The following is a 226,293-nucleotide window of genomic DNA, read 5'->3' as shown; positions in this document are numbered from 1 at the left end:
TGCACCCCTTCCCCAAGCGGCCGCTGATCAACGCCGCGGTGAAGTATCTCAAGAAGATGGTGCCGGCCTATCGACTGCCCGGGGCGACGCGCCTTCGCGATGCGCTCGCGCGCGGCGCGCGCCTCGAGCATCGCGAGGTCGGTCGCGACCGCGACGACATGGCGGCTCTGCAGTATACCGGCGGCACCACCGGCCGGGCCAAGGGCACGATGCTGACCCACGGCAACCTGGTGGCCAACATGCTCCAGGCGCGCCAGGCGATCGGCCCGGGCCTCGCCGAGGGCGCCGAGACCATCGTCGCGCCGCTGCCGGTCTATCACATCTACACCTTCACGGTGAACTGCCTGTTCATGATGGAGACCGGCAACCACTCGGTGCTGATCCCCAACCCCCGCGACCTGGAGGGTTTCGTCAAGACGTTGAGGTCGGTTCGCTTCACCGGCTTCGTGGGGCTCAACACCCTGTTCAATGCCCTGTGCCAGCGCGAGGACTTTCGACGCCTCGACTTCTCCGCCCTGCATCTGACCATCTCCGGCGGCATGGCGCTGACCAGCGCCGTGGCCCAGCGCTGGGAGGAGGTGACCGGCTGCCCCGTCGCCGAGGGCTACGGCCTCACCGAGACCTCGCCGATCGTCAGCTTCAATCCCATCGACGACATCCGACTCGGCACCATCGGCAAGCCGATGGGCGACACCGAGGTCAAGGTCGTCGACCTGGATGGCAACGATCTGCCCTTGGGCGAGACCGGGGAACTGTGCGTCAGGGGGCCCCAGGTGATGAAGGGCTACTGGAACCGCGAGGAGGATACCGCCGCCTCTCTCGATGCCGAGGGCTGGTTCCGCACCGGCGACGTGGCGGTCTTCGACGAGGACGGCTACATCCGCATCGTCGATCGCAAGAAGGACATGATCCTGGTCTCCGGCTTCAACGTGTACCCCAACGAGATCGAGGACGTGGTGGCGAGCCATCCCGGGGTGGTGGAGTCGGCCGCCGTGGGCGTGCCCGACGAGGAGAGCGGCGAGGCCATCAAGCTGTTCGTGGTGGCCAGTGACCCCGACCTGGATGCCGAGACCCTGCGCGCCTGGTGCAAGAAGGAGCTGACCGGGTACAAGGTGCCGCGCCACGTGGAGTTCCGCGACGAGCTGCCCAAGACGAATGTGGGGAAAGTGTTGCGCCGTCAGCTTCGCGACGAGGCGCAAGGTGAAGCGAAGGAAGAGGGCGAGGCGTCCTAGGGCAGCTCGGCTGCCCAAGACGCGATCATGTTCAGCAAAGTGTTGCGCCGTCAGCTTCGCGACGAGGCGCAAGGCGAAGCGAAGGAAGAGGGCGAGGCGTCCTAGGGCAGCACGGCTGCCCAAGACGCGATCATGTTCAGCAAAGTCCTGCGCCGACAGCTTCGCGACGAAGCGCAAGGTGAAGCGAAGGAAGAGGGCGAGGCGACCTAGGGCAGCTCGGCTGCCCAAGACGCGATCATGTTCAGCAAAGTGTTGCGCCGTCAGCTTCGCGACGAGGCGCAAGGTGAAGCGAAGGAAGAGGGCGAGGCGTCCTAGGGCAGCACGGCTGCCCAAGGCGCGATCATGTTCAGCAAGGTGCTGCGCCGCCAGCTTCGCGACGAGGCGCAAGGCGCAAGGCGAAGCGAAGGAAGCGGGCGAGGCCTCCTGAGCCAGGGGCGCATGGAGGGTCGATTAGCCCCCGACTGGTTCGCGACGTTACAATGGCAGGCTCGTATCGCCCGACCGATGCGAGCCGTTCTGTCGTCCCGCCCGTTCGATCACCGGAGCCTTCGAGTCCATCGTGAGTACCCTGACCCCAGCCCCCGACGCGCCCGAATCCGATGTTGCCGCCCTGGAGGCCCTGAGGGGCGAACTCGACGGCGTGCAGCTGCGCGATGCGCCCCGCCTGGGTAAGCGCCTCGCCGGCCTGACTCGGCGCTGCCGCCAGGGCAAGCCGGTGGACCGCGGGCTCGCCGAGCTGCGCCGCGAGATCGAGCGCTCCCGCGCCCGGGTCGAGGCCCGTGCCTCGCGGCCGGTGACGCTGTCCTATCCCGAGGAGTTGCCGGTCGCCGAGCGCCGCGAGGACATCCTCGAGGCGCTGCGCGACCATCAGGTGGTGGTGGTGGCCGGCGAGACGGGCTCCGGCAAGACCACCCAGCTGCCCAAGCTGTGCCTGGAGCTCGGGCTCGGCCGGCGCGGGCTGATCGGCCACACCCAGCCGCGCCGGCTGGCGGCCCGCTCGGTGGCCACGCGCCTGGCCGAGGAGATGGAGGTGCCGCTGGGCGAGCAGGTCGGCTACCAGGTGCGCTTCACCGATCACACCGACGACGCCACCCAGGTCAAGCTGATGACCGACGGCATCCTGCTGGCCGAGACCCGGCACGATCCCGACCTGACGCGCTACGAAGCGATCATCATCGACGAGGCCCACGAACGCAGCCTCAACATCGACTTCCTGCTCGGCTATCTCAAGCGCCTGCTCGACCGTCGCTCGGACCTCAAGGTGATCATCACCTCGGCGACCATCGACGTGCAGCGCTTCGCCGAGCACTTCGCCCAGGCGGGCGAGGACGGCACCCGGCGTCCGGCGCCGGTGGTCGAGGTCTCCGGTCGCACCTATCCGGTGGAAGTGCGCTACCGGCCGCTGACCCGCGAGGCCGAGGACGAGGAGGACCGCACCCTGCAGGAGGGCATCCTGCACGCGGTGGAGGAGATCCAGGCCGCCGAGCGCGAGAAGGGCTGGCTGCACGGCCCCCGCGACATCCTGGTGTTCCTGCCCGGTGAGCGCGAGATCCGCGAGGCCGCCGATACCCTGCGCCGCGCCGAGCTGCGCGACACCGAGATCCTGCCACTCTACGCCCGGCTCTCCAACGCCGAGCAGAACCGCGTCTTCGCCCCGCACCGCGGGCGGCGTATCGTGCTCTCGACCAACGTCGCCGAAACCTCGCTCACCGTGCCGGGCATCCGCTACGTGATCGACCCGGGCCTGGTGCGCATCAGCCGCTACAGCTACCGGGCCAAGATCCAGCGCCTGCCGGTGGAGGCGGTCAGCCAGGCCAGCGCCGACCAGCGCAAGGGCCGCTGCGGCCGCGTGGCCGAGGGCCTGTGCATTCGCCTCTACGACGAGGAGGACTACCTCGGCCGCCCCGAATTCACCGATCCCGAGATCCGGCGCACCAACCTGGCCTCGGTGATCCTGTCGATGCTGTCGCTCAAGCTCGGCAGCATCGAGGCCTTTCCCTTCGTCGATCCGCCCGATTCGCGCTTCGTCACCGACGGCTTCCGGCTCCTGTTCGAGCTCGGCGCGGTGGACGAGGGCCAGCGCATCACGCCGCTCGGGCGCAAGCTCGCTCGGCTGCCCATCGACCCGCGCCTGGCCCGCATGCTGCTGGCCGGCGCCGATCAGGGCGGCCTGCGCGAGGTGCTGGTGGTGGTCTCGGCGCTGGCCATCCAGGACCCGCGGGACCGCCCGGCCGAGAAGCGCCAGGCCGCCGACCAGGCTCACCGCCGCTGGCAGGACCCGGACTCCGACTTCGTCGGCCTAGTGAACCTGTGGCACGGCTTCGAGGCCGCCCGCGAGGAGCTCTCCGGCAACCGCCTGCGTCGCTGGTGCAAGGACAACTACCTCAACTACCTGCGACTGCGCGAGTGGCACGATACCTTCCGCCAGCTGCGCCAGCTGCTGCGCGACATGGACATCGACGTGCCGGCGCCGGCCCCGCTGCCGGCCGAGGATGACGACGGCGAGGCGGCGAAGAAGGCCCGCCGCGAGAGCGCCGTGCGGCTGCACAAGGCGCTGCTGCCGGGACTGCTCTCGCACCTCGGCCAGCTGCTGGAGAACCGCGAGTACCAGGGCGCGCGCAACCGCAAGTTCATGATTCACCCCGGCTCGGGGCTGGCCAAGAAGACGCCCAAGTGGGTGATGGCCTTCGAGCTGGTCGAGACCTCGAAGCTGTTCGCCCGTACCGTGGCGAAGATCGATCCGGCCTGGATCGAGCCGCTGGCCGGCCACCTGGTCAAGCGCAGCTACAGCGAGCCGCACTGGGAGATGAAGCGCGCCCAGGTGGTGGCCTTCGAGCAGGTCACGCTGTTTGGCCTGGCGATCGTCAGCCGCCGCCGGGTGCACTACGGCCCGATCGCCCCGGCGGAGTCCCGCGAGCTGTTCATCCGCCGCGCGCTGGTGGAGGGCGAGTTCAAGACCCGCGGCGAGTTTTTCGCCCACAATCGCGCGCTGGTCGAGGAGGTCGAGGATCTCGAGGATCGCGCCCGCAAGCGCGACATCCTGGTCGACGAGGAGGCGCTGTTCGACTTCTACGATGCGCGCATCCCCGAGGACATCGTCAACGGCAAGGGCTTCGAGGCCTGGCGCAAGCAGGCCGAGCGCGACGACCCGGACGTGCTCAAGTTCGACCGTGCCGCGCTGCTGGCCCGGGAGGCCGAGGAGGTCACCCAGGCCGACTACCCGGACGAGCTGGCGCTGAACGGCGTGCGCTATCCGCTGAGCTACCATTTCGCCCCCGGCGCCGAGGACGACGGCGTGACCCTGACGGTGCCGGCGGCGATGCTGCCGCAGCTGCCGGAGGCGCGCCTGGAGTGGCTGGTGCCGGGCCTTTTGCGCGAGAAGTGCATCGCGCTGCTCAAGTCGCTGCCCAAGGCGATCCGCCGCCAGGTGGTGCCGATTCCCGACTGGGTCGATGCCGCCCTGCAGGCCATGACGCCGGACGACGTGCCCCTCACCGAGGCGCTGGGCGAGTTCCTGCGGGTCAAGACCGGCGTGCGGCTCACGCCCGACGACTGGCGGGTCGACCAGCTCGAGCCGCATCTGATCATGAACCTGCGGGTGGTCGACCACGAGGGGCGTGAGCTCGGCCAGGGGCGCGACATCCGCGCCCTTGAGCAGCGCTTCGAGGCCGCCGCCGGGGAGGGCGCACGGGCACTGGCCAGCGAAGCCAGCGAGGCGGACGCCCTGGAGACGCTGCCCGAGGCGCCGCTGCCGGAGTCCCGGGTCACCACCCAGGCCGGCATCCGCGTCGAGGCCTATCCGGCGGTGGTGCCGGAGGACGACAGTCTGCGGGTCGAGCTGTTCGACCACCCCGACAAGGCCCGCGAGGCCCATCGCCGCGGCGTGGTGCGCGCTGCCATGGCGCGGCTACCCGACCAGGTGCGCGCCATCGAGCGCCTGCCCGGCCTGCAGCCCTGCGCGCTGCTGTTCGCCAAGGTGGGCAGCAAGCGCCAGCTGGCCGAGGACCTGGTCAGCGCGGTCTTCCAGCAGGTGGTGGCGGTCGATCCGCTGCCGCGCTCCCGCGACGAGCTGGAGGCGCGCCTGGCCGAGACCCGCGACGCCCTGGTGCCCCGTGCCGAGGAACGGCTCGGCATCCTCAAGCAGGCGCTGGAGGGCCATCTGGCGGTAACCAAGGCGTTGAAGGGCAACCTGAACCTTTCGCTGGCGCTGGTATACAGTGACCTCAAGGCCCAGATGCAGCGCCTGGTGCATCCGGGCTTCGTCACCGAGGCCGGCGACTGGCTGGCGGAATATCCGCGCTACATGGAGGCCGCTCAGATCCGTCTGGAGAAGGCGCCCCGAGAGCGCATGCGCGACCAGATGCACATGCAGGCGGTGCAGGACTTCGAGGCGCGGCTGGCGGCGCGGCGCGAGAGCGAGCGTCGCGGCGGGATCGAGGACCCGGCGCTGGTCGAGTTCGGCTGGTGGATCGAGGAGCTGCGCGTGTCGCTGTTCGCCCAGCAGCTGGGTACGGCGCTGCCGGTCTCGGAGAAGCGCCTCGAGAAGCGCTGGAAGGAGCTGACCGGACGTGCCTGAACGGGCCGTCCGGGCTGGAGTGTTGCGTCGCCGCGGGCTACAGTGCCGGCAGCGTCGCGGCCACGCGATACCGATCGACAATGGACACCAGAATGACGCGTAGGGAGACCGTTCGAGCCATGATTCCGACCTTCCCGAGCCGTCGGGCCGGCCAAGGCCTGGCGGCGCTGTGCGCCCTGTCGCTGCTGACGGGCTGCGCGACCACCTCGGGCGTCGACGATGCCCATCCGGACGACCCCTGGGAGGGCTTCAACCGGGGGGTGTTCGCCTTCAACGAGACGCTCGATCGTTACGCCCTCAAGCCGGTGGCCCAGGGCTACCGCTTCGTGACGCCGGACCCGGTGCAGACCGGCGTCGGCAACTTCTTCTCGAACCTCGGGGAGATCGGCAACACGGTCAACAGCCTGCTGCAGGCCAAGCCGGCCAACGCCGGCATCTCCACCGGTCGCTTCCTGGTCAACTCCACGGTGGGCGTGCTCGGCTTCTTCGACGTGGCCTCCCGCATGGACCTGGTCGGACGCGAGGAAGACTTCGGCCAGACCCTGGCGGTGTGGGGCGTGGGCGAAGGGCCCTACCTGGTGCTGCCGCTGCTGGGGCCGAGCACGGTGCGTGACACCGCGGGGCTGCCGGTGGACATGTACACCGACCCGGTTACCTATGTCGAAGAGGACAAGGTGCGCTACGGGCTGCGGGGCCTGGACGTGATCGATACCCGGGCGGGGCTGCTCGACCAGGAAGAGCTGATTCGCGGCGATCGCTACAGCTTCATCCGCGACAGCTGGCTGCAGCGTCGGCGCTTCGAGGTCAACGACGGCGAGATGGGGGAGGACCCCTTCGCCAGCGACGACTTCGATTTCGACGATGCCGACTTCGATGATGCCTTCGCCGAGTGAGGCCACAGGATGCCTGACGCCAATGAGCTGGTCTGCCTGATCGATGCCCCCGGAGCCGAGCGTGATGCCCTGGCCGAGGTCATCGCCAAGGAGGGGCTGGCGGTCATCGCCGTGGAATGCCTGGAGCAGCTGCCGGACGAGACGGTGCTGGCGGTGGCGCATGCCCGGGCGGTGCCCAGCGAGGCCTGGCAGGCGCTGGCCGAGCGTCTGCCGACGCTGGTGGTCAGCGATGACCGCCAGGACAGCGATCTGATTCATGCCGTGGATGCGGGGCTGGTCGACTACGTGATCGAACCGCGCCGCCACGGCCACCTGCTGCGTCGCATGATCCGTCGGGTCATCGATCTCCACCGCCTGGCCCGGGAGCGCGAGCACGACCGTGAGCGGCTGTCCGAGCTCAACGAGCGCCTGGAGACCCACCTGGCGATGCTGCGCCTCGACCAGCAGGCCGGTGGCCAGATCCAGCGCAAGCTGCTGCCGCCGCGCCCGCAGAGCATCGGCGGGGTCCGCTGCGACTACTGGCTGGTGCCGTCGCTCTACCTGTCGGGCGACTTCCTCGACTTCCAGCGCTTCGACGATCGCTACACCCTGTTCTACTTCGCCGATGTCTCGGGGCACGGCGCCTCGTCGGCCTTCGTCACGGTGCTGCTCAAGTCGCTGTCGCACCGCTGGCAGCAGGAGTGGGACGGCCGGCACCCCGAGGAGCTGGCGCCGCGCTGGCTGGCGGGGCTGAACCGCGAGCTGCTCGATACCGGCATCGGCAAGCACGCGACCCTGTTCGTCGGCGTCATTGACCGGGAGCGGGGCTATCTTCACTATTCGCTCGGCGCGCAGCTGCCGATGCCGATGCTGATGGCCGAGGGCCGGGCGCACTATCTGGAAGGCGAGGGCATGCCCGTCGGGCTGTTCCCCGACGTCGAGTATCCTCGGCTGGGTTGCGCGCTGCCGGCGGACTTCCGGCTCTGGCTATGTTCCGACGGCATCCTGGAATGCCTGCCCGGGGAGACCCTGGAGGCGCGACTGGAGGTGCTGAGGGCACGGGCCGAAGGCAGCGAGACGATCCTGGACCTTCGTCGGGGGCTTGCCCTGGGCGACGACATCGCCGAGGCTGACGGTGAAGACGATGCCTCCGGCCGGGACGAGCTTCCCGACGACCTGACGATCATGATGTTGAGCGGATTTGGCAATGATGATGCATGAAGGCCGCCTCAAGGCGGCGTTCGACTCCGGCGTGTTCGTGCTCAAGCTGTGCGGTGACGTCCGCCTGACGCTCTGCGCCACGCTCGACACCCAGGCGCAGCAGCTGGCCGAGACGCCGGGGCTGGAGGCGGTGATGGTGGACCTGCGTGAGGCCACCAACGTCGACTCCACGGCCCTGGGGTTCCTGGCCAAGGTGGCCATGGCGCTGCAGGGGCGCCTGAAGCAGCCGCCGACCATCGTCGTCGACAACCCGGACGTGCGGCGCATGCTCGACGTCATGGGATTCGCTCACTACTTCACCCTGGTGGAGTCGCCGATCACCGAGCCCCATGAGCTGCGCGACCTGCCCGAGGTGCCGGCCGACGAGGAGGGCATGCGTCAGCGCATCCTCGAGGCGCATCGTATCCTGATGCACATGAACGAGCACAACCGCGAGCAGTTCCAGCCGCTGGTGGAGATGCTCGAGGATCACAAGGACGAGACGCCGGGCGCCTGAGCCAAGCGGGCATGGTATGGGGCCAGAAACGCCGCGCCTGGCCGGAATGAAGGAAGGCCGGAATGAAGAAGGGGGAGGCGCCGAACGACGCCTCCCCCTTCGCGTTGCGAGGGCTGCCGGCACGACGCCGGCCGGCGATCAGACCTGGCGCAGCTCGCCCAGCAGCGTCTCCAGCTTGCGCTGGTCGGCCATGAACTTGCGGATGCCTTCGGCCAGCTTCTCGGTGGCCATGGCGTCCTCGTTCAGCGCCCAGCGGAAGTCGGCCTCGTTCTGGGGCTCCGGGGTGCGGGTCTCGGCGTCAAGCGGGGTGAGGCGGCGCGTCAGCGTGCCCTGGCTCTGTTCCAGCTCTTCGAGCAGGGCCGGCGAGATGGTCAGGCGGTCGCAGCCGGCCAGCGCGGTGATCTCGCCGCTGTTGCGGAAGCTGGCGCCCATCACGATGGTCTCGTAGCCGTGGCCCTTGAAGTGTTCGTAGATGCGCTTGACCGACTGCACGCCCGGGTCGCGGTCGCCGCTGAAGTCGGCGTCCGGCTGCTGGGCCTTGTGCCAGTCGAGGATGCGGCCGACGAAAGGGGAGATCAGGGTCACGCCGGCATCGGCACAGGCGCGGGCCTGGTCGAAGTTGAACATCAGCGTCAGGTTGGTGTGGATGCCTTCTCGCTCCAGTATCTGGGCGGCATTGATGCCCTCCCAGGTGGCGGCGAGCTTGATCAGGATCCGCGACGGGTCGACACCGTGACGCTGGTAACGGTCGATCAGCGAGCGGGCCCGGTCCAGCGAGGCCTGGGTGTCGAAGGAGAGTCGCGCGCTGACTTCGGTGGACACGTAGCCGGGCACCAGGGCGCTGATCTCGCTGCCGATGTCGACTGCTACGGCGTCGAGGGCATCGTCGATATCGGTGGCCTGGCGGGCGATCTCGGCCAACCGGGCGCGGCGGCCCTCCTGCTGGGCGGCCTGAAGGATCAGCGAGGGGTTGGTGGTCGCATCGGTGGGCTGGAAGCGGCGGATCGCCTCGATGTCGCCGGTGTCGGCGACCACCGTGGTCATGCCTTTGAGTTGCGTCAGCAGGTCGTCTGCCATGGGTCCTGAGTCCTCCGTGTGTCGAACCTTCACTCTAACAAGCGCGGGAAAGGGAAAACAGGCGCGTCCAGCATCGGCCAGTGAGGTGCGTTATCATTAGCGTCCTTTTGGCATGCTTCTAGGAGGTCGCTTGACCCTCAGCGCTCGACGTGTGGCCCTGCTGGTGGCCACCAATACCGCCCTGGCGCCCTTCGCCATCGACGCCTATCTGCCGGCGATGCCGGCACTTGCCGAGGCAGTGGGGGCGAGCGTCCATCACACCGAACTGTCGATCAGCCTGTTCCTGTTCGGCTTTGCCTTCGGCCAGCTGTTCGGCGGGCCGCTGTCCGATCGCCTGGGGCGCCGCCCGGTGCTGCTGGTCGGCCTGGTGATCTTCCTGCTGGCCAGCCTGATGATCATGCGGGTCGAGAGCCTCGGCGAGCTGCTGACCTGGCGCTTCGTCCAGGCCCTGGGCGGCGGCGCCTGCGTGGTCAATTCCGCGGCCATCGTGCGCGACTGCTTCAGCGGGCGCGAGGCGGCCAAGGTGATGTCGACCATGGCCATGATCCTGATGCTGGCGCCGCTGGTGGCGCCGGCGGTGGGCAGTGGCCTGTTCTACCTGGCCGACTGGTGGCTGATCTTCGCCTTCCTGGCGGCCTATGCCGCCTTTCTGCTGTGGCTGATGGGCACCCGGCTGCCGGAGACCCGGCCGGTCGATGCGCCGATCGCCTCGGCCGGTCAGGTGCTGCGCAACTACGGGAGCGTGCTGCGCCACCGTGAGGCCATGGGCTACGTGCTGTCGGTGGCCTCGACCTTCTCGGGCATGTTCGCCTTCATCACCGCCTCGCCGTTCCTCTACATGACTCACTATGGGGTCTCGCCGGCGATCTATCCGGTGGTGTTCGGCGCCAACGTGGTGGTCATGGCCTTTTCCAACCGCATCAACATCCGCCTGCTGCGTCATCGCACGCCCCAGCAGAACATGCGCCTGGGGCTCGGCGTACAGTTGTGCGTGGCGCTGTCCCTGGTGATGCTGGTGGCCACCGGGCTGGATTCGCTGGCCACGGTGGTGCCGCTGATCATGCTGTTCATGGGCATGGTCGGGCTGATCACGCCCAATGCCATGGCCTCGATGCTCGAGCACTTCAGTCATATGAGCGCTACCGCCACGGCGCTGCTGGGCTGCATCCAGTTCACCTGTGGCGCCCTGGCCGGGGTGGTGGTCAGCGCCTTCGAGGTCGACAGCGCCTGGCCCATGGTGCTGACCATGCTCACGGTGTCGCTGATCGGCAACCTGGCCCTGCGCGCGCTGGCCGGTCGCGCCGCCCTCCACTGAGTCCCGTTCCTGCCCGCTCCGACGACCGGCCCCGCCTGCGGGGCCGGTGTCACCCTCCGCCGACGCCGATGTCGGCATCCGAGCTCGCTTGTCATGAAGCTGTCATTTTCGTGGGGCATCTTGTGTGTCGCGAAAGGATGATCACTTCCCCGAACAGGAGCTCTCTCCATGAACCGCATCCTCAAGACCACCGCCATCGCTGCCGCCGTCATGGGCGTCGTCGGTGTCGCCCAGGCCCGCGATCAGGTGCGCATCGTTGGTTCCAGCACCGTCTACCCGTTCGCCAGCTACGTGGCCGAGGAGTTCGGTGCCACCACCGACTACCCGACGCCGGTCATCGAGTCCACTGGTTCCGGCGGCGGTCTGCGCCTGTTCTGTAACGGTGTCGGCGAAGGCACCCCGGACATCACCAACGCCTCGCGTCGCATGAAGCCCTCCGAGTTCGAGCGCTGCGCCGAGAACGGTGTGACCGACATCACCGAGGCCTTCGTCGGCTATGACGGCATCGCCTTCGCCCAGTCCGCTCAGAACGACGAGATGAACGTCAGCCGCGAACAGCTGTTCCTGGCCCTGGCCGCTCAGGTGCCGGTCGATGGCGAGCTGGTCGACAATCCCTACACCCAGTGGAGCGACATCGACGCCTCGCTGCCGGAGCGCGACATCGCCGTCTACGGTCCACCCACCACTTCCGGTACCCGCGATGCCTTCGAGGAGCTGGTGATGGAAGCCGTCTCCGAGGAGATGGAGGCCTACGGCGGTGAGGGTTACACCGACATCCGCGCCGACGGCGCCTACATCGATGCCGGCGAGAACGACAACCTGATCGTCCAGCGCCTGACCGAGAACACCGCCGCCTTCGGCATCTTCGGCTACTCCTTCCTCGAGGAAAACGCCGACAGCGTGATGGGCTCCCACATCGACGGCGTGGCGCCGACCCCGGACGCCATCGGCAGCGGCGAGTACCCGGTGTCCCGCTCGCTGTTCTTCTACGTGAAGAACCAGCACGCCGACGAGGTCCCGGCCATGAACGAGTACGCCAACATGTTCATGAGCGAGCAGATGATCGGTGATCTGGGCTACCTCAAGGGCATCGGCCTGATCCCGGCGCCGGAAGACATGCGCGCCGAGGCTCGCAGCGCCGTCGAGAACCATGAGGCGCTCGAGCTGGCCGACCTCAAGTAAGAGGCCGGATCTCAGCCCTGTACCGGCCGGCAGCCAGGGGCTGCCGGCCGGCGCACGTTCCGACGGGTCGCCGGCCTTGCCGGCTCCGCGGATCCATTCCGCCGAGAGACAACTATGCAGACCAATCAAATCCTCGCTCTGTTCTGCGGCACCCTGCTGGTGCTGGGTCTGATAGCCTTCTTCCTGGGACGAGCCAAGGCCGCCAGGGTGCGCGCCGCCGGCACGTCCATGCATGCCCAGCCCGACCAGTACGCCTGGTTCAGCGTGCTGTCCACCGCCGGCCCGGCCATCGCCGTGGGCGTGGTGGGGGCCTTCGCCATGCTGCTGCTGGGCGCCGAGATTCCCACGCTCTACCTGCTGGCTGCCAGCCTGGTCGTCGGCTGTGCCGGTCTGGCCATGGGCATCGCCATGGTGCGTCCGGACTTTCACGCGCGTAAGGCCATCGAGAGCGTCATCCGCTTCTTCCTGGCCGGCGCCGCCTTGATCTCGATCTTCACCACCTTCGGGATCCTGATTTCCATCGTGGGAGAGGCCATCCGCTTCTTCCAGATGCAGAGTTTCTGGGACTTCATCACCGGTACTACCTGGAACCCGGGTGCGAGCTTCCTCGAGGCCGCCGGCCGCGCCGAAGAGGGAGCCAGCGCCGCCCAGTTCGGTTCCATCCCGCTGTTTGCCGGCACCTTCATGATCACCGCCATCGCCATGCTGGTGGCGATCCCGGTGGGCCTGCTGTCGGCGATCTACATGGCCGAGTTCGCTCCCCAGCGCGTGCGTACCCTGGCCAAGCCGGTGCTCGAGGTCCTGGCCGGCATCCCCACCGTGGTCTACGGCTTCTTCGCCGCCATCACCGTGGCGCCGCTCATCGTCAGCGTGGCCGGCTTCTTCGGTATCGATGCCTCCTTCAACAACGCCCTGGCGCCCGGGGTGGTGATGGGCATCATGATCATCCCCTTCATCTCCTCACTGTCCGACGACGTCATCAACTCGGTGCCGGACAGCATGCGCCAGGGCTCGCTGGCGCTGGGCATGACCAAGGGCGAGACCATTCGCGACGTGGTGGTGCCGGCGGCACTGCCGGGCATCATCTCCGCCTCGCTGCTGGCGGTATCCCGGGCGCTGGGCGAGACCATGATCGTGGTCATGGCCGCCGGCATGCGTCCCAACCTCACGGCCAATCCGTTCGAGGACATGACCACGGTGACGGTCCGCATCGTCGCCGCCCTGACCGGTGACCAGGAGTTCGCCAGCGCCGAGACGCTGTCGGCCTTCGCCCTGGGCCTGGTGCTGTTCGTGGTGACCCTGTCGCTGAATCTGGTCTCGGTGATCATGATTCGCCGGTTCCGCGAGAAGTACCGGATCAACAACCTCTAACGCCTTGGAGCCTATCCGATGAGCCAATCCTTCGACGAGATCAGCGCCCAGCTCCGGCGTCGTCACCGCAAGTCCGCGCGCCTGAAGTGGATCTCCATGGGTGCCCTGGGCCTGGCCGGGCTGTTCCTGGTGCTGTTCTTCACCGACATGATGATCAAGGGGCTGCCGGCCTTTCAGCAGGCGCAGGTCCAGGTCGAGGTCGACTACAGCGAGCGGGCCTCCCAGCTGCCGCTGGCCGCCGTCCAGGAGGATGTGCGCCCGCTGGTCAGCCGCGGTTACCTGCGCCTGATCCCCGGTCGCATGGACGACAATCCCGAGCTGCTCGGCACCACCCGCATGGAGTGGGTGCTGGCCGACGGCCAGGTGGACCAGTACCTCAAGGGCCATCACAGCCGGCTGAGCGCCAGCGAGCAGGAGGTGGTGGACCGGCTGCAGGCCGAGGGGCGTGCCGAGCTGCGCTTCAACACTACTTTCTTCTCCAACGGTGACTCCAAGATGCCGGAGCTTGCCGGCATCGCCTCGGCCGCCATGGGCACGGTGCTGACCCTGCTGGTGACGCTGGCGGTGTCCTTCCCGATCGGCGTGATGACCGCGGTGTATCTCGAGGAGTTTGCCCCGGACAACCGCGTCACCCAGCTGATCGAGATCAACATCAACAACCTGGCGGCGATCCCCTCGATCCTGTTCGGTCTGCTGGGTCTGGCGATCTTCATCAACTTCTTCGGCGTGCCGCGGTCCTCGCCGGTGGTCGGTGGCCTGACGCTGGCGCTGATGACCCTGCCGGTGATCATCATCGCCACCCGCACCGCGCTGCGCAGCGTGCCGGATTCCATCCGCCACGCCGCCTTCGGGGTGGGCTGCTCGCGCTGGCAGGTAGTACGCGACCACGTGCTGCCGCTGGCCCTGCCGGGCATCATGACGGGCTCGATCATCGGCCTGGCCCAGGCCATGGGCGAGACCGCGCCGCTGATCATCGTCGGGATGGTGGCCTTCATTCCCGACGTCACCTCGTCCTTTACCGAGGCGGCCACGGTGCTGCCGGCGCAGATCTTCACCTGGGCGGGTGAGCCGGATCGTGCCTTCATCGAGAAGACCTCCGGGGGCATCCTGGTGCTGCTGGCCGTACTGATCACGCTCAACGCCACCGCGGTGGTGCTGCGCAAGAAATTCGAACGTCGCTGGTAAATCCCGCGGCCAGACACAGGATATGCCAAGATGAACATTCAAATTTCCGAGCGGAAGATGGGCCCCATGAGCGGACACAGTGCCGGCGAGCCGGTGGTACGCAACGAGAACGCCAATCACGAGCTGAGCGTGCGGGTGCGCGACCTCAACCTCTGGTACGGGGAGACCCAGGCGCTCAAGAACATCAACGTTGACGTCTTCCAGAAGAACGTCACGGCGCTGATCGGTCCGTCGGGCTGCGGCAAGTCGACCTTCCTGCGCTGCCTCAATCGCATGAACGACCTGATCCCCAGCGTGCGGATCCAGGGCCTGATCTCGATGGACGGCCGCGACGTCAACGAGGCCAAGATGGACGAGGTGGCCCTGCGCCGCCGCGTCGGAATGGTGTTCCAGAAGCCTAACCCCTTCCCCAAGTCGATCTACGACAACATCGCCTATGCGCCGCGCATGCACGACCTGGTGAGCCGCAAGGCCGACGTCGACGAGCTGGTGGAGCGGGCGCTGCGCGACGCCGGCCTGTGGGAAGAGGTCAAGGACAAGCTGCAGGAGCCCGGTACCTCGCTGTCCGGTGGCCAGCAGCAGCGCCTGTGCATTGCCCGGGCGATCGCCGTGCAGCCCGAGGTCATCTTGATGGACGAGCCGACCTCGGCCCTGGACCCGATCTCCACGGCGACCATCGAGGACCTGATGGACAAGCTGAAGCAGCAGTTCACCATCATCACCGTGACCCACAACATGCAGCAGGCCGCGCGCGTCGCCGACTACACGGCCTTCTTCCACCTGGGCGAGCTGATCGAGTACAACGATACCCAGACCATGTTCTCCAACCCGGCCACCAAGAAGGCCGAGGACTACATCACCGGGCGCTACGGCTAAGCGGTGCTCGCGTGATCATCCGACGGGGAGGCCTCTGGCCTCCCCGTCTGCGTTATCGTCCTTGTCACAAGGGTGTCATGTGGCTCGACTATATATGGAAATCCATATATATTCGGGAGCCCACGACATGACCAGACGGCGCATCCTCTTCCTGTGCAACGCCAACTCCGCTCGATCGCTGATGGGCGAAGCCCTGCTGCGCCACCTGGCGGGGGACCGGTTCGAGGCGTTCAGTGCCGGCAGCGAGCCGGATCGTCCCCATGAAATGGCCCTGGCGGCGCTGCACAAGCAGGGCATCGATACCCAGGGGCTGGCCAGCAAGTCGCTGGAGGCGTTCGCCGGCGAGCGTTTCGATACCGTCATCGTGCTCTGCGACAAGGCGCGTCAGGCCTGTCGCGACTGGACCGGCGAGGTCGATGAGCGCCTCGACTGGGACATCCGTGACCCGCGGCTGATCGAGCGCGAGCAGGCCTATGAACAGGCGCTCCAGGAGATTCGTCATCGGCTACAGCTGTGGCTCGATGCCCAGCACTGAGTCGCGGCCGTCGTTCACCGTCATCCCCGGGAGGTTTTCATGACCCTGTCCATCGGCATCAACGGCTTCGGCCGCATCGGCCGCCTCGCGCTGCGCAGCCTGTGGCCGCGCGTCGAGGCCGGCGAGGTTGCCATCGCACGCCTCAATGATCCGGGCGGCGACGCCGCCACCTTCGCCCACCTGCTGGAATTCGACTCGGTGCACGGCCACTGGTCGCCGGGGCAGGGCATCCAGGCCGAGGCCGACGCCCTGATCATCGACGGCCGGCGCATCGCCTTCAGCCGCCATGACACCATCGCCGCCGCCGACTGGTCCGGCTGCGACGTGGCCCTGGAGTGTTCCGGCCACATGAAGACCACCGACAGGCTCCAGGCCTACCTGGACCAGGGCGTCGGCCGGGTGGTGGTCAGTGCGCCGGTCAAGGAGGAGGGCGTACTCAACGTGGTGATGGGCGTCAACGACGACGCCTTCGACCCCGCCCGCCATCGCATCGTCACCGCCGCGAGCTGCACCACCAACTGCCTGGCCCCGGTGGTCAAGGTGATCCTCGAGACCTTCGGCATCCGCCACGGCTCGATGACCACGGTGCACGACATCACCAACACCCAGACGATTCTGGATGCGCCGAGCTCTCCACAAAAACCGGATCTGCGCCGCTCGCGGGCCTGCGGCATGAGCCTGATCCCGACGACTACCGGCTCGGCCAGGGCCATCACCGCCATCTTCCCCGCGCTCGAGGGCAGGCTGAACGGCCACGCCGTGCGCGTGCCGCTGGCCAACGCCTCGCTGACCGACATGGTCTTCGAACTCGAGCGCGAGACCACGGTGGAGGCGGTCAATGCGGCGCTCAAGGCCGCGGCGGAGGGACCGCTGGCCGGCATCCTGGGCTATGAGGAGCGCCCGCTGGTCTCCATCGACTATCGCACCGACCCGCGCAGCGCCATCGTCGACGCGCCCTCCACCATGGTGGTCAACGGCACCCAGCTGAAGCTCTACGCCTGGTACGACAACGAGTGGGGCTATGCCAACCGCACCGTCGAGCTGGCCCTCAAGGTGGGACGTGCGTCGGTCGGCAGGGAGCCGCTGGCCGATGCCTGAGGTCGGAAGCGTCGCCGGCCGTCTGAAGGCGTTGCCCTTCGAGGTGCGCCAGTACCTGCTGATCACCGGCAACTACTGGGCCTTCACCCTGACCGATGGCGCCCTGCGCATGCTGGTAGTGCTGCACTTCCACCGGCTGGGCTACTCGCCGCTGGAAGTGGCGCTGCTGTTCCTGTTCTACGAGGCCTTCGGCGTGGTCACCAATCTGGTGGGCGGCTGGCTGGGGGCGCGCCTGGGCCTGAACCGCACCATGAACGTCGGGCTCGGTCTTCAGATCGTGGCACTGGCCATGCTGATGGTGCCCGCCGCGGCGCTGACCGTGCCCTGGGTGATGGCCGCCCAGGCGCTGTCGGGGATCGCCAAGGACCTCAACAAGATGAGCGCCAAGAGCGCGGTCAAGGTGCTGGTGCCGAAGGAAGACGCCGGTGCCCAGGGCGCCCTCTACCGCTGGGTGGCGATCCTGACCGGCTCCAAGAACGCCCTCAAGGGGGCCGGCTTCTTCCTCGGCGGGCTGCTGCTGACGCTGATCGGCTTCCGCGGCGCGGTCGGCCTGATGGCGGCCATGCTGGGGGGCGTGCTGGTGCTCTCGCTGTGGCGCCTGAAGGCCGACCTCGGGCGCGGCAAGCGCAAGCCGAAGTTCACCGAGGTGTTCTCGTCGTCGCGGGCGGTCAACGTGCTGTCGGCGGCCCGGCTGTGCCTGTTCGCCGCTCGGGACGTGTGGTTCGTGGTGGCGCTGCCGGTGTTCCTCTATGACCAGCACGGCTGGAGCCACTGGACGGTGGGTGGGCTGCTGGCGATCTGGGTGATCGGCTATGGCGGGGTGCAGACCCAGGCGCCGCGGCTGACCGCCCGGCTCGGGGCGAGCCCGCGGGGCGTGACCGTGATGCTGGCGCTGCTGCTGGCCGGGCTGCCGGCGCTGCTGGCGATGCTGCCGCTGGCCCGGGTGGGCTGGCTGGTGGCGGGCCTGCTGGCCTTCGGCGTGCTGTTCGCGGTCAACTCCAGCTGGCACAGCTATCTGATCGTGCGCTTCGCCCGGGCCGACGGCGTCTCCATGGACGTGGGCGTCTACTACATGGCCAACGCCATGGGCCGGCTCGCCGGCACGCTGCTCTCGGGCTGGCTCTATCAGGCCCAGGGGCTGGCCGCCTGCCTGTGGGTCTCGGCGGCACTGGTGGCCGCCAGCACGCTGCTGGCGCTGGCGCTGCCGCGCGAAGCCTGACGGCCGGCGAGGTATCATGCTGCCATGCCCCGAGGAGACGACACCGTGACCACCTTCGCCCCCGTGCAGGTCTTCAAGAGCCTGGCCGACGACACCCGTCTGATGCTGATGCTGCTGATCCGCCGCCAGGGCGAGCTCTGCGTCTGCGAACTGACCGGCGTGCTGCAACTCTCCCAGCCCAAGATCTCGCGGCACCTGGCACAACTGCGTCGCGTGGGGCTGCTGGTCGGCCGTCGCGAGGGTCAGTGGATCCACTACGCCATTGCCTCCGAGCTGCCCGAGTGGATCACCGCGACTCTGGCCGCGGCCGACGAGGGTGAGGCCCAGCGCCTCGATACCCTGGCGGCGCGGCTCGAGGCACTGGGCGAGGGACCCGAGCGGCGCCAGGCGTGCTGCTAGACGACGTTCGTCAGGGGAGCGTCGTTCAAGCAGGCTCGTCGCGCGGCGAGCTCCGGCGCAGGGCCCAGAGCCCCAATGCCGGGCCCGGCAGCAGCCACCACACCGCCCAGGGCCCCTGTGAGGCCCACAGTGCGGTGGTCAGCCAGATGCCGGGCAGCGTCAGGCTGAAGCCGATGGCGTTCATCACCGCCAGGGTCGAGCCCACATGCGCCCTGGGCGCGTTGGCGGCGGCCAGGGCCGAGAACTGCGGCGAGTCGGCGATCACGGTCAGCCCCCAGACGCCCAGCAGCGCGAGCAGCAGCCACGGCGAGGCCTCCGCCAGCAGGGGATAGCCGAGGCAGATCAGCCCCGAGGCGACGAGTGCGCCGCGGGCCACCGGCAGGCTGCCCAGGCGCCGGCTCAACCGGCCGCCCAGCACGCAGCCCACCGTACCCAGCGCGATCACGCCGAAGGCGAGCCACGGAATCAGCGCCGGCGACGCCGACAGCCGTGCGATCTCGCGGCCGACCAGGAAGGGCGTCAGGGTCCACACCGCGTAGAGCTCCCAACAGTGCCCGAAGTAGCCGCCGGCCACGGCCCGGAAGCGGGCGTCGCGCAGCGCCGCCAGCCCCTCGCGCAGCCGCGCCCGGCCGCCGGGCGGCGGCAGGTGTGGGCCGTCGCCCAGGGCCAGCACCAGGGCGCCGCCGGCCAGCGCCAGTCCCGAGGCGCCGAGCAGCGGCCACTGCCAGGGCAGGCCCAGGGTGGCGCCGCGCAGCAGGTGGGGCAGGGCGGTGCCCAGCGTCAGCATGCCCACCAGCCAGGCCAGCGCCGCGCCGGTGTGCCTGGGCGTCCAGCCGATCACCAGCTTCATGCCCAGCGGATAGATGCCGGCCAGGCAGAGGCCGGTGGCGAAGCGCAGCAGCAGGGCGAGCGCCGGCTCGGGCGCGGCCAGCACGAAGCCGGCGTTGACCAGCGCCCCGGCCAGGCTCGCCGCGGCGAACAGGTGGCTGGCGCGGAAGCGGTCGGTGAGCCCGCTGGCGGCGAGGCCCAGGGCGCCGAGGATGAAACCCGCCTGCACGGCCAGCGTCAGCCGGCCCAGATCGGCGTCGGTGAGCCCGAGATCGGCGGCCAGCGACAGCCCCACGCCGTTGACGCTGAACCACAGCGAGGTGCCGAACAGCTGGGCGAGGACGATGACGACCAGCGGATGGCGACTCATGCGGCGGGGAAGCGCTCGCGGGTGGCGTTGGCGATGCGCACCAGGGCCAGCATCACCGGCACCTCGACCAGCACGCCCACCACCGTGGCCAGCGCCGCGCCGGACTGCAGCCCGAACAGCGCGATGGCGGCGGCCACCGCCAGCTCGAAGAAGTTGCTGGCGCCGATCATGGCCCCGGGCGCGGCCACGCAGTGCGGCACCTTCCAGACCTTGGCCCAGCCGTAGGCCAGGAAGAAGATCAGGAAGGTCTGGACGATCAGCGGCACGGCGATCAGCGCGATATGCAGCGGTGCGGTGAGGATGACCTCGCCCTGGAAGGCGAACAGCAGCACCAGGGTGACGATGAGGCCGATCGGCGTCACCGGCGCGATGCGCTTGAGGAAGACGTCGTCGTACCAGGCGGCGCCGCGGCGCGCGATCAGGGTGCGCCGGGTCAGGACGCCGGCGGCCAGCGGGATCACGATATAGAGCACCACCGACAGCGCCACGGTGTTCCAGGGCACCGCGATGTCGGAGACGCCGAGCAGCAGCACCACGATCGGGGCGAAGGCGAACAGCATGATCAGGTCGTTCAGCGACACCTGCACCAGGGTGTAGGCGGCGTCGCCCCGGGTCAGGGTGCTCCAGACGAAGACCATGGCGGTGCAGGGCGCCGCCCCCAGCAGGATGGCGCCGGCCAGGTACTGCTGGGCCAGCGCCTCGGGAATCCACGGCCGGAAGATCACCATCAAAAACAGCCAGGCGATGGCGAACATGGTGAAGGGCTTGATCAGCCAGTTCACCGTGGTGGTGATGACCAGCCCCCTGGGCTGACGGCGCACGCCGAGCACGGCGGAGAAGTCGATCTGCGCCATCATCGGGAAGATCATCGCCCAGATCAGCACCGCCACCGGGATCGACACCTGTGCTACCTCGAAGCGGGCCAGGGTCTCGGGCACCGCCGGGGCGAGCTGGCCGAGCAGCACACCGGCGACGATGGCCAGCGCCACCCACACCGAGAGGAAGCGTTCGAAGCGGCCCATGCCGGTAGCGGCATCCTTGGAGGACGTATCGGGCTGTGCGGTCATGGGGGCTCCTTGTCGCGAACCGGAAGGATGGGGTTGCTCGCCAATATATATGAAAATCCATATATGATGAATGCGCTGCTTCATACGCGGTGAAAGGGCGCGGCCCGCTGCTATGATCGGGCCCACTCGGATCATCCATCGAGGGAGAACGATATTGCCTGCCAGGGAAGCATTGCGCCTCGAGGGCCTCGCCGTCGGCGACCTCGAGGGCGTCACACTGAGCGTGGAGCCGGGCGAGGTCGTGTGTCTCTCCGGGCCCAGCGGCTGCGGCAAGAGCCGGTTGCTGAGAGCGGTGGCCGATCTCGACCCCCTTGAGGGCGGCGAGGTCCGGCTGGGCGATCTCGCCCGCACGGCCGTTTCGGGCCACGCGTGGCGGCGCCGGGTGCGGCTGGTGCCGGCGGAGAGCCAGTGGTGGGCCGAGCGCGTGGGCGAGCACTTTGCACAGGGCGGCGCAGAGGAGGGGCTCGCGGCGCTGGGCTTCGACGCCGCCGCGCTCGACTGGACGGTCAGTCGGCTGTCCTCCGGCGAGAAGCAGCGCCTGGCGCTGCTGCGGGCCCTGACGCCTTCGCCTTCGGCGCTGCTGCTGGACGAACCCACGGCCAACCTGGACGCCGAGACCGCGCAGCGGGTCGAGCGCTGGCTGCTGCCGCGCATCCGCGAGGCCGGCTGGCCGACGATCTGGGTGGCCCATGACACCGCCCAGATCGCCCGGGTCGCCGACCGGCATCTCAGGCTCGAGGCGGGGCGGCTGACGACGGCGGGAGACGCGACATGGGCGTGATCGAGCTCGGCTGGTGGCAGCTGGCGCTGGCGGCGCTGCTGGTGGTGGCGCTGGCCGGCTGCACCATGGCCGCCCGGCTGGGCGTGGGGCGCAGCCTGCTGATCGCCGCGGCCCGCACCGCCATCCAGCTGACCCTGGTCGGCCTGGTGCTGGAGGCGCTGTTCGCCTCGGCGCGCTTCCACTGGGTGGCGCTGATGGCGCTCGGCATGCTGCTGATTGCCGGGCGTGAGGTGGTGGCGCGCCAGACGCGCCGGCTGACCGGCGGCTGGGGCTTCGGCATCGGCACCCTGGCGATGTTCCTGTCGTCGTTCAGCGTCGCCGTGCTCAGCCTGACGGTGATCATCGGCCCCGAGCCCTGGTATCGCCCCCAGTATGCCATCCCGCTGTTGGGCATGATGCTCGGCAACACCATGACCGGCGTGGCCCTGGCGCTGGACCGGCTGACCGACGGCGCCTGGCGGCAGCGCGCGGTGATCGAGAACCGGCTGATGCTCGGCCAGCCCTGGCACGAGGCGATCGGCGACCTGCGTCGCGAGGCCATGCGCAGCGGCCTGATGCCGGTGATCAACGCCATGGCCGCCGCTGGCGTGGTCAGCCTGCCGGGCATGATGACCGGCCAGATCCTGGCCGGCACCGCGCCGGCCCTGGCGGTCAAGTATCAGATCCTGATCATGTTCGCCATCACCCTGGGCTCCGGCTTCGGCACTCTGGCCGCGGTGGCGCTGGCCAGCCGCCGGCTGTTCGACGGCCGCGAGCGGCTGCGGCTGGAGCGGCTTTCGGCGCCACGCCAATGAAAACGCCCGCCATGGAGGCGGGCGCATATGGCTGCAGGCGGGAAGCGTCAGTCGATCAGTTCCACGGCGACGGCGGTGGCCTCGCCGCCGCCGATGCACAGGCTGGCGATGCCGCGCCGGCCGCCGGTGGTGCGCAGGGCGTGAATCAGGGTGGCGATGATCCGCGAGCCGGTGGAGCCGATGGGGTGGCCCTGGGCGCAGGCGCCGCCGAAGACGTTGACCTTCTCGTGGGGCAAGCCGAGGTCGTCCATGGCGATCAGGGTGACCACGGCGAAGGCCTCGTTGATCTCGAACAGGTCGACGTCGTCCACGCCCCAGCCGAGCCGCTTCATCAGCGTGTCGATGGCGCCCACCGGGGCCAGGGTGAACTCGCTGGGATGTTGCGAGTGAGTGCTGTGGCCGAGCATGCGGGCGATCGGGCGTGCGCCCAGGCGGCTCGCGGCCTCCTGGCTTGCCAGGATCAGCGCCGAGGCGCCGTCGGAGATCGAGCTCGAGTTGGCCGCGGTGATGGTGCCGTCCTTGGTAAAGGCCGGTCGCAGCGCGCGGATCTTGTCGAGTCTGGCCTGGAACGGCTGCTCGTCGTGCTCGACCACGCTCTCGCCGTGGCGGCTGGCGATCGTGACCGGCGCCATTTCCGCGGCCAGGTGGCCGGCGTTGGTGGCCTCCATGGCGCGCTCCAGAGAGGCGATGGCGAAATCGTCCAGGCGCTCGCGGGAATAGCCGCGGGCGTCGGCGATCTGCTGGGCGAAGCCGCCCATCAGCTGGCCGGTCTCGGCGTCCTCCAGGCCGTCGAGGAACATGTGATCCTTCAGCTCGCCGTGGCCCAGCCGGTAGCCCGAGCGCGCCTTGGGCAGCACATGGGGCGCGTTGGACATCGACTCCATGCCGCCGGCCAGCATCAGCTCGCCGGAGCCGGCGCGGATCAGGTCATGGGCCAGCATGGTGGCCTTCATGCCCGAGCCGCACAGCTTGTTGACGGTGGTGGCGCCGACCGCGTCCGGAATGCCGGCCTGGCGCATGGCCTGGCGGGCCGGGCCCTGCTTGACGCAGGCGGGCAGCACGCAGCCCATGAAGCCCTCGTCGATGGCGTCGGCGTCGATGCCGGCGCGCTCGACGGCCGCCTTGATGGCGGTGGCGGCGAGCTCCGGGGCGCTCAGTCGGGCGAGGCCGCCCAGCAGGCCGCCCATCGGCGTGCGGGCGGCGGAAAGGAAGACGATCTCGCGTGAATCACTCATGGCGTGGCTCCCGATAGGGATTGTTATGAGGGAGGGGCGGCGGGCGCGTTGACCCGCCGAAGGGGCTATGGTTCTCTCGAGCTAACCAAGCAAGCGCTAGTGTGAATGTCGATGAATGTAATGAATGACTCTCCGCGCCGCAATGAGCTCACCCGTCAGGCCGCCCAGCTGTTCGTGCAGGAGGGCTTCGACCGGACCACGGTGCGCATGCTGGCCGAGGAGATGGGCATCAAGTCGGGGAGCCTCTTCCACCACTTCTGCGACAAGCAGGAGATCCTGGCCGCGGTGATCGAGGAGGGCACCCGCAACGCCCTGGCGATCGCCCATGCGGCCCTCGAGTCATGCGACCGCGATTCGGAAGCGAGGTTGCAGGCCATGGCCCGCGCTCACCTGGAGACCCTGCTCACCGACCGCAATGCCCACGTCGTGGCGCTCTACGAATGGCGCCGCCTGGACGACGACGCCCGTGCCCATCTCGGCCACCTGCGCGATGCCTACGAGGCGCTGTGGGAGACGGTCATCGACGAGGCCCTGGCCGCCGGGCTGATTCATGGCGACCGCTTTCTGGTCTCGCGCTTCGTGATGGGCGCGCTGAACTGGACGGTGCGCTGGTACGACCCCGAGGGCGAGCGCTCCCCCGAGGAACTGGGCCGCGAGCTGGTGGCCATGCTGATGGCGCCCCGAGGCTAAGACTCGAGCCAGGACCCGCGGCGGTACGGGCTCGACCATGGTCTAGCGCTTGAGTCTCTCACGCTTCTTGCCCCGCCCGGCGGAAACCTCTAGCTTGAGTCGGGCACGGCGACATATTGACGTTTACGTTAACGGAATTATAGCGGCGCGCCAGCCCGCGACCCGCCGACGCACAACAACAATCAGCGGGCGTTCCGGGTTCGATCCCCGGGCGCCCGGCACGGAGGCTTTCCATGAGCACGCCCGCGACGCTTTCCGATCTTGCCACCTCTCTCGCCGCCTATCTCGAGACCTTCTCCGTCGATGCCGTGAGCGCCCGGCTCGACGACCATGCCGACGGCCGCCTCAACGCCTTCGAGGCCTGCTGCGGCCGCCACCTGCGCCAGGGGCGCGGGGAGACGACGGCGCTGGTGCACGAGGATGGCGGCGGCCGCGTCACCACCCTGAGCTACGCCGAGCTGGCGGCGGCCAGCGAGCGCCTGGCCGGCTGGTTCGCCGACCAGGGCCTGGGCGAAGGCGATCGCATCGCCGGGATGCTGCCGCGTACGCCGGCGCTGCTGATCGCGGTGCTCGCCGCCTGGCGCATCGGTGCGGTCTACCAGCCGCTGTTCACCGCCTTCGGGCCGGACTCGGTCGGCTATCGCCTCGAGCGCGCCGAGACGCGGCTGGTCATCACCGATCCCGCCAACCGGGCCAAGTTCGATGGCCTGGCCGAATGCCCGCCGGTGCTCGCCGTGGGTGGCCCCGATGCCGCCTACGGCGACGACCATGACTGGGCGGCCGCCCTCGATCACGCGCCCATCGCCACGCCGCCCCTGCGTCAGGCGCCGGACGCACCCTTCCTGCAGATGTTCACCTCCGGCACGGTGGGCAAGCCAAAGGGCGTGGCCGTGCCGCTCTCGGCGCTGCCGGCCTTCGCGCTCTACATGGAGCTGGCCGTGGGCCTCGAGCGCGACGACCGCTTCTGGAACATGGCCGACCCGGGCTGGGCCTACGGGCTCTACTACGCCATTACCGGGCCGCTGCTGCTGGGCGCGACCACCCACTTCTGCGAGGCGGGCTTCGGCGCCGAGGTGGCGCGAGACTTCCTGCAGCGCCATGGCATCACCAACTTCGCCGCCGCGCCCACCGCCTACCGGCTGATGAAGGCCTCGGGGCTGTTCGACGGGGCCGGCGAGCGCCTCGCGCTGCGGCGCGCCAGCTCGGCGGGGGAGCCGCTCAACACCGAGGTGGTGGACTGGGTCGAGCGCACGCTGGGCTGCCCGGTGATGGATCACTACGGCCAGACCGAGACCGGCATGACCTGCTGCAATCACCATGTGCTCGGCCATCCCCGGCCCGTCGGCGGCATGGGCGCGCCGCTGCCCGGCTACCGGCTGGCGATCCTCGACGCCGAAGGCCGCGAGCTGCCGCCGGGCGAGCCCGGGGTGCTGGCGGTGGATATCGCCCGCTCGCCGGCGCACTTCTTCGCCGGCTACACCTGGCAGGAGAAGGATCCCTTCATCGACGGCTATTACCTGACGGGCGACGTGGTGGTCGGCCACGAGGACGGCACCTTCCAGTTCGCCGGGCGCAACGACGACATCATCACCACCTCGGGCTATCGCGTCGGCCCCACCGACGTGGAGAACTCCGTGCTGACGCACCCGGCGGTGGCCGAGTCCGCCGCCGTCGGCCAGCCCGACGAACTGCGCGGCGAGATCATCCGCGCCTACGTGGTGCTGCGCGACGATCACGAGCCCAGCGAGTCCCTGGCCGAGGAGATTCGCCAGCGGGTGCGCGAGCGGCTCTCGACCCACGCCTTCCCGCGGGCGATCGAGTTCGTCGACGCCCTGCCCAAGACCCCCAGCGGCAAGATCCAGCGCTTCAAGCTGCGAGCGGACGCCGCCGACAAGGCGGCGGTCGCCCCCTGACCGTGGAGACATGACCATGCAAGTGAAGGACAACGCCTTTCTGATCACCGGCGCCGCCTCCGGGCTGGGCGCCGCCACCGCCGAACGGCTGGTGGCGGCGGGCGGCCGCGTGACGCTGTGCGACCTGAGCGAGGGCGTCGAGGCCCTGGCCGAGCGGCTGGGCGCGGCGGCCGTCGCCGTGCGCGGCGACGTGACCTCGGCCGACGACATTCGGGCCGCGGTGGACGCCGCCGTGGCCCACGGCGGCGAGCGGGGCCTGGCCGGGGTGGTGCACTGCGCCGGCGTGGTCAGCGTGGCCAAGCTGCTCGACCGCGAAGGGAATCCGGCCGACCTCGACGACTATGCCCGCACCCAGCAGATCAACCTGGTCGGCACCTTCAACGTGATGCGCCTGGCGGCGGCGGCCATGGCGGCCAATGCTCCGGGCGAGGACGGCGAGCGCGGGGTGATCGTCAACACCGCCTCGGTGGCGGCCTTCGACGGCCAGGTGGGGCAGTGCGCCTACAGCGCCTCCAAGGCCGGGGTGGTGGGCATGAGCCTGCCGGCGGCCCGGGAGCTCTCGCGCCACGGCATCCGGGTGATGGCCATCGCCCCGGGGGTGTTCGAGACGCCGATGATGGAAGACCTGCCCGAGGCCGCCGTGGAAGCGCTCTCGGCGGCGGTGCCGTTCCCCAAGCGGCTGGGCCGGCCCGACGAGTACGCTCGCCTGGCCGAGCAGATCATCACCAACCCGATGCTCAACGGCGAGGTGATCCGCCTGGACGGCGGCATTCGCATGCAGTGAGTGGGGGTATCACCGTGAACAGCAAAGCGCCCCCAGGCGCTGGCCTGGGGGCGTTTTTGTCGACGTGGTGCGGTGGCCTCAGGCGATAGTGTCGACCACGCCACCGTCGACGCGCAGGGCCGCGCCGCTGGTGGCCGAGGCCTGCGGCGAGGCGGCATAGACGACCATGTTGGCGACCTCCTCGACGGTGGCCGCGCGCTGGATGATCGAGCTCGGGCGCTGGGCCATCACGAATTCCCTGGCGGTTTCCTCCATCGACTTGCCGCTTTCCTTCTGCTGCTCGGCGAGCATCTCCTGCACGCCCTCGGACAGCGTCGGCCCCGGCAGCACGGCGTTGACCGTGACGCCGGTGCCGGCCAGGCGCTTTGCCAGGCCGCGGGACAGCGACAGGTAGGCGGTCTTGGTGACGCCGTAGTGGATCATGTCGTCGGGGATGTTCAGCGCCGACTCCGAGGACAGGAACAGGATGCGGCCCCAGCCGCGCTCGACCATGTCGCCCGAGTAGGCCCGCGACAGGCGCACCCCGGACATCACGTTGACGTCGAAGAAGCGCTGCCACTCGTCGTCCGGCGTCTCGAAGAAGTCCTGCGGGCCGAAGATGCCGACGTTGTTGACCAGGATGTCGGCGGTGGGCTCGGCGGCCAGCAGGGCATCGCAGCCCTCGGCGGTGCCCAGGTCCGCCGCCACGCCGCGGGCGTCGGCGTTCGGCACCTGCTGGCGCAGGCGCGTCAGCGCCTCGTCGACGGCGGCCTGCTTGCGGCCGTTGAGCACCACGCTGGCGCCGCTGTCGGCCAGCCCCTTGGCGATGGCGAAGCCGATGCCCCCGGTGGAGCCGGTGACGATGGCGGTCTTGCCGGTCAGATCGATCTGCATGGAAGCCTCCTGGCGTTGGGTCGCGTGTGTTCCGTTACCTGATAGCACCCTAACAAACGTCGTCCGGCCTGGCGAGGCGTCACGCCGTGCCGGGCGCATCGGCGCGCGATCCGCGGGCCAGGTCGCGCGGAGGATAGCCGAGGGCCTGGCGCAGCATCTCGGCGTGGCTGGTCACCCAGTCGGGGGCGATGGGGCCCCAGTCGCGGATGACGTAGTGGCCGATGTTGTGGCGCTGGCCGGGTTCGGGCTCGAACTCGCAGTGGATGTCGAGCTCGGCCAGGGCGGCGATGGTGTCCTGGGCGGTGCGTCGGGGCATGCCTGTGGCCTCCATGATCGCCGGCACGCTGGCGGTGCCGGTGGCGATCAAGTGGGCCACGTAGAGGCGGCGATAGAAGCTGGTGCGGGTCTTGCTCAGGCTCATGGCGCTCATCATCCCTGAAGGTTTGCCCAAGGCTGACACGCCGCCGCGGCGAGTGCCAGCCCGAGGGCGAGCGGGACGCGTTAGCGTTCCCGGGAAAGGAACCAGCCTTTCATGGCGCCGGTGATGCGGCGCATGTCGTCGTGGGGGGTGATGTAGGCGGGCATGGTGTACAGCCAGCGGCCGAAGGCGCGCAGCCACACGCCCTGGGTGCGGGCGAAGTCGGCCGCGCCCTTGAGCGAGTCGGCGTCGTGGACCTCGATCACCGCGGTGGCGCCGAGCGCACGTACGTCGGCCACGTCCGGGTGGGCGCGCAGCGCCTCGTCGGCCACCAGCTCCTCGCGCAGCACGCCGTTCAGCGCCTCGATGCGGCCCAGGTAGTCGTCCTCCTCGAACACCGCCAGGCTCTCCAGCGCGACGCGGCAGGCCAGCGGGTTGCCCATGAAGGTTGGGCCGTGCATGAAGGCATGCAGCTCGCTGTCGCCGATGAAGGCATCGTGGACGCGGTCGGTGGCCAGCGTCGCGGCGTGGCCCAGATAGCCGCCGGTCAGGCCCTTGGACAGCACCATGATGTCCGGCGTCACGTCGGCGTGATTGGCGGCGAACATCTTGCCTGTGCGGCCGAAGCCGGTGGCCACCTCGTCGAAGATCAGCAGCACGTCGAACTCGTCGCACAGCTCGCGGGCGCCGCGCAGATAGTGGGGCGAGGTCATGTTGAGCCCGCCGGCCGCCTGCAGCAGTGGCTCCATCAGCAGCGCGCCGATCTCCTCGTGATGGGCCTCCAGCACGCCGCGCAGGGCGTCGAGATCGGCCTGCACCTCGTCGCGGCTGGCGTCGAAGCCGGCGGTGGGCGCGGGGGCGAAGTGGTGCTGCGGCAGGAAGCCCGCGAACAGCGAGTGCATGCCTTCCTCGGGATCGCACACCGCCATGCAGCCGGCGGTATCCCCGTGGTAGGCCTTCATCAGCGTCAGCATGCGGTGCTTGGCCGGCTTACCGCGCAGGTACTGGTACTGCACGGCCATCTTCATGGCCACTTCCATGCCCACCGAGCCGCTGTCGGAGAAGAACACGTGGTTCAGCCCTTCCGGCGTGACGCGCACCAGCTCGCGGGCCAGGCGGTCGGCCGGCTCATGGGTCAGCCCGCCCAGCATCACGTGGCACAGCTCGTCGGCCTGGCGCTGGATGGCCTCGACCAGCCGCGGATGGCGATAGCCGTGGATCATGCACCACCAGGAGCAGGTGGCATCGAGCAGCGACTCGCCGGTGTCCAGGGTGAAGCGCGGGCCGTCACCGCCGACCACCTTGGGTGACGGGGTCTGGGTCTTGAGATGGGAATAGGGGTGCCAGACGGGGGATGTCATCGGGCCTCCAGGGCATGCGTGAACGGCGCCGCCGATGCACGAGAGGCACCGGCGGCCGGATGGCGCATACCTTACATGTAAACCTTGTGGTTATGAAGGCGTTGACTGTGGCGGCGTGCAAGCCCGGTGGACGGGCGCGTGGCGCCTGCGGTACGCGAGGCCTGGAGTGGAAAGCTGGCGGTCAAAAGCGAGGGAGAGAGGATGTGCGAGCCGGATCGGCCGGCTGGGATCAGCGCGCCTCGCCGTAGCTGGCCCCGGCGACGCGGGGGCTGACGCTATGCTCGGTGGCGTGACCGCAGGCCAGGCAGGTGACGCGGTAGTGGTAGGCATCGATTCGCCGCAGCCTGAAGCTGGCCCAGCGCGGCCCCTGCGGGGCGCGAATCTCGGTGGCGCCGCAGGGGCAAATCATCGCCCAGCTGCCGCGGGGCATGGGCATCATGGTGATCTCCGACACGGGCCTGTCCTCTCCGTTTTCCTCCTTATGCATCCTTAGGCTAGGTGCTGGGCGATGCGTGCGGTATAGGAGATCGCTGACAGTTGGGGGGAATATCCAGATACTCTGTTCGTGACGTCGGGCAGCGATCCTTCTCCTGCGTTCAAGCGTGCCTGCTCATGCGTTGAGTAGCGTGTGAGGCAGGATGACGTGACATGCGAGCGTTGGTACTCAACATTAGTTATCTCTTATTCTATGGCCTTGTTCCATTACCGATAAGGAATGCGGGATGTCGACGCCATGGAGCGATGAGGAGCTCAAAGCTTCCGTCGAGGTTTATGTCGAGATGTTGGATAAGCAGCGCCGGGGCGAGGGGGTGATCAAGGCCCGCTATTATAGGGCGCTGGAGAAACGCTTCGGCAGGACGGCCAAGGCTTTCGAATATCGGGCTCAAAATATCTCGTATGTCTACGCACTGCAGGGGCGTGCCTGGGTCAAAGGGCTGAAGCCGGCGGGCAACGTTGGCGTTAAGATCGTTGCCCGATTGGAAGCCTTAATCGCCGAGGTAGAAGGGCAACAGCCCTCGTCTTCTGCCACCTTCGCGACCGAGGTCAACGAGCGTCGAAGTCTGTATCGCGATAACGCTTTGACGCCGCCGGCGGGGCGACAGTCGCCGGGTAAGATATCAGTCAGTGCAACGGTCTATGAGCGCGACCCCGACGTGGTGGCATGGGTGCTGACTCAGGCCGATGGCGTCTGTGAATGCTGCGATTCACCTGCGCCTTTTACTCGGGAGGATGGCAGCCTCTTCTTGGAGGTGCATCATCTCAAACGCTTGGCGGATGGTGGTCCCGATATCGTGGAAAACGCCATAGGCTTGTGCCCGAATTGCCACCGCGAGTTGCACGCCGGTTTGGGCAAGCATGAGCTGGCCGCGCGGCTTATCGACAAAATCGAGCGGCTTAACGCCTATTGATAGGAGGCCAGAAAGATCGAGAGGAAACGGCAATAGGATTGTCGAAGCTAAGTCACAATCTGGTCACAGGGGGTAATCGGGTGCTCGAGGAGAGGTCGTCGCGATGTCGAGTCAGTGAGGCAAATCAGAATGGTGCGGATGGGGAGACTTGAATTTTCTAGGCTTCCCCATCTTTCAATAAGTTAGCGGTAAATGCTGACCAAAAGCTGACTGTCTTAGCTGAACATCTCCACGGCGCGCATGCCGATGTCCGGTGACGAGTTCGGCACCCACTTGGCGTAGGTACGCGCGGTGAACACCACATCGCGGTGGCCCAGCTGCTTGCTAACCCAGGCGAGCGGCTCGCCGGCGGAGAGCATCATTGAGGCGAAGGTGTGCCGCGTCTGGTAGAGAGTGCGGTACCGAACGCCAGATCTCAGCACAGCGGGACGCCATAGCTTCTCGCGGATGTCGGCGTCACTTCGGAACGGCTGCTGGCCGCGTGGCCACAAGAAGATACGACCCGAGGGATTCAACCTGGTGAGCCGCTTCTGGGCCTTCAGTGCCTGGGCGGCCGGTGGCAGCAGGCTGATGGTGCGTCGGCCCGCGCTGGTCTTCGTGTCCTCGAGGTGGCCCTTGGCGTCGCGCGTGCTGGACTTCGAGACGGTGATCTCCATGCGCTGCCAGTCGATGTCGCCCCACTCGAGGGCGATGTACTCGCTGGGTCGCATGCCGGTCCAGAACGCGAACTGGAAGAGGGGGCGAACCTCGTCACGCATGGCGGCCAGGATCGCTTCCTGCTCCTCCTTGGTGAACGGGTCGGGGCCGCGACTGCTCACGGGGCCATCATTGCGACGATAGTGCCAGCCTTTGATGGGGTTGGTGTCGATCAACTCGTCATGCATGGCATCGCCCAGGGCAGAGCGCAGCACGGTGAGGATGTTGCTGATCCGCTTGTTGCCGCACGTCAGCTTGGCGACCCACTCGCGCACGATTGGGCGCGTCACCTCCTCGAGCAGCAGTTCCCCGAGCTCGGGGATGATCAGCCGTTCGATGATGGTGTCGTAGGTGCGGATGGTGCTGGCCTTCAGCGTCGGCTTCTTGGCCTCGAGCCAGCTGCGCAGGTAGTTGTCGAGGCGGTCGCCGCGCAGGAACTTGCGGGCGTTCTTGCTGCGAGGGAAGGTGACCTTGTAATCGAAGGTGCCGGCCTCGATGGCGTCGATGACGGCGGCGCGGTGCCGCGCCGCCTTCTTCAGGTTAGCGGGGGTGGGCTTGAGCTTGAGGCGTTCGCGGCAGCGGACGCCCTTATAGTAGAAGTCGATCCCGATAGTGCTGGCCGAAGTGACCCGGACCCCTTCGTAGTTGCTCCGCTGGTTACCCACCGTGCGTATCCCTCCAGTGACATAAGCACCCGGCCATCCGGGGCCTTGATGAATTCGTAGCCTTCCCGCCATTGGCCGCGGCGGATCTTCGAGCGCACGCCTTCGGGCGTGTAGCCGGTGAGCTCGGCGAAGCGCTCGATGGTGACGTGGTCAACGGGAAGCATCGCGCCCTCCCTTTCCTACCACATGCCGGCCGGTCTGGCCTGGCAGTGTGCCGGCGGTAATGCCACGCGGTGGATGCCAGCCGGTACCGGCTTCGATCGCGGCGTAGCGGTCGTTGATGATGACGCGGCGGGCGCGTTCGGCGAGCAGCCGGCGGCGCAGGTGCCCCTCGAGGGCGCGGTAGACGGATCGCGGCACGATAGGCATCAGTCGTCTCCCTCGTTGTGGTTCTCGTCCTGTGGCTTGAGTCGCTTGTAGACCTGGTAGAACGGCCAGCAGACGACATACCACGCGGCAACGCCGACCCAGGCGGCGTTTTCCTTGAAGGCTTTCCACTTGGTCATGACGGCTTCCTCCTCACGCTGTGCACCAGGCGAAGCCGCGGTTTCGCCTGGGCGGTCTCCGTCTTGCCCAGCACTTGCTCGAGCATTTCCTGTGCTTCGGCGAGGTATTCCGAGAGGGCGACGTTCTGCTCGACGAGCAGCTCGATCTGCTTGTCCTTGTTGGCCACCAGCACCCGGGTCCTGCAGGTGGTGCAGCGGTGGTTGGTGTCGTACTCGCCGATGTCCGCCGGCCAGCAGGTGGGGCAGTAGTAGAACGGGCTCATAACTTGCCTCCCTTCTGCGTGGCGGCGGGGCACAGGCCTTTGGCCTGGCGGAAGCGCAGAACGTCGGCCAGCTGGGCCTCGGCGTCGCCCAGGGCGGAGTGAGCGATGCGGGGCTGGGTGCGGCGGTCGAGGATCTCGCGGGCGGTGCGGACGTCGCGCTCGTGGTAGTAGCGCCAGGGCTTGCCGCCGAGGAAGTGGCCGAGGATCTCGCAGTCGAAGCTGGGGGCGTTGCCCCAGACGCGGATCGCGTCGTAGTTCTCGCGGGCTTGCTGGAAGTAGTCGCGGACGTGCTCCCGGACCGCCTTCAGACTATCCGGCTTGGCGACCAGCATGCCGCGGGCCTCGTCGCTCTGCTGGAACCACCAGTGCAGGGTGTCGTCATCGACCGCGCGGCCTTCGGCGACCTGCTCGGCGACGCTGGGACTGCATGAGAATGCCACACCGTAGCTGTCGACGATGCCGATGGCGAGGATGGCGGCGTCGGGGCCCTTGGCCAGGGTTTCGAGGTCGATGCTGATGTCGATGGGTTGGGTCATGAGGCCTCCCGCGCGGGCTGCGCTGCGTGGTGTTCGATTCGGTTGGCTCGCGCGATGGGGTCATGGGCCAGCCACTGGTGGTCGTCCCGCAGCGTGATCTCGAGCTCGCGGACGCGATCCTCGAGTTCCTCTAGGCGGCGGGCCGAGCGAATGGGGTGGAGCAAGTGCTTGAGCTTCACGCCGCACCTCCCTGGCCGTCCTCGGCCTGCTCGGTTTGGCGGCGTAAGCGTCTGGCCATGGATTCCATTTCGCGTGCGCAGTGCTGGGCACCCAGGGCCTTATTGCTGTAGGGGATGCCGTTCTCACCGACATATTTTTCGCCATCCTCGGCAACCTCACTGTGCATCCATGCCAGCTTTTCCTGGCCCGCCTCGATTCCGCGACACTTCATCGCAGCTTCTGAATACGCTTTTTCTTGCCACTCGGCCTTGAGGCGAGCGAGCGCGTTGCTCGGCTCCTCGCCGCGAGCGAGGCGCCAAAGCTTCATCGCGGCCCTGGTCTCCGGGTCGCTCTCCGTCAGCGACCACTGCTCAAGCTCGTAGTAGAGCGCGTGACCAGCGCTATCCAGGCTCTTCGCATGCGCCGCCAGCTTGTCCCGCTCGACGTCGCTTTCGACGAGCCGGGCGCTGAGCTGGGCGGTCTGGTTCTCGAGTTCGGCGACTTGTTCCTCACGGGTCTCGAACTCGCTCAGCAGCTGCTGCAGCCGGCGAAGGGCACGACAATACCCCTCGCTGACCACTCCCTCCTCGGGCTCCGGCAGGTGGTCGCAGGCCGATAGGGCCTTCTCGATGTCGTCAACGGCTTCCACTGGCACCGTGTATTCGTCGGCTTCCACATGGTGGCAGGTGTCGTCCGCCCGGAAGAACGTCACGCGAGCGATGTTGCCCAGCAGCTCGAGCAGGTAGCGGGCTTCGTCGATTCGGGCTTGATGGATCATGCCTCACCTCCCTGACCCTCGGCATTGGGCGCCGCCGGGATGCGGCCGGCCTGGTAGGCGTTGACGGCGGGGCATTCGGGGCTGTGGTACTGGCCCGGTACCGAGCCGCAGGCTTGGCAGCCTGATGCTGCCCGCTCGGCGGCGCGGTCGAGGCGTTCGATCTCGGCGAGGATCAGGGCGCCTGCCTTCACTAGGTTGCGGCGCGGTTCGCGGCTGGGCTTCCACCATTTTTTGCTCCAGCGCCCCGGCCAAAGCTGCGGAATGTTGGTGGGCCCGGAGGCGCCTGGGCGGTCGAATGGCCAGGCTACTGAGAGCGCATAGCATCCAGCCGCTTTTGCGAGTTCTCCATCCTGATAGCCATCATCCCGCTCGCGGCTGAAGCCCTCGAGCGAGAGCTGCCGCATGCGTTCGCGGTAGACGTCGGCATAGGCGCGGCTTTGCGGGCTGTTGCGGCAGGCGAAGGCCGAGTCGGCGCACAGCAGCAGCTGGGCGAAGACTGTCTTGGCGCGGACGGCGACGCTGTAGATGTCGCCCTCGTCGTTCTCGTTGCGGTCGATCTCGGTGAAGCCGGCGGGGTGGTCGATGCTGAGGCCGTCGATGTACGCCTGGGAGTTATTGGCATAGGCGTCGCCGTCTTCGGTGTTGTCGACGGCGGGGTCGATGGGGGCCTCGGTCAGCTTGAGGCTGACCTCGAAGCCGAAGGGCTCGAGGATCTCGAACAGCGGCCGTTCCTCGAACATCGGATGGTCGAATAGCTGGTGACGTTGCATGTGGTGTGCTCCCTTCGTGGTGGAACCCCGCCGCCGTGGTGGGCAGCGGCGGGGCGGTCAGTGGTCAAGGATTCCTTGACGACTCGGCTCAGCCCTTGCGGAAGTTGCCGAGCAGCAGGGTGGCGTGATCGCCCAGCTGGTCGCGCAGCACCTGCTTGAACTCCCTGGCGATCTCTTCCTGGATGCCCTCGAGCCCGGTGATGCGCAGCTTGAGGCGCGGCTTGGTGTCGTCGGTGAGGATCGACACGCGCAGGTCGAAGGTGCGCAGGCTCAGGCCTTCATAGGGCAGGCTGGCGAAGCGGATGAACGCCGGGGTGTCCTCGCCGGCGCTGGCGTCCAGCGCGTCGAGGCCGCTGCGCTTGGTGTTCCAGTCGCCCTCTTCGTGAGTGCGCTCGACGGAGGCCTTGACCTCGATGCGGCGGACCATGTTGGCCAGCTGCTTGGCGGTCAGCTCCTTGCCGCTGGTGCTCTCGCCGGTGATGTGGGCGTGCCAGTCCTCGATGAAGTGGGCGAGTTCCTTCTGGCCGAAGGCTCGGTCATGCGCCTGCAGACAGGCGGCATAGGGGGCGGTGCGCTGCAGCTTGAGCGTGGCGCGGTGCTCGCCGTGGCCGGCGGCAGCGGTGTCGCCCAGGTCGAAGAAGGATTCGGCCTCCATGTCGTCGGTGTCGACGAACACGCGGGCCTTGGCCTCGTCGTTCACGTAGGCCGCGAAGTCTTCGATCGAGCTGGTGGAGAAACGGCCGCGGAAGCGGCTGGGCGCATCCTGGTACTTCTCGAGTGACTCCAGCGAGTAGCCGTGCGGTACCAGCATGGTCGGCACGGAAGTGCCCGGGGCGCCGATCTGGCTGGCGGAGACGAGGGATTCGATCTTCTCGATGGTGTTGGCATCCATGGGGTTCGGTCCTGTGATCGTGTGTGGTGTGCGTGGGTGGGTGTGTGGGCGCGCTTAGGCGCCCTGGGTGCTGCCCTGGCCTTGGCCCTGGGAGAAGTCGAACTTGCCCTGGTTCTCGGGGAACAGCGTGAGCTTGCCGCCGCGGCCGACGTAGAGCGGCGTCTTGGTGGTGTTCTCCTCGCTCTTCTTGCCCTTGGCGGTGGGCACCGTGTAGCTGAGCTTGTGCGAGCAATCGACCTGGCTGCTGTCGGCGATCTGTTTGAGGTCGAGGGTGATGGTGACCTTGCCCTGCTTGCCGGTCTGGATGACGCCGGCCGCGGCTTCTCCGAGGGCCTGGGCGAACTTGTTGCGGAAGATCCCGGCGTCGAGGTCGTCGAACAGGGCGTTGATGTCGGTGGTGGGTTGGTCGCTCATGGTGTGCATCCTCTTGCGTGGTGGTGGTTGGCCTGGGTGGGCCGGTCAGTCCGCGGTGCCGAGGGGCATGCGGAAATCGGTGGTCGGTACCGCGTCGCTCATGGCCCGATGAAGCCGGGCGTGCTGGCTCTGCGGGGCGTTGTCCTCGCAGTCGTTGGCTGCGCGGCGTGCTCGATGCTCGATGTAGGCGGCCAGCTGGTACAGGCAGACGTAGCGCGGTGTCTTGTGGCTGTCGTCCAGCGTGACCACGGGCAGCGGGATCTCGCCGTCGCGCAGGGCGCGGCGGAACGTCTGCGCGTTGCGGTTGCGGAAGTAGCGCTGCCGGACGGCCTCGATGGGGATCAGCACGTCGCCGAACTGCTGGAACAGCAGGGTGACGGTGCTGGCCGGCTCGGGCTCGTCCAGCCACGGAGGCTCGGGGCGCGGCTCAGCACTGCTCATCGTTGGCGGCCTCGCGATGGGTGGTGATCTGACGGCCCAGGCGATTGGCGATGTACATCAGCCCGCGCTCGGTGACGAGCGTCTTGCCGTAGGGCTTGGGCTGGCCGAGACCGGCGTGCTCGTACTGGCGCAGGTCGACCACCAGGCGCCCGGTGCTGGTGTGCGCGCGGGTGGCGAGGTTGCGATCGTCGAGCATGCCGATCTCGCGCAGCTCGCGGCACAGCGTGGTGCGGCCGGTGCCGAGCAGGGCGGCGGCCTGTTGCAGGGTGTAGCGGGTCATCAGGCAGCCCTCCCGTCGATGATCTGGTCGATCGTCTCGGTGATGCGCTGGCCCAGCTCGTGGATGTCACCGCCGTTGGTGACGACCCGGTCGGCGCCGCCCATGGCCACGCCAGCCTCGCTGGCATGGGCGCGCACCGGCTCGACGCCGGGGCGGTAGAGGTGAATCAGCGTGCCGCCGTGGGCGCGCAGCCAATAGGCCTCGTCGGGGAAGCGGATGTCGCCGACCACGGCGCCCTGGTAGGCGTCGCCCTCGAGGTTCTCCAGCATGGCCAGCCGCTGCTCGGCGACACGCAGCCAGAAGTCGCGGGCGACGGTATCGCGGCCCCACTCGGTGCCGAGGGTCTGCATCAGCTCGCGCGGGCTCTTGCCCAGCCACGGCAGCGGGGTCTCCTTGAGGGCGCCGTTGAGGCGCTCGTCGTCCAGGTCGAGCATGGCGCCGAGGGCGTCCTTGATCGGGTCGGCCAGGTTGATGCGGGCGAGGCCGAAGCGTTCGGCGATGATGTGCTGGGCGGTAGTCTTGCCGCAGCGGGCGGGGCCTGTGAGGCCGATCAGCAGCTTGATGGTCATGGTGTCCTCCGGTCGCGGTGCTCCAGCCAGGCGCCCAGCAGGGCGAGCGGCACGATGAAGAGGGTCAGGGTCATGAGCAGGCCGCCCATGACGGCGAGGCCGACGAACTGCTCGCTGGCGTCGAGCGGCAGCAGGGCCACCAGCGCCTGAGCGGCAGAGCGGAACGGGTCGAGCAGGATGGCGGCGATACCCATCAGGCGGCACCTCCCGGCACTGGCAGCACCGCCTCGAGCTGGTTGAGGGTGTCAGCCAGCACGGCGGTGGTGTCGATCGCCGGCGCGCGCTGCGGGATACCGGGCAGGTAGATGTGCGCGACCTCCTGCCCCCGGAAGCTGCCGTCACCGCCCCGTTCTGTGCCGAGATGCGCACGAGGAATCAGCCGCACGCAGAGCTCGTGGGTGTTGCCCGAATAGGCACAGTCGGCCACCAGCTCGGGGTGTCCGAGCGTGATGTCGAGGCACTTGTCCTGAATGCGGGCAATCAGGGCGCGGTGGGCGCTGGTGAGGGCCGGCACCGGCAGGGCGCTGACCATTCCGGGCATGATCGGTGTGCCGAGGGAGGTCAGGCTCATGCCGCACCTCCCACGACCAGGTCGTCGAGGCGCTCGGCGACGAGCAGACAGAGGTCTCGGCTGTTGCCACGAGGGTAGCGGCAAACGAGGAAGTCGCCCTCGGTGATGCTGACGTGGGCCACGTCCTTGCCGATGCAGTCTGGGGTGGCCCGCTCGACCTGAACCGAGATGGGGGCGAGAAAGCCTGAGAGCTGCAGGGTGCCGCCCTGGTCTAGCACGCTGGCGAGGGCGCTCTTCTGCGCGGTGGTCATCATGCGGCACCTCCCGACTGCGTCAGGCGGGCGTGCTCGGCACGGGGGATCAGGCGAATGCAGCGGTCGGTGGGGCGAGCGACGGCCACGCGGCCGGTGACGTGCTCGATGGCACGCACGGCGATCTGGCTGGTGGCCGCGGCCGGGTGCAGATACACCCGGGCCTGGGGCGAAAGTGTGGTGTGCATCGTCGTACTCCGTGGTGGGCGGATACGACAATGATCTAAGAACACCCCAAGGTGTTTGTCAACCTCTCAGGTGTTATTCCTTGAGGTGTATCGTCAGAGGATCTTTACCTGGTAGCGGGCTTTTCCCACCACCTGCCAGCTGTCATCGATGCGGGTGTAACGGGGGTGCCAGTCCTCGTTGATCGCGCACAGGTAGTACTCACCTTCTTCATACACGATCTTCTTGAACGTCCCGGCCGGCGTGCCGGTCGCGGTGTCGATGCGGCGGGCAAACACGTAGTCGCCGCTGACCCAATCCTGACCGGGGTCGATGACGATGCGGTCCCCTGACTTGAATTCCGGTTCCATGCTCACGCCTTCGAGGCGCAGCACGAAAGCCTTGGCGCTGCACGGACCTGGTGCAGGCACGAATTCATCGATCTCTGCGTCGGCGATGTTGTCGATAAGCTTCCCTGCCGTCGTCATGCCCACGACCGGCAGCAGATGCTGTATGTCCCCCAGGACGCAGGCGTTTTCTTGTTCGGGTGTATGGGTGGCCTGACTCTCCGCTGTGCCCATGTTGCGCGGGTCGTCCATGAAGTAGGGCGGGAGCCCCAGGCAATCCTCGATGTGGCGCGCGTTTTTCTCCCCGATGTTCTTCGAGGGGTTGGCGCCGGCGAAGCTGCTCACCTGGCTCGGGCTCCGCGCGATCTTGTCGGAGAGCTGGGTCAAGTTGAGGCCGCGCTCGGCCATCAAGGCCCGGAGGATGCGGTAGCGAGTCGAGTGGATATCCATATCTCGATTATCCGTTGTCACACCTGAGAGGTGAATAACCTGCAAGGTGTTGCAAATATAACCTTTGGGTGTAATGCTTGAGGTGAACCACCCCAGAGGAACCGCAGCCATGAAACTGCGCGAGTACCTGAAATCGTTGGATGAGCGTCAGCTCGAGCGCTATGCCGCGCGGGTGGGTACCTCATCGAAGTACCTGAAGAGTCATGTGATGGGGGCATCTCGTGGGGCCAGCCTGAAGTTCATGCGGGCGCTGGCCAATGAGAGTGACGGCAAGGTCCGGTTGTTGGACGTGCTGGTGCACTACGGGGTGCCGCCTGAAGAGCTTGATATGAAGGCCCAGGCCGCCTGACGGCGGCCTGGGGGTTGCCGGGGTCTGCCCACCACAGACTTCCCCCGGCGATATGACGCACACCACATGTGGTCACGCTTTCAAGAATAACGCATCGGAAAGCGGGCCGCATGGCACATTGAAGGGAGTATTGCCATGTCCCGCGGATGGCCCACCTCAGTCGACCGCGCTAAGCGCGAGGTCCTGCCGCTGCCCCTGGCCCTCTACCACGCTGCTCGGGAATACACCGGCGGCGTGAAGGCGGTCGCTGCCGTCTACGGCCTCAACCCCACCACCCTGCAGCACAAGCTGAGCCCGACCCATCAGCCCCATACCCCCAATATCGCCGACCTCGAGGCGGTGCTGGGTGCCACCCAGGACGATCGCATTCTCGACGCCATTGGCGAGATTGCCGGCGGTGCGATCTGGCTGCGCCCGGATGCCTGCCAGGCCGAAACGTCGTTCGACCTGATCGAGGTGATCGGTACTCTGCACGACCAGTTGGGCGAGATGCTCAACAGCGTGAGCGAGACGACCCGCGACGGGATCGTCGACGACCGTGAGCGTGCCGAGCTGCGCAAGCGGGCTCGCCAGCTGATGCAGGCGGTGCTGGCCCTGGAGCTGAGTGCCGCCGGGATCGGGGAGGTGGAGCATGGATAAGGCCGACCTCGCTCAGGATCTGATCGACGAACGGTTAGAGCAGGCGCTGGCCGCGCGGCGTGCCGCGGCGGAAGCGGTGGGGCGGCATGCCACCACCGAATGCGAGGACTGCGGCGGGGAGATCCCCGCCGCCCGCCGTGAGCGCCTGCCGGGCGTGGCGACCTGCGTGGCGTGCCAGACACGTCGGGAGGCGCGCCGGTGAGCCAGCACGATCCCCTAACCCATGACGAGCTGCGCCTCGCCCTGCAGCACATCCCTGCCGACGACCGCGAGACCTGGGTCAGCGTCGGCAACGCCTGCAAGACGGAGTACGGCGACGATGGCTTCACCGCCTGGGACGAGTGGAGCCAGCAGGCGGCCAGCTACAAGGCGGCGGATGCCAAGAGCGTGTGGCGCAGCCTGACGCCGGGCCATGTTCGCCTGGGCACCATCATCAAGCTGGCGAGCGATGGCGGCTGGCAGCGCGAGAAGCGCGAGATGAGCGCCGAGGATCGCCGCCGGCTGAAGGCCGAGGCCGAGGAGCGGCGCAAGGCCCGCGAGGTCGAGATCGAGGCCGACGAGGAGCGCCGGACGGCGATGCAGCGGGCGGTGGGCATGGCCTGCCGGCATGTGCTGCAGCACCACTGCCGCGACCAGGGGCGCTCGCCGTACCTGGAGCGCAAGCAGGTGGGTGCGCATGGCGTGTGGTTCCCGCGTGGCGCGCTGGTGATCAGCATCGACGACCGGGCGCAGATGACCAACGTCTGGGCCGGCGGCGACGTGAAGCGCTTTTTCGATGAGCTGCCCAAACCGCGACCGGATCACATCTCCTTCCTGCGCATCCAACAGAGCGACCTGGTGATCCCGCTGCGCGATCATCAGGGCACGGTGCACTCGCTGCAGGTGATCAAGGCCAACGGCACCAAGCTGTTCCCCAAGTACGGCCGTAAGGCCGGGCTGTGGCACATGCTGGGCGAGCCGGACGGCGAGCCGCTGATCGGCGTGGCCGAGGGCTATGCCACAGCGGCGAGCATACGTGCGGCGATGGGCTGGCCGGTGGCCGTGGCGCTGGATGCCGGCAATCTGGCCCGGGTGGCGCCGCTGCTGTGCAACCTTTACCCGGACGCCCAGCTGGTGATCTGCGGGGACGATGACCCTGAGGTGGCCAACAACCCCGGCCGGAGCAAGGCTGAGCAGGTGGCCGAGGCGCTGGGCGCGGTGGCAGTCTTCCCGACGATCGAGCGCACGGAGGCGGCCTGATGGATTTCAATGACCTGCATGTCGCGCAGGGGCTGGATGCCGTGCGCGACAGGATCAGCGCCGCCCTCGAGGCGGCCAATGATGATGGCCTCCCCGTGGCCCCCTCCCGGGCGTGCGGTGACCAAGGGGGGCAAGCCCCCGACGCCGCGCCCACACTCCCGCCGGAGGGGGAGGAGGAGGCGAATCCGTATGGCGTTCGCGTCCGCAAGGAGGACATGCTCCACCACTTCCGGCTGATCTACGGCACCGATCTGATCTGGGACGGCCTGCGCCGCAAGCTGATCCGAGTGCCGCACGTTCGCGAGGCGGTCGGTCGTGAGACGTTCAAGGAGTGGCAGGACCACCCGTGGCGGATGATTGCCGAAGAGGTGGTGTTCGATCCTGCCGAGACGGTGGACCCGCGGCTGTCGGTGAATCTCTATGACGGCTTCAAGATGGAGCCGGACGCCCGGAGCCGGCAGGGCTGCGAGCGCATCCTCAACCATGTGTGGCGGCTGTGTGGCCACCGGGAGGAAGAATACTTCTGGCTGCTGAAGTGGATGGCCCTCCCGCTGCAGAAACCGGGCACGAAGATGGCCACGGCGGTGCTCGTGCATGGCTCGGAGGGTACCGGCAAGTCGCTTCTGTTCGAGGGCATCCTCAAGCGCATCTATGGCGAGTACGGCATCACGATCGGCCAGGCCCAGCTGGAAAGCCAGTTCACGGGCTGGCAGTCGCGGCGGCTGTTCGCGCTGGCCGAGGAGGTGGTCAGCCGAGCGGAGAAGGCCCACTACAAGGGCGTGCTCAAGCATGTGGTCACCGGCGACGAGCTGCAGATCAACGAGAAGAACATGCCGCTGCGCAGCGAGCGTAACCATGTGAATTTCGTCTTCCTGTCCAACTCGACGGTGCCCCTGGAGCTCGACCTGGGCGACCGGCGCTATTTTGTGCTCCACGTCGAGGACGTGCCGCCGCCGGACTACTTCGAGAAGCTGGCCGAGGAGATCGACCAGGGCGGCGTCGAATGCTTCTACCGATACCTGCTGGATCTCGATCTGGCCGACTTCAAGCCGCACACCAAGCCGCCGCTGTCGGACGCCAAGCAGCGGCTGATCGACTCGAGCCTGTCGCCGGCGCGTTTCTTCGTGCACGAGTGGCGAGCGGGCGACCTGGCGCTGCCCTATGGGGTGGTAGCGGTCTCCGACCTGTGGAAGGCCTTCCTGCGATGGTGCGAGAACACCAACGAGTTCAAGACCAAGCAGCGGTGGTTCTGCGACGAGGTGGCCCGTGACCTGATGCGGGACCGGCGGGACATTCGCTACCCGGCGGCCAACGGCGAGTTCAAGACGACGCGGCTGTTCGTGCCACCCGAGCAGGCCGACCGGATCGGCAAGGCGGGCTGGCCTGAACATGCGGCAGAGCAGGCGAGGACCTTTCGCTTCAAGCTCGAGCTGAAGTCCGACGAGGGCGCTCGCCAATGATTCCGACAGTCAGACAGACCATCAGACGGACATTCAGACGCAGGATTGCCGCCACCATGCGGTTTCCGACAGTCCGACGCTGATTTCTCCGGTGGCCCATGCGCGCGCGTACGCACATGACTAACCCCTTCTATATTCTGTCTGACTGTCTGAAGAATGAAGTAACTAGCTGACAGACAGAAGGAAATTCATCAGACAGATATTCCGACAGACCGTCAGACAGTCCGACAGAGGCCACCCACCAGGCCTGACCACCACGACGAGGAGCACACCACATGATCAAGCAGATGGACGAGCTGCTGCAGCATTGGGCCGAGCAGCACCGGGGCAGCGGGATGCGCCAGTGTTCGCCGATCGGGCAGATGGTCGAGTTCGGCGGTCCGCCGCCGCGTGGCACTGGCCCGAAGGGCAGCCGCGACCCGCTGGGCCTGGGCGAGCTGGATGACCTGGCCTGGCAGGTCGAACAAGCGCTCCAGCAGCTGGACGACCGGCACCAGGTGCTGGCCCACGAGCACTACCGCTGGAACGGCTACAGCGACGAGAAGGCCCGCCGTCTCGGCATGGCCAAGCGAACCTATTACGACCGCCTGCAGGCGCTGCACGAGGCGCTGAAGGCTGAGCTGGGCAATCAGCTGAAACGGCGGCGTGCATGATACTGGCGTATTACGGGACATTGCCGGGGCATTACCTAGACATTGCGCCTTTGGCATTACCGGCGCCTTGTTGCCACCGCACTCGAGGGTCATCATTCAGTCACCGTCAGACAGCTGCGCCTTGATCGGTCTTCTTGCCTAGCCAGTCCCCTGCATTCGCCCCGGCCCTCGTGCCGGGGCGCTTTTGTTTGGGGTGCTCTGACGCACCGAGTACTCCCGCCGTGGTGGGCGGCGCCGCCTTCGGGCGGCACTTATCGAGCGGAGGCGTGCATGCCTTGGATCGACCGGGTGGCGGCCAAGCCGGCCGACCCCCAGCGGCACACCGTGATGATCAGCGCCGGGCACAGCGCCACTGACCCCGGCGCCGTGGCCCATGGCCACAGCGAGGCCGAGATCGTCACCGACTTCCGCGACCTGGTCAGCGCCGAGCTGGCCCGCGACGGCATCCGGCACCTGACCGATGGCCCGGCCCAGACCAACTGGCCGTTGAGCCAGGCGGTGAAGCTGGCCGCCGAGGCCGATATCGCCATCGAGTTCCATTGCAATGCCGCCAGCCCGCGGGCCTCCGGTACCGAGACGCTGTCTCGGGCCGAGGCGTTCCCGCTGGCCGGTCGGTTGTGCAGCGTGACCGCCGAGGTGCTGGGGGTCCGCAACCGCGGCGCCAAGCCCGAGAACGCGGGCCATCACCACCGGCTGGCGTTCGTCAGCGATGGCGGAGGCATCATCCACGAGCTGTTCTTCCTGACCAGCGCCGGTGACCTGGCCGCTTACCAGGAGTATCGCCGGCTGCTGGCCCACGCGGTGGCCGTCGAGATCGCCGAGGCCGCGCGCGCATAACGAGAACCCATCGACGCAGGGACGCCAATGAGGTGTTCCATGACCCAGACGAGTGATGCCATGTCGAGCCCCGATAAGGACCCCAATGTGTGGCAGGCGGCGCTCGATGCCGTTGCCGCCGTGTGGCCTCAGCTGTATGCCGCGGGGCTAGCGTTCACCCTGGCCCTGGTGCGGGCCTTGCACGCCGGGGGCAAGCCGGTGAAGTCGATCCTCGAGGCCGTGATGTGCGGCTGCATGACGCTGGCGATGATGCCGGTGCTCAACCACTTCGGTCTGAGTCAGAACCTGGCGGTCGCCATCGGGGCCGCGCTGGCGTTCCTCGGCGTGGAGTGGTTCCGCGACCGTGCCGGTGCCGCCGCCGAGCGCCTGATCAAGCGGTGGACGCGGTGATCGGCCGGCTGCTCAAGGGCGCGCTGGGGCAGGTGACGCCGATCCTGCTGGCCATGCTGCTGGCCATCGCCGTGTTCGCCGGCATGTTGGCCCGCCAGTACGCCGCCGAGCGCGACGCCGCCGAGGCGCGCGCCACTGTAGCCGACAACCGTGCCGAGGCCTTCGGCGAGATGCTGGATTGGCAGCGTGACCGCATGCGGCTGCTGACCGACGCCCTCGAACAGCGAGACCAGCGGCTGGCCGAGGATCGTCGGGCCATCGACCAGCAACGTGACGCCGCCCGGCGCCTGGAGCATGACGATGCCGAAACTGCTGATTGGGCCGGCCTGCCTCTTCCTGATGACGTTCAACGCTGGGTGCGCGACCTCGACGCCGGTGCCGCAGATGCCAGTGGAACAGGCGGCGGAGATGTGCCGAGTGCCTCCGCACCTGGTGACGCCACTGCCGGCGCCCCAACGGATGGCGACGCACAACCGTGACCTGCTGCAGCTGCTGGCCGATTACGAGTCGCTGCGCCGCCGGGCCAATGCCGACCGCGCTGCGGTGGATCAGCAGCAGCGGCCGGTGACATCGCCCGAGGCCGAGTGACCATGAGCGATCACGACCGCCGTGGCAGCAGCGCCCAGCGTGGCTATGGCAACCGTTGGAAGAAGGCGCGCGCCGGCTTCCTGCGCAAGCATCCGCTGTGCGCCATGTGCCAGGCCAAGGGCAAGGTGGTACCGGCGGTGATCGTCGACCACATCAAGCCCCATCGCGGTGACATGACCCTGTTCTGGGATCGCGACAACTGGCAGCCGCTGTGCAAGTGGCACCACGACAGCGTGAAGCAGCGCATGGAGCGAGGCGACCAGGGATGCGACGAGTCTGGCATCCCGTTGACCCCCGGCCATCACTGGAGCCAGTGAAGGGGAGGGGGGTATCAAAAGTCTACGGCCCTCGAACCCTCGACCGGACGCCTTCCCTTCGCGTGTGCAAGCGGGAAAAAAGGGAGGGGGGTACCTCTGATTCTGGGGTGTTGCCGACCGGCAGCACCCGACATTGCCAGCCCCACCAGCTGGCCCGATCACCTACACCACATGCGAACGGAGGTGTCGCCATGGCAGGCAACCGGAATTCCGGGCGTAAGCCGTTGCCGGCGAACGTCCACGCGATCCGCGGCAACCCGAGCAAGCTGCCGGCGCACGAGCTGGCCGGCGGGCAGGGCAGCCAGCCGCAGATCCAAGCCGAGATCCCGCCGTGCCCGGCGTTCCTCTCGAAGGACGCCAAGGGCGAATGGAAGCGGATCGCGAAGGATCTGCAGACCCTCGGCCTGATCAGCAAGCTCGATCGCGGCGAGCTGGCCGTCTACTGCCAGGCCTGGTCCGACTGGAAGCGCGCTCGCGAGAAGATCACCCAGCTGGAAGACTCCGGCTTCGTCGAGACCACGCCCAGCGGCTACAAGCAGATGTCCGCCTGGATGCAGCTGGCCAACCGCGCCGAGGAACGCATGCGCAAGGCCGGCAGCTCGTTCGGCCTCAACCCCAGCGCCCGCGCGAGCCTCGGCCCCGGCACGGCGGCACAAGGAGAGCTGTTCCCCAATGAGCAAGCGGAGACCGCCGAAAAGTACGGCCTGTGACGACCGCGCCACAGCCTACGCCCAGGCGGTTGCCGACGGCGAGCTGATCGCCGGCCCCCAGGTTCGCGCCGCCTGCGCGCGGCACCTGCGCGACCTGGAAGAGGGCGAAGCCCGCGGGCTGCATTGGGACCTCGACGCGGCCAACCACGCGATCGGTTTCTTCGAGGACGTGCTGCGCCTCAACGGCGGCCGCTTCGAGGGCCAGCCGTTCGAGGTGCTGCCGTGGCAGGCCTTCATCGTCGGCAGCCTGTTCGGCTGGAAGGGCGAAGACGGCTTCCGGCGTTTCCGCGTCGCCTACGTCGAGACCGCCAAGGGCTCCGGCAAGTCGCCGCTGGCCGGCGGCGTCGGGCTCTATGGTCTGGTCGCCGACGGCGAGCACCGTGCCGAGGTCTACGCCGCGGCGACCAAGAAGGACCAGGCCCAGATCCTGTTCCGTGACGCCGTGGCCATGGTCGATCAATCGCCGCTGTTGGCTCGAAGCATCGCCAAGAGCGGGTCGACCGGAAAGGAGTACAACCTCGCCTTCCACAAGACAGCCAGCTTCTTCCGCACGGTGAGCGCCGACGATGGACAGTCCGGCCCGCGGCCGCACATCGCGCTGCTCGACGAGATCCACGAGCACAAGACCGCCATGGTGGTGGAGATGATGCGCGCCGGGACCAAGTCCCGCGAGCAGGCGCTGATCTTCATGATCACCAACTCCGGCACTGACCGCCTCACGGTGTGCTGGGACTATCACGACTACGCCGACAAGGTCGCCGCCGGCGTGCTCGAGGACGACAGCTTCTTCGGCTTCGTCTGTGGCTTGGACGAAACCGACGACCCCTTCGACGACGAGGAATGCTGGTACAAGGCCAACCCCTCGCTGCCCTACGGCATCCCCGGGCTCAAATACCTGCGCGAGCAGGTCACCCAGGCGCGGGGCATGCCATCGAAGGAAGCGACGGTGCGCCGCCTGAATTTCTGCCAGTGGGTGCAGGCCGACAACCCGGCCATCAGCCGCGACGCCTGGCTGGCCACCCAGGACGCCGATCTGGACGAAGCGCTGCTCGCCGGCCGTCGCTGCTATGCCGGGCTCGACCTCTCCAGCACCCAGGACCTCACGGCCTTGGTGCTGATGTTCGAGCCCACCGACGACGACCCGGTGTGGCGCATGCGCCCCTGGTTCTGGCTGCCCGAGGAAGGCCTGGCCAAGAAGGCCGAGCAGGACCGGGTGCCGTACCTGGTGTGGCAGAAGGACGGCCACCTCGACACCACGCCGGGCCGCGCCATCAACAAGCGCCATGTGCTGCACCAGCTGGTCGACGTCGCCGAGCGTTTCGACCTGCAGGGCATCGGCTTCGACCGCTGGCGGATCGAGGATCTGACCTCGCTGATCGACGACGAAGGCCTCAGCCTGCCGCCGCTCAGCCCCGTGGGGCAGGGCTTCAAGGACATGGCTCCGGCGGTCGACGAGTTCGAGCGCCGGCTGGTCAACGCCGAGCTGCGCCACCAAGGGCACCCCGTGCTGACATGGTGCGCGGCCAACGCCATCTACAGCGAAGACCCGGCCGGCAACCGCAAGATCGACAAGAAGAAGGCCACCGGCCGCGTCGACGGGATCGTCGCCGCGCTGATGGCCACGGCCCTGACGCTCGGCGAGCCGGCCGAACCCGAGCCGGAACCCGGCTTCATCATCCTGTGACGGGAGCGCCATGCGCAATCTACTCAACCGCCTGACCGGCCGCGACGCCGCGCCGGAGGCGCGCCAAGAGCCCACGGTCACGCCTGACTCTGGTATCAAGGACCAGACCGTCAGCAGCGGTGACGCCGAAGGCATGATGGAGCTCTTCCAGGCCGCCCCCAGCTACGCCGGGCCGCCGGTGACCGCCGAGACCGCCATGCGCGTCACCGCCGTCTATGCCTGCGTGCGCATGCTGTGCGGCGCCGTGTCGACCATGCCGCTGCACATCTACCGTCGCACCGCCACCGGCCGCGAGCGGGTCGACCATGAGCTGTGGTGGCTGCTCAATCAGGAAGCCAGCCCGCTGTTCACGTCCAGCGCCATGCGCGAGTTTCAGATCGCCTCGATGCTGCTGCGCGGCGACGGCCTGGCATGGATTCGCCGCAACCGCCGGGGCGAGCCCGAGCGGCTCGATCCGCTGCCGCGGCAGGCCACCATCATCGAGAAGACCGGCGGCCGGCTGCGCTACTACGCCCACCTGGACGAAGAGGGCTATGTCGGGATCGATCAGGATGACGTCCTGCACCTGCCGAACGTCGGCTTCGACGGCGTCAGCAGTCCCTCGGTGATTGGCCTGGCGGCCAAGCAGGGCATCGGCCTGGCCATGGCCGCGGAGGAATACAGCTCCCGCTTCTTCAGCAACGGCGCCCGGCCGGACCACGTCATCACCACGGACGGCACGCCGAGCCAGGAACAGATCGACCTGATCCGCAACAACTGGTTGAGGAAGCACCAGGGCACCGCCAACGCGCATCTGCCCGGCATGCTGGTCGGCGGCGCCCAGGTGAAGCAGATCACCATGACCTCGGAGGACGCCCAGCTGATGGAGGCCCGCCAGTTTCAGGTCACCGACATCGCCCGCGCCTTCGGCCTGCCCAGCTGGATGATCAACGCCAACGAGAAGTCCACCAGCTGGGGAAGCGGCCTCGAGCAGATGGGTCTCGGCTTCATCATCTACACCCTGCAGCCGCACCTGACCCGCTGGGCGCAGGAGATCAACCGCAAGCTGCTGCGCGATCGCAATCTCTTCGCCGAGTTCAACGTCACCGCCCTGCTGCGGGGCGACGCCAAGACCCGCGCCGAGTACTACAAGGCAGGCCTGGGTGGCACCCAGAACCCCGGCTACATGACCCCCAATGAGGTCCGCGCCCGGGAGAACCTGCCCCCGATCGAAGGCGGCGACCAACTCTATACGCCCGAGGTGAACCCCGATGCCAATGCCTAAGCTGCTCCAACTGTTTCTGGACAACCAGGCCCGGCCCAAGGACTTCCGCGCCGTGCGGAACGAGGGGCGCGGCGAGCTCTACGTCTACGACGCCATCGGCGACTGGTTCGGCATCAGCGCCGAGATGTTCAACCGCGAGATCCGCCAGATGGAAGGCGACGTGGACGAGATCCACCTCTATATCAACTCGCCGGGCGGCGACGTCTTCGAGGCCCGCGCCATGGCCACCGCGCTGTCGCAGCTCAAGGTGAAGACGGTCGCCCACATCGAGGGCCTGGCGGCCAGCGCCGCGACCTTCCTGCCCATGGTCACCGACGAGGTCGACATGACCGATGGTGGCTTCTTCATGATCCATGAGGCCTGGACCCTGACCATGGGCAACAAGCGCGACCACGACCAGCAGCGCAACCTGCTGGCCAAGGTCGACGACTCCATCCTCGACGCCTACGCCAAGCGCACCGGCGGCGAGCGTGACCAGCTCACCGCCTGGATGGAGGCCGAAACCTGGTTCACCGCCGAGGAGGCAAAGACCCATGGCTTCATCGACGCGATCCTCGAAACCGAGCGCCGGCAGCGCAACGCTGCCCAGTGGAACCTGGGTGCCTACCACAACACCCCGCGGTCACTCACGGAAGGACCGCCCCCGGAACAGCTCTACGACCGAGCGCAAGCCGAACGACGGCTCGCGCTGATCGAAAGGCACTAGCGGGCTCCCGCGTGCCATATCCCCGCGCCGCCCACCGGGCGGCGTTTTCGTTAGCGAAGGAGACAGCATCATGCCTCAGAGCATCCAAGACCTGCGGGAGCAGCGCACCAAGGCCGCCAAGGCCGCCCGCGAGCTGCTCGACCAGCACCCCGGCGACAAGTGGGGTGAAGATCAGGACAAGCAGTACAACAACCTGATCGGCGAGATCGACAACCTCGACGCCCAGATCGATCGCCAGCAGAAGCTGCTTGACCGCGAGGCCGAAGAGAAGCACCGCATCGAGGATCGTGCCGGCCAGGGCGGCATCTCGACCGACGAGGCCACCGCGCTCAAGCAGAAGGAAAGCGCGATCTTCCGCGCCTGGATGCAGCACGGCGTCGACGGCCTCAACGCCGAGCAGCGCGAGCACGTCCAAGCCGTGCGCCAGAAGATGCTGGAAAACGCCATGAGCACCGGCACCGGCAGCGAAGGCGGCTATCTGGCACCCGACCAGTTCAGCGCCGAGCTGCTCAAGGCGCTGAAGGAATTCGGCGGCATGCGCGAAGTGTCGCGGGTCATCCAGACCGCCAGCGGTGTGCCCATCAACTGGCCGACCACCGACGCCACCAGCGAAGAGGGCGAGATCGTCGGCGAGAACGCAGGGGTTACCACCGGCGAGACCAGCTTCGGCACCCTGCCGCACGGCACCTACAAGTTCTCGTCCAAGGCCATCGCGCTGCCCTTCGAGCTGCTGCAGGACAGCGAGATCGACCTCGAGGCCTACGTGCGCGAGCTGCTGCAGGAGCGTCTGGGCCGCATCACCAACCGCCTGTTCACCACCGGCACGGGTACCGGCCAGCCCCATGGCATCGTCACCAGCGCCGCCGCCGGCAAGGTCGCGCCGACCGGCCAGACCGACAGCGCCGGCCACGACGACCTGGTGGACCTCGAGCACAGCGTCGATCCGGCCTACCGCCGCAGCGGTAACGTCGGCTACATGTTCCACGACATGACCCTGCGCGAGCTGAAGAAGCTCAAGGACGGCGACGGTCGGCCACTGTGGGTGCCGGGCGTTGCCACCAGCGAGCCGGACACCCTCAACAGCTATCGCTACACCATCAACCAGCACATGGATCAGCTGGGCGCCGGCAACAAGCCGATCCTGTTCGGCGACTTCGCCAAGTACATCATCCGCGACGTCATGCAGATCCAGTTCTTCCGCATGACCGACTCCAAGTACACCGAGAAGGGCCAGGTTGGCTTCCTCGCCTTCATGCGCTCCGGTGGTCGCCTGATGGACGTCGGCGGGGCGGTGAAGCACTTCCAGAACGCTTCCAGCTGATCGAGTCGCTGAGGCTACCCGCGGGGCTGCCGGCCCCGCAGGTAGTCACCTGTTCTCGCACTGAATCGAGGAGCCAGCATCATGGCCGAACAAAACGCCACCCAGGCCGCCAAGGACGACAAGTCCCAGACCACGCCGCCGGCCAAGCCGGACGAGAAGAAGGCGCCCAGCCACCTCACCGTGGTCATCCTGCGCGACGAGCGGGTCGGCAAGGACGACTACAAGCCGCTGGACACGCCGAAGCTGCCCTACGACGTCGCCCGGCGGCTGATCGACAAGGGCGCCGCCGACGGCCACCAGAGCGCCGTGCGCGCGGCCCAGGCCCAGCGCAAGCAAGCGGCGAAGGGCTGATCCATGATCGTGCGCACTCGCCGGGTCACCGAGCCGAACGTCGAGCCGGTCAGCGTCGTCGAGGCCAAGGAGCAGTCGGTCGTCGAGCATGACGAGCACGACACCATGTTCACGCGCCTGATCATCGTCGCCCGGCAGGAAGCCGAGCAGCGCACCGGCCGCGCCCTGATCGCCCAGGACTGGCAGCAACGTCAGGCCGCGGACGGCAACACCGTATGCCTGCGGCGCTGGCCAGTGATCGAGGTGACAAGCGTCAGCGACGACCAGGGCGAGCTGGCCGTGGCCGACTATCAGGTCGAGCCGGGCGATTTCCCGGTGGTGATCGCCGCCCGGCGCCTGGTCGGCACCGTCACGGTGGAATACCGAGCCGGCTACGGCGAGGCGGCCGAGGACGTGCCCGCACCGATCCGACAGTGGATGCTGGCCACCATCGCCGGCATGTACGAACACCGTGAGAAGGCCATCGCCGGCAGCATCACCGCCGACCACGAGTTTCTGGATGGCCTGCTTGATCACTACGTGGTGACCCCGACATGAGAGCCGGCAAACTCCGCGATCGCGTCACGCTCCGCGGCGCGCGCCACGGCCACCCGCCGGCCTGGCCCGATGCCGGCCAGGCCTGGGCCGAGTTCGTCGAGCCTCGCAGCGCCGGCCGCACCGAGCAGCAGGGCATCCGCGCCCCGGCGTCCACCCTGGTGCGCATGCGGCCGCGCCCCGGGCTCGTGCCCGGCATGCTGATCGAGCGCCCCGACGGCGCGCTGTTCATCATCGAGGCCATCGACCCGGCACGCACCATGGTCGAGATCGCCGCCCGCCGCCTGCAGGGTGTGCCGGCGCAGTACGTGCCGTTCGCCACCGGCATCGGCTACTCGATCGACGCCTGGTTGGTGCGCAACAACGTGTTCGTCGGCGAGGCCAACGAGCCGCGCCACCTCGTCGAGGTCATTCAGCCGCAGCTGGCCTGGCCCTGGTGCGAGCGTGGCGACCTGATCCAGATCGCCGGCCTGAGCCTGGAGATCGTCGGCCAGGTCGAAGGCACCGACGACGGCCTCACCGTCCAGCTGTTCACCATCCCGGGCTGAGCCTTGGATGGGGCTCTGTAGAGAGGTAAGCCATGGCGCGCAGACGAGGCAAGAACAGCCGGCTGCCCAAGGGCGTGGTCGTCGGCGGGCTCAGCGAGAGCCAGAAGGCCTTCAAGGCACTGCCGGCCGCTACGCGCCGCGCCATCGCCGGTGCCGTCAACGAGCAGGCCGCCGAGACCCGGAAGGCCCTGGTCGGCCGCATCAGTGAAGACGGCCAGGTGCGCCGCAGCGAGGTCAACAAGCGCGTCACCATCCGCCGGGCCAGCCTGAAAGAGGACCGCCCCTTCGCCGAGCTCAAGCTCAACCGCGCCCCGGTGCGTTTCCGCCACTGGCAATACAGCACCCGGCAGACCGACGGCACCGGCACCCGGGCCAGCATCTGGGTGCGCAAGGGCGGGCAGCGCATGCGCGTCTGGGGCTTCGTGAACCCCCAGGGCAAAGGCGTGCCGCTGACCCGCTACCGCAAGGGCAAGCGCGACCGCATCCGCCGCGCCGCCGGCTGGGGCCTCAAGAATCACTGGAACCACCAGGTCAACGACCGGCTGCGTGACGAGATCGCCACCGGCGTCGACGACAAGTTCCTGCGCCGCTTCGAGAAGGAATGGTCCAAGTGAGCACCCCCAAGAGTACCCAGGTGGTGGCCAAGCTGCTCGAGCGCCTCGCGGCGATCGGCACCGCCAACGGCTATCACACCGACATCGCCGCCATCGAGAGCGAACGGCCCCAGGTCGACATTCGCCCCAACACCGCGTTGCCGGTGCTGCACCTGCGCAACGCCGAGAACGCCATCACCAGCGTGGTGGCCGGCGGCGCGCGCACCGAGCAGCGCACCCTGCAGATTGACGCCTACCTGGCGGCAGGCGAGGGCGCCCGCGCGCGGCAGGACGCCCTGCTCGATGACCTGTACCGCGCCCTCTACACCGGCGAGAAAATCAAGCTCGACCGCCTCGCGGTGGAGATCACCACGGGCACCGCTGCCCTCGACGATGCCGACCTGGGCAGTCGCATCGTACCCATCTATCTGCCCGTCACCCTGACCTACACCAGCGAGAGGTAAACGCCATGCCCGGCTATCAAGATACCGGCCTGATCGTCGCCGGCGACGTGTTCATGGGCGAGGTCGACGCCAGCGGCAACGTCGGCGCCCTGCGCGGCCCGCTCAACGTGCCGTCGCTCACCATCACCCCGAACACCGTCGAGACCATCGAACGCCAGTCGTACAAGAAGTCGACCTATGGCCAGACGCTCGACGCGGTGAACCTGCCCAACGAAGCCGCCAACCTGACCATCCAGTTCGACTCGCTGCCGGCGATCCAGCTGGCCGAGGCCCTGGCTGGCAAGACCGCGGTCATCGATGTGGCCGCCGACACTGTCACCGGCGAGGCCCACACCCTGCAGGAAGGGCTGTGGATCAAGCTCGCCAGCGGCAATCTGGTCGAAGGCTCGGTCACCGTCACCGAGACCGCGAGCAGCGGTGACATCACCGCCGACTGCGAGATCGACCACGACGCCGGCCTGGTCAAGGCCAACACCGCCGCCGCGGCCACCGACGTCACCATCGACTACGACACCAACGCCACCAGCGGCACCCGGGTGCTCGGCGCGAGCGAGATCTCCAAGCCGCGTTACATCCTGGTCCAGGGCATCAACCTGGCCACCAACCGCAAGGTGCGGGTCGAGATTGACCGCACGGTGCTGTCGTCCGACCAGGCCACCGAGCTGATGGGCCGCGAGTTCATCACCGGCCAGCTCACCGGCTCGCTGGTCACCCTCGAGGGCAAGGATTCGCCCTACACCATGGACATGCTCGACGACTGAGCCTGACCGCCGCCCGGCGCCCGCCGGGCGGGCCACCTTCAACTCGGGAGAACCCCCATGACCGCCACCAAGGCCAAGCCCACCGACCTCGTCGAGGTCACCCTCAAGAAGCCGCATACCCACGGCGGCAAGCCCCACGCCGAAGGCGCCAAGCTGCGCCTGCGCCCCGATCAGGTGGCGCGCCTGGAGGCCAAGGGCAAGGTGTGAGCGTTACCCCGGCCCCGCCGCCTGGCGGGGCCGGGGAAGTGACGCTAGTCTTTCTGGCTCAGGGAGCTGAGGGAGGGGCACGATGACACGATGGATCGGTCTGGCCCTGCTGGCATTGGTCTTGCCGGTGGAAGCCCAGGTTTACAAGTGCGAGGTGGGCGGAAGCACCGTCTATCAGGGACATCCCTGCGAGGGGGAAAACGCTGGAGAGGTCCAGCTCAGCGAAGTATCGGGATACGGCTCAGGCGGTGGGGTATCGTTAGGCGATCCCCAATTTAAGCCGCCGGAAGATGGCGCGTCGACGATGCAGAAATTCCGAACGCTGATGTCGACGTTGGATGTAATCAAGCTGAAAGCAGCGGATTGTGACTGGGCGCTGCGAGTGCGAAGAGACATAAGCGATTGCCAAGCCTTTGCCGAAACCCAATCCAGTCAGTATCCCGATGCCCTCGATTACATGTCGGCACATTTCGAAGAGTTTGCCGGTGCAATTGATCCGGGTCGACTTAATCAAATGACTCGTACACTCAACGAGATCAACGATATTCAGCGCTTTTCGTTGGAATATTTTAAGTCGATGAACCGCTGAAAACGTATGCTGCTATCCAGCCCCGCCATCGCGCGGGGCTTTTTTGTGCCCGAACGGTGACCCATGGCGACGAACCCCAACGACATCCAGCTGCGCATCCAGGCCGCGGTCGACGGCCTGCAGGACATCGGCAAGCTGCTCGGCGAGCTCGACGATCTGGGCGCGGACACCACCGCCGCCTCCGCCGACGTCGAGCAGCTCAACGAGGCCATGTCCTCGCTGGGCCAGCAGCGCAAGCTGATCGACGCGCTGGAGCAGACCCGCGGCAAGGTCGACGAGGCCAAGGGCGCCATGGACGAAGCGGTCGGCGAAGCCAACCGCCTCAAGGCCGCCTATGACGCTAGTGCCGAAGGCGTGGATGCCCAGCGCCGCGCCGCCCAGCAGGCCGCCGCCAGCGCCGAGCAGGCCGGCGAGGCCTACCAGCAGCAGCGCCGCGACCTGCAGGCCCTGCAGACCCAGTACAAGGGCGTGCAGGCCGAGACCGTTGGCGCCCGTCAGGCCTGGCGCGATGCCGCCCAACGGGTCCGTGACCTTGAGGCTGCGATCGACGCCAGCGGCGAGGCCACCGACGAGCAGGCCCGTCAGCTCGAGCAGGCCCGCGGTGCCGCCGATGAAGCCCGGCGCAGCTACCAGCGTCAGGCGGACTCCCTCAGCGGCGTGCGCGACCGGCTGCAGGAACAGCGGCAGAGCGTCGACCAGGCCAAGCAGGCATGGGAGGGCTACCGCGACGAGTCCAAGGGGCTCAACCGCGACCTCAAGGACACCGAGCGCGCCTTCAAGCAGCAGGAGCGCGAGCTGGGCCGTGCCCAGCAGACCGCCGACAAGGCGCGCACCTCGTTCGAGCGACAGGGCCAGGCCCTCGACGAGCTGAGCCAGGATGCCAAGCGGGCCGGCGTCGACGTCGATAACCTGGCCGACGAGCAGCAGCGCCTCGATCGCGAGTCCGAAGATCTTCAAGGCTCGGTCAATAAGCTCAAGAAGCGGCTGCGGGAGTATCGGCAGGAGGTCGGCCAGACGGAGGGCGGTATCAGGAGTCTGGGCCGGCGCCTGGCCGGCGGTGTCCGCACCTTCGGGCTGTGGGCCGCCGCGGCCACCGCCGCCGCTGCGGCCCTGGCGGTCGAGCGAATCACCCGATACACCAGCGCTCAGGCCAAGCTGGCCAAGCAGGTGGACAACACCTCCCAGGCGCTGGGAGTGAATGCGCAGGTCCTTCAGGAATTCCAGTATGCGTTCGACCGCCTGGAACTGGGCGCCGACAAGGCCGGCGACCTTCTCAAGGACGTGGCCGACAAGATCGGCGACGCCTATGTGAACGGTGGCGGTGAAGCCAAGGATGCGATTGATGCGCTGGGGCTGAGCGTCGAGGACCTGGTGGCTCTCTCTCCTGATCAGCAGCTGCTGGCTATCGCCGACGCCATGAGCGGGATGACGCAGGCGGGTCAGGTCAACATTCTGGAAAGCCTGGCCAACGATGCCAGCCTGCTCCAGCCGTTGCTGGAGAACAACGCCGAGGGACTGCGGAGGCTGGCCCGCGAGGCCAACGAAGTCGGCGCGATCATGACGCCCGAGCAGATTGCCGGGCTGGTGGAAACCGAGTCGGCGATCGGGCGCATCGTGGGGCGTCTGCAAGGGTTGCGCGTCAGGCTGACCTCGGCGGTCGCGCCGGCGCTGACACAGGTGGCCGACCGATTCGACGAGCTGCTGGAAGACAAGCCACGCCTCATCGATGACATCGTGACGGCGTTCTCGGGGGTGGTGAAGGCCACAGCGGATTGGGCCAGCGGTTTCCTCCAGCACAAGGAGGCCATTCAGAGCGGGCTGACGGGCATCATCGGCACCGTCAACCTGCTGTGGCAGACCATCCGTACGGTGACCAACAGCATTCAGGCCGTTATCGGTGGGCTGGGCACCGTGTTCTTTGGCTTCATGGCCGGCGTCACCGAAACCATTCGCCAGGCCACGGGGCTGCTGAACAGGTTCGGCCTGGTCTCGGATGAGACCCTGCAACGCATCACGGCGCAGTCCAACGAAACGATCAACGCCATGAACACCATGGCGACGTTTACCAAGGAATCCGCCGGGGATGCTGTCGATGCGCTGGCGACCATCGGTCGTGGAGAGCTGGGCGTGCAGGAAGCCGCCGAACAGAGTGCCGATGGCCAGGTGGCGGCCCATGCCCGGGTCGCGCAGTCCGCCCTCGATGCGGGGGATCAGGTTTCCCAGCAGCGCCATGACTATGACGACGTGGCGGATGCCGCCGAGGACAGCGCCCGCCGCCGGATCGATGCCCAGAACGAACTCGATCAGGTCGCCATCAACAGCGCGGTGCTGGTCGGCAGTACCATCAACGAGTACCAGCGCCTCGAGGAAGCGGCCAACGGCATCGGCATGTCGCTTCAGGAGCTCAAGACGGGCATCAGCGAGGCGGAAGCCTCCATGATCGCCAGCTTCGCCACTCTGGTGAAGGAAGGCGACCTCACCCAGGAACAGCTCAATGAGGCCATGAGCCATGTCTTCGAGCAGCTGGGGCCGCAGGCCCGGGAGCGCTTGAAGGAAGTCGTGGTGGCGATGGATGAAGCCGGGACGGAGGGCGTCGACGCCTTGCGCACCCGGATGCAGGAACTCTTCGATGACCTCAAGGACGGCGCCCAGGAAACCGTCGATGCCATCAACAACATCAACAACAACACGAACAACTCGGGCCCCATCAAAGAGGTCAAGGAAGAGACCGAGGAAGCCGAGAAGGCGGCCAGAAGTTTCTCCACCACCTGGCAGCAGGTGTTGAAGTCGGCATCAGAAGGCATGAGAGCGGTCACCAGCAACTCCGCTCAGGGGATGCGCTTTGTCCGCGAGTACCGTAAGGAGATGATCGAGTGGGCCAAGGGCCAGGCCTCGGCGCACCGCAAGGCTCAGCATGAGGCCGCTGGGACGCGCGACATCTTCGACCAGCTGAGCGCCTCGAGCGGCCGCTTGGCCCGTCGGGAAAGCCGTCGGATCGGCGGCATGGAAGAGGCGCGCCTGGCTACCCGTGGGGTCGAGCAGAGCACCGCCGAGCTCAATGCCGAGATCAATGACATGGTGCGCCTCAGCGGACTGTCTCGTGACGCCCTGCGCCGGATGGATGCCACCAAGCTCTCACAGCTGCGTCAAGAAGTGCGGTCTGTTCGCGAGGAGGCGGAATCGCTGACGGATAGCCTGTCTGACACCGTGGCCGCCATGCAGCGACAGCTGGCTAGCCTGCGCGGCGATACCGCTGAGGTTCAACGGCTGCGTCATGCCGAGGAGCTGTCCGAGCTGGAGGCTCAGCTGGCCCGCGCCCGCGAACTTCAGGACCAGGAAGCCATCGGCCGAGCGCGTGAAGCCTTGAAGCTATCCCGTGAGGTGCATGAAGAGCGGATGGCTCAGATCAAGGAGCAGGCCGACGAGGAACGGCAGCAGGAAGCGGAACGCCAGGCCAGCGAAGCACGAGATGCTGCCCGTTCCGAGGTCAATCAGCGAGAACGTGAGAGCTTCGACCGCCGCCAGACCGATCGCGAGATCGAGGCAACACGACAGGCGGCACAGGCCGCCCAGCCTACCCGCGCCACCCGCATCGAGCTGGTCACCCCCAGGGGCACCGCCCGGCTCACCGCCGACAGCAATAGCGACGAGCAGATTCTGCTCGACGCCCTGGGCCGCGACGCCCGCCGTACCTACTGAGACGCCCATGATCACACTGACGCACGCCGGCGGCGCCATCGCGCTGCCGGACGATCTCGCCTGGCCGGATGAGTTCGACTGGTCGCCGCTGGTGGCCGCCGAGCAGCGCAGCCTGACCGGCGCGCTGATCGTGCACCACAGCCGCGCCCAGAGCGGGAGGCCGATCACGCTCGCCAGCCAGGACGCCAGCTGGATGCCGCGCGCCCAGGTGCTGGCCCTGCAGGGCCTGCTCGAGGACGCCGCGGCCACGGTGTCCGGCGGCAGTGCCCCGGCCCCGATGACGCTGGACCTGCACGGCCGTGCCTTCAGCGTCGCCTGGCGACTGGCCGACGAGCGGCCTCTCGAGGCCACGCCGGTCTATCGCCTGGCCGACCCCGACGGCACCCACCCCTACCTCATCACCCTGCGGCTGATGGAGATCTAGCCCCATGCCGATCCTGCAAGGCGACATCAAGCTACTCAAGTCGGAACGCATGACCGACAACGCCGACGGCGGCGGCCGCATCACCGGCAACGAGATCACCGACGGCCAATCGAACGAGATCTTCAACGACGTCAGCGACCTCGACCGCGTGTATGGCCGCACCAGCCTGCGCAAGACGTTCGCCGCGGTGGAGACCGACGACACCGACTACTACTTCGGCAGCCATGTGATCGTCGACCAGGCTCCCGACGACGCCAACGTCAGCGTGCTGATGTTCTCCACCGGCGATGCCACCGACGAACGGGCCAGCGCCCGCAACCGCGTCGAGGGCTACGTGGTGGCCGGGCCGCTGACCCGCATGCGCCTCTACGGCGACCAGCTGGTGGGCCAGCGCACCCTGCTGGCCTACCAGCGCGTCAATGAAACGCCGCCCGACATCGGCGACGTGCTGCTGCTGGATACCGATCGCGGCCCCAGTGCTGGCGAGCAGCAGTTCGTGCGCGTCACCGGCGTCGAAACCCAGGATCAGGTGTTCACCGATAGCGAGGGCGACTTCACGCGGCAGGTGTTGACGCTGGAGATCAGCACGCAGCTGGCCCACCGCTTCTACGGCCACGAACCGCGACGCTATTCCAACGTCCAGCCTGACACCCTGCTGCGCCAGACCCAGGTGGCCGACGCCGCGCAGTATTACGGCGTGAGCCGGCTGGCCCTGGCCGCCAGCCTCGGCGCCAACCAGGTGCAGGTCGAAAGCGTCTACCAGTCCATCGTGCCCAGCACGCAGACCGAGAGCCCTGTGACCGACGTGCAGATCGGCGGCAACGTCGCCGTCGAGGTGGCCAGCGGCGGCATCACCCACGAGATCCCCCAGGTGGCCGAGACCGACCGCATCGAGATCGAGGTGAACAACCGCGGCTACAGCTACACCCGCAACCTGCAGCCGTTGCCCGCCCCGGGCACCGTGGTGGTTGAGTTTCTGGCGCTGGGCAAGTGGTACACCCTGCGCGATGAGGACGGTAGCGGCGAGCTGACCGGCGCCGGTACCGGGCGGGTGAACTTCGCTACCGGTAGCGTTTCGATCACCCTCCAGGCCCTGCCCGACGTGGGCAGCGCGGTAATCATCTATTGGGGATCGCCGGTGCACTATGTCGACCGGGCCGATTACCAGGTGCCGTTCGCCACCCCCAGCCTGCGTTTCACCTTTGACCACGGGGGCGTGGTGCCGACCAGCATCACCGCCACCTGGCTGTCGGGCGGCGTGGAGAAGACCGCCACCGACGACGGCGTGGGCGGCATTTCCGGCAGCGCCACCGGCCGCTGCATCTACGGCTTCCGCGACACCGTGAACGGCGACCGGGTGGGCGAGGCGTGGCTCGAGTTCAACGACGGTGAATGGCCGGACGCCAACAGCAACGTGGTGGTCGATTACGAATACGGCGACAGCGAGACGGCGACATTTAACCCCTCCGCGGACGGCAGCGGCTTTGTGCAGCTGCAGCTTCCCAACCCGCCGATCCAACCCGGCAGCGCGAGCTTCGAGTGGCAGGTGACCCGCAAGGACGTGCTGTACGAGGGCGAGGACGTGACCATGGAAGGCGGCTGGGCGGTCGACGGGACCGATTATTGGGAGCGTCGCCGCGACGATTCCGAGACCCTGACCTACCGCGCTTTTGATGACGGCGTGGGTGGCATTCAGGAGTTCGGCGGGACGATCGATTACAACACCGGCCTGGTGACCCTGGACGTGGAGAAGGTGAGCGACATCACCGTCTACGAGAACAACGACGACGAGGGCACCAACCGCAGCCGCGAATGGAAGGAGCGCACCATCGAGGACCAGTTCGCGGCGGGCAGCGCCGTGATCGCGCGCTACCAGCCCCAGGTGCTGGCCACGACCAGCGGCAGCGTTTCCCGCAGCCCGAGCCCGCTGAATGTCGACCTGCTTCCGCTGCTGCAGGACCGCATCGTGCCCGGCACCCTGCGCCTGACCTTCCGCGGCGAGACGTTCGAGGACCGCGACGGCAGCCTGTACCGCGACGTGGACCCGCAGACCGGCGCCGGCATCTACAGCGGGACCATCGATTACACCGACGCCAGCGTGGTGCTCGAGGATTGGGGGCCCAGCGGCAGCAACCAGGTGGGCATTTCCAGCCTGGTGACCGTTTACGGCGACTGGACGATTTACCGGGCCAGCTTCCGCACGCCCGGCAGCCCGGTGCAGGTGGGCGAGCTGACGCTGCTGGCCACGGCCGCGGACGGCGAGCTGCTCACTGCCCAGGCGGATTTCTCCGGCGCCCTGGTGGGCGACCAGATCGAGGGCACCATCGACTACAGCACCGGTGTGGCCACCGCCCGCTTCGGCGCGCTGGTGGCCGACAGCAGCCTGACCGCGGCTGAGAAGAACGAACCCTGGTATGACCCGGCCGACGTCGACGTCGACGGCAATATCTGGCGGCCGCGCGCGGTCTTGCCCAGCACCTGCCGCTTCAACACCGTGGTGCTGACCAGCCTGCCCCTGGACGCCGAGCTGCTGGGCCTGGACCCGGTGCGCCTGCCGCCGGACGGCCGTGTGCCGATCTACCGCCCGGCCAACGTGGCCGTGGTGCACCACACCGCCAAGACCGCCTGGCCGATCGGCACCACCCCGGGCGACACCCTGGACGTGGGCCGCACCCGCCTGGCCCTGGCCTACGTGGAGGACGCCGAAGGCACCCACGTGCCGGATACCGAGATCATCGCCGACCTGGACGCCGGCACTGTGACCCTCGCCGGCACGGCCGATCTGAGCGGCCTGGTGGAGCCGCTCTATGCCGTGCACCGGGTGGAGGACATGGCGCTGATCGGCGACGTGCAGATCGATGGCACGCTGACCTTCATCGGTCAGCTGAGTCACGACTACCCCGCGGATGAAACCCTGGTCAGCTCTGCATTGATCGCTGGCGACCTGCAGGCCCGGGTGGCCAACCTGTTCGACCAGGCCACCTGGACGAACGAGTGGAGCGATGACCTGATCGGCGACGAAACCACCGTCTCCTACAACGACACCACCTACCCGATCACCGTGACCAACCGCGGGACGATCACTGAGCGCTGGGCGCTGATCTTCACCAGCAGCACCACCTACCGCGTGGTAGGCGAGAGCGTGGGCGAGATCATGAGCGGGAGCACGGCCGAAAGCCTAGTGCCCACCAACCCCAATACCGGCGTGCCTTATTTCACTCTCGACGCCGCCGGCTGGGGCAGCGGCTGGTCCGCCGGCAACGTGCTGCGCTTCAACACCGTGGGTGCCAACGCCCCGCTGTGGCTGGCCCGCACTGTGCTGCAGGGCGAGGCCCAGGGCAGCGACTTTCAGTTCCGCTTGCAGGTGCGCGGTAACGTCAACGCCGACCCGGTCTAAGGAGACTCACCCATGGACTACCCGGTCAAACACTTCGAGAGCGACGACGCCGGCGCGCCCTCGCTCGACCGTACTCTGCCCGGCTCGCTGATTCAGGTGCTCAAGCAGTGCCTGATCGAGGGCTACAACCTTCAGCCCTTCGACTCCCTCGAGACGGAGGAGGGCGAGGGCAAGGCCAACTTCCCCGGCAACCACGGCTTCCGCCTGCACCAGGTCATCAGTATCAGCGGCGCCGCTGGCAGCGCCTGGAATGGCGAGCACCGCGTCACCGCCGTGGGCACCCAGTGGATTCGCTTCGAGGTGGAGGGCGAGCCGGCCGGGGAGAGCGGCAGCGGGCTTGAGATCAAGGCCGCCCCCGCCGGCGGCTGGGCCATGCCGCTGATCAGCGCCGAGGAAGACCGCGCCGCCTTCCGCAGCGACGATCCCAGTGGCAGTCGCATGTTCTGGTACCTGGACGACCGCCGCACGGCGGACATCGAGAGCCCGCCCGGTGGCAATAGCACCAATCTCGACTTCCGCCTGCTGCTGGGCGCCGAGGATATGCCCGACATCGACACCCGCGTGGATGACTGGGGCGATGGCTGGGTGTTCGTCGGCTCCTCGGCACAGGGCGATGTCATTCCGTATGACATCATCGCCGACGACCGCACCGTCTACCTGATCACTCACCCCATTAATGACACCGGCACCTACCGCACCGTGCACGCCTTCGGCGACTTCGTCAGCGGCGTGCCCGGCGACCCGTATGCGGCGTTCCTGGTGCTGGCCAACGCCGGTGATGCCGACGATACCGATGACGGCCTGAACTGCAGCTACTGGGGAGACATGTCCGCCACCGCGCACAAGTGGCTGGCCCGCGACCATGCGGGCGCCGAGCCGATCACGTTTCGCCTGATTGGCTCCTCGGCCGCCGGCAACCTCGGCAATGGCGGTTTTGATTATCCCAACCCGGCCAACCTGGAGTTGTTCGTGCATGCCGAGCTGCTGATCGCCCATGGCAGCACCCTGCGCGGTCGCGCCCCCGGCGTGGCTCAGCCACTGCACCCAACCCCGCTGGCGTCGCGCGAGGCGGCCAGGGTGGCCGGCCGCTTGTACAAGGCGATCTCGCACGCCGCCACCGTAACCACCACGCCTGCCGAGGGGCAAACATTCTTTGATCTCACCGGCCCCTGGCGTTAAGGAGCAACCTCATGAGTCACCTGCGCGCCTTCGCGCTGAAACCGCTGATCCAGGCACGGGCCAATCCTCGCCGCCCCGGCAGTGCCGGGGTGTATGCCTTGGGCTACGTCGCCGGCACGGTGAAAATCGAGGGCATCGCCGCCCGCCGCCGCGTGCGCTGCATCGAGCGCCAGACGGGCTGCCTCGTCGGCGAGACCTGGAGCACCGCCGACGGCAGCTATCGATTCGATTACCTGAATGCTCGTCGCCGTTACCAGATCCTCGCCATGGACTACGAGCTGCAGTTCAACGCGGTGATTGCTGATAACGTGGGCGCCGTGGCGGGCGCGCCCGAGCGGCCCACCCCTGAGCCCGAAGACCTCATCGCCCCGCGCAACGTCACGGTGGCCGATGTGGCCGGTACCGTTACGCTATCCATGAGCCATGTGAACCTGACCCAGCAGGGCGTGCGTGTTTACCGCAGCACGTCCCCGATCGATCCGAACAGCCTGCCCGCTCCACTGATGGGCGTGTCTGGCTGGCCCGAAGTTATTGAGGACACGACCGCGCCCGCCGGCACTGTGTTGTATTACCGGCTGGGCGCCTACCGCGACGACACCGAGGTGATCTCCGAAGAAGTGGAATTCGACCCCGATGCCGCCGGCGCCCCCATTGGCGTGGCGCTCGTCGACGATACCGTACAGGGCGGCGTGTTCGAGTGGATCGATGCCAGCGGCACGGTCATCCCGAAACCCGCCCAGGCGTTCTTCGACAACCACCCGGCGTTCAACCTCACCGAGGAAACGGTCGACGGGCAACATCTGATCAACGTGCCCAAGAGCTACTGGCGCCGCGCCGAGATCAGTATTCCGCCCTACAGCGGCACTAAGGATTGCTGGTGGGTCGCTGCCGCGCCCCAGCCGGACTACCAGCTGTTCTCGGCGTTCGACAGCGGCGGCATCGAGCTCAGCCACTTCCAGATCGGCAAGTACGAGGGCTACGTCACAGGCGGCAAGCTGTGCTCGCTACCGGCAGTGACGCCTACGTCCAGCCGCTCGTGGAACCAGTTTCACATCGATGCCGACGCCCGAAACGTTAGCGGCGTGACGGGCTTCTGTATGCACCACATGGACATGCGTAGCGTCATCCAGTGGCTGTATCTGATCGAGGTCGGCAGCTTCGACAGCCAGGAAGCCACTGCCCGCGGCAACGTGGACAGCGGCACCGTCTATGTCACCGACCACGCCGACAACCTGGCGGCCAGTTATCGCGGCATCGTGGGGCTGTGGGGCAACCTGACGGAATGGATCGATGGCCTGCGCCATGTCTCCGGCGACATTCAGCGGCGCGGCTATGGGCAGGGCAGCTGGAACAGCACGGGCGAGACTCGCGATACCACGGCGACTACCTATGCCAACAGCATCCGCCCTGCCAGATCGGTCGCCGATCTGTTTATCGCTGACACCTATCAGACGAGCGAAACTGGCGCCCTGGTGCCCGACTACCAGCGGTGGCACTCAAGCGGCGAGATAGTCGCCCTCGTCGGCGGCAACCGCAGCAGCGGCGGCAGTGCCGGGCTGTGGTATCTGAACGTGCTCAACTCTGCCACGGACGCGTACTCGAGCGTCGGGTCGCGTCTCGCGAGGGTTCCATGAGTTATGTTGATCCGGGGTATGTGTCAGGACGCGATAGCCAGGGCCGCGTTGACTTGTCGGAGGTGGTTGCCCAGATAAACAGTCTGCTGGCCTACGCCAAGCACTGCGACTTGCATCGTACTATCCACTCGATCCTCGCTCAGATGAACCTACATCGCTCGCCCCAGGAGTTTACCCGCGCATGATGACCCTTTCGACCCCGCTGCGGAACGCCCGCCTGCAGGCGGTGGCCGATGCCATCGACGCCGCCAGAGAGCCTGGCACCTTGACGCTTTACACCGGGCCGCGCCCTGGTAACGGCGCTGCCATCACCATCGAGGTGGCGCTGGTGACGATCCCCTGTCCGCGCCCCTTTGCGGCCAGCATCGAGAACGGCGTGCTGACGGGCGTGGCCTTCCCCGAGGTGATGGCCACCGCCGGCGGCGATGCCGTGTGGGGCCGCTATCGCGACGGCGATGGCGGGTTCGTCGCCGATGCCGATGTGGGCGAGCTGGACGCGCAAGGTAACCCCACCAGCGACATCAACCTGCCCAGCCGCCTGATCTACGCCGGCATGCTGGTGCGCATCACCGCGCTGACCCTGGTCGAGTAAGACACCCTGGAGGGCCTTGTGGCTGAGCATGATGACGACACCTCGCCCGAGGGCTATACGCACCCGCTGGGCAATGACGTGCTCCTGGACATGGGCGGGGAGTACACGGCGCCGTCGGGTGACGGCGTTGCCCTGATGCTGGTCGGCCCGCCGGGGCCGTATACGCCGCCGGTCGGCGACAGCGTGGCGCTCAACTTCAGCGGCGAGTACGCACCGCCTGCTGGGGATGGCGTGGGCCTCAACCTGGTGCATGCCGGATGGGAGCCGCCCGAGGTGCAAGAGGTCGAGGTTGTCATCACCTCGACCCTGGCCGCCCCCGTGCACGAAGCGCGGGCAGAGGCGGTGCTGCCGGTCAGCGTGGCCAGCACCCTAGCCGCGCCCCAGCATCGGGCGACGCTCGCCAGTGACATCAACGTCTATCGCGACCCCAGCCTGCTGCGGGCCAGCGCCTGGGAGCAGGCGGGGCGCCAGAGCGCCACCACTGCCAGTGTCTATCGCGCCTCCCTGCAGAAGCGCCGGCAGACCGCCACCCGCTACCAGCATGCCGAACCGATCCGCCGCCAGGCGCGGGCACCGGCCCGCCAGCTGCCCCGGTGTGGCGAGATGCGCCGCGTGGTGCAAGAGTACGCCGCGCCGCTGGGCAGCCAGCACGGTGGGCACAACGTCCACCTGCCACGGCTCGACCGCTTCCGGCGGCTGCGCGCCGAGCAGGGGCGGCCGCTTCCCGTCGGCACCGAGGTGCTGGGCCACTACCTGCCGCACCTGCGCACCGGCTGGGGCCTGCCCTATGAGCAGGCCAGTCGCATCCTGGCCGCCCACTGGGGCCTTGGCTGGCAGGCCGGCGAGTACCGCCCGCTGGGCGTCCGCGGGCCTTATGAGCAGGCCATCGATCCGCCGCCCGGGGTGTCGGTACCGCCAGAGCCGCCTGAACCGCCGGAACCCGGCGGCCCGTGGGAGTGGGACGGCACGCTCGAGTTCTGTGCACGGCTACCGGCCAGCCTGGATCTCGACTTCGCCGTCGATCCCTGCGCGCCGACCGAGCCCGAGCCGCCCGTCGACGTCCCCATCCAGAGGACCTATCTCGTGAGCAACTCTGCATCCCTGACGCTGGTGGCCACCGGCCAGGCCCTCGAGGCCAGCGCTATCAGCGTGGCGATCGACGCCGATTCCTGGGCCTGGGAGCTGCGCGCCACCGTCATCGGCGAGGCGAGCCTTGCCGCCGTGCGAGACGCGGCACAGCCCGCCGAGCTCGAGGCCACCCTCAACGGCCACACCTGGCGCGTGGTGGTGGACGACTGGCAGCGCAGCCGCGCCTGGGGCGAGTTGCCGGCGATCACCGTCAGCGCGCGCAGCCTGGCCGCCTACCTCGGCGCGCCCCACGCCGCCGCGCGCAGCTACGCCGAGACTCAGACCCGCACCGCCCAGCAGCTCGCCGAGCAGGAACTCCCCCTGGGCTGGACACTCGACTGGCAGATCGACGACTGGCTGGTCGACGCCGGCGCCTGGCACTACACCAACCGCACGCCGATCGAGGCGATCAGCGCCATCGCCACCGCCGCCGGGGCCACGGTGCAGGCCCACCCCAGCGAGCCGCGGCTGATCATCGCCCCGCGCTATGCCGCCCCGCACTGGGCATGGGCCGGCGAGACGCCGGACGTCACCCTGCCGCCGGACGTGCTGACCCGCCTGGGCAGCGAGTACCGCCCCAGCGAGGCGCTCAACGGCGTGTATATCTCCGGCGAGACCACCGGCGTGCTCGCCCTGGTGAAGCGCACCGGCACCGCCGCCGACCGCCTCGGCGAGATGATCGTCGACCCGCTGACCACGCGGCAGGCACCGGCCCGTGCCCGAGGCATCGCCGTGCTGTCTGCCAGCGGCGAGCAGACCCGCGAGACCCTGGCGCTGCCGGTCGCCGACGACATCGCCGGCCTGCTCGCCACCGGCCAGCTGATCCGCGTCGGCCCCGCCGGCGACGACTGGCGCGGCCTGGTGCGCGGCGTCAGCCTCGCCGCCAGCGTCGACGGCAACGGCGCCCTCACCATCGAGCAGACCGCCGAACTTGAACGCCACCTGGAGAGTGCCTGATGGCCCGCAACCTGTACCGCCAGTTCCTCGACCTTATCCCCCGAGACCCCCTGCTGGTGGGCGAGGTCACCAGCCACAACACCGACGGCACCAGCACCCTGCAGCTCCCCGGCGGCGGCACGCTGCGCGCGCGAGGGCAGGGCGTCGCGGTCGGGCTCAAGGCATTCGTACAGACGGGCGAGATCCGGGGCGAGGCCCCGGACCTGACGGACGTCACGGTGGAGGTGTGATTATCCGTACGGCGATTGGTTGGTGGGCTTGAGGCTGATGCCGAGCTCCTGGGCCTTGCTATAAACCGCGTTCTCGGTCCTGCCGAGCTTCAAGCCGATGATGCGGGTGGGCGTGTTTTTCTTGGCGAGCTGTTTCAGCTGTGCTTTGTCGTCCGCAGACCACGGCTTGCCTTCGTTGTCTGGCCAATTGCTCATTGCGATGCTCCATCCTGAAGGTTGAGATGAGGAGGCTGAAGCTCCTAAGTCCGCCTCAGCTAAGCAGCCTAGACCCCATAATGACGAGGTGCCAGTGGAGCGTGCCGGCGTCTCATGTCCTGATGGAAAACTTGCTGACCATTCAGTGAAAAAGTATCTACACACTTGTCTTTATGCCGCAGCGTTATGTATGGGGGCTTTGCTCACGCTAGGGCAGGTCACTGCGTTCGGGCTCAACGCATTGGTGAAGACAGGCGAGACCGGGGCGAGGCCCCGGACCTGACGGACGTCACGGTGGAGGTGTGAAGACTGAAGGTGGGTTTCGGGGATTGCCGGTGTCGCTGTACATACGAAGTGGCTATGTTGAAACTGTGATGTTCGGTGTATTTGCCGCTACCAACGTGGGTCGGTGTCAACAGAACTTTCCCAGTCAAGAGTCGTGAATGACCAATGATGTGAACATTGATTTAAATTTGGTCATTTTCCGCAGGGTTGCTAGATCTTTTCCCATTTTTCCATCCGCGAAATTTGGTAATAAAGCCGTGGTTATGGTTGACTTTAGGAGCGCCTTCGATCTTCCACTTGACAGCAAGCCTCTCAAAATATTCGCAGAATTTTGGGGCCTCTTTTTCTTTTCTTATTTTGTCGATGAATGCAAAGGATTCATCAAAGTGCCTTATATACGTTGAACGCATCCAGCTTTTGTAGAAGTGCTCGTCAAGTATCGACCTGTCAATAGAAACTGCTATCAGCTCATAATGATTGAGGAAGTCTAGGACGCTAGTTCTAGATTCAATCTCTGCTTCAGATTGAGCATTAATCAATCCTTCGAGTCCACCGTTTCTCTTAAGTTCAGAAGAGAAGCATCTGTGAATTTCTTTGTAAAATTCATCAGACTCACTTTTCAGAATTACATCCAGTGTTGCTCTCACGCGGGCAATATGCCTTTGTCGCCACACCGCGAAAAGCGCTGTGCCGGCACCCACAACCGCAGAAAGTAAAATGGCCAAAGGTGATACCCACCAATGGCCATTTTGAGAAACTAGAATCAATGGTTCTTGATTAATCACGATACCCTTCTGAGCGCTTCATGATTTAACTCCTTTTCTAGTGTCTTTGCTTGCCTAAGTCAGTCGCCATATGCCAGCTGACATCGTTTGCCGCCGACAGCAAATTTATAGGACAACTGCGAGCGGCTTGGCAAGCTCTTGGCGTGCTTTTTAATACTTTTTGTGGCATTTGTCAAACCCCAGCCATCCCCTCAGTGCATTGTGATGCGTGGGTGAATGAAAGTTTTCTTTTTATAAATCAATTGGTTATGTTGGGCGTGAAAGCTTTGGCTGGACGATGGGGGGAGTGTGTTCGCCTCACACCTAGCAGGTAACCCAGCTGACCAGCCAGCCCTCCGTCGTCCGAGTGATGTCGACGTTCTCGTTCTCGTCGATCTCGGAAATGATGCGATCCCAAGCGTCGAGGTTGTCGCCGTCTTCCGAGCGCAGATGTACCTGGCGCGACTGACGGCGGTTCGCCGCCATGATCTCCACCTGGATGCGTTGGGCGAGCAGGTCGTAGCTGGAAACGTAGTGCATGGGTGCGCCTCCCTTATGCTGTACAGGTGCACAGTATTGTCAGGGTGGAGGCAGACTTCAAGCAGTGCCGGAAAAGTTGACCAAAATGTTGACCACACCATGCCCAAAGCTGACCAAAATCAGCCCAGGTTGACTGTCGGTCACTCGGTAAGTTGTTGAAAAACAAGAAGAGAATGGTGCGGATGGGGAGACTTGAACTCCCACGCCCGAAGGCACCAGAACCTAAATCTGGCGTGTCTACCAATTCCACCACATCCGCACGGGTCAGGCAGGCGTCCACATTTTACGGACGCCTTGCGGCAAGTCAATCGTCGTCGGGCAACTCCAGGTGATCGGCGGCCGCTATGGCGCGGGCGTCCGGGGTGTCGGCGTCCAGGCGCGGCACGATGCCGAGGCAGGGAGCGTTCAGGGTGCGCTCGAGAGTGGCCAGGTTATCGCGATAGCAGGCGTCGTCGGCAGAGAAGTCGGGGTCGATCAGGTTGCCCACCCAGCCGGCCACACGCAGGCCGTCGGCGCGGATCGCCTCGGCGGTGAGGCGGGCATGGTTCAGGCAGCCGAGCTTGAGCCCCACGACCAGGATTACCGGCAGTTCGAGGCGCAGCGCCAGGCCGGCGAGGTCTTCCTCGTCGTTGAGCGGCACGCGCCAGCCGCCGGCGCCCTCGATCAGCGTCAGCCCGCGCGCCTCGGCCAGCGGCGCGGCAACGTGGTCGGCCAGGGCGTCGACGGTCGGCGTCTCGCCGACCTGTCGGGCGGCCAGGTGAGGCGCGATGGGCGGCGCATAGGTGTAGGGATTGATGACGGCGTAGGGCGTGGCCGGCTCGCTCCGGGCCTGCAGGGTCAGGGCATCGATGTTGCGCAGCCCCTCGGCGGTCGACTCGCAGCCGGAGGCCACGGGCTTGAGTCCCAGGGTGGTCAGGCCGCGGCGGCGGGCCTGGGCCAGCAGGCCGCTGGCGACGAGGGTCTTGCCGGCGTCGGTGTCGGTGCCGGTCACGAAATAGGCGGTCATCTCAGCGTTCCAGGTCGAGCGTCAGAAGGTGGTAGGAGACGGGCAGGCCGTCCTCGTTGCGAAGCGCCTCGAAGCGGCGGGCGGCGCGGGCCACGTCGGCGCGCGAGAGCCGGGCGCCGTCGCGGGCCACCTGGGCGCCCACACCCTTGATCGAGGTCATCACCGCGGCGAGGTCGGGATAGTGGAAGCGCTCGATGCGTTCCGTGACCTCGACGCCGCGGAAGCCGGCCGCGTGGACGGCGCGGCGGTGCCGGGCGGCGTCATGGAAGCCGAGCAGCGCGGCGGGGCGCTGCCAGGCCTGGCCGACCTCGGAAAGCGTGCCCGGCGCCAGGGTGTTGATCAGCGCTCGCCCGCCGGGGCGCAGCACCCGGCGAACCTCGGCCAGCACGGCGTCCAGATCGGAGCACCACTGGATCGCCAGATTGGAGACGACGAGATCGAGGCCGCCGTCGGGCAGCGGCAGGTCGGCGGCGTCGGCGCACAGCCAGTCGATGGTCTCGCCGTGGCGGCGGCGGGCCTCGGTGAGCATGCCCGGCGCCAGGTCGAGGCCGTGGATGGTGGCGTCGGCAGCGAAGCGCTTGGCCAGTTCGGCGGCGAGGTCGCCGGGGCCGCAGCCAAGATCCAGCACGGCGCCGGCGCGTTCGGGCAGCCGTTCGAGCAGCCGCTCGGCCATGGCCTGCTGGGCCCGGGCGCGCTCGCGATAGTGCGGCGCGGCCCGCGAGAAGGCGTGGGCGACCCGGGCGCGCCAGTTGCGGTCCCTTTGATCCGTGTGAATGTCGATGGCGTGACTCGGCTGGGCGGTCATGGCGTGGGTTCCAAGGGCGCCTCTGCCCTGGCCTCGGAAAGCGTCGTTCGCCCGGGCGCCTCGGCGATGGCGGCCAGCGCGCGGGCGAGCCGTGCCGGCTGGCTGATCAGCGGGCAGTGGCCGGCCTCGGGCAGTCGGAGGTCGGCCCGCTGGCGCTCTGCCGGAGCCAGCAGCGGGTCGGCCTCGCCCGCCAGCCGATGCACCGGGCAGGGTGGCGAGGCGAGGCGCTCGGCGTTGTCGAGTTCGGCTAGCTGGGCGAGCCCCGTAGCCAGGGTCGCGGTGTCGGCGCTGGCGTCATCGCCGAGCAGGGCGCGCAGCCGGCGATGGGCGGCCCGGGGCGACGGCTCGCCGCCGAGCTGCCAGCGCAGGAAGTGGGCGTGGGTGCCCGTCGGATCACGGCGGAAGGCCTTGCGAAACTGGGCCAGGGCGGCGCGGCTGACGCCCTCGGGGTGCGGGAAGCGCTCGCCCATGCCGAGCAGCACCAGGGCGCGGGGCGCCGGCAAGTGGTCGAGCAGGGCGCCGGCCAGCAGGCCGCCCAGCGACCAGCCGACCCAGACGGCGTCGCTCGGCAGCTCGTTGGCCATGGTCTCGGCCAGGGCGTCCAGCGAGGCGGGGTCGTCGAGGGCGTCGCGTTCGCCGTAGCCCGGCCAGTCCGGCGTGGTGATCGTAAGCCCGTTCGGCCAGTGGCCGTCGAGCGCCTGCCACAGGCGGGCGTCGCAGCCCCAGCCGGAGAGCAGCACCAGCTTGTTATCTGCCGATTCGCTCATGCGGCCTCCTCCCGCTGGCAGGCGGCCAGCCCGTCGAGCAGGGCGTCCAGGGCGTGGTCGTCGTGGGCGGCGGAGAGCGTGATGCGCAGTCGCGCCGCGCCTTTCGGCACCGTCGGGGCGCGGATGGCGCCGACCCGAAGGCCGGCGTCGCCGAGCCGGGCGGCCCAGCGCAGCGTGCGCGCGCTGTCGCCGAGGCGCAGCGGCTGGATCGGCGTGGTCGATTCGTCCAGTTCGAGGCCGAGGGTGGCGGCCTCGCGGCGGAAGCGCGCGATGCGTTCATGCAGCCGGGCGCGCCGCTCGGGTTCGGCCTCCAGCACGTCGAGGGCGGCCAGGGTCGCTGCCGCCACACCGGGCGGCTGGGCGGTGGTGTAGACGTAGGGTCGAGCGAACTGCACGAGATGCTCGATCAGCGCCTCCTCGCCGGCCACGAAGGCGCCGGCGCTGCCGAGTGCCTTGCCCAGGGTGCCGACCAGCACCGGCACCTCGTCGACGTCGTGGGTCCGGCCGGCGCAGCCGTCGCCCACCTCACCGAGCACGCCGAGGCCGTGGGCGTCGTCGATCATCAGCCATGCGTCGTGACGGCGGGCGGTGGCGGCGAGCCCCGCCACGTCGGCCACGTCGCCGTCCATGCTGAACACGCCGTCGCTGACCACCAGCGCCGGGGCCTCGCTCGGGGCTCGGGCGAGCAGGCGTTCGAGGTCGTCGAGGTCGCGGTGGTGGAAGCGGCGCGAGGGTGCGCCGGCGAGTCGGGCGCCGTCGATCAGCGAGGCGTGGTTGAGACGATCCTGGAAGACCGGCGTATGGCGATCGCACATCGCCTGCAGCACGCCCAGGTTGGCCATGTAGCCGGTGGAGAACAGCAGCGCCCTCGGGCGGCCGGTGAGCGCGGCGAGGCGCTGCTCCAGCGCCTCGTGAATCTGCTGGTGGCCGCACACCAGGTGCGAGGCCCGGCCGCCGGCGCCAAAGCGCCGCGTGCCCTCGGCCTGGGCCTCGGCGAGGCGCGGGTCGCGGGCCAGGCCGAGATAGTCGTTGCCGGCGAAGTCGAGCCGGTCGTCTTCCGGCCCCACGGTGGGCCGGGCGCGCCACAGCCCCTCGGCGCGGCGGGTCTCGGCCCGCTCGGCCAGGCGACGCGACCAGGTCTCGGCCATGGGGTCAGGCTCCGGTGGCGTCGTAGAACAGGGCGTCGTCCTGGCGCTCGCGCATGGCGGCTTCCAGGGCGGCCTCGGTCTTCTCGTCGTCGGCGCAGGTCTCGCGCTGCTCCGGGTGCAAGCCGAGCTTGTCGAACAGCGCCCGGTCGCGCTCCACCTGGGGGTTGCCGGTGGTCAGCAGGGTGTCGCCGTAGAAGATCGAGTTGGCACCGGCCAGGAAGGCCATGGCCTGGGTGGACTCGTCCATCTGCTCGCGGCCGGCGGACAGGCGCACGTGGCTCTTCGGCATCAGGATGCGGGCCACGGCGATGGCGCGGATGAACTCCAGCGGGTCCAGGTCCTCGGCGTGCTCCATCGGGGTGCCCGGCACCTTGACCAGCATGTTGATCGGCACCGACTCGGGATGCGGCTCCAGGCGCACCAGCTGCTGGAGCAGGGCGGCGCGGTCGCGGGGTGCCTCGCCCATGCCCAGGATGCCGCCGGAGCAGACCTTCATGCCCGCCTCGCGCACGTTGGCCAGGGTGTCCAGGCGATCGGCGTAGCTGCGGGTGGTGATGATCTCGCCGTAGTAGTCCGGCGAGGTATCGAGGTTGTGGTTGTAGTAGTCGAGCCCGGCCTCGGACAGGCGCTTGGCCTGATCGACGTCGACCATGCCCAGGGTCATGCAGGTCTCGAGCCCCAGCGCCTTGACCTGGCTGACCATCTCCATGACCACCTCGAGATCCTTCTCGCGCGGGCTGCGCCAGGCGGCGCCCATGCAGAAGCGGCTGGCGCCGGCCTCCTTGGCGGCCTTGGCCTGGTTCACCACCTTCTCGATCTCGAGCAGCTTCTCCTTGCCGAGCCCGGTGTTGTAGTGGCCGGACTGCGGGCAGTACTTGCAGTCCTCCGGGCAGGCGCCGGTCTTGATCGACAGCAGGGTGGAGACCTGCACGGCGTTGGCATCGAAGTGCGCGCGGTGGACCTGCTGGGCGCGGAACATCAGGTCGTTGAAGGGCAGCGCGAACAGCGCCTCGATCTCCTCGAGGGACCAGTCGTGGCGAAGGTCCGGACGACTGGCTAGGGTCAGATCAACCGGGGCGTTGTCGTGGGGCTGGGCAGGCATGAGGGGCTCGCTTATGGTCAACTGGGCACGGGTTCGTGAGTTGACCGATAGGGTACGTAGGCAGGTCGGTATGTCAACCTTGTGGCGTCATGAGGTTGACGACTGGCTGCGCCGCGCGTTGCCGGGCCGCTGCGCCTTCTGCCTGGCGGCCTGCGAGCCCGGCCGCCCCTGGTGCGCCGACTGCCACGCGGCGCTGCCCTGGAATCGCGCGGCCTGCCCGGTCTGCGCCGAGCCGCTCCCGGCCAGCGTCATCCCACGACCCTGTGGCCACTGCCTGCGTCGGCCGCCGGCCTACCTTCGCGCCCGAGTGCCGCTGCGCTACGAGGGCGAGGTGGCGGGGCTGATGCAGCGCTTCAAGTTCCATGCCTCGCCGCGGGCCGGCACGCTGCTGCTGACGTTACTGGAGGAGGGGCTGGAAGAGGGGATGAAAGAGGGGGTGAAAAAAGGCCAGGCCGGCATCGCGCCGCCCCAGGCTCTGATCGCCGTGCCGCTGCATCCGCGACGCGCCCGGGAGCGCGGTTTCGATCAGGGTCGCTGGCTGGCCGAACGGCTGGCGGCGAGGCTCGAGGTGCCGCTCATCCTGGCCCGGCGGACGAAGGATACGCCGAGCCAGCGGGGCCTCGGCCGGCGAGGGCGGCGGGGCAACCTGCGCGGGGCCTTTGAGATGCCGCAGGCGCTGCCGCCTCGGGTGGCGCTGCTCGATGACGTCATGACCACCGGCGCCACCCTCGACGCCCTGGCCCGGGCCTGTCGCCGGGCGGGCGCCGAGGAGGTCGAGGCCTGGGCGATTGCCAGGACGCCGCCGGGCCACGGCAGCGCCTAGCGGCCTTGCCGGGGGATCAGGCCGTGGAGGCGTCACGGTGGTCGACCAGCCGCTCGCCGGCGGCCAGGGTCTTGCGCTCGTGGGGTTGGTCGCGCCAGGGCTCGGCGAGGGCGGCCCGGTACCAGGCCTGCATGCCGGGCAGGGCCAGCAGCCGCTCGACGTAGCCGCGGGCGGCCGCGCCGAGGGGCAGGTCGAAGCCTTGCACGCGAAAGGCGACCGGGGCGAAGAAGGCGTCCACTGCGGTGAATGTTTCTCCGGCCAGGAAGGGGCCGCTGAACGTCTCCAGTCCTTGCGTCCAGAGCTCTTCCAGACGCGCCAGGTCGTGCCTCAGCGGCTCGGAAGGCGTCGTGACCCGCACGCGCAGCCCGCAGTTCATGGGGCATTCGTCTCGCAGCGCCCGGAAGCCGGAGTGCATCTCGGCGCAGGCCGATCTCGCCCAGGCGCGGGCGTCGGCCGACGTCGGCCACACGCCCGGATGGCGTTCGGCCAGATACTCGACGATGGCGAGGGAGTCCCAGACGGCGAGCTCGCCGTCGATCAGGCAGGGCACCTGGCCGGTGGGCGAGAAGGCGCGAAACGAGGCCCAGTTCGCGTCGGCGACGAAGGGCGTCAGCCGTTCCTCGAAGGGAATGGCCATCTCGCTCATCAGCAGCCAGGGGCGCAGCGACCAGGACGAGTAGTTCTTGTTGGCGATATGCAGTCGATACACGGCGGCAGGCCTCTCGCGGGAGAAGGAAGCGGGATCAATGCGACGTGGCGATCAGCGAGCCGCCCGCGGCCATGAACAGGCCGCCGGTGGCGCGATGAAAGCCCCTGGCCCGGCCGGGATGGCGGAACCACTGGCCGAGGCCCGAGCCCATGGCGGCGTAGAGCTACATCAGGCTGAGGTCGATCACCGCCCAGGTGGCGGCGAGGATGGCGAACTGCACCAGCTGGGGCTCACCCACGTCGATGAAGTTGGGGAACAGGGCGGCGAAGAACAGCAGATCCTTGGGATTGCTGATGCCGACCAGAAAGCCCTGGCGGAACAGGCGGAGGCTGGAGGTGTTCGCGGATGGGGGCGCCGCGGCGGCGTCCGGGACGTCCAGCGGCGAGTCGTCGCCGGAGCGGCGCCAGGCCTGAAGGCCGAGGATCACGAGATAGGCGCCGCCGAGGAGCTTCAGCACGTGGAAGGCGGTCTCCGAAGCGGCCAGGATGGCACCGAGGCCCAGCGACGACAGCACCATCAGCGCCAGCGAGGCCAGGGTGCCGCCGCACACGGTGGCCGTGGCGCGGCGGCGGCCGAAGCGCAGGCCGTGGCTGGTGCAGAGCAGCGCCACCGGGCCGGGGAAGATGATCAGGGCGACGATCACGCCGAGGTAGGTGATCCAGGTGAGCAGTTCCATGGCGTGTCTCCGGCCGGGATGTCCGTGAAGTGCATCGGGCACCGTGCCGATGAATGCACCAGCATAGGGCAGGCGCGGGGACGATTTCCAGGCCGCCGGCGCGGCAGGCCGGGCGGCTTTGTTACCATGGCGTTTTGCCTGCGACGAGAACGCCCATGACCGATGCGATTCATCCCTTTGCTCGCCTCGAGCCCGCCCGGGTCGTGGCGGCGGTGGAGTCCCTGGGCTTCTGGCTGCCGGGCGAGCCCTTCGCGCTCAACAGCTACGAGAACCGGGTCTACCTGGTGCATGACGACGAGCGTCGCCGCTGGGTGGTCAAGTTCTATCGCCCGGGCCGCTGGACCGACGCCCAGATCCAGGAGGAGCACGACTTCCTGGCCGAGCTCGAGGCGGCCGGTGTGACGGTGGCCGCCCCCTGGCGCGATGACGCGGGGGCGAGCCTGCACCGCCACGACGACTTCCGCTTCGCGCTGTTTCCTCATCTGCCCGGCCAGGCGCCGGAGCTGGACAATCCCGAGCACCTGTTCGCCCTCGGCGAGACCATCGGCGCCGTGCATGTGGTGGGCGAGCGCCGGGCCTTCGTGCATCGTCGCCAGCTGGCGCCGCGGGCGATGGCCGAGGAGGCCGCCGAGACGGTGCTGGCTAGCCGCTGGCTGACGGATCATCAGCGCCCGGCCTACGAGCGCATCAGCCGGGGCCTGATCGAGGCGCTCGGCACCCGGGACTGGCCGGCACGAGAGCTGCGGGTCCAGGGCGATTGCCACCTGGGCAACATGCTGGGCCGCGACGAGCACTTCGCGCTGGTGGACTTCGACGACTGCCTGATGGCGCCGGCGGTGCAGGACCTGTGGATGCTGCTCACCGCCGAGGACGAGGGCGAGCGCCAGATGCAGCTCTCCGAGGTGATCGAGGGCTATGAGCAGCATCGCGACTTCGATCGTGGCGAGCTGGCGCTGGTGGAGCCGCTGCGTGCGCTGCGGCTGATGCGCCACAGCGCCTGGCTGGTGGCGCGCTGGGAGGATCCGGCCTTTCCGCAGGCGTTTCCATGGCTGGCGGATGCCGGCTACTGGGACGCTCACCTGCGCGAGCTCGAGCAGCAGCGGGTGATGCTGGACGGCACGGCCCGCTGGCTGTCCTAGGCACTGCCCGAAAAGTGTCTGCGCTTGGTTATACGGTGTTAAAAATCAGCTCGGGCGCGAGTCCGATCAAAATGCTCATTTACCGATCGTAAACTCCGCCTTTTTGCTAATTTTTGCCTTGTCTAACCTTCGCTCGCCGACTTTTCACACAGCGCCTTGTCGCCGCCTGATCGCCTGAGTGCCGGTTACGGCTGGTCGGCGGCCTCGTCGGCGTCGTGCTGGCGGCGACGGGCGTTGATCTCCGCGGAGGGGTTCGCCTGCTGTTCCAGGCTCAGCGGCCGGGTCAGCGTCAGCACGAAGACGTCATCCGGCGTCAGCCGGCAGCGGTCGCCCTGGCAAGCCGCGAGGCCGAAGTCGCCGTCCGCGTCGTAGGCGCCGGCAGTGAGTTCGCCGCTGTAGATGGCGCTGTCGGCGCCGGCGGTCTCGATGCAGGTCAGGGCGCTGGCGGTCAGCCGCACGCGCTCGCCGTTGCGCCGGGCATCGCCGGTGACGACGCAGTAGTCGGGGAGGCGGTGGCTGCCCCGCTCGCTGTGGACCGGGTGCATCACCACGTCGTCGAGGCGCGGGGTCTCGGCGTCGAGGGTCAGGTCGTCGACCAGGGCCATGGCGACCCGAGCGTCGGCGGGCAGGGAGAGGGTATCGCCCATCGCCAGGCTCGGCAGGGTCAGGGCAGTTGCCATCAGCAGGATCGTCGGCTTGAACATGTCGGTGCTCGGCAGGCAGCGGGTCGAAAGAAGAGGGTCGGCCCAACTCTACCATAGCCATCGGCGGCAAGAAGCCGCCCTGGCGCGACATGGCGTCGCTCCAATCGGATGCCGAGGCCGCCATGGCACTGCGTCGGGCGGCGCCTTGCGCTAGAATAATGCGTTCCCCGAGCCGCTGGTTGTACAAAAGCGGTTTTTTGAATAATTTATGTATAATGTGTGTGGCCGGGCCATCGCCGACGCACCGACATCACGACTCTGCATGGGGCCTGACCATGACCGAACATCTCGCCAACCACTACCGCCAGATCATCGAGGGACTGGGAGAGGACCCCGAACGCGAGGGGCTCCGTGACACCCCCAAGCGGGCCGCCAAGGCCATGCAGTTCCTCAACCACGGCTATCAGCAGTCGCTGGAGGAGATCGTCAACGGCGCGGTCTTCGCCTCCGAGACCGACGAGATGGTGCTGGTGAAGGACATCGAGCTGTACTCGATGTGCGAGCATCACCTGCTGCCGTTCATCGGCAAGTGCCACATCGCCTATCTGCCGCGGGGCAAGGTGCTGGGGCTGTCCAAGTTCGCCCGGATCGTGGATATGTACGCCCGTCGCATGCAGATTCAGGAGAACCTGACGCGCCAGATCGCCGAAGCGGTGCAGCAGGTCACCGAAGCCCGCGGCGTGGCCGTGGTCGTCGAGGCGCGTCACCTGTGCATGATGATGCGCGGCGTCGAGAAACAGAATTCCAGCATGACCTCCTCGGTGATGCTCGGTGCCTTCCGCGAGCACCAGAGCACGCGCCAGGAGTTCCTGACCCTGGTTCAAGGCCGCTGAGGCCGCGAAGGAGAGCGATATGCCACTGCACGCGCTGGGCGACGAGCACCTCGATCACGATCTGGCCACGATCCGTATCAAGGATCTGCGCCTGAGGACCCATGTCGGCATCAAGGAAGAGGAGATCCAGAATCGCCAGGACGTGGTGATCAACATGGTGATCCGCTATCGCGCCGACAAGGCGGTGGCCTTCAATCACATCGAGCAGGCGCTGAACTATCGCTCCATCACCAAGGAAGTGATCGCCCACGTGGAGGGGCATCGCTTCCAGCTGCTGGAGCGCATGACCCGTGAGGTGCTCGACCTGGTGATGAGCTACGAGCAGGTGCTCGCCGCTCAGGTCGAGATCGACAAGCCCCATGCCCTGCGCTTCGCCGACTCGGTGTCGATCACGCTCTCCGACTCCCGCGAGGCGCGGCGCGAGGGTTGAGACGGCAGGGGTATCGCCGCGCGAAGGGTTGAAGATCGCTCATGGATGAGCGGTTGGCGTGTCGGGGGGCTTGCGCTTAGCATGAGGTGCATCCCCGCAAGGCCGCACGCCAGGAGTCAACCATGGAAGCCCTGAAGGAAACCCAGCTCTACTGCCCGTTCGCCTACATCGACGGCAGCTGGGTCGCCGCCGACAGCGGCGAGCAGATCAACGTGATCAATCCCGCCACCGGTGAGCCCATGGGCGACGTGCCCCGGCTCGGCCGCGCCGAGACAGAGCGCGCCATCGCCGCCGCCGACGCGGCCCTGCCGGCCTGGCGTGCCCTCACCGCCCAGGAACGGGCCGATATCCTGATGAAGTGGCACGACCTGATGCTCGAGCATCAGGACGACCTGGCCATGATCATGACCTTCGAACAGGGCAAGCCGCTCAAGGAAGCCGCCGGCGAGATCGCCTATGCGGCGAGCTTCCTGCGCTGGTTCGCCGAGGAGGCCCGCCGGGTCTACGGCGAGACCATTCCCGCCGCTCAGTCCCAGCAGCGCATCCTGGTCACCAAGCAGCCGATCGGCGTGGTCGGCGCCATCACGCCCTGGAACTTCCCGGCGGCGATGATCACGCGCAAGGCCGGCGCCGCGCTGGCCGCGGGCTGCACCTTCGTGGTCAAGCCGGCCAGCCAGACGCCGTTCTCCGCCACCGCGCTGGCGCTCCTGGCCGAGCGCGCCGGGGTGCCGCGCGGCGTGTTCAACGTGGTCCCCGGGCGCGCCTCGGAGATCGCCGCGGCGCTGACCGAGTCCCCGGTGGTGCGCAAGATCACCTTCACCGGCTCCACCGAGGTGGGCCGCGAGCTGATGAGCCAGGCCTCGCGCCACGTGCAGAAGATCTCGCTGGAGCTCGGCGGCAACGCGCCCTTCATCGTGTTCGAGGACGCCGATCTCGACGCCGCCGTGGAAGGCGCCATGGCCGCCAAGTTCCGCAACGCCGGCCAGACCTGCGTGTGCACCAACCGCTTCCTGGTGCAGTCCAGCGTGGTCAACGCCTTCTGCGAGAAGCTGGCGGTGGCCATGAACAGCGAGCTCAAGGTGGGGGACGGCACCCAGTCAGGCGTCAATATCGGCCCGCTGATCGACGACAAGGCGGTGGCCAAGGTCTCCGAGCACGTCCAGGACGCCGTGGACCACGGCGCCGAGCTGCTGCTCGGCGGCCATCCGCATCCGCTGGGCGGCAACTTCTTCACGCCGACCCTGATCAACGCCGCCAACGACAGCATGAAGGTCGCCACCGAGGAGACCTTCGGCCCGCTGGCCGCGGTCTTCCCCTTCGACGACGAAGAGGATGCCGTGGCCATGGCCAACGACACCGAGTTCGGCCTGGCCTCCTACTTCTATTCCCGCGACCTGGGACGCGTATGGCGCGTCTCCGAGGCGCTGGAGTACGGCATGGTCGGCATCAACACCGGGCTGATCTCCAACGCCGCGGCGCCCTTCGGCGGGGTCAAGGCCTCCGGCCTCGGTCGTGAGGGCGGTCACCAGGGCATCGAGGAGTTCCTCGAGACCAAGTATCTGTGCATCGACCTCGGTGGCTAGACCGGGAGCCTGAAGATCGGCCCTACGCGCCTGGAAGTCGGAAGACAAACACCCCGCCGAGCATGCTCGGCGGGGTGTTTCTTTCCAGATACCAGAGAAAACGGCTGGGCGAAGGTCAGGCTAGGCGAAAAGCGGCGAAAGAGCGGAGTTTGCTTTAGCAAATGAGCATCTTGATGCCGCTTTTCAACGACGCATGGCCGAGCTCCAGCGTTTTCCTCTCCGCTCAGTGGCGGAAGTGGCGCATGCCGGTGAACACCATGGCGATGCCGGCCTCGTTGGCGGCGTCGATCACTTCCTGGTCGCGCATGGAGCCGCCGGGCTGGATCACCGCGGTGATGCCGGCCTTGGCGGCGGCGTCGATGCCGTCGCGGAACGGGAAGAAGGCATCGCTGGCCATCACCGAGCCGGGCACGGACAGGCCTTCGTCGGCGGCCTTGATGCCGGCGATCTTGGCCGAGTAGACGCGGCTCATCTGGCCGGCGCCCACGCCGATGGTCTGGCCGTCCTTGACGTAGACGATGGCGTTGGACTTGACGTACTTGCCGACCTTCCAGGCGAAGGCCAGGTCACGCATTTCCTGCTCGCTGGGGACGCGCTCGGTGACCACGGTCAGCTCGTCGCGGCCGACCATGCCCAGGTCGCGGTCCTGGACCAGCAGGCCGCCGGTGACGCGCTTGAGGTCGTGGGCGTGCTCGCGCTCGCCGGGCCAGTGCGCGGAGATGTCGAGCAGGCGCACGTTCTTCTTCTCGGCGACGATCTCGCGGGCCGCGTCCTCGACCCCGGGGGCGATGATCACCTCGACGAACTGGCGGTCGATGATGGCGCGGGCGGTCTCGGTGTCCAGCGGGGTGTTGAAGGCGATGATGCCGCCGAAGGCACTGGTCGGGTCGGTGGCGAAGGCCTTGTCGTAGGCCTCGAGCTGGCTGGCGCCGACGGCCACGCCGCACGGGTTGGCGTGCTTGACGATCACGCAGGCGGTCTCGGCGAAGCTCTTCACGCACTCCAGCGCGGAGTCGGTGTCGGCCACGTTGTTGAACGACAGCGGCTTGCCCTGCAGGGTCTCGGCGGTGGAGACGCTGGGCTCCTGGCAGCCGGCCTCGACGTAGAAGGCCGCGGACTGGTGCGGGTTCTCGCCGTAGCGCATGGACTGCTTCTTGTGGAACTGCAGGTTGTAGGTGCGCGGGAAGCCGTCCTCGCCGCCCTCGACGCGCTGGCCGAGGTAATCGGCGATGGCGGCGTCGTAGCCGGCGGTGTGTTCGAAGGCCTTGACCGCCAGGTCGAAGCGGGTGGCCTGCTGCATGCCGCCTTGGGCGACTTCCTCGAGCACGCGGCCGTAGTCGCCGGCGTCGACCACGATGGTGGTGTAGGCGTGGTTCTTGGCGCAGGAGCGGACCATGGTCGGGCCGCCGATGTCGATGTTCTCGATGGCGTCCTCGAGGCTGCAGTCCGGACGCGCCACGGTGGCCGAGAACGGATACAGGTTGACCACCACCATGTCGATCGGTGCGATGTCGTGCTCGGCCATCACCGCGTCGTCCTGGCCGCGACGGCCGAGGATGCCGCCGTGGATCTTCGGATGCAGGGTCTTGACGCGGCCATCCATGATCTCGGGGAAGCCGGTGTGCTCGGAGACCTCGGTGACCGGAATGCCGTTCTCCTGCAGCAGGCGGAAGGTGCCGCCGGTGGAGAGCAGCTCGACGCCCTGGTCGCTGAGGCCGCGGGCGAAGTCGACGATGCCGGTCTTGTCGGACACGCTGATCAGGGCGCGACGGACCGGAGTGGAAGAGGCTTGGGACATGAAGGTCACTCTGTTGGGCGTTGAGGGAACATCGAAACGCAAGCGAGGGCGCTCGATGGCGCCCTCGCGGGAATTCAGATCAGCCCGTAGTGCTTGAGCTTCTTGCGCAGGGTGCCGCGGTTGAGGCCGAGCATCTCGGCGGCGCGGGTCTGGTTGCCCTGGGCGTTCTCGAGCACCGAGGCCAGCAGCGGCGCCTCGACCTCGGCCATCACCATGGCGTGAAGGTCGGTGACGTCGCCGCCGTCGAGGTGGTCGAAGTAGCGTCGCATGGCGGCGTCGACGGCCTCGCGCAGGGGCACGTCGCCGTGGGGGCTCAGCGCGCTGCCGTCGGCCTCGTCGAGGCGCCGGGAGGCTCGGGCGTCCAGCTCGGTCAGCGCGGAATTCTGGTCAAGGGCTTGGCTGCTGGTCATGCGGCACAGGTTCCATCCGGCGTCATGGCCCGGGCGACACGGTGCGGCGCCGTGGCGGGGTCATGACGAAAGAGTTCGTCGATGAAGCGGCACTGGTCAGCGGGGCTGTCCAGGCCATTGAAGGTGGCGCGCAGGGCACGTCGTCCGTCGTCGTCGAGGCGTGCATCGCCGGCCAGGTACCAGCCGAGATGCTTGCGGGCGATGCGCACCCCCATGTGCTCGCCATAGAAGTCGTGCAGGGCCACCAGGTGGCCGTGGAGCACCGCCGAGCGTTCGGCGTCGTCGGGCGCCGCGAGGCGCTGGCCGTGTCGCAGGTAGTGATCGATCTCGCGGAAGATCCAAGGGTTGCCCTGGGCGCCGCGGCCGATCATCACCGCATCCGCCCCAGTATAGTCGAGGACGTGGCGGGCCTTCTCGGGCGAGTCGACATCGCCGTTGGCGAAGATCGGCAGCTTCACCGCGGCCTTGATGGCGGCGATGGTGTCGTACTCGGCCTCGCCGCCGTAGCGCTGCTGGCGGTGACGGCCGTGCACGGCCAGCGCCTGGATGCCGGCGTTCTCGGCCAGCTTCGCCACCCGCACGCCGTTGTTGCTGTCGGCGCACCAGCCGGTGCGGATCTTCAGCGTCACCGGCACGTCCACCGCGGCGACCACCGATTCGAGGATCTCGGCCACCAGCGCCTCGTCCCGCAGCAGCGCCGAGCCGGCGGCCTTGTTGCAGACCTTCTTGGCCGGACAGCCCATGTTGATGTCGATGATCTCGGCGCCCATCTCGGCGTTGAGCCGTGCCGCCTCGGCGAGCATCTCGGCGTCGCCGCCGGCGATCTGCACGGCGCGAGGGCCGGGCTCGCCGCGATGGTCCATGCGCAGTCGCGACTTGCGGGTGTGCCACAGATTCGGGTCCGAGGTCACCATCTCGCCCACCACCAGGCCCGCGCCCAGCCGCCGGCAGAGCGCGCGGAAGGGGCGGTCGGTGACGCCGGCCATGGGGGCCAGGATCACCCGGTTCGGCAACGCATGAGAGCCGATGCGCGGCAGGGGACGTGAGTCGGGCATGGTCGAGATCGATGGTTCGAAGGGGGGACATATCATACGCCCCCCGATGGCCTGGGTGAAGGATCGGTGTGCGGCAGAGCGTCGCCCGCCGCCGGGCCCATCCGGTCAGCCGTCGGCGGCGCGGCGTCCGGTGAGGCGCACCCAGCCCTCGCGCACTTCGGGCTCGTCCATGATCAGGCCGCGCGCCTCGTAGGCCTCGCGCACCTCGTCGGCCTGGGCCTCGAGGATGCCGGACAGCGCCAGGCGGCCGCCCGGCGCCACGCGCCCGGCGATCTCGCCGGACAGCTCGACCAGCGGGCCGGCCAGGATGTTGGCGATCACCACCGGGAAGCGCGCCGCGGCGTCGAGCTGCTCCGGGTAGTGGAGCGCGAAGTCGTCTTCCTCGACGCCGTTGCGCTCGGCGTTGTCGCGGCTGGCGGCGAGCGCCTGGGGATCGATGTCGGTGCCCCGGGCCGAGTTCGCGCCGAGCTTGAGTGCGGCGATGGCGAGAATGCCGGAACCGCAGCCCACGTCCAGCACCTCGCGGCCGTCGAGCTCGCCGGCCACGGCCAGGCCGTCGAGCCACGAAAGGCACAGCGCCGTGGTGGGGTGGGTGCCGGTGCCGAAGGCCAGGCCGGGATCGAGATGCAGGTTGACCGCCTGGGGGTCCGGCGCCTCGTGCCAGCTCGGCACGATCCACAGCTTCTGGCCCATCTGTAGGGGCTCGAAGTCGTCCATCCAGGCGCGCTCCCAGTCGCGATCGTCGAGCAGCTCGTGCTCGATCTCGGGGCAGGGCTCGCCGGGCATGGCCTCGGACCAGGCGCCGGCCAGGCGTTCGAGCATCGCGGGCAGGCCCTCGAGATCGTCGTAGAGGCCGGTCAGCACCGTCTCGTCCCACAGCGGTGTGGTGCCGCGCTCGGGTTCGAACAGCGGGTCGTCCTGGGCGTCCTGGAGGGTGATGGCGGTGGCGCCTTCGTCCAGCAGCAGTTCCTCGAGCAGGTCGGCCTGCTCGGGGGCGATGCGGGCCTTGAGTTGCAGCCAGGGCATGGGAACTCCCGGGAATCGCGTGAGGAAACGACGGCGGGGCGGCCAAGCCGCCCCGCTGCCGGAGGAGTGTCGACCGGGCTCAGAGGCCCAGCTTCTTCTCCAGGTAGTGGATGTTGACGCCGCCCTGCTGGAAATAGCCGTCGCGGACCAGATCCTTGTGCAGGTCGGTGTTGGTCTTGATGCCTTCGACCAGCAGCTCGTCCAGGGCGTTGCGCATGCGGGTCAGCGCCGTCTCGCGGTCGACGCCCCAGGTGATCAGTTTGCCGATCAGGGAGTCGTAGTGCGGCGGCACCGAGTAGCCGGTGTAGACGTGGGAGTCCATGCGCACCCCGATGCCACCCGGCGGGTGGTAGAGGGTGACCTTGCCCGGGGAGGGCATGAAGGTCCGGGCGTCTTCGGCGTTGATGCGGCACTCGAAGGCGTGACCGCTGAGCTCGATCTCGTCCTGGCTCACGGACAGCGGCAGGCCGGAGGCGATGCGTAGCTGTTCGCGGACGATGTCGACGCCGGTGACCATCTCGGTGACCGGGTGCTCGACCTGCACGCGGGTGTTCATCTCGATGAAGAAGAACTGGCCGTTCTCGTACAGGAACTCGAAGGTGCCGGCGCCGCGGTAGCCGATCTCGATGCAGGCGTCGGTACAGGCCTTGAGCACCTGGGCACGGGCGTCCGGGTCGAGGCCCGGGGCCGGGGCTTCCTCGAGCACCTTCTGGTGACGGCGCTGCAGCGAGCAGTCGCGGTCATAGAGGTGGATGGCATTGCCCTGGCCGTCGGCCAGCACCTGGACCTCGACGTGGCGCGGGTTCTCGAGGAACTTCTCCATGTAGACGGTGCCGTCGCCGAAGGCCGAGTGGGCCTCGGTGCGGGTCACGGTCACCGCGGAGAGCAGGTGGCCCTCGGTGTGCACCACGCGCATGCCGCGTCCACCGCCGCCGGCGGCCGCCTTGATGATCACCGGGTAGCCGATGCGCCGCGCGGTGGCGAGGATCTCGCCCTCGTCGTCGCCCAGCGGGCCGTTGGAACCCGGCACGGTCGGCACGCCGGCCTTCTTCATGGCCTCGATGGCGCTGACCTTGTCGCCCATCAGGCGAATGGTCTCGGCGCGGGGGCCGATGAAGGTGAAGCCGGAGCGTTCCACTTGCTCGGCGAAGTCGGCGTTCTCGGAGAGGAAGCCGTAGCCGGGGTGGATGGCGCTCGAGTCGGTGACCTCGGCGGCGCTGATCAGCGCCGGGATGTTGAGGTAGGACTGCGCGGAGGAGGCCGGGCCGATGCACACGGCCTCGTCGGCCAGGCGCACGTGCATCAGGTCGCGGTCGGCCTTGGAGTGGACCGCGACCGTGCGAATGCCCAGCTCCTTGCAGGCGCGCAGGATACGCAGAGCGATCTCGCCGCGATTGGCGATGAGAACCTTGTCCAGCATGATGGAGTCCGCCAATGTGGGTGAAGGGATCAGGAGATGACGACCATCGGCTGCTCGAATTCGACCGGTTCGCCGTCGTCGACCAGGAAGGCCTCGATGACGCCGTCACGATCGGCCTCGATCTGGTTCATCATCTTCATCGCCTCGACGATGCAGATGGTTTCACCCTTCTTGACGCTCTGGCCGACTTCGGCGAAGGGCTTGGCGCCCGGGGCCGGGGCGCGGTAGAAGGTGCCGACCATCGGTGACAGCACTTCCTGGCCCTGGTAGGCCGGCGCCTGCTCGGCGGCGGGCTCGGCGGCAGCGGCCGGTGCCTGCGGGGCCGGAGCGGCGGGCTGGGCCGGTGCGGCCGGCCAGGCGGGAGCGGCCGGCTGCGGGTAGGCGGTGCCGTTGGGGTGACGGCTGATGCGCACAGACTCTTCGCCTTCCTGGATCTCGATCTCGCTGATGTTCGACTCTTCCAGCAGCTCGATCAGCTTCTTGACCTTGCGAATATCCATATGACGTCGTCTCGATGGTGAGTTCGGGGGTAGCGGCCGGCGCAGTCAACCACGGCTAACTTGCTATAGATCGCGGCAAGATGGCGTCTCTTGTCGCCTCTATCGGCCTCGAAAAGCGGTGTGGGCGGAGTTTGCCGAAATTCATGGGCGATGTCCAGCGGCCCGAACGGCGTTCGCCAATGAACCCTAGCCCGGGCGGCTGCCGGCGTCGAGCGAGGCGCTGACGCCCTCCAGGTGGCGGGCCAGTCGATCGGCGTCGACCTCGCCCTGGATGCGCGCCTGGCGCAGTTCGCGACCGTCGTCGAAGAATAGCAGGCTCGGTGGGCCGAACAGTTCGAAGCGTTCCAGCAGCGCCCGGCTGTCGGCGTCGGTATCGGTCACGTCGACCTCGATGCGGTGGAAGCTCGCGAGCGCCTCGGCCACCGGCGGGGCGGGGTAGACCTCGCGCTTCATGACCTTGCACGAGATGCACCAGTCCGCGGTGACGTCGACGAACACCGGCCGGTCCGCCGTGGCGAGAGCGGCGTCCAGCTCGTCGAGGCGGGTGACCACGGTCGCCGGCTCGAGGGCGCCGACACCGTCAGTGGCGGCAGCCTCGCGCTGGGCCAGCGGGCGCAGCGGGTCCTCGGCGCCGCTGGAGGCGCCGATCACCAGGGTCACGCCCCATGTCAGCAGCAGGAGGCCCAGCGCCTGGCGGGCCCGGGCCCAGCCCGGCGGCGTGTTCAGGCTCAAGGCGCCGAGGGCCAGCGCCGCGCCGATGGCCAGGGCGGCCCATAGCAACAGCGCCACGGGGCCCGGCACCAGGCGCTCGATCAGCCATACGGCGACGCCCAGCAGCAGGATGCCGAAGGCGGCCTTGATGCCGGTCATCCAGGCGCCGGTGCGCGGCAGCAGGGCCGGGCCGAAGGTGCCGACCAGCAGCAGCGGCACACCCATGCCGAGCGCCAGGGCCAGCAGGGCGGCGCCGCCCATCGCGGCATCGCCGGTCGAGGAGATGAACACCATGGCGCCGGCCAGCGGCGCCGAGACGCAGGGTGAGACCACCAGTACCGAGAGTGCGCCGGCCAGCGCCAGGCCGGCCGGGCCGCTCCGCTGGGCACGGGTCTGCCAGGCCTCGATGCGCCCGGACAGCCGCGGCGACAGGCGCAGGTCGAAGGCGCCGAACATGGCCAGGGCGAACAGCGTGAACAGCGCCGCGAAACCGATCAGTACCGGGGGCGACTGGAGCCTGGCCTGAAGATTCAGCCCGGCGCCGAAGCTGCCCATCAGCACGCCCGCGACGGCGTAGGTCAGCGCCATGCCGGCCACGTAGGACAGCGACAGCGCGAAGGCGCGGTAACGGCTGGGCTGCTGGCCGACGATGATCGAGGACAGGATCGGGATCATCGGCAGCACGCAGGGGGTGAAGGTCAGGCCCAGGCCGGCGAGGAAGAAGAGGCCCAACACCAGCGGCAGGCTGGCTTCCGCGAGCAGGGCGCTGAAGCGGCCATCCTCGCTGATCGGGGCCGTGGGCGCGCCGCCGGTCGTGCCGGCAGCGTCCCGGCTGTTGCCGCCCGGTGGCGTCGGATCGACGTCGGCGAAGGCGGCGGGGGCTTGCCCCTCGGGCGCCTGCAGCGAGACGCTCTCGGGCGGATAGCAGAGGCCGGCATCGGCACAGCCCTGGAAGCCGAACGTCAGGTCGAGCGGGCCCTCGGCGTTGCCGCCGGCGCGCTCGATGGGCACCGTGAAGGTGACCCGATCGTAAAAGACGCGCACGTCGCCGAGGAATTCATCGGTCTTGGCCGTGCCGGCCGGCAGGCGAGGCTCGCCGAGGCTGACGCCCGGGGTTGCGCTGTCGACACTGAATCGATGGCGATAGAGATAGTAGCCGTCGGCGTTCTCGACGCCGATCGTCAGCGTCTCGCCGTCGTGCCAGGCGCTGGGCTGGAAGGCCTCCTCGACGGGCAGGAAGTCGCCGTCGCTGCCGCCGTCGTCGTCGAACCACTGTGCCTGGGCGATGAGCGGGATCCATAACAGCAGAAGCAGGCTTATCAAGCGGCGGGCGTGCGGCACGGGGTGGTCCTTGAGCGTGAGTGAGCGTCATCGATGGCGCCGCCGCGAAGACGGCGGCGGGTTTGTGACCCGTGGTGGGGCATGGGGTTCCACGGCGTCGGCCGCTATGCTCTGATGCGGGAAGCAGCGGTGCCGGTTCGGCATCGGCGTTAGCATATCGTAGCGGCTGGGTAGCTGTGGATGCGCCTTGCCGTCGCAGCTCGGCGGATTCCGAGCCCACATCGTCAGGGAAACCCTATCATGGCATCGAAGCGACGGGCGGCCGAACGGCGTCGCCGCAGTAAAGAGACGCTGGAGCGTCCGCAATACGGTTGGATCTGGAAGCCGCTGCTGGCGGTGCTGGTGATCGCGCTGGTCGTGGCGCTGGGGTTGGGCGTCTGGTGGAGCCGCACGCCGGCGTTAGAGCCGGTGTCGGATGACGCCGTCGCCGCCTCCGACACGGCGCCGGGCATGGCCGTCGTGGGTGGCCTGTCGGGCCTGGTGGGGACGCTGCTCGACAAGCCGGGCGGCTATCTGCGCAACGACCTGGCCCCGCCTGGGGTATGGCTCGACAACATGCCCGCCTGGGAGCTCGGTGTGCTCGGCCAGGCGCGCTGGATGAGCCAGTCGCTGCCGACCATCGCCGGCAGCGACGCCGCGGCGCTGGATGCCGCGCGCACGGCGCTGGAGGGCGATGCCGACGACTGGTTCTATCCCTCCACCGAGCGTCGACTCGAGCAGGCCCGCGCCGCCCTCGACGGCTATCGCCAGACGCTTGGCGGCGGTCAGGCCGCCTTCGCTGCCGATGGCCAGGGGATTGCGGCCTGGTTGAACGGCGTGACCCGGAGGCTCGACGACATGGGACGTCGCCTCTCGGCCAGCGTCGGCAGTCCCGAAGCCCTGGCCGGGCTGGACCTCGACACCGAGGGGCTGCCCACGGAGACGCCGTGGTACCGGCTCGACAACGTCTTCTTCGAGGCCCGCGGCCAGGCCTGGGCCCTTCATCGTCTGCTCGTGGCGATGCACCGCGACCAGGCCGAGCGAATCGAGGCCGCCGGGCTGACGATGCGCTGGGAGGCCCTGCTGGCCGAACTCGAGCTGAGCCAGCGACGGCTGTGGAGCCCGGTGATCCTCAACGGCTCGGGTTTCGGGCTGTTCGCCAATCATTCGCTGGTGATGGCGCATCATGTGCTGCGTGCCCGGGACCTGAGCCGCGAGCTCGCCGAGGGGGTGGCGACGCAGTTTGATGCCCTCGAGGTGCCGGCGGCCGATGACGACGCTCGGCAGGAGAGCGGCGCGGAGACCGTCGCCGAAGAGAACGAGACGGCGCGGGAGGTGGCTGCCGAGCCGGAGGCGAGCGAAGGCGGGGTCAAGGCGCCTCGGGACGCGGCGAACGGTGATGGTGACGTGACGGCGGAAGAGGTCGGTGGGGAAGAGGCCGTCGCGGAAGAGGGCGTCGATAAAGAGAGCGTCGAGGAAGTGGGTGTCGAGACGGAGGAAAATGACGCCGCCGGTGAGGCCCTGTCCATGCCGGAGGCCGACGAGGCGCGTTGAGTCCGTCGCCATGCCGGAATGACGAAGGGGCCGCCCATCGGGCGGCCCCTTCCTGTCCGGGCATGATCGCGGGCGATCAGGCCTTGTCGTGAGCCGCGGCGGCCTTCTCGATGGCCTTGCGGGCGGCCTCGACGCCTTCCCAGGATTCCACCTTGACCCACTTGCCCTTCTCGAGATCCTTGTAGTTCTCGAAGAAGTGGGCGATCTGCTGGCGCAGCAGTTCCGGCAGGTCGGTCACTTCCTGGACGTCGTCGTACAGGCTGGACAGCTTTTCGTGCGGCACGCAGACCAGCTTGGCGTCTTCGCCGGCTTCGTCGGTCATGTTCAGGATGCCGACCGGGCGCGCGCGGATGACGCTGCCGGGCTGGACCGGATACGGCGTCACGACCAGGGCGTCCAGCGGGTCGCCGTCGTCGGCCAGGGTGTGCGGGATGAAGCCGTAGTTGGCCGGGTAGAACATCGGGGTGGCCATGAAGCGGTCGACCAGCAGGGCGCCCATGTCCTTGTCGATCTCGTACTTGACCGGGGCATGGTTGGCCGGGATCTCGATGGCGACGTAGAGGTCGTTGGGCAGGTCCTTGCCGGCGGGGATGTTGTCGAAGTTCATGAGGGCGTCCTTCTATGGCTTATGGCCCTGGGCTTGTGGCCCTGGCGGGTGGCCGTCGGGTGAAATCCGGCGAATTATACGAGGCCGCTCCGGCGATTACCAACCCGACCTAGGTCGTCCGAGCGGGGATGTGGCCGTCGTGGCCCCGGTAGGCGGGTCGACGACGGGGGGGAGAGCCAGGCCCCCGGGCAGGCGTGTATCATGAGCGCTCATGGAGGGAGGCCTTGCGGTCTCGAAGTCGCTGACACACAAGGAGATCGTCGTGGCATCCGCGCAACTGTCATTGAGTTTCGGCCAGGCCTTCGTGGTGCCGGATCGCGGCCGGCATCGCAGTTCGATGTCGGTCTGCGTGCCCGACGAGACGGCGCTGCTGACGAGCAAGGGCGCCAGTGCGCTGATCACCGATTCCACCTCGCGCAACCCGCTGGCCAAGCAGGCGGGCGACCTCAGCGTGCAGGGGTTTCTGGCCGACTTCTACTCGACGCCCGAGCACTGGGGGGCCAAGGTGTCGGCGCACCGGGTGCTGCACGCCCTCAACGGCTGGTGCTACGGGCAGAGTCGTCAGGTCCGCGATGGTGGCTACGTGAGCTCGGTGTCGGCGATGGTCTATCAGGGCCAGACGGCGCATCTCTTTCATATGGGCGATACGCTGGTGTTCCGCCTGCGCGGAGCCGAGTTCGAGCAGCTCAGTCGCGATCACGTCACCGACCTTGGCGGCTACCGCTATCCCTCCCGGGCGCTGGGCATGGATGTCAGCCTCGATATCGACTACGTGGAGATGCCGCTCAAGCAGGGGGACATCTTCCTGTTCACCACCCAGGCGGTGCAGGGCACCCTGATGCCGTCGGACTACGTGCGACTGATCCGCGAGGACGCCAGCGACCTGCACGCGGCCTGCGAGCGCTTGGCCGAGACCGCCAGCGAACGGGCCCGGGAGCGCGGTTACGGCGGCGATCCGTTCTGCTTCCAGCTGGTGCGCATCGATGCGCTGCCCGAGGCGCAGGAGGATCGGCCGGACCGTTCCTACGGCGAGCTGCCGATCCCGCCGGAGCTGGCGGTGGGCGAACGGCTGGACGGGCTCGAGGTGCTGGAGGTGCTGTCGCGCACCGCCCAGTCGCGGGTCTACCGGGTGTGTGACACGCACACCGAGCGCGAGATGGTGATGAAGGCGCCGAGCCCGGAGCTCTCCAGTCGCAACGCCTACCTGGAGCACTTCCTGCTTCAGCAGTGGATCGTCGAGCGGGTGCGCTCGCCCTTCGTGGTGCGGGTGATGACGCCCTCGCGGCCGCGCCGTTACCTCTACTACCTGATGGCCTACGTGGAAGGCATGACGCTGGAAGAGTGGGCGCGGCGTCATCCCCGCGCCAGCCTCGGGCAGCGGCTCGATATCGCGACTCAGCTCGGCAAGGCGGTCCAGGCGCTGCACCGGCGCGACCTGCTGCATCAGCAGATCCATCCCGAGAACGTGCTGATCGATCGCCATGGCCAGGTGGTGCTGGCCGACTTCAGCGCCTGTCACCTGCGCGATGTGGACGGTCATCGGCGCTCGAGGGGGCTGCTGCGCCAGGTGGGGCTGACCGAGCACAGCGCGCCGGAGTACGCCATGGATGACGAGGTCGGCCGACGCAGCGACCAGTATTCGCTGGCCTCCACCGTCTACTGGCTGCTGACCGGCGCCTTGCCCTACGAGCTGCCGGTGAAGGACCTGCTGCGCCATACCGATCTGGAACGGATGCACTATCGCAGTGCCCAGGCGCTCAATCCCGAAGTGCCGGCGGCGCTCGACGCGGCCCTCAAGCGTGCCCTGATGCCTCAGCGGGCCCTGCGGTTCCGTCGCCTGTCGGAGTTCCTGCATGCCCTCAAGACGCCGAAGCCGGCGTCGGACGGGGGGCCGCCGAAGCGGGGTGGGGCGACGTGGTTCTGGCAGGTCGTGGCGGCCGCGCTGCTGGTGTTGCTGGTGCTGAGCTGGCTGTTGAGATAGGCATCCATTGGGGTCAGACCCTTAAGCGCCCCTGGTGCTGAGCTGGTTCCTGAGATAGGAATCGACGTGGGGTAGCCCCTTTGGCGCCGAGCTACAAGAAAACCCCGAAGGTTTTGCCTTCGGGGTTTCTGTTTCTCCAGGCGATTTCAGGCTGTTGACCTGCAGCCTGCCGCTCAGATGCTGAATGCCGGCAGCTTGCGTTCGACGCGATGCTTGGCCAGATGCGCGATCTTGGGCAGGCCGTTCTCGAACGGGGGGAAGTCCTCGCCCTGGATCAGCGGCGACAGGTAGCGGCGGCATTCCTCGGTGATGCCGAAGCCGTCCTCGCGGATGAAGTCGCGGGGCATGAACTTCTCGCGGTTGGCCACCTCGGCCAGCGGCGCGGCCTCCACGGTCCAGGTGTAGGGGGCATCGCCGGTGCGCTTGATGGCCGGCATCTTGGCGTTGTCGCCGGCCAGCGCCAGCTCGACGGCCTTCTCGCCCACGGCGTAGGCCTGGTCCACGTCGGTCTTGGAGGCCAGGTGGCGGGCGGCGCGCTGAAGGTAGTCGGCCACGGCCCAGTGGTACTTGTAGCCCAGGTCCTGCTTGACCATGCCGGCGAGCGTCGGGGCCACGCCGCCCAGCTGGCGGTGGCCGAAGGCGTCGGTATTGCCGGAGTCGGCCAGGAAGGTGCCATCCTCGTAGCGGGCGCCCTCGGAGACCACGATCACGCAGTAGCCGTAGTCCTTGACGGACTGCTCGACCCGGGCCATCACCGCGGCACGGTCGAAGGCCACCTCGGGGAAGATCACCAGGTGCGGTGCGTCGCCTTCCTTGTCGCCGGCCAGGGCGCCGGCGGCGGCGATCCAGCCGGCATGGCGGCCCATCACCTCGAGCACGAACACCTTGGTGGAGGTGGCGCACATGGAGGCGATGTCGAGCGATGCCTCGAGGGTGGAGGTGGCGATGTACTTGGCCACGCTGCCGAAGCCCGGCGAGTTGTCGGTGATCGGCAGGTCGTTGTCCACGGTCTTCGGCACGTGGATGGCGGTCAACGGGTAGCCCATCTTCTCGGACAGCTGGGAGACCTTGAGGCAGGTGTCGGCGCTGTCGCCGCCGCCGTTGTAGAAGAAGTAGCGGATGTCGTGGGCCTTGAAGACCTCGATCAGGCGCTCGTACTGGGCGCGGTGGGTCTCGATGTCCTTGAGCTTGTAGCGACAGGAGCCGAATGCGCCGGCCGGGGTGTGGCGCAGGGCGGCGATCGCTTCGTCACTCTCCTCGCTGACGTCGATCAGGTCCTCGGTGAGGGCGCCGATGATGCCGTTGTGGCCGGCGTAGACCTTGCCGATCTGGTCGGAGTGGCGGCGGCAGGCCTCGATCACGCCGCAGGCACTGGCGTTGATCACGGCGGTGACGCCGCCGGACTGGGCGTAGAAGGCGTTGTGCTGGGCCATGGAGCTATCCTGTTGCTGGTCGCGTCAAGGGAAGGGCAGCCGTGGCGCGGCGAGCGCTTCCCGGCTTCGTCCCGAAAAGCCGCGATTCTAGCCCATCGCCCCCATGGCTGCATCCTGTCGGCGACACGCGACGTGCGACGCCTGACACGCGGCGCCGTGCGCTGGAGAGGTCGCAGGCGCCATGCTAGGCTGCCGCTTTTCGCCGGCCCGCCGGCACACCGACGTTCGGTAGCGGAGTTTGCATGCACCTTCATATTCTCGGCATCTGCGGCACCTTCATGGGCAGCCTGGCCCTGCTGGCTCGTGAGGCCGGCCATCGGGTCAGTGGGTCGGACGCCGGCGTCTATCCGCCCATGAGCACTCAGCTCGAGCAGGCGGGCATCGTGCTGACCGAGGGTTTCGCCGCCGAGAACCTCGAGCCGGCGCCGGACCTGGTAGTGATCGGCAACGCCCTCTCGCGGGGCAATCCCGAGGTGGAAGCGGTGCTCGACCGCGGCCTGCCCTATGTCTCCGGCCCCCAGTGGCTGGCCGAGCACGTGCTGCCCGGGCGGCGGGTGATCGCCGTGGCCGGCACCCACGGCAAGACCACCACCGCCAGTCTGACCGCCTGGCTGCTGGAGGCCGCGGGCCTGGCGCCGGGGTTCTTGATCGGCGGCGTGCCGCGCAACTTCGGCGTTTCGGCGCGGCTGGGTGGCGCCGATGCGCCCTTCGTGGTCGAGGCCGACGAATACGACACGGCCTTCTTCGACAAGCGCTCCAAGTTCGTGCACTACCGCCCCGAGATCGCGGTGCTGGGCAACCTGGAGTTCGACCACGCCGACATCTTTCCCGATCTGGCCGCCATCGAGCGCCAGTTCCACCACCTGGTGCGCACCGTGCCGGGCAAGGGGCGGCTGCTGGTGGCCGACGGCGAGCCGGCGCTTGAGCGCGTGCTCGAACAGGGTCGCTGGACGCCGGTGGAGCGCTTCGGCACCGCACCGGACAGCGCCTGGCATCTGGCCCTCGAGCGCGACGATGCCAGCCGTTTCCGGGTCGTGCATCGTCGCGACGACGGCGGCGAGGAAGTCGCGCTGGTCGACTGGTCGCTGAGCGGCGCCTACAACGCCCGCAACGCCGTGGCGGCGCTGGCCGCCGCCCACGCCTGCGGCGTCTCGCTGGCCGATGGTGCCGAGGCGCTGGCCCGCTTCGCCACCCCGCGGCGGCGGCAGGAGCTGCGCGGCGAGGTGGCCGGCATCCAGGTCATCGACGACTTCGCCCACCATCCCACCGCCATCGCCGCCACCCTCGGCGGGCTGCGGGCCTCCGCCCGGCAAGGGCGACTGCTGGCGGTGATCGAGCCGCGCTCCAACACCATGCGTCTCGGCACCCTGCGCGAGCGCCTGGCCGGCAGCGTGGCCGATGCCGACGCCGCCTACTGGTACCAGCCGGCGGGACTCGACTGGACCCTGGCGCCGGTGGTCGAGGCCAGCGGCCGGCCTGGCGGCGTGTTCGATGATCTGGACGGCCTGGTGGCGGCGCTGGTGGCCGAGGCGCGCCCGGGCGACCGACTGGTGGTGATGTCCAACGGCGGCTTCGGCGGTATCCATGAGAAGCTGCTGGCGGCGCTGGAGGTGGCCCATGGCGGCTGAGCACGGCAGCGAGCGCTTCGGCGCCCCGGTCACCGTGGCGCTGACCGGCGCCTCCGGCGCCCAATACGGGCTGCGCCTGATCGAGGCGCTGGTGGCGGCCGAGCGCGAGGTCTGGGTGATGATCTCCAAGGCCGCGCACCTGGTCATCGCCACCGAGACCGACAGCGACCTGCCGGCGCGCCCCGAGCGGCTGGCCGAGGCGCTCACCGAGCGCACGGGCGCCGCACCGGGGCAGATCCGCTGTTTCGGCCGCGAGGACTGGATGGCGCCGGTGGCCAGCGGCTCCGGCGCCAGCTCGGCGATGGTGATCTGTCCCTGTTCCACGGGCACGCTCTCGGCGGTGGCCTGCGGGGCCAGCAACAACCTGATCGAGCGCGCCGCCGACGTGGCGCTGAAGGAACGCCGTCAGCTGATCCTGGTGCCGCGTGAGACGCCGCTGTCGGCGATCCACCTCGAGCACATGCTGAACCTGACGCGCCTGGGGGCGGTGGTGATGCCGGCGGCGCCGGGCTTCTACCATCGGCCGGCCTCGGTCGAGGACCTGGTCGACTTCATCGTCGCGCGCATTCTCAATCAGCTCGGCATCGCGCATCGTCTGATGCCTCGCTGGGGCGAGTAGACCGGCCCGGGCCAGGGAGCGCCCGGACATGCCGCCGTCATGTCGGCCCGCCATGCTGAGCGGGTCGCAAGTTCAAGGAGGATCTTGTCATGATCTCGCTGTCTGTGCTGTCGGTGTTCGTGCCGACCTTCCTGCTGGTGTCGCTGACGCCGGGCATGTGCATGACCCTGGCCATGGTGCTGGGCATGACCCAGGGTGTGCGACGCACCCTGTGGATGATGATCGGCGAACTCGTCGGCGTGGGACTGGTCGCCGTGGCGGCCGGCGCCGGCGTGGCCACGCTGATGCTGAGCCAGCCGGCGCTGTTTGCGGTGTTCAAGTGGCTGGGCGGGGCCTATCTGGCCTATCTCGGCGTGATGATGTGGCGCTCCCGCGGTCGCATGGCGATTCCCGACAACCTCGAAAGCCAGGGCTGCGCCGGACGCCGGGAACTGGCCATGCAGGGCTTCGTCACCGCGGTGGCCAATCCCAAGGGCTGGGCCTTCTTCGTGGCCCTGCTGCCGCCGTTTCTCGACGCCTCGCGGCCGCTCGCCGCACAGCTGGGCGCGCTGGTGTCCATCATCCTGACCATCGAGTTCGTTGCCCTGCTGGCCTACGCCACCGGCGGCCAGACCCTGCGCCATCTGCTGGGCCAGGCCGACAAGGTGCGGCTGCTCAACCGCCTGGCCGGTACGCTGATGATCGGCGTCGGGGTCTGGTTGATCCTGGGCTAGCGTCGAGCGACAAGCGCCGAGCTAACAGAAAACCCCGAAGGTGCCAGCCTTCGGGGTTTTCTCATGCGTCGGACGGTTCACGCTATTGAGTTGCCGCTTGCGCCCTAAGCGGGCCCCAGCCAGGCGATGCGCGCGGCGACCAGCGCCAGCGACGCCGTGCCGAGCATCAGCCACGGGCAGGGCCGCAGGGTGCGGTGCGGCCGGCGTTGCCAGGCGAGCTGTACCAGCGCGCAGACCACCAGCCCCATCAGGGCGCCGCCGATCAGGTCGCTCAGCCAGTGGACGCCCAGCACCAGCCGCGACAGCGCCATGGGCACGATGAGGGCGATGGCGCCCCAGTAGGCCCAGAAGCGGCGGGGCAGCGGCAGCTCCCGGGCGATGAAGGCCGCGGCCAGGCCGAACAGCACCACGGCAGTGGAAGTGTGGGCGCTGGGGTAGGAGAAGGAATCCGTCAGGTGCAGCGGCGTGTGCGGGCGGGCGCGGCCGATCAACGCCTTGCCGAGACCGTTGAGCGCGGCGATGCCGACCAGTCCGCCGACCAAGTGGCTCAGGATGTCGAGTCGCCCCCGGGCCAGCCACCACAGCGTCCAGGGCAGCATCAGGGCGATCACGCCATACAGGTCGCCGAGGCGCGCAAGGAGCTCGGCGAAGCCCGTCAGCCCCGGAATTGCCAGCTCGTTCAGCAGCGCATCGAGCCGCCGGTCCATGGGCAGCGGGCCGCCGTGCTGCAGCACCACCAGGGTCCAGGCCGACAGCGCGGTGAGTGAGGTCAGCAACAGCAGCCAGGTGCCGAGGGGCGCCTCGCGGCCTCGGCGGCGGGCCAGGGATCGCCACAGTCGGCGGCCATGGGGGTGGCGGCGCAGCAGGGCGGCCATGGCTCGATAGATCAGGCCGTCGTGGTGGGTCTGATGGCGCAGCCAGGAGAAGATCAGTGCCAGCACGACGACCAGGCCGCCGAGCCCCGCCAGCCAAGGGTGCAGGGCCTCGGGCACGCCCGGCAGGCGCTGCCAGGTGCGGCCGAGCAGATAGCCGGGCAGCACGTAGGCCGGCGCCCACAGGGCGGCCGAGCCGAGGTTGGCCAGGGTGAAGCGGCGCGGTGGCATGTGCAGCATGCCGGCGATCAGCGGAACCACCGGCCGCACCGGGCCGACGAAGCGGCCCAGGAAGACCGACAGCGCGCCATGGCGGTGAAAGAAGCGAGCGCCCTGGGCGAGCCATTCGGGGTAGCGGGACAGCGGCCACAGAGTAGTGACGCGCTCGCGTTGGGTGTAGCCCAGCCAGAAACTCAGGCCGTCGCCGATCACGGCGCCGACGAAGGCGGCAGACATCATCGCCGCGACCGATAGCTCCTGGTGGCCGGCCATGGAGGCGACGGCGGTGATCAGCACCACCCCGGGCACCAGCAGGCCCACCAGGGCCAGCGACTCCACCAGGGCGATGAGCGCGGTGAGCAGCAGCAGCATCGCTGGCGATGGCGTCAGCCGCTGAAGCAGGTCGACGAGATCCAAGGTTCCCTCCTTGATCGATGGGGCGCTAGCCGGTGGCCAGGGCCTGGGTCATGGCCTGCAGGCGAGTCAGGAAGGAGGCTCGAGGTTCGCCTGGGCGTGGGGTTTCCATGCGCAGCCGCACTTCCAGCGGGCCGGTATCCATCAGCATCACCTGCTCCAGCGTCTGCTGCAGCCGCTGTTGGACCAGCAGCGCGCCGCTTTCCGTGGTGTCGGGCAGCACCAGCCAGAAGGCGGCTTCGTCCTCACGGCCCAGCGCGTCGAGTTCGCGACAGTCCTGGTGCACGCTGTGGCAGAACGTGGTCAGCATGGTGCGGCGCGTGGCGTCGCCGAACTGCTCGCGGGTCATGTCGAGCTGGGGCAGGTGGATCACCAGCACCGCCAGGGGGCGCTCGAGCAGGCGGGCACGCTCGAACTCGCCGATCAGGCGCTCGTGCAGCCGTGTGCGGGTCAGCGCCGTGCATTCCCGTTCCAGCGGGTCGGTGGCCTGCAGCAGCATGCGCTGGCGCAGGCGGTCCCACAGCGTCAGGGTGGCCACGGCGACCAGCGCCAGGTAGGTGGCGGCGAGGTCGGCGTCGGCCTTGCCGTTGCCGAGCAGGGCCAGCCAGATCGGCGTCAGGGCCAGGTTGAGGAAAATGGCGGGGCCCAGCGGCAGCAGCACCAGGGTGAGAATCGGCGGCAGGCCGATCCAGAGCGTCGGGTGCCCGCTCTGGTCAGGAAGCTCGACGGCGATCAGCAGGAAACCGCAGATCAGGGCCAGATAGGCGGAGGCGCGCGTCGGCGTTCTGCCGGTGGCGGCCAGCAGTGCGGCCAGGGCCATGACCGGGGCCAGCAGGGCGGGCAGCAGGATGCGTGCGTAGTGGCCCATCAGGTAGAACCACAGCGCCTGGCCGAGCAGCAGCAGGGTGGTGATGCCGAGCACCAGAAGGAACAGGCGCGGACGGGGCGTGCTCGTTTCAGTCATGATGGACGATCTCCCGGGCCTCGATGTGCCGGGCCTGGCGCTTCAGGGCGCGGCGTTCGCCCGACAGCGAGCCCAGCCGTGGCAGGGCGATGACCCGGACGCGAGCCGAGTCGTCGAGATCTGCCAGCAGGACCCGGCGCCGTTCGGCGGCCTGCTCGGCGTCGCGATGAATCAGCAGCAGCGCCAGGGTGCGTCGGTCCAGGCGGTAGCCGTTCTCGAACGGTCGGAGTCGCTGGCACAGTCGTTCGGCCAGCGGCCACAGCTGCCTTCGGCGGACGTGGAGCAGCACCAGTTCCACATGGCTGTCTTCCCGTCTGGCACGCTCTCGTTCGCGCTGCACGTCGTGGCGCAGGCACTGGCTCGGCCACAGGGGCAGTCCGGGAAGCAGTCGGGCGCGATGGCGGATCCTGCGCTGCAGGGCCTGAAGCTCCAGCGCGCGTGCCAGCCCCAGCAGCATCAGGCCGGCCAGCAGCAGGCCGGCCAGTGCCCATTGTTCCGTATCCAGCGAGGGGCGCAGGTGCCACCAGCTGGTGACGGCCAGCGCAGCGTTGAGCAGCAGCACCCAGCGAGGCTGAGGCACCATCAGCAAGATGGCCCAGGCCCACAGCCAGGTCAGGTGGCGGTCCGGCGTGACCCACAGCAGGGCGGCCAGCAGCAGCCCCGGCAGCAGTTGCCAGGGTACGGTGGCCGGATGGCGGCGGCGGCGGGCTGCCTGGCTGGCGGTCACCGTCAGCCACAGCGCGGCGAGGCCCAGCAGCAGGGCGTCCGGCAGCGTCTCGGCGGTGATGGCCAGGAAGCTGGCGAGGCCGGCAGCGATCAGCAGGTTGACGCGCATCAGCCCGACTTTGTACTTGCTCTGCATGGTGACTTAGTATGGGCTCCTTCCCGTTCCGACACGAGCCTGGGGCGCGGTCTGATGCCCCGCAGCGATTTCCTGGAGACACTCTACGGCATGACAGCTCACGCCTCCCACTCCGATGATGCCATCACCGACGTCGACGCCTACATGCAGCGCCTGGGCCAGCAGGCTCGCACCGCCGCCGCTCGCCTGCGCCGCGCCGACACCGCATCCAAGAACGCCGCCCTGAAGGCCATGGCCGAGCGCCTGGATGCCGCCCGCGACGCGGTGCTGGCGGCCAACGCCCGGGACCTGGAGCGCGGCCGCGAGAACGGTCTGGATGCTGCGCTGCTCGACCGCCTGGCGCTGAACGAGGCGCGCGTCGACGCCATGATCGAGGGCCTCCATCAGGTCGCGGCACTGCCTGATCCGGTGGGCGAGATCGACGGTCTGAGCGCCCGGCCGAGCGGCATCCAGGTCGGCCACATGCGGGTGCCGCTGGGCGTGATCGGTATCATCTACGAATCGCGGCCCAACGTCACCATGGAAGCGGCCAGCCTGTGCCTGAAGTCGGGCAACGCGGCCATCCTGCGCGGCGGCTCCGAGGCCCGTGAATCCAACGCCGCCATCGCGGCCTGCCTTCGCGAGGGGCTCGAACACGCCGGCCTGCCGGAGGCGGCGGTCCAGGTGGTGGCGACCACCGACCGCGCCGCGGTCGGGCGGTTGATCGGCATGCCCGAGTATGTCGACGTGATCATCCCGCGGGGTGGCAAGTCGCTGATCGAGCGTATCTCCCGCGAGGCGCGCGTGCCGGTGATCAAGCACCTGGACGGGGTCTGCCACGTCTATCTCGACGCCAGCGCGGACCGTGACAAGGCGCTGGCCATCGCCGTCAATGCCAAGACCCAGCGCTACGGCACCTGCAACACCATGGAGACCCTGCTGGTCGACGCCCCGGTGGCCGAGGACCTGCTCCCGGCCCTGGCCGCGGCCTACGCCGAGTACGGCGTGGAGCTGCGTGGCTGCGAGCGCACTCGGGCGATCCTCGCCGACGTCGCCCCGGCCAGCGAAGCCGACTGGGCGGCCGAGTACCTGGCGCCGGTGCTGGCGATTCGCGTGGTCGATGGCATCGATGACGCCATGGCGCATATCGAACGCTACAGCTCGCGGCACACGGATGCCATCGTCACCGAGAACTACACCCTGGCGCGGCGCTTCCTGGCCGAGGTCGACTCGAGCTCGGTGATGGTCAATGCCTCGACCCGCTTTGCCGATGGCTTCGAATACGGCCTGGGGGCCGAGATCGGCATTTCGACCGATCGCCTGCACGTGCGCGGCCCGGTGGGACTCGAGGGGCTGACCACGCGCAAGTACGTGGTGCTCGGTGACGGTCAGATCCGTCAGTGAACGAGGTATCGGTGAAGGCGGCGTCAGAGCGCGCGGCGGTCGAGGGCGCCCCGCGCATCGCCATGCTGGGCGGGACCTTCGACCCCGTCCATCTCGGTCACCTGCGCAGCGCCGTGGAGCTTCATGAGGCGCTGGGGCTCGATTGTGTGCACATGATGCCCGCGGCCCGGCCGCCTCTGCGGGGCGAGCCGCGCATCACCCCCGAGGAGCGCCTGTCACTGCTGCGCCTGGGGATCGGCGATACCCCCGGGCTGATCGCCGACCCGCGTGAGCTCGAGCGCGAGGGGCCGTCCTACAGCGCCGATACCCTGGCGGAGCTGCGCCGGGAGTTCGGCCCCGAGGCGCGGCTGGTCATGGCGCTGGGCCACGATGCCTTCCTGCGCCTGGCCGACTGGCATGCCCCCGAACGGCTGTTCTCCCTGGCCCACCTGGTGGTGGTGGATCGCCCTGACCACGAGGCCGACCTGCCCGGGCCGCTCGCCGAGCTGATCGGCGGTCGTGAGGTCGAGACTCCGGCGGCGCTGATGGCCTCGCCGGCCGGCGGGCTCCTGCGCCTGCGGCTGTCGTCGCGCATGGCGATTTCCGCCACCGAGGTGCGTCGGCGCCTGGCGGAGGGGCGCAGCGTGCGCTATCTGCTGCCCGAGGCGGTCGAGGAACGAATCCTCTCCGCGGGACTCTACCGTCGCTAGCCGCCGGCGGCTCGGCGCAAAAAAACGTCGTCGAGCCGTCATCGGGCGCTGCCAGGCTTCGCCCGAGCCGGTACAATGGCGGCAACATCATTTTCCGCCTAGAGGGGCTGATACGAAGGGTATGCACATCGACGCACTCAAGACGCTGGTGCTGAATGCACTGGAGGAACTCAAGGCTCAAGACATCGCCGTCATCGACGTTTCCCACCTGACCAGCGTGACCGACCTGATGGTGGTCGCCAGCGGCACCTCCAGCCGCCACCTGGCGGCGCTGTCCAGCAAGCTGATCCAGACGGTGAAGGAAGAGGGCGTGGCGCCGCTGGGGGTCGAGGGTGAAAGCGGTGCCGACTGGGTGCTGGTCGACCTCGGCGACATGGTGGTGCATCTGATGATGCCAGAGACCCGGGCGCTCTATGACCTGGAGCGTCTGTGGGCCGACCTGCCGAGCGACGGCCAGGCGCTGGAGGAAGAAGAGCGGGCCCACGGCGCTTCATGAAGGTGAGACTGCTGGCCGTCGGCACCAAGATGCCCGACTGGGTGACCAAGGGCGTCGAGGAGTACCGCAAGCGCCTGCCGCGAGACTTCGCCCTCGAGATCGAGGAGATCGCCCCCGGGGCCCGGGGCAAGAACGCCGATACCCGCCGCGCCATCGCCCAGGAGTCCGAACGCCTGCGTGCCCGGCTCAAGGGCGACGAGCATCTGGTGGCGCTGGAGGTGGGCGGCAAGACCTGGAGCACCGAACAGCTGGCCGCCCAGGCCGAGGACTGGCGCCTCGGCGGGCGCGACGTGGTGCTGCTGGTCGGTGGGCCCGACGGGCTCGACCCGGCGCTGTCCGCCAGTGCCGACCAGCGCTGGTCGCTCTCGCCGCTGACGCTGCCGCATCCGCTGGTGCGCATCCTGCTGGCCGAGCAGCTCTATCGGGCCTGGACCCTGATGGTCGGCCATCCCTACCATCGCTGATCGCTCGAGGTCGCCGCCAAGCATGCGTCAGCCACGCGACACCCTGAAGAACCCCCAGCAGGAACTGCGGATCTTTCGCCTGCGCTCGCTGCTGGCGGTGGTCATCGTGCTGCTCCTCAGCGGCCTGCTGGCGGGCCGCCTGTTCTACCTGCAGGTGGTTCAGCACGAGAAATACAGCACCCGTTCCGAGAAGAACCGCGTGCGGGTCGAGCCGCTGCCGCCGACCCGCGGGCTGATCTACGACCGCAACGGCGAGCTGCTGGCCGAGAACCGGCCGACCTACAATCTGACGCTGGTGCGCGAGCGGGTCGACGACCTGGACGCGACCCTGGCGCTGCTGGTCGACCTGCTCGATCTGCCCGCGGATCAGGTCGAGGCCTTCCGCGAGCGCTCGCGTCAGCGTCAGCGCCCCTATCAGCCGGCGCTGCTGATGAGCGATCTCGACGAGGAGCAGATCGCCCGGCTGGCGGTCAACCGCCATCGGTTGCCCGGCGTCGAGGTCGAGGCGCAGCTGCTGCGCTACTACCCGGACGCCGAGGCCATGTCCCACGTGCTCGGCTATGTCGGCCGGATCAACACCGAGGAGCTGCAGCGGGTCGATGCCGGCAACTATGCCGGGACTCACTTCATCGGCAAGACCGGCGTCGAGCGCTTCTATGAGGACACGCTGCACGGTCAGGCGGGGCTGCGCAAGGTGGAGACCAATGCCCGCGGCCGGGTGCTGCGCGAGCTGGGGCACACCGACCCGGTGCCCGGGGAAAACCTGACGCTGACCCTGGACAAGGGGCTGCAACACCTCGCCGTGGACCTGCTCGACGGGCGGCGGGGCTCCATCGTGGCGATCGCCCCGCAGACCGGCGAGATCCTGGCCATGGCCTCGGTCCCGGGGTTCGATACCAACCAGTTCGTGACCGGCATCGACGTGGCCTCCTACCGGGCGCTGCAGCAGGACATCGACCTGCCGCTGTTCAATCGCGCCATCCGTGGCAGCTATCCCGCCGGCTCGACCATCAAGCCGTTCATGGCCATCACCGGCCTGCGCGACGGGGAGATCACCCCCGACGAGGTGATCTACGACCCCGGCTACTACCAGCTGCCCAACGATTCGCGCCGTTATCGCAACTGGCTGCGCTGGGGGCACGGGCGGGTGGATCTCGAGCGGGCGCTGGAAGTGTCCAACAACACCTACTTCTATTCCCTGGCCCACGAGCTCGGCATCGACCGCATCCACGACAGCCTGGCGCAGTTCGGTTTCGGCACCCGGGTGGCCGCCGACGTCTACGGCCAGGGCACCGGCCTGCTGCCGTCCCGGGACTGGAAACGGGCCCGCTTCGATCAGCCCTGGTATCCCGGCGAGACGCTCTCGGTGGGCATCGGCCAGGGCTATCTGCAGATCACGCCGCTTCAGCTGGCCTCGGCCACCGCGGTGCTGGCCAATCGCGGCGACTGGGTCAAGCCGCGCCTGGTGCGCGAGACCGGCGACGTGCCGATGCCGCTCGACCTGGACGATACGCCGCCGGACGTCGAGCTCGAGCATGCCGAATGGTGGGAGCGGGTCGTCTCGGGCATGGAGCAGGTGCTCTCCGGCAACGAGGGCACCGCGCGCCGTGCCGGGGCGGGGCTCGAGTATCGCATGGCCGGCAAGTCCGGTACCGCTCAGGTGTTCTCGCTGGGGCAGGATCAGCGCTACAACGCCGACGAGCTCAAGGAGCGGCTGCGCGACCATGCCCTGTTCATGGCCTTCGCACCGGTGGAAGACCCGCAGATCGCGGTGTCGGTGATCATCGAGAATGCCGGCGGGGGCAGCAGCCATGCGGCCGCTCCGGCCCGGGCCATGACCGACTACTGGCTGCTCGAGCGCGATCACGGCGAGATCCCGCCGGAAGAGGAAGCCGACATCGAGGGAGAGGGATGATGGCCATGGTCGACGTGCTGCTGCGTCGCCCGCACCCGGTGAAACCCACCGCCAGCGGGATGTCTCGCAAGCGCAGCCTCTGGGAGCGCATTCACCTCGACCCCTGGCTGCTCGGCCTGCTGCTGGCGCTGATGTCGGCCGGCCTGGTGGTGCTCTACAGCGCCGGCGGGCAGAGCATGCATATCGTCATCGCCCAGGCGATTCGCTTCGGGGTCGCCCTGGCGGGCATGGTGATCATCGCCCAGTTCTCGCCGGCCACCTTGCTGCGCTGGGCGCTGCCGGCCTATCTGGTGGGCATGCTGATGCTGCTGGCGGTGGAGATCATGGGCGACATGGGCATGGGCGCCCAGCGCTGGCTGGAGATCCCCGGGGTGGTGCGCTTCCAGCCTTCCGAGATGATGAAGCTGGCGGTGCCGATGATGGTGGCGGCCTGGCTGAGTCGTCGCGAGCTGCCGCCGCGCTGGCAGGACCTGCTGGTCTGTGCGCTGCTGATCGGCGCGCCGGTGCTGCTGATCGCCCGTCAGCCCGACCTCGGTACCTCGCTGCTGGTGGCCATGGCGGCGGTGTTCGTGATCCTGCTGGCCGGGCTGTCGTGGCGCATCATCGGGGTGCTCGCCGCGCTGGCCGCCGCCGCGCTGCCGCTGCTGTGGATGAACATGCACGACTATCAGCGCCAGCGGGTGCTGACCTTCCTGTCCCCCGAGAGCGACCCGCTCGGCGCCGGCTGGAACATCATTCAGTCGACCACCGCCATCGGCAGTGGCGGGGTCTGGGGCAAGGGCTGGCTGCAGGGGACCCAGTCGCAGCTGGAGTTCCTGCCCGAGAGCCACACCGACTTCATCGTCGCGGTGCTCGGCGAGGAGTTCGGCATGATCGGCATGCTGGCCTTTCTGGTGCTGTATCTGCTGATCGTGTGCCGTGGGCTGTGGCTCGCGGGGGCGGCACAGGAGTCCTTCGGGCGTCTGCTGGCCGGCAGCATCATCCTGACCTTCTTCATCTATGTCTTCGTCAATATCGGCATGGTCAGCGGCATCCTGCCGGTGGTCGGCGTGCCGCTGCCGCTGGTCAGCTACGGGGGGACCTCCAGCGTGACCTTGCTGGCCGGTTTCGGTATTCTCATGGCCATTCACTCGCACCGCCGCCTGCTGCCGCGCTAGCGCGGCCGGCGGGCCGACAGACTCAGGGAGAGACGCATGACGGTGACGATGTCGCGACACGGACGCCGCTGGTTGGGCCTGGCCCTCGGCGGCCTGCTGGCGGGCTTGTCCGCCGGCGTTTCGGCGGCGGATTTCGATCCGCAGCAGGGCAAGGTCCGGGCACTGGTGGATGAAGTGGCCGAGCGCGGCATCGACCGCGACTGGGTCGAGCGGGCCATGGGCCGCGCCGAGTTCCGCCAGGAAGTGCTCGACGCCATGTCCGGCGCCGCCGAGCATCGCATGGTGTGGCACGACTATCGCGATATCTTCCTCGGCGAGGAGCGCATCCAGCAGGGCGTGGCCTTCATCGACGCCCATCGCGAAGCCTTCGAACGCGCCGAGGCCGAGTACGGCGTGCCGCCGGAGATGATCGCCGCAATCCTTGGCGTCGAGACCCGATACGGCCGGATCACCGGCGATCATCGGGTGCTCGACTCGCTGTCGACCCTGGCCTTCAACCACCCGCGGCGAGGCGACTTCTTCCGCGGCGAGCTCGCTGCCTTCCTCGAGATCACCTATCGCCAGGAGGTCGATCCGGCCAGTATCGAGGGCTCCTATGCCGGCGCCATGGGCTACCCGCAGTTCATCCCCACCAGCTATCGCGCCTATGCGGTGGACTTCGACGGCGACGGCCATCGCAACCTCTGGACCAATCCCGTGGATGCCATCGGCAGCATCGCCAACTACTTCGCCGAGCACCGCTGGCAGCCGGGGGCGCCGATCTACCACGAGGCCGAGGGACCGAGCGCGCGCCCCGATGGCATCACCTTCAACGCCGCACGGCCGCCGAGCGTGAGCGTTGGCGAGCTGGCCGCGGCGGGCATCGAGAGCGAGGCGGCGCTGGCCGCCGACACCCAGGTGGTGCCGCTGGCGCTGGAGATGGAAGACGGCAGCCTGCGCTACCGTTTCGGTCGCGACAATTTCTACGTCATCACTCGCTATAACCACAGCTATCTCTATGCCATGGCGGCCACCGAGCTGGCCGAGGCCATCGCCGAGGCGGAAGGGCGCCAGGCCGACTGGTTCACCGCGACCGCCGCCGACCCGGAGGAACGCCCATGAAGGCCTGGTGGATGCCGCTGCTGGCCACGCTGGTGTTGACCGGCTGTGCCGGTGGCGGCGGTACCGCGCCGGCGCCGTCCGGGCAGGCGAGCGTCGACGACGGCGCCGCCGACGACGACGGTGGGCGCTACGCCATGAGCAGCGACGCCTATCCCGAGGAGCCGCCCGACGTCAGCCAGGTGCCGGATGCGGTGCCGCGCGTCGAGCCACGCTCCCGGGCCGGCAATCGTTCGACCTACGAGGTGTGGGGCAAGACCTATCACGTGCTGGACGACGCCACCGGCTATGAGCGCCGAGGCACCGCGTCTTGGTACGGCGAGAAGTTCCAGGGCTATGCCACGTCCAACGGCGAGATCTACGACATGTACAAGATGAGCGCCGCTCATCGCTCGCTGCCGCTGCCGAGCTTCGCGAGGGTCACCAACCTCGACAACGGCCGCTCGGTGATCGTGCGCGTCAACGATCGTGGTCCCTTCCACAGCGAGCGCGAGATCGATCTCTCCTATGCCGCGGCGGCGCGCCTCGACATCCTCGATCACGGTACCGGCCGCGTGCGGGTCGAGGCGATCGACCCCGTGGCCTGGCAGGCCGAGCACGGGGGCGGTGCCGATGATGCTCGGGCCGTGGCGTCCGTCGAGGCCTCGGTGCCGACCGAGCCCGTCGACGCGGCCCCGGCCCGCGCCCCGGCGTCTGAGGACGCCGTCTATCTGCAGGTCGCGGCGCTGGGCTCTGCCGAGGGCGCTCGCGAGCTCAAGGTCCGGCTGCAGGATGCGCTGTCAAAGCCGGTGCGGGTGGCCTCCGAGGCCGGCCTGCATCGCGTTCAGGTCGGCCCGCTGGCCGGCCGAACCCAGATCGACCCGGTGCGCGGCGAGTTGCGCCGGGCCGGTTTCGACGAGGCCTTTGTCGTCGATACCAGGGCCGACTGAGTCGGCCCCGAATCTTACCGATGTTCCCGAAGAGACTGTCCTTCATGAAACCCCTGAGCTACATCATGCTACGTCGGCTGCTGCCGATTCTGTTGGTCTGCCTGTCGCTGGTGTCCTCGCCGCTGCTGGCGCAGATGCCTCAGCCCGATACCGCCGCGATCCCGCGGTCGGTGATTCCGTCGCCGCCGCGGCTGGCGGCCAGCTCCTGGATCCTCATGGACGCCGACAGCGGTCGCGTGCTGGCGCAGCACAATCCCGACGAGCGCCTGCCGCCGGCCAGCCTGACCAAGCTGATGACCGCCTACCTGGTCGAGCGCGAACTCGAGAGCGACAACATCTCGCCGGACGACATGGTGCCGATCAGCGAGAAGGCCTGGCGCACCGGGGGCTCGAAGATGTTCGTCGAGGTCGGCGATCGAGTGCCTGTCAGCGAGCTGCTGCACGGCATCGTCATCGTCTCCGGCAACGACGCCAGCGTGGCCATGGCCGAGTACCTGGCCGGCGGTACCGAGCCCTTCGCCGATCTCATGAACCAGCACGCCGTGCAGCTGGGGATGACCAACACTCACTACGAGAATCCCACCGGGCTGCCCCACGACAACCACTATTCCTCGGCCCGTGACCTGTCGATCCTGGCTCAGCACATCATCAACGACTATCCGGACCACTACCGGATGTACGAGCAGAAGCACTTCACCTACGGCGGGATTGAGCAGCCGAACCGCAACCTGCTGCTGTGGCGGGATGCCAGCGTCGACGGCCTGAAAACCGGCTGGACCGAGGCCGCGGGCTACTGCCTGGTAGCGTCCGCCGAGCGCGACGACATGCGCCTGATCTCGGTGGTGATGGGCACCGACTCCAAAGAGGCGCGGGCCCAGGAGTCCCAGAAGCTGCTCAGCTACGGTTTCCGCTACTACGAGACGCTCAAGCTCTATGATCAGGGAGCCGTGCTCAACACCCCGCGGGTGTGGGGTGGCGATCGCAACGAGCTCAAGGTCGGCGTGGACGAGGACGTGCACATGACCGTGCCCCGCAATCGCGACCAGGAGCTGACTGCCAAGCTGGATATTCGCTCCGACATCACCGCGCCGATCGCCGCCGGCGAGCAGGTGGGCACCATGGAAGTGCGCCTCGGCGACGAGGTGGTGGGGCAGCGCCCGCTGCTGGCCCTGGAGCCGGTCGAGGAGGGTGGCTTCTTCAAGCGCCTGTTCGACAAGGTGCAGCGCTTCTTCATCAACCTGGTGGGCGGCTTCTTCGACTGAGCGGGGTCGCCTTGGTGGCCGGGCGCGGGTCGCGTAGAATGAAGGGTCGACATGCTTTCGGACGGTTGACGGATGAGCAACAAGACCCTGCGCGACCTGCGCCAGCCCAGCACCACCGCTTCCGGCGGTGGTGAACCCCCCAGGATCGAATTCCCCTGCGACTACCCGGTCAAGGTCGTGGGCGACGCCGCCGAGGACTTCACCGCGGTGGTGTGCCAGGTGGTGACCCGACACGATCCCGAATTCGATGCCAACGCCATCCAGGTCGTGCCGAGCCGCAACGGGCGTTTCGTCTCGGTGCGCATCACCCTGCGCGCCACCGGCGAGGCCCAGCTCCAGGCCCTGTTCGCCGAGCTCAAGGCCTGTGAGCGCGTGCACATGGTGCTCTGAGATGGTGTCTCTGACGCTGCATCGCCTCGGCCGGCAACCCTACGAGCCGGTATGGCGGGCGATGAGCGAGCTGACCGATACCCGCGACGCCGAGACACCGGACCAGATGTGGCTGGTCGAGCACGACCCGGTGTTCACCCAGGGGCGTGCCGGCAAGCCCGAGCATCTGCTGATGCCCGGCGATATCCCGGTGGTGCAGACCGATCGCGGCGGCCAGGTCACCTATCATGGCCCCGGCCAGGTGGTGCTCTATCCGCTGCTGGACGTGCGACGCGCCGGCATCGGCGTGCGCGAGCTGGTCAGCGCGCTGGAGAATGCCGCCGTCGCGCTGCTGGCCGGGTACGGCATCGAGGCTCATGCCCGTCCGGACGCCCCCGGTGTCTACGTGGGCGAGGCCAAGATCGCCTCGCTGGGCCTGCGAATCCGGCGTGGGGCGAGCTTCCACGGCATCGCCCTGAACGTCGACGGCGATCTGTCGCCCTTCGGTCGCATCAATCCCTGCGGCTACGCCGGCCTGGCTATGACCCGGGTGGCCGATCTGGTGGATGACGCGCCGTCGGTGGCGGATGTCGGCGAAGCGCTCGCCGCCTGTCTGGCCCGTGAGCTGGATCGAGAGCTGGTCGACGCCGCTGGATAGTCGGGCTACAAGCGCCGAGCTACAAGCGCCGAGCTACAAGCGCCGAGCTACAAGAAAACCCCGAAGGTTAAGCCTTCGGGGGTTTCTTTTGCTCTGGGCGATTTTCAGCTTTCAGCTTGCCTCAGCTGACGTTACGGGCGGGGATGATGTTCGGATCGGCCTGCTGGCCCGGCACCTCGGCGGGGGAGGCGAGCTCCAGGCCCAGGTTGTTGTTCTCGAACACCCGGTCGGCGCGGTAGCTGGAGCGCACCAGCGGGCCGGACGGCACTTCCATGAAGCCCTTCTCGAGGCCCTTCTGGCGATAGTGCTCGAACTCCTCGGGGGTGACCCAGCGCTCCACCGGCAGGTGGTTGCGGGTCGGACGCAGGTACTGGCCGAGGGTGACGATGTCGACGCCGATCTCGCGCAGGTCGTCGAAGGTCTGCATGATCTCTTCCTCGGTCTCGCCGAGGCCGACCATCAGGCTGGTCTTGGTGATCACGTCCGGGCGATGGCGCTTGGCGTGGGCCAGCACGTCCAGAGTCTTGCGGTAGCCGGCGCGGGGGTCGCGCACGCGGTGGGTCAGGCGTTCCACGGTCTCGACGTTCTGGGCGAACACCTCGAGGCCGGCGTCCACCACCTTCTCGATGGCGCTGGGCGCGCCGTCGAAGTCCGGCGTCAGGGCCTCCACTGCGACCTCGGGGGTGCGGGCCTTGATGGCGCGGATGCAGTCGGCATAGTGGCCGGCGCCGCCATCAGGCAGGTCGTCGCGGTCCACCGAGGTGAGCACGATGTAGCGCAGGCCCATCAGCTCCACCGACTTGGCGGTGTTCTCGGGTTCCTCGGTGTCCAGCCAGCCCTTGGGGTTGCCGGTGTCGACGGCACAGAAGCGGCAGGCCCGGGTGCACACCGAGCCCATCAGCATGATGGTGGCGGTGCCGTTGCTCCAGCACTCGCCCATGTTGGGGCAGTGGGACTCGGCGCAGACCGTACTCAGCCGATGCTCGGCCACGTTCTTCTTCACGGCGTCGAAGCGCTCGCCGCCGGGGATCTGGGCCCGCAGCCACTTGGGCTTGCGGCCCAGTTCGGGGCTCTCTTCGGCCTGCTGGCGCGCCTTCATGCCATCCTTGATGGCCGTGGCGCCGTGTTCGTTGCGGTATTTCTCGCCGCTGGACACTGACTTGCTGGTGTTGTCGCTCATGAGCTGGCGTTTCTCCACTCGGCGGCCGGTCGCCGCGCGTCTCGCCCTCGGGCGGCCGGTGGTGCTGTCTAGGATCTGTCTATCCAGAATATCTTTGGGTGCTTAAACTACCATATTTGCTGTCCGGCTGGACAGGCGCCTCAGGAGAGGGCACTGGGCAGGCAGGCCACGCCGTGGCTGGGCAGGGGCGCGGGACCGGCGTCGAAATGGTGCTGCCATTCGTCCAGATGACGCCGCACGAAGCGCAGGAACAGCTCGGTGACCGGCGTGGGGAAGCGCTCCCGGTGGTAGACGGTGCACCAGGAATGTCGCAGCGGGAAGCCGGGCAGGTCGAGGGTCGCCAGCAGCCCGGCCTCGAGTTCCAGGCGCACCGCCAGGCGTGGCAGCACGGCCACCCCGAGCTGGGCCATCACGCCCTGCTTGACCGCCTCGTTGGTGCCCATCTCGATGGCGTGGTTGAGGCGCACGTCCTGGTCGGCGGCGAGCTCCTCCAGGGCGCCGCGCACGCCGGAGCCGGGTTCGCGCATCAAGAGGTAGTGGCGTGCGAGGTCCTCGAGCGTCGGTTGCCGTGCGTCGAGCAGCGGATGGCCCGGCCACACCACCGGGATCATCTCGTTGTCGAGGATCGGCATGAACTCCAGGGCGTCGTCGTCCGGCACCCGGGCCATGATCACCAGGTCGTCGCGGCGCTCGGCCAGTCGCTCCAGGGCCTGGCTGCGGTTGCACACCCGCAGGCGGATCTGGACGTTGGGATAGTGGGCGCGAAAGCGCGCCAGCAGGTGGGGCACCACGTACTGGGCGGTGGAGACCGCCGCCAGGTTGAGTTCGCCGGTGATGGTGCCCTCCAGATCGGAGAGGCTCATCTGCAGCCGCGAGATCTGGCCGAAGATGGCCTGGGTCGAGGCGGCCAGGGCATCGGCGGCGGGCAGGGCGTGCAGGGTGCGGCCGGCATACTTGAACAGTGGATGGCCGAGGGCCTGCTCGAGCTGGCGCACCTGGGCGCTGACCGCCGGCTGGGTCAGGCCCAGGGTCTCGGCCGCCCGGGAGTAGGACTGGCGTTCGTAGACGGCGCGGAATACCTGGAGCTGGCGGAAGGTCAGGCGGTTGAGCAGCTTGGGCGTGGTCATGGATCATCCGTTGCGGCGGCGCGGGAGCGTCCGGCGGGGTGCCCGTTCATGCTAGCATCTCGAGCCTGCCCGCCGGTAATGTCCGACATTCGGCGCCTCCCGTTCGCCGCTCGCTCGGCCCCGTCGACTTCCGCCAGTGGAAACCGCTCATGATCTCTTCGCACCCCCTTCCTCGCCGGCCGCTGATCGTGGGCGATGGCGTCGCGGCCCTGCGGCTGCGTCAGGCCGCCCGGGAGCTGGGCATCACGACCTACAGCGCCGAGGGTGAGCCCGAGGGGCTGGTGGCCAGGGCGCGAGAGCTCGGCTGTGATGCCCTGCATCCCGGCGAAACGCCGCCCTCGTATCAATGGCGGATGGCCACCGCCTGCCGCGAGGCCGGACTGCGCTTTCTCGGGCAGAGCAAGACGCTGCTCGCCGCCATGACCGACGAGGGGACCATGCGACGCCTGATGCAGGAGGCCGGATTGCCGCTGGCCCCGGTCGAGGCCACGGGGCCCCAGGTGCGCGTCTCGCTGCTGGCCGACGGCGCGGGCCGGGTGGTGCATCTGGCGCCGCGTCAGACGCTGCCGGACGGTTCGTCGCTGGCGCCGCTGGCCTGGCTGACGCCCGAGCGAAGCGCCTACCTCGGCCGGCTGGCCGGGCAGGGCGTGGCGGCGCTCGGGGCGACGGGGCTGGTCGAGGCGAGGTTTCGCGTGGTCGACAATGCGGTGGGCTTCGATGCCCTGGCGCCCGGGCCGAACGGTGAGGAAGCCCTCGACGAGTCGCTGTTCGGCCTCGACCCGCTGCTGACCCAGTGGCGCCTTTGGAGTGGCGAGCGGCTGGGCGAGCGCCAGAGTGGCCTGCGCGCCCGGGGGCATGCCCGGCTGTGGCGTCTGACCCTGCCCGAGGGCGCGCGTCTCGACGGCGGCCCCGGCGTTCGTCTGGACAGCGCCGGTCCCGGTCATGCCTCGCGGCTGGTGGTCTGGGGGCGGCGCCCCGGGGATCTTCACGGGCGGACGCGGCGGGCGCTGTCGGCCCTGCTGGGAGAGGACGAGGCGCGGAAGCGCCTGGCCGATGACTGAGTCTGGTCTCGCGTCGTGGCGATGTCTGGGTTATATTGCATTGCAGCAAAGGCGGTTCGGCGCTGGAGGCGTGTCCGCCTTTCCCCCCATGGCGACCCATGGAGTGCCGATACGATGATGCCCCTCATGACGACCCTGCCTCCCGCCCTGGCGTCCTGGATGGACCCCTTCGGCTTCGGCCGTGCGGCCTTCGACTACTGGCGCGACGGCCTGGAGCGCAGCACGCTCTACCTGGATGTCATGCGCGAGCGTGGCAACCAGTACCTGGAACACATCGAGAAGACCAAGCCCAACGTGCTCGGCTTCGACGCCGACGTGCTGGTGGACGGGCGCGATCTGCCGCGCCCGGTCAACTACGAGCTGATGCGGGTCCTGCCCCCCGAGGGGGTGGAGACCGATCCCCTGATGCGGCCTTTCGTGGTCGTCGACCCGAGGGCCGGCCACGGGCCGGGGATCGGCGGTTTCAAGCCGGACAGCGAGCTCGGCGTCGCGCTGCGTGCCGGCCATCCCTGCTATTTCATCGGCTTTTTGCCTTACCCCGAACCCGGCCAGACGGTCGAGGACGTGGTCGACGCCGAGGTGGCCTTCTTGCGTCACGTGATCTCGCTGCATACGGATACCGCCGAGAAGCCGATGGTGGTCGGTAACTGCCAGGCCGGCTGGCAGATCATGATGGCCGCGGCGCTGGAGCCCGAGGTGTTCGGGCCGATCCTGATCGCCGGGGCGCCACTGTCCTACTGGGCCGGCCACCGCGGTCAGGCGCCGATGCGCTACACCGGCGGGATGACCGGCGGCAGCTGGGTGACCTCCCTGCTCAGTGACCTGGGCGACGGTCTGTTCGACGGCGCCTGGCTGGTGCAGAACTTCGAACGACTGAACCCGGCCAATACCTGGTGGAGCAAGCAGTACCACCTGTATTCCCGCGTCGATACCGAGGCCGAGCGCTACCTGGACTTCGAGCGCTGGTGGGGCGGCCATGTGGTGCTGGGCGGCCAGGAGATCCAGTACATCGTCGACAACCTGTTCGTCGGCAATCGCCTCTCCACCGCTCAGATGGTGACCGCCGACGGCCGGCGCATCGACCTGCGCAACCTGCGCTCGCCGGTGGTGGTGTTCTGCTCGCGGGGAGACGACATCACGCCGCCGCCCCAGGCGCTCGGCTGGGTACAGGATCTCTACGAAGACACCGACGACCTGGTCGCCAACGACCAGACCATCGTCTACTGCGTGCACGACACCACCGGGCATCTGGGCATCTTCGTGTCGGGCAGCGTGTCGCGCAAGGAGCACGCCGAGTTCACCGCCAACATGGATTACATCGACGTGCTGCCGCCGGGGCTCTACGAGACCGCGATCTCGCGGGCCGAGGATCGTCCCGATGCGGAGCTCATCGAGCGCGACTACCTGCTCGAGTTCCAGCCGCGCAGCGTGGCGGAACTGGATCGGGAGATTCAGCACCGGGACGACGACGAGCGACGCTTCGCCACCGTGGCTCGGGTCTCCGAGATCCATCAGGGCCTTTACCGGACCTTCCTCCAGCCCTGGGTGAAGGCGCTGGCCACGCCCGAGTCCGCCCACTGGATGCGTCGCATGCATCCCAACCGGATGGGCTACCGACTGCTCTCCGATCGCAACCCGCTGATGGTGCCGGTGCCGGTGCTGGCCGACCGGGTCCGCCGCGATCGTCACGAAGTTGGCGAGGACAACGTCTTTCGCGCCCTCGAGGGCGTGGTGTCGAGCCAGATCACCCATGCCCTGGAGGCCTGGCGCGAGCTGCGTGACCGCAGCCTCGAGCGCTGGTTCCAGGATGTCTACGGCCAGCCGCTGTTGCAGGTGCTGGTCGGCCTCGGCGGCGACGCGCCGGTCAGACGTCATCCGGGCGCCGAGCCGGAGCAGCGTCGCTTCGTGCAGCAGCGCCGGCAGGCGATGCACGAGAAGGTGGCGGAAGGCGGCAGCCACGAGGCGGTGATGCGCTCGGTGATCTACGTGCTGGGCGGGGCGCCCGCCACCGACGGGCGCAACTTCCAGCGCCTGCGGGCCTCGCGTGCCGAGCTGGAGCCGGATGCCCGGCTGGCCGACTTCAAGCACCTGGTGCGCGAGCAGTTCTTCATCCTCGAGCAGGACCGCGAGCTGGCGCTGGAGGCGATTCCGACGCTGCTGGAAGGGCTCGCGGCCGACGAGATCGACGCGCATCTGGAGCACATCGATCACGTGCTGGCGGCCAGCGGTGAGCTGAGCGAGCGTGCCGCCAGGCGCTTCGCACGCATTCGTACGCTGTTCGAGAGCGCCCGGCCCGAGGCTCCGGCGCCATCGTCCTCGCCCGACGACACGCCCGGGGAAGGCGGAACGTCCGGGTCGGCCAAGCCGGCCGCCGCTCAGTCGGAAGCGTCTTCGGCCTCTGATGCTCCTGCGCCATCGGCGTCGACCCAGGTCGCCGAAACGCCTGAAGCGCCGAAGACGGGCCCGGCCGCCAGGAAGGCCGCTCCGGCCAGGGATGCCACGGCCAAGAGCGCTCCGAGCAAGGCGGCTACGGCGTCCAAGACCGCTTCGTCAGAGGCGTCCGCCAAGGCCGAGGAATCGCCGGCCAAGAGCGGGACGCGCCGCAGCGGCACGCGTCAGGCCGCCGCGCGGCGACGCAAGTCGCCTCCGTCCGACGACTGAGGCTCATCCGTCCTGGCTTTGCGCCCCTGCCGGTTTGCCGGCGGGGGCGCCTGCGTTTGGGGTGGCGCTTGCCGAGCCGGAGGCGGACGTCTAGGGTCAAAGGCCCGGCGATCCCGTGACTGGCGTGTCGGCTGGCGCTGGGGTAGGGTAAGCGCATTTTTCACCCGCCAACGGGTGACCCGATTCCGTTCGACGCGGGGATTCCCGCGCCTACTGACGTTTGGAGCACTATGGGCAAGTCTCTGGTCATCGTCGAGTCGCCGGCCAAGGCAAAGACGATCAACAAGTATCTCGGCAACGAGTTCATCGTGAAGTCGAGCGTGGGGCACATTCGTGACCTCCCGACCAGCGGCTCGGGCAAGGCGGCCTCGGACCCCAAGGAGCGTGCCCGGCAGGCCGCGGCGACGCGCAAGATGTCCGCCGAGGAGAAAGCCGAATATCGCCAGCGCAAGTCCCACGAGCAGCTGATTCGGCGCATGGGGATCGACCCCGAGCACGACTGGGAAGCCAACTACGAGATCCTGCCCGGCAAGGAGAAGGTGGTTGCCGAGCTGCAGAAGCTCGCCGAGAAGGCCGATACCGTCTATCTCGCCACCGATCTCGATCGCGAGGGGGAAGCCATCGCCTGGCACCTTCGCGAGACCATCGGCGGCGACGAGTCGCGCTATCGTCGCGTGGTGTTCAACGAGATCACCAAGAACGCCATCCACGAGGCCTTCGAGGACCCCGGTCAGCTCAACATGCCGCGAGTCGAGGCCCAGCAGGCACGGCGCTTCCTGGATCGCGTGGTGGGCTTCATGCTCTCGCCGCTGCTGTGGGCCAAGATCGCCCGCGGGCTGTCCGCCGGCCGCGTGCAGTCGGTGGCCATGCGCCTGATCGTCGAGCGCGAGCGCGAGATCCGCGCCTTCGTGCCCGAGGAGTTCTGGGACGTCCACGCCGACCTCAAGCCGGCCGACGACGCCTCGGCCGAGCCGGTGCGCTTCGAACTGGCGCGCCAGGACGGCAAGGCCTTCCGTCCGACCTCCGAGGCCGAGACCCTGGAACGCATCGAGGGGCTCAGGAAGGCGTCGCTGGCCATCACCTCCCGCGAGGACAAGCCGACCCGCTCCAAGCCCAATGCGCCCTTCATCACCTCGACCCTGCAGCAGGCCGCCAGCGGTCGCCTGGGCTTCTCGGTGAAGAAGACCATGACGCTGGCCCAGCGCCTCTACGAGGCCGGCTACATCACCTACATGCGGACCGACTCCACCAACCTCTCCCGTGAGGCGGTGGACGGCGTGCGCGACTTCATTGGCGAGGAGTACGGCGAGCGCTATCTGCCCGAGGCGCCCAACCGCTACTCCAGCAAGGAGGGCGCCCAGGAGGCCCACGAGGCGATCCGCCCCTCCGAGGTGACCCGCCGCGCCACCGACCTGGCCGGCATGGAGCGCGACGCCGAGCGCCTCTACGAGCTGATCTGGCGTCAGTTCGTGGCCTGCCAGATGACGCCGGCCGAGTATCTCTCGACCACCCTGACCGTGGCCGCAGACGGCTACGAGCTCAAGGCCAAGGGCCGGGTGCTGAAGTTCGACGGCTACACCCGCGTGATGAAGCCCATGGGGCGCAAGGACGAGGACCAGTCGCTGCCCGATCTCGCCGAGGGCGCGGCGCTGACCCTCGAGTCGCTGGATCCGCAGCAGCACTTCACCAAGCCGCCGGCTCGCTACACCGAAGCCAGCCTGGTCAAGGAGCTGGAGAAGAAGGGCATCGGCCGACCGTCCACCTACGCGGCGATCATCTCGACCATCCAGGACCGTGGCTACGTGACCCTGGAGAATCGGCGCTTCTATGCCGAAAAGCTCGGCGACATCGTCACCGAGCGGCTCAAGGAGTCGTTCCCGGATCTGATGGACTACTCCTTCACCGCGCGCATGGAGGACAGTCTCGACGAGGTGGCCGAGGGCGAGCGCCGCTGGCGCGAGCTGCTCGATGCCTTCTACGCCGAGTTCCGCGAGGAGCTCGACGAGGCTCAGAGCGAGGAAGGCATGCGCCCCAACCAGCCGGTGCCCACCGACATCGACTGCCCGAGCTGCGGGCGCAAGATGCAGATCCGCACCGCCTCGACGGGCGTGTTCCTGGGCTGCTCCGGCTACAATCTGCCGCCCAAGGAACGCTGCAAGACCACCATCGACCTGCTGCCCGGCGACGAGGCGGTGGCCGCCGACGCCGGCGAGGACGCCGAGACCGATGCGCTGCGTGCCAAGCACCGCTGCCCCAAGTGCGGCACGGCGATGGACAGCTACCTGATCGACGAGGATCGCAAGCTGCACGTCTGCGGCAACAGCCCGGACTGCGACGGCTACGAGGTCGAGCAGGGCAAGTTCCGCATCAAGGGCTACGAGGGCCCGACCATCGAGTGCGACAAGTGCGGCAGCGAGATGCAGCTCAAGTCCGGGCGCTTCGGCAAGTACTTCGGCTGCACCAGCGAGAGCTGCAAGAACACCCGCAAGCTGCTCAAGAACGGTGAGGTCGCGCCGCCCAAGATGGACCCCATCCCGATGCCGGAGCTGGCCTGCCAGAAGGTCGAGGACCACTATGTGCTGCGCGACGGCGCCAGCGGCCTGTTCCTGGCGGCCAGCAAGTTCCCCAAGAACCGCGAGACCCGTCCGCCGCTGGTGATCGAGCTCAAGGCCCACGCCGACGAGCTGCCGGACAAGTATCGCTACCTGCTCGATGCGCCCGATGCGGACCCGGACGGTCGCCCGGCCCAGATCCGCTTCTCGCGCAAGGCCAAGGCGCAGTTCCTGATGACCGAGGACAACGGCAAGGCCACCGGCTGGAAGGCCACCTTCGATGATGGCAAGTGGCAGGTGGAGGACAAGCGCAAGTGACCCCGAGAGCCCGTACCAATCAGCTGCTCTATCAGGCCGAGCTGCTGCTGGCGACGCCCGCCGGCGATGACGAGCACGCCGAGGCGCGCCGCATGGCCGGCGAGGAAGGGGCGCTGGCGATGCTCGAGCTGGCGCTGGAGTCGCTGCTGCGTGAAGTGACCGAGCATGCCCGCCTCGAGCGTCACGACTGGCGCGAGCTGCTGGCGCCGGAGGGCGAACCGCTCGCCGAGTTAGGGCGGCTGCGCAGCCTGGCCCAGCGGCCGGACAGCTGGCTCGCGCGGCTGATCGCCCGTCTCGAGGCCCTGCATACCAGTGATGGCGTCGCACGTCGCGCCACGGGGGCGGCCCAGGGCATCATCGCCGTGGGCAGTGCCGCCGCCCTGGGGGACGAGCTGCGCGACTGCCTGGCGGCCGCCAAGCGCGAGATCGGCGAACTGCGCCAGACCAGTGAAGAGTGGTAACGGCGGCCGCGGCGAGACGTGGGACTCTGCTAGCGTCTAGCCGCGGTCGTTCCAGTGCCGCTGCATTTCCAGGAAGGTCAGTGAGGCCGACCAGGTGATCAGCATGAAACCGGTCAGGGATTCGGTGCCCATCAGGAAGCGCAGCGGCCCCTCGGGGAAGACGTCGCCGTAGCCGAGCGTGGTGAAGGTGATCGCCGAGAGATAGACGTAGTCCAGCCCATTCTCCATGGGCGTCGTGCCGGCCACGGTTCCCGCCGTGGCAGCCGTCAGCCACCAGGCCGCCAGGCCGAACAGCCATATCTCCAGCACATGAGCGGCAAGCAGGCCGTACATCAGTCCCAGGAAGCGCCGCCTTCGGGATGGCGAGGTGCGGCGCATCATCCGGCTGAGCACGCTCGAGGCCTCGAAGTGCAGCAGTACGCAGGCCGCGACCACCACCAAGGTCGTGCTCGCCACCAGCAGGTGGTCCGAGTCCAGCATCGGCTCGATCAAATGGCGCCTCCTCCATTCCGTTGCATCGGATCCGCGTGCTCGAATGACGTGCGTCAAGCCGCCATCCGGGCCGTGTCGACTAGGATATCAGCAGCGGGATAGACAAAGTGGCGCCCGCGACGGTCGTGTCTCCGGGAGGACGGATCATGCGCTTTCATCAGGTTAGAGAGTTGGTGCGTTGGGCGGCGGACTATCACGCTCGCCTCGATGAGGCCTATGCCCAATGGGCTGCCCAGGAAGGTGTCGGCGAACGGCGACGGATGGCGCTGGACTATCTTGCCGAACACGAGCGTCGCATGCAGCACGAGCTCGAGTCCTACTTCGCCGAGGACAGCGAGCATCGCGGGGTGCTCGACACCTGGTTCGACGACCCCGAGGCGTTTCCTCATGCGCCGGTGCTCGAGCGGCTTCCCGGCGGAGACGATGGCGATGATGTCGAGGCGCTGCTGTCCACGGCGCTGACCCTGCACCGTACCCTGCAGGATCTCTACGGGCATCGCCTGGAGCGAGCCGGCAGTGAGCTCGAGAGGGCGTTCTTCGAGGCGCTGGTGAAGGGCGAGGACGCCGAGGTGCGTCGTCTGGTGCGGGATATTCAACGTCTGGAGGCCTACTGAGGCCTGTGGTGCCGATGTCGCCGATCGGCGACGAGTGGGGGCGAGTATCGGGGCCGGCACCCTCGGGCTTTCCGATGAGGCGGCTCGGTGCGGCTGTCCACTGACATCGGGGGGCAGATGCGATATAACGACTCCCACGTTTTCTGGCTACCGGCTTCCCACCCATGACGCAATCCCGAGATGAGCGCTTTCTGCTGAGCCGGCGGCGTTTCGGCCTGCTGGCGCTGAGCCTGCCTTTCTGGTCGACCGCCGCCCCGGCAGCCACCATGATGAGCGACCTGCTGGCCCAGGCCAGTGCGCCGCGAGCCCCCGATGAGCTATGGGTGCTGGTGGATGATCATGAGGCCCGTCTGAGCATCTTCCGCGGTGCCAGCGAGGAGGAGCGCTTTTCCCCGGTCTCGCTGGGGCGCGGCGGTGCCAGGGCAGAGCGGACGCGTGGCGATCGCGCGACGCCGCTGGGCGAGTTTCGGGTGACGCGGTTCAACTACCGAAGCAAGTACCGCACCTTCGTCGGTCTGGATTACCCCACGCCCACGCATGCCCGTATGGCGCTGGATGCCGGAGTCTACAGTCAGCAGGATTATGACGACTACTTCAGCTACTACCGTCGGCATGGTACGCCGCCGCAGGATACGGTGCTGGGCGGGTACATCGGCATTCATGGCATCGGGGTGGCCGACCCGGCGATTCATCGGCGTTTTCACTGGACCGATGGCTGCGTCGCGGTCACGGATCGGCAAATCGACACCCTGTCGGCGATGATCGACATTGGCACGCGGGTCGTCATCCGCTAGTCTTTATATGCGCTAAGGACGTTCTAGCCGGCAGGCGCGTGCTGTCGTGAAAAACGCCCAGCATTTGACGTCTCCGGTTCGCAGCAGGCATTGTTGCTGCATTAGAACCTGCGATAGCAGGACGCCTGGTTGTCAGGCATCACCAACGCAGTACCAAGGAAGACTCAAGGAGAACACCATGACTCTCAAGACTACTCTGAAGCTGTCCGCCGCTGCCGCCTCTCTCGCCGTTCTGGCGGGCTGCGCCTCCTCCAGCGCTCTGGAAGAAGTCCGCACCACTGCCGAGTCTGCACAGGCCGACGCCGCGGAAGCTCGCAGCATCGCGACCCAGGCGCAGAACACCGCCAACCAGGCTCAGCGCGACGCTCAAGCGGCTCTGCAGATGTCTCAGCAGAACCGTGAAGAGATGAACCGCATGTTCGAGCGTTCCATGCGCAAGTAAGTCGTTAGCCGCAGGCCAGGCCTTCAGGCCTGGTGATGCCACGACGGGCCACCCCTCGCGAGAGGGGTGGCCTTTTTTGTGGGTACCGCGATCGTACCGCGTTCGCGCCATCGTGCGATGGATGTGTCGTACCCGATGACGCCGACCGGGTATGAGGTGTCACTTATGGTGCGTTTACCGTGTCGCCAATGGTATTGCCCGGTGTAAGAGATCTCGGACTGTCGCGTAAATGTCATCGCGGTTGTTTTGTAAGACATCTTTATTATCAGTAATTTACATAAACTTGTAGGAGATTTCAGACGGTGTGAAAAGCTCGCGTTCCTTCATACGCTTCCGGCAGCAAGGCAGTCGTTCGGCATCGTTCATCCGGCCGATGAGCGATGCCTCCGGTAGAAAAAGAGAGGAACGTGATGATGGCAGGGAACACGGAATTCAAGACACGGCTCTTTCCGCTGACCGCGCTGGTACTGGCGATCTCGCTGGCCGGCTGCAGCGGTAGCTCCGATATTTCACAGCCGCTGGACGGCGGAAATGGCGGTATGGAAGCCGGGGATGGTGATGGCACCGGCAGCGGTGACGGTTCCGGAGGAGACGGTTCGGGCGGTGATGGCATCGGTGACGGCGACGGCTCGGGTGGCGATGGCGACGGCTCCGGTGGTGACGGCTCCGGTGGTGACGGCGACGTGCAGTCCTCCAGCCTCGAGCGAGTGATCCAGGATGGCAGCGGAGTGACCGGCGGCGTGGGTGATACCGTCACGGCGCTGGGTGGCACCATCCAGCAGGTCGATGCGCCTCTGGTCGGCGGGGTGACCGACGGTAGCGGCCAGGTGCTGAAGGACCTGGGCGACGGCGTCAACCTGCTCTCCGACGGTCTGAATGACGGCCTGGGCAGCCTCGGCACCAACGACAACGCCCTGGGCACGACGCTGGGCGGCGCCACGGGGCTGGTCTCCCAGACCGGCAAGGCCGTCAGCAGTGCCGGTGGCATCGTCGAGGGGCTGGGCTCGCTGCCGGTGCTGATGCAGGTGGAAGACGGCACTGGCGTGCTCGCCAGCCTGGGTGGCACCGTCGACCAGCTCGGCGGCACGGTCACCGCCGTGGGCGATCGTCTGACCTTTACTCTGACCGATGAAGATGGCCATCTGGCCGGCCTGACCACCGAGCTGACCGGCGTCGTTCGTCCGCTGGTCGTCAACGTGGAGGGCACGACTCAGCGCCTGGGTGACACTTTGGTGGTCGGCCCCGTCGGTAACCGCCTGCTGGGTCAGGTCGGCGGCGCCGTGGTCATGCTCGGCGAGCGTCTCGGTGGCGGCGGCGTTCAGCTCGCCGGTGTCGGCGATCTGGTGACCTCGACCGGCCGGCTCGTGGCCGACGCCGGTGGCCTGCTGACCGCCGGTGAGGGCGGCTCCCCGGGCCTCGGCCTGCCCGGCGTCGACGGTGGGCTGCTGGATACCGACAACGGCCTGCTCAACGGACTCGACGGGCTGACAGGTGGTTTGCTGGTGGGCGAGAACGGCCTGGTGGTCGGGGATAACAGCCTGCTTGCCGCGACCCTGTCCGCCGAAGGCGGTCTGCTGGACGATCCGACCCTGGTGCTGGGCGATCTCGGCGGCGGGCTGCTCGGCGGCGAAGGCGGCCTCCTGGGCGGCGATGGTGGTCTGCTGGGTGGCGTGACCGGCGGTCTGGGAGGCTCCGCCGGGGGGCTGCTCGGTGGCGGTGAAGGCGGTCTGCTGGTCGGCGGTGAAGGCGGCCTGCTGGGTGGCGTGACCGGTACCGTGGATGGCGTGACCGGTGGCCTGGTCGGCGGTGAAGGCGGCCTGCTCGGTGGCGATGGCGGCCTGCTGGGGGGCGTGACCGATACCGTGGATGGTGTGACCGGTGGTCTGGTGGGCGGAGAAGGCGGCCTGCTCGGCGTCGACGGCGGCCTGCTGGGCGGCGTGACCGACACCGTCGACGGTGTGACCGGTGGCCTGGTCGGCGGTGAGGGCGGCCTGCTCGGTGGCGACGGCGGCAGCCTGGGCGGTAGCGGAGGTCTGCTCGGCGGCGTCGCGAACACCGTGGATGGCGTCACCGATACCGTCGATGGCCTGACCGGTGGTGCCCTGCAGGGTGTGACCGGCACCGTGGATGACGTGGCGCACGGCCTGCTGGGCGGCGGCACCGACAGCTCCGGTAGCGAGGACTCAGGTACCGAAAGCGGCGGCGGGCTGCTTGGCCTGGGAGGCCTGCTCTGATCGCTCGCTCCATGCGGCGGCAGAAGGCCCGGCAAGTGCCGGGCCTTCTGCCGTGTAGGCCATGTATGACGGAGTGTTGATGATGAACCTCAATTTTCTTCGATTTTGGCTTGCCACAGATCAAGGTTTTTGTACTAATGTAAATTCAGTCTTCGGCATTAGTCGTTCTTAGCTTTGGTGTTAAGGCGTCGAAAGCGTGAAATAACACCATCGGCGGCGCATGCGATTACTGAATGCCATTGCAGGGAATAAATATGATGCCAAGGTTCGGCGTAAAAAATTTATTAGCAAGAAAACTTTCTGGCAAAATGTTAGTGAGTGAAGGAGTTCGGTATAAACTCTTCTCGCTTGCCATGCTTTCCGCGTGTTCGATGAGTACGACGTTGGTGCAGGCCAACGATGTGCCGTCGGTCATCAACGAGCGTCAGCCGACGATGACGCCGCCGGTACAGGACACCCTGGAGCGGCAGCGACAGGGCGGGGCCGAGGTCAGCCTGCCCGGTGCCGCCGAGGCGGTAAGCCCCGAGACGCAGGTGCCGGTGGCCCGGGTGCAGATTCGCGGCGGCAGTGTCTTCGATCTCGAGACCCTGAGTGCCCCCCTTCAGCCGCTCGTCGGGCAACGCGTGGCGGTAAATCGTCTGGTCGAGGCCGTGGAGACGATCACGCGCCGCTACCAGGACGCTGGCTACCCCCTGTCCTACGCCTATCTGCCCAGCAACAACTTCCAGAGCGGTACCCTGACCGTCGTGGTGGTCGAGGGGTATATCGCCCGCACCGAGATCGCCGTGGAAGATACCGCCGTCGCCCAGCGAGTGCGGCGGCTGGCCGATCGGATGCGGGAGGAACGCCCGCTGACCCGCGAGACCTTCGAACGCTACACGGCGCTGATCGAGCGCATCCCGGGCGCCAGCCTGGCGGTCAAGGCGCCGGTGCCGCGCACGCCGTCCGGTGCCACCACACTGCGCGTGGAGCAGCGCGACAGCGACCGCGTCGACGCCGGCCTGACCCTCGGCGGCGGCGACAAGAACGATACCCAGGCGGTCGCGAACCTGGCCTTCCACAGCCATACCCCCTATGCGGAAACGCTCTCCTTCGCCTACCTGATGCCGGTCGACAACGACGATCGCTTCTATGCTGCCCAGTATCGTCAGGAGCTCGGTACCGACGGCCTGCGTCTCAATATGAGCGCCCAGCGCTTCGAGGGTGATGAGGAAGACCCGGTGCTGGTGGAAGGACGGCCCTACGAGGTGGCCCAGGAGAAGGTGCGCGACCGCTTTCGTCTGGGGCTCGACTATCCGCTGCTGATGGAGCGCCGTCGGCGCTGGGACGTCGAGGTCAACGTCGAGCACCTCGACGAGACGGCCGACTACCGCTATCGCTCGGATCAGGGGCCTGAATTGAGGGGGCGTCAGGACCTGCGCTACTCGACCCTGGAACTGGGCACCCACTACCGCCAGGGCAATGCCAGCCGCCGGCTTGAGGCCCGTGCCGAGCTGCGTCAGGGCGTCGACATGGGCAGCAATCGCACCACCACCGAGATTCGCAACGTCGCCAATGGCGTGTCGGTGGCCGCCGATGGCCGGGAGGAACTCGAGTACACGCGGCTCGGTCTCCAGGGGCGCTGGTTGGAGGCGCTGACGCCGAACTGGCGGCTGTCGATGCGCGTGGCCGGCTTCTGGTCGCAAGACACGCTGCCGGCACCGGAACGGGGCACCTATGGCGCCGGCCATTTCGCCCGCGCCTACGACGACGGCGAGGCCGAGGGCGAGCGCGGCTACGCCGGCGAGGTCGAGCTGCGCTACCGCCATGCGCTGGCGGCGTCCTGGGCCTCGCATCTGGAACCCTATCTGGCCGTGGACGGCGCCCACACCGAATTCAACGACAGCGAGCTGGAGTACGACCTGGCCTCGGTGGCCACCGGATTCGAGCTGAGCAATAACCGCCTCTACCGCCTGGGCATCGAATATGCCTACCCCATCGGCGATCGTCCCGCCGAGGACGCGTCGCGGGAAGGGCGGGTCAATGCCCGCCTGAGCTGGGACTTCGGCGGCTAGCGCGCGGAGTCGACGATCTCGCCGCTCATCGGTGGGCGATCTCGTACAAAACCCCTGCCCGGAGCGGTCGATAGAAAAATAAAGACGATAACAACGAAAACGCAGGAACGACGCTGGTGTGGTGTGAACTCACCGGCAGGAGCAGGGCCCCGGCGCGGGACACGTCGGGGCGGTATAAAGGAAAGCAGGACTCAACCAAGCGGGGAAACCACCATGAAACGCTTCTCTCTCTCTCAAGTGTTCGCTAAAGCTCACGCCCATCTGGCATGTCGTCAACTCAATCGCCCCGTCTTTCGTCGACAGCGGGGGGCAACGGCAATTGAATATGCACTGATTGCTGCTCTCGTAGCTATTGCTATTGGAGTAGTGTTTGCCGTTAGTGATGGCACTGACGGTTCTGAGAATGGAGGCTTTCTGGGCATGATAGAAACGCTTTTCGGTAAAGTTGAAGAGGCAGTTGAGTAGGCTGGAGACGCTCCCTGGTTGTGGTTATCTAGTGGAGAATAAGTTTTTAAAGCTTGATATTTAAGGCCTGAAAAAATGTCTCCAAATTTGTTGAAAGCCATCGCCGCCTTGTTGGTGGCGGTGGCCATCGGTCTGGCCTTCGCCGGCTGGCGGATGGCCAATGAGGTGCCGGAGACGGTGGTGACGGCGCCGGCGGTGACTCCCGCGGCGCCCGAGCCCGCCGGCCATGCGGTACTGGCCGCGGCCCGCCCCCTGGCGGTGGGCACGCGGCTGGCGGCGCCCGGCGAGGGCCAGGCGCCGCTGCTTCGAACCATCGATTATCCCGAACCGCTGGACGAGAGCTTCGGCGCGCTGTCCGAGGTGGAGGGGCGGGTGCTGACCCGGCCCCTCGCCCCGGGCGACGTGCTGAGGCCCTCGCACTTCGCCGCCGGCGGCCTGCTGGCCGAGGCCGTGCCGGCGGGTAAGCGGGGCATCGCCGTCAGCGTCGACGAGGTGATCGGCGGCGGCGGCTTCGTGGCGCCGGGGGATCGCGTCGACGTGTTCTTCTACGCCCAGGACAGCGGCGGCGAGCGCACGCGGCTGGCGCGCCGGGTACTGCGCGATATCCAGGTGTTGAGCTTCGGAAGCGCCCTGCGCGGCCAGCCCCTGCCCGAGGGCGGCGAGGGCGGCCCCCAGCGCAGCGGGCGCACCGCGGTGCTGGCGCTGGACGAGGCCCAGGCCCCGCGGCTGCTGTTGGCCGAGGAGACCGGCCGGCTGCGGCTGGCGGTGATCGGCGCCGAGGAGCGTCGCGCCGCCCTGGAACCCACCCTGCCCGAGGGCGGCGATGGCTGGCTGATGCCGGCGTCGCTCGAGGCCGCGAACGACGACGACGCCGAGCCGGACGACCTGGGCGAGCCCGTGGACTTCGACAGCCTGATGGGGCGTGACGGCGAAGCGAGCCCGACGCCGGCCGCGCGGCCGGAACGCCGGAATGGCGGGCGCCGGGTCGTCCAGCAGGTCGGCGGCGAAGTGCGCAGCGTCAGCGTGGGCGGCTGAGACGCCGCCGCGACCATTATTTCAAGCAGGATGCAGGGAACAGCATGCAACGAGCGACGAGTCCTACCTTCCGGCAGCCGCCGGCCCTTACGCGCGCCTGGCCGATGCTGGTGGCGATGTGGCTGGGCCTGATGGCCCTGGTGCTTTCCACGACGGCGTCGGCCCAGGACGGCGGGCGCACGCTGTCGCTGCTGGTCGGCGAGAACCAGCGGCTCGATTACGGCGCCAGCATCACGCGCACCGCGGTGGGACGTGGCGGCGTCGCCGACGTGCGGGTGGTGGGGGACCGCCAGCTGCTGGTGACCGGCATCGGCCCCGGGGCGACCACGCTGAGCGTGTGGTTGGCCGGGCGGCGCACGCCGCAGTCGGTGACCCTCGAGGTGCAGCCGGCGGCGGCCCGGTCGCTGGAGGACGAGTATCGGGTCGAGGCCGGCGGCGAGCGCGGGCGGCTCTTCGGCCAGACGCGTTCGCTGGACCGTCATGACGAGGCCCTGCAGCGCTTCGGCGACGCCCCGCCGGTGGATGCGACCCGCCAGGTCGGGCCGGTGCAGATTCAGACCGATATCCGCGTCGTCGAGGTCAATCGCAGCCGGCTGCAGTCCTACGGCTTCTTCCTCGGGCGCAACAACAGCGGCAATACCCAGTACGCCGTCGGCCCCACCGGCAGCGGCAGCAGCTTCATCAACGACAACAGCCTGGTGGCGCCGCTGAGCGAGGGTTTCTCGATCATCAGCGGCGACAATGACGGCTACCTGGGGGCCATCAGCGCCCTGCGCAACAACGGCTTCGCCTATACCCTGGCCGAGCCCAGCCTGGTGACGCTGTCCGGGCAGAGCGCGTCCTTCCTGGCCGGCGGCGAGTTTCCCTTCCCCAGTAACAGCAGCGACGGCGACGTCTCGGTGGATTTCAAGGAGTTCGGCATCCGCCTGCAGCTGACGCCCACGGTGCTCGACGACGAACGGATCATGCTCAAGGTGGCGCCGGAGGTCAGCGACCTGGACTTCAGCCGCTCCGTGCAGTCCAGCGGCATCGCCGTGCCCTCGCTGAGCGTGCGTCGCACCGATACCACCGTGCAGCTCGGCGACGGCGAAAGCTTCATCATCAGCGGCCTGGTCAGCCAGTCCACCATGCAGAGCGTCGACAAGTTCCCCGGCCTGGGCGACATCCCGGTGCTGGGCGCCTTCTTTCGCTCGACCCGCTTCGAGCGCGAGGAAACGGAGCTGATCATGATCGTCACGCCGCATCTGGTCTCGCCGATCGCCGCCGGGGTCGAGCTCGACGGCCTGCCCGGCGAGGCGCTGGGGCGCTACGATCCGAGTTTCCTGGAGCTGCTGTTCGATCCCCAGGACGCCCGGGAGATCGAGCGGCTCGGCGATATCGGCTTTTCCCGCTAGGAGGTGATATGGGGAGCTGGCGTTCGCTGACGCGACACAAGCCGACCCCGTCGCGGTCGGCGCCCGACCTGACCGACGGCGCCCTGAAGGCGGCGCTGCATCGCGAGGTGATCGAACGTCTGGAGGACGACGAGGCGCTGTTCAGCGACGAGCCCTCGGCGATGCTGGTGCGCATCGAGAGTCTGGTCCGGGACTACTTCGACCAGCGTGCCGAGCAGGTGCCGGTCGAGTCGCTGGAGGCGCTGGCCAGGGAGGTGCTCAACGAGGTCGCGGGCTTCGGCCCGTTGCAGCCCCTGCTGGGCGACGATGGCATCTCCGACATCCTGATCAACGGGCCGCGCAACATCCTGGTGGAGCGCCAGGGGCGGCTGGAGAGCGTCGAGGAATGCTTCATCAACGATGCCCACGTGCTGCGGGTGGTGCGGCGGATGCTGGCCCCGCTCGGGCGACGGCTCGACGAATCCAGTCCGATGGTCGACGCACGCCTGCCGGACGGCTCGCGGGTCAACGTGGTGATTCCGCCATTGGCCCTGGACGGGCCCTGCGTGTCGATCCGCAAGTTCCGTCGCGAGGCGCTCACGGCCGAGGCCCTGATCCAGGGCCGTGCGGTGACACCGGAGCTGATGGCCATGCTGCAGGAGTCGGTTGTCCAGCGTCGCAACATCCTGATCAGCGGGGCGACCGGCTCCGGCAAGACCACGCTGCTCAATATCCTCAGCCGTGACATTCCCGAGCATGAGCGGGTCGTGACCATCGAGGATGCCGCGGAACTTCAGCTTGGCAACAGCCATGTGGTGCGCCTCGAGACACGCCCGCCCAACAGCGAGGGGGAGGGCGAGGTCTCGGCCCGCCAGCTGGTGCGCAATGCGCTGCGCATGCGCCCCGACCGGGTGATCCTCGGCGAGAGTCGCGGCGACGAGGCGCTGGACATGCTGCAGGCCATGAACACCGGCCACCTGGGCTCGATGAGCACGGTGCACGCCAACTCCGCCCGGGATGCCCTGGTGCGCCTGCAGATGATGGTACGCCTGGCTGGCTTCGAGGGCAGCGACGGGCTGGTCAACCAGATCATCGCCACGGCACTGGACCTGGTGGTGCATGTCACCCGGGACGGCGAGGGCCATCGCCATGTGGTCGAGGTCCAGCAGGTGAGGGGGCTCTCCGATGGACGGGTCGAGCTGGCCCGGCTCTATCGTCACGAGGACCGCCGCCTGATCGACGCCGTCGACTGGCACAAGCATATCGAGGATGCCGCATGAATGCCTGGCAACTCTGGGGCCTGACCATGGCGCTGCTGCTGGTGGCCGCCAGGCTGCTGTGGCGCAGCGCCAACCACGAGAGCGACAAGGTGCTGCGGGCCGACAAGCCCAGACGACGCACCCGACGACGCCCGCCGTCCGAGTCGCTGATGCAGTGGCTGTTCGACTACCTGCTGGCCGCCGGCATTCATGCCACGCCCCGGGGGATAGCGATCGTCGGCGGGCTGGTGCTGGTGGCGGTCGTGGTGGCGCTGATGCTGCTGTCTCATCTTGTCGGTGTGCTGCTGGTGCTGGGGGCGCTGGTGTTGATCAACCTGATCCTGCGGGGGCGGGCGCAGCTCCTGCGCCGCCGTCTGCGCGCCCAGCTGCCGGGCTTCATGGAGCAGGTGGTGCGCGACCTGGGCACCGGTGCCACCGTCGAGATCGCCTTTCGCCGCAACGGCGAGACCGCCACCGGCCTGCTGCGCGAGGCCACCGCGCGGGTCAATGTTCGCCGTGAGCTGGGCATGGAACTCCACGAGGCGCTGCATCGTGAGGCACAGCTGCTCAAGCTGCAGGAGTTCGACCTGCTGGCCACGGCGGTGGAGGTCAACCAGACCCACGGGGGCAGCCTGCGCGACATCCTGGGCAGCTTCGTCGAGCTGCTTCGTCAGCAGGAGAAGGGGCGTCGCGAGCTGCGGGCGCTTACCGGCGAGACCCGGGTCACGGCCTTCGTGCTGGCGGCGGTGCCGGTGGCGATGGCGGGGTTCATGTGGTTCAGCAACCCCGAGTTCCTGGCGCCGATGTTCGACAGTGCCGGCGGCCGCATGGGGCTGTGGGTGGCCGTGCTGCTGGAGGTGGGCGGCTGCGTGGCGCTGTGGCGGATGCTCAAGTCGATATAGGAGAAGGCCATGGTGTGGCTGATGACGAGTGCCTTGCTGGTGCTGGCGGCGGCCGGGATCTGCCTGTGGCTGTCCCGCGTCGGGCCGCGCGAGACGCCAGCGGCGGGGCCGACCCAGGGGGAAGGCGGCAGCCGACGCCAGCAGGTGGCGGCCATGGAGGCGCGACTGATGGGCAGCGGGCGGATCATCTGGCGCCGGCAGACCCGCGGTCGCCCCTGGCTGGCGGAGCTGGCGCTGGTGCTGCGTCAGGCGGGCTTCATCGGCACTCGCGCCCAGCTTCACCTGCTGTTTTCCGTGGCGCTGGTGGTCTTCGGCGTGTTCAGCGGCGGCGTGCTCCACGCTCTTCAGGGTGGCAAGGCCTGGCTGCCGGCCATGACGACCGGTCTGGCCTTCGCCGCGCTGGCGGCCGTCGGTGCCTGGATCTGGCTGAAGCGTGTGCGCCGTCGCCGGGTGGCTCGGCTGAACGAAGAGGCCGAGATGGTCATCCAGGTCACGCGCATGTTGTGGGAGTCCGGCATGACCCTGGAAGGCGTGCTGCGCGGCCTGATTCACAACCTCGATGAGACCTGTCCCGAAAGCGTGCGGGAGCTGCGGCTGATCCTGCTGCGCATCGAGGCGGGGCAGGCTCGCGAGGAGGTGCTCGAGGAGCAGTCGGCCCTCCAGGCCAGCGAGGGGCTCGAGGACCTGCTCAAGCTGCTGGCGCAGATATCGTCGTCCGGGGGCGGCGCACGGCGGGCGATGCTCGACCTGAGCCACCGGCTGCGCGACCGTCGCCGCATGCGCATCCAGGAAGCGGTATCGAGCCTGTCGGGCAAGATGTCGCTGGTGATGATGGTGTTCCTGTTTCCGGCCTTGCTGATCGTGCTGGCCGGGCCGGCGGTGATCAACCTGGGCGGCATGCTCGGGAGTCTGGGAAATTGAGGGGCAATCCATGATGACAAGACGCCTTCGAGCCGGACTGTCGGCGTGGGGCCTGGTGATGCTCGGCGGCTGTGCCGGCGGCGTGGAGCCAATGTCGATGATCGGGCTGGGGCAGCGCGACGAGGTGAAGGAAGTCACCGGCCCCTGCGGCGAACGCTACAGCGCCGATACCGGGCTGCGCATGGACATGATTCGCCAGCAGATGGAAGACGGGCGCTCGCGCTCGGCCCTGGCGCATCTCGACGAAAGTGGCTTCGACTATGCCGAGGCCGCCCTGATGCGGGGCGATGCGCTGCGCGACGTGGGGCGGCGCGACCAATCGGATGCGGTCTACGAGACCCTGGCGGGTGGTTGTCTGGCGGCCGATGCCTTCCATGGTATGGCACGCAACGCGGTGGCGCGCGGTGATCGTGAGCAGGCGCTGGTGCTGATGCGCCAGGCGCGGGATGCTCGCCCGACCGACGCCGAAATCCGCAACGACCTGGGCTACCTGCTGATGCTGGAAGGCAAGCCGAAGCCGGCCCGGGAAGAGCTGCTGACCGCGCTGGAGCTGGGCGGTACCGGCCGGCGGGCCGCCTCCAACCTGGTGATGCTGATGATGCAGGAAGGGCGTGTGGTCGAGGCCGAACGGCTGGCCCGACGCTACGACCTGGATGACGAACTGGTGGCCCGCCTGCGCCGGCTGGCCACCGACGAGCGAGCCCGAGAACATGGATAACGTCGAGCAAGGAGATCGCGGGATGCCTATCAGCAGGATGATGAAGCGTTTGCGGTGCCTGGGCGCCTGCGGGGTGATGCTGATCGCCTCTCCGCTGGCCTGGGCACAGGGCGAGGCGCCCTCCTCGCAGGGCGCGATGCCGGCGGCGGACCACCGCAGCGCCGAGGTCGGCGAGCGCACCGAACGGCTGCTCGAGCTGCAGCGCAGCGGACGCATCGCCAGCCGGAACCGCCAATCGCTGTCCGGGGAAGTGCAGTCGCGGATCTATGAGCGCTACCTGCAGAGCTTCACCCACGCGATTCCCGACGAGTACATCGACCTGAGCTTCGGTGAGTGATGACGACCTGCCGCCTCTACGTTCCGCGTCGCCAACGAGGCGTGATCGGCCTGCTCGGCGCGATGGTGATGCTGCTGGTGGTGCTGTGCATCGCCCTGGCGCTGGATACCGGGCGGCTGTACATGGAAAAGCGCAATCTTCAGCGGGTGGCGGATCTGGCGGCGCTGTCGGTGGCGTCCCGCTGCGAGACGCTGTCTTCCTGCGATCAGGCAGTGACCTATGCGCAGGATGTACTGGAAGACAACGGCTATGCGCGAGAGCTGGTCGACGGTGATGGCATTACTCTGGGGCGAGTGGCATTGGTGGATGTGGCCGTAGAGGGTGGTCCCACGTCTTATCGACGCTATGACTTCGATGACTCCTTGCCTCAGGATGCCGTCCAGGTCGTACTGGAAGACCCGGTATCGCCTCCGCTCATGGCGGCTTTTGTGCCCGATGACGGCGACGCCAGTGATGGCCACACCATCATCCTTCAATCGACGGCAGTCGCGAGGAAGGCGACCTATGTGGCGTTTTCCGTAGGCTCTCGCCTGGCCTCTCTGGATAGTTCCGAATCTTCTTTGTTGGCACCTTTGCTGGGCGGTTTGCTGGGCAGCGATGTGCCGCTGTCCCTCGTTGGCTATGAAGGGGTGCTGGATACTCGGATCACGCTGCTGGAGTTGGCTTCGGAAATACCAGCTCTTGGAGTGGATTTGGCGGCGCTGACAGTCGACGAAGTGCTCAATACCAGTGTGACCTTGTCCGAGCTGCTGGAATTGTCGGAAAGCGTACTGTCCGATAGAGGATTGCTTGCATCCGATCTAGCAGTGCTGGGCGAGATGCAAAGCGCCATGAGTCTCGATGTTGGAACCGCCGATATCAACCTTGGGGAGCTTCTCGATATCCGATCGGCCGAAGGCGTCGACGATACCGAGGCCTTGAAGGCCGGCGTTCGTCTGGGCGACTTGCTGGGCACTAGCCTGCTGCTGGCCAACGAGGGGAGCGCGATTTCGTTGAAGGATCTTGATGTCGACTTGACGGCCGTGACGGCCAATGTGGATTTGACTGTGATCCAGGCGCCGCACATTGCCGTGGGTCCCATCGGCTGCACGGATGGAGATGCGTGCGATGGGAGCAATTGGAAGACCACAGGCAAGACGGCGCAGCTGGGGCTTGATGCCATGTTCGATATTAACCTGCTGGGCGTTCTGAATCTCCATCTGTCACTTGATGACATTGCGGCGGCGCAGGCCCAGGCGGGTGTCGAATCAATTGCCGCGAGTGACAGTGGCTATGACATCGGTGTGGGGGCCGTTGTTCAGCCTCTGGCGGTCGATGATATAGGCGTATCAGTCGAGGTTCTGGAGGCTTTCGATGGACTGATCAACGTCGCGTTGGAAAATGCCTCTACCACGACGGTAAACGGTGGAGGCTCCGGCTACGAGACTCAGGTCATCAGTGGCTGGCCGGACGCCGATTCCGCGGACTTCGTTTCGGGAGCCTCGGGTGTCACGTCGGCGGTAAGCAGTCTGCTGACGAGTCTCGAGCTAAAGGTCAGCCTCGGTCCAGATGCTGATCAGTGTAATGGCAACTGGTTGTGTGAACTGACCAGCGGTCTCTTGGGGCCTATCAACGATATTCTTGGGTCCACCCTCGATAGCATTTCTGACCTGGGCGAGGCGCTGGCACTGGCGCTAAGTGATGTGGTGAATCCCTTGGTCGATGATGTGATAGACCCGCTACTGCTCGACGCGATGGGGCTGGGCATCGGTGAGGCAGAGGTCAGGGTGATCGAGGTGTCGTCTTCGGGAGTGGAGCTCGTCCAGTGATGCGATCATGTCATGCTCATGGCCGAAAGGCGTCTTACCAGCAAGGCTCGGTGGCCATCGAGTTCGCCATCATCTTTCCGCTGTTTCTGCTGATTTTCTACGCCATCGTCAGCTACAGCTTGCTGTTCGTCTACAAGCAAGGCGTGCATGGGCTCAGCGCCGATGCCGTGCGCCAGGCGATTTCCGTAGAGCGCCTGAGCGACGGCTCGCTGGATGAAGGCGCCATCACCTTGGCAGTGACATCCTTTATCAATGAGGAAGCAGCAGACTGGCTGGGGAGTTCGGTCGCATTGTGTGATGACGACCTTGTCCCGTCATCAGATTCCGTGAGGGTATGTGTCCAGGCATCGTTGGATCTTCCCCAGATAAACTTCTCCAGGCTATTGCCGGGTGGAAATGATGGAGAAGACTCTGCTGACTTCAAAGTTCCGGCTAATAACACTGTGACCTCCACCTCGAGCATCCGCCTATGACATGCCTTCGGCATTGGGCGTACGGTGGCATTCTTCTGCTGGCGCTTGGCGTTGCCGTGCCGAGCTGGGCCGCGGTCACCACCGTGGCCATTGCACCCGGCGAGCCGGGCGGGCGGCTGGATCGCCAGCTGCTGAGTGAGCTCGACGATCGCCTGGAGGCCCGTGACGGCCCGGGTGCGCTGCGGGTGCTGTACCTGGAAGACGGCGAGGTCTCCACGGCCGAGTTGCGCCGGAAGCTGGCCGAGGGTGACCTGGCGGATGCGCCCCGGGTGATCCTGCTCCACGATGCGGCGATTGCCACCTATCGTGAACTGGGCGCTTCCGGGGCGAGTCCATCGCGGCGACTGGCGGCCTACGGCGCCTTCTCTCCGGCCAATCGCCGTTGGCTACGACAGCAAGGCGCCGGACACCTCGATCTGCTGCCGGTGCTGCGGCGTCATCTGAGCTGGGTGCGCCACGGCACCGAGGCCAGGCGGCTCGTGGGTTGGGTGACGCAAGACGCCCCGCTGCTGTCATTGGGCGATCGGCTGATCGAGGGCTCGGCTCGGTTGGACGCGGTGAAGGTGCTGGGGCGGGACGCGCCGGTCGCGGGGGAGGCCACCGAACAGCTGCTGCTGGGTCTGCCCGGCAGGTTGCAGCGACAGCAGGCCGCCGAGGTGCTGGGCAGCCGTCGAGGCGCCTGGTGTCTGATGCCCGAGTGGCTGGCCGACGGCTGCTTCGGCGGCGTGCAGCCGGACATCGCGGGCGTGGCCGATGGCCTGCTGCGCCGACTCGATCAGGGGGGCAATGCGACGGCGCCGGCGGCGCCGCGGCTGGACTATGCCGCGCGCGGACGGCTGTCGCCCGAGCTGCGTGACGGCGTACGCTACCTCAACGTGCCGGCCACGGAAGTCGGGCGCCGCAGCCTGGGAGAGCGCCTGCTGCTCGGTGCGCTGCTGGTGGGCGCCGGTGCGCTGGTGGCCCTGGGGGGCGCCCTCGGGGCCGAGCGTCATCGACGGCGCCAGCGTGAGCGCTTCGGCTTCGATGAATTGACCGGGCTGCCGGGGCGCCCGCGCCTCGAGAAGCGCATGCAGCGTTACCTGAACAGCCAGCATCCCTTCCAGCTGTGCTGGATCGGCTTCGACCGGCTCGATGGTCTGCAGGACACGCTGGGGCCGGAAGGCACCCGTGAGGCCGTCAGGCGGATCGTCAAGCGCCTGCGGCGCGTCGCTCGCGGGGAAGGCTATGTGGTGCGCCTCGAGGGCGATGTCTTCGCCGTCATGAGTTTCCTGCCGGTACGCGAGCGGGGGGAATCGCCGGCCGGGATGATGTTTGCCGAGCGCCTCCAGGAAAGTCTCTCTGCTCCCTTCCATGTGGGTAACGCCGACCGCCTGCTGCTGCCGCGGATCGGGATCGCTCGCTCCTCGGCCGACAGCACGCCGTTCAGTCTGCTCGAGGAGGCTCAGGGGGCCGCCCGCCAGGTGCTGCGTGGGGGCGAGCGTCGCCCCCGTGAGCTGGTGGCCGAGGCGGCGGCGCCCGAGGAGCGCAGCCTGGCGCTGACCGAGGCACTGGCGAGTCTGTCCGGCGAGGCCCTGTCCGAGCAGCTGACGCTGGCGGTCGAGCCGCGTTTCCTGCTGGCCGATCGACGCTGCTGCGGCGGGGAATTTCGTGCCCGCTGGCGGCATGCGACATGGGGCGAGGTGCCCGGGAAGGAGCTGATGCGGCTGGCCGAGGCCGCGGGGCGGCGCGCGCTGCTGGATCGCACGCTCTGCGGGATGGCCCTGGACGCCCTGGCGCATTCCGGGCTGCCCGTCGAGGCGCCGCAGGGACCGCGTTCCGCGCGCCCCGTCTGGACACTGCCGCTGGGACTGGCCCAGCTGACCGATGCCGGCTTCATCGACGGCCTGAGTGAGCGCTGTGAGGCGTTGGGGCTGACGCCGGACTGCGTCGAGCTGCAGTGGCATGGTGCGGAGCTGGGGGAATCCTGGCCGCTGCAGTCGGCGATTCGCTACTGCCGGGAACGCGGCTTCGGCGTGGCGCTCAAGGGGCTGGTGCATTCCCGCCAGGCGCTGGATGCGATCTTCCGTCAGCCGCTGTCGCGACTGGTGCTCGAGCCGCGGCTCATGCGCGGCGTACCCAGCGATCAGGCGTCGATCCTGCTGACCAAGAGCCTGCGTGACATGGCCAAGCTGGCCGGGCGCCATATCACCGTGACCGGGGTGGCGACCTCGGATCAGCTGGTGGCGATTCGCGGCATGAACTTCGTCTCGGTGCAGGGCCCGCTGTTCGGGGAGGTGCAGTCGATCGAGGCGCTGGTGGACCGCCTGGCGGCCGGCGAGGCGGCGGAGACGGCCCGCGACGAGGACCCCGGGGCGGGCGACGAGGCCAGCCGCAGCGCGGAAGCCAATCGTGGGCAGGAATAGAAGATGTGAGTCACGGAAAGGAAGAGGGTGAGGCCGAATCGTTATCGGCACGGCCTCGGAAACGCGCAGGGCCCGGCAATTGCCGGGCCCTGTCGTCGTTGCGGCGGGATGTTCGCGAGTCAGCCCCGTGACGCTTCTTCCTCGCCGGCATCATCGTTGGCGGCGATCAGCTGCAGCTGCTCATAGAAGCGAGGTGCAGGCTCGGGGGCCGGTGCCGGCTCGGGGGGCGTTTCCAGGGCGACGGGCATGCCGCCCGGCACTTCCACGACCTCGCGCAGCCGCGAGTAGTCCACCGCATAGTCGAGCCCCTCGGTGCTGGCGTCGACCTGATCCAGGGCCTCGGTGACGCGCTGGATGGTGGTGCCCTGCTTGTCGTCCAGGTAGGGGTAGGCCTGGACGTAGAGCGTGCCGTCGGACCAGCCCAGCTTGAAGCTCTCGTTGATGATGCGCACCTGGGTGCCTACCGAGACCTGGTCGAACAGGGTCTCTACATCCTCGGGCAGCATGCGCACGCAGCCGTGGGAGACCCGCATGCCCACGCCCTCCGGCTTGTTGGTGCCGTGGATCAGATAGCCCGGAATCCCGAGGCGCATCTTGCGCGTGCCCAGCGGGTTGTCGGGCCCGGCGGGCACCACGCTCGGCAGCGGGTCGCCGGCCTCGGCGTGTTCCCGGCGGATCGATTCCGGCGGATACCAGGCCGGATTGCGGACCATCTGGGTGATGGTGGTGTTGCCCAGCGGCGTCTCCCAGTCCTGGCGGCCCACGCCCAGCGGGTAGGTCTGGACGATGCGCCGTTCGCCGTCCTCGGCCGGCGGATAGTAGTAGAGCCGCATCTCGGCGACGTTGATCACGATGTCGTTACGCGGGGCGTCGGGCAGGATGAACTGACCGGGGATCGTCACCTCGGTGCCTTCGCCGGGGTACCAGACGCTGACGTCGGGGTTGGCCCGGACCATGGCGCGATAGCCGATGCCGTACTCGTGGCCGATGTCGATCAGGGTGTCTTCCTTGTCGGCCTCGACGGTGAAGACCTCGCCGACCAGGTCGCCTTCCTCGGGCAGATAATAGTAGCCGCGGGGCAGGTCCTCGCTGGCCTGCAGCGGGGCGGCGAGGGCGGTGGTCAGCCCGACCAGCAGGGTCGCGCGGGCCACGGTGCTGCGCAGGGGTGAAGGGATCATCTTGGTCATGTCTCGAATCGGGGGCGTCAGGGGGCGCTTCGCTCGCGCGGAGCGGCCATGTCGTTAGAGTGCCCGAGGTGGCGACGGTTCGCCAGTCGCCACCTCGGACTTCAGGCGGCTTCGGCCTTGCGGTTGAAGTGGTCGAGCAGCGCCTCGACCGCCGAGAAGCGTGCCTCTTCGGCTTCCATGTCGGCCTCGAAGCGCAGCGTGTCGGCACCCTCGAGGCGATAGCGATCGGGCTGGCGCTGGATCATCTCCACCAGCGTCAGCGGGTCGACGCCGGTGTGGCCGGCGAAGATCACCCGGCCCTTCTCGGGGCCGGCCTCCAGGCGAGCGATGCCCAGCCGCTCGGCCCGCTGGCGCAGGCGGGTCTGGCGCAGCAGGGTCTTGACCGGTGCCGGCAGCAGCCCGAAGCGGTCGATCATCTCCACCTGTAGCTCCTTGAGCTCGGCCTCGGTTTCGGCGCCGGCGATGCGCTTGTACATCACCAGTCGCTGCTGGACGTCGTGGAGGTAGTCGTCCGGAATCAGCGCCGGCAGGTTGAGGCTGACTTCCACGCCGTCGTCGAGGGGCGCCTCGATATTGGGCGTCTTGCCCTCGCGGATCGCCTTGACGGCGCGATCGAGCATCTGCATGTAGAGGCTGTAGCCGAGCGCCTCCATCTGGCCGCTCTGCTCCTCGCCGAGTAGTTCGCCGGCGCCGCGGATCTCCATGTCGTGGCTGGCCAGGGTGAAGCCGGCCCCCAGGTCCTCGGCCTGGCCGATGGCCTCCAGGCGTTTCACGGCATCCTTGGTCATGGTCCGGGGCGGCGGCGCCAGCAGATAGGCGTAGGCCTGGTGGTGGCTGCGCCCGACCCGGCCGCGCAGCTGGTGCAGCTGGGCCAGGCCGAACTTGTCGGCGCGCTCGATGACGATGGTGTTGGCACTGGGCACGTCGATGCCGGTCTCGATGATGGTCGAGCACACCAGCACGTTGAAGCGCTTGTGATAGAAGTCCGACATCACCCGCTCCAGGGCGCGTTCGGGCAGCTGGCCGTGGGCCACGCCGACCCGCGCCTCGGGCACCAGCGAGCGCACCGTCTCCGCGGCGGTCTCGATGGTCTTGACTTCGTTATGCAGGAAGTAGACCTGGCCGCCGCGCAGGATCTCGCGCAGGATCGCTTCCTTGATCACCGCCTCGTCGCGCTGCTGGACGAAGGTCTTCACCGACAGCCGGCGGGCCGGTGGGGTGGCGATGATCGACAGGTCGCGGATGCCGCTCATGGCCATGTTGAGGGTGCGGGGAATCGGCGTGGCGGTGAGCGTGAGGATGTCGACCTCGGCGCGCAGGCCCTTGAGTCGCTCCTTCTGGGCGACGCCGAAGCGGTGCTCCTCGTCGATGATCAGCAGGCCCATCTTGGGGAAGCGCATCGACTTGGAGAGCAGCTTGTGGGTGCCGATGACGATGTCGGCCTGGCCGTCCTCGATACGCTTGGCGGCCGCGCTCTGGCCCTGACCGCCGGTGAAGCGCGAGATCAGCTCGATGTTGACCGCGGTGTCGGCGAAGCGGTCGCGGAAGTTCTCGTAGTGCTGGCGGGCGAGCAGGGTGGTGGGCACCAGCACGACGACCTGCTGGCCGGAGTGCACCGCCAGGAAGGCGGCGCGCATCGCCACCTCGGTCTTGCCGAAGCCGACGTCGCCGCAGACCACGCGGTCCATGGGGCGGGGGGCCGTCATGTCGCCGACCACCGCCTCGATGGCGGCGCGCTGGTCGGGCGTTTCCTCGAAGGGAAAGCTGGCAGCGAAGCGGGCGTACTCGGCGTCCGGCGCCTCGCAGGCGAAGCCTTCCCGGGCCTCGCGGCGGGCGTAGACGTCGAGCAGTTCGGCGGCGGTGTCGCGGATGCGCTCGGCGGCCTTCTTCTTGGCCTTGTCCCACTGCTCGGAGCCGAGCCGGTGCAGCGGCGCCAGCTCGTCGTCGACGCCGGCGTAGCGCGAGATCAGGTGCAGGCTGTCCACCGGCACGTAGAGCCTGGCGCCGTCGGCGTATTCCAGGGTGACGAACTCCGCCGCCTGGCCGCCGGCCTCCAGCGTCTCGAGGCCCTTGTAGCGGCCGACGCCGTGGGCCTGGTGGACCACCGGGGCACCGGGCTTGAGCTCGGCCAGGTGGCGGATCGCCAGCTCGTTGTCGTCGGTGGCCTTCTCGCGGCGGCGGCTCTGCCGCACCACCTCGCCGTAGAGCTCGGTCTCGCCGATCACGGCGATATCCGGCGACGTGAGCCACAGGCCGGCGTCGATGGTGCCCTCGGTGATGGCGGTGCGCTGATCGCTGTCGAGGAAGGCCGCGAAGTCGTCGACGTGGGGCAGGGGCAGGTTCAGCGGCGCGAGCGTTTCCTCGAGGGCCTCGCGGCGGCCGCGGGACTCGGCCACGAACAGCACCCGGGTGGCGTCGTGCTGGGCGAGGAAGTCCTCGAGTTCGGCCAGCGGGCGCTTGGCCCGGGCATTGACCGGCAGGTTCGGGGCCGGCCGCGCCGCCGGTACCTGGGCATGGCGGTGCTCGGTGTCGTCGGTGAGCTCGACCCGCGGATGGCGCTTGATGGCGCCGAATGCCTCGGCCACCGGCACGAAGGCGCGGTGGGGCGGCAGCAGCGGCCGCGTCGGATCGACGCCCAGGTTCTCGTAGCGGCTCTCGATGGCCGCCCAGTGGTGCTCGGCGGCCTCGAACACGCCGGGCAGCAGCGCCACCCGAGTGCCCTCGGCCAGATGATCGAACAGCGTCGCCGTTTCGTCGAAGAACAGCGGCAGGTACTGCTCGAGGCCGGGGGAGGGGATGCCCTTGAGGGCATCGACGTAGAGCGGGCACTGGCGCGGGTCGACGTCGAACAGCGTCTCGAAGCCCTCGCGGAAGCAGGCGATGGCGCCGCGCGACAGCGAGTACTCGTGGGCCGGCAGCAGCTCGACGCGCTCGACCCTGTCGGCGCTGCGCTGGGTGTCGGGATCGAAGTGACGCAGGGTGTCGATCTCGTCGTCGAACAGGTCGATGCGCAGCGGCGTCTCGTAGCCCATCGGGAAAAGGTCGATCAGCGCGCCGCGCAGGGCGTATTCGCCGGGCTCATAGACGGTTTCCACGGCGCGATAGCCGGCCCGCGACAGGCGGTCGCGGAAGCCTTCGCGGTCCAGCGTGGTGCCCACCTCGAGGGTCATCACCCGGCCGGCGATATAGTCCACCGGCGGCAGGCGCTGCATCAGGGTGTTGATCGGCACCAGCACGATGCCGTGCTCGCCGTCCTGAAGGCGGCGCAGGGTGCGCAGCCGTGCCGAGACGATGTCCTGGTGGGGCGAGAAGCTGTCGTAGGGCAGCGTTTCCCAGTCGGGGAAGGGCAGCACCGGCAGTCGTGAATAGAAGGCCAGGTCGTCTTCCAGGCGCTGGGCGGCGGCGGTGTCGGCGGTGACCACCAGCAGCGGCGCATCCTCGGCGAGGTGCGCCAGGGCCAGGGCGGTCGCGCTGCCGGGTGGCGTCTGCCAGTAGAGGGTGTCGCGAAGGCCCGTGGGGCGGGGTGGGTCGAGAGGCGAGAAGGTCGGCATGGGCGTCGCTTGCATCGTGTCCAATGGGTGACTGGAGGGCATCATAACAGCCCGGTCGCGTCATGTAGTGAAACCCGAATTCCTGTAAATCCCCTACAGCGTCTGCGACCATCCCGCGATTGCCCCCTGGTGCTTGGCCTCGGATAATGCCTCACGAATCTCAACCCCACGGAGAGGCCCCACGTGAGTCAGCAACCCCTCGATACCGTCTTCCAGGAATGGCACGACAACCAGGCGCTCGCCGAGCAGATGATCCCGATGATCGGCAGCCTGTACCGTCACAACAACGTCGTGACTACCCTGTACGGGCGTTCGCTGTTCAACCGCAGCGTGATTCGCATCCTCAAGGACCACCGGTTCGTGCGCAAGATCGAGGGCACCGAGCTGTCCGTTCAGGACACCTTCCCGCTGGTCAAGGCCATGACCGAGTTGAACCTGGGGCCGGCCCACGTCGACGTGGGCAAGCTGGGTGTGGCCTACAAGAAGCAGGGTGGTGGCGATGCGGTGGCCTTCCTGCGCCGCGAGCTGGCCGAGATCGTCGATGGTCATTGCAAGGATACCGGTAACGGCGAGCCGAAGGACGTGGTGCTCTACGGTTTCGGCCGTATCGGCCGCATCCTGGCGCGGGTGCTGGTCGAGAAGGCTGGCGGCGGCAATCTGCTGCGCCTGCGGGCCATCGTGGTGCGCGGCCGCGGCGACATCGCCAAGGACCTGGAGAAGCGAGCCAGCCTGCTGCGCCGCGACAGCGTCCACGGGCCCTTCGACGGCACCATCAGCGTCGATCCGGAAGCCCGCACCCTGACCGCCAACGGCAACGTCATCAAGGTGATCTACGCCGATTCGCCGTCCGAAATCGACTACACCGAGTACGGCATCAACAACGCCGTGGTGGTCGACAACACCGGCATCTGGCGCGACGAGGACGGCCTGGGCCAGCACCTGGCCTGCAAGGGCGTGGCCAAGGCGCTGCTGACCGCACCGGGCAAGGGCGACCTCAAGAACATCGTCTACGGCATCAATCATCAGGACATCAGCGACGATGACCGCATCATCTCGGCCGCGTCCTGTACCACCAATGCCATCGTGCCGGCCCTCAAGGCGCTGAACGACGAGTACGGCATCGTCCATGGCCACGTCGAGACGGTGCACTCCTACACCAACGACCAGAACCTGATCGACAACTACCACAAGGGCGACCGCCGCGGCCGCAGTGCGCCGCTCAACATGGTGCTGACCGAAACCGGGGCCGCCAAGGCAGTAGCCAAGGCGCTGCCGGAGCTGGGCGGCAAGCTGACCGGCAACGCCATCCGCGTGCCGACGCCCAACGTCTCCATGGCGATCCTCAACCTGACCCTGGAGTGCGAGACCGACGTCGAGGCCCTGAACGACTACCTGCGCCGCATGTCGATCGACTCTCAGTATCAGAAGCAGATCGACTACGTCGACTCCCCCGAGGTGGTGTCCACCGACTTCGTCGGCAATCGTCACGCCGGCATCGTCGACGCCCAGGCGACCATCGCCAACGGCAACCATGCCGTCCTCTACGTGTGGTACGACAACGAGTTCGGCTACAGCTGCCAGGTGATCCGTATCCTGCAGCACATTTCCAACGTGGCCTTCCTCAAGCTGCCCCACGCTCAAGGCTGAGCCTTCCCGGCCCGTCGCACCCCGCCCCGGCCGTCGGCCGGGGCCTCCCCAACCGCCTCTCCCTCAACGCTTTTTCCACCCTTCTGCGACACTTCGCCACTTGCCCCCGATGGACTTCTGCGACCTTCCGGCAGGTAGTCATTCCACTGGCTTCTCTTTATAATGCGGGGGATTTTTCGGGGTGGTTCGAGTTCGCCTCGGGCCCGACTGGTTACATTCTGAACAACTCACAAGAATCCGATCCAATCGCACCCCTTTCCTTCGTATATCAGATCCATCAACTGGGCGAGACTATGATCGAAGTCAAGAAAGGCCTGGATCTCCCCATCACGGGAGCCCCGGAGCAGCGTGTCGAAGACGCGCGTCCGGTGCGCCACGTGGCGGTTCTCGGTACCGACTACATCGGCATGAAGCCGACCATGGAGGTTCGAGAGGGGGACAAGGTCAAGCTGGGCGACCTGCTGTTCACGGACAAGAAGATCGATGGCGTGCGCTTCACGGCGCCGGCCGGCGGTGAAGTCGTCGCCATCAACCGCGGTGAGAAGCGCAGGCTGCTGTCCGTGGTGATCAAGGTCGACGAGTCCGAAGACGCAGTGGAATTCGCCTCCTACAGCCGTGACAAGCTGGCCTCCCTGGAGCGTCAGGCAGTGGTCGACCAGCTGGTCGAATCCGGTCTCTGGACCGCGCTGCGCACCCGTCCCTTCTCCCGCACGCCGGCCATCGATGGTGTGCCGAACGACATCTTCGTCACCGCCATCGATACCCATCCGCTGTCCGCCGACCCCGCCACGATCGTCCAGGCCGAGTCCCAGGCCTTCGAGGACGGCCTCAAGGTGCTGACGCGTCTGACAGAAGGCAAGGTCTTCCTGTGCGGCGCGCAGGGCGCAGAGCTCCCGGGAGGCGACGTTCAGGGCGTGCAGGCCGAGAGCTTCGGCGGCCCGCATCCGGCCGGCCTGGTGGGCACGCACATCCATCATCTCTCGCCCGTGGGCCTGCAGAAGAAGGTCTGGCACATCGGCTACCAGGACGTCATCGCCTTCGGCAAGCTGTTCACCGAGGGCAAGCTCGACGTCAGCCGCGTGGTGGCCGTGGGCGGTCCGCGTGCCGAGCAGCCGCGCCTGCTGCGCACCCGTGTCGGGGCCAGTACCGAAGAGCTGCTGGCCGGCGAGGTCCGCGAGCCCGATGACACGCGAGTGATCTCCGGTTCGGTGTTCTCCGGTTTCACCGCCGAGGGCAGCCTGCGCTACGTGGGTCGCTTCAACACCCAGCTCAGTCTGCTCGAGGAAGGCAACAAGCGCAGCTTCATGGGCTGGCTGTCGCCGGGTTCGAACCGCCATTCGGTGCTGGGCATCTACCTGTCGCGCATCAAGGGCCTCAAGAACTACGCACCGACCACCTCCACCAACGGGTCCGAGCGGGCCATGGTGCCGGTAGGGGCCTACGAGGAAGTGATGCCGCTGGACATCCTGCCCACCCAGCTGCTGCGCTCGCTGATCGTCGGCGACATCGAGACCGCCATGCAGCTCGGTTGCCTGGAGCTGGATGAGGAGGACCTGGCGCTGTGCACCTACGTGTGCCCCGGCAAGTACGAGTATGGTCCCATCCTGCGCGATAACCTCACCATGATCGAGAAAGAGGCCTGATGATGGGTATCCGACAGACACTCGAGAATCTCGAGCCGCACTTTCACAAGGGCGGCAAATACGAGAAGTTCTACCCGCTTTTCGAGGCGGTGGACACCATCTTCTACACGCCGCCCAGCGTCGCCAAGACCACGGCCCACGTGCGTGACGGCATCGACCTGAAGCGCATCATGATCACGGTGTGGCTCTGCACCTTCCCGGCCATGTTCTTCGGCATGTGGAACGCCGGCTGGCAGGCCAACGTGGCCATCGCCGACGGCTTCGGCGCCGCCGGGGGCTGGCGTGAGGCCATCGTCATGACCCTGGCGGGCGGCCACGACCCGGCGAGCCTGTGGGGCAACTTCGTGCTTGGTGCCACCTACTTCCTGCCGATCTACCTGGTGACCTTCGCGGTCGGTGGCTTCTGGGAAGTGCTGTTCGCCGTCAAGCGCGGCCACGAGGTCAACGAGGGCTTCTTCGTCACCTCCGTGCTGTATGCCCTGATCCTGCCGGCCACCATCCCGCTGTGGCAGGTGGCGCTCGGCATCACCTTCGGCGTGGTGATCGGCAAGGAGATCTTCGGCGGCACCGGCAAGAACTTCCTCAACCCGGCGCTGACCGGTCGTGCCTTCCTGTACTTCGCCTATCCGGCACAGATCTCCGGCGACTCCGTGTGGGTGGCCGCCGATGGCTACACCGGCGCCACCGCGCTCTCCACCGCCTTCCAGAGCGGCATGAGCGCGCTGACCGACCAGTTCAGCTGGTGGGACGCCTTCTACGGCTTCATCCCGGGCTCGGTGGGCGAGACCTCGACGCTGGCCATCCTGATCGGCGCCGCGGTGCTGCTGTGGACCAAGATCGCGTCCTGGCGGATCATGCTGGGCGTGTTCCTGGGCATGGTGGCGACCAGCCTGCTGTTCAACCTGGTCGGCTCCGACACCAATCCGATGTTCGCCATGCCGTGGTACTGGCACCTGGTGATCGGCGGCTTCGCCTTCGGCATGGTGTTCATGGCCACTGACCCGGTCTCCGCCTCCATGACCAACCAGGGCCGCTTCATCTTCGGTGCCCTGATCGGTGTCATGACCGTGCTGATCCGCGTCGTCAACCCGGCCTTCCCGGAGGGCATCATGCTGGCGATCCTGTTCGCCAACCTGTTCGCCCCGCTGATCGACCACTTCTTTGTTCAGGCCAACATCAAGCGCCGCCAGCAGCGCACCGGTGTGCCGGCCGAGGAGAACGCCTGATGGCACAGAGCAACAACTCCATCAAGAAGATCCTGACGGTGGCGTTCGCACTTTGCATCGTGTGTTCGGTGATCGTCTCCACCGCCGCGGTCGGCCTGCGTGCCAAGCAGCAGCTCAACCAGGAGCTCGACCGCAAGTCGAACATCCTCGACGTGGCGGGGCTCTATGAGCCCGGCACCGACGTCGAGGAGGCCTTCGAACAGGTCACGCCGCGGGTCGTCGACCTGCGCAGCGGCGAGTACACCGACCAGTTCGATGCGGCTACCTACGACAGCTTCCAGGCGGCCCGCGATCCGGCCCAGTCCCGTACCCTTTCCGGGGAGAAGGACATCGCCGGCCTGTCGCGCCAGGAGAACTACACTACCGTCTACCTGGTCGGCGACCCGGACGATCCCGAGCAGATCATCCTGCCGGTGCGGGGCCAGGGCCTGTGGGGCCTGATGCGCGGTTACCTGGCGGTGCAGGGCGATGGCAACACCATCGAAGGCATCACCTTCTACTCTCACTCCGAGACCCCGGGTCTCGGCGGCGAGGTCGACAACCCGCGCTGGAAGGCTCAGTGGGACGGCAAGGAGATCTTCGCCGAGGCCGACAGCGTCCAGCCTGACATCGCTCTCGTGAAAGGCGGCGCCAGCGGCGAGACCGAGGTCGACGCGCTCTCCGGCGCCTCGCTGACCAGCAAGGGCGTCACCAACCTCCTGCAGTTCTGGCTGAGCCCCGAGGGCTTCGGCGAGTACCTCGCCCGGTTCCGCAGCGGCATCGAGCGTGAGACCGTGCAGGATGCCTCCACCGACACTGAAGGAGCCTGATGATGTCTGCACCGACTCCCAAGGGCGTCCTGGTAACGCCGATCTTCAAGAACAACCCCATCGCGCTGCAGATCCTGGGGATCTGCTCCGCGCTGGCGGTGACCAGCAGCATGAGTGTGTCGCTGGTCATGTCCCTGGCGGTGATCTTCGTCACCTCGCTGTCGAACTTCTTCGTCTCGCTGATCCGCAACCACATTCCGTCGTCGATCCGCATCATCGTGCAGATGACGATCATCGCCTCGCTGGTGATCGTGGTGGACCAGATCCTCAAGGCCTATGCCTATGAGATGTCCAAGCAGCTGTCGGTCTTCGTCGGCCTGATCATCACCAACTGCATCGTGATGGGCCGCGCCGAAGGCTTCGCCATGACCAACGGCCCGGGCCTGTCCTTCCTGGACGGCGTGGGCAACGGCATCGGCTACGGCTTCATCCTGATGACCGTCGGCTTCTTCCGCGAGCTGTTCGGTTCCGGTAGCGTGTTCGGCTTCACCGTGCTCGAGACCGTGCAGAACGGTGGCTGGTACGTGCCCAACGGCCTGATGCTGCTGCCGCCGTCCGCGTTCTTCATCATCGGCCTGATCATCTGGGTGCTGCGTGCCATCAACCCGGAACAGGTCGAGGAAAACGAGTTCAAGATGAAGGAAAACACCCAGCCGAAGGAGGCCGTGTAAGATGCAACACTATCTGAGCCTGTTCGTCGCCTCGGTCTTCGTCGAGAACATGGCCCTGGCGTTCTTCCTGGGCATGTGTACCTTCCTGGCGGTGTCCAAGAAGGTCTCCTCGGCCTTCGGCCTGGGCATCGCGGTCATCGTGGTGCTGACCATCACCGTGCCGGTCAACAACCTGTTGCTGACCTACCTGCTCGAAGAGGGTGCCCTGACCTGGACCGGTCTGGCCGGGGCCGAGAACATCGACCTGTCGTTCCTCGGCTACCTGAGCTACATCGGCGTGATCGCGGCCATCGTGCAGATTCTCGAGATGTTCCTCGACAAGTACGTGCCGGCGCTCTACAACGCCCTGGGCGTGTTCCTGCCGCTGATCACCGTGAACTGCGCGATCCTCGGTGCGACCCTGTTCATGTCCGAGCGCAACTATGACCTCGGTGAATCCGTGGTCTACGGCCTCGGCGCCGGGGTGGGCTGGGCACTGGCCATCACCGCGCTGGCCGGTATCCGCGAGAAGCTCAAGTACAGTGACGTGCCGGCCTCCCTGCAGGGCCTGGGCATCACCTTCATCACGGTGGGCCTGATGTCGCTGGGCTTCATGTCCTTCTCCGGCATCCAGCTCTGAGGCGGCTTCCGGCGGCGCGTGTGGCGCGCCGCCGGTGTGACCAGTCAATGCTAGCAATAGGAAACCGACATGGTTGATACAACAGTCATCTTGCTCGGTGTGGTCATGTTCACCGTGATCATCATCGGTCTGACGGCGGTGATCCTGGCCGCCCGCAGCAAGCTCGTCAGCACCGGGGACGTGACCATCGAGATCAACGAAGATCCCGATCACACCCTGACCACCCAGGCCGGCGGCAAGCTGCTGAACACCCTGGCCGCCAACGGCATCTTCCTGTCCTCCGCCTGTGGTGGCGGCGGCTCCTGCGCCCAGTGCCGGTGCCGCGTGGAAGAGGGCGGTGGCTCCATCCTGCCCACCGAGGAGTCCCACTTCACCCTGCGCGAGAAGAAGGAAGGCTGGCGCCTGTCCTGCCAGGTGCCGGTGAAGCAGGACATGAAGATCGAGGTGCCCGAGGAGGTCTTTGGCGTCAAGAAGTGGGAATGCGAGGTCATCGAGAACCCCAACGTCGCCACCTTCATCAAGGAGCTCAACCTGCGTCTGCCCGAAGGCGAGGACGTGGCCTTCCGTGCCGGCGGCTACGTGCAGCTGGTGGCGCCGCCCTATGACGTCAAGTTCTCCGACTTCGACATCGAGGAAGAGTACCGCGGCGACTGGGAGAAGTTCGGGCTGTTCAACGTCTCCCACAAGAACGACGAGGAAATCATCCGGGCCTATTCCATGGCGAACTACCCGGAAGAGAAGGGCATCCTCAAGTTCAACATCCGTATCGCCACGCCCCCGCCCAACACCAACCATCCGCCGGGCCTGATGTCCACCTACGTCTTCAGCCTGAAGCCGGGTGACAAGGTCACGGTGATGGGGCCCTTCGGCGAGTTCTTCGCCAAGGACACCGACGCCGAAATGGTGTTCGTGGGCGGCGGTGCCGGCATGGCGCCGATGCGCAGCCACATCTTCGACCAGCTCAAGCGTCTCGATACCAAGCGCAAGATCAGCTTCTGGTACGGCGCGCGCTCCTGGCGCGAGACCTTCTACAACGAAGAGTACGACCAGCTGGCCGAGGAGCACGACAACTTCGACTGGCATCTGGCGCTGTCCGATCCGCAGCCCGAGGACAACTGGGAAGGCCCGACGGGCTTCATCCACAACGTCCTCTACGAGAACTACCTCAAGGACCATCCGGCTCCCGAGGACTGCGAGTTCTACATGTGCGGACCGCCCATGATGAACGCCTCCGTGATCAAGATGCTGCTGGATCTCGGGGTCGAACCCGAGAACATCATGCTCGACGACTTCGGCGGCTGATCGCCCCACGGCGACCGTCAGGGCTGGCCTCCGGGCCAGCCCTGATTGGTTCCGCCGCCCGATATGCCTCCCGTCAGGCGGCATATCAGGCGACGGCACCCTTCAGTGGCAGCCCTTCCCGGGGATCACTGCGGCGCTGACGTGGTCCCAGGGGCAACACCCTTTCTGCGAACTCGATGGAGCACTCTATGGGCACCTTTCTCGTGGTACTGGTCTTCATGCTGGTGATCATGGCCGCCATGGCCATCGGCGTCATCGTCGCCCGGAAGCCGATCGCCGGCAGCTGCGGCGGACTCAACAAGCTCGGCCTCAAGGAAGGCTGCGAGGTCTGTGGCGGCCAGGACGAGGTCTGCGAAGAGGAAAATCGCAAGCGCCAGGGCGGTGCTCGCCGCCGCAGCGACGAGAGCCGCGGGGCGGATCTCGGCTACGACGCGACCCGCCGCTAGTCGCATCGGACCCATCCGGGCGAGGGGCGAGGAGCGACGTGGCAGGGCTCCTCGCCCTTTCGCGTTTCGGGAAGTCGATGACGACCGTCCCCCGTCTTTTTCAGGCAAACAGGAGAGCGAAGGCTTCATGGCAGTCCATAACTACGATGTGGTGGTGATCGGCACCGGGCCGGCCGGCGAGAGCGCGGCCATCAATGCGGCCAAGCACGGCAAGCGCGTGGCGGTGGTGGAGAAGCAGCCCGTGGTGGGCGGCAACTGCACCCACTGGGGCACGATTCCCTCCAAGGCGCTGCGCCACCAGGTCAAGCAGATCCTGTCGTTCAACACCAATCGTATGTTCAGGGACATCGGCGAGCCGCGCTGGTTCTCGTTTCCGAAGGTCATGGAGCGTTCCCGCGTCACCATCGACCAGCAGGTGGCGATGCGGACCAACTTCTATGCGCGCAATCGCATCGATCTGTTCAGCGGCGTGGCGCGCTTCAAGGACGCCCATACCCTGATCGTGCGCGGCGAGGGCGAGAGCGCCGACGAGCTGGTAGCCGAGCGGATCATCATCGCCACCGGCTCGCGGCCCTACCGGCCGGCCGACATCGATTTCAAGCACCCGCGCATCTACTGCTCGGACACCATCCTCGGACTCAACCACACCCCGCGCACCATGATCATCTTCGGCGCCGGCGTGATCGGCTGCGAATACGCCTCGATCTTCTCGGGCCTTGGGCTCAAGGTCGATCTGATCAACAGCCGCGACAGCCTGCTGTCGTTCCTCGATGACGAGATCAGCGATGCGCTGTCCTACCACCTGCGCAAGCACGGGGTGCTGATCCGCCACAACGAGGAGTACGAGCGGGTCGAAGGCGACGAGTCCGGCGTGACCGTGTACCTCAAGTCCGGCAAGCGGCTGCGCGCCGACGCCTTCCTGTGGGCCAACGGCCGCACCGGCAACACCGACGAGCTGGGGCTGGAAAACGTCGGCCTCGAGGCCAACGGCCGCGGCCAGCTGCAGGTCGACGATCACTATCGCACGGCGATTCCGCATATCTATGCCGCCGGCGACGTCATCGGCTGGCCGAGCCTCGCCAGCGCGGCCTATGACCAGGGGCTGAATGCCTGCGACGGGCTGCTTGACCGCGAGTATCGCTACGTCACCGAGGTACCGACCGGCATCTACACGATTCCGGAGATCAGCTCCTTCGGTCGCAACGAGCGCGAGCTTACCGAGGCCAAGGTGCCCTACGAGGTGGCGCAGGCGTTCTTCAAGGACACCGCCCGGGCGCAGATCACTGGCGACACGGTGGGCATGCTCAAGATCCTCTTCGATCAGGACACGCTGGAGATCTACGGTATCCACTGCTTCGGCGACCAGGCCTCGGAAATCGTCCATATCGGCCAGGCGATCATGCAGCAGGAGGGCGAGGCCAACACCCTCGAGTACTTCGTCAGCACCACCTTTAACTACCCCACCATGGCCGAGGCCTATCGGGTCGCGGCACAGAACGGGTTGAATCGGCTGTTCTGACGGCTGCCGGGAAGTCGTCGGCCGCATGGGACGACGGCGCCCCTCGGGGCGCCGTCGGTCGTTCATGCCAGTGATTGACGTAAGTCGTTGAGATCAGGCATCGGCGGGTGGTTCGCGATCCTGGTACCCGTAACACGGCGGTGAGCTGGGCTCTCGATCCAGGGCATCCTCTTCCTCCAGTGCCCTCAGCAGCGCCTCGCGCAGGATCGTCAGATAGGAGTCGTCCAGCTCACGGACGGCCGTGAGCAGCGTCAGGCGTCCGGCCCTGGCGTGGCGCATGAGTGGCACGAGGACGTCAGGATGGTCGCGCAGTTCGCCGCGATAGCGTACCGCGAACACGGCATCGCTGATCTCTCCCTCGTGGAACTGGCGCCGCAGGGTGGGCGAGGGCGAGGCATCGCGATACCAGTCGGCCAGCGCCAGCGACTCGCGGCGCTTGCCACGCGGCCACAGCCTGTCGACCAATACCCTGGCGCCGTCGTCGGGCTCGGGTGCCTGGTAGATCCGTTTGAGGACGATATCCGCGCTCATGCGTCACTCTCCGTCTCCAGCGCCTGTCGTTCCTGTCGGGCGCGTGCCTGCCAGGGGCCGGGCAGTGTCGCGGCACGAGACAGGGCCGTCCGGGCGGTGTCGAGGCGCCCCTGATCGGTGGCGACGATGCCCAGGTTCAGCCAGGCCGGCGCGAGCTCCGGGTCCGCGTCGACCGCGGCCTGAAAAGCCCTCATGGCGCCGTCGGCGTCGCCGGTGGCGTGTCGCGCGTTACCCAGAGCGAAGCGCACCGTGGCGGCCTTGGGATGGCGCTCGGCCAGGGCCTGCCAGGCGGGCAGGGCGTCCTCGCTCCCGTTCAGGGTCTCGAAATCGGCGATGGCCTGTGTGGCATTCTCGACTCCGGCATCGGCCGGCAGTTCGCCGGGCGGCAGGGCGACGAAGGCCCAGCGGTCGCTGCGTGCCCAGGTGGCATCGAAACGGCCGAAGTCGATGGCGCGCTCCGGTGTCATGCCGGTATGCAGCACCAGCTCCTCGGCCGGCAGGTCGTAGCCGATGGCGACGGCATAGTGCCACTGGGGCCAGGCCGGTAGTGACAGGTTCTGCATCACCACCACCGGATGGCCGGCGGCGAGCTCATCGAGCAGGCCCGCGAAGCCTCCGTCGAGGCGAAAGGGAATCAGCCCGTGGCGGCGCACCGTGGCCAGCATCTCCGGCTGTACGCTGCCGTCGCGGCCGGGCAGGAAGACCTGGGGGATCAGCTCGTTCACGCTCACGTCGAGGCCGGTGGCCTCGAGGGCCATGGCCAGCGAGGCCGGGCCGCACTGGTAGTCGCGCTGGCCGTGGAAGGGCACCGCCTCGTTGATTGCCATCGACGGCAGTGCCTGGCGGGTGGCGGGGGAAAGCGACGGGGTGGTGGCGCAGCCCGTCAGCAGCAGAAGCGTCATCACCAACGCAAGAACGCCCGCGGGGCGGGCGTTCTTGCGTCCGGCTGTAGAGGATAGGCCGGTCATGGGGAACTCCCGGCTTAGCGGGTGAACGGGTAGACGTCGGTGAGGCCGAGGATGTCGGTCACCAGCAGGATGATGAAGACCGCGAACAGGGCACCGACCACGCCGGCTCCGGCGGGCATCTGGTCGAGGCGGTCTGCCATCTCGCGGGCCTCGGCATCGGACAGGGCGGCCACGCGGTTATCCACCTCGGCCGGGGAGACGCCCTGGAGCAGCAGCTGCTGCTGCACGTCCTCGCGGGCCAGGACCCGGCGGATCTTGTCGCGATCCTGCTGGCTGGCCTGGGCGTCGAGCACCGAGGTGGTGCCGACCAGCCCCTGGTCGGCGGCAGGCACGGCGGCCACGGCCGGCAGGCTGCCGAGCACCAGGGCGAGGATCAGGAGCGGGCTTAAGAGTCGGGTGAGTCGTTTCATGCTGGCATTCCTTGTGTATCGGGATGGTCCGGCTCGGTGTCGCTCCACATGGGCGTCCTTGCGCCATGCCGGCGGCGATGCGGGGACAGTATAGGGGATAAGGGCGGCCGGTTTCACGCTTGGGCGTTGATTTCCAACCGGTTGCGTCCGTTCTGCTTGGCACGGTAGAGGCCCCTGTCGGCGCGCGAGTAGAGCTGAGCCAGCGTGTCCCCGCCGCCTCGGGTCGTGGCCAGGCCCAGGCTGATGGTCAGCCGTTGCTCGCCGGCCTGGCCGGGCAGGGGCAGGCCGGCCGTGGCCTCGCGCAGCCGTTCGCCCAGTTGTCGGGCGCCCTCCAGGCCGGTGTTCGGCATCAGCACGGCGAACTCCTCGCCGCCCAGTCGTGCCACCAGATCCGATTCCCGCCCCAGGCGGGCGAACTCGGCCGCCACGGCCTGCAGCACCGCATCGCCGGCCGGGTGGCCGTAGCGGTCGTTGAACCGCTTGAAGTGGTCGAGATCGATCAGCAGCAGGCTCAGCTCGCCGCCGTCGCGCCGGTTGAGCTCGAGATAGCGTTCCGCGACCTCCCACAGGCGGCGGCGATTGGCGAGCCGGGTGAGCTCATCGGTGACGCTCAGTTCGCGCAGCGACCGCCACTGGCGATGGATGCGTGCCAGCGCCAGCATCAAGGCGGCGGCCACCAGCAGCACCAGGATGACCAGCAGGACCACCGCCAGACTCAGCCATTTCATCAGTCGCTGCTGATCGGCGGCGGCACGGTGAACATCCTCCAGCAGGCTGCTGTAGGTCCAGGCGAGCGTGCTCTCCAGCTCGTGCCCCAGGCGATGAAGCCGCGGGACATCCATGTGGGTGCCACCGTCCGGCGCAGCGATCACCGATGCCAGCCGTTGGTACAGGGTTTCCGCCTGCGAGAGTTCGGCGAGCATGGGCGCATAGCGCGCCTCGCCGATCTCGCTGCGCGAGAGGCCCTGGCGGATGGTGCCGATCCGCTCGGGGACGCGCGCCACCAGGCTGGCGATCCGCGTCAGATGCCAGCGATGGTGGGGGTGGTTGCGCAAGGCGTTCAGCTCGAGCCGAAGCTCGGCGGTGTCTTCCTGGGCGCGCACCAGGTCGCCGGCCAGGGCCGAGTAGTCGGCCCCAAGGTGGCGACCGGCCTGGAGGCTGAAGGCGCCGGCCACGATGGCGCCGAGCGCCGCCAGCAGGCAGAAGCCCGCCAGCAGGCCGGAGCGCAGGCCGGGAGCCGGGGTCACCGCGCCTGGATTTCGCCGATGGCCCAGATCCACTGGCTCATCGGCGCTTCACCGGTCAGTGTCGCCTCGGCATCCGCCGGTACGATCAGCATCAGCGGCCCCAGCTCCTTCGGCGTGAGGGGATCGCCGTCCAGACGCGTGGCCAGCAGGAAACGCCGGGCCTCGCGATCGGCAGGCGTGAGGAAGCTGGTGTAGTCGTCCAGGGCGATGAAGCGCAGCCGTGAGGCCTCGTCGAGCTGCTGGTCCTCGAGGAAGTCATCCAGCCAGACGCCGCTGAAGGTGCCTTCGGGGCCTTCGAAGTGGCGCATCGTCACCTGGCCGGCGTCGCTTCGCTCGATCTCCTCGAGGGTCAGCTGGCGCGTCTCGGTACCGGTGCGGATGTCCAGGATCGGTTCTGCCGCCGACGCGACGGCGGGGCAGAGGGCGGCGGCGAGCAGGGCGGAGAGCATCAGGCGTCGTGGGAACATCGTGCAATGCCTCAACAAGGGGATGCCGATTATCATACCCCGAAGTCTGGTGCCTGTGGGCGTGGAGACCGTGCCCTGTCGATTCAACCGACGCGGTAGGAGTGAGGCGACTCGGCCAGCAGGCCGCGACCGCCGGCGAGCGTCAGGGCCAGGTCGTGCAGGCCCTCCCACAGCGGGATGGGGCTGGCGCCCTTGATCGCCAGATCCAGGCGCTGGGCGAACAGCAGCAGCTTGTGCAGGCGCTTCATGGGCAGGCGTTTCAAGGCCTGCTGGTAGGCAGGGCGGCGCTTGTCGAAGATCGGCGGCTTCTGTGCCTTGCAGGCGTGCTCCAGGCTCTGGCCTTGATCGAGATGCTGATGCAACGACAGCAGCAGCCGCAGCTCTCGGGTCAGCGCCCACAGCACGATCGGTGGCTCGACGCCCTCGCCGCGCAGGCCGGTCATGATCCGCGAGACCCGTGCCCGCTCGCCCTTGAGGCAGGCGTCCATCAGCGTGAAGACGTCGAAGCGCGCGCTGTCCTCCACGCCACCGGCGACCTGCTGGGGAGCGATGCGGGCGCCGGGCGGCGAGAGCAGGGCGAGCTTCTGCAGCTCCTGGTCGGCGGCCAGCAGGTTGCCCTCGGTGCGCTCGCCGAGCAGGCGGGCGGCATCGAGATCGAGGTTCAGGCCGTGGTGCGAAGCGCGATCGCGCAGCCAGAAGTGCAGACGCGAGACGTCCACCGGCCACACCGGGACGAACAGGCCGGCCTTGTCGAGCGCCTTGAACCAGGCGCTCTTCTGCTCGCGGTAGTCGAGCTTGCCGGCCGCCACCAGCAGCACGTTGTCGCTGTCGGCCATGCCCTCGGCGTACTCGCGCAGCGCCTTGGCGCCTTCCTGGCCTGGCTTGCCGTTGCCCAGGCGCAGTTCGATGAGCTTGCGCGAGGCGAACAGCGACAGGCTGGCGGACGCCTCGGTCAGCCGCCCCCAGGCGAAGTTGGCCTCGACGTGGAGCACCTCGCGTTCTTCGATACCCGCCTGGCGCGCCGAGGCCCGCACGGCGTCACAGGCCTCGCGGTGCTGGAGGGGCTCGTCGCCGGCGACGATCACCACCGGCGGCAGCGATTTGGCCAGCGCCGGCTCGAGCTTGTCGGGAAAGACCTTCACGACGACCTCAGTTCGGTGACAGGGCGCGCAGGCGATCCATCAGCCGCCGGACGCCTTCCCGACGCAGCCGCTCGGAGGCCGCTTCACGCAGCTCGTCGCCGACCAGCAGGTTGCTGTCGCTGATCGAATAGCGCTCGCTGACCTCCACGACCTGCTGGTCGAGCCGGTAGGCGCCGTCGCGACGGCGCTGGACCGAGAAGGGCACGCTCAGGGTCAGCTCGCGCTCCTGGCTGCCGCTGCTGAGCACGCCCAGGCGCTGTTCCTCGATGCGCTCGGCGCCGAGGTTGAGCACCATCGGCGCGTCGTCGCGGACCGCCACGCCGGCGGACTCGAGCCGCCGGGTGACCTGGCGCGAGAACTCGCCGGAGGCGCCGGCTACGGCCAGCGCCTCCAGGTCCAGGGCCGGCTCGTCGAAGCCGCGCAGCCGGAAGCCGCAGCCGCCGAGGGTGAGGCCGGCGGCGCCGGCCAGGGTGAAGCGCAGGAAGTCACGCCGTTGCATTTGGCTCTCTCCTTGGCCGGCGGTCGGCTCAGCCGACGACGATGTTGACCAGCTTGCCCGGGACCACGATCACCTTGCGCACCGTCTTGCCCTCGAGGTGGCGCTGGACGTTCTCGGCGGCCATGGCCTGGGCCTCGATGGCGGCCTTGTCGGCCTCGGCCGGCACCTCGAGACGAGCGCGCAGCTTGCCGTTGACCTGCACCACCAGCTCGATGGTGTCCCGGGCCAGGGCGGACGCGTCGACGGTCGGCCAGCGGGCGTCGATGGCCGGCTCGTCATGGCCCAGCTCGGCCCACAGCGCATGGCAGGCGTGGGGGGTGATCGGCGCCAGCAGCAGCACGCAGGCCTCGACGGCCTCGCGGGACACGGCCAGGCCGAGCGGGCTTTCATCCTCGAACTTGCCGATCGCATTGGTCAGCTCCATCACCGCGGCGATGGCGGTGTTGAAGGTGGTGCGTCGGCCGATGTCGTCGCTGGCTTTCTGGATAGTTTCGTGGGTCTTGCGACGCAGCTCGCGCTGATCGTCGTTCAGGGCGTCGACGTCGAGCTCGCCCGGGGTGCCGGCCTCGACATGCTCGGCCACCATTCGCCACAGGCGCTTGAGGAAGCGATGGGCGCCCTCGACGCCGGAGTCGGACCACTCGAGGGACTGCTCGGGCGGCGCGGCGAACATCATGAACAGGCGCACGGTGTCGGCACCGAAGCGGTCGATCATCGCCTGGGGATCGACGCCGTTGTTCTTGGACTTGGACATCTTCTCGATGCCGCCCATCTCCACCGGCTGGCCGTCTGCCTCGAGCACGGCGCTCAGCGGCCGTCCCTTGTCGTCGCGCTGGACGCTGACGTCGGCCGGGTTGAACCACTCCTTGCCGCCATTGGCCTCGGGGCGATAGAAGGTCTCGGCGATCACCATGCCCTGGGTCAGCAGGCGCTGGAACGGCTCGTCGGACTGGACCAGGCCGAAGTCGCGCATCAGCTTGTGGAAGAAGCGCGCGTAGAGCAGGTGCAGGATGGCGTGCTCGATGCCGCCGATGTAGAGGTCCACCGGCAGCCAGTAGTTGGCGCGCTCGTCGAGCATGGCCTCCGGGTTGTCGGCGCAGGCGAAGCGCGCGTAGTACCAGGAGGACTCCATGAAGGTGTCGAAGGTATCGGTCTCGCGCACCCAGCCGTCGCCCAGATCGCTGAACTCGGGCATCTTCTTGAGCGGCGAGCCGGAGGCGTCGACGGTGACTTCCAGCGGCAGGGCGACCGGCAGCTCGTCGTCGGTGAGCGGCACGGTCTGGCCCTCGGGGCCGTACTTGACCGGGATCGGCGCGCCCCAGTAGCGCTGGCGGGCCACGCCCCAGTCGCGCAGGCGGAAGTTGGTCTTGACCTCGCCGTGGCCTTGCTCGGCCAGGCGGGCGGCGATGGCGTCGAAGGCCGCCTGGAAGTCGAGGCCGTCGAACTCGCCGGAGTTGATCAGCACGCCGTGCTCATCAAAGGCGCCCTGGCTGAGGTCCGGTGTCTGGCCGTTGTCGTCGGCGATGACCGGCTCGATGGGCAGCGCGTACTTGGTCGCGAACTCCCAGTCGCGCTGGTCATGGGCGGGGACGGCCATCACCGCGCCGGTGCCGAACTCCATGAGCACGAAGTTGGCCACGTAGACCGGCACGCGACGCCCGGTGAGCGGGTGCACGGCCTGGTAGCCGGTGGCCATGCCCTTCTTTTCCTTGGTGGCGAGCTCGGCCTCGGAGGTGCCGCCGTGGGCGCACTCCTCGAGGAAGTCGGCCAGCTCGGCATTGCCCTCGGCGGCGGCCTTGGCCAGTGGATGCCCGGCGGCCACGGCGAGATAGGTCACGCCCATCAGCGTGTCGGGGCGGGTGGTGTAGACGCGCAGTGGCTCGAGGGCGTTGTCGTCATGGTCGGCGACGTCGAAGGCCAGCTCGACGCCCCTGGACTTGCCGATCCAGTTGCGCTGCATGGTCTTGACCTGCTCGGGCCAGTCGACCTTGTCGAGATCCGCCAACAGCTCATCGGCGTAGTCGGTGATCTTGAGGAACCACAGCGGGATGTCCTTGCGCTCGACCGGCGCGCCGGAGCGCCAGCCGCAGCCGTCGATCACCTGCTCGTTGGCCAGCACGGTCTGGTCGACCGGGTCCCAGTTGACCGTGGACATCTTCTTGTAGACCAGGCCCTTCTCGACGAGCTTGGTGAAGAACCACTGTTCCCAGCGATAGTAGTCGGCATCGCAGGTGGCGAACTCGCGGTCCCAGTCGTAGGCGAAGCCAAGCGCCTTGAGCTGGCCGCGCATGTAGTCGATGTTCTGGTAGGTCCACTCGCCGGGCGGCACCTGGTTCTTGATCGCCGCGTTCTCGGCCGGCATGCCGAAGGCGTCCCAGCCCATCGGCTGCAGGACGTTCTTGCCCTGCATGCGCTGGAAGCGGGAGACGACGTCGCCGATGGTGTAGTTACGCACATGCCCCATGTGCAGCTTGCCGCTGGGGTAGGGGAACATCGACAGGCAGTAGTACTTCTCGCGGCCGGCGTCTTCCACTGCCTTGAAGCAGGCGTTCTTCTCCCAGTACTGCTGGGCGTCGCGTTCGATTTCTCGGGGCTGGTATTGTGCGTCCATCGCTGTCTTCGGGTACCTTGCTAGTCGAGCGCGGCGCGCGTGGCGCGGCGCATGTCAGCGGGCCTTGTCCGGCGTCAGGGTTGGCCCCATTGATTGGGGGAAGCCATTGATTCGCCGACGGCATATCGTCTAAATGGAAGAACCTCTGGGGCGCAAGGATACCCCAGCACGGCGGGCGCCGGCTATGGTGGCGGCGCCGCGACCCCGATGCGGACAGGACACGGACAGGAGAACTGCGATGAGCGATCAACCGCAAGACCCCCATGAGGACCATCGCCTCAAGGATGCCTACGAACGCGTGCTGGAGCGGCTGCAGGAGGGCGCCGGCGAGCTGAACCGCGAGTCGTTGCAGAAGGAGCTCGACGAGGCGATCGAGTTTGAGGCCGAGGTGGAAGAGTTCACCCGGGATGAGCTCTCGCTGCTGCGCGCCTGGGTCGATCGCGACCTCAAGGAAATGCGCCACTACCTGAGCGCCGGCGGGCACAGCGTCGCCCACTGGTTGGGCGTCGATCTCTCGGTGCTGTCGCGCCGGGTGGTGGAGTCGCTGCTGTCGATCGCCGATCGCAGCCGGGTCGAACGCGAACGCCTGGAAGACGACCTCGAGGCCTCGCGGGCCGACTATACCGCCGGTGAAATGGCCGTGCCGGGGCGCATGGCCTGCACCCACTGCGACGCCGTGGTCGAGCTGAACGAGGTGGCCCGCCTCGAGCCCTGCCACCAGTGCGGCCACCGCTACTTCATGCGTGCGCCGCTGGACTGAGCCCACCGCCCCCTGAGGCCGATCCAGCGCTCAGGGGGTATTTCTTTCTGCCCGTGTTTTAAGGTGATGTCAGAAAGTTGGCGAGCGAAGGTTAGGGCTAGCCCCCTTCCCGACGGGGCAACGCACTTCCCACCTCCCTGTGGGTCGCAAGGCAAAAATCAACGAGGAGGCGGACCGGGCTCGCGTGCGAGTTTACTTTGTGTAAATGAGTATTCCGACCGGGCTCGCGCACGAGGCGATTTTTAACGCCGTATAACCGAGCGTAGGCCTTTCTGGCGCGCCTTACGCCAGCCAGGTGATCATTCCCACCACCAGCGTCGCCATGATCAGCGCGTAGCGCAGATTCTCTCGCATCATCAGCCCGCCGCTGACGCCATAGCGCCCCTGCAGCGACAGGTTGATCCCCGACAGCGGCCCGACGCTGGTGCCCACCGCCCAGGCCGCCAGGGCGACGAAGGCGAACAGCGTCTGCTCCGATGCCGCCAGGTCCAGCACCGAGGCCAGCACCGAGACGCCGATGATCGGGTGCAGCCCGGCCACGGCGCTGACCACGATGGCGAGAAAGCTCATCATGGCCTCGCCCATGCCGAAGTGTGCGAACAGCGTCCAGCCGCCCTCGGTGGCGGCGTCGGCGAGCGTCGATAGCCCCTGGGTCAGCAGCCCCGCGCACAGGAACAGCGAGATCTCGCCGCGCATGGCCGGCAGTCGGGTCAGGGTGTGCTGGCGCAGGCGACCGGCGGTCCAGTGCAGGCCACGGGGCAGGTTGGCCGCCAGCGCCGCACCGGGCATCAGGAAGGTGATGATGGCGACGATGGAGAGCCCCGGCGTCAGCCCGAAGTGAAAGCCCATCACCAGCGCGGCCATCACCACCGGCAGCAGCAGGCTCCTCGGCGCCATCGAGAAGCCGGCGGTGTCGGTCAGGTCGAAGCGCCGCGGCAGCTCGATCAGGGTTACCAGTCCCGCACACAGCGCCAGCGGCAGGCCGTGGGCCAGCACGGTGGCGTAGTCCATGCCCGGCGCCAGGGTGATCACGATGCCCATGGAGGCGAAGAAGGGCGACCACAGCGCGGCGCTGGACAGCCCGCGGTTGAGCGCCAGCAGCTGGGGCGTGGTCAGCGGCGCGCGACGCGCCAGGCGATCGCCGACCATGAACACCGTCGACAGGTTGAGGATGGTGCCGAGCAGGTGCACCCCGAGCCAGGTGCCGGCGAGGCCGCGCCGCCCGGTGACCGGCGGCCCCGAAGGGCGCGACCGGCCGCGGCGGTGGCCGATCAGGCCGATGAAGCTGACCCCCACCAGCATCGCCACCACCTGGGTATTGGCGTCCAGCAGGTGCGGCCAGTCCACCCGGGCGCCGTAGACGAACGCCGCGAACAGCAGCAGGCCGACGCCGATGCCCGCCAGCAGCCCCGCCTGGCGGCGGTTGCGGCGAGGCAGGTCGGGCCACAGCAGGGCGGTGCCCAGCCACAGCGCCGGCCCGGTCAGCGCCTCGGCGCCGGGTAGCCAGGCGAGGCCCGCGATGCGCGACAGCAGCCCGACGAGAATCGCCAGGCCGGCCAGGGCATGGCGGAGGCCGACGCCGGATGAGGTCACTGCTTCGGTCTGGGCGGGCATGACGGGGTCCTGGCAGGCGAGAAGACAGGCTTCGTTAGGAAGCTCGACGGAAAAATAGCATCCTAAGCAAGGCCAGCGGCAGCCTTCAAGTTGGCTGCTCCGGCCGCCATCTTATGTCGGCCACTGCAGTGCCGCGCCTTCACGGGCGGCCTCGAGGCGATCGAGCATCGCCCGGGCGGCGTTGGAGAGGGTGCGGCTGCGGTGCACCAGATAGCCCAGCGGGCGCCGGATCGGCGGGTGATCCACCTCGAGCACGTGCAGCTCTCCGGCCGCGAGGCCTTCCGGCAGCAGGCTCCAGCCCAGGCCGATGGCGGTCATCATCTTCAGCGTCTCGAGGTAGTTGGTGGACAGCGTCACCGGCAGGCGCAGGCCGGCGGCGGCGAAGCGCGCCTCGATCAGCCCGCGGGTGAAGGTCAGCGGTCCCGGCAGCACGGCATCGAAGTCGCACAGTTCGCTCAGGGCCAGCGGGCCGCGTGAGGCCAGGGGGTGATCGTGGGCGCAGACGAAGCACAGCCGGTCGATCCACACCGGCACCACCTGAAGCTGCGCGTCGGGATGCGGGGCCAGGGTGGCCACGGCGATTTCCAGCGTGCCGTCGAGCACGCCCTGGTAGGCCTGCTCGGAGTCCTCGAAGCGCAGGTCGAGCCGCACCTCGGGATGCTGGCGGGTATAGTCCTTGAGCAGCGGCGGCAGCCGGTGCAGGCCGATATGATGGCTGGTGGACAGCGTCAGGCTGCCTGCCACCTGGCCGTCCAGGTTGCCCAGCGCACGCCGGCTGTCGTCCACCATCACCAGGATCTGCCGGGCCCGGGGCAGCAGCAGGCGGCCGGCCTCGGTCAGCGTCACCCGGCGGCCGATGCGGTCGAACAGTCGCGCCCCGACCTGATCCTCGAGCACCGCGATGCGCTTGCTGACCGCCGGCTGGGTGAGATGCAGCTGCTCGCCGGCACGGGAGAAGCTGCCGCCGTCGGCCACGGCGAGGAAGGCCTGCAGGCTCTGGGTATCCATTCGGGCTCCAGCGTTGTGGGCGAAGGGGGAACTCTGTATTCCTTTGTGGAATCCTTTGAATAAATAACATGAATTGCTTTTATGTGCGCGTCGCGGGACACTCACGCCAAAGCGCAACGCACAGAAATAGCGCCATGCGCCCCGACCGAGACAGACCATGGATCGTCGGCGGCGCCACAGACCGACCGGATACGCACAGGGCCCAGCGCCCGGGAGAACGAGATGGCAGGCCAGACCCTCTACGACAAGCTGTGGTCGCAGCACCTGGTGAAGGAGCGCGACGACGGTACCGCCCTGATCTACATCGATCGCCAGCTGCTCCACGAAGTGACCTCGCCCCAGGCCTTCGAAGGCCTGCGCCTGGCGAACCGCCGCCCGTGGCGGATCGACGCCAACCTGGCGACGCCGGACCACAACGTCCCGACCACTCTCAAGGAACGTGCCGAGGGCAACGCCGGTATCGAGGATCCGGTGTCGCTGATTCAGGTCCAGACCCTCGATGACAACTGCAACGAGTTCGGCATCGAGGAGTTTCGCATCAACGACCCGCGCCAGGGCATCGTGCACGTGGTCGGCCCGGAGCAGGGCGCGACCCTGCCCGGCATGACCGTGGTCTGCGGCGACTCCCACACCGCCACTCACGGCGCCTTCGCGGCGCTGGCCCACGGCATCGGCACCTCCGAGGTCGAGCACGTGCTGGCCACCCAGTGCCTGCTGGCCCAGAAGATGAAGAACATGCAGGTGCGCGTCGAGGGCGAGCTCGGCGTCGGCGTCACCGCCAAGGACGTGGTGCTGGCCATCATCGGCGAGATCGGCACCGCCGGCGGCACCGGCTACGCCATCGAGTTCGCCGGCAGCGCCATCCGCGAGCTGTCCATGGAAGGCCGCATGACGGTCTGCAACATGGCCATCGAGGCGGGTGCCCGGGTCGGCCTGATCGCCGTGGACGACACCACCATCGATTACCTCAAGGACCGCCACTACGCGCCCAGCGCCGAGCAGTGGGAGGCCGCGGTGGCCGACTGGCGCGGCCTGGTGTCCGACGAAGGCGCCGACTTCGACAAGGTGGTGACCCTGAACGCCGCCGACATCGAGCCGCAGGTCAGCTGGGGCACCAGCCCCGAGATGGTCACCGGCATCGGCGGCGAAGTGCCGGATCCGGCCGAGGCCGCCGACGACACCGCGCGCACCGGCATCAGCCGTGCGCTCGAGTACATGGGGCTGTCGCCGAAGCAGAAGATCACCGACATCCGCCTGGACAAGGTGTTCATCGGCTCCTGCACCAACTCCCGCATCGAGGATCTGCGCGAGGCCGCCAAGGTGGCGCGCGGCAAGAAGGTCGCCGATTCCATCAAGCTGGCCATGGTGGTGCCGGGCTCCGGCCTGGTGAAGCAGCAGGCCGAGGCGGAAGGGCTCGATGCGATCTTCCGCGAGGCGGGCTTCGAATGGCGCGAGCCGGGCTGCTCCATGTGCCTGGCGATGAACGCCGACAAGCTCGGCGCCGGCGAGCACTGTGCCTCGACCTCCAATCGCAACTTCGAGGGTCGCCAGGGCTACGGCGGGCGTACCCATCTGGTCAGCCCGGCCATGGCCGCCGCCGCCGCCATCGCCGGCCACTTCGTCGACGTGCGCGACCTCGGCGCCGCCAATGACGCCACCCAGCAGCAGGAGGCCTGAGCCATGCAGAAATTCGAACGTCTCCAGGGCCTGGTCGCGCCGCTGGATCGCGCCAACGTCGACACCGACCTGATCATTCCCAAGCAGTTCCTGAAGTCGATCCAGCGCACCGGCTTCGGCGTCAACCTGTTCGATGAACTGCGCTATCTGGACGAGGGCCAGCCGGGGCAGGACTGCTCGCAGCGTCCGCTGAATCCGGACTTCGTGCTCAACCAGCCGCGCTACAAGGGCGCCAGCGTGCTGCTGGCGCGCCAGAACTTCGGCTGCGGCAGCTCCCGCGAGCACGCCCCCTGGGCGCTGGCCGACTTCGGCTTCCGGGCGGTGATCGCGCCGAGCTTCGCCGACATCTTCTACAACAACGCCTTCAAGAACGGCATCCTGCTGATCAAGCTCCCCGAGGCGCAGGTCGACCGGCTGTTCCGCGAGACCGAGGCCGAGGAAGGCTATCGCCTCGACGTGGATCTCGAGGCCCAGCGCATCATCACACCGTCCGGCGAGGTCCTCGAATTCGAGGTCGACGCCTTCCGCAAGCACTGCCTGCTCGAGGGGCTCGATGACATCGGCATCACCCTGCAGGACGAGGACGCCATCCGCGCCTTTGAACAGCAGCATCGCGCCGCGCGTCCCTGGCTGTTCCGCGATGAGGTTGGCGCCTGAGGCGGGATACAGAACGCGAGGGGCGCCGGGTCGAGTTGGCGCGAGGGTTTTTTGCCATGGTTGAGGCGACTCTTTCTGAGATCACCTCGCCTGATTGTCGACCGGCTCGTTTCTCAGAGATATGACGGCGGAGCGTCGGAGGCAGGTCAGAGAGGAGGTCCTGCGCCATGGATGGCGCCGGTAGCGCCCAGGGATGGGTTCACAGCGCCTCCTCGGCGGCCTGCCTCCGAGTCAGCTCCGCTTTCCCAGCAAGGAAGATACGATGACACGCAAGATTCTGGTTCTCCCGGGCGACGGCATTGGCCCGGAAATCACCGCCCAGGCCAGCCGCGTGCTGGCCGCCTGTCAGGCCCGCGGCCTCGACGTCGAGGTCGAGGAAGCGCCGGTCGGCGGCACCGCCTACGATCTCGAGGGCTCGCCGCTGCCCGAGAGTACCCTGGCCAAGGCCCGGGCCGCCGATGCCGTGCTGCTGGGCGCGGTGGGCGGTCCCAAGTGGGACAAGCTCGAGGACATCAGCAAGCGTCCCGAGAAGGGCCTGCTGGGCCTGCGCAAGGAGCTCGGCCTGTTCGGCAACCTGCGCCCGGCGCTGCTCTACCCGCAGCTGGCCGAGGCCTCCAGCCTCAAGCCCGAGCTGGTGTCCGGTCTCGACATCATGATCGTGCGCGAGCTCACCGGCGGCATCTACTTCGGCCAGCCCCGCGGCATCGAGGAGCGCGACGGCCAGCGGGTCGGCTACAACACCTACGTCTACTCCGAGGCCGAGATCGAGCGCATCGGTCGCGTCGCCTTCGAGATGGCCCAGAAGCGGGGCAAGAAGCTGTGCTCCGTCGACAAGGCCAACGTGCTCGAGGTCACCATGCTGTGGCGCGAGGTCATGGAGCGGCTGGCGCCGGAATACCCGGACGTCGAGCTGTCGCACATGTACGTCGACAACGCCGCCATGCAGCTGGTCCGCGCGCCCAAGCAGTTCGACGTGGTGGTCACCGGCAACATGTTCGGTGACATCCTCTCCGACGCCGCCGCCATGCTCACCGGCTCCATCGGCATGCTGCCCTCGGCCTCGCTCAACGAATCCGGCCAGGGCATGTACGAGCCCTGCCACGGCAGCGCCCCGGACATCGCCGGCCAGGGCCTGGCCAATCCGCTGGCCACCATCCTCTCGGTGGCCATGATGCTGCGCTACTCGCTGGGCGAGGCCGAGCTGGCCGAGCGCATCGAGGCCGCCGTGGGCAAGGTGCTCGACGATGGCCTGCGCACCGCCGACATCGCCGCCAAGGGCGCCCCCCGCGTTTCCACCAGCGAGATGGGCGACGCCGTGCTGGCGGCCTTCGAGGCGCTCTGATCGCCTGACGGCAGCGCGTCGCCGAAGCGGTCGAGGCGATGAAAGTGGCAGGAAGCGTGCGTTTTCCTGCCATTTCGTGTCGCGATCTCGACAACCGGGCGCTCGCTGTTAGGGCACGCTTTTTTCTGTAGACTAACGGGTTCAATTCTTTCTGGAGGACTTCACATGTTGAAAGTCGGTTTCGTCGGATGGCGGGGCATGGTGGGTTCCGTGCTCATGCAGCGGATGGTGGAAGATGGAGACTTCAACGGCATCGAGCCGATCTTCTTCACCACCTCCCAGGTCGGTCAGGCCGGCCCCGACGTCGGCGTTGAGGTGCCTCCGCTGAAGGACGCCTTCGACCTCGAGGCCCTCAAGGCCCTCGACGTGGTCATCACCTGCCAGGGCGGCGACTACACCAAGAAGGTCTACGAGGACCTGCGCAACGGCGGCTGGAAGGGCTACTGGATCGACGCCGCCAGCACCCTGCGCATGGCCGACGAGGCCACCATCGTGCTGGACCCGGTCAACCGCAAGGTGATCGACGAGCAGCTGGCCCGCGGCGCCAGGACCTTCGTCGGCGGCAACTGCACCGTCAGCCTGATGCTGATGGGCCTGGGCGGGCTGTTCGAGGCCGACATGGTCGAGTGGATGACCTCCATGACCTACCAGGCGGCCTCCGGCTCCGGCGCCAAGCACATGCGCGAGCTGCTCAACCAGATGGGCGGCCTGCGCGACAGCGTGGCCGACGAGCTCGCCGACCCGGCCAGCGCCATCCTCGACATCGACCGCAAGGTCACCGCGGCCATGCGCTCGGGCGAGTTCCCGACCGACAACTTCGGCGCGCCGCTGGCCGGCAGCCTGCTGCCGTGGATCGACTCCAAGCTCGACAACGGCCAGAGCCGCGAGGAGTGGAAGGGCAACGTCGAGACCAACAAGATCCTCGGCCTGCAGGACAATCCGGTGCCGATCGACGGTCTCTGCGTGCGCATCGGTGCCATGCGCTCCCACAGCCAGGCGTTCACCATCAAGCTGCGCCAGGACGTGCCGCTCGACGAGATCGAGGAGCGCATCGCGACCCATAACGACTGGGTCAAGCTGATCCCCAACGACAAGGATGCCACCATCGACGGCCTGACCCCGGCCGCCGCCACCGGCACCCTGACCGTGCCGGTCGGCCGCCTGCGCAAGCTGGCCATGGGCGGCGAATACCTGTCCGCCTTCAGCGTCGGCGACCAGCTGCTGTGGGGCGCGGCCGAGCCGCTCAAGCGGATGCTCAAGATCCTGCGCGAGCAGTAAGGGGCATCCCCGGTTTCCTGATCGCGCTTGCGACGGAATCGCGGATTTCCTTCCGCTTCATGTGGGCGGAGCTGGCGGGGCGTCTCCTTCGGGGGCGCCCCGCCTGTCGTTGGGCGGCTCGCCCTGTCACGGATCAATGAGTGACGTTGAATTCCGCCTGGGACGGGCGTGGGTGGCCTGGCGTTGCCAACGAGCCGGATGTGTTAGACCCGTCAGTCAGACATCGTTTTATCGTTCTGCCTCGGCGGCGTGCCAGCGCGTCCGACCGGGCGGTTGCAAGGGGATCCATGAAACACACGCTATCGCTCACCACACTGCTCCCGCTTTTCCTGGTCAGCCCGCTGGCGCTGGCCCTGGGGCTGGGTAATGCCGAGGTCGTCTCGCCCCTCAACGTGCCGCTGCGCGCCACCATTCCGCTGACCGATACCGGCGGTCTCGAGGTCGGCCGGCTCAACGCCTCGGTGGCCGACGGTGATGCCTATCGTGCCGCGGGGCTGACCCGCACGCCGCTGGCGGCCAGCGTCGACCTGGCGGTCCGGCGCCGCCAGGGGCGGCTGGTGCTGGAGCTCACCACCGAGCGTGCCGTGCGCGAGCCCTGGGTCGATCTGCTGCTGCGCTTCGACTGGCCGGGCGGTCGCCAGCTGCAGGAGGTGACGCTGCTGCTCGACCCGCCTGACTATGCCGCCATGCCGGCGCTGGTCGAGGGCAGCGGGGACGCGACGTCGTCCTCGCCGGCGCCGCCCGCGCGAGCCGTGTCGGCCGGCGGGGGCGTCGATCCGGCTCGGGTGCGCAGCGGCGATACCCTGTGGATGCTGGCCGACCGGTTGCGGCCCGACAGCGGCATCGGCATGAACCAGATGATGCTGGCGCTGGTCGAGGCCAATCCCGAGGTCTTCCCCAGCGGCAACATCAATGAGATGCGTGCCGGCTTCACCCTGACCGTGCCCTCCCGCGAGGCGATCGCCGTGCGTTCGCCAGCGAGGTCGGCCGAGCTGGTGCAGGCCATGAACAGCGCCTGGGCCAGCCGCGGCGGTGGGGCGCCGGCACCGGTGTCGCTGGGCTCCGCCGAGCCGGCCATGGCCGAGGTGGATACCTCCGGGGGCGAGACGCCCGAGGCGGTCGCCGACGAGACCGCGGTCGCGTTTCCTGGGGCGCCACGCGAGGCCTCGCGGGATCAGGCGCCGCGGCTGACCCTGCTGACCGACGCGGAGGTCGCCGCCGGCCTGGGTGACCACGGCGTCGACGCCGGTGGTGCCGGGGGCGATGCGAGCGGTGAGGCCGGCAGCGCGGAAGAGGACGCGTCCCCGGCGTCATCCGACGCCGCCGAGCGGATCGATTCCGGAGTGCTGGCGGACATCACCGCCCGGGGCGGGCTGACCGATGGCGATCGTCTGTTGCGTCTGGAGCAGCGCTTCCAGGAGAGTCGTTCGGCCCTGGCCGAGTTGCAGGCCGAGCGCGACGCGCTGGAGGCCGAGGTCGGCGGGCTGCGCGAAGAGCTGGACGCGCTGCGCGACCGGGTCGCGGCCCTGGCGGCCGGGGGTACCGGTGTCGATGCGGCGGGAACCGGCGGCGTGGCGCCGCCCGAGAGCGCTGGTGATGGCGGGGCCGGTCAGCCGCGCCCCTGGTGGGGCGCGCTCTATCAGGGGGCGGTCGGGCGGCCGCTGGTGCTGGGCGGCGCGGCGGTCGCGCTGCTGCTGGCGCTTTGGGGCCTGGTGCGCTGGCGTCGCGCGGAAGAGGTCGCGCCGTCGACACAGCGCCCGGCGGCCGCCTTCGGCGAGAACCGGGTCATACGCCCGCCGGGCGAGCCGGCCTCGCCGAATGCCGGAAGCGACGCCATCGGCGTACCCAGGCGCTCGGTGCGTGACGCCATGCCGGAGACGGAGGCGATCAGCGAGGCCGATATCTTCATTGCCTATGGCCGCTACGATCAGGCTCGTGAGCTGCTGGAAGCCGGCGTGGCGCGGGAGCCGGAGCGCCAGGATCTGCGCCTCAAGCTGATGCGGGTGCAGCTGGAGCAGGGCGATCGCGCCGCCGCCGAGGCCCAGGCCGAGCATCTACGGGCCTCCGGCGATGAGTCGGCACGTGCCGAGGTGCTCCGGCTGATGGGACCGGTCGTCGAGGATGACGAGGCGCCCATCGAGCGTGCGGTCTTCGGTGCGGCCGACGAGCGCCCGCCGCGTCTCTTCGGCGATGGGGGCGAGTCGCAAGCCGCTGCCGAGCCTGACGAGCCGGAGGCCGGTGTGACGCGCCCGGAGGCGGCACAGGAGGACCTGTCGCGCTATCGCCCGCCGGTCATCGAGCCCGCACCCGGAGAGGCGAGTTCGTCCAGCGATCACGGGCGACAGGACGATGAGGCGCCGTTCGAAACGTCATTCGAGCCGGAGCAGGACGGCGAGCCAGATGCCGCACCGGAGGCCCCGGCGTCGGCCTCGGAGCCTGAGATGCCCCAGGTGGCGACCCGGACCAAGGAAGACGGCCGCCAGGTCATCGACTACCGGCCGCCACCGCTGGAGCCGGTCGCACCCCGGGAGGAAACGCCGAGCCAGCCGCAGGTCGAGTTCACGCCGGTCGGCGGGGGCGGCCGTGACGCGGATTCGTGGGAGGTCGAGGAGGTGGCGTTCCCGCCGCTGCCCGGGGATAATGATGGTCCCGACGACGCGGCGCCCGCGATCGCCACCCTGGACGAGGCACGCCACCTGTTCGAGGTCGGCGAGGTTCGCGAGGCGCGCGTCATGCTGGAGCGCTTCCTCGAGGCGTCCAACGACGCCGCCGCCCGGCAAGAGGCGCGCGACCTGCTCGACCGCCATCAGCCATGAAGAACGCATGACCTTCTTTCATCGTCTCGACGACAAGCAACCCCTTCGCGGCCGATTGGCCATGGCCGTGGAATACGACGGTACCGCCTACTGCGGCTGGCAGCGCCTGAAGCACAGCGCCTCGGTGCAGGCCTCCCTGGAACAGGCGATGTCTCGCGTCGCCGCCGCACCGGTCTCCGTGATGTGCAGTGGCCGCACCGACTCCGGCGTGCACGCCACCCGCCAGGTGATTCACTTCGACCCGCCTTCGCTGCGTTCGGAGAAGGCCTGGGTGTTCGGCACCAACGCCAACCTGCCCCGTGATATCGCGGTGCGCTGGGTCAAGCCTGTGGCCGACGACTTTCACGCTCGCTTCTCGGCACTGGCGCGGCGCTATCGCTACGTGATCCTCAATCGCACCAGTCCTCCGGTGCTCGAGCGCCACAACGTGACCTGGTGTCGCGATCCGCTCGACGCCGAGGCCATGCACCGCGCCGCCCAGGCGCTGGTCGGCGAGAACGACTTCTCCACCTTTCGCGCCGCCGGCTGCCAGTCGACGACGCCCTGGCGTCACCTGCACTTCATCGAGGTGAATCGCTACGGCCCGCTGGTGGTCATCGACGTCCAGGGCAACGCCTTCCTGCACCACATGATCCGCAACATCGCCGGGGCGCTGATGTCGGTGGGGCGTGGGGCCCAGGACGAGGGCCACATCGGCCGGCTGCTGACCCTGCGCGATCGTACGCTGGGCGACGTCACCGCGCCGGCTCACGGCCTCCACTTCGTCGACTGCCTCTTCGACGAGAGCTGGGAGCTGCCTGCCGAGCCGCTGGGCCCCAATCTGCTGGCCTTCCTCGGCGAGTGGAGCGGCGAGCGGGCGGTGCCCGATTCGCCCATGGCCGCCTACCGGCGCGACCGCTCCCGGGCGGCCAATGCCGCGGCGGCGCTGGCGGCGGAGGAGGGCGACGATGCTTGAGCATGGCGCGGCCCTCGGCCGCACCCGGGTCAAGTTCTGCGGCCTGACCCGCCCCGAGGACGTCGACGCCGCGGTGGCGGCGGGGGCCGATGCCCTGGGCTTCGTGCTGTGGCCCGGCAGCAAGCGGGCGGTGGGCCTCGAGCGGCTGGCCGCGCTGGCCGCCCGGGTGCCGGCCTTCGTCACCCGGGTCGGGCTGTTCGTCGACCCCGACGAGGCGCTGGTGGCCCGGGCCGCCGAGCACCTGGACCTGCTGCAGTTCCACGGCGAGGAGACGCCGGCGTTCTGCGCGGCCGCGCCCCGGCCCTGGATCAAGGCGCTACGCATGCGCGACGGCCTGGATGTTCACGCCGCGGCCCGCGACTACATAGGCGTCCGGGCGCTGCTGCTCGACGCCTATCGCCCCGGCGTGCCCGGCGGCACCGGCGAGACCTTCGACTGGTCGCGCATCCCCGCGTGCCTGGCGAAACCTGTTATTCTCGCCGGAGGCCTGACGCCGGCCAACGTGGCCGAGGCCATCGCCGCGGTGCGCCCTCTGGCGGTGGATGTCTCCGGCGGCATCGAGACCGCGCCCGGCATCAAGGGCGGCGCGGAAATGGTCGACTTTCTCCGCGCGGTCCGGCACGCCGATGGCTGACTCCCGCGGCCGACGCATTCACGACCATTCCCTGTTGGCGATCCTGTGAGGTGTCCTTGTGAGCAAGTTCAGCGACCTGACCCGGCTGCCGGATGCCCGCGGCCACTTCGGCCCCTACGGCGGGCGGTTCGTCTCGGAGACCCTGAGCTTCGCCCTGGAAGAGCTGGACAAGACCTACGCGCAGCTGCGCGACGATCCGGCGTTCCAGGCGGAATTCGACCACGACCTGGCCCACTATGTGGGTCGGCCCTCGCCGCTCTATCACGCCGAGCGATGGTCGCAGCGGCTGGGCGGCGCCCAGATCTGGCTCAAGCGCGAGGACCTGAATCACACCGGCGCGCACAAGGTGAACAACACCATCGGTCAGGCGCTGCTGGCGAAGAAGAGCGGCAAGCCGCGGGTGATCGCCGAGACCGGCGCCGGCCAGCACGGCGTGGCCACCGCCACCGTGGCGGCGCGACTGGGGCTCGAGTGCGAGGTCTACATGGGCGCCGAGGACGTCGAGCGACAGAAGCTCAACGTCTATCGCATGCGCCTGCTCGGCGCCAACGTGATTCCGGTGGAGTCGGGCACCCGTACCCTGAAGGATGCCATGAACGAGGCGCTGCGCGACTGGGTGACCAACGTCGACGACACCTTCTACATCATCGGCACCGTGGCCGGGCCGCATCCCTATCCGATGCTGGTGCGCGACTTCAACGCCGTGGTCGGCCGCGAGGCGCGCCGCCAGTCGCTGGAGGAGTTCGGTCGCCTGCCCGATGCGCTGATCGCCTGCGTGGGCGGCGGCTCCAACGCCATGGGGCTGTTCTATCCCTTCGTCGAGGACGACGGGGTCGCCATGTACGGCGTCGAAGCCGGTGGTGATGGCGTGGCCACCGGCCGTCACGCCGCACCGCTGGCCTCCGGGGCGCCACGTGGCGTGCTGCACGGCAATCGCACCTATCTGATGTCCGACGAGGGCGGTCAGGTCAGCGACACCCATTCGATCTCCGCCGGGCTCGACTATCCGGGCGTGGGGCCCGAGCATGCGCTATGGAAGGACGTGGGCCGGGTCAACTACGTGGCGGCGGACGATGATGCGGTGCTCGAGGCCTTCCGCGAGCTGACCCACGTCGAGGGCATCATGCCGGCGCTGGAGTCGGCCCATGCGCTGGCCCATGCCAGGGTGCTGGCGCCGCAGATGCGGCCCGACCAGCATATCGTGGTCAACCTCTCCGGACGCGGCGACAAGGATATCCTGACGGTCGCCAAGCTCGACGGCATCGAACTCTAGGGGACACCGATGAATCGTATCGACCAACGCTTCGCCGCGCTGAAGGAAGAGGGGCGCCGCGCGCTGATTCCCTACATCACCGCCGGCGACCCCGCGCCCGAGCACACCGTGGGCTTCATGCACGCCCTGGTGCGCGCCGGCGCCGACGTCATCGAGCTGGGCGTGCCGTTCTCCGATCCCATGGCCGATGGCCCGGTGATCCAGAAGGCCTGCGAGCGCGCCCTCGTGCACGGCGTGCGCCTGGCCGACCTGATCGAGATGGTGCGGGCGTTCCGGCGCGACGACGCCGAGACCCCGGTGGTGCTGATGGGCTATCTCAATCCCGTCGAGCGCATGGGGCTCGAGGCCTTCGCCGACGCCGCTCGCGACGCCGGCATCGACGGCGTGCTGCTCGTCGACATGCCACCCGAGGAGGCCGACCTGATGGGGCCGGTGCTCAAGGAGCGCGGTCTGGCCTCGATCTTCCTGGTGGCCCCTACCACTTCCCGTGCCCGGGCCGCTACAATATGCGCCCATGGCGAGGGTTATCTGTACTACGTCTCGCTCAAGGGTGTCACCGGAGGCGCCAGCGTCGATGCCGCGGACGTGGCCGAGCATCTGGCCCCACTGCGCGAGATGACCGACCTGCCGCTGTGCGTGGGCTTCGGCATCCGCGATGGCGCCTCGGCCGCCGAGGTCGGCCGAGTGGCCGACGGCGTGATCGTCGGCAGTGCCCTGGTTTCGCGCATCGCCGAGAACGCCGAGCGCCCGGCGGCGATTCCCGCCAAGCTGGAAGCCGTGCTGAGCGAGATGCGCCAGGCCCTGGACGCCTGACGGACCCCGAATATCGATTCGACAGTCGCCCCGCTCGGAGGGGGCGACCGCAAAAATGGAAGCGTTTCTGACATGAGCTGGCTAGACAAGATCGTGCCCTCGGTGGGCCGCATTCAGCGCAAGGACCGCCGTTCGAGCGTGCCGGACGGCCTGTGGCGCAAGTGCCCCAAGTGCGACGGGGTGCTCTACCTGCCGGAACTCGAGAAGCACCACCACGTCTGTCCCAAGTGCGAGCATCACCTGCGTCTCACCGCGCGCAAGCGCCTCGACTGGTTCCTCGACAAGGAAGGTCGCGAGGAGATCGCGGCCGATCTCGAACCGGTCGACCGCCTCAAGTTCCGTGATTCCAAGAAGTACAAGGACCGTCTGACCGCGGCCCAGAAGTCCACCGGCGAGAAGGATGCGCTGGTGGCCATGCGCGGCCAGCTGGACGGCATGTCGGTCGTGGCGGTGGCCTTCGAGTTCACCTTCATGGGCGGCTCCATGGGCGCCGTGGTGGGCGAGAAGTTCGTTCGCGCCGCCGAGCAGGCCCTGGACGCGGGCGTGCCGCTGGTGTGCTTCGGCGCCTCGGGTGGTGCACGCATGCAGGAGGCGCTGTTCTCGCTGATGCAGATGGCCAAGACCTCCGCCGCGCTGGAGAAGCTCAAGCAGGCCGGCGTGCCCTACATCTCGGTGCTCACCGACCCGGTGTTCGGCGGCGTCTCCGCCTCGCTGGCGATGCTGGGCGACCTCAACGTTGCCGAACCCAACGCCCTGATCGGCTTCGCCGGCCCGCGGGTCATCGAGCAGACCGTGCGCGAGAAGCTGCCGGAAGGTTTCCAGCGCAGCGAGTTCCTGCTCGAGCACGGCACCGTGGACATGATCGTCCATCGCCACGAGATGCGTGAGCGCCTCGGCGGCGTGCTGCGCAAGCTGACCCACCAGCCCGCCAATGGCCCGGCCGACGCGCCCGAGGCCGCCGAGCCGGATCTGGTCGATACCGCTCAGCAGGCCGAGGATGCCCCGGTCGAGCCGGCGGACGACGGCGCCGAGCCGCGTCAGGACGCCGAGCGTTGATGGCGTCATGAACGAGGCTCCTTCCGCTTCCCTCGGGAACTGGCTGGCGCGGCTTGAAGCGGCGCATCCGGTCAGCATCGACCTCGGTCTGGAACGGGTGGCCGAGGTCGCCCGCCGCATGGGGCTGCTCGACGGCCCCATCGCCGGGCGCGTGATCACCGTGGCCGGCACCAACGGCAAGGGCTCCACCGTCGCCATGCTGGAGTCGCTGGCCCGGGAGCACGGGGTCGGCACCGCCACCTACACCTCGCCTCATCTGCTGCGCTACAACGAACGGCTGCGCCTCGACGGCGCGGAAGCCGGCGATGCCGAGCTGGTGGCGGGCTTCGAGGCCGTCGAGGCCGCGCGTCTCGACGGCGAGCCGATCAGCCTGACCTACTTCGAGGCCGGCACTCTGGGGGCGCTGCATGCCATCCGTGAACGCTCGCCGGAACTCGCCATCCTCGAGGTCGGCCTCGGCGGTCGCCTGGATGCGGTCAACGTGCTCGACGCCGACGTGGCGGTGGTGACCACCATCGCTCGCGATCATGCCGCCTATCTGGGCGACGATCTCGAGGTCATCGGCCGCGAGAAGGCCGGCATCATGCGCGCGGGGCGTCCCGCGGTGCTGGGCAGCCAGGCGCTTCCGCAAAGCGTCGCCGCCACCGCCGAGGCGCTGGGCGCCCAGGTGCATGCCCTCGGGGCGGCATTCACGCGTGTCGAATGCCGGGGCGAGACTTCCTGCCGAGAGACGGGCGAGGGCGGCTGGACCTGGCAGGGGCACGATGCCGAAGGCGCCGTCGCGCGCCTCGAGGCGCTCCCCGATCCGGGGCTGCCGCTGGACAACGCCGCCACCGCCCTGCAGGCGTTTGCCCTGGGCGGCTGGAAGCTGGAGGCCGAGGCCTGCCGCCGAGCGCTGGCCGGCGTCGAGTTGCCCGGGCGCATGCAGTGGCGCGGGCAGTGGTGCCTGGACGTCGGCCACAACCCTCATGCCGCCGAGTATCTTGCCCAGCGTCTGGCCGAGCGGCCCTGCGAGGGGCGCACCGTCGCCCTGCTGGGCATGCTCGCCGACAAGGACGCCGAGGGCGTGATCGGCGCCCTGGCGCCGGCCATCGATGCCTGGCTGCCGGTCACTCTCGAGGGCGATCGGGCGCGTAGCGCCGAGGCGCTGGCCGCGACCCTCGAGGCACTCGGCCAGCCGGTGTGGCATCGGGCGGATTCCCCGGCGGCGGGGGTGGCATGGCTGGGCGAGCGCCTGAGCCCGGCGGACCGGGTCCTGGTGTGTGGCTCCTTCTTCACCGTGGCCGATGTACTGGCGGCCTGGGCCGAGCCGGCGCAGACTGCCATGGAGGCCGGCAGCGAGGGAACGAGATGAAGTACGGATGGCGAGAGCGGATCAGCGGTGCGCTGATCCTGTTGGCCCTGGCGGTGATCTTCCTGCCGCTGCTGTTCGATGACCCGGCGCCGCGGGAAGATCGCCCGCAGCCGACCATGAGCATCGAGCAGCCGATCGAGGTGCCACACCGCGAACCCGAAGCGCCCGAGCCGCCGGAGGAACTGTCGGCGAACGCCGAGTCTCCGGCGCAAGAGGGGGCATCCGGTGTCGACGCGATGTCCTCCGCCGATGACGTCGTCTCGGTCGAGGCGGGGCAGGCGTCGGTCGAGGCCTCGTCTTCCGATAGCGACGATGCGCCGGCCGTCCAGGACACCACGCAGCAGGCCTCGACGGAGGCCGCGTCCGCCTCTGGCGATGCCGAGTCTTCAGAGGCCGACGCGCCCGCGTCGGACCCCATCGCCGATCTGGCCCGTGCCGCCGACGAGCGCATGGCGGCCTCGGACGCACCGACCCGAGAGGCGGTCTCCGGCGGCGAATGGGCGGTGCAGGTGGGCAGCTTCGGTGAGCCGGCCAACGCCGAGCGGCTCGAGGCGCGCCTCGAGGAGCAGGGCTTTCCGGCCTATCGCCGCCCGCGCAACAACGATCTGACCACCGTGTACGTCGGGCCCTATGCCCGTAGTGAGGTCGCCGAGCAGGCGATGAGCGAGCTCAAGGCCGACCTCAATCTCCAGGGACTGCTGGTGGAGGCCGAGTGACCCTGACCTGGCTGGATTGGGTGTTCGTGGCGGTGCTCGCCGTCACCGGCATCGCCGGGCTGGTACGTGGCCTGGTGCGCGAGGCCCTGGGCCTGGCGGCCTGGGTGGTGGCGCTGCTGGCGGCGCGCTGGCTGGCCGAGCCCCTGGCCGTCCGGCTCGAGGGCCTGATCGATAGCCCCGACGGTCGCCTGATCCTCGCCTTCGTGCTGGTGGTGCTGGGCGTCATTCTGGCCTGCGGCGTGGTCATCCGCCTGATCCAGGCGGCGGTGGAGTGGGTCGGCATGGGCCTGTTCAACCGCGTGGCCGGTGCCGCCTTCGGCCTGGCCAAGGGCAGCGCCATCCTGGTGGTGGCGACCCTGCTGATCGGCCTGACCCCCTTGCAACAACTCGAGGCCTGGCAGCAGGCCAGCCTGCGGCCGCCCTTCCTGCAGTTGAAGGACTGGGCGGTCGGTCGCCTGGCCGCCTGGGAAGGACGGCTGCCGGTCTCCCCCGAATCCCTCGGCGACCCCGTCTCCCTGATGCCGTCGCAGGCACGGGATGACGAGGTCGCCACCCCCTGACATGATCGATCGAGGCGGCTCCAGCGCCGCCCAACCAAGGCAAGCGAGGTAAGGTGTAATGTGCGGTATCGTGGGCCTGATGGCCAAGCAGGCGGTGAACCAGGGGATCTACGATGCCCTGACGGTGCTCCAGCACCGAGGCCAGGATGCCGCCGGCATGATGACCTGGAACGACGGTCGCTTCCTGCTGCGCAAGAGCAACGGTCTGGTGCGCGACGTCTTCCATACCCGTCACATGGCGCGTCTCCAGGGTAACCTGGGCATCGGCCACGTGCGCTATCCCACCGCCGGCTCCTCCAGCGAGGCGGAATCCCAGCCGTTCTACGTCAACTCGCCGTACGGCATCTCGCTGGCCCACAACGGCAACCTGACCAACGCCGACCAGCTCAAGCAGGAGCTGTTCTCCTCCGACCTGCGTCACATCAACACCAGCTCCGATTCCGAGGTGCTGCTCAACGTCTTCGCCCACGAGCTGGGCAAGCAGGGGCCGCACCTGGCGCCGGGCGACATCTTCGACGCCGTGCGCCGCGTGCATCGTCGCTGCCTGGGCGGCTACGCCGCGGTGGCGATCATCAACGGCGTGGGCATGGTGGCCTTTCGCGATCCCAACGGCATCCGCCCGGTGGTGTTCGGCAGCCGTGATGAAGGTGAAGGCCAGGAAGTGATGATCGCCTCCGAGTCTGTGGCGCTGGACGTGGGCGGCTTCGAGCTGCATCGCGACCTGGCCCCGGGCGAGGCGATCTTCGTCAGCATGGATGGCGAGATCCACACCCAGCAGTGCGCCGACGCGCCGCGCCTGGCGCCCTGCATCTTCGAGCACGTCTACCTGGCGCGCCCGGATACCCTGCTCGACGGTGCCTATGTCTACGGCACCCGCATGGCGATGGGTCGCAAGCTCGCCGATCGCATCAAGCACGAGTGGCCGGAGCACGACATCGACGTGGTGATCCCGATCCCCGACACCTCGCGGACCTCGGCCCTGGAGCTGGCCCAGCACCTGGGGGTGACCTATCGCGAAGGCTTCATGAAGAACCGCTACATCGGGCGGACCTTCATCATGCCGGGCCAGACCCAGCGCAAGAAGTCGGTGCGCCAGAAGCTGAATGCCATCGACATCGAGTTCGAGGGCAAGAACGTGCTGCTGGTCGACGACTCCATCGTGCGTGGCACCACCTGCAACCAGATCATCCAGATGGCCAGGGAGGCCGGCGCGAAGAACGTGTACTTCGCCTCCGCGGCGCCGCCCGTGCGCTACCCGAACGTCTACGGTATCGACATGCCGGCGGCCAGCGAGCTGATCGCCCACGGTCGCACCGAGGCCGAGGTGGGCGAGCTGATCGGCGCCGATCGCATGATCTATCAGGACCTCGAGGATCTGAAGACCGCCTGTCGCGAGATCAATCCGGCCCTGGACGAGTTCGACTGTTCGGTGTTCGATGGCCGCTACATCACCGGCGACATCGACGACGCCTATCTGGCCGCCCTGGAAGCCAGCCGCAACGACGATGCCAAGTCGGAGCAGAGCGCCGGTGACCACGCGTTGGTGGGCATGCACAATCAGGAAGACGACACCGACTGACAGGGAGGCGCCATGCACGACGAATCCAACCCGGCGGATGACTGGGGGCTCGATACCCTGGCGATCCGCACCGGGCATCATCGTACCGCCGAGCAGGAACACGGCGAGCCGATCTTTCCGACCTCGAGCTTCGTCTACGGCAGTGCCGCCGAGGCGGCGCGCAAGTTCGGCGGCCAGGAGCCGGGCAACGTCTACTCGCGGTTCACCAACCCGTCGGTGCAGACCTTCGAGCGCCGCCTCGCCGCCCTGGAAGGCGGCGAGCGCTGCGTGGCGACCAGCTCCGGCATGTCGGCGATCCTGTCCACGGCCCTGGCGCTGCTGCAGGCCGGCGACGAGATCGTCGCCTCCCGCTCGCTGTTCGGCTCCACGGTCAGCCTGTTCGACAAGTATCTGGGCAAGTTCGGCATCACCACCCGCTACGTCGAGCTCTCCGACCTGGCGGCCTGGGAAGCGGCGATCACGCCGGCCACCAGGCTGCTGTTCGCCGAGACGCCGTCCAACCCGCTGTCCGAGGTGGGCGATATCCCGGCGCTGGCCGAGCTCGCGCATCGTCACGGTGCCTGGCTGGCGATCGACAACTGCTTCCTGACCCCGGCGCTGCAGACGCCCATCGCGCTGGGGGCGGATCTGGTGATTCACTCTGCCACCAAGTACCTGGACGGCCAGGGCCGTGCCGTTGGCGGCGCCGTGGTCGGCCCCGAGGCGCTGCTGCAGGAGGTCTTCGGGGTGGTGCGCACCTGCGGGCCCTGCATGAGTCCCTTCAACGCCTGGATCTTCACCAAGGGCCTGGAGACCCTGGGGCTGCGCATGAAGGCCCACTGCGCCAATGCGCTGCAGCTGGCCGAGTGGCTCGAGGCGCATCCGGCGGTGGAACGGGTGTATTACAGTGGGCTGGCCAGCCATCCGCAGCATGAGCTGGCCGCGCGTCAGCAGAAGGCATTCGGTGCGGTGCTCGGGGTCGAGGTCAAGGGCGGTCGTGAGGGCGCCTGGTCGGTCATCGACGCGACCCGGATGCTGTCGATCACCGGCAACCTGGGCGACGTCAAGACCACCATCACCCATCCCGGTACCACCACCCATGGCCGCCTCTCCGACGACCAGAAAGCCGCTGCCGGCATCCGCGAGGGTCTGATCCGCATTGCGGTGGGGCTCGAGGACATCGCCGACATCCGGGCCGACCTGGCGCGGGGCCTCGATGCCCTGATCTAGCCGGGCGTCATCGGCTTCCTCCGCATGCCGCCGCGGGGCGGCATGCGGAATTTCCGAACGAAGCGTTCATCTTTTTTCAGCGGAATCGCCCGCCTTGCTCGGGTAGTCTGCTTCCTCCGTGACACGCATTCGGGAGCGCTCATGTGGCGTAACACTTCGACCGGCTGGGGATGGACCAGCATCCTGCTGCACTGGCTGAGCGCGTTGGCCTTCGTCGGGCTCTTCGTGCTGGGCTGGTGGATGACCGGGCTCGGCTATTACGATGCCTGGTACAACCTCGCGCCCTGGTGGCATCGTTCCCTCGGCATGCTGGTGTTCGCCGTGACCCTGGGCCGTCTCGTCTGGCGCGCCGTTCAGCCGACGCCATCGTTGCCCGGGTCGCGTCTGGAACGCCTGGCCGCCCATGTCGGCCACATCGCCCTCTACGCGCTGATGCTGCTGGTGCTGGTCAGCGGCTATCTGATCTCCACCGCGGAAGGCGCCGGCATCGATGTGTTCGGGCTCTTCCAGGTGCCGGCGCTGATGACCGGATTGCCCAACCAGGCGAGTCTCGCCGGCACGGTGCACTGGTACGCCGCCCTGGCGCTGATGGTGCTGGCCGGTGGGCATGGCCTGGCCGCGTTCAAGCATCACTGGGTCGATCGCCACGACACCCTGATGCGCATGCTCACGCCTCGTTACACTCGGGCTCGCCGCCGTGGCGGGTCCGCTTCCCACTGACCCATCGAGTCACGCAAGGAGTTAGCGATGTACAAGAAGACCGCCCTGACCGCCGCCCTGGCCGCCGCGTCCCTGGTGCCGCTCGCCCAGGCACAGGCTGCCGACTACGCCATCGACATCGACGGCCAGCACGCCTTCGTGCAGTTCAAGATCAGCCACCTGGGTTTCTCCTACATCCTGGGCAGTTTCGAGGAGTTCGACGGCGGGTTCAGCTATGACCCCGAGAACCCGGAAGCGTCATCCGCCAACCTGGAGGTCGAGGTCGACAGCCTGACCACCAACCACGCCGAGCGCGACAAGCACATCCTGAGCGATGACTTCCTCGACGCGGCCGAATATCCCACCGCGAGCTTCGCTTCCACCGGCTTCGAGCCTACCGGCGAGGGCGAGGGCGTGCTGACCGGCGATCTGACCCTGCACGGCGAGACCCAGGCCATCGAGATGCCGGTGACTCTGCTGGGCGAGGGCGACGATCCCTGGGGCAACTATCGCGCCGGCTTCGAGGGCTCCACCACCCTGACGCTCTCCGACTACGGCATCGACATGTCGCAGTTCCCGGAGTCGATGCACGAGCTCGAGCTGTACGTGACCTTCGAGGGCATTCGCCAGTAACGCATCGCCCCCGGGGCGATACGGTGAAACAGCGACCCCGGCCAGTGGCCGGGGTCGCTGCGTTTCAGGCAGGCAGGGCGGGCGCCGGGATCATGACTGATGGAGCACCGCCTGCGGGAAGTGGCGCCTCAGGATGCGATTCTGGAAGGCATCCACGAAGCGCGTGTTGATGATGATGATGAAGCGCTCGAACGGCTGCGACGGGTCGCGCTGGCTGAGGGTGTCGACGCCGTGGAACAGCCGGTCGTCGCGCAGGTGCAGGATCTCGCCCGGCCTCAGGGTTGCCGTCACCAGCTCTCGGGTGCCGGCCTTGTCGGCATAGAGATGGTTGTCGGCACCTAGCACGTTGTCCCGGCTCAGCACCAGGATGCTCAGCGCCTGGCAGCCGTCGGCGTGGATGCCCTGGCCCTGCAGCGGGTCGAGGTGGCCCTCGCCGCGCACCCCGGTGATCTGCATCAGGATGGGTTCGTCGGGCCGGATGCCCCACAGCCGGGCCCAGGCACGGACGAAGGCGCGGACGTCGGCACGGCCCAGGAACTCGGGCGTCAGCGGCTCGTAGTAGCGCAGCCGGTCGGCCATGCTGTCCGCGTCGTTGAAGGCGCCGCCCTGGGCCATCGGGCAGTGGCCCAGGTCCTTGACCTGCTCCTCGGCGTCGAGGGCCAGCCATGACATCCGCTTCCAGCGCTGGTTGACGTAGGGGTCCCGCGGCAGGTCGGCGGTGAAACCCTGCCAGGCTTCCAGGTCGATCGCCGAATGCAGCTCGGTCAGGGCCCAGTCCTGTCGGGCCAGGTCTTCCTGTACGCCGTGGGGCCAGTAGTCTGCCATCGGGTCCGCTGGCATGGTGGTGTGATCGAAACCATATTTAAGGGTGTCGAGTTTCATGAGACTTTCTCCTGATTGACGTCTGAATGGGATGGGCTTCCGTTGACGAGAAAAATCGTCAACAGTAAGCAAATGAGTCGGAATGTTTCAGAATGTCAAAGCAGGAGTGGTGGTCAGTCGTGGAGGCCGCTCATCGGGCCGCGTGGAGGTGCACTTGAGTGACCGGAGACATCGGAGGCTGGTGGGGCGGCGCATCACATGAGGCCGTTTCATCGCGGGCAGCGGGGTAAGGCCGCGTGGCAGCGGATCCTGCGCTGGCTGGGGCGGGCGTGTGATCGCGTGGTCGAGCGCCGCTCGGACGCCGCGCAGATCGACGTGGCCCTCGTCCAGCGCCGCTATCAGGAGAGCGAGCAGCGCTTCCGCAGCCTGCTCGAGAGCCTGCCTCGCGTGGCGGTGCAGGGCTATGACCGGCAGCGTCGGGTCATCTACTGGAACGAGGCCAGCGTCCGGCTCTACGGCTATCCGGCCGAGGAGGCCATGGGGCGCCTGCTCGAGGACCTGATCATTCCCGGTCCCATGCGTCAGCCGGTCATCGAGGCTCACCGGGCCTGGGTCGAGCAGGGCCAGGAAATTCCCGCAGAAGAGCTCGAGCTGCGCCACCGCAGCGGCGAACCGGTACCGGTGTTCTCCCACCACGTGATGCTCGGCGAGCACACCGACAACCCGCTGATGTTCTGCGTCGACGTCGATCTGTCCGACCAGAAGCGGGCCCATCGTGATCTGGCCTTCGCCACCCGCTTCGATCAGCTGACGCACCTGCCCAATCGTCAGGCCTTCGAGGCAGACCTGGATGAGCTGCTCGACCGCTGCCGGCGCCAAGGGCGGCCGCTGACCGTGCTCTACCTGGATATCGATCGCTTCGTCGAGATCAACGATGCCCTCGGCTATGCCCAGGGCGACCAGATCCTGATCGAGCTGACACGCCGGCTTCGCCATCGCCAGCGGGCCGGAGACCTGATGTCGCGGGTTTCCAGCGACGAGTTCGTGATGGCCTTTCCCGGCGTGGGAGAGGCGGAAGCGTGCCGCACGGTGGTCGAGCACATCCGTTCGGCGTTCGACCGGCCCTTCGAGGTGGACGGCATCGCGCGCCCGGTCACTGCCAGCCTCGGGCTCAGCGCCTTCCCGGATCACGGCCGGGTGGCCTGGGAGCTGATCCGCAACGCCGACGTGGCCAAGAACCGCGCCAAGCTGGATGGTCAGGGCGCCCTGCAGGGCTTCCAGCAGCATTTCCACGACGAGCTGGTGCGCCAGCATCGGCTCGCCGAACGGCTGGAGCACGCCATCGCCAATTGTGAGCTCAGCCTGCACTATCAGCCCCAGGTGTCGGCGGTGAGCGGCCGGATCGAGAATCTCGAAGCGCTGCTGCGCTGGGAGCCGGCCGACGGTGAGGCGGTCTCGCCCGCCGAGTTCATTCCCCTGGCCGAGCGCTCGGGGCTGATCGAACGGCTCGGCGACTGGGTGATGGAGGAGGCCTGTGGCCAGCAGGCGGCCTGGCGTGCGGCGGGGGTCGAGGCGCTGCGCATCGACATCAATCTGTCGGGGCGTCAGGTGCGGGCGCCGGAGACGCTCGAGCGCCTGGAGGCCTGCGTGGCGCGCCACGGGCTCGAGCCTCAGGACATCGGCATCGAGCTGACCGAGAACGTGCTGATCGAGGCCAACGAAGCCGTGCTGACGCGGCTGCGGCGCCTCTATCACCGCGGGGTGCGCATCGCCATCGACGACTTCGGCACCGGCTATTCGTCGCTCAGCTACCTCAAGCTGTTTCCGGTTACCGCGCTCAAGATCGATCGCTCCTTCGTTCGCGATGCACCCCAGCAGTCGGAGGATCGTGCCATCATGGAGGCCGCGGTCTTCATCGGCCATCGGCTGGGGCTGGAGGTGGTGGCCGAGGGCGTCGAGACCGGCGAGCAGCTGGCGCTGGTGCGCGAGATGCGCTGCGATCTGGTCCAGGGCTACTATTTCCATCGGCCGCTGCCGGTGGCCGAGGTGCAGCGGCTGCTCTTCGGCCAGCTCGAGCACGCCCCCTGAGACGGGTCGCAACTTCGCGTAGAATGGGCCGCCCTCGACGATTCCCGCGGAGTCCCTGTGTTGCGAAACGACGCTACCTCTTCCTCGCTGGGTGTGACGCTGTGGCGTCAGACCTGGCCCATGGCCATCGGCGTGCTGTCTCTGCTGGGTTTCCAGCTGATCGACAGCGCCTTCGTGGCCAGGCTCGGCACCGCGCCGCTGGCCGCCCAGTCCTTCACCCTGCCGCTCTCCTTCCTGATCATCGGCGTCCAGGTGGGCATGGGCATCGCCATCGCCGCGCTGATCTCCCGGGCCCTGGGGGCCGGCGAGACCGCGCGGTCCCGTCGCCTTGGCAGCCTGGTGCTGGTGGTGGGGGCACTGGTCATCGCGCTGCTGGGGCTGGGGCTGTGGCTGGGCCAGGCGCCGATCTTCCGGCGGCTGGGTGCCGAAACCGAGTCTCTGGCGCTGATCCGTGCCTACTGGGGCCCCCAGCTGCTGTCCGCCTGGGCGGGGGCGGTGCTGTATTTCGGCTACAGCCTGTTCCGCGCCCACGGCAACACGCGCCTGCCCGGTTCGCTGATGGTGATCACCAGCCTGGCCAACCTGCTCCTGGATCCGTTGTTGATCTTCGGGGTCGGCAACTGGCAGGGCCTGGGGCTGCCGGGCGCGGCCTGGGCCACGGTGCTGGCCATGCTGGTGGGGCTCGGCGTGATGGCGATGCGCCTGGCCGGCACCGGCTGGTTGGCCTCCGGCGGGCTGTGGGAGGAGGCGAGTCTGTCGCTGCGGCCCTTCCTGGGCATCGCCGGGCCGGCCATGATCAGCCAGCTGATGCCGCCGCTGGCCGCGATGCTGGCGATCTCGGTGGTGGCCCGGCTCGGCGAGTCCCAGGTCGCGGCCTGGGGCCTGGCCAGTCGCCTGGAGACCCTGTCGCTCATGGCGGTGCTGGCGATGACCATGTCGCTGCCGCCCTGGTTGGGACGCTGCTACGGCGCCGGCGACTGGCCGCAGGTGCACCGCCTGATGCGCCTGGCGCTGAAGGTGGCGGTGCTCTGGCAGCTGGGGCTGGGGCTGGGGCTGGCGCTGGCCGCGCCCTGGGTGGCCGCGGCTCTGGCCGGCTCCGCCGAGGTGAGCGAGGACCTGACGGTGCTGCTGCACTGGCTGCCGCCGAGCTATGCCGCGCTCGGGGTCTGCATGCTGGTGGTCTCCGCCGGTAATGCGCTGGGCTGGCCGCTGCGGGCGATGATGATGTCCGCCGCGCGGCTGTTCGCGTTCTACCTGCCGTGCCTGGGGCTCGGCGCCTGGCTGGGCGGCCTGCCGGGCCTGGCGCTGGGGGCGGCACTGGGCAATCTGCTGGCCGGTCTGGCGGCCTGGGGACTGCTGCGTCGTACCCTCGCCAGCCCGCGGCGCCAGGCGGCCGGATGACGGGTAGTGGTTTTTTCTGTTTATGGTGGTTTTTGTTTAATTAACACCCAATATATGGTGTTTATTTGAATGTTCTATTAGGTTGGTGGGTAAATAAAAGGAAAATCATCTGATTGGCCTCTCCTATACTCGTCTTAACGCACCGCCCGGGCCTGGCCCGGGCGGTCTCGTTCCCGCAGATGGCAGGGCGATCCAACAAGACGATCAGGGGAGAGGACGGCATGAAGGTATTGATTCTCGGCAGTGGTGTGGTCGGCGTCACCAGCGCCTACTATCTGGCCCGTCAGGGCCATGAGGTCACCGTGGTGGATCGCCAGCCGGCACCGGCCATGGAAACCAGCTACGGCAATGCCGGTCAGGTGTCGTTTGGCTTCTCCTCGCCCTGGGCCGCGCCCGGCATCCCGCAGAAGGCGGTGAAGTGGATGTTCCAGGAGCATGCGCCGCTGAAGATCCAGCCGCGCATGGACCCGACCATGGCCCGCTTCATGATGAAGATGTTCGGCAACTGCAATCCCGAGCGCTATGCGGTGAACAAGGAGCGCATGGTGCGCATCGCCGAGCATAGCCGCGCCTGCATCGACGCCCTGCGCGCCGAGACCGGCATCCGCTACGAGGATCGTCAGAAGGGGCTGCTGCAGCTGTTCCGTCACGACAGCCAGGTGGAGGCCGTGGCCAAGGACATGCAGGTGCTCGAGCGCTGCGGCGTGCGCCATCGGTTGCTGGGCGCCGGCGAGATCACTGCGGTCGAGCCCGCGCTGGCCCGGGTGCCGGGCAAGTTCGTCGGCGGCCTGCACCTGCCGGACGACCAGACCGGCGACTGTCATCTGTTCACCAATCGCCTGGCCGACTACTGCCGTGACCGCCTGGGCGTCAGCTTCCGCTTCGGTGTCGACATCCAGCGCATCCGCCGCGGCAATGCCGGCATCGAGGGCGTGATCACCAGCGCCGGCGAGCTCACCGCCGACGCCTACGTGGTCTGCCTCGGCAGCTATTCGCCGTTCCTGGTCAAGGACCTGGGCATCCGCCTGCCGATCTACCCGGTCAAGGGCTACAGCCTGACCGTGCCGGTGGTCGACGACGGCGGGGCGCCCCAGTCCACGGTGATGGACGAGACCTACAAGGTGGCGATCTCGCGCTTCGACGACCGCATCCGCGTGGGCGGCACCGCCGAGCTGGCGGGCCACGACCTGAGCCTGCCGGAGAAGCGCCGGGCGACCATCGACATGGTGGTGCGCGATGTCTTCCCCGAGGGCGGCGACGTCGACCGCGCCGAGTTCTGGAGCGGCCTGCGGCCGATGACGCCGGATTCCACGCCGATCATCGGCGCCACCCGCTACGACAACCTGTGGCTCAACACCGGCCACGGTACCCTGGGCTGGACCATGAGCTGCGGCAGCGCCCAGCTGCTGGCCGATCTGATGGGGGCGGAATCGCCGCGCATCGACCCGCAGGGGCTCGACGTTTCGCGCTACGCCGCCTGACGCGGTGTTGTACGCTGCTTGATCGAGAACGGCCCGCGCCTTGGCGCGGGCCGTCGTCGTATCGGGCGGCCGTGGCGCGGGCGGATCATGGCATCGAGGCACAAAAAAGCGCCCGGGCCATCAGGCCCGGGCGCTTTTCTGCCGAACGGCGTCAGCCGATCAGTCGTTGACCGCAGCGATCGCCTTGGCCAGGTAGGGCAGGTTCTCGTGGGAGAAGCCGGCCACGTTGGCACGGCCGGAGCGCACCATGTAGATGCTGAACTCGTCGCGCAGGCGATCCACCTGTTCCGGCGTCAGTCCGGTGTAGGAGAACATGCCGCGCTGCTCGGCCACGTGGGCGTATTTCTCGTCCAGGCCGTACGGCTTCAGAGCCTCGACGAAGTCGCGCCGCAAGGTGTTGATGCGGTCGCGCATCTCGGTGAGTTCTTCGCGCCAGACGGCGGTCAGCTCGTCGGAGTGCAGGACCTCGGAGACGATGGCACCGCCGTGGGCCGGCGGGTTGGAGTAGTTCTCGCGGGCGACGATGGCCACCTGGGAACGCACGCTCTCCATCTGCTCGGCGTTCTTGGCGACCATGATCAGGCAGCCGGTCCGCTCGCAGTAGATGCCGAAGTTCTTGGAGCAGGAGCTGGTGATGATCACCTCATCGAGGTTCTCGGCCAGCAGGCGCGGACCGAAGGCATCCTCGTCCAGGCCCTCGCCGAAGCCCTGATAGGCGAAGTCGACCAGCGGCAGCAGCTTGCGCTCCTTGAGCACCTCCAGCACCTGCTTCCACTGATCCCGGGACAGGTCGAAGCCGGTCGGGTTGTGGCAGCAGGCGTGGAGCAGCACCACGTCGCCCTCGGGGATCTGCTTCAGGGCCCCGAGCATGCCGTCGAAGTCGAGGCGGTTGTCGGCGTCGACGTAGGGGTACTTGTGCAGGGTGAGACCGGCCGCCGGGAAGATGCCGAGGTGGTTCGGCCAGGTCGGGTCGCTGACCCAGATGTCCTTGCCGGGCAGCTGGGTAGCGATGAAGTCCGCCGCCAGGCGCAGCGCGCCGGTGCCGCCGGGAGACTGGGTCGCGCTGGCGCGACCGGCCTCGAGCACCGGTGAGCCCTGGCCGAGCACCATCGGCAGCACCACTTCACCGTAGGCCGGGGCGCCGTGGGAACCGATGTAGGTCTTGGTGGTCTCGTTGTTGAGCAGCAGGGCCTCGGCTTCCTTGACCGCGCGCATCACCGGGGTGTTGCCCTGGGCGTCGCGATAGACGCCGACACCGAGATCGACCTTCTGGGGGTTGGTATCCTTCTTGAAGGCCTCGATGAGCCCGAGGATGGCATCCCCGGGAACCCGCTCAATCTGTTCGAACATTTACTTCGCTACCTCGTCGGTTCTGGCGGCTAGGATGAAATCGTTCCTGTGCAGGCCCTTCATCTCGTGGGACCACCAGGTCACGGTGACCTTGCCCCACTCGGTCAGCAGGGCGGGGTGGTGACCCGCTTCCTCGGCGATCTCGCCGACCCGGTTGGTGAACGCCAGGGCCTGTCGGAAGTTGCGGAACGTGAAGACTCGCTCCAGCTGCATGATGCCATCGCGCTCGACGATCTGCCACTCGGGGATGTCGCGGCGATACTGCTCGATTTCGCTCTCGGTGACGTGGGGGGCGTCCCAGCTGCAGGCCTCGCACTGCTGTTCGGAAAGTTCGCTCATGATGACTCCTCGTTGGCTCGTTGCGGGGTATAGAGTTGTTGTCGTGGTGGCGATCGGCCGCTCATGAAAGGGCCGATGCCAAGGCGTCGGCGTCAGGCGCTGGCGGTCTCCGCCGGCACTGGCTTGGGCTTGGGCGGAAAGCGCGGTTCGAACAGCCCGAGTTCCATGGCCTCGTGGACCATGCCCATGATGTCGCGGCCGGACAGCTCGTGCAGCGTCTCCAGGCTATCCAGTACGTAGTACAGCGGCTGGAGGATGTCGATCCGGTAGGGCGTGCGCAGAGCGTCCAGCGGATCGAAGGGCGCGTGAACGGGCGCGTCGGACAGGGCGTGCAGGGTCTCCTTGGGCGAGGAGATGATGCCGCCGCCATACAGTCGCCGCCCCTCGGGAGTGTCGACCAGGCCGAATTCCACGGTCATCCAGTACAGTCGGGCCAGGTAGACGCGCTCCTTGGGCGTGGCCTCGAGGCCCAGGCGGCCGTAGGTGGCGGTGAACTCGGCGAAGGCCGGGTTGGTGAGCATCGGGCAGTGACCGAAGATCTCGTGGAAGATGTCCGGCTCCTGCAGGTAGTCCAGCTCCTCCGGCGTGCGGATAAAGGTGGCGACCGGGAAGCGGCGATTGGCCAGCAGTTCGAAGAAGGTATCGAAGGGAATCAGCGCCGGCACCTGGGCGGTTTCCCAGCCGGTGGCCTCGCGCAGCACGGCGTCGACCTCGGCGAGCTGGGGGATACGCTCGACGGGCAGCGCCAGGCGCTCCATGCCGTCGAGGTATTCCTGGCACACCCGGCCCGGCAGCAGCTCGACCTGGCGCTCCATCAGCGTGCGCCAGGTGGCATTTTCCTGTTCGCTCCAGGCGATATGGCCGTTGTCGTCCGGCATCCTGGCCTGATAGGCGGTCTTCTTGGGGGCGCTTTGAGCCTTCATGGTTGCTCCCGTCGGTATTGGAATTGTCGTGGCCTCAAGGGGATGACCGCAGTCTAGGCGGGGGACGGGGTGAGAGGGGCGTTCTGCGGACGATCCAGGGCGTTCGCAAGGCGTTTGGTTGTAAAGAATCCATGACAGTCGGGCGTCTTGGCCGGCATGATGCGGCCAAAGGCGCATGGAATCGGCATCGCGGCGGCCTTATTGTCACGCTATCTTTACAGATGAGTCACGCCGGGCTGACAACCTTCTGCGGCCCGGTTCGTTTTTTCGACCTGCGAGCCTTTCATGCGTCTGAGATTCCACTGCCAGAACCGCATCGGCATCCTGCGCGATATCGTGGCCCACTTCGCCGACTACGGACTCAACGTGGCCCACGGCGAGGTCGGCGGCGAACACGGCAACGCCATCTACCTGCACGTGCCCCACCTGCTGAACGCCCAGCTGGCCACGCTCAAGCCCGAGCTCGAACAGGTGCCCGGGGTGTTCGGCGTGCGACGGGTCAGCCTGATGCCCAGCGAGCGGCGCCACCTGGAGCTCGACGCCCTGCTGTCGTCGCTCTCGGAACCGGTGATGTCGATCGACATGGAGGGGCATCTGGTGGCGGCCAACCGCGCCGCCGGGCAGCTGCTGGGCGTGCGGGTCGACGAGGTGCCGGGGCTGTCGCTGGACCGCTATCTGCCTGATCTCGACCTGCCGGAGCTGATTCGCCGCAATAACGCCCGGGTCAACGGGCTGCGGGTCAAGCTGCGCGACACCGTCTACCTGGCCGACATCTCGCCTCTGCACCGCGAGCAGCAGTCGGACGTGGCCTCGCTGGCCGGCGCCGTGGTCACCCTGCATCGCGCCGATCGCATCGGCGAGCGCATCTATCAGGTGCAGCGCCAGGAGCTGCGCGGCTTCGAGTCGCTGTTCCAGGCAAGCCCCCGGCTGGAGGCGCTGATCGGCGAGGCGCGACGCATGGCGCCGCTGGATGCGCCGCTGCTGATCCAGGGCGAGACCGGCACCGGCAAGGAGCTGCTGGCCCGGGCCTGCCACCTGGCGAGCCCGCGGGGGCAGGCGCCGTTCATGGCGCTCAACTGTGCCGGGCTGCCGGAATCCATGGCCGAGACCGAGCTGTTCGGCTATGCGCCGGGTGCCTTCGAGGGCGCGCGCCCGGAGGGCAAGTTGGGGCTGCTGGAGCTGACGGCCGGCGGCACCATCTTCCTCGACGAGGTGGGCGAGACCAGCCCGCGGATGCAGGTCAAGCTGCTGCGCTTCCTGCAGGACGGCGGCTTCCGTCGCGTGGGCAGCGACGAGGAAACCTACCTGGACGTGCGAGTGATCTGTGCCACCCAGCAGGATCTGCCGAGCCTGTGCGCCGAGGGGCGCTTCCGCCAGGACCTCTATCACCGCCTCAACGTGCTGACCCTGGAGGTGCCGCCGCTGCGGGACTGCCTCGACGGCATCGAGGCGCTGGCGACGCACTTCATCGACCGCGCCGCCACCCAGATCGGCTGCCCGATGCCGCAGCTGTCACCGGCCGCGGTGGCGCGGCTGTCGGCCTATCACTGGCCGGGCAACGTGCGCCAGCTGGAGAACGTGCTGTTCCAGGCGGTCTCGCTGTGCGAGGGCGGCGTCATCGAGCCGGCGCATCTGCGCCTGCCCGAGGTGGGCCGGGCGCCGGGGCTCGCCGGTGTCGATCTCGACGGATCGCTGGCCGACATCCTCGGCGAGGTGGAGCGCCAGGTGCTGTCGAGCCTCTATCCGCAGCATCCTTCCAGCCGCCAGCTGGCCAAGCGCCTTGGCGTCTCGCATACCACCATCGCCAACAAGCTCAAGCGCCACGGGATCGGTTCGGAGGACGGATGAGGACCGACGGGCGAGGGCGGCTACCGCGCTGGCTGAAGGTGGCCTTCACGCTGTGGATGTTGTTCTGGGCGCCTTCGGTGGCGCTGCGCATCGGGATCCAGAACTACCTGTGGCTGTGCAACCTGGCCAATTTCCTGCTGCTGGTCGGGCTGTGGGCCGAGAGCCGCCGGCTTGTTTCCATGGCCTGGATGGCCACGGCGCTGGTGGGAAGCCTGTGGGCGCTGGATGCCGGTGTCGCCTGGGCCAGCGGCTGGCATCCCATCGGCGGCACCGAGTACATGTTCGATGCCGGCATTCCTCTGTCGGTACGGCTGCTGTCGCTCTACCACCTGGTGCTGCCGCTGGTGGCCGGTTTCGCTGTCGTGAGGCTGGGCTTCGATCGCACGGCCTTGGCCTGGCAGACCGCCCTGACCTGGGCGGCGATCCTCGCCGCCTGGTGGCTCACGGATCCCCATCGCAACGTCAACTGGGTCGAGGGCCCCTTCGGCGGCGCCCAGACCTGGCTGCCGGACGGGCTCTATGTGATCGCGCTGATGCTGGTCTGGCCGCTGGCGCTCTATCTGCCGGTGCATCTGGCGACGCTGTCGCTGATGCGGCGGCGAGCGTGAACGATCAGCGGGACAGCCAGTCGCGCACCTCGCCGAAGGGATAGGCCTCCAGGGTGGCGAAGCCGTCGAGCTGGCGCGCCTTGTGGCGGGTCAGCCGCGGCGAGCTCAGCCCGCACAGGAAGCGGGCCAGCAGCGTCGCGGTGGCAGCCTCACCTTCGCCGGCGGCCGAGAGCCGTTCGCGCAGCGGGGCGGTCAGGGCGGCGGCGTCCATCGCGGCAAGCGGCGCCGGTGGCGGCGGGGAAGGCAGCGACGCGATCTGGCCGCGGCACCCCGAGCAGTGCCCGCAGCGCTCGGGGGCGGCGGCGTCGCCGAACCAGTCCGCCAGCCGCCGGGTCAGGCAGCCTTCGCCCTCGAACAGCGCCAGCATGGCGTGCAGCCGCTCGATCTCGGCCCGCTCCTTGTCGACGAAGGCCTGGTGCAGCCGCGCGATCAGGGCCTCGTCGACGGGGCGCTGCACCTCGAAGACCTCGGTCATCTGCTTGCTTTCCAGCGTGATCAGGTCCTTGTCGGCGAAGTAGTCCAGGGCGGTGATCACCCGCTGGCGTGAGGTGTCCAGGCCGCGTTCGGCGCCGAGCCGTGCCAGGGCCTCGAGATCCATCCGGTACCAGGTGCGCGCCTTCGCCGAGGCCTCGAGGACAGCCTCGACGAAGGCCCGTCGCTCGCCCTGGAAGCGAGCCACCAGGGCCTCTGCCGGCTCCTCCAGACGGAAGCGGTATTCGGCGAAGTAGCTGAAGCGCGGCCGGATCACGCCCTCGAGCTCCAGATGCACCAGCAGCGTCTTGAGCGGCAGCGGGCGGATGTCGCTGTCCCGCGAGAGGGTATTGAGGGTGAAGGCCCAGTCCTCTCCGGCGGCGGGCAGGGTCGACGTCACCCGAGCGATGGCGTCGCGCTCCGGGGTGTCGCCGTAGGTGAAGTTCTCCAGCACGCTGAGATGATCGCGGCCGGCCAGCATCAGGCACTCGGCCGGGGCGCCGTCACGCCCGGCGCGGCCGATCTCCTGGCTGTAGTTCTCCACCGACTTGGGCAGGTCGAAGTGCACCACCGCGCGGATGTCGCTCTTGTCGATGCCCATGCCGAAGGCGATGGTGGCGACGATCACCGGCGTGCGGCCGGCCATGAAGTCGTCCTGGCGGCGGGCGCGCGTCTCGGCGTCGAGGCCGGCGTGATAGGCCGCGGCGGGCAGGCCGGCGGCACCGAGATAGGCGGCCAGACGCTCGGCGGTCTGCTGCAGGGTGACGTAGACCACGGTGGCGCCGGCGCTAGGCCCTTCGACGCGCGGGCGCAGCCATTCGACCAGCCGCCGCGGGCGCTCGTCGGCCGCCACCGGCGCCACCTGCAGGTCCAGGTTGGGGCGATAGAAGCCGGTGGCGGTGACGTCCTCGGCCTCGATGGCGAAGTGGCGGCGCATGTCCTCGATCACCTTCGGGGTGGCGGTGGCCGTCAGCAGCAGCGCCTGGGGGATGCCGAGCTCGTGGCGGGTCGCCGGCAGGGTCAGGTAGTCGGGACGGAAGTTGTGGCCCCATTCGGAAATGCAGTGAGCCTCGTCGACCACCAGCAGCGAGATGGGCACGCGGCGGATGAAGGCGCGGAAGCGCTCGTTCTTGAGACGTTCCACCGAGACCATCAGGATGCGGATCTCGCCGCGGGCGACGCCATCCATCACCGCACGGGCCTCGTCCTTGGTCTGGGAGGAATCGAGGCTGGCGGCAGCGATGCCGTGGCGCTGCAGGAAGGCCAGCTGGTCCTGCATCAGCGCCAGCAGCGGCGAGACCACCAGCGTCAGGTTTGGCAGGTGCAGGGCGGAGAGCTGGTAGCACAGCGACTTGCCCGAGCCGGTGGGGAAGATCGCGGCGGCCGAGCGGCCGGCGACCACCGCCTCGATCACCGGGCGCTGGCCGGGGCGGAAGTCGGGATAGCCGAAGACCCGGGCGAGGGTCTGGTCGATGGTGGTCATGGCGGCTCCGGGCGGTGTCGATGGGAGGGGCAGGATACACGTCATGGCCGTCGATCTCGCCCGAGCGCGAGGCGTCGTCGTCAGTCGCCGGCCACGACCCGGTTGCGACCGAGGTGCTTGGCCCGGTAGAGGCTGGCGTCGGCACGCTGGATCAGGTGGTCGAGGGTGTCACCGACCCGGTGTTCGGTGATGCCGATGCTGACGGTGATGCGCCCCGACCCGAGGCCGTCGAAGTCGTGCTCGGCGATCTCGCGGCGCAGCCGCTCGGCCAGCCGGGCGGCGTTGCGCTGTGAGGTCAAGGGCAGCAGCAGGGCGAACTCCTCGCCGCCCAGCCGGGCGAGGAGGTCTTCCTCGCGCAGCAGGGCGTTGCAACAGTCGGCCAGTTCGCGCAGGGTGGCGTCTCCCTGCAGATGCCCCCAGGTGTCGTTGATCGTCTTGAAATGGTCGAGGTCGATCATCATCAGCGACAGCGGCGTGGCGTGGCGATTGCTCAACGAAATCTCTTCTTCGAGGCGGCTGAGCAGCTTGCGTCGATTAGCGAGCCCCGTGAGAGCATCGCTGTCTGAAAGCTGTCGCAGGCGCTCTTCCTCGGCGACCTGCTCGCTGATGTCGAGCATCATGCCGTGCCAGAGCACGCCGGTCTCGATGCGCTGTGGCTGGGCGCGTGCAGCGATCCAGCGGCAGCGATCGCCGCTGAGCCGGAAGCGGAACTTGAGCGTGATCGGCGAGCCCCAGCGCGCTGAACGCTCAATGGCTGCCATAAGCCCGGGATAGTCCGCGTCGTGAAGGCGTTCCAGCGCCGGTTCGGCATTCTCGGCCAGGCGTTGCGGATCCAGGTCCAGCAGCTGGATGCCCCTGCCCATCAGCAAGGGGAAGTGGAGATGGCCATCCGCGCTGCGGTGCAGCTGGAAGATCAGCCCGGGCAGCTGATCGGCTAGATCCAGCATCCTCGTCGGTTCGAGCCGTTCCCTGCACGGCATGACATCGATGGGAGGCATGTGGTTTCCCTGATTGTGTTCCTGCTGCGTACAGGAGTGTCGTTGTCGTTGCGTGTGCTGCGCTCGTCCAGGGGATGAGCCCGCCACTTTTATTTAGTAGATTATGATACATACGTCGCCCATGACCGACATGGGTCATACGACGTAGGTCAAGAACCTGGTCATTTGTAGGAAATTGACGACAGCCAGGCGTCAGTGAGCCGGGAAGCGCACTATTGTTCGCATCGGGAAGACCGCACGCAAGGGGAGAACCGGTGCATAGTCGACGTCGTTTCGCCGCTTTGCGCCAGTCCGATGTTCAGCGTGGTGCGTCGTGACGTCCCTCGAGCCCCCTTCGGGAACGCCGCCTTCCAGAGTTGCAGATTTCTTGCCCGGAAGGCGTCGGTGCAGAGGGCAAGCTTGAACAAGCCCGGGACATGCGCCGCCCGCGGCGCGGCTACATCATCAGCGTGGTGCGTCGTAACGCCCCTCGCGGCCCTTCGAGAATGCCACCTGCCAGAGTTGCAGGTTCCTTGCCCGGAAGGCACCGGCGCAGATGGCCAAGTAGTACCGGAACATCCGCCGCGTACGTTCGTTGTAGCGCTCGGCGATCTCGTCCCAGTGGGCGTCGAAGTTCTCGCGCCAGGCCATCAGGGTGCGGTCGTAGTCGGCATGGATGTCAGCGCCAGTCCGGCGTTTATCTCGGTGCGTCGTAGCGTCCTTCACGGCCCATCGAAAACACTACCTGCCACAGCTGCAGATGGCGGGCGCGGAAGGCGCCGGCGCAGATGGACAGGTAATAGCGGAACATCCGCTGGGTGCGCTCGTTGTAGCGATCGGCGATCTCGTCCCAGTGGGCGTCGAAGTTCTCGAGCCAGGCCATCAGGGTGCGGTCGTAGTCGGCATGGATGTCAGCGCCAGTCCGGCGTTTATCTCGGTGCGTCGTAGCGTCCTTCACGGCCCTTCGAAAACACTACCTGCCACAGCGGCAGATGGCGGGCGCGGAAAGCGCCGGCGCAGATGGACAGGTAATAGCGGAACATCCGCTGGGTGCGCTCGTTGTAGCGATCGGCGATCTCGTCCCAGTGGGCGTCGAAGTTCTCGAGCCAGGCCATCAGGGTGCGGTCGTAGTCGGCATGGATGTCAGCGCCAGTCCGGCGTTTATCTCGGTGCGTCGTAGCGTCCTTCACGGCCCTTCGAAAACACTACCTGCCACAGCGGCAGATTGCGGGCGCGGAAGGCGCCGGCGCAGATGGACAGGTAATAGCGGAACATCCGCTGGGTGCGCTCGTTGTAGCGCTCGGCGATCTCGTCCCAGTGGGCGTCGAAGTTCTCGAGCCAGGCCATCAGGGTGCGGTCGTAGTCGGCATGGATGTCAGCGCCAGTCCGGCGTTTATCTCGGTGCGTCGTAGCGTCCTTCACGGCCCTTCGACAACACTACCTGCCACAGCTGCAGATTGCGGGCGCGGAAGGCGCCGGCGCAGATGGACAGGTAATAGCGGAACATCCGCTGGGTGCGCTCGTTGTAGCGATCGGCGATCTCGTCCCAGTGGGCGTCGAAGTTCTCGAGCCAGGCCATCAGGGTGCGGTCGTAGTCTGCGCCGAAGTTCTGCCAGTCCTCCATCAGCAGGTGCTCCTCGCTGGCCTGGGCAATGTGCCTGGCTGAGGGCAATACGCCGTTGGGGAAGATGTAGCGGTTGATCCAGGGATCGGCGCTGATGTTGGAGGTGTTGGAGCCGATGGTGTGCAGCAGGAACAGGCCGTCGGCGGGGAGCAGGCGTTCCACCGTCCCGAAGTAGGTGGCGTAGTTGCGATGGCCGACATGCTCGAACATGCCGATGGAGACGACGCGATCGAAGCGGCCCTCGAGCTCGCGGTAGTCCTCAAGCAGGATCTCGACCGGCAGCCCCTCGCAGCGCCGACGGGCCAGCTCCGCCTGCTCCCGGGAGATGGTGATGCCGGTGACCTCGACGCCGTGATGCCGCGCGGCGTGCTCGGCGAAGCTGCCCCAGCCGCAGCCGATGTCCAGCACCCGCATGCCGGGCTCCAGCTCGAGCTTGCGGCAGGCGAGCTCGAGCTTGCCGCGCTGGGCCTCCAGCAGGCTGCCGGCGTCCTTCCAGTAGCCGCAGGAGTAGCACATGGTGTCATCGAGCATGCGTTCGAAGAGGTCGTTGCCGAAGTCGTAGTGGGCCTCGCCGACGATATGGGCGCGGGCGCGGCTCTGCAGGTTGAAGAAACCGGACTGGAGGCGATACATCAGTCGTTCTGATTTGGACTGGGCGTGTTCGCCCAGGCCGTGGCGCAGCAGCCGATGGGCCAGTTCGTCGATGTGCTCGCACTCCCACCAGCCGTCCATGTAGGCCTCGCCGAGCCCCAGGGTGCCCTGGTGCAGAACGCGGGAGAAGAAGTCGGGATGATAGACGCGGATGTCCGCGGGGGCCGAGCCGTTGAGGGTAATGCCGGAGCCGTCGAGCAGCTTCTCGAAGACGCGTCGGGCTCTGGTGTCGGGCAGGGCGATGGGGCCGAGACGTGGGTCGCTGGTCATGGTTCCTCCTGATCCTTCAGAGTCGGGGCAGCCGGTGTGTGAAAGCGGGAGGTGGCGTGATGCCGATTGTTCTATTACAAGGCGTTAGCATAGATCAGCCATGAGCGTTTCTGACAACTCACGCTGTGGCTTTTGTATCAGGCTAATATTTATGAGGTAAGCATAATGCAGGTGATCGTGGATCTGTGCGTGGTACCGATGGGGGTCGGCGTGTCCGTCTCCCCCCAGGTAGCGGCCTGTCAGCGAGTGATCGAGGCCTCGGGGCTCGAGCATCGGATGCATGCCTATGGCACCAATATCGAAGGGCCCTGGGACGAGGTCATGGCAGTGGTCAAGCGCTGTCACGAGACGGTGCATGAGATGGGCGCGCCGCGTATCACCTCGACGCTCAAGCTCGGCACGCGGACCGACCGGGAGCAGCATATGGATGACAAGGTCGAGAGCGTGAAGCGGCTGTTGGGCGATGATGACGTCGAGAGTGTCACGAAATGTTGACGCCCTGTCAGTGAAGCTTTCCGCCGCGGCAAGACAGATCGGGGATTTGGGCGAGGTGTAACGAAATATTTACGGATGGCGCCGTGGCGGGCCGTCCAGGCGCGGCGTCGGGGCGTCGCGGCGCATTCCGGCAGGGGGCGGGTCGCACTAGTCTGGGGGGCACCTCGAAGGGCCGAGGCCCGGAGACCACAATCACAAGCACCCCGGAGGTTCTGCATGAACGCCCCTGTCCAAGGTACCCCTGCCCAGGCGTCCGAGATCGACACCACCAATCCGCTCGGCACCGACGGCTTCGCCTTCGTCGAGTACAGTGCGCCCACCGCCGAGGGCATCGAGGCGCTGCGTCGCCTGTTCCTGCAGCTGGGCTTCACCGAGACCCGCAAGCACCGCTCCAAGAACGTCTTCCTGTTCCAGCAGGAAAGGATCAACTTCGTGCTCAACGCCGAACCCGGCAGCCATGCCGCCGAGTTCGCCCGCGCTCATGGCCCCTCCGCCTGTGCCATGGCCTGGAAGGTGGCCGATGCCCGCCAGGCCTACGACCGCGCGGTGGAATGCGGCGCCACGCCGGTGGACGTGCCGGTGGGCGAGGGCGAGGTCGGTATTCCGGCGGTCGAGGGCATCGGTGGCTCGCTGCTGTACTTCGTCGACGACAAGCTCGACGGCGAGGGGCGCAGCATCTATGACATCGACTTCGCGCCGATCGAGGGCCGCAGCGCCGGCGACAACAGCGTGGGCCTGCAGGTGCTCGACCATCTGACCCACAACGTCGATCGCGGCCAGATGGACGTCTGGGCCGGCTTTTACACCCGGCTGGCCAATTTCCGCGAGCTGCGCTATTTCGACATCGCCGGCAAGAAGACCGGCCTCTACTCCCGTGCCATGACCGCTCCCTGCGGCAAGATGCACATCCCGATCAACGAGTCCGCCGACGATAACTCCCAGATCGCCGAGTTCCTGCGCGAATACAACGGCGAGGGCATCCAGCACCTGGCCATGGCCACCGATGACATCTATGCCACGGTACGCGCGCTGAAGGCCAATGGCATCCAGTTCCTGACCACCCCGGACACCTACTACGAGAAGGTCGATCAGCGCGTGCCCAACCACGAGGAGAACCTCGACGAGCTGCGCGAGCTGAACCTGCTGGTGGATGGTGGTCCCGATCAGGGCGTGCTGCTGCAGATCTTCACCGAGACCGTGATCGGCCCGATCTTCTTCGAGATCATTCAGCGCAAGGGCAACGATGGCTTCGGCGAGGGTAATTTCAAGGCGCTGTTCGAATCCATCGAGGAAGACCAGATCCGTCGCGGCGTGCTCAAGGACGACTGATAGCGCCAAGGGCCGGCCGGAGAGCCGGTCAGGGCGGGGAGACGGAAACCAGAACAATCCGCTGTCTCCCTGCCCAACCACGACAAAATCCGTCACAATGGGTGCCCTGTATCGGCCCCATGCCGCGTGGCGGCGACAACAACAGTTCCGTGATCCCTGGTGTGACATGACTAACGACTCACAACCCCGTACTCAGTGGCTGGGCCGCTGGGGCTTCGTCCTGGCGGCGACCGGCTCCGCGGTCGGCCTGGGCAATGTCTGGAAATTCCCCTACATGACCGGCGAATACGGCGGCGGGGCCTTCGTGCTGGTCTACCTGGCCTGCATCCTGGCCATCGGCGTGCCGGTGATGATGACCGAGATCGCCCTGGGTCGCCGCGGCCGCGGCAGCCCCATCGACGCCATTCGCCGCGTCACCGCCGAATCCAGGGGCGCCTCGGCCTGGTCGCTGCTCGGCTGGATGGCCATGCTCTGCGGCTTCATGATCCTGTGCTTCTACGTGGTCGTGGCCGGCTGGTCGTTCTCCTACCTGTGGAAGATGCTGACTGGCGGCCTGGCCGGCTCCAGCGTCGACGACATGGCGGCGATCTTCGGCGCCAACAATGCCAACCCGCTCAATCTCGGCTTCTGGAGCACCCTGGTCACGGTCGCCACCATGGTGATCGTCGGCAAGGGCGTGCAGGCCGGCATCGAGAAGAGCGTCAGCTGGATGATGCCCGGTATGGTCGTGATGCTGCTGATCATGATCGTCTATGGCGCCTTCTCCGGCGGCTTCGGCGACGCGCTGCGCTTCCTGTTCGCCTTCAATGCCGGCAGCCTGTCCAGCGAGGGCATGCTGGCCGCCATGGGCCACGCCTTCTTCACCCTGTCGCTGGCTTCCGGCGCGATCCTGACCTACGGCAGCTATCTGCCGAACAAGGCCTCCATCGGCCGTACCACCCTCAGCGTGGCCGTTGCCGATACCCTGGTGGCGCTGATGGCCGGCCTGGCGATCTTCCCGGTGATCTTCGCCAACGGCATGGAGCCGGGCAGCGGCCCGGGGCTGATCTTCATGAGCCTGCCGCTGGCCTTCCAGGCCATGCCGATGGGCACCCTGTTCGGCGTGCTGTTCTTCGTCATGCTGTCCATGGCGGCCCTGACCTCGTCGATCTCCATGGTCGAGGCCACGGTCTCCTGGCTCACCGACAACAAGGGCATCACGCGTCGTGCGGCGGCGTGGGGTGTGGGCATCGTGCTGTGGATCATCAGCACCCTGGCGATGCTGTCCTTTAACGTCGGGGCCGAGTGGACCCTGGCCGGCAAGCACTTCTTCGGCTGGCTGGACTACCTCACGTCGCGCTGGATGATGCCGCTGGGCGGCCTGGGCGTGGCCCTGCTGGCCGGCTTCGTGCTCAGCAGCGAGGCCATGCGCGAAGAGCTCGGCCTGTCGCCGGCGGTGCATGCCCTGTGGCTGTTCATGGTGCGTTACGTCAGCCCGCTGGGCATCGTGACGGTATTCCTCGATGCCCTGGGCATTGCCACCCTGGAGTTCGGCGTGCAGTGGCCCTGGTTGCTGCTGGCGCTGGCAGTGATCACGCTGATCGGCGAGCTCGCCAGCCCGCGCCTGAAGCGTACGCTCTGCGCCTGACGGCGAGCACGCCCGGCGACCACGCGGCCCCCGCTCTTGCGGGGGCCGCGTCGTTTGATCGAGGAAAAAAGCCCCGTCCCGGACGCTGCGGGAGTGGCATTTTGTCGCCAAATTAATTACTTTATTGCATATAAAATCTTATTTGATCGAGATATTGGAATATGTGCGCCGCGACTTCTCCGACCGTCACGCCGGATCTACGGCTTCCTCCCGCGGCGTCCGAGCTGGCACCGGGCCGCGTCAGCCTGGTTGGTGCCGGTCCCGGCGACCCGGAGCTGTTGACCGTCAAGGCGCTGCGCCGCCTGCAGGCCGCGGATATCATCCTGCACGACAGGCTGGTCAGCGACGAGATCCTGGCCCTGGCCAACCCCGAGGCGCAGCGCCTTTACGTCGGCAAGGCGCGCTCCGACCATAGCGTGCCCCAGGAGGGCATCAACCAGGCGCTGGTCGACTGGGCGAAGTCGGGCAAGCGCGTCGTGCGCGTCAAGGGGGGGGACCCCTTCATTTTCGGCCGCGGCGGCGAGGAGCTCGAGACCCTGGTGGCCGCCGGGGTCGAGGTGGAGGTGGTGCCGGGCATCACCGCGGCCTCCGGCTGCGCCGCCTATGCCGGCATTCCGCTGACCCATCGCGATCATGCCCAGTCGGTGCGCTTCATCACCGGGCACCTGCGCAACGGCAGCTGCGACCTGGACTGGCCGGCGCTGGCCAGTCCCGGCCAGACCCTGGTGTTCTACATGGGGCTCGGCAGTCTCGAGATCATCAGCGAGCGGCTGCGCGCCCACGGCCTGGCAGCCGACACGCCGCTGGCGCTGATCGAACAGGGCACCACGGCGCGTCAGCGGGTCCACGTGGCGAGCCTGGGGGATTTGCCGTCGGTCGACGAGTTGGCTAATATCCGACCTCCAACGCTTATCATCGTCGGTACGGTGGTGACATTGCATGACGCGCTGGCCTGGTTCGACAGCGAACGAGCCGCCAGCCTGGGTTGGCTGCAGGGAAAGCACCCGACACCGTCCGATGCGTCTGACGGCGCCTGATCGCGGGAGGTCGATCGGCGACCCTGTCGTTACGAGGTGACAGATGGGAATTTCCGGCAAGGCGGGCCTGGCCCGCCCCAGAGGCTTTCGCCGTCTGGTGCAAGTCGGCCTGGTGGCCTGGATGCTCGGCGCCGCCGGCGCGAGCCTGGCCCACGAGGACCAGCAGGGGGCGTCGATTCAGAAAGGGGTGGCGTCCTACTACAGCGACTACTTTCAGGGCCGTACCACGGCCAGCGGCGACGCCTTCGACCAGCGTGAACTCACCGCGGCCCACCGTACCCTGCCGTTCGGTACCAAGGTGCTGGTGACCCGGCCCGATAACGGACGACAGGTCGAGGTGATGATCAACGACCGAGGCCCCTTCGTTTCCGGCCGGGTGATCGACCTCTCCAAGAGCGCCGCTCGCGCGCTCGGCATGCTCCATCGCGGAACGGCCCGGGTCCAGCTCAGTCTGGCCGACTGAGCCCTTCCTCCTGCGGCTTCTCCTCTGCGCCCGACGCCGTGCCACCCGCTAGGGCGGTGTGGCGTTCGCGCGCGTGAACTCCCGTTTCCAGCGTTCCAGCAGCGCCTGGCGCTTGAGGTCGTCCAGCGTCGCCAGCAGCTCCGGCCCCAGCGATACCGGGCGCAGTGCCTCGCCGTGTGTCGCCTGCAGGGCCGTGACCGTGCCCGGTCCGTTCAGGGCCGGGTGCATGGCGCCGAGAGGCGTCGCCTCGGCGATCACTCGCTGGCCCGACTCGCCGAGCAGGAAATTCATGAAACGGCGCGCATTGTCCGGATGCGGCGACTGGTGAGAGATCAGTGCCAGGCGCTGGGTGACCAGCGCATAGTCGTCGGGCACCACCACCTCCAGCGCCGGATGGGCATCGGCCACCGCCTGGGCGTAGCTGCCCAGCAGGTTGTAGCCGAGCCAGTAGCGGCCCTCGTCGAGGCCCTCGAGCATCTCGCCGGTGGTGGTCGCCAGCGCCGTCTGCGTGGCACCGAAGGCGGCCACCAGATCCCAGTAGCGCGGCGTGAGCCGCGATTCCTGAATGGCATAGGCGTAGCCGGCGCCGCTGTGCTCCGGGTCGTAGGTGACCACGCGTCCGCGCATGGCGTCGGGATGACGCTCGAGCAGGGCGAGCAGCTCGGCGTGGCTGTCCGGGCGGCCGAAGCGCTCGATGAGCTCGCGGCGCACCACCATCACGATCGGTTCGAAGGTGAAGGCGAACAGCTCGTGCCGCCAGCGCGCCCAGGCAGGCCAGGCCTCGGCCTCCGGCGAGGCCAGCGAGCGGGCATGGCCGTCGTTGGCCAGCCGGTACTGCCAGGGCATGGCCGAGGACATCAATACGTCGACCTCGTCGGGATGCTCGAGGAAACGCCGGTGCAGGCCTAGGGTATCGAGGTTGCGATAGGTCAGCGCGATGTCCGGATGGCGGGCATGGAAGGCCTCGAACAGCGTGCGGGCGTAGACCAGGTCCAGGGCACCGTGGACCACCAGCTCGCCCGAGGTGCCATCGTTCGTCGGCGTGGCGGGGTAGTGCAGGCGCTCGTCGGCGACGGCGAGCGGGGCCAGGCACAGCAGCGACCACAGTCCTATCAGCACGAGCCAGCGATGGCGCATCAGGTGGTCTCCTCCGGAAAGTGCAGGCCGACCCGCAGCCCCTGGCCGTCCAGGCCGTCATCGAGCCGCAGTCGGGCGCCGTGGGTGCGCGCGATGCCGTCGACGATGGCAAGCCCCAGCCCGGAGCCGTCGGGCTCGTCGCTGCCGCGATGGAAGGGTCGCAGCATCAGCAGGCGCTGGTCGGCGGGGATGCCGGGGCCGTCGTCCTCGACCTCGAGGACGGGCGGCGCGGCGGTGACCCGCACGGTGATGTGCGTCGCCCCGTAGCGGCGCGCGTTGTCGATCAGATTGGCCAGCGCTTCCTCGAGCTGCCAGTCGAGCCCGGCGACCGTCGCCGAGGTCTCCGAGGCTTCCAGGCCCAGGTCGATGCCGTCGCGATGACAGGCGCTCCAGTGGCGTCGCACGGCGTGTCGGGCCAGGTCGTCGAGGGCCACCGGTGCCAGCTCGGGATGGTACTCGGGGTTGTCGAGGCGGGTCAGCGACAGCAGCTGGACGGCCAGGTGCGAGGTGCGGGCGCTGGTCGCCTGCATGGCCTCGAGTGCCTCTCGCCAGCGCTGCGGGTCGTCCTGGCGCAGGGCCAGCTCGGCCCGGGCCGAGAGGCCGGCGAGGGGCGTGCGCAGCTGGTGCGAGGCGTCGCCGATGAAGCGCTCCTGGTTGGCTTTCACCCGGCGCATCCGCGCCAGCAGTTCGTTGAGCGTCTCGCGAAGTTCGGCCAGTTCGCGCGGCAGCGGTAGTGCCAGGGGCGTCAGGGTGCGCGGGTCGCGGGCGCGTATGGCGTGGCGCAGGCGGCTCAGCGGGGTCAGGGCGCCGCGGATGGCCAGCACCACGACCGCCGCAGCGAGCCCCGCCATGCCCAGGATGTAGGCCAGGTTGGTGCGCAGCAGCTCAGCCGCGAGGCGTTCGCGGCCCTCTCGGGTGTGAGCGACGCGTACCTCGAAACGCTCGCGGGTCTGCCAGTCCTCCAGGCGGGCGCGTCGCACGCCCTGGCGCAGTTCGAGGTCGTGCCAGACCAGGTCGCGGAAGTGCAGCGTGCCGGCCTTCTCATCGTCGCGGCGGGGCGGGCCGGGGAGGTCGGCGTTGCCGGTGACGAAGCGTCCCTCGGCGTCGTAGAGGGCGTAGAAGACGCGCTCCTCGGCATCGGTGGCGAGCATCTCGAGTGCCGCGGGAGGCAGGTCGAGCCACAGCCGCTCGTCCTGCCACTGGACCTGCTCGGCGATGGCCAGGGTGGCGGCCTCGAGCAGTCGATCGAAGGCGCGATCGGCGGTCTGACGCGCCTCGATCCAGGCCTGCAGCACCATCAGCGCGCCCAGTGCCATCAGCGGCAGCAGCAGCCAGGTCAGCAGCCGGCGATACAGGCTGTCGCGCCGCGTCACACCGCCTCCAGCAGGTACCCCAGGCCGCGCACGGTGCGCAAGGCGACGGCGCTGCCGGCTAGGCGCTTGCGCAGGCGGTGCACGTAGACCTCGATGGCGTTGTCGCCCATGGTCTCGCCCTGGAAGGCTTCCTCGGCGAGCCGGGCCTTGTCGACGGGCTCGCCGGCGTGGCGCATCAGGCAGGCCAGCAGGCGCTGCTCGCGCGGCGGCAGCGACAGCGTCTCGCCGTCGAGGGCGAAGCGCTGGGCCGGGGCGTCGAAGGCCAGCGGCCCGACCTGGAGTGTCTGGCCGCGTTCGCGGCGGCGGAGCAGGGCACGCACCCGGGCCTCGAGTTCGTCCAGGGCGAAGGGCTTGGCCAGGTAGTCGTCGGCGCCGAGATCGAGGCCGCGTACCCGGTCTTCCACCGCGCCCCTGGCGGTGAGGATCAGCACCGGGGTGTCGGCGTCGTGTCGGCGCAGGGTCTCGAGCACCTCGAGCCCGCCGCAGCCGGGCAGGTTGAGGTCCAGCAGCACCAGCGACAGGCCGTGGTCGGCGCCGTCCAGGCGCTGCCGGGCGGCCTCGCCGTCGGCCAGGTGCTCGATGCCATGACCCTCCAGCGACAGGGCGTCCACCAGTGTCTCCGCCAGCAGCCGGTCGTCTTCCACCAGCAGCATCATGTGTTTTTCTCCCTGTCGCCGGCCAGGCGCCTGGCCAGCGCGTCGCGGGCCCGTGTCAGGGCCTCGTGGGCGGTCTCCGGGGCCAGGCGGCCGGCGGGCCCGGACAGCGACAGCCACAGCGGCTCCCCGGGTGCGTCGGCCAGCGCCAGGCAGGTCATGGTGCCGCCGGGCAGGGCGGGGCGCGGATCCGTATCCCGTTCGGTCGGCCAGCGGCTGCCGGGGCGCAGATCGTGGCGCAGCGGCGTGGCGGGCAGGGCGGCCAGCCGGCACTCCACCTCGCCGGGATGCAGCGCCAGCAGGGCCGCGGTTTCACCGGTCTCGGCGGCCAGGCGATCGAGCCAGGGCTGGACGCGCACGGCCAGCTGCTGCGAAGGCGCGTGGCGGCGGGCCAGGCGCATGGGGCTGCCGCCGAGTCGCCAGCGGCCGTCCTCGCCGCGCTGCACGTAGTCGAAGCGGGCCAGCGATCCGAGCAGGCGCAGCAGGGTGCTCTTGTAGAAGCCGGTGGCCTCGGCCAGTTCGGCCAGGGCGAACGCCTCCTGGGAAGAATCGAAGACCTCGAGCACGGTCAGCGCGCGCTCCACGGCCTCGACGCGGTCCTGGGCCATCTCGGCTCCTTTCGGTATCTCGGTGACGGACATTCGGCGCCCTGCAACTTTGGTCGCAATTCGACGCCACGGCATTGACCCCCATGGCGTGGGCGGCCTAATTTTCCGCTCAAGGGAACGTTGTTCTGCCTTACAGAATTGTAAGGCAGGTGTCAGCGCCCGGCAAGCCCGACCCGATCCGCCAACGAAAATCATAGAGGGGACAACAACAATGTCCGTGAGAACGCCGCTCAAGTTCGTCGCCGTCGCCGCCTTCACCGTCAGCGCCGGTTCCGCCATGGCCTTCGAACCCCAGGGCAAGGTCGAGTGCATCGCCCCCGCCGATCCGGGGGGCGGCTGGGACTTCACCTGCCGCAGTGTCGGCAACGTCATGGAGCAGCTGGACCTGGTGCCGGCCAACGTGCAGACCATCAATATGGCCGGCGCCGGCGGCGGTGTGGCCTACGCCCATACCGTCAGCAAGCGTGCCGGCGACGAGCAGCTGCTGGTGGCCGCCTCCACCGCCACCACTACCCGCCTGGCCCAGGGGCAGTTCCCGGGCATGACCGCCGACATGGTCAACTGGGTGGGCGCGCTGGGCGCCGACTATGGCGTGATCGCCGTGGCTGATGATTCCGAGTACGACGATCTGCCCGAGCTGATGGAGGCGCTCAAGGAAAACCCGCGCAGCGTCAAGTTCGCCGGCGGCAGCGCCAAGGGCGGCTGGGACCACCTCAAGGTGCTGATCGCCGCCCAGGAAGCCGGCGTCGAGAACCTGCCGCGCATTCCCTACCTGTCGTACAACAACGGTGGTGAAGCCATGACCCAGGTGGTCGGTGGCCACGTCGACGCCTTCACCGGCGACATCACCGAGGCTCAGGGCTTCATGGAGTCCGGTGACCTGCGAGTGCTGGCCGTGCTCGCCGAGGAGCGCCTGCCGGGCGAGTACAGCGACATCCCCACTGCCCGCGAGCAGGGCATCGACGCCATCGGCCCGAACTGGCGCGGCTTCTACATGCCGGCCGACGTCTCCGACGAGGCCAAGCAGTACTGGATGGATGCCATGGACACCATCTACGAGAGCCAGGAGTGGAAGGATGTCATGACCAGCAATGGCCTGATGCCGTTCCACATGAGCGCCGGTGAGTTCGAGCAGTTCGTGACCGACCAGATCGCCGACATCAATCAACTCTCCAAAGATATCGGGCTGATCCAGTAATGACCTTCAACGACCGCATCTTCGGGGTCCTGTTGATCGCCCTGGCCGTCGCGTACGGCTGGGGCGCCAGCCAGTTTCCCGAGCCGTTCGGCGGGGCCGAGGGCGTCGGCCCCGAGACCTTCCCGCTGCTGCTGTCCGCGGTGCTGGCGCTGTCCAGCCTCTATCTGATCGTGCGCCCCGACCCGGATAACGCCTGGCCGTGGAGCCGCACCGGCATCGAGCTGGTGATCGCGGTGGTGGTGCTGATCGCCTACACCGCGCTGCTGCAGCCGCTTGGCTTCATCCTCAGTACCCTGCTGGCCGTGGGCACGCTGTGCTGGCGCATGGGCGCCTCTCCGGTCCGGGCCTACGTCACCGGCGGCGTGGCCGGGGTGGTGGTGTTCCTGGTGTTCAACTTTGCCCTCGATCTGGCGCTGCCGCTGGGGCCGCTGTCCCTCCTGGAGGTGAGCTGATGGAAACGCTGGGTTATCTGATCGACGGCTTCGGCGTCGCCCTGGCGCCGCATAACCTGATGTTCGCCCTGCTGGGGGCCTTCCTCGGCACCCTGATCGGGGCGCTGCCGGGCCTCGGGCCGGCCAATGGCGTGGCGATCCTGATTCCGCTGGCCTTCTCCCTGGGCCTGGCGCCGGAAACCGCGCTGATCATGCTCACCTCGGTCTATGCCGGGGCCATGTACGGCGGGCGCATCTCCTCGATTCTGCTCAACATTCCCGGCGACGAGCCGGCGATGATGACCTGCCTTGACGGCTATCCGATGGCCAGGAAGGGCAAGGCTGCCGAGGCGCTGGCGATCTCCGCCGTGGCCTCCTTCATGGGCAGCCTGATCGCCACCGTGGGCCTGATCCTGCTGGCGCCGCTGCTGGCCAGGTTTGCCCTGACCTTCGGCCCGGCCGAGTATTTCGCGCTGTTCCTGCTGGCCTTCGCCACCCTGGGCGGCATTACCGGCAAGAACCCGATGAAGACCGTGGTAGCGGCCTGCCTGGGCCTGATGATCTCCACCATGGGCATCGACAGCACCGGCGTGCAGCGCTACACCTTCGGCGTGCTGGAGCTCTACGAGGGCGTCGACTTCATCATCGCCATCGTCGGCCTGTTTGCCATCTCCGAGCTGCTGTTCTTCATCGAGGACAAGGCCGGCGGCGGCAAGGAAAAGATGACCGTCAACAAGCTGTCGCTGAAGTGGGCCGACATCCGCGGCATCATGCCGTCGAGCATGCGCGGCGGGATCCTCGGCTTCATCGCCGGTGTGCTTCCCGGTGCGGGGGCTTCCCTGGGCAGCTTCATCGGCTACACCCTCGAGAAGAAGGTGGTCGGCAGCAAGGGCTACTTCGGTGAGGGCGACCCGCGCGGCGTGGCCGGCCCCGAGGCCGGCAACAACGGCGCCTCCAGCGGTGCCCTGGTGCCTATGCTGACCCTCGGCGTGCCGGGCAGCGGCACCACCGCGGTGCTGCTGGCGCTGCTGATCTCGCTGAACATCACCCCGGGACCGCTGATGTTCACCCAGAACGCCGATATCGTCTGGGGTGTGATCGCGGCGCTGTTGATCGGCAACTTCCTGCTGCTGGTGCTGAACATTCCGCTGGTGGGCATCTTCGTCCGGCTGCTGTCGGTGCCGCCGAAGTACCTGCTGCCGGTCGTCACCATGGTGGCGTTCGTGGGCATCTACTCGATCAGCAACAGCGCCTTCGACCTCTACTTCATGGTGGCCTTCGGCGTGGCCGGCTATGTCTTCCGCAAGCTGGAGATCCCGCTGGTGCCGATCATCCTCGGCCTGCTGCTGGGGCCGGAGATGGAGAAGAACCTGCGTCACGCCATGGACATCGCCGACGGCGACTGGACCATCCTGTGGGACAGCGGCCTGGCCATCGGCCTGTGGGTGTTCGCCGGCCTCGGCCTGATCCTGCCCTACATCGTCGGCCCGCTGCTGCGCCGTCGCATGAAAGCGGCCACCGGCACCGGAGGCCCGGAGGGCGACTGATGGCGTTAGCCTGAACGCGTCCGCGACCTGACGGGGGCGTCGGCAGCCGGCCGGCGCCCCCGTTGCGTATCGGGCGGGAAGGCACGGCGGTGCGAATGGCCAGGGCCGATGCCGGCTGCGACCCGTGTCCACACCCGTCGCGACACGCCGATCAAGACCGTCGATCCCTTGCCGATAGAAGGGTCACGGGGTCGGACGCGCCATGTCGGCAGCAGGCAGATGCTATATGCTCTGTCGAGCAGGATGCCTTTGCGGCTGACGTGCCCGGAGAGGGCATCGTCAGTCCCGTCGATGTCGACGATGTCCGGCAGGGGCCAGGCGTGATCCTTCTTGCTTACAGTGCCGCCAGGCCGAGCCAGCAACGTACCAGGGACCGTGCCGATGAAACGAGAGCTTCCGTGGCTGGAGGCGCAGCAGGACATCCACGAGCGGATCGCTCGGCAGCAGCCGCTGCACGACACTCTGTCGGCCATCGCCCGTTGGGTGGAGCTGGTGCTGCCCGGCGCCACTGCGGCCTTCATGCGTCACGAGCCGTCGTCGGACACCCTCGGCCTCGAGGTCGGCGAGGGGCTGTCCGACGCGTACGCGCGTCGCTGCTGGTCGGTGCCGTTGAATGCCGAGGCGGCGTCTTTCGCTGCTGCGGCCCGTGAGGGGCGCTTCATCGTCTCGGATGACATCGCCCTCGACCCGCGCTGGGTGCGTCTGCGCGCGGCGGCCCTGGACGAGGGCGTGCGGGCCTGCTGGTCGATGCCGGTGGTCAGCCCCGACGATACGCTGCTGGGGGTGCTCGACGCCTATTTCCCCACGCCCAGGGAGCCCACCCAGGTCGCCGAGCGGCGCCTGCGCCAGGCGGCCGCGCTGATCTCGCTGGCCCTGATACGTGACCGCGATGGTCGGGAACACAAGGCGCTGTCCCGCTGGCATCACGCGCTGTTCGACAACCATCCGCACGGGGCTTACGCCTTCGATCTGGAGGGACGTTTCCAGCGCGTCAATCCCGCCGTCGAGCGCATCACCGGCCACTCGCCGGAGGCGATGCTGGGGATGCATTTCTGTCGTTTCGTCGAGCCTGCCTGGCGGGCCTCGGCCCAGGCCAACTTCGACCGGGCCCGGGCCGGCGAGACGCTGACCTACGAGATTCGCATCGTCCACGCGTCGGGGCGTTCCTGCCGACTGGAGGTAAGCAAGTTCCCGGTGATCATCGATGGCGAGATCGTCAGCGTCTATGGCGTCTGCCGTGACGTCACCCAAGAGCGGCGACAGACCGACGAGCTGCGCCTGCTCAAGCGCGGCATCGATGCCAGCCCGGCCGGTATGCTGATGATCGAGGCGCGCTTCGATACGCCCATCGTGTTCAGCAATCCGGCCTTCGAGGCCATGACCGGCTATGCGCAGAATGAGGTGATGGGCCGCAGCTGGGAGCTGCTTCAGGGGCCCGAGACCGAAACGGAGGCCGTCGAGGCCATGCACATGGCGATACGCCAGCGTCGCGGTATCGAGGTCACGCTGCGTCACTACCGCAAGGACGGCTCGACGTTCTGGAACCACCTGATCATCAGCCCGGTCTTCGATGCCGGCGGCGACTGCACGCATTTCATCGGCAGCCTGCGGGATGTCACCCTGGAAAAGGAGCAGGAGGCGCTGATCGCCTATCAGGCCACCCATGACCTGACGACCGGCCTGCCCAACCACGGCGACTTCGTCGATCGCCTGGGTGAGGCCCTGAGTCAACCCGCGTTTCTGGCGGTGATGATCCTCAACATGGACGGCTTCAAGAGCATCAACGAGGGGCTGGGGCGCCCCTTGGGCAACCAGGTGCTGATGCGCGTGGCCCAGCGCCTCAGGCGGCTGGTGGGCGAAGGGCAGGTCGTGGCCCGCCTGATGGGCGACGAGTTCGGGGTGATGTTGACCGGGCTCGACGGTGGAGACTCGGTCGCCGAGCTGGCCGAGCGCACCCTCGAGACGTTGGCGCTGCCCATCGAAGCCGACGGGCAGCGTCTTCATGTCAGTGCCAGCATCGGTATCGCCGACAACGAGGGCGGCGCCTCGCAGCCCCATGAGCTGCTGCAGCACGCGGATTCGGCGCTGGAGCGGGCCAAGCGCCAGGGTCGCAATACCTGGCAGTGGTATCGCGGCCGCGAGGTGGCGGGCTCCCGGGACAGCGTGCTGCTGCGCCATGACCTGCACGCCGCCCTGCAGGACGAGCAGTTCGAACTGCACTATCAGCCGCTGGTAGAGGCCCCCAGCGGGCGCATCTGCGGGGTCGAGGCCCTGGTGCGTTGGCGTCATCCCGAGCGCGGCATGGTCTCGCCAGGCGACTTCATCCCGTTGGCCGAGCAGACCGGCCAGATCATCCCGCTGGGCCGCTGGGTGCTGCGCCGTGCCTGCCGCGAACTGGCGGGGTTCAATGCCGGTTGCGAACGCCCGCTGTCGCTGGCCGTGAACATCTCGTCGCTACAGTTCCACCGCGACGGCTTCTTCGATGAGGTCTGCCGAGTGCTGGACGAGACCGGGTTGCCTCCCGGGCAGCTGGAGCTGGAGGTCACCGAGAGCGTCTTCCTCGACGGTGCCTCTCAGGTGGTCGATGTGATGAATCGTCTCAAGGCCATCGGCGTGCGGGTGGCCATCGACGACTTCGGTACCGGTTTCTCCAGCCTCAGCTACCTCTGTGACCTGCCGACGCACAAGGTGAAGCTCGATCGCAGCTTCATCGCGAGGACGCTCACCGAACGCCGCAGTGCGGCCATCGTGCAGGGCGTGATCACCATGGCGCACCACATGGACATGGTGGTGGTCGCCGAGGGCATCGAGACTGCAGCACAGTGGCAGGACATGCTGCGCCGCCGCTGCGATCTGCTCCAGGGCTTTTACTTCGCCCGCCCGATGCCGCTCACCGCGTTAGGAAATCTGCCCGATCATCTGGCCGTCGACTCGCCGATTCCTTTGACATGATGCTACCGACCTCGCTCGGGGCGCGCCTGGTCATCGCCACGGTCGTGCCCCTTCTGCTCGTCACGGCGGCGCTGGCGCCGATCTTCGTCGCCCAGCTCCAGACGCGTCTCGACGGCGCTCGGGATGCCGCGGCCACGCGGCTCGACGCCGAGTACGAGACCCTGCTTCACGACATGAACGAGAGTTTCAACCAGGTGCTGGCCGTAGCCGAGCTGCCGTTGCTGCGACGCCACCTGCGCGATGTCCATGACGGCGTGGCGATCTATCGCCAGATCTCCACCCAGACGAACCTGGCACAGCTGTCGGCGCTGCTCGATACCCTGACGACCCATTTCGGTCGCTACAGTCGCCTCGTCCTGATCGGTGTCGAGGGCGAGGAGCTGATGTCGGCCGGCACTCGCCCGTTGCCCCATCCGACCGGCGTCGACCACGCCCATGCCGACTACTTTCGCGAGGCCATGCGACAGCCGGCGCGGAATCTCTACGTATCGCCACCGCGGGTCGGGCTCAGCCGTGCTGGCGCCGAGGCGGGCACCACGGCGGTGATCGACATCGCCACGCCGGTGTTCGGCGCCGACGGCCACCGTCTCGGCGTGCTGCTGTTCACCCTGGACTGGCACTATCTCACGGCACGGCTGCCTCATGTCGTCGGCGAAGAAGCGGGAGTGCGGGCGATCATGGCCGATGCCCGCGGCCGCTGGCTGCTGCCCGACGTGGAAGACGGCATCCAGTTCGGAGGACTGCTGGAGGAGCGCTATCCCGCCTTCTGGCAGGACCTCGAGACGCGCAGCCAGGGCGAGATGCTGCTCGACGAGGATCTGCTGCGCTTCCGCACCCATGATATCCGCACCCACCACTATCGCAGCCAGGCGGGCATGATCATGACCTCGCCGGACACCCAGCCCTGGAGACTCGGCATCCTGGTGCCCCGGCCGACGCTTTCGGCGCTGCTGCTGGGCAATCCGTGGCAGCTGCTGGTGATCGTGCTGACCTATCTGCTGGCGGTGGCCGTGGGCGTGCTGTGGGTGCTCAGCCTGCAGCGTCAGCATCAACTGCGTCGCCAGGCCATGGCCTTTTCCCGCGAAGCGCAGCGCCTGGCCGGGGAGGCCCGTCAGTACGCCGACGAGGTGCAGGATCTCTACGAGCACGCGCCCTGCGGCTATCACTCCCTGGACGCCGATGGCCGCATCGTCAGGATCAACCGCACCGAGCTCGGCTGGTTGGGGCTGCGGGCCGACGAGGTCATCGGTCGTCGTCTGTATCGCGATTTCGTCAGCCCGGAGACCCGGAGCGCCTTCCAGGCGGCCTTTCGCCGCGTGCTGGGCGAAGAGGGCGAAAGCAGCGCCGAGTGCGAGCTGTTGCGTGCCGACGGCACGACGCTGCCGGTAGCGATCCAGGCGACTGCCCAGGTCACCGCGGAGGGCTTCCAGTACACCCGGGCCACGGTCTTCGATCTTCGCGAGCGCAAGGACCTGGAGGCTCGCCTGGAGCAGCAGGCCATGACCGATCCCCTGACCGGCCTGGGCAATCGCCGCTATCTGATGGAGCAGGCCGCCCTGGAGATGGCAAGGGCGCGCCGCCGCGGAATGCCGCTGAGCCTGGTGGCCATCGACCTGGATCATTTCAAGCGCATCAACGACGTTCACGGTCACGACGTGGGCGATCGGGTGCTCCAGGCCTTCGCCGAGACAGTGCGCGAGCAGCTGCGAGAGGGCGACGTGCTGTGCCGCATGGGCGGCGAGGAGTTCGTGGCCCTGCTCTGCGATACCGATGCCGATCAGGCCATGGTAGTGGCCGAGCGGCTGAGGCAGGCGGTGGCGGCGACGCCGGTGGGGACCTCGACGAGGATCGACGACGCCTCGTCCGGGGCATCGTGGCTGTCCTATTCTGCCTCGCTGGGCGTGGCGCGGATCGATCCGGCCGAGGACTCGCTGATGCCGGCCATCAAGCGCGCCGACCAGGCGCTCTATGCGGCCAAGCAGGCGGGGCGCGATCGCGTGCATGCCCAGTTCGAGCCGGCCGGGGACTGATGCGGCACCAAAGTGGCGCGTAAGCGGCGCACCCCTTGCACCAGAAGGGCACTTTCGGCGGAGTTGGGCACTCAAGGGGATTCTTTAAGTTATTGAAAAATAATGTTTATCCCGGTTGATCCAGAATGTGGCGTAGCTCTTGCAGAGTGGGGGTAGGGCATGGTGCACCGTGGTGTGTCAGCGCCCTCCATAACAACGCCAATGCAACGTCTGGATCGACAAGGAGATCACCATGAGTTCCCATTCGCCCACCGTGCCCAAGCGCCTGTTCGTCGCCAGCCTGCTGAGCCTGGCCGTCTCGGCACCGGCCCTGGCGCAGGAAGATCCCATCAAGGTCGGCATCCTGCACTCGCTCTCCGGCACCATGGCCATCAGCGAGTCGACCCTCAAGGACACCATGCTGATGCTGATCGAGCAGCAGAACGAGCAGGGCGGCCTGCTCGGCCGCGAGCTCGAGCCGGTGGTGGTCGACCCGGCCTCCGACTGGCCGCTGTTCGCCGAGAAGGCGCGCCAGCTGCTGGCCCAGGACGAGGTCGACGTGATCTTCGGCAACTGGACATCGGTGTCGCGGAAGTCGGTGCTGCCGGTGGTCGAGGAGCTCGACGGCCTGCTGTTCTACCCGGTCCAGTACGAGGGTGAAGAGTCCTCCGAGAACGTCTTCTACACCGGGGCCGCGCCCAACCAGCAGGCGATCCCGGCGGTCGATTACCTGATGAACGACGTCGGCGTGGAGCGCTGGGTGCTGGCCGGCACCGACTATGTCTATCCGCGCACCACCAACAAGATTCTCGAGGCCTATCTCAAGGATCATGGCGTCGCCGACGACGACATCATGGTCAACTACACCCCCTTCGGGCATTCCGACTGGCAGAACATCGTCTCCGACATCAAGGGCTTCGGCAGCCAGGGCAAGAAGACCGCGGTGGTCTCGACCATCAACGGCGACGCCAACGTGCCGTTCTACCGTGAGCTCGGCAACCAGGGCATCGATGCCGCGGACATCCCGGTGGTGGCCTTCTCGGTGGGCGAGCAGGAGCTCTCCGGCATCGACACCGCGCCGCTGGTCGGCCACCTGGCGGCCTGGAACTACTTCATGAGCGTCGATACCGACACCAACTACGACTTCATCGACAGCTGGATCGACTACAACGGCGACGAGATGGCGGTCACCAACGACCCCATGGAGGCCCACTACATCGGCTTCAACATGTGGAGCGAGGCCGTGCGCAAGGCCGGCACCACCGAGGTCGACGCGGTCAAGGACGCCATCATCGGCGTGTCCGTGCCCAACCTGACCGGTGGCTATGCCACCATGATGCCCAATCACCACATCACCAAGCCGGTGCTGATCGGCGAGATCCAGGACAACGGCCAGTTCTCCATCGTCTGGGAGACGCCCTCCACCGTGGCCGGCGATGCCTGGTCCGACTACCTGCCGGGCTCGCGGGACCTGATCAGCGACTGGCGCGCGCCGATGCGCTGCGGCAACTACAACGTCGTCGAGGGACGCTGCGGCGGCGGTGCCGACACCGAGGTGGCTTCGGCCGAATAAGCAGCCGCTCCCCGGGCCGCGTCGCGGCCCGGGCCTTCCTTTCTCCCACTGACAGGACATGGTCATGAGGACGATTCGCTCCCTCGTGCAGGGGCTGCTGTGCCTGATCGTCGTCTCGCTCGCCGCGCCGACCGGCCTGGCCGCGGCCGACGACGGCCGGGCACTGCTCGAGGCCCTCGACACCGATTCCTACGCCGCCAAGGGCGAGGCCGTGACGGCCATCGCCGACAGCGGCCATCCGCAGAGCCGCGCCTGGCTCGAGGCGCTGCTCGACGGCAAGCTGCAGCGCCAGCAAGACGCCGGCCGCTTCGTGGTGGTGCTCGCCAATCGCGGCCGCCACTGGCCGGTGCGCGATGCGATCACCGACGAGGAACTCGGCGAGATGTCGCGTCGCGATCTGGATCGCATCGGCATCAACAATGCGCTGCGCGGCCAGCTGCAGAACACCCTGGCGCTGCTCGACCTGCGGGCTCCGGCGGTCTCGGCGCGCCGCGAGGCGGCCCGGGACCTGCTCGGCGAGGTGAGTCCGTCGATGGTCGAGCCGCTGAACGCCCTGGTAGAGGGCGAGGCCGACGACGAGGTGCGCCGGCTCTTGACCCAGGCCATCGCCATCCAGCGACTGGAGCAGGGCGACGTCGCGGCGGTGGAGGCGCTGTCCGGCAGCCTCAACCCCTCCGTGCGCTCGGCGCTCAGCGCCGCCTCTCGCAGCGACGATGCGGCCCTGGCCGAGGCCGCCACCGAGGCACTGGCCGGCATCGAGCAGAAACAGAAGCTGAACGACGGCATCCAGACGCTGTATTTCGGCCTGTCGCTCGGCTCGGTGCTGGTGCTGGCGGCGATCGGTCTGGCCATCACCTTCGGCGTGATGGGCGTGATCAACATGGCCCATGGCGAGCTGATCATGCTCGGCGCCTACACCACCTGGGGCATGCAGCAGCTGCTGCCGGGCCAGCCGGGGCTGGCGCTGGTGCTGTCGATTCCCGCGGGCTTCCTGGTCGCGGCGCTGGCCGGCATCGTCATCGAGCGCAGTGTCATCCAGTTCCTCAAGGGCCGGCCGCTGGAGACCCTGCTGGCCACCTTCGGCGTCAGCCTGATCCTCCAGCAGCTGGTGCGCACCCTGATCTCGCCGCTCAACCGCACGGTGGTCTCGCCGGAGTGGATGAGCGGCTCGCTGATGATCAACGAGGGCCTGTCGCTGACCCTCAACCGCCTGTTCGTGCTGGGCTTCGCGCTGCTGGTGTTCGCCGGGCTGATGCTGGTGATGCGCCGCACCCGGCTTGGCCTTGAGGTGCGCGCCGTGACCCAGAACCGTGCCATGGCGCGCTCGATGGGCATCCGCGCGACCCGGGTCGACATCCTGACCTTCGCCCTGGGCTCCGGCGTGGCGGGCCTGGCCGGCGTGGCGCTGTCCCAGCTCACCAACGTCGGGCCCAACCTCGGCCAGAACTACATCATCGATTCGTTCATGGTGGTGGTGTTCGGCGGCGTGGGGAACCTGTGGGGCACCCTGGTGGCCGGGCTGTCGCTTGGTGTCATCAACCAGGTGCTCGAGCCCTGGGCCGGCGCCGTGCTGGCCAAGATCCTGGTGCTCGTGTTCATCATCCTGTTCATTCAGAAACGCCCCCGCGGACTCTTTCCGCAGAAGGGCCGTGCGGCGGAGGGCTGATCCATGCTGGCTTCGAGATCCTGGCTGTCGCGGCCGTTCCGCGAGCGCTCGACGCAACTCTTTCTCGGCGTGCTGCTGGCCGCACTGGCGGTCGTCACGCTGCTCAACCTGATCGTGCCGGCGGGCCATCCGCTGCACGTCTCGACTTATACCGTGACCTTGCTCGGCAAGTACCTGAGTTTCGCGCTGCTGGCCGTGGCGCTGGACCTGGTGTGGGGCTATCTCGGCATCCTGAGCCTCGGCCACGGCGCCTTCTTCGCCCTGGGCGGCTACGCCATGGGCATGTACCTGATGCGGCAGATCGGGGATCGCGGGGTGTACGGTGATCCCGTATTACCGGACTTTATGGTGTTCCTCGACTGGGACAGTCTGCCCTGGTACTGGCACGGCTTCGACATGGCGTGGTTCGCCTTTGCGATGGTGCTGCTGGCGCCGGGGCTGCTGGCGCTGGTGTTCGGCTTCCTGGCGTTCCGTTCGCGGGTCACCGGGGTCTATCTGTCGATCATCACCCAGGCGCTGACCTTCGCCCTGATGTTGGCCTTCTTCCGCAACGAGATGGGCTTCGGCGGCAACAACGGCCTGACCGACTTCAAGGAACTGCTCGGCTTCGACCTGCGCAGCGACGCCACGCGACTGGGGCTGTTCCTGGCCTCGGGGCTGGCGCTGGCGCTGGGCTACGTGCTGTGCCGGGCCATCGTCGCCAGCAAGCTGGGCCGGGTCAGCGTGGCCTGCCGCGACGCCGAGGCGCGCACGCGCTTCCTCGGCTATCGCGTCGAGCGCGTGCAGCTGTTCGTGTTCGTGGTCTCGGCGATGCTCGCCGGCGTGGCCGGGGCGCTCTACGTGCCCCAGGTCGGCATCATCAACCCCGGCGAGTTCTCGCCCATCTTCTCCATCGAGGTGGTGCTGTGGGTGGCGCTTGGCGGCCGCGGCACGCTCTACGGCGCGGTGATCGGCGCGCTGGTGGTCAACTACGCCAAGACGGTGTTCACCGGCGTGATGCCCGATGCCTGGCTGTTCGCCCTCGGCGCGCTGTTCGTGGTGGTCACGGTGCTGCTGCCCAAGGGCGTGGCCGGCCTGCTGGAGATGCTGCGCCGCCGCCGCGATGACGGCGCCATCGAGACACCCGCGCAAGGAGCGAGCTCATGAACCTGATCAAGGAGATGGCCAGCCGCGATCGCGTCTTCGACTTCATGGCCCCGGCGCGATCGCCGGTGGACGTGCGCCACGGCCCGATCCTCTATCTGGAGGACGTCGGCGTCAGCTTCGACGGCTTCCGCGCCATCGACAATCTGAACCTGACCATCGACGACGGCGAGCTGCGGTGCATCATCGGCCCCAACGGCGCCGGCAAGACCACCATGATGGACATCATCACCGGCAAGACCCGGCCCGATCACGGCTCGGTGTGGTTCGGCAGCCGCCACGACCTGCTGACCATGAACGAGCCGCAGATCGCGAGCCTCGGCATCGGCCGCAAATTCCAGAAGCCGACCGTCTTCGAGGCGCTCAGCGTGTTCGAGAACCTCGAGCTCGCCATGGCCGCCGACAAGCGCATCTGGCCGACGCTCACCGCGAGGCTCTCCGGCGAGGCGCGGGACCGCATCGACGAGGTGCTGGTCACCATCGGCCTGACCGCGCATGCCGCTCGACCCGCCGGCATCCTCTCCCACGGCCAGAAGCAGTGGCTGGAGATCGGCATGCTGCTGATGCAGCGGCCGCGGCTGCTGCTGGTCGACGAGCCGGTGGCGGGGATGACCGAACAGGAAATGGAGCGTACCGCCGAACTGCTCACCGGCCTGGCCGGGAAGCAGTCGGTGGTGGTGGTCGAGCACGACATGGGCTTCGTGCGCTCGATTGCCCGCACCGTGACGGTGCTGCACCAGGGCAGCGTGCTGGCCGAGGGCAGCATGGATCAGGTGTCGAGCGACCCGAAGGTGGTCGAAGTCTATCTGGGCACGGAGGAGCACGCCTGATGCTGAGCATTAACGCACTCGATCAGTACTACGGCGAGAGCCACACCCTGTGGGGCGTCGACCTCGAGATCCCGGCCGGGCAGTGCACCTGCGTGATGGGCCGCAACGGGGTGGGCAAGACCACCCTGATGAAGGCGGTGATGGGCGAGGTCCCGGTGGCCTCGGGCAGTCTGTGCTACGCCGACGACGTGGAGCTGACGAAGAAACGCGTGGAGGATCGCTCGAGGCTCGGCATCGGCTACGTGCCCCAGGGCCGCCAGATCTTTCCGCTGCTGACCGTGGAGGAGAATCTGCGCACCGGCCTGGCGGCCCGCGGCGACGGCGCCAGGCGCATCCCCGAGCGCATCTACGAGCTGTTCCCGGTGCTCGCCGAGATGCGCCACCGGCGCGGCGGCGATCTCTCCGGCGGCCAGCAGCAGCAGCTGGCCATCGGCCGTGCCCTGGTGCTGGAGCCGAGGCTGCTGATCCTCGACGAGCCGGGGGAGGGCATCCAGCCCAATATCGTTGCCCAGATCGGCGAGGTGATCCGCCGGCTGATCCGCGAGGACGGCCTGACCGTGCTGCTGGTCGAGCAGAAGCTGCCCTTCGCCCGCAGGTATGCCGACCGCTTCGCGATCATGGATCGCGGGCGGCCGGTGGCCGAGGGGGCGATCGATGAGCTCGACGACGAACTGATCAGGACCCACCTGACGGTCTGACGCCTGTCGTCCGATGACTTGCGCCCGCCCGGCCCGGCCGAGGCGGGCGTCTTGCTTTATATCAGTGCAAGCGAAACTCTCTTGCTCGATAGCGGTGCGCGATCAGGGCCTGAAACGACTCGCCATGGTGCATAGAGTGGCTGTATGCCGTTTTGTATCCAAAATAAGGCATTGATTATAAATGATTTATTGGTGAATTCACCAGTTTGGTACGTCACTTGCTGCAGGTCTGCCATCAGCCACCTGACCGACAGGACCCGTCGATGACCGCCATTCCGCGTGCCCTACCGTCGCCCGCCGAGTCGGGCCACCGCTTCGACGGCGAGCGACGCTGGGCGGCGTCGCTGTCGCTGGCCTTCGATGCCCGCGACGATGGCCATACCCGCATGCTCAAGGCCCGCCATCAGGGCCCGTTGCGCGTGCAGCGCCCCTTCTATCCGGAGGCCCCCGACGAAGCGGGTCGGCCAGGCGCCTGCCACGTCTATCTGCTGCATCCGCCCGGCGGACTGGTCAGCGGCGACGAGCTCGCCATCGAGGCCCGGCTCGCGCCCGGGGCCCAGGCGCTGCTCACCACGCCGGCGGCCAACAAGCTCTACCGTGCCGACAGCCAGGGCGTGCGCTGGCATCAGCACACCCGGCTCGCCGTGGCCGAGGACGCGCTGCTGGAGTGGCTGCCCCAGGAGACCATTGCCTTCGACGGCTCGAAGGGCAGCCAGGTCACCGACATCGAGCTGGCCGGCGGGGCGCGCTGCCTGGGCTGGGAGGTGCTGGCCCTGGGCCGGCCGGCAAGCCGGCTGCCCTATGTCTCCGGCGTCATCGAGCAGCGTTTTCGCCTGACCCGCGAGGGGCGCCCGCTATGGTGCGAACGCCAGGTGCTGGATCCGACCCATCGTCGCTTCCGCGGCGCCTGGGGGCAGGGGGGCGCCAGGGTACAGGCGACGCTGTGGGCCTGTCTCTTATACACATCT

The 226,293-nt window shown here is 68.0% G+C and carries 219 protein-coding genes, 1 tRNA gene and 1 pseudogene (1 of these 221 only partly in view); 141 read left to right on the top strand and 80 right to left on the bottom strand.

The window, feature by feature from the left end:
* The 5 genes from C9J49_RS11280 to C9J49_RS11260 form a co-directional block, all read left to right on the top strand.
* A protein-coding gene (locus C9J49_RS11280; protein ID WP_046080145.1) for an AMP-binding protein crosses the window boundary here: on the top strand, positions 1–1,232 show its 3' portion. Its footprint begins 460 nt before the window's first position; only the last 1,232 of its 1,692 coding nucleotides appear in the window; its start codon lies off the left edge, out of view; its stop codon occupies positions 1,230–1,232.
* A 559-nt stretch (positions 1,233–1,791) separates the two neighbouring features.
* A complete protein-coding gene (hrpA, locus tag C9J49_RS11275; RefSeq protein WP_107182143.1) occupies positions 1,792–5,808 on the top strand; it encodes an ATP-dependent RNA helicase HrpA in 4,017 nt (1,338 codons plus the stop codon).
* Between the two features lie 119 nt (positions 5,809–5,927).
* The gene (locus C9J49_RS11270; RefSeq protein ID WP_035599581.1) at positions 5,928–6,701 is read left to right on the top strand and encodes a VacJ family lipoprotein; all 774 of its coding nucleotides are present in this window, start codon (positions 5,928–5,930) and stop codon (positions 6,699–6,701) included.
* A 9-nt stretch (positions 6,702–6,710) separates the two neighbouring features.
* On the top strand, positions 6,711–7,901 hold the full coding sequence (locus tag C9J49_RS11265) for a PP2C family protein-serine/threonine phosphatase (RefSeq protein WP_046080147.1): 1,191 nt from the start codon (positions 6,711–6,713) through the stop codon (positions 7,899–7,901).
* Complete coding sequence (locus C9J49_RS11260; protein ID WP_035599584.1) at positions 7,888–8,397, top strand: STAS domain-containing protein; 510 nt, start codon at positions 7,888–7,890, stop codon at positions 8,395–8,397. The genes C9J49_RS11265 and C9J49_RS11260 overlap by 14 nt, the downstream gene beginning before the upstream one ends.
* A 138-nt stretch (positions 8,398–8,535) precedes the next feature.
* Here C9J49_RS11260 and tal read toward each other — a convergent pair whose 3' ends face one another.
* On the bottom strand, positions 8,536–9,474 hold the full coding sequence (tal, locus tag C9J49_RS11255; RefSeq protein ID WP_107182142.1) for a transaldolase: 939 nt from the start codon (positions 9,472–9,474) through the stop codon (positions 8,536–8,538).
* Between the two features lie 130 nt (positions 9,475–9,604).
* Between tal and C9J49_RS11250 the strand changes: the two genes are divergently transcribed.
* The 9 genes from C9J49_RS11250 (at position 9,605) to C9J49_RS11210 (ending at position 18,654) form a co-directional block, all read left to right on the top strand.
* The gene (locus C9J49_RS11250; protein WP_035599588.1) at positions 9,605–10,789 is read left to right on the top strand and encodes a Bcr/CflA family multidrug efflux MFS transporter; all 1,185 of its coding nucleotides are present in this window, start codon (positions 9,605–9,607) and stop codon (positions 10,787–10,789) included.
* Between the two features lie 168 nt (positions 10,790–10,957).
* Entirely contained in the window at positions 10,958–11,971 is a 1,014-nt protein-coding gene (locus C9J49_RS11245; protein WP_046080149.1) for a PstS family phosphate ABC transporter substrate-binding protein, read from the top strand.
* 114 nt (positions 11,972–12,085) lie between these two features.
* Positions 12,086–13,342 carry a phosphate ABC transporter permease subunit PstC gene (pstC, locus tag C9J49_RS11240; protein WP_035599593.1) on the top strand — a complete coding sequence of 419 codons (1,257 nt, stop codon included), beginning with the start codon at positions 12,086–12,088 and terminating at the stop codon, positions 13,340–13,342.
* 18 nt (positions 13,343–13,360) lie between these two features.
* On the top strand, positions 13,361–14,527 hold the full coding sequence (gene pstA / locus C9J49_RS11235; RefSeq protein ID WP_107182141.1) for a phosphate ABC transporter permease PstA: 1,167 nt from the start codon (positions 13,361–13,363) through the stop codon (positions 14,525–14,527).
* Positions 14,528–14,620: 93 nt separating this feature from the next.
* On the top strand, positions 14,621–15,403 hold the full coding sequence (gene pstB / locus C9J49_RS11230; RefSeq protein ID WP_046080500.1) for a phosphate ABC transporter ATP-binding protein PstB: 783 nt from the start codon (positions 14,621–14,623) through the stop codon (positions 15,401–15,403).
* A gap of 127 nt (positions 15,404–15,530) precedes the next feature.
* On the top strand, positions 15,531–15,938 hold the full coding sequence (locus tag C9J49_RS11225) for an arsenate reductase ArsC (RefSeq protein WP_035599597.1): 408 nt from the start codon (positions 15,531–15,533) through the stop codon (positions 15,936–15,938).
* A 39-nt stretch (positions 15,939–15,977) separates the two neighbouring features.
* Positions 15,978–17,036, top strand: a complete 1,059-nt coding sequence (locus C9J49_RS11220) for an ArsJ-associated glyceraldehyde-3-phosphate dehydrogenase (protein ID WP_107182140.1) — start codon at positions 15,978–15,980, stop codon at positions 17,034–17,036.
* Positions 17,029–18,255, top strand: a complete 1,227-nt coding sequence (arsJ, locus tag C9J49_RS11215) for an organoarsenical effux MFS transporter ArsJ (protein WP_107182139.1) — start codon at positions 17,029–17,031, stop codon at positions 18,253–18,255. Before C9J49_RS11220 ends, arsJ begins: the two co-directional genes overlap by 8 nt.
* Before the next feature lie 45 nt (positions 18,256–18,300).
* Positions 18,301–18,654, top strand: a complete 354-nt coding sequence (locus tag C9J49_RS11210; RefSeq protein ID WP_237022311.1) for a metalloregulator ArsR/SmtB family transcription factor — start codon at positions 18,301–18,303, stop codon at positions 18,652–18,654.
* A gap of 25 nt (positions 18,655–18,679) precedes the next feature.
* Here C9J49_RS11210 and C9J49_RS11205 read toward each other — a convergent pair whose 3' ends face one another.
* Positions 18,680–19,852: a nitrate/nitrite transporter gene (locus C9J49_RS11205; protein ID WP_046080154.1), complete on the bottom strand. Its 1,173-nt coding sequence runs from the start codon at positions 19,850–19,852 to the stop codon at positions 18,680–18,682.
* Positions 19,849–20,919: an ACR3 family arsenite efflux transporter gene (gene arsB / locus C9J49_RS11200; RefSeq protein ID WP_107182138.1), complete on the bottom strand. Its 1,071-nt coding sequence runs from the start codon at positions 20,917–20,919 to the stop codon at positions 19,849–19,851. The genes C9J49_RS11205 and arsB overlap by 4 nt, the downstream gene beginning before the upstream one ends.
* Positions 20,920–21,073: 154 nt before the next feature.
* Here arsB and C9J49_RS11195 point away from each other — a divergent pair, with 154 nt between their 5' ends.
* Positions 21,074–21,700 carry an ATP-binding cassette domain-containing protein gene (locus tag C9J49_RS11195; protein WP_258394041.1) on the top strand — a complete coding sequence of 209 codons (627 nt, stop codon included), beginning with the start codon at positions 21,074–21,076 and terminating at the stop codon, positions 21,698–21,700.
* Positions 21,691–22,494, top strand: a complete 804-nt coding sequence (locus C9J49_RS11190; RefSeq protein ID WP_107182136.1) for an ABC transporter permease — start codon at positions 21,691–21,693, stop codon at positions 22,492–22,494. The genes C9J49_RS11195 and C9J49_RS11190 overlap by 10 nt, the downstream gene beginning before the upstream one ends.
* A 47-nt stretch (positions 22,495–22,541) precedes the next feature.
* On the opposite strand, the gene C9J49_RS11185 is transcribed toward C9J49_RS11190, so the two are convergent.
* Entirely contained in the window at positions 22,542–23,729 is a 1,188-nt protein-coding gene (locus C9J49_RS11185; RefSeq protein WP_107182135.1) for an acetyl-CoA C-acyltransferase, read from the bottom strand.
* Positions 23,730–23,849: 120 nt separating this feature from the next.
* Between C9J49_RS11185 and C9J49_RS11180 the strand changes: the two genes are divergently transcribed.
* From C9J49_RS11180 to C9J49_RS11170, 3 genes are all read left to right on the top strand, one after another.
* On the top strand, positions 23,850–24,419 hold the full coding sequence (locus C9J49_RS11180; RefSeq protein ID WP_107182134.1) for a TetR/AcrR family transcriptional regulator: 570 nt from the start codon (positions 23,850–23,852) through the stop codon (positions 24,417–24,419).
* Between the two features lie 233 nt (positions 24,420–24,652).
* Entirely contained in the window at positions 24,653–26,332 is a 1,680-nt protein-coding gene (locus C9J49_RS11175; RefSeq protein ID WP_107182133.1) for an AMP-binding protein, read from the top strand.
* A gap of 16 nt (positions 26,333–26,348) precedes the next feature.
* A complete protein-coding gene (locus tag C9J49_RS11170; RefSeq protein ID WP_107182132.1) occupies positions 26,349–27,116 on the top strand; it encodes an SDR family NAD(P)-dependent oxidoreductase in 768 nt (255 codons plus the stop codon).
* Positions 27,117–27,194: 78 nt separating this feature from the next.
* Here the strand turns inward: C9J49_RS11170 and C9J49_RS11165 are convergent, their stop codons facing one another.
* The 4 genes from C9J49_RS11165 to C9J49_RS11150 all read right to left on the bottom strand — a co-directional run bounded on the left by C9J49_RS11165 (position 27,195) and on the right by C9J49_RS11150 (position 30,207).
* Entirely contained in the window at positions 27,195–27,989 is a 795-nt protein-coding gene (locus C9J49_RS11165; protein ID WP_107182131.1) for an SDR family NAD(P)-dependent oxidoreductase, read from the bottom strand.
* A 79-nt stretch (positions 27,990–28,068) separates the two neighbouring features.
* Entirely contained in the window at positions 28,069–28,410 is a 342-nt protein-coding gene (locus C9J49_RS11160; protein ID WP_046080162.1) for a helix-turn-helix domain-containing protein, read from the bottom strand.
* An 80-nt stretch (positions 28,411–28,490) separates the two neighbouring features.
* Positions 28,491–29,768, bottom strand: a complete 1,278-nt coding sequence (gene bioA, locus C9J49_RS11155; protein ID WP_107182130.1) for an adenosylmethionine--8-amino-7-oxononanoate transaminase — start codon at positions 29,766–29,768, stop codon at positions 28,491–28,493.
* Positions 29,769–29,997: 229 nt separating this feature from the next.
* Positions 29,998–30,207, bottom strand: a complete 210-nt coding sequence (locus C9J49_RS11150; RefSeq protein WP_146142937.1) for a hypothetical protein — start codon at positions 30,205–30,207, stop codon at positions 29,998–30,000.
* A gap of 283 nt (positions 30,208–30,490) precedes the next feature.
* Between C9J49_RS11150 and C9J49_RS11145 the strand changes: the two genes are divergently transcribed.
* Positions 30,491–31,177, top strand: a complete 687-nt coding sequence (locus C9J49_RS11145) for an HNH endonuclease (RefSeq protein WP_046080164.1) — start codon at positions 30,491–30,493, stop codon at positions 31,175–31,177.
* A gap of 215 nt (positions 31,178–31,392) precedes the next feature.
* On the opposite strand, the gene C9J49_RS11140 is transcribed toward C9J49_RS11145, so the two are convergent.
* The 18 genes from C9J49_RS11140 to C9J49_RS11055 all read right to left on the bottom strand — a co-directional run bounded on the left by C9J49_RS11140 (position 31,393) and on the right by C9J49_RS11055 (position 39,930).
* A complete protein-coding gene (locus C9J49_RS11140) occupies positions 31,393–32,538 on the bottom strand; it encodes an Arm DNA-binding domain-containing protein (protein ID WP_107182129.1) in 1,146 nt (381 codons plus the stop codon).
* A gap of 150 nt (positions 32,539–32,688) precedes the next feature.
* The gene (locus C9J49_RS11130; protein WP_107182128.1) at positions 32,689–32,907 is read right to left on the bottom strand and encodes a hypothetical protein; all 219 of its coding nucleotides are present in this window, start codon (positions 32,905–32,907) and stop codon (positions 32,689–32,691) included.
* Positions 32,907–33,044: a hypothetical protein gene (locus C9J49_RS17195; RefSeq protein ID WP_181454290.1), complete on the bottom strand. Its 138-nt coding sequence runs from the start codon at positions 33,042–33,044 to the stop codon at positions 32,907–32,909. The genes C9J49_RS11130 and C9J49_RS17195 overlap by 1 nt, the downstream gene beginning before the upstream one ends.
* Entirely contained in the window at positions 33,041–33,307 is a 267-nt protein-coding gene (locus tag C9J49_RS11125; RefSeq protein WP_107182127.1) for a hypothetical protein, read from the bottom strand. Before C9J49_RS11125 ends, C9J49_RS17195 begins: the two co-directional genes overlap by 4 nt.
* Positions 33,304–33,843 (bottom strand): 3'-5' exonuclease, encoded by a 540-nt coding sequence (locus C9J49_RS11120; protein ID WP_107182126.1) that lies wholly within the window; start codon positions 33,841–33,843, stop codon positions 33,304–33,306. Before C9J49_RS11120 ends, C9J49_RS11125 begins: the two co-directional genes overlap by 4 nt.
* Positions 33,840–34,022, bottom strand: coding sequence for a hypothetical protein (locus tag C9J49_RS11115; RefSeq protein ID WP_107182125.1), 183 nt, complete (start codon positions 34,020–34,022; stop codon positions 33,840–33,842). The genes C9J49_RS11120 and C9J49_RS11115 overlap by 4 nt, the downstream gene beginning before the upstream one ends.
* Positions 34,019–34,780, bottom strand: coding sequence for a hypothetical protein (locus tag C9J49_RS11110; RefSeq protein WP_107182124.1), 762 nt, complete (start codon positions 34,778–34,780; stop codon positions 34,019–34,021). The genes C9J49_RS11115 and C9J49_RS11110 overlap by 4 nt, the downstream gene beginning before the upstream one ends.
* The gene (locus tag C9J49_RS11105) at positions 34,777–35,550 is read right to left on the bottom strand and encodes a hypothetical protein (RefSeq protein ID WP_107182123.1); all 774 of its coding nucleotides are present in this window, start codon (positions 35,548–35,550) and stop codon (positions 34,777–34,779) included. Before C9J49_RS11105 ends, C9J49_RS11110 begins: the two co-directional genes overlap by 4 nt.
* An 88-nt stretch (positions 35,551–35,638) precedes the next feature.
* Positions 35,639–36,442: a DUF2303 family protein gene (locus C9J49_RS11100; protein ID WP_107182122.1), complete on the bottom strand. Its 804-nt coding sequence runs from the start codon at positions 36,440–36,442 to the stop codon at positions 35,639–35,641.
* A 54-nt stretch (positions 36,443–36,496) separates the two neighbouring features.
* Positions 36,497–36,856 (bottom strand): hypothetical protein, encoded by a 360-nt coding sequence (locus tag C9J49_RS11095; RefSeq protein WP_107182121.1) that lies wholly within the window; start codon positions 36,854–36,856, stop codon positions 36,497–36,499.
* A 45-nt stretch (positions 36,857–36,901) separates the two neighbouring features.
* On the bottom strand, positions 36,902–37,297 hold the full coding sequence (locus C9J49_RS11090) for a pyocin activator PrtN family protein (RefSeq protein WP_107182120.1): 396 nt from the start codon (positions 37,295–37,297) through the stop codon (positions 36,902–36,904).
* Complete coding sequence (locus C9J49_RS11085; protein WP_107182119.1) at positions 37,284–37,577, bottom strand: phage antirepressor KilAC domain-containing protein; 294 nt, start codon at positions 37,575–37,577, stop codon at positions 37,284–37,286. Before C9J49_RS11085 ends, C9J49_RS11090 begins: the two co-directional genes overlap by 14 nt.
* A complete protein-coding gene (locus tag C9J49_RS11080; RefSeq protein ID WP_107182118.1) occupies positions 37,577–38,146 on the bottom strand; it encodes a deoxynucleotide monophosphate kinase in 570 nt (189 codons plus the stop codon). The genes C9J49_RS11085 and C9J49_RS11080 overlap by 1 nt, the downstream gene beginning before the upstream one ends.
* Entirely contained in the window at positions 38,143–38,340 is a 198-nt protein-coding gene (locus C9J49_RS11075; protein ID WP_107182117.1) for a hypothetical protein, read from the bottom strand. Before C9J49_RS11075 ends, C9J49_RS11080 begins: the two co-directional genes overlap by 4 nt.
* The gene (locus tag C9J49_RS11070) at positions 38,340–38,717 is read right to left on the bottom strand and encodes a hypothetical protein (protein WP_107182116.1); all 378 of its coding nucleotides are present in this window, start codon (positions 38,715–38,717) and stop codon (positions 38,340–38,342) included. The genes C9J49_RS11075 and C9J49_RS11070 overlap by 1 nt, the downstream gene beginning before the upstream one ends.
* Complete coding sequence (locus C9J49_RS11065) at positions 38,714–38,971, bottom strand: hypothetical protein (protein WP_107182115.1); 258 nt, start codon at positions 38,969–38,971, stop codon at positions 38,714–38,716. The genes C9J49_RS11070 and C9J49_RS11065 overlap by 4 nt, the downstream gene beginning before the upstream one ends.
* Entirely contained in the window at positions 38,968–39,156 is a 189-nt protein-coding gene (locus C9J49_RS11060) for a hypothetical protein (RefSeq protein ID WP_107182114.1), read from the bottom strand. The genes C9J49_RS11065 and C9J49_RS11060 overlap by 4 nt, the downstream gene beginning before the upstream one ends.
* 93 nt (positions 39,157–39,249) lie before the next feature.
* Positions 39,250–39,930, bottom strand: coding sequence for a S24 family peptidase (locus C9J49_RS11055; RefSeq protein WP_181454289.1), 681 nt, complete (start codon positions 39,928–39,930; stop codon positions 39,250–39,252).
* A gap of 109 nt (positions 39,931–40,039) precedes the next feature.
* Between C9J49_RS11055 and C9J49_RS11050 the strand changes: the two genes are divergently transcribed.
* The 32 genes from C9J49_RS11050 (at position 40,040) to C9J49_RS10900 (ending at position 69,374) form a co-directional block, all read left to right on the top strand.
* A complete protein-coding gene (locus tag C9J49_RS11050) occupies positions 40,040–40,279 on the top strand; it encodes a hypothetical protein (RefSeq protein ID WP_107182112.1) in 240 nt (79 codons plus the stop codon).
* 135 nt (positions 40,280–40,414) lie between these two features.
* Positions 40,415–40,918 (top strand): phage regulatory CII family protein, encoded by a 504-nt coding sequence (locus tag C9J49_RS11045; RefSeq protein WP_107182111.1) that lies wholly within the window; start codon positions 40,415–40,417, stop codon positions 40,916–40,918.
* On the top strand, positions 40,911–41,120 hold the full coding sequence (locus C9J49_RS11040) for a TraR/DksA C4-type zinc finger protein (RefSeq protein WP_107182110.1): 210 nt from the start codon (positions 40,911–40,913) through the stop codon (positions 41,118–41,120). Before C9J49_RS11045 ends, C9J49_RS11040 begins: the two co-directional genes overlap by 8 nt.
* On the top strand, positions 41,117–42,157 hold the full coding sequence (locus C9J49_RS11035) for a PriCT-2 domain-containing protein (protein ID WP_146612986.1): 1,041 nt from the start codon (positions 41,117–41,119) through the stop codon (positions 42,155–42,157). Before C9J49_RS11040 ends, C9J49_RS11035 begins: the two co-directional genes overlap by 4 nt.
* Entirely contained in the window at positions 42,157–43,617 is a 1,461-nt protein-coding gene (locus C9J49_RS11030) for a primase-helicase family protein (protein WP_107182108.1), read from the top strand. The genes C9J49_RS11035 and C9J49_RS11030 overlap by 1 nt, the downstream gene beginning before the upstream one ends.
* 275 nt (positions 43,618–43,892) lie before the next feature.
* Positions 43,893–44,270: a hypothetical protein gene (locus C9J49_RS11025; RefSeq protein WP_107182107.1), complete on the top strand. Its 378-nt coding sequence runs from the start codon at positions 43,893–43,895 to the stop codon at positions 44,268–44,270.
* 270 nt (positions 44,271–44,540) lie between these two features.
* The gene (locus tag C9J49_RS11020; RefSeq protein ID WP_107182106.1) at positions 44,541–45,107 is read left to right on the top strand and encodes an N-acetylmuramoyl-L-alanine amidase; all 567 of its coding nucleotides are present in this window, start codon (positions 44,541–44,543) and stop codon (positions 45,105–45,107) included.
* A 39-nt stretch (positions 45,108–45,146) separates the two neighbouring features.
* Positions 45,147–45,497, top strand: coding sequence for a phage holin, lambda family (locus tag C9J49_RS11015; protein WP_181454288.1), 351 nt, complete (start codon positions 45,147–45,149; stop codon positions 45,495–45,497).
* Positions 45,485–45,976: a hypothetical protein gene (locus C9J49_RS11010; RefSeq protein ID WP_107182104.1), complete on the top strand. Its 492-nt coding sequence runs from the start codon at positions 45,485–45,487 to the stop codon at positions 45,974–45,976. The genes C9J49_RS11015 and C9J49_RS11010 overlap by 13 nt, the downstream gene beginning before the upstream one ends.
* Positions 45,957–46,085 carry a hypothetical protein gene (locus C9J49_RS17345; RefSeq protein ID WP_258394034.1) on the top strand — a complete coding sequence of 43 codons (129 nt, stop codon included), beginning with the start codon at positions 45,957–45,959 and terminating at the stop codon, positions 46,083–46,085. Before C9J49_RS11010 ends, C9J49_RS17345 begins: the two co-directional genes overlap by 20 nt.
* Positions 46,086–46,087: 2 nt before the next feature.
* On the top strand, positions 46,088–46,402 hold the full coding sequence (locus C9J49_RS11005) for an HNH endonuclease (protein ID WP_107182103.1): 315 nt from the start codon (positions 46,088–46,090) through the stop codon (positions 46,400–46,402).
* Positions 46,403–46,593: 191 nt separating this feature from the next.
* Complete coding sequence (locus C9J49_RS11000) at positions 46,594–47,112, top strand: phage terminase small subunit P27 family (protein ID WP_107182102.1); 519 nt, start codon at positions 46,594–46,596, stop codon at positions 47,110–47,112.
* Positions 47,075–48,796, top strand: coding sequence for a terminase large subunit (locus C9J49_RS10995; RefSeq protein ID WP_107182101.1), 1,722 nt, complete (start codon positions 47,075–47,077; stop codon positions 48,794–48,796). The genes C9J49_RS11000 and C9J49_RS10995 overlap by 38 nt, the downstream gene beginning before the upstream one ends.
* A gap of 10 nt (positions 48,797–48,806) precedes the next feature.
* Positions 48,807–50,060 carry a phage portal protein gene (locus tag C9J49_RS10990; protein ID WP_107182100.1) on the top strand — a complete coding sequence of 418 codons (1,254 nt, stop codon included), beginning with the start codon at positions 48,807–48,809 and terminating at the stop codon, positions 50,058–50,060.
* Positions 50,047–50,766, top strand: coding sequence for a head maturation protease, ClpP-related (locus C9J49_RS10985; RefSeq protein ID WP_220084867.1), 720 nt, complete (start codon positions 50,047–50,049; stop codon positions 50,764–50,766). Before C9J49_RS10990 ends, C9J49_RS10985 begins: the two co-directional genes overlap by 14 nt.
* Positions 50,767–50,836: 70 nt before the next feature.
* Complete coding sequence (locus tag C9J49_RS10980) at positions 50,837–52,087, top strand: phage major capsid protein (RefSeq protein WP_107182099.1); 1,251 nt, start codon at positions 50,837–50,839, stop codon at positions 52,085–52,087.
* Between the two features lie 81 nt (positions 52,088–52,168).
* Positions 52,169–52,438: a hypothetical protein gene (locus tag C9J49_RS10975; protein ID WP_107182098.1), complete on the top strand. Its 270-nt coding sequence runs from the start codon at positions 52,169–52,171 to the stop codon at positions 52,436–52,438.
* A 3-nt stretch (positions 52,439–52,441) separates the two neighbouring features.
* Entirely contained in the window at positions 52,442–52,975 is a 534-nt protein-coding gene (locus C9J49_RS10970) for a hypothetical protein (RefSeq protein ID WP_107182097.1), read from the top strand.
* Positions 52,972–53,520 (top strand): head-tail adaptor protein, encoded by a 549-nt coding sequence (locus tag C9J49_RS10965; protein WP_107182096.1) that lies wholly within the window; start codon positions 52,972–52,974, stop codon positions 53,518–53,520. The genes C9J49_RS10970 and C9J49_RS10965 overlap by 4 nt, the downstream gene beginning before the upstream one ends.
* A 32-nt stretch (positions 53,521–53,552) precedes the next feature.
* Positions 53,553–54,134 carry a hypothetical protein gene (locus C9J49_RS10960; protein WP_107182095.1) on the top strand — a complete coding sequence of 194 codons (582 nt, stop codon included), beginning with the start codon at positions 53,553–53,555 and terminating at the stop codon, positions 54,132–54,134.
* Entirely contained in the window at positions 54,131–54,577 is a 447-nt protein-coding gene (locus C9J49_RS10955) for a hypothetical protein (RefSeq protein ID WP_107182094.1), read from the top strand. Before C9J49_RS10960 ends, C9J49_RS10955 begins: the two co-directional genes overlap by 4 nt.
* Positions 54,578–54,582: 5 nt before the next feature.
* Entirely contained in the window at positions 54,583–55,338 is a 756-nt protein-coding gene (locus C9J49_RS10950; protein ID WP_107182093.1) for a hypothetical protein, read from the top strand.
* 57 nt (positions 55,339–55,395) lie between these two features.
* A complete protein-coding gene (locus C9J49_RS17190; protein ID WP_181454287.1) occupies positions 55,396–55,545 on the top strand; it encodes a hypothetical protein in 150 nt (49 codons plus the stop codon).
* A gap of 82 nt (positions 55,546–55,627) precedes the next feature.
* The gene (locus C9J49_RS10945) at positions 55,628–56,134 is read left to right on the top strand and encodes a hypothetical protein (protein WP_111382307.1); all 507 of its coding nucleotides are present in this window, start codon (positions 55,628–55,630) and stop codon (positions 56,132–56,134) included.
* A 63-nt stretch (positions 56,135–56,197) separates the two neighbouring features.
* Entirely contained in the window at positions 56,198–59,833 is a 3,636-nt protein-coding gene (locus C9J49_RS10940) for a hypothetical protein (protein WP_107182092.1), read from the top strand.
* A 7-nt stretch (positions 59,834–59,840) separates the two neighbouring features.
* Positions 59,841–60,257: a hypothetical protein gene (locus C9J49_RS10935; protein WP_107182091.1), complete on the top strand. Its 417-nt coding sequence runs from the start codon at positions 59,841–59,843 to the stop codon at positions 60,255–60,257.
* 4 nt (positions 60,258–60,261) lie between these two features.
* Positions 60,262–63,654 carry a hypothetical protein gene (locus C9J49_RS10930; protein ID WP_107182090.1) on the top strand — a complete coding sequence of 1,131 codons (3,393 nt, stop codon included), beginning with the start codon at positions 60,262–60,264 and terminating at the stop codon, positions 63,652–63,654.
* A gap of 12 nt (positions 63,655–63,666) precedes the next feature.
* Positions 63,667–64,833 carry a hypothetical protein gene (locus tag C9J49_RS10925; RefSeq protein WP_107182089.1) on the top strand — a complete coding sequence of 389 codons (1,167 nt, stop codon included), beginning with the start codon at positions 63,667–63,669 and terminating at the stop codon, positions 64,831–64,833.
* Between the two features lie 11 nt (positions 64,834–64,844).
* Positions 64,845–66,467: a hypothetical protein gene (locus C9J49_RS10920; RefSeq protein WP_107182088.1), complete on the top strand. Its 1,623-nt coding sequence runs from the start codon at positions 64,845–64,847 to the stop codon at positions 66,465–66,467.
* A 181-nt stretch (positions 66,468–66,648) separates the two neighbouring features.
* Positions 66,649–67,059: a hypothetical protein gene (locus tag C9J49_RS17185; RefSeq protein ID WP_181454286.1), complete on the top strand. Its 411-nt coding sequence runs from the start codon at positions 66,649–66,651 to the stop codon at positions 67,057–67,059.
* Positions 67,060–67,077: 18 nt separating this feature from the next.
* Positions 67,078–69,144, top strand: a complete 2,067-nt coding sequence (locus tag C9J49_RS10905) for a hypothetical protein (RefSeq protein ID WP_107182086.1) — start codon at positions 67,078–67,080, stop codon at positions 69,142–69,144.
* Positions 69,144–69,374 (top strand): hypothetical protein, encoded by a 231-nt coding sequence (locus tag C9J49_RS10900; protein ID WP_107182085.1) that lies wholly within the window; start codon positions 69,144–69,146, stop codon positions 69,372–69,374. Before C9J49_RS10905 ends, C9J49_RS10900 begins: the two co-directional genes overlap by 1 nt.
* Here C9J49_RS10900 and C9J49_RS10895 read toward each other — a convergent pair whose 3' ends face one another.
* The 9 genes from C9J49_RS10895 to bioB form a co-directional block, all read right to left on the bottom strand.
* Positions 69,375–69,569, bottom strand: coding sequence for a hypothetical protein (locus C9J49_RS10895; protein WP_107182084.1), 195 nt, complete (start codon positions 69,567–69,569; stop codon positions 69,375–69,377).
* A gap of 467 nt (positions 69,570–70,036) precedes the next feature.
* Positions 70,037–70,639, bottom strand: coding sequence for a DUF4760 domain-containing protein (locus C9J49_RS10890; protein ID WP_181454285.1), 603 nt, complete (start codon positions 70,637–70,639; stop codon positions 70,037–70,039).
* A 303-nt stretch (positions 70,640–70,942) separates the two neighbouring features.
* Positions 70,943–71,158 carry a DUF1654 domain-containing protein gene (locus C9J49_RS10885; protein WP_107182082.1) on the bottom strand — a complete coding sequence of 72 codons (216 nt, stop codon included), beginning with the start codon at positions 71,156–71,158 and terminating at the stop codon, positions 70,943–70,945.
* Between the two features lie 174 nt (positions 71,159–71,332).
* Positions 71,333–71,417 (bottom strand) — tRNA-Leu (locus C9J49_RS10880).
* A gap of 45 nt (positions 71,418–71,462) precedes the next feature.
* Complete coding sequence (bioD, locus tag C9J49_RS10875; RefSeq protein ID WP_046080165.1) at positions 71,463–72,164, bottom strand: dethiobiotin synthase; 702 nt, start codon at positions 72,162–72,164, stop codon at positions 71,463–71,465.
* A gap of 1 nt (position 72,165) precedes the next feature.
* On the bottom strand, positions 72,166–72,969 hold the full coding sequence (locus C9J49_RS10870; RefSeq protein ID WP_107182081.1) for a methyltransferase domain-containing protein: 804 nt from the start codon (positions 72,967–72,969) through the stop codon (positions 72,166–72,168).
* Positions 72,966–73,736 (bottom strand): alpha/beta fold hydrolase, encoded by a 771-nt coding sequence (locus C9J49_RS10865; protein ID WP_107182080.1) that lies wholly within the window; start codon positions 73,734–73,736, stop codon positions 72,966–72,968. The genes C9J49_RS10870 and C9J49_RS10865 overlap by 4 nt, the downstream gene beginning before the upstream one ends.
* Entirely contained in the window at positions 73,733–74,884 is a 1,152-nt protein-coding gene (gene bioF / locus C9J49_RS10860) for an 8-amino-7-oxononanoate synthase (RefSeq protein WP_107182079.1), read from the bottom strand. Before bioF ends, C9J49_RS10865 begins: the two co-directional genes overlap by 4 nt.
* A gap of 4 nt (positions 74,885–74,888) precedes the next feature.
* Positions 74,889–75,986 (bottom strand): biotin synthase BioB, encoded by a 1,098-nt coding sequence (gene bioB / locus C9J49_RS10855; RefSeq protein WP_173834998.1) that lies wholly within the window; start codon positions 75,984–75,986, stop codon positions 74,889–74,891.
* A 70-nt stretch (positions 75,987–76,056) separates the two neighbouring features.
* Between bioB and C9J49_RS10850 the strand changes: the two genes are divergently transcribed.
* Positions 76,057–76,809: a ComF family protein gene (locus C9J49_RS10850; RefSeq protein WP_237022309.1), complete on the top strand. Its 753-nt coding sequence runs from the start codon at positions 76,057–76,059 to the stop codon at positions 76,807–76,809.
* 16 nt (positions 76,810–76,825) lie between these two features.
* Here the strand turns inward: C9J49_RS10850 and C9J49_RS10845 are convergent, their stop codons facing one another.
* Both C9J49_RS10845 and C9J49_RS10840 read right to left on the bottom strand, forming a co-directional pair.
* Positions 76,826–77,518, bottom strand: coding sequence for a glutathione S-transferase family protein (locus tag C9J49_RS10845; RefSeq protein ID WP_107182077.1), 693 nt, complete (start codon positions 77,516–77,518; stop codon positions 76,826–76,828).
* A gap of 163 nt (positions 77,519–77,681) precedes the next feature.
* Complete coding sequence (locus C9J49_RS10840) at positions 77,682–78,194, bottom strand: LysE family translocator (RefSeq protein WP_258394031.1); 513 nt, start codon at positions 78,192–78,194, stop codon at positions 77,682–77,684.
* A gap of 155 nt (positions 78,195–78,349) precedes the next feature.
* Here C9J49_RS10840 and C9J49_RS10835 point away from each other — a divergent pair, with 155 nt between their 5' ends.
* Complete coding sequence (locus tag C9J49_RS10835) at positions 78,350–79,333, top strand: serine/threonine protein kinase (RefSeq protein ID WP_107182076.1); 984 nt, start codon at positions 78,350–78,352, stop codon at positions 79,331–79,333.
* Between the two features lie 185 nt (positions 79,334–79,518).
* On the opposite strand, the gene C9J49_RS10830 is transcribed toward C9J49_RS10835, so the two are convergent.
* Positions 79,519–80,037 carry a hypothetical protein gene (locus C9J49_RS10830; RefSeq protein WP_035599686.1) on the bottom strand — a complete coding sequence of 173 codons (519 nt, stop codon included), beginning with the start codon at positions 80,035–80,037 and terminating at the stop codon, positions 79,519–79,521.
* Positions 80,038–80,312: 275 nt separating this feature from the next.
* On the opposite strand from C9J49_RS10830, the gene folE reads away from it, so the two are divergent.
* The 3 genes from folE to C9J49_RS10815 all read left to right on the top strand — a co-directional run bounded on the left by folE (position 80,313) and on the right by C9J49_RS10815 (position 82,883).
* Positions 80,313–80,870, top strand: coding sequence for a GTP cyclohydrolase I FolE (folE, locus tag C9J49_RS10825; RefSeq protein ID WP_035599683.1), 558 nt, complete (start codon positions 80,313–80,315; stop codon positions 80,868–80,870).
* Positions 80,871–80,889: 19 nt separating this feature from the next.
* A complete protein-coding gene (folX, locus tag C9J49_RS10820) occupies positions 80,890–81,300 on the top strand; it encodes a dihydroneopterin triphosphate 2'-epimerase (protein WP_046080172.1) in 411 nt (136 codons plus the stop codon).
* A gap of 122 nt (positions 81,301–81,422) precedes the next feature.
* On the top strand, positions 81,423–82,883 hold the full coding sequence (locus C9J49_RS10815) for an NAD-dependent succinate-semialdehyde dehydrogenase (RefSeq protein WP_035599680.1): 1,461 nt from the start codon (positions 81,423–81,425) through the stop codon (positions 82,881–82,883).
* A 223-nt stretch (positions 82,884–83,106) separates the two neighbouring features.
* Here C9J49_RS10815 and purH read toward each other — a convergent pair whose 3' ends face one another.
* The 7 genes from purH to dsbD form a co-directional block, all read right to left on the bottom strand.
* On the bottom strand, positions 83,107–84,681 hold the full coding sequence (gene purH, locus C9J49_RS10810) for a bifunctional phosphoribosylaminoimidazolecarboxamide formyltransferase/IMP cyclohydrolase (protein ID WP_107182075.1): 1,575 nt from the start codon (positions 84,679–84,681) through the stop codon (positions 83,107–83,109).
* Positions 84,682–84,755: 74 nt separating this feature from the next.
* Positions 84,756–85,091 (bottom strand): DNA-binding transcriptional regulator Fis, encoded by a 336-nt coding sequence (gene fis / locus C9J49_RS10805; RefSeq protein WP_107182074.1) that lies wholly within the window; start codon positions 85,089–85,091, stop codon positions 84,756–84,758.
* On the bottom strand, positions 85,088–86,146 hold the full coding sequence (gene dusB, locus C9J49_RS10800; protein WP_107182073.1) for a tRNA dihydrouridine synthase DusB: 1,059 nt from the start codon (positions 86,144–86,146) through the stop codon (positions 85,088–85,090). The genes fis and dusB overlap by 4 nt, the downstream gene beginning before the upstream one ends.
* Positions 86,147–86,251: 105 nt before the next feature.
* The gene (gene prmA, locus C9J49_RS10795) at positions 86,252–87,172 is read right to left on the bottom strand and encodes a 50S ribosomal protein L11 methyltransferase (RefSeq protein WP_046080175.1); all 921 of its coding nucleotides are present in this window, start codon (positions 87,170–87,172) and stop codon (positions 86,252–86,254) included.
* Positions 87,173–87,251: 79 nt separating this feature from the next.
* The gene (accC, locus tag C9J49_RS10790; RefSeq protein WP_035599672.1) at positions 87,252–88,592 is read right to left on the bottom strand and encodes an acetyl-CoA carboxylase biotin carboxylase subunit; all 1,341 of its coding nucleotides are present in this window, start codon (positions 88,590–88,592) and stop codon (positions 87,252–87,254) included.
* 29 nt (positions 88,593–88,621) lie between these two features.
* Positions 88,622–89,092 carry an acetyl-CoA carboxylase biotin carboxyl carrier protein gene (gene accB / locus C9J49_RS10785; RefSeq protein WP_035599669.1) on the bottom strand — a complete coding sequence of 157 codons (471 nt, stop codon included), beginning with the start codon at positions 89,090–89,092 and terminating at the stop codon, positions 88,622–88,624.
* Between the two features lie 186 nt (positions 89,093–89,278).
* Positions 89,279–91,144, bottom strand: coding sequence for a protein-disulfide reductase DsbD (dsbD, locus tag C9J49_RS10780; protein WP_107182072.1), 1,866 nt, complete (start codon positions 91,142–91,144; stop codon positions 89,279–89,281).
* 240 nt (positions 91,145–91,384) lie between these two features.
* Here dsbD and C9J49_RS10775 point away from each other — a divergent pair, with 240 nt between their 5' ends.
* Complete coding sequence (locus C9J49_RS10775; protein WP_258394023.1) at positions 91,385–92,677, top strand: DUF2333 family protein; 1,293 nt, start codon at positions 91,385–91,387, stop codon at positions 92,675–92,677.
* 76 nt (positions 92,678–92,753) lie between these two features.
* On the opposite strand, the gene ppa is transcribed toward C9J49_RS10775, so the two are convergent.
* Entirely contained in the window at positions 92,754–93,284 is a 531-nt protein-coding gene (gene ppa / locus C9J49_RS10770) for an inorganic diphosphatase (protein ID WP_035599659.1), read from the bottom strand.
* A 262-nt stretch (positions 93,285–93,546) separates the two neighbouring features.
* Here ppa and C9J49_RS10765 point away from each other — a divergent pair, with 262 nt between their 5' ends.
* Complete coding sequence (locus C9J49_RS10765) at positions 93,547–95,265, top strand: bifunctional protein-serine/threonine kinase/phosphatase (protein WP_107182162.1); 1,719 nt, start codon at positions 93,547–93,549, stop codon at positions 95,263–95,265.
* Between the two features lie 173 nt (positions 95,266–95,438).
* On the opposite strand, the gene C9J49_RS10760 is transcribed toward C9J49_RS10765, so the two are convergent.
* Entirely contained in the window at positions 95,439–96,698 is a 1,260-nt protein-coding gene (locus C9J49_RS10760) for a 6-phosphofructokinase (protein WP_046080178.1), read from the bottom strand.
* A 242-nt stretch (positions 96,699–96,940) separates the two neighbouring features.
* Between C9J49_RS10760 and mpl the strand changes: the two genes are divergently transcribed.
* The 3 genes from mpl to C9J49_RS10745 all read left to right on the top strand — a co-directional run bounded on the left by mpl (position 96,941) and on the right by C9J49_RS10745 (position 99,658).
* Positions 96,941–98,326: a UDP-N-acetylmuramate:L-alanyl-gamma-D-glutamyl-meso-diaminopimelate ligase gene (gene mpl, locus C9J49_RS10755; protein ID WP_107182071.1), complete on the top strand. Its 1,386-nt coding sequence runs from the start codon at positions 96,941–96,943 to the stop codon at positions 98,324–98,326.
* A complete protein-coding gene (locus tag C9J49_RS10750) occupies positions 98,316–98,945 on the top strand; it encodes a flavin prenyltransferase UbiX (RefSeq protein ID WP_107182070.1) in 630 nt (209 codons plus the stop codon). Before mpl ends, C9J49_RS10750 begins: the two co-directional genes overlap by 11 nt.
* Before the next feature lie 89 nt (positions 98,946–99,034).
* Positions 99,035–99,658, top strand: coding sequence for a LysE family translocator (locus C9J49_RS10745; protein WP_173834997.1), 624 nt, complete (start codon positions 99,035–99,037; stop codon positions 99,656–99,658).
* A 104-nt stretch (positions 99,659–99,762) separates the two neighbouring features.
* Here C9J49_RS10745 and C9J49_RS10740 read toward each other — a convergent pair whose 3' ends face one another.
* Genes C9J49_RS10740 through C9J49_RS10730 form a run of 3 tightly spaced genes read right to left on the bottom strand, consistent with a single transcriptional unit; the run spans position 99,763 to position 102,989 of the window.
* A complete protein-coding gene (locus tag C9J49_RS10740) occupies positions 99,763–101,166 on the bottom strand; it encodes a bifunctional DedA family/phosphatase PAP2 family protein (RefSeq protein ID WP_107182069.1) in 1,404 nt (467 codons plus the stop codon).
* 25 nt (positions 101,167–101,191) lie between these two features.
* On the bottom strand, positions 101,192–102,127 hold the full coding sequence (locus tag C9J49_RS10735; protein ID WP_046080182.1) for a diguanylate cyclase domain-containing protein: 936 nt from the start codon (positions 102,125–102,127) through the stop codon (positions 101,192–101,194).
* On the bottom strand, positions 102,120–102,989 hold the full coding sequence (locus tag C9J49_RS10730) for a hypothetical protein (protein ID WP_107182068.1): 870 nt from the start codon (positions 102,987–102,989) through the stop codon (positions 102,120–102,122). The genes C9J49_RS10735 and C9J49_RS10730 overlap by 8 nt, the downstream gene beginning before the upstream one ends.
* Before the next feature lie 90 nt (positions 102,990–103,079).
* Between C9J49_RS10730 and C9J49_RS10725 the strand changes: the two genes are divergently transcribed.
* From C9J49_RS10725 to lipB, 11 genes are all read left to right on the top strand, one after another.
* Positions 103,080–104,372: a glutamate-5-semialdehyde dehydrogenase gene (locus tag C9J49_RS10725; RefSeq protein WP_107182161.1), complete on the top strand. Its 1,293-nt coding sequence runs from the start codon at positions 103,080–103,082 to the stop codon at positions 104,370–104,372.
* A 62-nt stretch (positions 104,373–104,434) separates the two neighbouring features.
* The gene (nadD, locus tag C9J49_RS10720) at positions 104,435–105,061 is read left to right on the top strand and encodes a nicotinate-nucleotide adenylyltransferase (RefSeq protein ID WP_107182160.1); all 627 of its coding nucleotides are present in this window, start codon (positions 104,435–104,437) and stop codon (positions 105,059–105,061) included.
* 121 nt (positions 105,062–105,182) lie between these two features.
* Positions 105,183–105,557, top strand: coding sequence for a ribosome silencing factor (gene rsfS / locus C9J49_RS10715; protein WP_107182067.1), 375 nt, complete (start codon positions 105,183–105,185; stop codon positions 105,555–105,557).
* Positions 105,554–106,021, top strand: a complete 468-nt coding sequence (gene rlmH / locus C9J49_RS10710) for a 23S rRNA (pseudouridine(1915)-N(3))-methyltransferase RlmH (RefSeq protein WP_035596195.1) — start codon at positions 105,554–105,556, stop codon at positions 106,019–106,021. The genes rsfS and rlmH overlap by 4 nt, the downstream gene beginning before the upstream one ends.
* A gap of 22 nt (positions 106,022–106,043) precedes the next feature.
* Entirely contained in the window at positions 106,044–107,936 is a 1,893-nt protein-coding gene (gene mrdA, locus C9J49_RS10705) for a penicillin-binding protein 2 (protein ID WP_107182066.1), read from the top strand.
* Entirely contained in the window at positions 107,936–109,093 is a 1,158-nt protein-coding gene (gene rodA, locus C9J49_RS10700; RefSeq protein ID WP_035596189.1) for a rod shape-determining protein RodA, read from the top strand. The genes mrdA and rodA overlap by 1 nt, the downstream gene beginning before the upstream one ends.
* Before the next feature lie 36 nt (positions 109,094–109,129).
* Positions 109,130–110,194, top strand: a complete 1,065-nt coding sequence (mltB, locus tag C9J49_RS10695) for a lytic murein transglycosylase B (RefSeq protein WP_046080186.1) — start codon at positions 109,130–109,132, stop codon at positions 110,192–110,194.
* The gene (locus C9J49_RS10690; protein WP_107182065.1) at positions 110,191–111,120 is read left to right on the top strand and encodes a septal ring lytic transglycosylase RlpA family protein; all 930 of its coding nucleotides are present in this window, start codon (positions 110,191–110,193) and stop codon (positions 111,118–111,120) included. The genes mltB and C9J49_RS10690 overlap by 4 nt, the downstream gene beginning before the upstream one ends.
* A 44-nt stretch (positions 111,121–111,164) precedes the next feature.
* The gene (locus C9J49_RS10685) at positions 111,165–112,382 is read left to right on the top strand and encodes a D-alanyl-D-alanine carboxypeptidase family protein (protein WP_258394019.1); all 1,218 of its coding nucleotides are present in this window, start codon (positions 111,165–111,167) and stop codon (positions 112,380–112,382) included.
* A gap of 72 nt (positions 112,383–112,454) precedes the next feature.
* Positions 112,455–112,772, top strand: a complete 318-nt coding sequence (locus C9J49_RS10680; protein WP_035596183.1) for a YbeD family protein — start codon at positions 112,455–112,457, stop codon at positions 112,770–112,772.
* Position 112,773: 1 nt separating this feature from the next.
* Positions 112,774–113,409, top strand: a complete 636-nt coding sequence (lipB, locus tag C9J49_RS10675; protein ID WP_107182064.1) for a lipoyl(octanoyl) transferase LipB — start codon at positions 112,774–112,776, stop codon at positions 113,407–113,409.
* Between the two features lie 121 nt (positions 113,410–113,530).
* Here lipB and lipA read toward each other — a convergent pair whose 3' ends face one another.
* Both lipA and C9J49_RS10665 read right to left on the bottom strand, forming a co-directional pair.
* Positions 113,531–114,589: a lipoyl synthase gene (lipA, locus tag C9J49_RS10670; protein WP_035596179.1), complete on the bottom strand. Its 1,059-nt coding sequence runs from the start codon at positions 114,587–114,589 to the stop codon at positions 113,531–113,533.
* Positions 114,590–114,729: 140 nt separating this feature from the next.
* The gene (locus tag C9J49_RS10665; RefSeq protein WP_046080189.1) at positions 114,730–115,716 is read right to left on the bottom strand and encodes a LysR family transcriptional regulator; all 987 of its coding nucleotides are present in this window, start codon (positions 115,714–115,716) and stop codon (positions 114,730–114,732) included.
* A 149-nt stretch (positions 115,717–115,865) separates the two neighbouring features.
* Here C9J49_RS10665 and C9J49_RS10660 point away from each other — a divergent pair, with 149 nt between their 5' ends.
* The 4 genes from C9J49_RS10660 (at position 115,866) to C9J49_RS10645 (ending at position 122,769) form a co-directional block, all read left to right on the top strand.
* Complete coding sequence (locus tag C9J49_RS10660) at positions 115,866–116,777, top strand: hypothetical protein (RefSeq protein WP_046080190.1); 912 nt, start codon at positions 115,866–115,868, stop codon at positions 116,775–116,777.
* 114 nt (positions 116,778–116,891) lie between these two features.
* Complete coding sequence (locus C9J49_RS10655) at positions 116,892–119,438, top strand: DUF3141 domain-containing protein (RefSeq protein WP_107182063.1); 2,547 nt, start codon at positions 116,892–116,894, stop codon at positions 119,436–119,438.
* A gap of 230 nt (positions 119,439–119,668) precedes the next feature.
* Positions 119,669–122,308 (top strand): type I DNA topoisomerase, encoded by a 2,640-nt coding sequence (gene topA, locus C9J49_RS10650; protein ID WP_107182062.1) that lies wholly within the window; start codon positions 119,669–119,671, stop codon positions 122,306–122,308.
* Positions 122,305–122,769 carry a DUF6586 family protein gene (locus tag C9J49_RS10645; RefSeq protein WP_046080192.1) on the top strand — a complete coding sequence of 155 codons (465 nt, stop codon included), beginning with the start codon at positions 122,305–122,307 and terminating at the stop codon, positions 122,767–122,769. The genes topA and C9J49_RS10645 overlap by 4 nt, the downstream gene beginning before the upstream one ends.
* Before the next feature lie 36 nt (positions 122,770–122,805).
* Here C9J49_RS10645 and C9J49_RS10640 read toward each other — a convergent pair whose 3' ends face one another.
* A complete protein-coding gene (locus C9J49_RS10640) occupies positions 122,806–123,261 on the bottom strand; it encodes an ion channel (protein ID WP_107182061.1) in 456 nt (151 codons plus the stop codon).
* A 146-nt stretch (positions 123,262–123,407) separates the two neighbouring features.
* On the opposite strand from C9J49_RS10640, the gene C9J49_RS10635 reads away from it, so the two are divergent.
* The 16 genes from C9J49_RS10635 to C9J49_RS10560 all read left to right on the top strand — a co-directional run bounded on the left by C9J49_RS10635 (position 123,408) and on the right by C9J49_RS10560 (position 141,092).
* Positions 123,408–123,875 carry a 2-hydroxyacyl-CoA dehydratase gene (locus C9J49_RS10635; RefSeq protein WP_246124635.1) on the top strand — a complete coding sequence of 156 codons (468 nt, stop codon included), beginning with the start codon at positions 123,408–123,410 and terminating at the stop codon, positions 123,873–123,875.
* 164 nt (positions 123,876–124,039) lie between these two features.
* Entirely contained in the window at positions 124,040–124,669 is a 630-nt protein-coding gene (locus C9J49_RS10630) for a murein L,D-transpeptidase family protein (RefSeq protein WP_046080194.1), read from the top strand.
* 178 nt (positions 124,670–124,847) lie between these two features.
* Positions 124,848–125,111 carry an Lpp/OprI family alanine-zipper lipoprotein gene (locus C9J49_RS10625; protein WP_016854575.1) on the top strand — a complete coding sequence of 88 codons (264 nt, stop codon included), beginning with the start codon at positions 124,848–124,850 and terminating at the stop codon, positions 125,109–125,111.
* 410 nt (positions 125,112–125,521) lie between these two features.
* Positions 125,522–127,345 (top strand): collagen-like triple helix repeat-containing protein, encoded by a 1,824-nt coding sequence (locus C9J49_RS10620; protein ID WP_107182059.1) that lies wholly within the window; start codon positions 125,522–125,524, stop codon positions 127,343–127,345.
* A gap of 371 nt (positions 127,346–127,716) precedes the next feature.
* Complete coding sequence (locus C9J49_RS10615; protein WP_258394004.1) at positions 127,717–129,399, top strand: ShlB/FhaC/HecB family hemolysin secretion/activation protein; 1,683 nt, start codon at positions 127,717–127,719, stop codon at positions 129,397–129,399.
* A 213-nt stretch (positions 129,400–129,612) separates the two neighbouring features.
* Complete coding sequence (locus tag C9J49_RS10610; protein ID WP_107182058.1) at positions 129,613–129,864, top strand: Flp family type IVb pilin; 252 nt, start codon at positions 129,613–129,615, stop codon at positions 129,862–129,864.
* Between the two features lie 90 nt (positions 129,865–129,954).
* Entirely contained in the window at positions 129,955–130,899 is a 945-nt protein-coding gene (gene cpaB / locus C9J49_RS10605; protein WP_181454284.1) for a Flp pilus assembly protein CpaB, read from the top strand.
* Positions 130,900–130,943: 44 nt separating this feature from the next.
* On the top strand, positions 130,944–132,293 hold the full coding sequence (locus C9J49_RS10600) for a type II and III secretion system protein family protein (protein WP_107182056.1): 1,350 nt from the start codon (positions 130,944–130,946) through the stop codon (positions 132,291–132,293).
* 8 nt (positions 132,294–132,301) lie between these two features.
* Positions 132,302–133,552: a CpaF family protein gene (locus C9J49_RS10595; RefSeq protein WP_107182055.1), complete on the top strand. Its 1,251-nt coding sequence runs from the start codon at positions 132,302–132,304 to the stop codon at positions 133,550–133,552.
* Positions 133,549–134,433: a type II secretion system F family protein gene (locus C9J49_RS10590; protein ID WP_052719398.1), complete on the top strand. Its 885-nt coding sequence runs from the start codon at positions 133,549–133,551 to the stop codon at positions 134,431–134,433. Before C9J49_RS10595 ends, C9J49_RS10590 begins: the two co-directional genes overlap by 4 nt.
* 9 nt (positions 134,434–134,442) lie before the next feature.
* Positions 134,443–135,354 carry a type II secretion system F family protein gene (locus C9J49_RS10585; RefSeq protein WP_052719399.1) on the top strand — a complete coding sequence of 304 codons (912 nt, stop codon included), beginning with the start codon at positions 134,443–134,445 and terminating at the stop codon, positions 135,352–135,354.
* A 10-nt stretch (positions 135,355–135,364) separates the two neighbouring features.
* A complete protein-coding gene (locus tag C9J49_RS10580; protein ID WP_107182054.1) occupies positions 135,365–136,072 on the top strand; it encodes a tetratricopeptide repeat protein in 708 nt (235 codons plus the stop codon).
* Positions 136,073–136,094: 22 nt separating this feature from the next.
* Positions 136,095–136,409: a DUF3613 domain-containing protein gene (locus C9J49_RS10575; RefSeq protein ID WP_181454283.1), complete on the top strand. Its 315-nt coding sequence runs from the start codon at positions 136,095–136,097 to the stop codon at positions 136,407–136,409.
* Complete coding sequence (locus tag C9J49_RS10570; protein ID WP_107182052.1) at positions 136,409–138,217, top strand: pilus assembly protein TadG-related protein; 1,809 nt, start codon at positions 136,409–136,411, stop codon at positions 138,215–138,217. The genes C9J49_RS10575 and C9J49_RS10570 overlap by 1 nt, the downstream gene beginning before the upstream one ends.
* Before the next feature lie 50 nt (positions 138,218–138,267).
* Entirely contained in the window at positions 138,268–138,690 is a 423-nt protein-coding gene (locus C9J49_RS10565) for a TadE/TadG family type IV pilus assembly protein (RefSeq protein WP_220084866.1), read from the top strand.
* Positions 138,691–138,746: 56 nt separating this feature from the next.
* Positions 138,747–141,092: an EAL domain-containing protein gene (locus C9J49_RS10560; RefSeq protein ID WP_181454282.1), complete on the top strand. Its 2,346-nt coding sequence runs from the start codon at positions 138,747–138,749 to the stop codon at positions 141,090–141,092.
* A gap of 119 nt (positions 141,093–141,211) precedes the next feature.
* On the opposite strand, the gene C9J49_RS10555 is transcribed toward C9J49_RS10560, so the two are convergent.
* On the bottom strand, positions 141,212–142,279 hold the full coding sequence (locus C9J49_RS10555) for a L,D-transpeptidase family protein (RefSeq protein ID WP_046080200.1): 1,068 nt from the start codon (positions 142,277–142,279) through the stop codon (positions 141,212–141,214).
* Positions 142,280–142,380: 101 nt separating this feature from the next.
* Entirely contained in the window at positions 142,381–145,830 is a 3,450-nt protein-coding gene (mfd, locus tag C9J49_RS10550; RefSeq protein WP_082090959.1) for a transcription-repair coupling factor, read from the bottom strand.
* A 183-nt stretch (positions 145,831–146,013) separates the two neighbouring features.
* Between mfd and C9J49_RS10545 the strand changes: the two genes are divergently transcribed.
* The 9 genes from C9J49_RS10545 to sthA all read left to right on the top strand — a co-directional run bounded on the left by C9J49_RS10545 (position 146,014) and on the right by sthA (position 155,712).
* A complete protein-coding gene (locus tag C9J49_RS10545) occupies positions 146,014–147,477 on the top strand; it encodes a glyceraldehyde-3-phosphate dehydrogenase (protein WP_107182049.1) in 1,464 nt (487 codons plus the stop codon).
* A 293-nt stretch (positions 147,478–147,770) separates the two neighbouring features.
* Positions 147,771–149,120, top strand: coding sequence for a Na(+)-translocating NADH-quinone reductase subunit A (locus tag C9J49_RS10540; RefSeq protein ID WP_046080202.1), 1,350 nt, complete (start codon positions 147,771–147,773; stop codon positions 149,118–149,120).
* The gene (locus tag C9J49_RS10535) at positions 149,120–150,346 is read left to right on the top strand and encodes an NADH:ubiquinone reductase (Na(+)-transporting) subunit B (RefSeq protein ID WP_046080203.1); all 1,227 of its coding nucleotides are present in this window, start codon (positions 149,120–149,122) and stop codon (positions 150,344–150,346) included. The genes C9J49_RS10540 and C9J49_RS10535 overlap by 1 nt, the downstream gene beginning before the upstream one ends.
* Entirely contained in the window at positions 150,346–151,155 is an 810-nt protein-coding gene (locus tag C9J49_RS10530) for a Na(+)-translocating NADH-quinone reductase subunit C (RefSeq protein WP_046080204.1), read from the top strand. The genes C9J49_RS10535 and C9J49_RS10530 overlap by 1 nt, the downstream gene beginning before the upstream one ends.
* A gap of 2 nt (positions 151,156–151,157) precedes the next feature.
* Positions 151,158–151,826, top strand: a complete 669-nt coding sequence (locus C9J49_RS10525; protein ID WP_046080205.1) for an NADH:ubiquinone reductase (Na(+)-transporting) subunit D — start codon at positions 151,158–151,160, stop codon at positions 151,824–151,826.
* Position 151,827: 1 nt separating this feature from the next.
* Complete coding sequence (gene nqrE / locus C9J49_RS10520) at positions 151,828–152,445, top strand: NADH:ubiquinone reductase (Na(+)-transporting) subunit E (protein WP_046080206.1); 618 nt, start codon at positions 151,828–151,830, stop codon at positions 152,443–152,445.
* 69 nt (positions 152,446–152,514) lie between these two features.
* Positions 152,515–153,747 (top strand): NADH:ubiquinone reductase (Na(+)-transporting) subunit F, encoded by a 1,233-nt coding sequence (nqrF, locus tag C9J49_RS10515; RefSeq protein ID WP_046080207.1) that lies wholly within the window; start codon positions 152,515–152,517, stop codon positions 153,745–153,747.
* A 188-nt stretch (positions 153,748–153,935) separates the two neighbouring features.
* Positions 153,936–154,193, top strand: a complete 258-nt coding sequence (nqrM, locus tag C9J49_RS10510; RefSeq protein ID WP_046080208.1) for a (Na+)-NQR maturation NqrM — start codon at positions 153,936–153,938, stop codon at positions 154,191–154,193.
* Positions 154,194–154,320: 127 nt separating this feature from the next.
* The gene (gene sthA / locus C9J49_RS10505) at positions 154,321–155,712 is read left to right on the top strand and encodes a Si-specific NAD(P)(+) transhydrogenase (protein ID WP_046080209.1); all 1,392 of its coding nucleotides are present in this window, start codon (positions 154,321–154,323) and stop codon (positions 155,710–155,712) included.
* Positions 155,713–155,805: 93 nt separating this feature from the next.
* On the opposite strand, the gene C9J49_RS10500 is transcribed toward sthA, so the two are convergent.
* The 8 genes from C9J49_RS10500 to leuS form a co-directional block, all read right to left on the bottom strand.
* Positions 155,806–156,243 (bottom strand): DUF488 domain-containing protein, encoded by a 438-nt coding sequence (locus C9J49_RS10500; RefSeq protein WP_046080210.1) that lies wholly within the window; start codon positions 156,241–156,243, stop codon positions 155,806–155,808.
* Positions 156,240–157,211 carry a PA2778 family cysteine peptidase gene (locus C9J49_RS10495; RefSeq protein ID WP_181454281.1) on the bottom strand — a complete coding sequence of 324 codons (972 nt, stop codon included), beginning with the start codon at positions 157,209–157,211 and terminating at the stop codon, positions 156,240–156,242. The genes C9J49_RS10500 and C9J49_RS10495 overlap by 4 nt, the downstream gene beginning before the upstream one ends.
* A gap of 14 nt (positions 157,212–157,225) precedes the next feature.
* Positions 157,226–157,621 (bottom strand): PA2779 family protein, encoded by a 396-nt coding sequence (locus C9J49_RS10490; RefSeq protein ID WP_107182048.1) that lies wholly within the window; start codon positions 157,619–157,621, stop codon positions 157,226–157,228.
* A gap of 113 nt (positions 157,622–157,734) precedes the next feature.
* Entirely contained in the window at positions 157,735–158,868 is a 1,134-nt protein-coding gene (locus tag C9J49_RS10485) for a diguanylate cyclase (RefSeq protein WP_107182047.1), read from the bottom strand.
* Positions 158,865–159,335, bottom strand: coding sequence for a molybdopterin-dependent oxidoreductase (locus tag C9J49_RS10480; RefSeq protein ID WP_146612983.1), 471 nt, complete (start codon positions 159,333–159,335; stop codon positions 158,865–158,867). Before C9J49_RS10480 ends, C9J49_RS10485 begins: the two co-directional genes overlap by 4 nt.
* An 83-nt stretch (positions 159,336–159,418) precedes the next feature.
* The gene (gene holA / locus C9J49_RS10475; RefSeq protein ID WP_046080213.1) at positions 159,419–160,477 is read right to left on the bottom strand and encodes a DNA polymerase III subunit delta; all 1,059 of its coding nucleotides are present in this window, start codon (positions 160,475–160,477) and stop codon (positions 159,419–159,421) included.
* A 7-nt stretch (positions 160,478–160,484) separates the two neighbouring features.
* Complete coding sequence (gene lptE / locus C9J49_RS10470) at positions 160,485–160,976, bottom strand: LPS assembly lipoprotein LptE (protein ID WP_035596101.1); 492 nt, start codon at positions 160,974–160,976, stop codon at positions 160,485–160,487.
* Between the two features lie 28 nt (positions 160,977–161,004).
* Positions 161,005–163,587 carry a leucine--tRNA ligase gene (gene leuS, locus C9J49_RS10465; RefSeq protein ID WP_107182046.1) on the bottom strand — a complete coding sequence of 861 codons (2,583 nt, stop codon included), beginning with the start codon at positions 163,585–163,587 and terminating at the stop codon, positions 161,005–161,007.
* A 238-nt stretch (positions 163,588–163,825) separates the two neighbouring features.
* Here leuS and C9J49_RS10460 point away from each other — a divergent pair, with 238 nt between their 5' ends.
* The gene (locus tag C9J49_RS10460) at positions 163,826–164,347 is read left to right on the top strand and encodes a zinc ribbon-containing protein (RefSeq protein WP_035596095.1); all 522 of its coding nucleotides are present in this window, start codon (positions 163,826–163,828) and stop codon (positions 164,345–164,347) included.
* 282 nt (positions 164,348–164,629) lie between these two features.
* Here the strand turns inward: C9J49_RS10460 and C9J49_RS10455 are convergent, their stop codons facing one another.
* The gene (locus C9J49_RS10455; protein WP_107182045.1) at positions 164,630–165,961 is read right to left on the bottom strand and encodes a hypothetical protein; all 1,332 of its coding nucleotides are present in this window, start codon (positions 165,959–165,961) and stop codon (positions 164,630–164,632) included.
* 111 nt (positions 165,962–166,072) lie between these two features.
* A complete protein-coding gene (locus C9J49_RS10450) occupies positions 166,073–166,969 on the bottom strand; it encodes a LysR family transcriptional regulator (protein ID WP_107182044.1) in 897 nt (298 codons plus the stop codon).
* Positions 166,970–167,191: 222 nt separating this feature from the next.
* On the opposite strand from C9J49_RS10450, the gene leuC reads away from it, so the two are divergent.
* From leuC to C9J49_RS10365, 17 genes are all read left to right on the top strand, one after another.
* Positions 167,192–168,646, top strand: coding sequence for a 3-isopropylmalate dehydratase large subunit (leuC, locus tag C9J49_RS10445; protein WP_107182043.1), 1,455 nt, complete (start codon positions 167,192–167,194; stop codon positions 168,644–168,646).
* A gap of 3 nt (positions 168,647–168,649) precedes the next feature.
* Positions 168,650–169,303: a 3-isopropylmalate dehydratase small subunit gene (gene leuD, locus C9J49_RS10440; protein WP_107182042.1), complete on the top strand. Its 654-nt coding sequence runs from the start codon at positions 168,650–168,652 to the stop codon at positions 169,301–169,303.
* A gap of 262 nt (positions 169,304–169,565) precedes the next feature.
* Positions 169,566–170,645, top strand: a complete 1,080-nt coding sequence (gene leuB / locus C9J49_RS10435) for a 3-isopropylmalate dehydrogenase (protein ID WP_107182041.1) — start codon at positions 169,566–169,568, stop codon at positions 170,643–170,645.
* 165 nt (positions 170,646–170,810) lie between these two features.
* Positions 170,811–171,923 carry an aspartate-semialdehyde dehydrogenase gene (asd, locus tag C9J49_RS10430; protein ID WP_107182040.1) on the top strand — a complete coding sequence of 371 codons (1,113 nt, stop codon included), beginning with the start codon at positions 170,811–170,813 and terminating at the stop codon, positions 171,921–171,923.
* 287 nt (positions 171,924–172,210) lie between these two features.
* The gene (locus C9J49_RS10425) at positions 172,211–174,739 is read left to right on the top strand and encodes a FimV/HubP family polar landmark protein (RefSeq protein WP_107182039.1); all 2,529 of its coding nucleotides are present in this window, start codon (positions 172,211–172,213) and stop codon (positions 174,737–174,739) included.
* Between the two features lie 7 nt (positions 174,740–174,746).
* Positions 174,747–175,694 carry a tRNA pseudouridine(38-40) synthase TruA gene (gene truA, locus C9J49_RS10420; RefSeq protein WP_046080221.1) on the top strand — a complete coding sequence of 316 codons (948 nt, stop codon included), beginning with the start codon at positions 174,747–174,749 and terminating at the stop codon, positions 175,692–175,694.
* Positions 175,687–176,328 carry a phosphoribosylanthranilate isomerase gene (locus tag C9J49_RS10415; RefSeq protein WP_107182038.1) on the top strand — a complete coding sequence of 214 codons (642 nt, stop codon included), beginning with the start codon at positions 175,687–175,689 and terminating at the stop codon, positions 176,326–176,328. Before truA ends, C9J49_RS10415 begins: the two co-directional genes overlap by 8 nt.
* Before the next feature lie 58 nt (positions 176,329–176,386).
* Complete coding sequence (gene trpB / locus C9J49_RS10410) at positions 176,387–177,601, top strand: tryptophan synthase subunit beta (RefSeq protein WP_107182037.1); 1,215 nt, start codon at positions 176,387–176,389, stop codon at positions 177,599–177,601.
* A gap of 9 nt (positions 177,602–177,610) precedes the next feature.
* Positions 177,611–178,414: a tryptophan synthase subunit alpha gene (trpA, locus tag C9J49_RS10405; protein ID WP_046080225.1), complete on the top strand. Its 804-nt coding sequence runs from the start codon at positions 177,611–177,613 to the stop codon at positions 178,412–178,414.
* Between the two features lie 72 nt (positions 178,415–178,486).
* A complete protein-coding gene (gene accD / locus C9J49_RS10400; RefSeq protein ID WP_107182036.1) occupies positions 178,487–179,470 on the top strand; it encodes an acetyl-CoA carboxylase, carboxyltransferase subunit beta in 984 nt (327 codons plus the stop codon).
* Between the two features lie 7 nt (positions 179,471–179,477).
* A complete protein-coding gene (gene folC, locus C9J49_RS10395) occupies positions 179,478–180,824 on the top strand; it encodes a bifunctional tetrahydrofolate synthase/dihydrofolate synthase (RefSeq protein ID WP_107182035.1) in 1,347 nt (448 codons plus the stop codon).
* Positions 180,821–181,540, top strand: coding sequence for an SPOR domain-containing protein (locus tag C9J49_RS10390; RefSeq protein WP_035596061.1), 720 nt, complete (start codon positions 180,821–180,823; stop codon positions 181,538–181,540). The genes folC and C9J49_RS10390 overlap by 4 nt, the downstream gene beginning before the upstream one ends.
* Positions 181,537–182,100, top strand: coding sequence for a CvpA family protein (locus C9J49_RS10385; protein WP_035596057.1), 564 nt, complete (start codon positions 181,537–181,539; stop codon positions 182,098–182,100). Before C9J49_RS10390 ends, C9J49_RS10385 begins: the two co-directional genes overlap by 4 nt.
* A 58-nt stretch (positions 182,101–182,158) precedes the next feature.
* Positions 182,159–183,679: an amidophosphoribosyltransferase gene (purF, locus tag C9J49_RS10380; protein WP_035596055.1), complete on the top strand. Its 1,521-nt coding sequence runs from the start codon at positions 182,159–182,161 to the stop codon at positions 183,677–183,679.
* Between the two features lie 12 nt (positions 183,680–183,691).
* A complete protein-coding gene (locus C9J49_RS10375) occupies positions 183,692–184,888 on the top strand; it encodes an O-succinylhomoserine sulfhydrylase (protein WP_107182034.1) in 1,197 nt (398 codons plus the stop codon).
* A 141-nt stretch (positions 184,889–185,029) separates the two neighbouring features.
* On the top strand, positions 185,030–185,608 hold the full coding sequence (locus tag C9J49_RS10370; protein WP_035596049.1) for a cytochrome b: 579 nt from the start codon (positions 185,030–185,032) through the stop codon (positions 185,606–185,608).
* Between the two features lie 27 nt (positions 185,609–185,635).
* Complete coding sequence (locus C9J49_RS10365; RefSeq protein WP_107182033.1) at positions 185,636–186,220, top strand: YceI family protein; 585 nt, start codon at positions 185,636–185,638, stop codon at positions 186,218–186,220.
* A gap of 90 nt (positions 186,221–186,310) precedes the next feature.
* On the opposite strand, the gene C9J49_RS10360 is transcribed toward C9J49_RS10365, so the two are convergent.
* Positions 186,311–187,102, bottom strand: a complete 792-nt coding sequence (locus tag C9J49_RS10360; RefSeq protein WP_046080233.1) for a 2OG-Fe dioxygenase family protein — start codon at positions 187,100–187,102, stop codon at positions 186,311–186,313.
* A 198-nt stretch (positions 187,103–187,300) separates the two neighbouring features.
* Between C9J49_RS10360 and C9J49_RS10355 the strand changes: the two genes are divergently transcribed.
* The 3 genes from C9J49_RS10355 (at position 187,301) to C9J49_RS10345 (ending at position 192,012) form a co-directional block, all read left to right on the top strand.
* Complete coding sequence (locus tag C9J49_RS10355) at positions 187,301–189,130, top strand: bifunctional diguanylate cyclase/phosphodiesterase (protein ID WP_258393961.1); 1,830 nt, start codon at positions 187,301–187,303, stop codon at positions 189,128–189,130.
* Between the two features lie 120 nt (positions 189,131–189,250).
* Positions 189,251–190,531 (top strand): MATE family efflux transporter, encoded by a 1,281-nt coding sequence (locus C9J49_RS10350; RefSeq protein WP_107182155.1) that lies wholly within the window; start codon positions 189,251–189,253, stop codon positions 190,529–190,531.
* A gap of 221 nt (positions 190,532–190,752) precedes the next feature.
* Positions 190,753–192,012, top strand: a complete 1,260-nt coding sequence (locus tag C9J49_RS10345; RefSeq protein WP_046080235.1) for a D-amino acid dehydrogenase — start codon at positions 190,753–190,755, stop codon at positions 192,010–192,012.
* A gap of 159 nt (positions 192,013–192,171) precedes the next feature.
* On the opposite strand, the gene C9J49_RS10340 is transcribed toward C9J49_RS10345, so the two are convergent.
* The 3 genes from C9J49_RS10340 to phhA form a co-directional block, all read right to left on the bottom strand.
* Positions 192,172–193,362 carry an amino acid aminotransferase gene (locus C9J49_RS10340; protein WP_107182032.1) on the bottom strand — a complete coding sequence of 397 codons (1,191 nt, stop codon included), beginning with the start codon at positions 193,360–193,362 and terminating at the stop codon, positions 192,172–192,174.
* Positions 193,363–193,701, bottom strand: a complete 339-nt coding sequence (locus C9J49_RS10335) for a 4a-hydroxytetrahydrobiopterin dehydratase (protein ID WP_035596035.1) — start codon at positions 193,699–193,701, stop codon at positions 193,363–193,365.
* Positions 193,702–193,793: 92 nt separating this feature from the next.
* Positions 193,794–194,624 (bottom strand): phenylalanine 4-monooxygenase, encoded by an 831-nt coding sequence (gene phhA / locus C9J49_RS10330; RefSeq protein WP_046080237.1) that lies wholly within the window; start codon positions 194,622–194,624, stop codon positions 193,794–193,796.
* A gap of 285 nt (positions 194,625–194,909) precedes the next feature.
* Between phhA and C9J49_RS10325 the strand changes: the two genes are divergently transcribed.
* Positions 194,910–196,472 (top strand): sigma-54-dependent transcriptional regulator, encoded by a 1,563-nt coding sequence (locus C9J49_RS10325; protein ID WP_046080238.1) that lies wholly within the window; start codon positions 194,910–194,912, stop codon positions 196,470–196,472.
* Positions 196,469–197,080 carry a hypothetical protein gene (locus tag C9J49_RS10320; protein ID WP_107182031.1) on the top strand — a complete coding sequence of 204 codons (612 nt, stop codon included), beginning with the start codon at positions 196,469–196,471 and terminating at the stop codon, positions 197,078–197,080. The genes C9J49_RS10325 and C9J49_RS10320 overlap by 4 nt, the downstream gene beginning before the upstream one ends.
* A 4-nt stretch (positions 197,081–197,084) precedes the next feature.
* Here C9J49_RS10320 and C9J49_RS10315 read toward each other — a convergent pair whose 3' ends face one another.
* The 7 genes and pseudogenes from C9J49_RS10315 to cfa form a co-directional block, all read right to left on the bottom strand.
* A complete protein-coding gene (locus C9J49_RS10315) occupies positions 197,085–199,034 on the bottom strand; it encodes an ATP-dependent DNA helicase RecQ (protein ID WP_107182030.1) in 1,950 nt (649 codons plus the stop codon).
* Positions 199,035–199,114: 80 nt separating this feature from the next.
* Positions 199,115–199,981: a sensor domain-containing diguanylate cyclase gene (locus tag C9J49_RS10310; protein WP_237022304.1), complete on the bottom strand. Its 867-nt coding sequence runs from the start codon at positions 199,979–199,981 to the stop codon at positions 199,115–199,117.
* Between the two features lie 495 nt (positions 199,982–200,476).
* A complete protein-coding gene (locus tag C9J49_RS10305) occupies positions 200,477–200,737 on the bottom strand; it encodes a class I SAM-dependent methyltransferase (protein WP_375700489.1) in 261 nt (86 codons plus the stop codon).
* Positions 200,709–200,969, bottom strand: a complete 261-nt coding sequence (locus tag C9J49_RS10300) for a class I SAM-dependent methyltransferase (protein ID WP_375700488.1) — start codon at positions 200,967–200,969, stop codon at positions 200,709–200,711. Before C9J49_RS10300 ends, C9J49_RS10305 begins: the two co-directional genes overlap by 29 nt.
* The gene (locus C9J49_RS10295; protein WP_375700487.1) at positions 200,941–201,201 is read right to left on the bottom strand and encodes a class I SAM-dependent methyltransferase; all 261 of its coding nucleotides are present in this window, start codon (positions 201,199–201,201) and stop codon (positions 200,941–200,943) included. Before C9J49_RS10295 ends, C9J49_RS10300 begins: the two co-directional genes overlap by 29 nt.
* A pseudogene (locus C9J49_RS10290) lies at positions 201,173–201,379 on the bottom strand (class I SAM-dependent methyltransferase); the annotation flags it as partial. The pseudogene C9J49_RS10290 and the gene C9J49_RS10295, both read right to left, overlap by 29 nt.
* A gap of 25 nt (positions 201,380–201,404) precedes the next feature.
* Positions 201,405–202,556, bottom strand: coding sequence for a cyclopropane fatty acyl phospholipid synthase (gene cfa / locus C9J49_RS10285; protein ID WP_107182029.1), 1,152 nt, complete (start codon positions 202,554–202,556; stop codon positions 201,405–201,407).
* A 165-nt stretch (positions 202,557–202,721) separates the two neighbouring features.
* Between cfa and C9J49_RS10280 the strand changes: the two genes are divergently transcribed.
* The 5 genes from C9J49_RS10280 (at position 202,722) to C9J49_RS10260 (ending at position 207,507) form a co-directional block, all read left to right on the top strand.
* On the top strand, positions 202,722–203,051 hold the full coding sequence (locus C9J49_RS10280) for an MTH1187 family thiamine-binding protein (protein WP_107182028.1): 330 nt from the start codon (positions 202,722–202,724) through the stop codon (positions 203,049–203,051).
* A gap of 216 nt (positions 203,052–203,267) precedes the next feature.
* Positions 203,268–204,380 carry a 4-hydroxyphenylpyruvate dioxygenase gene (hppD, locus tag C9J49_RS10275; protein ID WP_107182027.1) on the top strand — a complete coding sequence of 371 codons (1,113 nt, stop codon included), beginning with the start codon at positions 203,268–203,270 and terminating at the stop codon, positions 204,378–204,380.
* A 166-nt stretch (positions 204,381–204,546) separates the two neighbouring features.
* Positions 204,547–206,007, top strand: a complete 1,461-nt coding sequence (locus tag C9J49_RS10270) for a sodium-dependent transporter (protein WP_035596014.1) — start codon at positions 204,547–204,549, stop codon at positions 206,005–206,007.
* Between the two features lie 161 nt (positions 206,008–206,168).
* Positions 206,169–207,044, top strand: a complete 876-nt coding sequence (gene cobA / locus C9J49_RS10265; RefSeq protein ID WP_246124649.1) for a uroporphyrinogen-III C-methyltransferase — start codon at positions 206,169–206,171, stop codon at positions 207,042–207,044.
* Between the two features lie 43 nt (positions 207,045–207,087).
* Positions 207,088–207,507 (top strand): septal ring lytic transglycosylase RlpA family protein, encoded by a 420-nt coding sequence (locus C9J49_RS10260; RefSeq protein ID WP_082090962.1) that lies wholly within the window; start codon positions 207,088–207,090, stop codon positions 207,505–207,507.
* Positions 207,508–207,555: 48 nt separating this feature from the next.
* On the opposite strand, the gene C9J49_RS10255 is transcribed toward C9J49_RS10260, so the two are convergent.
* The 4 genes from C9J49_RS10255 to C9J49_RS10240 are packed head-to-tail and all read right to left on the bottom strand — an operon-like array spanning position 207,556 to position 211,278.
* On the bottom strand, positions 207,556–208,644 hold the full coding sequence (locus C9J49_RS10255) for an ABC transporter substrate-binding protein (RefSeq protein ID WP_107182026.1): 1,089 nt from the start codon (positions 208,642–208,644) through the stop codon (positions 207,556–207,558).
* A complete protein-coding gene (locus tag C9J49_RS10250; protein ID WP_107182025.1) occupies positions 208,644–210,017 on the bottom strand; it encodes a sensor histidine kinase in 1,374 nt (457 codons plus the stop codon). Before C9J49_RS10250 ends, C9J49_RS10255 begins: the two co-directional genes overlap by 1 nt.
* A complete protein-coding gene (locus C9J49_RS10245) occupies positions 210,014–210,673 on the bottom strand; it encodes a response regulator transcription factor (RefSeq protein WP_035596006.1) in 660 nt (219 codons plus the stop codon). The genes C9J49_RS10250 and C9J49_RS10245 overlap by 4 nt, the downstream gene beginning before the upstream one ends.
* A complete protein-coding gene (locus C9J49_RS10240; RefSeq protein WP_107182024.1) occupies positions 210,670–211,278 on the bottom strand; it encodes a helix-turn-helix domain-containing protein in 609 nt (202 codons plus the stop codon). The genes C9J49_RS10245 and C9J49_RS10240 overlap by 4 nt, the downstream gene beginning before the upstream one ends.
* Before the next feature lie 211 nt (positions 211,279–211,489).
* On the opposite strand from C9J49_RS10240, the gene C9J49_RS10235 reads away from it, so the two are divergent.
* The 11 genes from C9J49_RS10235 to C9J49_RS10185 form a co-directional block, all read left to right on the top strand.
* Positions 211,490–212,476, top strand: a complete 987-nt coding sequence (locus C9J49_RS10235; RefSeq protein ID WP_046080248.1) for a tripartite tricarboxylate transporter substrate binding protein — start codon at positions 211,490–211,492, stop codon at positions 212,474–212,476.
* Positions 212,476–212,928, top strand: a complete 453-nt coding sequence (locus tag C9J49_RS10230) for a tripartite tricarboxylate transporter TctB family protein (RefSeq protein WP_035595999.1) — start codon at positions 212,476–212,478, stop codon at positions 212,926–212,928. The genes C9J49_RS10235 and C9J49_RS10230 overlap by 1 nt, the downstream gene beginning before the upstream one ends.
* A complete protein-coding gene (locus tag C9J49_RS10225) occupies positions 212,928–214,454 on the top strand; it encodes a tripartite tricarboxylate transporter permease (RefSeq protein ID WP_107182023.1) in 1,527 nt (508 codons plus the stop codon). The genes C9J49_RS10230 and C9J49_RS10225 overlap by 1 nt, the downstream gene beginning before the upstream one ends.
* 381 nt (positions 214,455–214,835) lie before the next feature.
* On the top strand, positions 214,836–217,406 hold the full coding sequence (locus C9J49_RS10220; RefSeq protein ID WP_107182022.1) for an EAL domain-containing protein: 2,571 nt from the start codon (positions 214,836–214,838) through the stop codon (positions 217,404–217,406).
* Positions 217,403–219,436, top strand: a complete 2,034-nt coding sequence (locus C9J49_RS10215) for a diguanylate cyclase (RefSeq protein ID WP_258393937.1) — start codon at positions 217,403–217,405, stop codon at positions 219,434–219,436. The genes C9J49_RS10220 and C9J49_RS10215 overlap by 4 nt, the downstream gene beginning before the upstream one ends.
* Positions 219,437–219,668: 232 nt before the next feature.
* On the top strand, positions 219,669–220,988 hold the full coding sequence (gene urtA, locus C9J49_RS10210; RefSeq protein WP_107182021.1) for an urea ABC transporter substrate-binding protein: 1,320 nt from the start codon (positions 219,669–219,671) through the stop codon (positions 220,986–220,988).
* A gap of 64 nt (positions 220,989–221,052) precedes the next feature.
* On the top strand, positions 221,053–222,654 hold the full coding sequence (gene urtB / locus C9J49_RS10205) for an urea ABC transporter permease subunit UrtB (RefSeq protein ID WP_107182020.1): 1,602 nt from the start codon (positions 221,053–221,055) through the stop codon (positions 222,652–222,654).
* 3 nt (positions 222,655–222,657) lie between these two features.
* Positions 222,658–223,800, top strand: a complete 1,143-nt coding sequence (gene urtC, locus C9J49_RS10200) for an urea ABC transporter permease subunit UrtC (protein WP_107182019.1) — start codon at positions 222,658–222,660, stop codon at positions 223,798–223,800.
* Positions 223,797–224,627 carry an urea ABC transporter ATP-binding protein UrtD gene (gene urtD, locus C9J49_RS10195; protein ID WP_107182018.1) on the top strand — a complete coding sequence of 277 codons (831 nt, stop codon included), beginning with the start codon at positions 223,797–223,799 and terminating at the stop codon, positions 224,625–224,627. The genes urtC and urtD overlap by 4 nt, the downstream gene beginning before the upstream one ends.
* Positions 224,627–225,325, top strand: coding sequence for an urea ABC transporter ATP-binding subunit UrtE (gene urtE / locus C9J49_RS10190; RefSeq protein ID WP_107182017.1), 699 nt, complete (start codon positions 224,627–224,629; stop codon positions 225,323–225,325). Before urtD ends, urtE begins: the two co-directional genes overlap by 1 nt.
* Positions 225,326–225,588: 263 nt before the next feature.
* On the top strand, positions 225,589–226,293 hold a 705-nt coding region (locus C9J49_RS10185), incomplete at its 3' end, for an urease accessory protein UreD (protein WP_111382309.1).

Origin of the sequence: Halomonas sp. SL1, assembly GCF_003030865.2 — a bacterium.
In the GTDB taxonomy this organism is placed as follows: domain Bacteria; phylum Pseudomonadota; class Gammaproteobacteria; order Pseudomonadales; family Halomonadaceae; genus Halomonas; species Halomonas halophila.
Note: the sequence above shows the minus strand (reverse complement) of the source record. Positions and strands in the feature narration are given on the sequence as shown.

Coding starts and splice junctions, on each gene's coding strand:
- C9J49_RS11270 (WP_035599581.1), top strand. CDS start 5,928: ATGATTCCGACCTTCCCGAGCCGTCGGGCCGGCCAAGGCCTGGCGGCG.
- C9J49_RS11265 (WP_046080147.1), top strand. CDS start 6,711: ATGCCTGACGCCAATGAGCTGGTCTGCCTGATCGATGCCCCCGGAGCC.
- C9J49_RS11260 (WP_035599584.1), top strand. CDS start 7,888: ATGATGATGCATGAAGGCCGCCTCAAGGCGGCGTTCGACTCCGGCGTG.
- tal (WP_107182142.1), bottom strand. CDS start 9,474: ATGGCAGACGACCTGCTGACGCAACTCAAAGGCATGACCACGGTGGTC.
- C9J49_RS11245 (WP_046080149.1), top strand. CDS start 10,958: ATGAACCGCATCCTCAAGACCACCGCCATCGCTGCCGCCGTCATGGGC.
- pstC (WP_035599593.1), top strand. CDS start 12,086: ATGCAGACCAATCAAATCCTCGCTCTGTTCTGCGGCACCCTGCTGGTG.
- pstA (WP_107182141.1), top strand. CDS start 13,361: ATGAGCCAATCCTTCGACGAGATCAGCGCCCAGCTCCGGCGTCGTCAC.
- C9J49_RS11225 (WP_035599597.1), top strand. CDS start 15,531: ATGACCAGACGGCGCATCCTCTTCCTGTGCAACGCCAACTCCGCTCGA.
- C9J49_RS11220 (WP_107182140.1), top strand. CDS start 15,978: ATGACCCTGTCCATCGGCATCAACGGCTTCGGCCGCATCGGCCGCCTC.
- arsJ (WP_107182139.1), top strand. CDS start 17,029: ATGCCTGAGGTCGGAAGCGTCGCCGGCCGTCTGAAGGCGTTGCCCTTC.
- C9J49_RS11205 (WP_046080154.1), bottom strand. CDS start 19,852: ATGAGTCGCCATCCGCTGGTCGTCATCGTCCTCGCCCAGCTGTTCGGC.
- arsB (WP_107182138.1), bottom strand. CDS start 20,919: ATGACCGCACAGCCCGATACGTCCTCCAAGGATGCCGCTACCGGCATG.
- C9J49_RS11190 (WP_107182136.1), top strand. CDS start 21,691: ATGGGCGTGATCGAGCTCGGCTGGTGGCAGCTGGCGCTGGCGGCGCTG.
- C9J49_RS11185 (WP_107182135.1), bottom strand. CDS start 23,729: ATGAGTGATTCACGCGAGATCGTCTTCCTTTCCGCCGCCCGCACGCCG.
- C9J49_RS11180 (WP_107182134.1), top strand. CDS start 23,850: ATGAATGACTCTCCGCGCCGCAATGAGCTCACCCGTCAGGCCGCCCAG.
- C9J49_RS11175 (WP_107182133.1), top strand. CDS start 24,653: ATGAGCACGCCCGCGACGCTTTCCGATCTTGCCACCTCTCTCGCCGCC.
- C9J49_RS11170 (WP_107182132.1), top strand. CDS start 26,349: ATGCAAGTGAAGGACAACGCCTTTCTGATCACCGGCGCCGCCTCCGGG.
- C9J49_RS11165 (WP_107182131.1), bottom strand. CDS start 27,989: ATGCAGATCGATCTGACCGGCAAGACCGCCATCGTCACCGGCTCCACC.
- C9J49_RS11160 (WP_046080162.1), bottom strand. CDS start 28,410: ATGAGCCTGAGCAAGACCCGCACCAGCTTCTATCGCCGCCTCTACGTG.
- bioA (WP_107182130.1), bottom strand. CDS start 29,768: ATGACATCCCCCGTCTGGCACCCCTATTCCCATCTCAAGACCCAGACC.
- C9J49_RS11150 (WP_146142937.1), bottom strand. CDS start 30,207: ATGATGCCCATGCCCCGCGGCAGCTGGGCGATGATTTGCCCCTGCGGC.
- C9J49_RS11145 (WP_046080164.1), top strand. CDS start 30,491: ATGTCGACGCCATGGAGCGATGAGGAGCTCAAAGCTTCCGTCGAGGTT.
- C9J49_RS11130 (WP_107182128.1), bottom strand. CDS start 32,907: ATGCCTATCGTGCCGCGATCCGTCTACCGCGCCCTCGAGGGGCACCTG.
- C9J49_RS17195 (WP_181454290.1), bottom strand. CDS start 33,044: ATGACCAAGTGGAAAGCCTTCAAGGAAAACGCCGCCTGGGTCGGCGTT.
- C9J49_RS11125 (WP_107182127.1), bottom strand. CDS start 33,307: ATGAGCCCGTTCTACTACTGCCCCACCTGCTGGCCGGCGGACATCGGC.
- C9J49_RS11120 (WP_107182126.1), bottom strand. CDS start 33,843: ATGACCCAACCCATCGACATCAGCATCGACCTCGAAACCCTGGCCAAG.
- C9J49_RS11110 (WP_107182124.1), bottom strand. CDS start 34,780: ATGATCCATCAAGCCCGAATCGACGAAGCCCGCTACCTGCTCGAGCTG.
- C9J49_RS11105 (WP_107182123.1), bottom strand. CDS start 35,550: ATGCAACGTCACCAGCTATTCGACCATCCGATGTTCGAGGAACGGCCG.
- C9J49_RS11100 (WP_107182122.1), bottom strand. CDS start 36,442: ATGGATGCCAACACCATCGAGAAGATCGAATCCCTCGTCTCCGCCAGC.
- C9J49_RS11095 (WP_107182121.1), bottom strand. CDS start 36,856: ATGAGCGACCAACCCACCACCGACATCAACGCCCTGTTCGACGACCTC.
- C9J49_RS11090 (WP_107182120.1), bottom strand. CDS start 37,297: ATGAGCAGTGCTGAGCCGCGCCCCGAGCCTCCGTGGCTGGACGAGCCC.
- C9J49_RS11085 (WP_107182119.1), bottom strand. CDS start 37,577: ATGACCCGCTACACCCTGCAACAGGCCGCCGCCCTGCTCGGCACCGGC.
- C9J49_RS11080 (WP_107182118.1), bottom strand. CDS start 38,146: ATGACCATCAAGCTGCTGATCGGCCTCACAGGCCCCGCCCGCTGCGGC.
- C9J49_RS11075 (WP_107182117.1), bottom strand. CDS start 38,340: ATGGGTATCGCCGCCATCCTGCTCGACCCGTTCCGCTCTGCCGCTCAG.
- C9J49_RS11070 (WP_107182116.1), bottom strand. CDS start 38,717: ATGAGCCTGACCTCCCTCGGCACACCGATCATGCCCGGAATGGTCAGC.
- C9J49_RS11065 (WP_107182115.1), bottom strand. CDS start 38,971: ATGATGACCACCGCGCAGAAGAGCGCCCTCGCCAGCGTGCTAGACCAG.
- C9J49_RS11060 (WP_107182114.1), bottom strand. CDS start 39,156: ATGCACACCACACTTTCGCCCCAGGCCCGGGTGTATCTGCACCCGGCC.
- C9J49_RS11055 (WP_181454289.1), bottom strand. CDS start 39,930: ATGGATATCCACTCGACTCGCTACCGCATCCTCCGGGCCTTGATGGCC.
- C9J49_RS11050 (WP_107182112.1), top strand. CDS start 40,040: ATGAAACTGCGCGAGTACCTGAAATCGTTGGATGAGCGTCAGCTCGAG.
- C9J49_RS11045 (WP_107182111.1), top strand. CDS start 40,415: ATGTCCCGCGGATGGCCCACCTCAGTCGACCGCGCTAAGCGCGAGGTC.
- C9J49_RS11040 (WP_107182110.1), top strand. CDS start 40,911: ATGGATAAGGCCGACCTCGCTCAGGATCTGATCGACGAACGGTTAGAG.
- C9J49_RS11030 (WP_107182108.1), top strand. CDS start 42,157: ATGGATTTCAATGACCTGCATGTCGCGCAGGGGCTGGATGCCGTGCGC.
- C9J49_RS11025 (WP_107182107.1), top strand. CDS start 43,893: ATGATCAAGCAGATGGACGAGCTGCTGCAGCATTGGGCCGAGCAGCAC.
- C9J49_RS11020 (WP_107182106.1), top strand. CDS start 44,541: ATGCCTTGGATCGACCGGGTGGCGGCCAAGCCGGCCGACCCCCAGCGG.
- C9J49_RS11015 (WP_181454288.1), top strand. CDS start 45,147: ATGACCCAGACGAGTGATGCCATGTCGAGCCCCGATAAGGACCCCAAT.
- C9J49_RS17345 (WP_258394034.1), top strand. CDS start 45,957: ATGGCGACGCACAACCGTGACCTGCTGCAGCTGCTGGCCGATTACGAG.
- C9J49_RS11005 (WP_107182103.1), top strand. CDS start 46,088: ATGAGCGATCACGACCGCCGTGGCAGCAGCGCCCAGCGTGGCTATGGC.
- C9J49_RS11000 (WP_107182102.1), top strand. CDS start 46,594: ATGGCAGGCAACCGGAATTCCGGGCGTAAGCCGTTGCCGGCGAACGTC.
- C9J49_RS10995 (WP_107182101.1), top strand. CDS start 47,075: ATGAGCAAGCGGAGACCGCCGAAAAGTACGGCCTGTGACGACCGCGCC.
- C9J49_RS10990 (WP_107182100.1), top strand. CDS start 48,807: ATGCGCAATCTACTCAACCGCCTGACCGGCCGCGACGCCGCGCCGGAG.
- C9J49_RS10985 (WP_220084867.1), top strand. CDS start 50,047: ATGCCAATGCCTAAGCTGCTCCAACTGTTTCTGGACAACCAGGCCCGG.
- C9J49_RS10980 (WP_107182099.1), top strand. CDS start 50,837: ATGCCTCAGAGCATCCAAGACCTGCGGGAGCAGCGCACCAAGGCCGCC.
- C9J49_RS10975 (WP_107182098.1), top strand. CDS start 52,169: ATGGCCGAACAAAACGCCACCCAGGCCGCCAAGGACGACAAGTCCCAG.
- C9J49_RS10970 (WP_107182097.1), top strand. CDS start 52,442: ATGATCGTGCGCACTCGCCGGGTCACCGAGCCGAACGTCGAGCCGGTC.
- C9J49_RS10965 (WP_107182096.1), top strand. CDS start 52,972: ATGAGAGCCGGCAAACTCCGCGATCGCGTCACGCTCCGCGGCGCGCGC.
- C9J49_RS10960 (WP_107182095.1), top strand. CDS start 53,553: ATGGCGCGCAGACGAGGCAAGAACAGCCGGCTGCCCAAGGGCGTGGTC.
- C9J49_RS10950 (WP_107182093.1), top strand. CDS start 54,583: ATGCCCGGCTATCAAGATACCGGCCTGATCGTCGCCGGCGACGTGTTC.
- C9J49_RS17190 (WP_181454287.1), top strand. CDS start 55,396: ATGACCGCCACCAAGGCCAAGCCCACCGACCTCGTCGAGGTCACCCTC.
- C9J49_RS10945 (WP_111382307.1), top strand. CDS start 55,628: ATGACACGATGGATCGGTCTGGCCCTGCTGGCATTGGTCTTGCCGGTG.
- C9J49_RS10940 (WP_107182092.1), top strand. CDS start 56,198: ATGGCGACGAACCCCAACGACATCCAGCTGCGCATCCAGGCCGCGGTC.
- C9J49_RS10935 (WP_107182091.1), top strand. CDS start 59,841: ATGATCACACTGACGCACGCCGGCGGCGCCATCGCGCTGCCGGACGAT.
- C9J49_RS10930 (WP_107182090.1), top strand. CDS start 60,262: ATGCCGATCCTGCAAGGCGACATCAAGCTACTCAAGTCGGAACGCATG.
- C9J49_RS10925 (WP_107182089.1), top strand. CDS start 63,667: ATGGACTACCCGGTCAAACACTTCGAGAGCGACGACGCCGGCGCGCCC.
- C9J49_RS10920 (WP_107182088.1), top strand. CDS start 64,845: ATGAGTCACCTGCGCGCCTTCGCGCTGAAACCGCTGATCCAGGCACGG.
- C9J49_RS17185 (WP_181454286.1), top strand. CDS start 66,649: ATGATGACCCTTTCGACCCCGCTGCGGAACGCCCGCCTGCAGGCGGTG.
- C9J49_RS10900 (WP_107182085.1), top strand. CDS start 69,144: ATGGCCCGCAACCTGTACCGCCAGTTCCTCGACCTTATCCCCCGAGAC.
- C9J49_RS10895 (WP_107182084.1), bottom strand. CDS start 69,569: ATGAGCAATTGGCCAGACAACGAAGGCAAGCCGTGGTCTGCGGACGAC.
- C9J49_RS10885 (WP_107182082.1), bottom strand. CDS start 71,158: ATGCACTACGTTTCCAGCTACGACCTGCTCGCCCAACGCATCCAGGTG.
- bioD (WP_046080165.1), bottom strand. CDS start 72,164: ATGACCGCCTATTTCGTGACCGGCACCGACACCGACGCCGGCAAGACC.
- C9J49_RS10870 (WP_107182081.1), bottom strand. CDS start 72,969: ATGACCGCCCAGCCGAGTCACGCCATCGACATTCACACGGATCAAAGG.
- C9J49_RS10865 (WP_107182080.1), bottom strand. CDS start 73,736: ATGAGCGAATCGGCAGATAACAAGCTGGTGCTGCTCTCCGGCTGGGGC.
- bioF (WP_107182079.1), bottom strand. CDS start 74,884: ATGGCCGAGACCTGGTCGCGTCGCCTGGCCGAGCGGGCCGAGACCCGC.
- bioB (WP_173834998.1), bottom strand. CDS start 75,986: ATGCCTGCCCAGCCCCACGACAACGCCCCGGTTGATCTGACCCTAGCC.
- C9J49_RS10850 (WP_237022309.1), top strand. CDS start 76,057: ATGTCAACCTTGTGGCGTCATGAGGTTGACGACTGGCTGCGCCGCGCG.
- C9J49_RS10840 (WP_258394031.1), bottom strand. CDS start 78,194: ATGGAACTGCTCACCTGGATCACCTACCTCGGCGTGATCGTCGCCCTG.
- C9J49_RS10835 (WP_107182076.1), top strand. CDS start 78,350: ATGACCGATGCGATTCATCCCTTTGCTCGCCTCGAGCCCGCCCGGGTC.
- C9J49_RS10830 (WP_035599686.1), bottom strand. CDS start 80,037: ATGTTCAAGCCGACGATCCTGCTGATGGCAACTGCCCTGACCCTGCCG.
- folE (WP_035599683.1), top strand. CDS start 80,313: ATGACCGAACATCTCGCCAACCACTACCGCCAGATCATCGAGGGACTG.
- folX (WP_046080172.1), top strand. CDS start 80,890: ATGCCACTGCACGCGCTGGGCGACGAGCACCTCGATCACGATCTGGCC.
- C9J49_RS10815 (WP_035599680.1), top strand. CDS start 81,423: ATGGAAGCCCTGAAGGAAACCCAGCTCTACTGCCCGTTCGCCTACATC.
- purH (WP_107182075.1), bottom strand. CDS start 84,681: ATGTCCCAAGCCTCTTCCACTCCGGTCCGTCGCGCCCTGATCAGCGTG.
- fis (WP_107182074.1), bottom strand. CDS start 85,091: ATGACCAGCAGCCAAGCCCTTGACCAGAATTCCGCGCTGACCGAGCTG.
- dusB (WP_107182073.1), bottom strand. CDS start 86,146: ATGCCCGACTCACGTCCCCTGCCGCGCATCGGCTCTCATGCGTTGCCG.
- prmA (WP_046080175.1), bottom strand. CDS start 87,172: ATGCCCTGGCTGCAACTCAAGGCCCGCATCGCCCCCGAGCAGGCCGAC.
- accC (WP_035599672.1), bottom strand. CDS start 88,592: ATGCTGGACAAGGTTCTCATCGCCAATCGCGGCGAGATCGCTCTGCGT.
- accB (WP_035599669.1), bottom strand. CDS start 89,092: ATGGATATTCGCAAGGTCAAGAAGCTGATCGAGCTGCTGGAAGAGTCG.
- C9J49_RS10775 (WP_258394023.1), top strand. CDS start 91,385: ATGGCATCGAAGCGACGGGCGGCCGAACGGCGTCGCCGCAGTAAAGAG.
- ppa (WP_035599659.1), bottom strand. CDS start 93,284: ATGAACTTCGACAACATCCCCGCCGGCAAGGACCTGCCCAACGACCTC.
- C9J49_RS10760 (WP_046080178.1), bottom strand. CDS start 96,698: ATGGCCCAGCACAACGCCTTCTACGCCCAGTCCGGCGGCGTCACCGCC.
- mpl (WP_107182071.1), top strand. CDS start 96,941: ATGCACCTTCATATTCTCGGCATCTGCGGCACCTTCATGGGCAGCCTG.
- C9J49_RS10750 (WP_107182070.1), top strand. CDS start 98,316: ATGGCGGCTGAGCACGGCAGCGAGCGCTTCGGCGCCCCGGTCACCGTG.
- C9J49_RS10745 (WP_173834997.1), top strand. CDS start 99,035: ATGATCTCGCTGTCTGTGCTGTCGGTGTTCGTGCCGACCTTCCTGCTG.
- C9J49_RS10735 (WP_046080182.1), bottom strand. CDS start 102,127: ATGACTGAAACGAGCACGCCCCGTCCGCGCCTGTTCCTTCTGGTGCTC.
- C9J49_RS10730 (WP_107182068.1), bottom strand. CDS start 102,989: ATGCAGAGCAAGTACAAAGTCGGGCTGATGCGCGTCAACCTGCTGATC.
- C9J49_RS10725 (WP_107182161.1), top strand. CDS start 103,080: ATGACAGCTCACGCCTCCCACTCCGATGATGCCATCACCGACGTCGAC.
- nadD (WP_107182160.1), top strand. CDS start 104,435: ATGCTGGGCGGGACCTTCGACCCCGTCCATCTCGGTCACCTGCGCAGC.
- rsfS (WP_107182067.1), top strand. CDS start 105,183: ATGCACATCGACGCACTCAAGACGCTGGTGCTGAATGCACTGGAGGAA.
- rlmH (WP_035596195.1), top strand. CDS start 105,554: ATGAAGGTGAGACTGCTGGCCGTCGGCACCAAGATGCCCGACTGGGTG.
- mrdA (WP_107182066.1), top strand. CDS start 106,044: ATGCGTCAGCCACGCGACACCCTGAAGAACCCCCAGCAGGAACTGCGG.
- rodA (WP_035596189.1), top strand. CDS start 107,936: ATGGCCATGGTCGACGTGCTGCTGCGTCGCCCGCACCCGGTGAAACCC.
- mltB (WP_046080186.1), top strand. CDS start 109,130: ATGACGGTGACGATGTCGCGACACGGACGCCGCTGGTTGGGCCTGGCC.
- C9J49_RS10690 (WP_107182065.1), top strand. CDS start 110,191: ATGAAGGCCTGGTGGATGCCGCTGCTGGCCACGCTGGTGTTGACCGGC.
- C9J49_RS10685 (WP_258394019.1), top strand. CDS start 111,165: ATGAAACCCCTGAGCTACATCATGCTACGTCGGCTGCTGCCGATTCTG.
- C9J49_RS10680 (WP_035596183.1), top strand. CDS start 112,455: ATGAGCAACAAGACCCTGCGCGACCTGCGCCAGCCCAGCACCACCGCT.
- lipB (WP_107182064.1), top strand. CDS start 112,774: ATGGTGTCTCTGACGCTGCATCGCCTCGGCCGGCAACCCTACGAGCCG.
- lipA (WP_035596179.1), bottom strand. CDS start 114,589: ATGAGCGACAACACCAGCAAGTCAGTGTCCAGCGGCGAGAAATACCGC.
- C9J49_RS10665 (WP_046080189.1), bottom strand. CDS start 115,716: ATGACCACGCCCAAGCTGCTCAACCGCCTGACCTTCCGCCAGCTCCAG.
- C9J49_RS10660 (WP_046080190.1), top strand. CDS start 115,866: ATGATCTCTTCGCACCCCCTTCCTCGCCGGCCGCTGATCGTGGGCGAT.
- C9J49_RS10655 (WP_107182063.1), top strand. CDS start 116,892: ATGATGCCCCTCATGACGACCCTGCCTCCCGCCCTGGCGTCCTGGATG.
- topA (WP_107182062.1), top strand. CDS start 119,669: ATGGGCAAGTCTCTGGTCATCGTCGAGTCGCCGGCCAAGGCAAAGACG.
- C9J49_RS10635 (WP_246124635.1), top strand. CDS start 123,408: ATGCGCTTTCATCAGGTTAGAGAGTTGGTGCGTTGGGCGGCGGACTAT.
- C9J49_RS10630 (WP_046080194.1), top strand. CDS start 124,040: ATGACGCAATCCCGAGATGAGCGCTTTCTGCTGAGCCGGCGGCGTTTC.
- C9J49_RS10625 (WP_016854575.1), top strand. CDS start 124,848: ATGACTCTCAAGACTACTCTGAAGCTGTCCGCCGCTGCCGCCTCTCTC.
- C9J49_RS10620 (WP_107182059.1), top strand. CDS start 125,522: ATGATGGCAGGGAACACGGAATTCAAGACACGGCTCTTTCCGCTGACC.
- C9J49_RS10615 (WP_258394004.1), top strand. CDS start 127,717: ATGAGTACGACGTTGGTGCAGGCCAACGATGTGCCGTCGGTCATCAAC.
- C9J49_RS10610 (WP_107182058.1), top strand. CDS start 129,613: ATGAAACGCTTCTCTCTCTCTCAAGTGTTCGCTAAAGCTCACGCCCAT.
- C9J49_RS10600 (WP_107182056.1), top strand. CDS start 130,944: ATGCAACGAGCGACGAGTCCTACCTTCCGGCAGCCGCCGGCCCTTACG.
- C9J49_RS10595 (WP_107182055.1), top strand. CDS start 132,302: ATGGGGAGCTGGCGTTCGCTGACGCGACACAAGCCGACCCCGTCGCGG.
- C9J49_RS10590 (WP_052719398.1), top strand. CDS start 133,549: ATGAATGCCTGGCAACTCTGGGGCCTGACCATGGCGCTGCTGCTGGTG.
- C9J49_RS10585 (WP_052719399.1), top strand. CDS start 134,443: ATGGTGTGGCTGATGACGAGTGCCTTGCTGGTGCTGGCGGCGGCCGGG.
- C9J49_RS10580 (WP_107182054.1), top strand. CDS start 135,365: ATGATGACAAGACGCCTTCGAGCCGGACTGTCGGCGTGGGGCCTGGTG.
- C9J49_RS10575 (WP_181454283.1), top strand. CDS start 136,095: ATGCCTATCAGCAGGATGATGAAGCGTTTGCGGTGCCTGGGCGCCTGC.
- C9J49_RS10570 (WP_107182052.1), top strand. CDS start 136,409: ATGACGACCTGCCGCCTCTACGTTCCGCGTCGCCAACGAGGCGTGATC.
- C9J49_RS10555 (WP_046080200.1), bottom strand. CDS start 142,279: ATGACCAAGATGATCCCTTCACCCCTGCGCAGCACCGTGGCCCGCGCG.
- mfd (WP_082090959.1), bottom strand. CDS start 145,830: ATGCCGACCTTCTCGCCTCTCGACCCACCCCGCCCCACGGGCCTTCGC.
- C9J49_RS10540 (WP_046080202.1), top strand. CDS start 147,771: ATGATCGAAGTCAAGAAAGGCCTGGATCTCCCCATCACGGGAGCCCCG.
- C9J49_RS10535 (WP_046080203.1), top strand. CDS start 149,120: ATGATGGGTATCCGACAGACACTCGAGAATCTCGAGCCGCACTTTCAC.
- C9J49_RS10530 (WP_046080204.1), top strand. CDS start 150,346: ATGGCACAGAGCAACAACTCCATCAAGAAGATCCTGACGGTGGCGTTC.
- C9J49_RS10525 (WP_046080205.1), top strand. CDS start 151,158: ATGTCTGCACCGACTCCCAAGGGCGTCCTGGTAACGCCGATCTTCAAG.
- nqrE (WP_046080206.1), top strand. CDS start 151,828: ATGCAACACTATCTGAGCCTGTTCGTCGCCTCGGTCTTCGTCGAGAAC.
- nqrF (WP_046080207.1), top strand. CDS start 152,515: ATGGTTGATACAACAGTCATCTTGCTCGGTGTGGTCATGTTCACCGTG.
- nqrM (WP_046080208.1), top strand. CDS start 153,936: ATGGGCACCTTTCTCGTGGTACTGGTCTTCATGCTGGTGATCATGGCC.
- sthA (WP_046080209.1), top strand. CDS start 154,321: ATGGCAGTCCATAACTACGATGTGGTGGTGATCGGCACCGGGCCGGCC.
- C9J49_RS10500 (WP_046080210.1), bottom strand. CDS start 156,243: ATGAGCGCGGATATCGTCCTCAAACGGATCTACCAGGCACCCGAGCCC.
- C9J49_RS10495 (WP_181454281.1), bottom strand. CDS start 157,211: ATGACCGGCCTATCCTCTACAGCCGGACGCAAGAACGCCCGCCCCGCG.
- C9J49_RS10490 (WP_107182048.1), bottom strand. CDS start 157,621: ATGAAACGACTCACCCGACTCTTAAGCCCGCTCCTGATCCTCGCCCTG.
- C9J49_RS10480 (WP_146612983.1), bottom strand. CDS start 159,335: ATGTTCCCACGACGCCTGATGCTCTCCGCCCTGCTCGCCGCCGCCCTC.
- lptE (WP_035596101.1), bottom strand. CDS start 160,976: ATGCAACGGCGTGACTTCCTGCGCTTCACCCTGGCCGGCGCCGCCGGC.
- leuS (WP_107182046.1), bottom strand. CDS start 163,587: ATGGACGCACAATACCAGCCCCGAGAAATCGAACGCGACGCCCAGCAG.
- C9J49_RS10460 (WP_035596095.1), top strand. CDS start 163,826: ATGAGCGATCAACCGCAAGACCCCCATGAGGACCATCGCCTCAAGGAT.
- C9J49_RS10455 (WP_107182045.1), bottom strand. CDS start 165,961: ATGCCCGCCCAGACCGAAGCAGTGACCTCATCCGGCGTCGGCCTCCGC.
- C9J49_RS10450 (WP_107182044.1), bottom strand. CDS start 166,969: ATGGATACCCAGAGCCTGCAGGCCTTCCTCGCCGTGGCCGACGGCGGC.
- leuC (WP_107182043.1), top strand. CDS start 167,192: ATGGCAGGCCAGACCCTCTACGACAAGCTGTGGTCGCAGCACCTGGTG.
- leuD (WP_107182042.1), top strand. CDS start 168,650: ATGCAGAAATTCGAACGTCTCCAGGGCCTGGTCGCGCCGCTGGATCGC.
- leuB (WP_107182041.1), top strand. CDS start 169,566: ATGACACGCAAGATTCTGGTTCTCCCGGGCGACGGCATTGGCCCGGAA.
- asd (WP_107182040.1), top strand. CDS start 170,811: ATGTTGAAAGTCGGTTTCGTCGGATGGCGGGGCATGGTGGGTTCCGTG.
- C9J49_RS10425 (WP_107182039.1), top strand. CDS start 172,211: ATGAAACACACGCTATCGCTCACCACACTGCTCCCGCTTTTCCTGGTC.
- truA (WP_046080221.1), top strand. CDS start 174,747: ATGACCTTCTTTCATCGTCTCGACGACAAGCAACCCCTTCGCGGCCGA.
- C9J49_RS10415 (WP_107182038.1), top strand. CDS start 175,687: ATGCTTGAGCATGGCGCGGCCCTCGGCCGCACCCGGGTCAAGTTCTGC.
- trpA (WP_046080225.1), top strand. CDS start 177,611: ATGAATCGTATCGACCAACGCTTCGCCGCGCTGAAGGAAGAGGGGCGC.
- accD (WP_107182036.1), top strand. CDS start 178,487: ATGAGCTGGCTAGACAAGATCGTGCCCTCGGTGGGCCGCATTCAGCGC.
- folC (WP_107182035.1), top strand. CDS start 179,478: ATGAACGAGGCTCCTTCCGCTTCCCTCGGGAACTGGCTGGCGCGGCTT.
- C9J49_RS10390 (WP_035596061.1), top strand. CDS start 180,821: ATGAAGTACGGATGGCGAGAGCGGATCAGCGGTGCGCTGATCCTGTTG.
- purF (WP_035596055.1), top strand. CDS start 182,159: ATGTGCGGTATCGTGGGCCTGATGGCCAAGCAGGCGGTGAACCAGGGG.
- C9J49_RS10375 (WP_107182034.1), top strand. CDS start 183,692: ATGCACGACGAATCCAACCCGGCGGATGACTGGGGGCTCGATACCCTG.
- C9J49_RS10370 (WP_035596049.1), top strand. CDS start 185,030: ATGTGGCGTAACACTTCGACCGGCTGGGGATGGACCAGCATCCTGCTG.
- C9J49_RS10365 (WP_107182033.1), top strand. CDS start 185,636: ATGTACAAGAAGACCGCCCTGACCGCCGCCCTGGCCGCCGCGTCCCTG.
- C9J49_RS10360 (WP_046080233.1), bottom strand. CDS start 187,102: ATGAAACTCGACACCCTTAAATATGGTTTCGATCACACCACCATGCCA.
- C9J49_RS10355 (WP_258393961.1), top strand. CDS start 187,301: ATGAGGCCGTTTCATCGCGGGCAGCGGGGTAAGGCCGCGTGGCAGCGG.
- C9J49_RS10350 (WP_107182155.1), top strand. CDS start 189,251: ATGGCCATCGGCGTGCTGTCTCTGCTGGGTTTCCAGCTGATCGACAGC.
- C9J49_RS10345 (WP_046080235.1), top strand. CDS start 190,753: ATGAAGGTATTGATTCTCGGCAGTGGTGTGGTCGGCGTCACCAGCGCC.
- C9J49_RS10340 (WP_107182032.1), bottom strand. CDS start 193,362: ATGTTCGAACAGATTGAGCGGGTTCCCGGGGATGCCATCCTCGGGCTC.
- C9J49_RS10335 (WP_035596035.1), bottom strand. CDS start 193,701: ATGAGCGAACTTTCCGAACAGCAGTGCGAGGCCTGCAGCTGGGACGCC.
- phhA (WP_046080237.1), bottom strand. CDS start 194,624: ATGAAGGCTCAAAGCGCCCCCAAGAAGACCGCCTATCAGGCCAGGATG.
- C9J49_RS10325 (WP_046080238.1), top strand. CDS start 194,910: ATGCGTCTGAGATTCCACTGCCAGAACCGCATCGGCATCCTGCGCGAT.
- C9J49_RS10320 (WP_107182031.1), top strand. CDS start 196,469: ATGAGGACCGACGGGCGAGGGCGGCTACCGCGCTGGCTGAAGGTGGCC.
- C9J49_RS10315 (WP_107182030.1), bottom strand. CDS start 199,034: ATGACCACCATCGACCAGACCCTCGCCCGGGTCTTCGGCTATCCCGAC.
- C9J49_RS10310 (WP_237022304.1), bottom strand. CDS start 199,981: ATGCTGGATCTAGCCGATCAGCTGCCCGGGCTGATCTTCCAGCTGCAC.
- cfa (WP_107182029.1), bottom strand. CDS start 202,556: ATGACCAGCGACCCACGTCTCGGCCCCATCGCCCTGCCCGACACCAGA.
- C9J49_RS10280 (WP_107182028.1), top strand. CDS start 202,722: ATGCAGGTGATCGTGGATCTGTGCGTGGTACCGATGGGGGTCGGCGTG.
- hppD (WP_107182027.1), top strand. CDS start 203,268: ATGAACGCCCCTGTCCAAGGTACCCCTGCCCAGGCGTCCGAGATCGAC.
- C9J49_RS10270 (WP_035596014.1), top strand. CDS start 204,547: ATGACTAACGACTCACAACCCCGTACTCAGTGGCTGGGCCGCTGGGGC.
- cobA (WP_246124649.1), top strand. CDS start 206,169: ATGTGCGCCGCGACTTCTCCGACCGTCACGCCGGATCTACGGCTTCCT.
- C9J49_RS10260 (WP_082090962.1), top strand. CDS start 207,088: ATGGGAATTTCCGGCAAGGCGGGCCTGGCCCGCCCCAGAGGCTTTCGC.
- C9J49_RS10255 (WP_107182026.1), bottom strand. CDS start 208,644: ATGCGCCATCGCTGGCTCGTGCTGATAGGACTGTGGTCGCTGCTGTGC.
- C9J49_RS10245 (WP_035596006.1), bottom strand. CDS start 210,673: ATGATGCTGCTGGTGGAAGACGACCGGCTGCTGGCGGAGACACTGGTG.
- C9J49_RS10240 (WP_107182024.1), bottom strand. CDS start 211,278: ATGGCCCAGGACCGCGTCGAGGCCGTGGAGCGCGCGCTGACCGTGCTC.
- C9J49_RS10235 (WP_046080248.1), top strand. CDS start 211,490: ATGTCCGTGAGAACGCCGCTCAAGTTCGTCGCCGTCGCCGCCTTCACC.
- C9J49_RS10230 (WP_035595999.1), top strand. CDS start 212,476: ATGACCTTCAACGACCGCATCTTCGGGGTCCTGTTGATCGCCCTGGCC.
- C9J49_RS10225 (WP_107182023.1), top strand. CDS start 212,928: ATGGAAACGCTGGGTTATCTGATCGACGGCTTCGGCGTCGCCCTGGCG.
- C9J49_RS10220 (WP_107182022.1), top strand. CDS start 214,836: ATGAAACGAGAGCTTCCGTGGCTGGAGGCGCAGCAGGACATCCACGAG.
- C9J49_RS10215 (WP_258393937.1), top strand. CDS start 217,403: ATGATGCTACCGACCTCGCTCGGGGCGCGCCTGGTCATCGCCACGGTC.
- urtA (WP_107182021.1), top strand. CDS start 219,669: ATGAGTTCCCATTCGCCCACCGTGCCCAAGCGCCTGTTCGTCGCCAGC.
- urtB (WP_107182020.1), top strand. CDS start 221,053: ATGAGGACGATTCGCTCCCTCGTGCAGGGGCTGCTGTGCCTGATCGTC.
- urtC (WP_107182019.1), top strand. CDS start 222,658: ATGCTGGCTTCGAGATCCTGGCTGTCGCGGCCGTTCCGCGAGCGCTCG.
- urtD (WP_107182018.1), top strand. CDS start 223,797: ATGAACCTGATCAAGGAGATGGCCAGCCGCGATCGCGTCTTCGACTTC.
- urtE (WP_107182017.1), top strand. CDS start 224,627: ATGCTGAGCATTAACGCACTCGATCAGTACTACGGCGAGAGCCACACC.